Raw genomic sequence first — 228037 nt, forward strand, 5'->3', positions numbered from 1 at the left:
CGACTCTGACTCCAGCGCGGCCGGCTCACAGCCCCACACCAACTCTTCGGACAAGCCACTTCCCGGACCCGCCACGCAACACCCTAGAACTCCACTCACTGCTGCGTCTTGACACAGAGGGGTGCCATGAGCGGACGTTCCTCCCTCGTAGGCTGTAGGCAGGGCATCCTTGGCCCTATGAGCACGCGCGCCGAGAAGTACACCTGCCCGTGCTGCGGGCATCGAACGCTCCCAGAAGCGGCGACGTATGAGATATGCCCGGTATGCCTGTGGGAGGACGATGGAGTGTCTACGGACAACCCACAGCAATGGGGAGAGGGGCCGAACGGCATCAGTCTCGCCGAGGGACAGGCGCGGTACCGGCAGGATGGTCGGGTCGCCTGCGACGCGCCGCCGCACTTCTGCGCTCGGCCTCCGCGAGAAGACGAACCACTGGACCCGGACTGGCGTCCCTTTGTGGAGAACGGCTAACGCTCGCTCATCGGCAGATCCGGTCATCCAGACCTTCGAGTCGACGCCACAGCGGAGCTGGCAACGTCATGGTGTGCGGCTGTTGAGACGACCTGAACCCATGACGTTCCGGCCGACGTCATGCGGGCCGGTCGCGGACGTGACCACCAGCCATGACCTCTGCGGCACGACCGCATCTCAGCAGGTCCGGATGTTGCGCGCACCCCTACCGGTGCCTCAGCCACATCCGTGGGGCGCGGGGTGCGGCTCACCCGCAGCCAGCAACGGCGCGCGGCCGCCACACAGTCCGCCGATCGGCACGTCCGCATGGTCGAGCTAAACCGGCAGCCGGCCCGGCCTGCCCCTCCCAGAGGGTGGTGACGACCATCTCATCCCGTCCGTAACCTCTCGCGACCTGCCGCGTTGTCTACCCAGTAGTAGCGCGGGACGGGAGCCCGGCGCGAGCCAGGGAGCCAGACGGCAGAGGAGGGTGCACATGGGTGTCGAGATCCAGGTCAACGACCTCACGAAGTCCTTCGGCAAGCAGCTCATCTGGGGCGACGTGACGCTGACCGTCCCCGCGGGCGAGATCTGCGTGATGCTCGGCCCGTCGGGCACCGGCAAGTCGGTCTTCCTCAAGACCCTCATCGGGCTGCTGAAGCCCGACAAGGGCTCGATCATCATCGAGGGCACCGACATCGCCAGCTGCTCCGAGCGCGACCTCTACGAGATCCGCAAGCTGTTCGGCGTGCTGTTCCAGGACGGCGCGATGTTCGGCTCGATGAACCTCTACGACAACGTCGCCTTCCCGCTGCGCGAGCACACGAAGAAGTCCGAGTCCGAGGTCCGCGACATCGTCATGGAGAAGATGGACCTCGTCGGCCTCCTCGGTGCCGAGGACAAGCTCCCGGGGGAGATCTCCGGCGGCATGCGCAAGCGCGCCGGCCTCGCCCGCGCGCTCGTGCTCGACCCCGAGATCGTGCTCTTCGACGAGCCCGACTCCGGCCTCGACCCGGTGCGCACAGCGTTCCTCAACCAGCTGATCGTCGACCTCAACGCCCAGATCGACGCCACCTTCCTCATCGTCACGCACGACATCAACACCGCGCGCACGGTGCCCGACAACATCGGGCTGCTCTACCACCGCCACCTCGCGATGTTCGGCCCGCGCGAGCAGCTGCTCAGCTCCGAGGAGCCGGTCGTGCGCCAGTTCCTCAACGCCCAGCGCGTCGGGCCCATCGGCATGTCGGAGGAGAAGGACGCCGACGAGCTCGCCGCGGAGGCCGGGCAGGAGCTTCCGCCGCTGCCGCCGATCCCGCTGCAGCTCGACCCGTCCAACGGCATCCCGCGGCGCAGCCAGCGACCCGCGGGGGAGTGGTGCCGCGAGAACGGCGTGACCCCGCCGCCCGGGTCCTTCGAGTCCAGCAACGCCGGCCTGGCCCCGGGGGTCTGAGACACCGTGTCCACGTCACTCTCGTCGCGCGCGCTCGCCCCCATCGGGGTCGCGGGCAACCTCTTCGCCTTCGCCCTCGACGTCTTCCGGGGGCTGTTCAGGCGCCCCTTCCAGCTGCGCGAGTTCATCCAGCAGTCGTGGTTCATCGCGTCGGTGACGATCATCCCGACGGCCCTGGTGGCCATCCCGTTCGGTGCCGTGATCGCGCTCCAGGTAGGCGGGCTGATCAAGCAGTTCGGTGCCCAGTCCTTCACCGGCTCCGCGTCGGTGCTGGCGGTGATCCAGCAGGCCGCGCCGATCGGGACGGCGCTGCTGATCGCGGGCGCGGGCGGGTCGGCGATCGCCGCCGACCTCGGCGCGCGCAAGATCCGCGAGGAGCTCGACGCGATGATGGTGCTCGGGATCGACCCGATCCAGCGCCTGGTGGTGCCCCGCGTGCTCGCCTGCATGCTCGTGGCGTTCTTCCTCAACGGCATGGTCAGCGTGGTCGGGGTGACCGGCGGCTACGTCTTCAACGTCATCCTCCAGGACGGCACCCCCGGCGCCTACCTCGCCAGCTTCACCGCGCTGGCCCAGCTGCCCGACCTCTGGATCGGCCTCATCAAGGCGCTGGTGTTCGGCCTCATCGCCGCGATCGTCGCGTCCTACAAGGGCATGAACGCCAAGGGTGGACCGAAGGGCGTCGGCGACGCCGTCAACGAGTCCGTGGTGATCACGTTCCTGCTGCTCTTCGTGGCCAACTTCGTCCTGAGCATGATCTACCTCCAGGTCGTGCCCCCGAAGGGCGGATGACATGGCTCTCAAGGACGTCTACGCCAAGCCGCTCTCCTCCCTCGACGACCTGGGGGGCCAGCTGGCCTTCCACCTCAAGGTGCTGCGGTCGGTGCCGCGGTCGGTGACCCGCTACCCCCGCGAGATCATGCGGATCCTCGCCGAGGTCACCCTCGGCTCGGGTGCCCTCGCGGTCATCGGCGGCACCGTCGGCGTGATCATCGGCATGACCTTCTTCACCGGCGCGCAGGTCGGCCTGTCGGGCTACGCCGCGCTCAACCAGCTCGGCACGGCGGCCTTCTCCGGGTTCGTCTCGGCCTACTTCAACACCCGCGAGATCGCCCCGCTGGTCGCCGGCATCGCGCTCGCCGCCACCGTCGGGTGCGGCTTCACCGCCCAGCTCGGCGCGATGCGCATCTCCGAGGAGGTCGACGCCCTCGAGGTGATGGCGATCCCGTCGATGCCGTTCCTCGTCGCCACCCGCGTGGTGGGCGGCCTGATCGCGATCATCCCGCTCTACGTCGTCGGCCTGCTCTCGTCCTACTTCGCCAGCCGGCTCGTGGTGACGCAGATCTACGGGCAGTCCTCCGGCACCTACGACCACTACTTCAACGCGTTCCTGCCACCGGGCGACGTGCTGTGGTCCTTCGGCAAGGTCCTCGTCTTCGCCGTCACCGTGATCCTGATCCACTGCTACCACGGCTACAACGCGTCCGGCGGTCCCGCCGGCGTCGGTGTCGCCGTCGGGCGTGCCGTGCGCACCAGCATCGTCGCCATCAACGTGCTCGACCTACTGATGTCCATGGCCATCTGGGGCGCGTCCACGACCGTGCGGTTGGCGGGGTGAGGGCGCGATGAAGACCAAGGCCCTGGGAGTGGTGTTCCTCGTCCTGATGCTGGCCGCCGTGTGGGCGACCTACGGAGTGTTCACCAAGAAGTTCAGCGACTACGACGAGGTGACCCTCCAGGCGTCCCGTATCGGGCTGCAGCTGCCGCAGCGCGCCGACGTGAAGATCAAGGGCGTCATCGTCGGCGAGGTGCTCGACTACGAGCCCACCGCCGAGGGGGCCGAGATCACCCTCGGGCTCTACCAGGACCGCACCACCGACATCCCGAGCGACGTCACGGCCTCGATCCTGCCCAAGACCCTGTTCGGCGAGAAGTTCGTCTCGCTCGACGTGCCCGACGGCGGCTCCTCCGCCGAGCCCATCGCCGACGGCGACGTCATCGAGCGCACCGACCTCTCCATCGAGGTCGAGCAGGTGCTCAGCGACCTCTACCCGCTGCTGCGAGCCGTCCAGCCCGCCGACCTCAACATGACCCTCAACGCCGTCGCCACGGCGCTCGAGGGTCGCGGCGAGCAGCTCGGCGAGACCCTCGAGACCCTCGACCGCTACCTCACCCGCTTCAATCCCGAGCTCCCAGCGCTCGTCGAGGACCTGCGCCTGACGGCCGAGGTCTCGGACACGTACGCCGACGTGCTGCCCGAGGTCGCCACGATCCTGCGCAACACGATCACCACGACCTCCACGCTGGAGGACCGCGAGGAGAAGCTGAAGGCGCTCTTCAACGACGTGTCGAAGTTCGCCGCCGTCGCCGACCGGTTCACCCGCGCCAACGGCGACAACCTGGTGCGCCTGGCCGACCTCGGTGCCGAGCAGCTCGAGGTGTTCGCCCGCTACGCCCCCGGCTACCCGTGCCTGCTCGGCGGCATCGTCGGCGCCGGCAAGCTGCAGGCCGAGGCGTTCCGCGGCTTCACCCTCCACATCGTGCTGGAGACGCTGCCCAACCAGCCGCGCGGCTACACCGCCGCCGACGCGCCGGTCTACGGCGACAAGCGGGGCCCCTACTGCGGCCGGCTGCCCAGCCCGCCGTGGTCGCAGAGCAACCCCGTGACCCACCAGCCGAACTTCGTCGACGGCGTCGACGAGCCCACCGGCAAGGGCACCAGCCGGGTCGGTCCCGGCTGGTCCGGCACCTCTGCCGGCTACGCCGGCGGCCGCGACGAGGCCGCCCTCCTCAAGGCGCTGCTCGCGCCCGGGCTCGGTCTCAGCGCCGACGACGTGCCCGACCTCGGCGTCCTCCTCGTCGGTCCGATGGCGCGCGGGGCGGAGGTGTCGCTGCGATGAGCCAGCTCCTCGACAAGAAGACGTCCGTCGACCTGTTCAAGCTCCTGGTCTTCGTGGTCGTCACCTCGCTCGCCACGACCGTCCTCGTCGTCACGATCGGCAACCTCGGCTTCGGCTCCTCGCGCCAGTACCGCGCGGAGTTCACCGACGCCACCGGCGTCAACAAGGGCGACGACATCCGCGTCGCCGGCGTACGGGTCGGCACGGTCGACGACGTCGAGATCGTCGACCGCACCCGCGCGCTCATCACCTTCTCCGTCGACGAGGAGACCTCGGTCAACGGCGGGACCAACGCCGCCATCCGCTACCGCAACCTCGTCGGCCAGCGCTACATCTCCCTCACGCAGGAGGTCGGCGACACCCAGCGGCTGCCGGCCGGCTCGACGATCCCGGTCTCGCGCACCAAGGCGGCGCTCGACCTCACCGTGCTGTTCAACGGCTTCAAGCCGCTGTTCCAGGCCCTCTCGCCCGAGGACGTCAACCAGCTCTCCTTCGAGCTGATCCAGGTCTTCCAGGGCGAGGGCGGGACGCTCGAGGGACTGCTCGCACACACCGCGTCGGTCACCTCCACGCTGGCCGACCGCGACGAGGTGATCGGCGACCTCATCGACAACCTCTCCCTCGTCCTCGACCACGTCGCCGACCGCGACCAGCAGCTGACCCGCCTGATCAGGTCGTTCCGCACGCTGGTCGGCGGCCTCAAGAAGGACCGCAACGCGATCCTCGGCTCCCTCGAGGAGGTCTCGGCCCTGTCGGTCGAGACGGCCTCGCTGATCGACGGCATCCGCGAGCCGTTCGTCAAGGACATCAAGGAGCTGCGGGCGGTCGCGGGCAACATCGACAAGAACAAGGCCGAGCTCGACCGCGCCATCCAGGTCCTGCCGATCAAGCTCAACAAGATCGGCCGCACCGCGATCTACGGCTCGTTCTTCAACTTCTACCTCTGCGAGTTCCAGGGCCGGGTCAACCTGCCCGGCAACGTGCAGGTCCCGGTGAAGTACAACACCGGCTCCGACAGGTGTGATCTGGGATGAAACCTTTCCGCGAACGCAATCCGGTCGTCGTCGGCGCCGTCAGCATCGTCGTGCTGGCGATGGTGCTGGTCGCAGCCCTGCGCGCCGACGACCTCCCGGTCATCGGCGGCGGCGACACCTACCACGCGATGTTCACCGAGGCCGGCGGGCTCAAGGTCAACGACGAGGTCCGCATCGCGGGCGTACGCGTCGGCAAGGTCGACGAGATCGAGCTGGCCGGCAACGAGGTCAAGGTGAGCTTCAAGGTCGACGACGCCGCCGAGTTCGGCGCCGACACGCGCGCCGCCATCAAGGTCAAGACGATCCTCGGGTCGATGTTCCTCGCCCTCGAGCCGGCCGGTGGCGGCCAGCTCGACGAGGGGGCCACCATCCCGGCCGCGCGCACGTCCTCGCCGTTCGACGTGGTCGAGGCGTTCGAGGGACTGGCCTCGACCTCCGAGCAGATCGACACCGACCAGCTCGCCGAGTCGCTGACCACGCTGGCCGACCTCACCCGCAACACCCCCGAGGAGTTCCGCGGGGCGCTCGACGGACTGAGCCGGCTCTCGGCCAACATCGCCGCCAAGGACGAGCAGCTCAACACGCTGCTGGTCAACCTCGAGCGGGTCTCCACGGTCCTCGACGAGCGTGACCGGGACATCATCAGGCTGATGGAGGACAGCGACGTGCTGTTCCGCGCCCTCGTGGCCCGCCGGGAGGCCGTGCACGACCTGCTGGTCTCCAGCACCACCCTGTCCAAGGAGCTCACCAGGCTCATCGACCAGTCGCGCGAGGACCTCAAGCCGGCGCTGGCGCACCTCGAGAACGTCATCGCGGTGCTCAACAAGAACGAGGACAACCTCGACAGCAGCCTGCGGCTGATGGCGCCGTTCTACCGCGTCTTCGCCAACACCCTCGGCACCGGTCCGTGGTTCGACACCTGGATCTCCAACTTCCCTCCCGTCCCGCAGGTGGGCTGACCCATGGACCTCGTGAAGCGCATCCTCGTCCCCCTCATCGTGCTCGGCTTCGTCGTCGCGGCGGCCGTCAGCGTCCTCGGCGGCGACACCTCCCGCACCGTCGTCGCGCACTTCCCGCGGGCGATCTCGGTCTACGAGGGCAGCGACGTCCGCGTCCTGGGCGTGCCCGTCGGCACCGTGACCCGCGTCGAGCCCACCGGCACCGACGTGACCGTGACGATGACGTACGACGACGTCAAGCTGCCGGCCGACGCCAAGGCCGTCATCATCGCGCCGTCGGTCGTCGGTGACCGCTACGTCCAGCTCACCCCGGCCTACTCCGGCACCGGGGAGGTCCTCGCCGACGGCGCCGAGCTCAGCGTGGAGGACACGTCGCAGCCGCTCGAGCTCGACCAGATCTACGACAGCCTCGACCGCCTCAACGTGGCGCTCGGCCCGCGCGGCGCCAACCGGACCGGCGCCCTGTCCGACCTGTTGTCGGTGACCGCCGACAATTTCGGCGGCCAGGGCACGACCTTCCGCCAGACCCTCCGGGACTACTCCCGCCTCAGCGCCACGCTGGCCGGCAACTCCGACGAGCTCTTCGGCTCGGTCGAGGCGCTCGGCAACTTCATGGAGACCCTCGCCGACAACGACCAGACCGTCCGCCAGTTCAACCAGTCCCTCGCCGACGTCTCCACGATGCTCGCCGGCGAGCGCGAGGAGCTGGTCGCGGCGACCAGGAACCTGTCCGTGGCGCTGACCGCGGTCAAGGAGTTCGTCGAGGAGAACAAGGGCTCGCTGAGCCGAAACATCACCGGCCTCAACCGGGTGGCCAAGGTGCTCGTACGCCAGCGCGGGGCCCTCGACGAGATCCTGCGCGTCGCCCCGGGAGCGCTCAACAACCTCGCGCTGACCTACAACCCGCAGGCCGGCACGCTCGACACCCGGGCCAACTTCGGCGAGTCGATCAACCAGCTCGAGCTCGACCCGGCCGCGTTCCTGTGCGGGTTCGTCGGGCAGGTCGAGCGGTCGGGCCAGGTCTGCGACCGGATCACCCAGCTGCTCGCCCGGCCGCGCGCGGGTGCCCTCGGCGAGACCGCCGTGCTGCCGGCGCAGGACGTGTTCGACCCGACGCTCGGCGGCCTCGTCGCACCCGACGCTGCCGCCACCGACAGGGAGGAGCGGTGATGCGCCCCCAGGCCGGCCTCAGGGCACTCGTGCTCGGCATGCTCGGCTCGCTGCTCCTCGCGGGCTGCGACGCCAGCGTCTACTCCCTGCCGCTGCCGGGCGGCCCCGACGTGGGTGAGGACCCGATGACGGTCAAGGTCGAGTTCGCCGACGTCCTCGACCTCGTGCCCCAGTCGACGGTGAAGGTCAACGACGTCAGCGTCGGCAAGGTGACCGACATCGACCTCGAGGGCTACCAGGCACTCGTCACCCTCGCGGTGCGCCGCGACGTGGAGCTGCCCGACAACGCCGTCGCGGAGCTGCGGCAGACCAGCCTGCTCGGCGAGAAGTTCGTCGAGCTCAGCGCGCCCGAGGAGGGCGCCAGCAGCAACCCCCTCGGCGACGGCGACACCATCCCGATCGAGCGCGCCGGCCGCAACCCGGAGGTCGAGGAGGTGCTCGGCGCCCTGAGCCTGCTGCTCAACGGCGGCGGCGTCGCGCAGCTCAAGACCATCACCCAGGAGCTCAACAAGGCCCTGGAGGGTCGCGAGGAGTCGGCGAGGTCGGTGCTGCGCAACCTGCGCACCTTCACCGGGCAGCTCGACGAGAACAAGGCCGACATCGTCGCCGCGATCGAGTCGCTCAACCGCCTCGCGCTGGCCGCGGAGAAGCAGCTCCCGACGATCGACAAGGCCCTCGACGAGCTGCCCAGCGCGCTCGACTCGATCGACCGCCAGCGCGACGACCTGGTGGAGATGCTCGCCGCGCTCAACGACCTCTCCGATGTGGCCGTCGACGTCATCGCCCGCTCCAAGGGGGCGACCATCGCCTCGCTCGAGCGGCTCGACCCGGTGCTCACCCAGCTGGCGGCCTCCGGCGACGACTTCACCAACGCCTTCCACGTCTTCCTCACCTACCCGTTCGTCGACGAGGTCGTGGGCCGCGACCCCCAGGTCGCCCGCAACCTGCACATGGGCGACTACACCAACCTCTCGATCACCCTCGACGTCGACGTCCAGGGTGGCCTGACCAGCACGCCGACGCTGCCGACCAACCTCCCGACGGTCATCGACCCGACCGTCGTGGTCAACGACGTCCTGGCCTGCCTGCAGAGCGGCTCGCTCACCAGCGAGGCCTGCGCCAAGGTGCTCGCCAACCTCGAGAAGCTCACCCGGCTGCGCGAGGAGTGCGCGAAGTCGGAGAACAAGGACAAGGACGTCTGCCGCGAGCTCAACTCGATCCCCGGCCTGCCGCCCGAGCCGTCCCTGCCGATCCCGTCCACGCTCCTGCCGACGCTCGTCCCGACCGGCCTGCCCCGCGCGGGCACCCGCGAGGAGCCGCGCCCGGGCAACCCGACGATGGGTGACCTCATGGAGGCCTACGACCCCGACCTCGTCAGCCTGCTGATCCCGGGGATGGTGCAGCGATGATCACCCGTCGGACCAAGCTCCAGCTGCTCGTCTTCGCCATCATCACACTGGTGGGCGTCAGCTTCGTGGGCGCCCGCTACGCGCGGCTGGACCGTCTCCTGATGGACCAGAGCTACACCGTGACCGCCCACTTCGCCGACTCCGGCGGGGCGTTCGCCGGCGCGCTGGTCTCCTACCGCGGCGTACGCGTCGGCGAGGTCCGCGAGCTGGTGCTCACCGACGACGGCGTGGACCTGGTCCTCGACATCGACGACGAGCACGACGACATCCCGGCCGACGCCCACGCGCTCGTCGGCAACCGGTCCGCCGTCGGCGAGCAGTACGTCGAGCTCCAGCCGCAGAGCGACCGCGGCCCCTACCTCGAGGACGGGTCCGAGATCGCGCGGGAGCTGACGACCACCCCGATCGCGACGGACACGCTGCTCACGAACCTCGACGAGACGGTCCGCAGCGTCGACGAGGACGACCTCCGCACCGTCACCTCCGAGTTCGGCCTGGCCTTCAACGGGGCGGGGGAGGACCTCCAGACGATCCTCGACAGCAGCGACCAGTTCATCACCGCCGCCGACCAGAACTTCGACGTCACCGTGGACCTGATCCGCGACAGCAACACGGTGCTCAACGGCCAGATCGACTCCGAGGGCGCGTTCCGGCGCTTCGCCCGCGACCTGTCGCTGTTCACCACCACGGTGGCCGACAACGACAAGGACCTGCGACGCCTGATCGAGGACGGCTCGCTCGGGGCCAACGAGCTGCGCGTCTTCCTCGAGGACAACGAGGTCGAGCTCGGCGACCTGATCAACAACCTGGTCACCACCGGCGAGGTCGTGGTCAAGCACCTCGACGGCATCGAGCAGCTGCTCGTGCTCTACCCCTACGTGGTCGAGGGCGGCTACACGGTCGTGTCGAAGTCGCCGGGCACCGGCCTCTACGACGCCCACTTCGGCATGGTGATGACGTCCGAGCCGCACGTGTGCCTCGGCGGCTACGAGGGCACCGACCGGCGCTCGCCGCTCGACGGCAGCAACGCGCCGATGAACGAGGACGCCCGCTGCACCGAGCCCGCCTCGAAGTCCAACGCCCGCGGCGCGCAGAACATCCAGGCACCCCGGGCGGCGACCGGGTGGGGGACGGCCGACTTCGCGTACGACCCGGAGTCAGGCGCCGTCACCTCCGACCCGGCCGAGATCCGGCGGCTGGTGGGATCTCGTGCCTCCGCGCCGGGCACCCTGGGCCGGGACTCCTGGAAGTGGCTCTACCTGGAGCCCCTGCTGGCCGGAGGCGTGACCCCGGAGGGGGAGCCTCGTTAGACCACCAGTGAGACAGACAGGGCCCCGGGAGGGTGGCCCCGACGTTCTCGAGGGAGGGAACAACATGCCCGTGCTGACCGACACGTCCGTCCGCGACGACCAGGCCGAGCTGTCCGCGGGGTCCGCGCCGCCGGACACCGCCGGCGCACCGCGACGCACCCGCCTGCGGCGGGTGCTGGCGGGGGTCCTCGCCGCCGTCGTGGTGACCTGCGTCGTGCTGCTCGTCTGGATGGCCGCCGGCGGCCGCTCGTCCGCGTCGGGCGGGCTCGACCTGCCCCGCGAGCGCGAGCAGGCGATGAGCCTCACCGACCAGTTCGTCAAGCGCCTCGGCACCTACAGCCCCGACATGCTCGACGACTCCGGCCAGATGCCCGCCTACCGCGAGCAGGTACGCGAGGTCATCACCCCCAAGTTCGCGGCCGACTTCGACAAGGAGGTCGCCACGGCGGAGCAGCTGGTCGCGCAGGGCGGCATCACCCGCAGCGCCGAGGTCTTCGCCACCGCGGTGTCCAGCGTCGACGACGACTCCGCGCGCGTCCTGGTGGCGGGCGCGTTCACCGACAGCTACACCCAGGGCACGGGCGACAAGGCCCGCACCGTCGACCAGGAGCCGCTGCCGTTCCGCTTCACCGTCGACCTGGTGAGGATCGAGGGGGAGTGGCTCGTCGACGACTTCACCCCGGTGAGCGCCCCCGCCGAGTCCGGTGACCCGGCGACGGGCACCGGCACCACCGAGGGGAGCACGCCGTGAGCGACGCACCCACCTGGTACGACCTCCTCGACGTGCCCCGCGACGCCTCGACCGAGGACGTCCGGGCCGCCTGGAAGGCCCAGATCGCCGACCTCGAGCCCGGCGACCGCCGCTTCGAGACCCTCAACCGCGCAGCCAAGGTGCTGCTCGACCCGGCCGCGCGCGAGGCGTACGACGCCGGGCTGGACGCCGAGCGCAGCTCCCCGGCCGCCGTGGCCGACGCCCCGCCCGCCGAGGACGCGCCCGCGCTGTCCGACGTCGAGGGCGAGCGCGAGCGGGCCACTGCGGGGTCCGGTGACGTCCCCTCGTGGCTGCTCGCCGGCCTCGGCGTGCTGGCTGCCGGCCTCGTGGCAGCGACGGCGTGGATGTGGACCGCCGGCGACGAGGGCGACGACTCCGCGGCGCGCGAGGCGCAGGTCGCGGCCGAGCGGGCCGTCGTGCCCGTCCTGTCCTACGACTACGAGACCCTCGAGGCCGACCAGCGGGCCGCGCAGGCGCTGATGACCGGCGGCTACCGCGAGGAGTACGACAAGCTCTTCACGGTCCTCGAGGACAACGCCCCGCAGACCCAGACCCGGGTCACCGCCGACGTGATCGCCTCCGGCATCGTGCGCGCCGCGGCCGACCGGGTCCAGGTGCTCGTCTTCGTGGATCGCCCGACGACCAACAAGCTCAACGCCGAGCCCGTGGTCTACAAGGACCAGGTGACCGTGGCGATGCAGCTCGTCGACGGCGAGTGGCTCGTCGACGACCTGACGACCTCACCCGTCCAGGGGTGAGCGGGCCGGACGGCACGCGCGGATCGGCGCGTTCTGCTTGACCCGGGAGGCTTCGGCGTTCATAGTCGACGCCAACGCGTGGCAACCGGACCTCCGGAATTCGACCTCGCGTTTGAGGCGTGTCCCGATGTGCGCTAGTGTGGGTCCTTGCGCCTGCCCTCAGATGCCCGACGCCTTCCGGACGGCTGTTGCGGTGGTCGGCCGGCGCCGAGATCACTTGGATCATTTGTGAGGACACCTCTTGGCCGCGCGCAGCTCCGCTGGTAACCACCGTCGCACCTCTTTCGCAAAGATCACCGAACCTCTCGAGGTTCCCCCCCTCATCTCGCTCCAGACGAGCAGCTTCGACTGGCTGGTCGGCGGAGAGCGCTGGGAGGAGGAGGTGGCAGCCCGTCGGGCCGCCGGTGAGGACGTCTCCGAGAAGACCGGTCTGCAGGAGATCTTCGAGGAGATCTCCCCGATCGAGGACTTCTCCGAGACGATGATGCTCTCCTTCGACAACCCCGTCTTCCTGGACGAGAAGTACACCGAGGAGGAGTGCAAGGAGAAGGACTTCACCTACTCCCGCCCGCTCTACGTCTCGGCCGAGTTCATGAACCACGAGACCGGTGAGATCAAGGGCCAGACGGTCTTCATGGGCGACTTCCCCATGATGACCAAGAAGGGCACCTTCATCATCAACGGCACCGAGCGCGTCGTCGTGTCGCAGCTCGTCCGTTCGCCCGGCGTCTACTTCGAGTCGACCCCGGACAAGACCTCCGACAAGGACATCTTCACCGCCAAGCTCATCCCGAGCCGCGGTGCCTGGCTGGAGTTCGAGATCGACAAGCGCGACCTGGTCGGCGTACGCCTCGACCGCAAGCGCAAGCAGAACGTCACCGTCCTGCTCAAGGCCCTCGGCTGGACCACCGAGCAGATCCGCGAGGAGTTCGGCCAGTACGAGTCCATGATGCTGACCCTCGAGAAGGACAGCGTCCGCTACGAGGTCGTCTACGAGGAGCTGCAGAAGAAGGCGCGGGGCGAGGCCCCGACCGCCGAGCAGGTCAACGACGAGGTCACCCGCCTCGCGCTGCTCGACATCTACCGCAAGCTGCGCCCGGGCGAGCCGCCGACGGCCGAGGCCGCGCAGACGCTGCTCAACAACTACTACTTCAACCCCAAGCGCTACGACCTGGCGAAGGTCGGCCGCTACAAGATCAACAAGAAGCTCGGCCTCCACGAGGCGTTCGACCAGCAGACGCTGACCATCGACGACGTCGTGGCCGCCATCCGCTACGTCGTGCAGCTGCACGCCGCGGGTGTCCAGGGCGAGTCCCCCGACCTGGTCGACGCTGCCGGCAACGTCGTCGAGGGCCCCGACGGCTCGCCCGTCAAGGTCCAGGCCGACGACATCGACCACTTCGGCAACCGCCGCATGCGCACGGTCGGCGAGCTCATCCAGAACCAGCTCCGCACGGGCCTGGCCCGCATGGAGCGCGTGGTCCGCGAGCGGATGACGACCCAGGACGTCGAGGCCATCACGCCGCAGTCCCTGATCAACATCCGTCCCGTGGTCGCGGCGCTGAAGGAGTTCTTCGGCACCTCGCAGCTCTCGCAGTTCATGGACCAGACCAACCCGATCGCCGGCCTGACGCACAAGCGTCGCCTCTCGGCCCTCGGCCCCGGTGGTCTGTCCCGCGACCGCGCCGGCATGGAGGTCCGTGACGTCCACCCGTCGCACTACGGCCGCATGTGCCCCATCGAGACCCCTGAAGGCCCCAACATCGGCCTGATCGGCTCGCTGGCCTCCTACGGGCGGATCAACCCGTTCGGGTTCGTCGAGACGCCCTACCGCAAGGTCGTCGACGGTGTCGTCACCGACCAGATCGACTACCTCACCGCCGACGACGAGGACCGCTACGTCATCGCGCAGGCCAACGCGCCGCTCGACGACACCATGCGCTTCGTCGAGGAGCGCGTCCTGGTCCGCCAGAAGGACGGCGAGGTCGACGCGATCCTCGCCGCCGAGGTCGACTACATGGACGTCTCGCCGCGCCAGATGGTGTCGGTCGCGACGGCCCTGATCCCGTTCCTCGAGCACGACGACGCCAACCGCGCGCTCATGGGCGCCAACATGCAGCGCCAGGCCGTGCCGCTGATCACCAGCGACAGCCCGCTGGTCGGCACCGGCATGGAGTACCGCGCCGCCGTCGACGCCGGTGACGTGGTCGTCGCCGACAACGCCGGTGTGGTCAAGGAGGTGTCCGCCGACGCCATCGAGACGATGAACGACGACGGCACCTACCAGACCTACCGCCTGGCCAAGTTCCGTCGCTCCAACCAGGGCACCTGCATCAACCAGCGTCCGCTGGTCAAGGCCGGTGACCGCCTCGAGGTCGGCACGCCGATCGCCGACGGTCCCTGCACCGACGACGCCGAGATGGCGCTGGGCACCAACCTGCTCGTCGCCTTCATGCCGTGGCAGGGCCACAACTACGAGGACGCGATCATCCTCAGCCAGCGCCTGGTGCAGGAGGACGTCCTCACCTCGATCCACATCGAGGAGCACGAGGTCGACGCCCGCGACACCAAGCTCGGCCCCGAGGAGATCACGCGGGACATCCCCAACGTCTCCGAGGAGGGCCTGGCCGACCTCGACGAGCGCGGCATCATCCGCATCGGCGCCGAGGTCACCACCGGTGACATCCTCGTCGGCAAGGTGACGCCCAAGGGCGAGACCGAGCTCACCCCCGAGGAGCGCCTGCTCCGCGCGATCTTCGGTGAGAAGGCGCGCGAGGTGCGCGACACCTCGATGAAGGTGCCGCACGGTGAGTCCGGCACGGTCATCGGCGTGCGCGTCTTCAACCGCGAGGACGGCGACGACCTGCCCCCCGGCGTCAACGAGCTGGTCCGCGTCTACGTCGCGCAGAAGCGCAAGATCTCGGTCGGCGACAAGCTCGCCGGACGCCACGGCAACAAGGGCGTCATCGCCAAGATCCTGCCCGTCGAGGACATGCCGTTCATGGAGGACGGCACGCCGGTCGACGTCGTGCTCAACCCGCTGGGTGTGCCGCGTCGTATGAACATCGGCCAGATCCTCGAGCTGCACCTCGGCTGGCTCGCCAAGCAGGGCTGGGACCTCAACCTCTCCGGTGAGAAGGGCGAGTCCGACTGGAAGAAGCGCCTCATCTCCATCGGCGCCGACAAGGCCGACCCCGACACCAAGGTCGCGACCCCGGTGTTCGACGGTGCCCGCGAGGACGAGATCACGGGCCTGCTCGGCTCCACGCTGCCCAACCGCGACGGCGACCGGATGGTCAAGGAGGACGGCAAGGCCAACCTCTTCGACGGCCGTTCGGGTGAGCCGTTCCCGGAGCCGGTGGCCGTCGGCTACATGTACATCCTCAAGCTGCACCACCTCGTCGACGACAAGATCCACGCTCGCTCGACCGGCCCCTACTCGATGATCACGCAGCAGCCCCTGGGCGGTAAGGCCCAGTTCGGCGGCCAGCGGTTCGGCGAGATGGAGGTCTGGGCGATGGAGGCCTACGGCGCCGCGTACGCCCTCCAGGAGCTGCTCACGATCAAGTCCGACGACGTGCCGGGCCGCGTGAAGGTCTACGAGGCCATCGTGAAGGGCGAGAACATCCCCGACTCCGGCATCCCCGAGTCGTTCAAGGTGCTCGTCAAGGAGATGCAGTCGCTCTGCCTCAACGTGGAGGTGCTGTCGCAGGACGGCTCCACCATCGAGATGAAGGACGCCGAGGAAGACGTCTTCCGGGCGGCCGAGGAGCTCGGCATCGACCTGTCCCGCCGCGAGCCCAGCTCCGTCGAAGAAGTCTGAGTCAGTCGGTACGCCGGCCGCTCGGCCGGCGTACCGCCCTCAGTCCCAGCTCAACTCTTTCCACGTACTAACGAAGGACAGCAGCCATCGTGCTCGACGTTAACTTCTTCGACCAGCTTCAGATCGGCCTGGCCACCGCGGACGAGATCCGCACGTGGAGCCACGGCGAGGTCAAGAAGCCGGAGACCATCAACTACCGCACGCTCAAGCCCGAGCGTGACGGCCTCTTCTGCGAGAAGATCTTCGGTCCCACCCGGGACTGGGAGTGCTACTGCGGCAAGTACAAGCGCGTGCGCTTCAAGGGCATCATCTGCGAGCGCTGTGGCGTCGAGGTCACCCGCTCCAAGGTCCGCCGCGAGCGGATGGGCCACATCGAGCTCGCCGCTCCCGTGACGCACATCTGGTACTTCAAGGGCGTCCCGTCGCGCCTGGGCTACCTGCTCGACCTGGCTCCGAAGGACCTCGAGAAGGTCATCTACTTCGCGGCCTACATGATCACCTCGGTCGACGAGGACGCGCGTCACCGCGACATGGACTCCCTCGAGAACAAGGTCGGCCTGGAGCGCGAGCGCCTCGAGAAGCGCCGCGACACCTCCGTGGAGGACCGCGCCAAGAAGCTCGAGGAGGACCTCGCCACCCTCGAGGCCGAGGGTGCCAAGGCCGACGCCAAGCGCAAGGTCCGCGACGGTGCCGACCGCGAGATGAACCAGCTCCGTGACCGCGCCAACCGTGAGATCGCGCGGCTCGAGGAGGTCTGGGACACCTTCAAGAACCTCAAGGTCCAGGACCTGCTCGGCGACGAGCTGCTCTACCGCGAGATGAAGACCTGGTTCGGCAAGTACTTCGAGGGCCACATGGGCGCCACGGCGATCCAGAAGCGCCTGCAGGACTTCGACATCGAGGCCGAGGTGGAGTCGCTGCGCGACACCATCGCCAACGGCAAGGGCCAGCGCAAGGTCCGCGCCCTCAAGCGCCTCAAGGTCGTCGACGCCTTCCGCAAGACCGGCAACCAGCCCATCGGCATGGTGCTCGACGCCGTCCCGGTGATCCCGCCGGACCTGCGTCCGATGGTCCAGCTCGACGGTGGCCGCTTCGCCACCTCCGACCTCAACGACCTCTACCGCCGCGTCATCAACCGCAACAACCGCCTCAAGCGGCTGCTCGACCTCGGCGCGCCCGAGATCATCGTCAACAACGAGAAGCGGATGCTGCAGGAGGCCGTCGACAGCCTCTTCGACAACGGTCGTCGCGGACGTCCGGTGACCGGTCCGGGCAACCGCCCGCTCAAGTCGCTGTCCGACATGCTCAAGGGCAAGCAGGGTCGCTTCCGCCAGAACCTGCTCGGCAAGCGCGTCGACTACTCCGGCCGTTCGGTCATCGTGTCGGGTCCGCAGCTCAAGCTCCACCAGTGCGGCCTGCCCAAGCAGATGGCGCTCGAGCTGTTCAAGCCGTTCGTGATGAAGCGCCTCGTCGACCTGTCGCACGCGCAGAACATCAAGTCCGCCAAGCGGATGGTCGAGCGCGCGCGTCCGGTCGTGTGGGACGTCCTCGAAGAGGTCATCACCGAGCACCCCGTGCTGCTCAACCGTGCGCCCACCCTGCACCGCCTCGGCATCCAGGCCTTCGAGCCGCAGCTGATCGAGGGCAAGGCCATCCAGATCCACCCGCTCGTGTGCGGCGCGTTCAACGCCGACTTCGACGGTGACCAGATGGCCGTCCACCTCCCGCTGTCCGCGGAGGCGCAGGCCGAGGCCCGCATCCTGATGCTGTCGACCAACAACATCCTCAAGCCGTCGGACGGCCGTCCGGTGACCATGCCCTCGCAGGACATGATCATCGGCCTGTTCTGGCTGACCACCGACCGAGAGGGCGAGCCCGGCGAGGGTCGCGTCTTCTCCAGCCCGGCCGAGGCGATCATGGCCTTCGACCGCCGCGAGATCACGCTGCAGAGCAAGGTCCGCATCCGCCTCACCGACGTCGTCCCGCCGCTCGACCTCGAGCTCGGTGCCGACTGGGAGGAGCGGACCGCGATCCTGCTCGAGACGACCCTGGGTCGGGTCTACTTCAACGACACCCTCCCGGCGGACTACCCGTTCGTCAACGAGGAGGTCGGCAAGAAGCGCCTCGGCGCGATCGTCAACGACCTCGCCGAGCGCTACACCAAGGTGCAGGTCGCTGCCTCGCTCGACGCCCTCAAGGACGCCGGCTTCCACTGGGCCACGCGCTCGGGTGTGACCGTCTCGATCGACGACGTCACCACGCCCGACAGCAAGGCCGAGATCCTGGGCCGCTACGAGGCGCAGGCGGAGAAGGTCCAGAAGAACTACGAGCGCGGTGTGATGACCGACGACGAGCGTCGTCAGGAGCTCATCGAGCTGTGGACCCAGGCTGCGGCCGAGGTCGGTCGGGCCATGGAGTCGAACTTCGACCGGGCCAACCCGATCTACATGATGGTCGACTCGGGTGCCTCCGGAAACATGAACCAGATCCGGCAGGTCGCGGCCATGCGTGGACTGGTGGCCAACCCGAAGGGCGAGATCATCCCGCGCCCGATCAAGGCCAACTTCCGCGAGGGCCTCACCGTCCTCGAGTACTTCATCGCCACCCACGGTGCCCGCAAGGGTCTCGCCGACACCGCGCTGCGCACCGCCGACTCGGGTTACCTGACCCGTCGTCTGGTGGACGTGTCGCAGGACGTCATCATCCGTGAGGACGACTGCGGCACCGAGCGCGGCCTGCCCAAGCGGATCGACGACGAGCACGTGGAGACCTCGGCGTACGCCCGGGCCTCCGCCGTCGAGATCACCCACCCGGAGACGGGCGAGGTGCTCGCCGCCGCCGGTGAGGACCTCGGCGACGTCAAGATCGGCGAGCTCGTGGCCGCCGGCATCACCGAGGTCAAGGTCCGCTCGGTCCTGACCTGTGACGCCCGCACCGGCACCTGCGCCAAGTGCTACGGCCGCTCGCTGGCCACCGGCAAGCTGGTCGACATCGGTGAGGCGGTCGGCATCATCGCCGCCCAGTCCATCGGTGAGCCCGGCACGCAGCTGACCATGCGTACCTTCCACACCGGTGGTGTGGCCTCCGCCGACGACATCACGCAGGGTCTGCCCCGCGTGGTCGAGCTCTTCGAGGCCCGCTCGCCCAAGGGTCGTACGCCGATCTCGGAGTCCGCCGGTCGCGTGAAGATCGAGGAGACCGACAAGGCCCGCGTCGTCGTGGTCACCCCCGACGACGGGTCCGAGGTCCAGGAGATCCCGGTGTCGAAGCGCTCGCGCCTCAACGTCGAGGACGGCGACCACATCGACGTGGGTCACCACATCACGTCCGGTACGCCCGACCCGCAGGACGTGCTGCGCATCCTCGGTGTCCGCAAGGCCCAGGAGCACCTCGTGGACGAGGTCCAGGAGGTCTACCGCTCGCAGGGCGTGGCGATCCACGACAAGCACATCGAGATCATCGTGCGGCAGATGCTGCGCCGCGTGACGGTCATCGAGTCAGGTGACACCAACCTGCTCCCGTCCGACCTGGTCGACCGGGTGCGGTTCGAGGAGGAGAACCGTCGCGTGGTCTCCGAGGGCGGCAAGCCGGCCTCGGGCCGTCCGGTCCTCATGGGCATCACCAAGGCCTCGCTCGCGACCGAGTCGTGGCTCTCGGCGGCCTCCTTCCAGGAGACCACCCGGGTGCTCACCGACGCCGCGATCAACGGCCGCTCCGACAGCCTCCGCGGCCTGAAGGAGAACGTGATCATCGGAAAGCTCATCCCGGCCGGCACCGGCCTCGAGCGCTACCGCAACATCCGGGTGGAGCCCACCGAGGAGGCGCGCGCCGCGGCCTACTCGGTCACGGGCTACGACTCCTACGACTACGACTTCGGTCCGTCGTCGCAGGCCGTCGCGCTCGACGACTTCGACTTCGGTTCCTACCAGAACTGAGCCTGCGAAGTCCTGGTGCAAGGAACCAGGTTGAGGAGCGTCGACACGGACGGACGCAGTCCGGACGTGTGACGCGTCTCGAAACCGGTTCGAGGTCCTAGCAAGGCCAGCCGAGGCCCCGGCCCCCTGACACGGGGGCCGGGGCCTCGTCGTTCAGGCGGGCTACGGCGCGAGCGCCCGGACCCACCCGGCCAGGGTGCGCTGGACCCGGGCCGCCAGCTCGATGACCGGGTCGGCGGGGTCGGCGCCACCGAGGACCCGCAGCTCCCAGGCGCCGTACCAGGCGACGTAGGCACCCACGAGCACCAGCAGCAGCCCCGAGGCGCGCGGGATCCACCTGCCGGAGCGTCGCAGCCCGGTCACCAGCCCGCGGCGGGCCAGCGCGACAGCCACGGCCGCGACGCCGACCAGCAGGCCCATGCCCACGCTGTACGCGACGAAGAGCCCGACGCCCTCCGCGGTCGAGCCCGAGCGGAAGCTCGTCACCACGATCGCGAGGAACGGCGCGATCGAGCAGGTGAGGCTCGCCGCGGCGTACGACATGCCGAACCCGACCATGGCCGGCACCCGCCGCGTGACCGGCCTGCCGCCTCCGCGTGCCACCTGCAGGCGGGGCAGGTCCCGACCCGCCAGCAGCCACAGGCCCGCCACGGCGACCAGGGCGCCGAACGCGGTGGTGAACCACGGCAGGTACTGCTGCGCCTCTGCCGCGACCGGCGAGACGACCAGGCCGAAGACCCCGAAGACGGCCACGAAGCCAACCGTCATCCACGCGGTGAGCCACAGGGCGCGACCGACCGACCGCGCCGGCCCCGGGGCGTCGTCGCCGAGCACGAGCACCGAGAGGTAGGCCGGGAGCAGCGCGAACCCGCACGGGTTCACCGCCGCCAGCATCCCCGCCGCCACGGCGAGGGTCAGGGTGTCGCCCACGATCAGCCGAGCACGGCCTCGACCTGGGCCGCGAGGTCGTCCTCGCCGCCGTAGCCGGCCTCGAACGCGACCTCGCCGTCGGCGTCGAGGACCACGAAGGAGGACTGCTCGGTGACCCCGAAGCGCCGCCACAGCACGCCGTCGACGTCCTCGAGGTGGGTGATCCCCTCGACGTCGCCCGCGAATCCGGCGATCGCCTCGGCGCTGTCGAGCGAGCCGATGCCCACGACGGCGACCTCGTCGCCGTAGGTGCGGGCGAGCTCCTCGACCTGCGGCACCTGGCCGCGGCAGGTCGGGCACCACGGCGCCCAGAACCACAGCACCGCCGGGCTGCCGGCGAGGGAGGCGCCGTCGAACTCCTCGCCCGCGACGGTCGTGGAGGTGAAGTCGAGCAGCTCGGGGACCGTCGCGTCGGGTTGCTCCGAGTCGTCGGCGGCCCCGGAGTCGCTGGGGGACTCACCGGGGGAGTCGACGGGGGACTCGGGGGAGCTGGACGAGGCGGGCGCGTCGGCGGAGGTGGTCGCCTCGCCGCCGCAGGCAGCGAGAAGGATGGCGAGCGGCGCCACGATGGCTTGCGCGAGGCGTCTCATGGATCCAGCATGCCAGCGCCGTGCACGCGCGCGAGCGGTCCCGGGATTACGGGACGCTTACGGCGCCCACCTAGAATTTGCCCGTGCAGATCCCCACCTCGACCGACGTGCTGGTCGTCGGCGCCGGCCCGGCGGGCTCAGCCGCCGCGGCCTGGGCCGCTCGCGCCGGCCTCGACGTCGTGCTCGCCGACGCGGCGACGTTCCCGCGCGACAAGACCTGCGGGGACGGGCTCACGCCCCGCGCGATCGGGGAGATGCAGAAGCTCGGCCTCGAGGACTGGCTGCGCGCCCACACCGTCAACCAGGGCCTCCGCGCCCACGGGTTCGACCAGACGCTGCTGCTGCCGTGGCCGGGCGGGTCGCTCCCCGACTGGGGATCGGCCGTCGCGCGCACCGAGCTCGACGACCACCTGCGCACGGTGGCGATCAAGAGCGGCGCCCGCGCGATCGACGGCGCCCGTGCGGTCGGCGTACGCCGCGAGGGCGAGCGGGTCGCCGCCGTGGAGTTCCGGGGCGGGGACGGCACCTACGAGATCGCCTGCCAGTGGCTGGTGGTCGCCGACGGCGTGCGTTCCCCGCTGGGCAAGCTGCTGGGGCGCGAGTGGCACCGCGACACCGTGTACGCCGTGGCCGGGCGCTCCTACGTCGACTCCACCGCCTCGGACGACCCGTGGATCAGCTCGCACCTCGAGCTGCGCGACGAGCAGGGCGAGCTGGTGCCGGGCTACGGCTGGATCTTCCCGCTCGGCGACGGCACCGTGAACCTCGGTGCCGGCACGCTGGCGACCAGCAGGCGGCCCGCCGAGGTCGCGATCAAGCCGCTCATGCAGACCTACGCCGACACGATCGGGCCGGACTTCGGGCTGTCGGGCGAGCTGAGGATGCCGACGTCGGCGCTGCTGCCGATGGGTGGGGCCGTGAGCAACGTGGCCGGTCCCAACTGGGCGCTGATCGGCGACGCCGCGGCGTGCGTGAACCCGCTCAACGGCGAGGGCATCGACTACGGCCTCGAGACCGGCCGGTTCGTCGCCGAGCACATCGCCGGCGGCACCGGGCTCGGTGAGGCCTGGCGGGCCACCCTCGTCCAGCACTACGGCGAGTCCTTCTCCATCGCCCGCCGTCTCGCCGGGATCGCCACCCAGCCCCGGGTCGTGGCCGCCCTCGGCCCGGCCGGCATGCGGTCCGACTGGCTGATGACCCTCGCCCTGCGCTGGATGGGCAACCTCGTCGACGACGCCGACCGCGACCGGGCCGCTCGCGTGTGGCGCTGGGCCGGGCGCCGGTCGATGGCCCGCGACGCGCGCCCACCGTTCTCCTGATGCGACCGCGCGCGTGAGCGACGGCCATCCGCCGCTCGTGCGGCGTCGAAGCAGGACCGTGGACAGGACCTCGGACAGCACGGTGCGCGCGGAGCGGACCTACCGGGCTGCCCTGCGGATCGGGCGGGTCGGCCTGCGGGCCCTCGACCTGACCGTCACGGGGACCGGCGCCGAGCACGTCCCCCGGACCGGGCCGGTGGTGCTCGCGGCCACGCACGTGTCCTACCCCGACTTCCTGTTCGTGCAGGGAGCCGTCCGGTCGTCGGGTCGCTTCCTGCGGTTCATGACCCGCCACGACGTCTGGAACGTGCCCGGCGTGGCGCAGGCGATGACGCGGATGCGGCACGTCCCCGTCGACCGGCAGGCACCGGCAGGGGCGTACGTCGCGGCGCGGCGGCTGCTGCGCGAGGGCGAGGCGGTCTGCGCGTTCCCCGAGGCCGGGATCAGCTGGTCCTACACCGTGCGGTCCCTGATGCCCGGCGTGGCCGGCCTGGCCCGCGAGACCGGCGCCCCGGTGGTCCCGGTCGCGATCTGGGGTTCCCAGCGGGTCTGGTCGGTCGGGCTGCCCGACGAGCGGGGCAGGAAGCCACGGCCCGACCTGACCCGCGGGCGGCGGATCGACGTGTCGTTCGGGGAGCCGATGACGGTCGCCCCGGGCGAGGACCTCACCGCGTGGACCCGCCGGCTGGGGGCGGTGCTCACCTCGCAGCTCGAGGAGCTGCAGCAGCTGCCGCACCACGTGCCCACGCCCGGCGAGCACGCGCCGTGGCACCCCGCGCACCTCGGCGGGCACGCACCCACCCGGACCGAGGCGGACCCCTACGACGTCGTGCCCCGGTCGGCGGTCAGGCCGACGTGGGGGCCGAGCTAGCGGAGTCGTCCCGGGGCCGTCGCGCGTCGCGCCGCGCCTCGAGCCAGCCGAGCGGGTTGGTGAACGGCTCCAGCACCCGGCGTACGGGCGGGGAGGCGAGCAGCAGCGTCAGGCCCACTGCCCCCAGCATGGTGAGGACCAGGCCGGTGACGGGGTAGGAGGCGGTGAAGCCGGGCCAGCCGAGCGCCTTGAACGTCTTGATGACGAAGCCATGGAAGAGGTAGACCACCATCGTCGCGGTGCCCATCGTGGTGAACCAGCCCAAGCTGCGCCGCGGCACCAGCGACATCGCCGCGAAGGCGCCGATCAGTCCGACCATCATCACCGTCAGCCGGGTCTGGAAGACGAACTCGTTGTCGATCGGGATCTCGGAGTAGCCGGTGTCGTACCACAGCAGCGCCGACTCCGCCCACGTGTCGGTGTAGAGCGCCATGACCCCGATGCCGACGAGCATCGGCACCGCCGCGACCTTCACCCACACGTCGTCGAGGTGCGCGAGGTGGCGCGGCTTGAGGTGCAGGCCGAGCACGAAGAACGGCAGCAGGCCGAGGAAGCGGGGGATCATCAGGGCCTCGGTGTCCCAGATCCCCCCGACCAGGCTGACGATCACCGACAGCGGCAGGAAGAGCCAGTGCCGCTTGAGGATCGGGGTGACCAGGCGCCACATGAGCAGCACGATGAGGTACCACATGGTCCAGTGCGGCTCGAACCACAGCGGACCGGTCACCCCTTCGTCGACGACCTCGCGGCGGTAGTAGAACAGTGCCGGCTCGAAGAGCAGGTAGGGGATCGCGAGGGTGTAGACCAGGCTCTTCATCCGGCGGCGGTCCCACTCGAAGGACTTCGAGAGGTAGCCGCTGATGAAGACGAACGCCGGGATGTGCCACAGGTAGATGAAGTCGTAGACCCAGTGGCTGCCGGCGGTGTCCTCGACCAGGCCGATGGCGTGCCCGACCACGACGAGGGTGACCAGGACCATCTTGACGTTGTCGAGCCACGGGTCACGGGACGGGGGAGCCACGGCGCTCACGCTACTTCACTAGGTTGGGCGCATGGGATCCCTGCCGAGGCGACAGCGCGTGGCGGCGTACGCCGTCATCCTGCGCGAGCGCGAGGGCCGTGTCGAGATCCTGCTGAGCAGGCTCGCGCCGCGGGTCTCGCGCGCCGAGCTCTGGACGCTGCCGGGCGGCGGCGTCGACCACGGGGAGGACCCGCGCGACGCGCTGATCCGGGAGGTCCACGAGGAGACCGGCCTCGCCGCGACCGTCGGCGACCGGGCCCGCGTCTACAGCGCGCACATGCCCCGGTCCCCGCGTGACGGCCAGCTCGTCGACGCCCACGCGATCCGCCTCGTCTACGAGGGCTGGGTCTCCCCGGACTCGCCGGCGCCGCGGGTGGTCGAGGTCGACGGCTCGACCATCGAGGCCGCGTGGCGCCCGCTCGACGACGTCGCGTCCGGGGCGGTGCCGGTGGCGTCCGTCGTGACCGAGGCCCTCGTCGACCACCAACCGTTCCGCCTGCAGCGCGTCGCGGCGTACGCCCTCGTGACCCGCCGTCGCGGTGGGCAGGAGGAGCTGCTGCTGACCCGCCTGTCGCCGCGCGCCGCGCACCCGGGCAGGTGGACCCTCCCGGGCGGGGGTGTCGACCACGGCGAGCACCCGTCGCTCGCGCTGGCCCGCGAGGTCGAGGAGGAGTGCGGGCTCCCGTGCCGCGTCGGCGAGCTGGTCGGGGTGCACGACACCCACTTCGCCGGGACGGCCCCGTCGGGGCGCATCGAGGACTACCACGGCGTCCACCTGGTCTTCCGCGCCACCGTCGCCGACGGGGAGCCGCGCGTGCTCGAGCAGGACGGCACCACGGACGCCGTCGCCTGGGTGTTGGCGGCCGACATCGGCTCCGGTGAGGTCGACGTGCTGGAGCTGGTCCGCTGGGTCCTCGACCGCGAGGACGTCGCCGCCGAGGAATGAGTGGGCCGCGCCGGTCACTAGGATGGAGGAATGAACCCCCGCCACCGCCGACTCGTGATCCCGGTCGCGCTGGGGGCCCTCATCCTCATCGTCGTCCTCGCAGCCTTCCTGTGAGCCTTCCTGTGAGCCTTCCTGTGAGCGCTGCCGGTGGCTGACGAGCTCGACACCCTCCGCAGGGCGATCCTCGACGCCGACCACCTCGTCCGCGCACTGGCCAGCGGCCGTCGCAAGGGACAGCCGGTGCCACGGGTCGGCGGCCGCGAGGTGCGCCGCGTCGAGGTCCGTGTCGTCGACCTCAAGGCCGGTCGCCACCTGCAGGTGACGTCGTACGACGCGACGCAGGCGCACACCGCGAACCACCCCCTCGGCGAGGCCGCCGAGGCCGCGGTGGACGCACTGCTCGCCGAGCCCTTCGCCAACTGGCACGTCGACACCGTCACCGCGACCCTGCAGCTGCGGGTCACCAAGAAGGGGGTGCCGCTGCTGCACACCTCGGCCCGCGCCGAGGAGGTCGCGCCGGCGCGCGAGCACGACCGGCCCAAGGACCGGCTGCTCGCCGAGGACGACCCGGTCCTGGTCGCGCTGGGCATCAGCGACGCGCAGGGCCGGGTGAAGCCGACGCGGCAGGCCAAGTACCGCCAGGTGGAGGAGTTCGTCCGGCTGCTCGACGCCGGCCTCTCCGACGCGATCGCGCAAGGACGCGTACGCACCCCCACGGCCGAGGAGCCCCTGAGGGTCGTCGACCTCGGGTGCGGCAACGCCTACCTCACCTTCGCCGCCCACGCCCACCTCAGCCGCCGGTGGCCCGTACGGATGACCGGCGTCGACGTGAAGCAGCAGTCCGCGGACCACAACGCGCAGGTCGCCGAGCGGCTCGGCATCGACGCCGACTTCGTGGTCGGCTCGATCGCCGACGCCCAGCTCGAGCTCGCGCCCGACGTGGTGCTCGCCCTCCACGCCTGCGACACCGCGACCGACGACGCGCTCCACCGGGCGCTGGAGTGGCAGGCGCCCCTCGTGCTGGCCGCGCCGTGCTGCCACCACGACATCGCGGCGCAGCTGCGCACCGCCGAGGCGCCCGGCCCCTACGCGATGCTGACCCGCCACGGCATCCTGCGCGAGCGCTTCGCCGACACCCTCACCGACGCGCTGCGCGCCTCGCTGCTGCGCCGCGAGGGCTACCGCGTGGACGTGGTGGAGTTCGTCGAGAGCGCCCACACGCCCCGCAACACCCTCCTGCGGGCCGTCCGGACCGGTGCCGACGGCGCGGGCGCGTCCCGCGAGTACGACGAGCTGCTCGCCGCGTGGGGCGTACGGCCCAGGCTGGGCGAGCTGCTCGGCGGCTGAGGCACCACCACCGTCACGCGGCTACGGTGGCGACGTGCGAGCGGGACGGGTGGCGGTCGGCGCGTCGGTCGGAGTGGCCGTCGCCCTGCCCTTCCTGCTGGGCGCGGCCGCGGGGGCACCCGACCCGGCCGGCACCCCGGTCCTCCGCTTCGGTGACCCCGACATCGTCGAGTCCAGCGGGCTGGCCTTCACCGCCACCGCGCGGGGCGGGCTCGTGCACACCGTCAACGACTCCGGCGACTCCGGACGCGTGTTCACCGTCGACACCGCCACCGGCAGCACGGTCGGCGTGACGTCCTGGGACGCCGACCCGCTCGACGTCGAGGCGCTCGCCCCGGCCGGGCGCGGGCACGTGTGGGTGGCCGACATCGGCGACAACCGGCGGGTGCGCGACTCCGTGGCGGTGCTGCGCGTCCCGGTCGGGCCGGGCGAGCGGACCGTCACGCCGGAGGCGTACGAGCTCGTCTACCCCGACGGCCCGCGCGACGCCGAGGCGCTGCTCGCCGACCCGCTGACCGGGCGGCTGCACGTGGTCACCAAGGGCGTCTTCGCCGGGACCGTGTACGCCGCCCCGACGCGGCTGCGCGCCGACCGGCCCCACCGGCTGGTCGAGGTCGCCGAGGCGCCCGGCATCGTCACCGACGCGACGTTCCTGCCCGGTGGCGGAGGCGTCGTGATGCGCACCTACTCGACGGCCCACCTCACGGCGTACCCGTCGTGGCAGCCCGTGGCGTCGTGGGAGCTGCCTCCGCAGGACCAGGGCGAGGGGGTCGCGTACGCCGCGGGTCAGGTGCTGGTCAGCACCGAGGGCGCGCGGTCGGAGGTGCTCGCCGTGGACCTGCCGCCGCAGGCAGGCCCGACCGACCTGGCGGGTCCGGCCTGGACCGCGCTGCGCTGGCTCGCCGTCGCGAGGGGCGTGCCGCTCTAGTCCTCGGCCAGCGCTGCGTCGAGCGCTGCCTGCACGTGCAGCGTCGTGCACGGGAACACGGGCAGCTCGACGTCGGCCTGCTTGACCAGCAGCTCGAGCTCGGTGCAGCCGAGCAGCACGCCCCCGGCCCCGGCGTCCCACAGCTCCTCGATGATCGACACCACCCGGTTGCGCGTGCGGGGAAGCACCACGCCGTGCACGAGCTCCTCGTAGATCGCGTCGTTGAGGAAGTCGTGGTGCGAGGCGTCGGGCACCAGGACCGACAGGCCATGGCTCTCGAGCCGGTCGACGAAGAACGACTCCGACATCGCGACCTTGGTGCCGATCAGCCCGACCTTCTCCACGCCGGCGGCCTTGACGGCCTCGGCGACGACGTCGGCCAGGTGCAGCACGGGGATGCCGACCGCCTCCTCCACCTGGTCGGCCACCTTGTGGAAGGTCGTCGTGCACAGCAGCAGGAAGTCCGCGCCGGCGCGCTCGACGCGGCGCGCGGCGTCGGCGAGCAGGAGCCCGACCTGGTCCCAGCGCTCGTCGTCCTCGAGGTGGGTGACCTCCGCGAAGTCGACGGTGGTGAGTGCCAGCTTGGGCGAGGACAGCCCGCCGAGCCGCTCCCGCATCCCGAGGTTGAGGTCGCGGTAGTAGACCGCGCTGCTCTCCCAGCTCATGCCGCCGACGAGTCCGATGGTCTTCACGCGCGGCAGTCTGCCATCTCTCACGTCCGGTGCACCTTGTGTGCCGCAGCCTGGGCACGCGGCTTGATCACCAGCTCGTCGATGTCGACGTGGGAGGGCCGGGTGGCGACCCATGCGATCGCGTCGGCCACGTCCTCGGCGAGCAGCGGCTGGTCCACCCCGGCGTACACCGCCTCGGCACGCTCGCGGTCCCCGCCGAAGCGCACGAGGGCGAACTCGTCGGTGCGCACCATGCCGGGTGCCACCTCGCTGATCCGGATCGGCTCACCGTTGAGCTCGAGGCGCAGCGTCTGGGTGACGACCTTCACGGCGTGCTTGGCGGCGGTGTAGCCGCCGCCCCCTTCATAGGCCCAGCGTCCCGCCGTCGAGCCGACGTTGACGACGACCCCGTCGCCGCTGGCGCGCAGCGCCGGGAGGAGCGCCTTGGTCACCCGCACCAGGCCGAGGACGTTGATGTCGTACATGTGCCGCCAGGCCTCGACGTCGGCCTGGTCGACGCGGTCGACGCCGACGGCACCCCCGGCGTTGTTGACCAGCACGTCGCAGGTGGGGACCGCCGCGGCCAGCGCGGCCACCGAGCCTGCGTCGGTGATGTCGCAGGTGACGGCCACGCCGCTGATCTCCGCGGCGAGCGCCTCGATGCGCTCGGTGCGCCGGGCGGCGCACACGACCCGGAACCCCTGCGCGGCGAGCGCGCGGGCGGTCGCGGCGCCGATGCCGCTGGAGGCGCCGGTGACGACGGCCGTGCGGGACTGGGTGCTGTCATCGCTCATGCCGCCATCCTGCCAAGATGGGCCAGTGATCATCGCGGCGGCTGACGGTTCGGCACTCGGCAACCCCGGCCCCGCGGGGTGGGCGTGGTACGTCGACGACGACTGCTGGGCCTCCGGCGGGTGGCCCCACGGCACCAACAACATGGGCGAGCTGATGGCGGTGCTCGACCTCCTCCAGCAGACCGCCCACCTCGACGACGAGCTGCGGGTCTTCTGCGACAGCAAGTACGTCATCGACTCGGTCACCAAGTGGATGCCGGGGTGGAAGCGCAAGGGCTGGAAGAAGAGCGACGGCAAGCCCGTCCTCAACGTCGAGCTGATGAAGGCGATCGACGCGGCCATGGAGGGCCGGCGCCACCGCGTCCACTTCGAGTGGGTGAAGGGCCACGCCGGCCACGAGCTCAACGAGGCGGCCGACAGGCGCGCCAACGCAGCGGCCGTGGCCTACCAGCGCGGCGTGGAGCCCGACCCCGGCCCGGGCTTCAGCGGCAGCACGACCGCCCACCCTGCGGCCGAGGTCGGTCAGGTCGAGCCCGAGCCCGATCTCTTCTCGGGCCTCGCCGCGGACGACCTGGACGTCGCGCCCACCGACGAGGAGCACGTGGTCGCGATGGAGCGCGCCCTGCTGAGCGACGAGGTGCGCTCGGACCGCGCCGCGGTCGCCGCCCTCCTGCACCCCGACTGGCAGGAGGTGGGCCGCTCCGGCCGGCTGTGGACCCGCGAGGAGACCCTCGACGTGATCGGTCCGATCGAGCCGGTGCACTTCGAGGTCGTCTCCACCGCCCGCCTCGGCCCCGACACGATCCTGCTGCTGTGGCGTACGTCCACCGACGAGCGCTCCACCCTGCGCAGCACCCTGTGGGTGCGCTCGGGCGGGCAGTGGCAGGCCCGGTTCCACCAGGGCACCGACGAGCCCTGATCCAGCCCGCAGGGGTGTGGCGTGGCACACTCTCGGGGTGTTTCCCGCAAGGCTGGCAGCCGTCCTCTCCCTCCTGGGTGGCGCGCTGTGGATCGTCCACGCGCTGCTCGGCGGCGGCAGCGACCCGCTCGCGAGCACCCTCCACTTCGTCGGCCTCGCGTGCCTGCTCGCGGCGTCGGCCGTCTTCGGCGCCACGCTGGTCAAGAGCGACGCCGTGGCGATGCGGGTGGTGGTCGCGCTCGCGTCCGGGCTGCTCACGCTGTCGCTGATCGAGGCGTTCCGGCCCGCCGACACCCCCTGGTACGACGGGTTCTGGGGCGTGGTCGCCGCGCTGATCGGCGGCATCTCGCTGCTGCGTGGTCGGGGCAACGCCTCCGGGCGGCCGTCGGCCGGCGCGCACGCCCGCTGACCCGCCCCGCGGGAGGGTGTGTCGAAGGTCGCGGGAATCTCCGGGCTGCCCGTGAGGTTGTGCCCTGAGTGCCCGGATCGGGTGCCGTGACCTTTCGAGACATCCCAGGAGGCAGCGTGGGCCAGCGGGTGGCGATGATCAGCCTGCACACCTCACCCCTGGACCAGCCCGGCACGGGTGACGCGGGTGGGATGAACGTCTACGTCATCGAGCTCTCCCGGCGCCTCGCCGCGCAGGGCATCGCGGTCGACGTCTTCACCCGCGCCACCTCCTCGAGCCTGCCGCAGGTGGTCGAGGCCGCCGACGGCGTGCTCGTGCGCCACGTCGCGGCCGGCCCGTTCGAGGGGCTCGCCAAGGGTGAGCTGCCCGGCCAGCTCTGCACCTTCGCGCGGGAGGTGCTGCGCACCGAGGCGATGCAGCCGCTGGGCCACTACGACGCCGTCCACTCCCACTACTGGCTCTCCGGTCAGGTCGGCGCGCTGGCCCGCGACCGCTGGAACGTGCCGCTCGTGCACTCCATGCACACGATGGCCAAGGTCAAGAACGAGGCGTTGGCCGACGGCGACACCCCCGAGCCCCTCTCCCGGGTCATCGGCGAGGAGCAGGTCGTCGAGGCCGCGGACCTGCTCGTGGCCAACACCGACACCGAGGCACGCCAGCTCGTCGACCTCTACGGCGCGAGCCCCGACGCGGTGGAGGTCATCCACCCCGGCGTCGACCTGTCCGTCTTCGCCCCGCGCGGCAGGGCCGAGGCCCGCCGGGAGCTCGGCCTGCCCGAGGACGCGGCGGTGCTCCTCTTCGCCGGCCGGATCCAGCCGCTCAAGGCGCCCGACGTGCTGCTGCGGGCCGTCGGGGTGCTGCTCGAGCAGGACCCGACCCTGCGCCACCGGCTCGTCGTGCCGGTCGTCGGCGGGCCGTCCGGGTCGGGCCTGGAGCATCCCACCGCGCTGGCGGACCTCGCCGACGACCTCGGCATCGCCGACGTCGTCCGGTTCGTCCCGCCGGTCACCCAGGCCGAGCTGGCCGTGTGGTCGTCGGCCGCCACGGCCGTCGCGGTGCCGTCCTACAACGAGAGCTTCGGCCTCGTCGCCGTCGAGGCGCAGGCGACCGGCACCCCCGTCGTCGCCGCGGCCGTCGGTGGACTGACGACGGTCGTGCGCGACGGCGTGAGCGGACTGCTCGTCGACACCCACGACCCCCGCGACTGGGCCGCCACGCTGCGCCGCCTGGTCGACGACCCGGCGCTCGTCGAGCGGCTCGGGCGCGGTGCCGTCGCCCACGCGCAGGACTTCTCCTGGGAGCGCACGGCCGAGCGCACCCTCGAGGCGTACGAGCGGGCCGGCAGCCGCATGCATGCTGTGATGGCGTCATGACCTCCACGGCCGTCGAGACCCTCCGCACCTACCTCGCCGACAACGAGATCGAGCACGAGGAGACGACCCGCGAGGGCGTCGAGGGGGCCAGCTTCTCGCTGACCCTGCCGGGGGAGAAGAAGCTCCAGACGCCCGTACGCCTCGACGTCGGCGCGCACGCGCTCGCCGTCCACGCGTTCGTCTGCCGCAACCCCGACGAGAACCACGCCCGGGTGCACCGGTGGCTGCTCGAGCGCAACCTGCGGATGTACGCCGTCTCGTTCGCCGTGGACCGGCACGGCGACATCTACCTCGAGGCCCGCCTGCCGCTCGCGTCGGTCGAGCCCGACGAGCTCGACCGCATCCTCGGCTCCGTGCTGGCCAACGCCGACGAGTCCTTCAACGCGATCCTCGAGCTCGGCTTCGCCTCCTCCATCCGCAAGGAGTGGGAGTGGCGCATCTCGCGCGGGGAGTCCACCCGCAACCTCGAGGCCTTCCGAGGCTGGCTCGAGGCGGGGACCGACCCGCAGCCGTCCGCCTAGCGCGCCGCCCGCGGCCTGCGCCGCGTCATCAGCACGCCCACGATCGCGAGCGCGCCGCCGACGAAGGTCAGGGAAGGCGGCACCTCGTCGATGGTCAGCCACGCGACGAGCGTCGCGATCAGCGGCACGAGGAACGTGGTGAGCGACAGCGCGCCCGCGTCGGTGTGGCTCAGTGCGTAGGCCCACGTCGTGAAGGCGACCGCGGTCGGGAAGACACCGAGGTAGACGATCCACCAGAGCTCGGCGCCGCCGTCGGCGACGATCCCCGGGAGGTCACCGGAGAACGGCAGGCAGGTCACCGCTCCCATCAGGAACGACACCAGGACGACCTGGACCGACGGGATGCGGCGCAGCAGCACCTTCTGGGTGAGCACCCCGACGGCGTACATGGCGGCCGCGACGAGGACGAGCAGCACGCCGGCCAGGCTCGCGTCGGCCGAGGTGGAGGAGCCGCGCGCGATCACCGCGACGCCGGCGAAGCCGACGACCATGCCGCCCAGGAGCCACGCGTGCAGCCGCTCGCCGAAGAGCGGCACGGCCAGCAGCGCCACGATCACGGGACCGATCTGGATGATCATCGCCGCGGTGCCGGCGTCGACGTGGCGCTCACCCGCGTTGAGGGCGAGGTTGTAGATGCCGAACCAGCCGATCCCGCCGACGGTCAGCAGCGTCCACTCGCGCCGGGTGGGGCGCACCCAGCCGCGGCGCAGGACCAGCGGCAGCACGACCAGGGCCGCCACCAGCAGGCGGCCGGAGCCGAGGGCCCCCGGGCTGACGTCGTGGGCGACGTGGCGGATCACCACGAACGCCGAGGCCCACATGACCAGCGTGACCGCTCCGGCCGCGACGGGCAGCCAGGGCGCGGGAGTGGTGCCGGTCCCGGTGCTCCCGGTGGTGCTCCCGGTGGTGGTCCCGGCGGGCGGTGGGGTGGTCTGGCTGGCGGCGGTCACGAGTCAAGGCTAGGTACGGTCATGACGACCCGCCAGCGCATTTCGGACGCCGCACGCCGACATCCCGCCGGTCAGGATCACCGGTCACCCGGTGGTTCGTGAGCTTCTCGCCCGTTGCAACGGGCGAGAAGCTCGGCAACCACCGGCTGGCCGGTGGTTGCCACAGGACTCACAGATCCAATTTGTAGCCGAGCCCGCGCACCGTGACGAGGTACTTGGGCTCGCTCGGGTCGGGCTCGAGCTTGGCGCGCAGCCGCTTGACGTGGACGTCGAGGGTCTTGGTGTCGCCGACGTAGTCGGAGCCCCACACGCGGTCGATGAGCTGGCCGCGGGTGAGCACCCGGCCGGGGTTGCGCAGGAACATCTCGAGGAGCTCGAACTCCTTGAGCGGCAGCCGCTGCTCGGTGCCGTCGACGGTGACGACGTGGCGCTCGACGTCCATCCGGACCGGGCCGGCCTCGAGGGTGTCGGGGGCCAGGTCGGGCTCGTGGCCGCGCCTCAGGACGGCGCGGATCCGGGCGACCAGCTCGCGGGGGGAGTAGGGCTTGGTGACGTAGTCGTCGGCGCCGAGCTCGAGGCCCACGACCTTGTCGACCTCGTCGTCCTTGGCGCTGACCATGATGACCGGGACCGAGGAGGTCTGCCGGATCTGCCGGCACACCTCGGTGCCCGGCACGCCGGGGAGCATCAGGTCGAGGAGGACGATGTCGGGTCCGAAGCGGTCGAACTCGGTGAGGGCGGTGGTGCCGTCGGCGGCGATCGCCACCTCGTACCCCTCCTTGCGGAGCATGTAGGCGAGCGCGTCGCTGTAGCTCTCTTCGTCCTCGACGACGAGTACGCGGGTCATGTGGTGGTCTCCTGCTGTGTTCTGGGGGGTATGGGTGCGGTGCCGCTCGCGGGCCGCTCGGGGGCGACGACCTCGACCGGGGTGGTCGTCTGTCCCGAGCCCTGGCCGGGCTCGGCGTGGTGGGGGAGGGTGAGGGTGAAGGTGGAGCCCTGGCCCTGCACCGACCAGACGGAGATGTCGCCGCCGTGCGTCGCCGCGACGTGCTTGACGATGGACAGGCCCAGGCCGGTGCCGCCGGTGGAGCGGTGCCGCGCGGGGTCGACCCGGTAGAACCGCTCGAAGATGCGGTCGATGTCCTCGGCGGGGATGCCGATGCCCTGGTCGACCACGGAGATCTGCACCTTCGCGCCCTCCGCGCGGGTGGTGACGACGACCCGGGAGCCCTCGTTGGAGTAGGCGACGGCGTTGGCGACGAGGTTGCTGATCGCCGCGCCGATCTGCTCCTGGGAGCCGAAGACCTCCAGGCCGGGCTCGCCGCGCGAGTCGACGACGATGTTCTTGGCCGCCGCCTCCATGGCGCTGGTGTCCACCGCGGTCGCGACCGCGGCGTCGATGTCGACCATCACGGGGGTCTCGAGCGGGTCGTTGCCCTGCAGGCGGGAGAGCTCGATGATCTGCTGGACGAGCTTGGAGAGCCGGTCGCTCTCGGTGAGCATCCGGCCGGCGAAGCGCTGCACGGCCTCCGGGTCGTCGGCGGCGTCGGTGACGGCCTCGGCGAGCAGCCGGATGGCGCCGACCGGGGTCTTGAGCTCGTGGCTGACGTTGGCGACGAAGTCGCGCCGCACCGCCTCGACGCGCCGCTCTCGGGTCCGGTCCTCGACGAGGGCCAGCACCAGCCGGGCTCCGAGCGGGGCCACGCGCGCGGTGAGCGTACGGGTGAAGCCGGCGTCGGGCGCGGGCAGGTCGATGTCGCGCTCGCGGATCTGGCCGTCGCGCCGCACCTGGGCGATCAGGTCGACCAGCTCCGGCACCAGCACCGCGTCGCCGCGCACCAGGCCGAACGCGTACGCCGGGGCGGACGCCTTGCGCACGTGGTCGGTCTCGTCGACGACGACCGCGCTGGAGCGCAGGATGCTCAGGACCGCGGCGACGCCCGCCTGCACGACCGGCTCCTCGACCTCAGGCAGCGTGTGGCGCTGGCGGTCGCTGATGTGCCACGCGAGCACGGCGCCTCCAGCGACGACGGCCCCGATGACCGCCGCGAGGGCGGCCTGCATCGTCGGATCCACGCTCTCATCGTACGCATCGCGCACCCGCGGCCGGCCCCGATGGACACCCCGATCCGCAGCCGGCACGCACTGTTCACCCGTCGTTCATCGGGTACGTACATCTGTTCGCTTGGGCTGCCTACAGTGCGCGACATGCGTGAGGCTTTCCATGACCAGCTCGACGGCATCTTCGCCGACCTGTCCGAGATCTGCGGACAGGTCGAGGTCGCCGTACGCGAGGCCACCAAGGCGCTGATGACCGGCGACGTGCACACCGCCGAGCAGGTGATCGGCAACGACAAGGCGATCGACGCGGCCCGCGAGCGGGTCGACGACACCGCGTTCGCGCTGCTCTCGCTCCAGCAGCCCGTCGCCGGCGACCTGCGGATCGTCGTCTCGGCGCTGCGGATGGTCAGCGAGCTCGAGCGGATGGGCGACCTCTCGGTCCACGTCGCCAAGATCGCGCGGCTGCGGGTGCCGTCGGTCGCAGTGCCCGAGGAGCTCCGTCCGACGATGGAGAAGATGGCCGCGACCGCCGAGGACATGGTCCGTCGCGTGCGCAGCATCATCATCGACCGCGACGTCGAGGCGGCCATCGAGCTCGGTCGCGACGACGAGGTGATGGACCAGCTGCGCCGCAAGAGCTTCACCGAGCTGCTCTCCACCGACTGGCACCACGGCGTCGAGGCCGCCGTCGACATCGCCCTGCTCGGCCGCTACTACGAGCGGATCGCCGACCACGCCGTGTCGGTGGCCAACCGCGTCGTCTTCGTCGTCACCGGTGAGGTGCCGGCCAAGGACTGACGGCCGGCTCCGCTCAGGAGTCCGCGCACATCTCGCGGGACGGCAGGTTGCCGAAGGCCTCCTTCCACTCGTCCTCGGTGAGCTCGCGGCCGGCAGCACGGCAGGCGAAGGCCATGGCGCGCTCGGGGTCCGGGTCCCAGACATAGAGCGCGGGCTCGGTGAGCGGCACCAGCAGCAGGGTGCCGTCCGGCCTGAACCCGACCTCGAGACGGCCCGGGCTGGGGAGCGAGACGCGACCGACCGGCGTGGCCGTCCCGGCGTCCCAGAGCACGACGGAGCCGTCCTCCGCGGCGGTGACGAGCCGGGCCCCGTCCGCTGAGAACTCCGCGTAGGAGACGTTGCCGGCGTGCGCCACCGCGAACGGGCGCACGGGCTCTCCGGTCGTCAGGTCCAGGACGAGGATCTCCCCGCCTTCGAGCCCGGTGATCACGGCACGGTCACCCCTCGGTGACATCTGCGCGAGGTTGCCGAAGAACCCGATCTCCCTCTCCTCGGACGCCGTGCCCTCCTGCAGGTCGAAGGTGGCCCACCTGCTCGGCCAGGACGCCCAGAACAGACCGGCGGGCTCGTCGGAGGTCATGACGAACCCGGTGCGGTTGTCGGGGCCGAGGCCCAGGTGCACGGCGGAGCCGTCGAGCGTGATCGGACGGTCCACGGGCTCCAGGGTGTCGGCGTCCAGCAGGGTGATGTCGCCACTGACCTCGCCGGCGACGGCCACGGTGCCGTCCGGGGAGTACGCCACGTCGCCGACCACGGAGCCCATCCGGCGCGATCCCGTCTCTCGCGCCGTCAGCGCATCGAACTCGTGGATCGTGTCTCCGTTGGCCCGCAGGAACGTGGGCTGGTCCGCTCGCCAGCTGCCGGCGCCGGTCGACCACGCGGGCATCGCTCGAGGGGCGGTGCGAGCCTGCCGACGATCCACGTCGAGGAAGACGTACGGACCGGGGAGGCCGTCGCCGGCCGGGTTGCAGAGCTCGTACGTGACCCAGGCCCCGCCCGGTGACGTCACGGCCACGCAGGCGCCCATCGGGCGTCGCTCGGGCCACGGGAGCCGGGGGACTGCGATCCTGCGGAGGTAGCGACGACCGCCCGTGACGTCCCAACGACGCAGGGAGTCGATCGCCTTGTGTCCCTCGGCGCTGACGACGGTGTCGCCTGCGGCGTCGAGGTCGACGGAGATGGCGGACCGTCCCGTCAGCGCCAGGTCGGCGACCTGCCGGCCGGTGGCCACCTCCCAGACCTGGGCCGGCCGCGGCTGGCCGAAGCCCGTGGCGAGGAGCCGGCGGCTGTCGGCGCTGAACCTCACGTCGATGACCTCGTGGGGCGATGCCAGCCGCTGGACCTCCTCCAGCGACCTGGTGTCGACCACGACGGTTCCCTCGCCGTGGCCTGCCCCGAACGCCAGCCACCGCCCGTCGGGACTCAGCGCGAGCGTGCCGTCGCCCACCTCGTGCGGGTAGAACGACCGGCGCTCGCCCGTGCGGAGGTCGTGGACGACCCGGTCGGGCAGGGCGTACAGGAGGCCGCCATCGGGGCTCAGCTCCACCGATGGGCGACGCGTGCCCGAGAGGCGCACGAGCCGGGGAGGTCGCGGGCGGTCCAGGCGCCAGACGGCCGCCCAGGTGGACGCGGTCTCCAGGGATTCCTCCCCGTGCTCGAGCCTCTCCAGGGAGGCGGCCAGGAAGCGGCCGTCCTGGCTGTGGGAGAGGCTGGTGGCCCGCCAGGTCCCCTTCGGCAGGTCGGCGAGCCGGGCGGCTGCCGCGAGGGTTCCTGCATCGAGGACGGCGACCGCTCGACGCGACCCCGTCGTCGTGGCCACTGCCAGCGTGCGTCCGTCCGGGCTGAACTCGATCGAACGAGGCTGGGGATCCTCCCTGGCGGCGCCCACCTGCCGCGCGGCCCCCACCACGCCGGTCTGCGCGTCGAGCACCTGCACCCGGTGGAAGCCGTCGACGATCGCCACGGTCCGGTCGTCCGGACCGAGGTCCACCCCCATCCACTCCTCGCCGGAGATGACCACGGACGAGATGAGTCCCGGGGTGCGGGAGAGCGCTTGCCCCAGGGCGCTGGCGGAGTCCGGCGAGGGATCGAGCCGGTTCGCCGCCACGGCGAGCAGCAGCGAGAGGTCGACGTCGTCGGTCGCCACGGCGCGCAGCGCGCCCTGGCGGACCATGGCGCTGAACTCGCCCCGCTCCGCGGCCCGCCTCGAGGAGATCGCCTGCGCCTCGTTGTCCCCGGCCCGCTTCGACTGGACGGCCGCGACCCCGCCCGCGGCGAGCGCGAGGACGAGCAGCACGACAGCGCCGGTCAGGACGACGCGCAGCCTGCGGATCAGCCGCGCCTGGGCCCGCGCGTGCTCCTCCGCGCTGCGCTCCTCCAGCTCGGCCTGCTCGTGCGACGCGGCGAGGAACGCCTGCTCGGTGTCCGTCAGGGTGGTGGACGACCCTGCCCGCCAGTCCCGGATGCGTGCCAGCCGGACGCCACGGTAGAGCTCGCTCGCGGGTCGGCCCATGGAGTCCCAGGCGTCCGCGGCGGCGGACAGGTGGTGCAGCATCCGCTGGCCCTCGACGTCGTCGTCGAGCCAGCCCCGCAGGCGGGGCCACACCCGCGCCAGCGCCTCGTGGGTGAGCTCCAGGACGCCGTCGTCGCTGGTCACCAGGCGGGCGGCGACGAGCTGCTCGATCAGGTGGTCGCGATCGGTGTCGGTGGCCACCATCCGGCGGGGGACCCGGCTGCGTACGGGCTCTCCCTGCGGACCGGGCGCGACGAGGCGCAGGACCAGGTCGCGCAGGGTGTGGCGCTGGTCGACGGCCACGTGGGCGTAGAGCGCCTCCGCCGACTGGGCGACGGCCCCGTGGATGCCGCCGGAGGCGCGGTAGCCGGAGACGGTCAGGGTGTTGCCCTCGCGGCGTCGCCAGGTCTCGAGGAGCACGTGCGAGAGCAGCGGGAGTGCGCCCGGGTCGTCCTTGACCTCGCGCACGAGGAGGTCGACGAGCCCCGCCTCGACCACCAGGCCGGCCTGGCGGGCAGGCGCCTCGATCGCCTGCGCCAACCCCTCCTCGCCCAGCCCGCCGACGATGTAGAGGCCCCGCTCGACGAGCCGGGCGAACTCGGCGTGCGCGGACAGGTGGGCGAGGTGGTCGGCCCGCAGCGCGATCGCGACCAGGCGCGTACGTGCCTCCGCCGCGACCGTCTCGAGGAACTCCTGGCGCTGCGCGACGTCCTCGCACAGCGAGAACACCTCCTCGAACTGGTCGACCAGCAGCGCGGCGCCCGGCACGGCCGAGGTCAGGTCGGCGAGGGCCTCCACGGGCCGGGCCCCCGGGGTGACCACCACCGTGGGCGTCCCCCGCGCGTGCAGCGCCGCACCCACCCCGGCGCGCATCAGCGACGACTTGCCGGAGCCGGACGGGCCGACCAGCGCGAGCAGGGACGTACGTCGCAGCACCTCCAGGCAGGCCTCGGCGTCGCGGCTCCGCCCGAAGAAGCGATCGGCGTCGTCGACGTCGAAGGCCTGCAGCCCCTGGTAGGGACACGTGCTCCTGGCAGCCGCGGACGGCCCTCCGCTGAGCAGGGACGGGTCCTGGCGCAGGATGGCCTCCTCGAGGGCCAGCACGTCGGGTCCCGGGTCCACGCCGAGCCTCGTCACCAGCACCGACCTGAGCTGGTGCAGGGTCCGGAGCGCCTCGCCCTGCTGCCCGGCCATGTACTGCGCGTGGGCCTGGAGCACCCAGCGGTGCTCGCGCAGCGGTGCCGCCCGCACCAGGGCCTGGACGTCTGCGAGGACCTCGGCGTGGCGCCCGGCGCGGAGCAGCGCATCCACGCGCAGCTCCTCGGCCTCGAGCCTGAGCTCGTCCAGCCGCCGCGCCTCGCGCATGGCCGGCGGCCACTCCTCGAGGTCGGCGAAGGCCTCCCCGTTCCACAACGCCAGCGCCTCGGTCAGCTGGTACGACGCGCGGTCGGGCTGGCCGAGCACGAGCAGCTCCCGGGCGCGTACGACGAGTCGCTCGAAGCGCTGCGAGTCGAGCTGGTCGGGCGGCAGTGCGAGCACGTAGCCACGCGCCGACGTCTCGATCGCCTCGACGCCGAGCAGCTTGCGCAGTCGCACGATGCAGCCCTGGAGGATCTTGTGCGCCGACGACGGCGGGTGCTCGCCCCAGAGGGCGTCGACCAGCTCCTCGGTCCGCACGGGGTGGCCCGCACGCACGGCCAGTGCCGCCAGGACCACCCGGTCCCGCCGGCTCACGTTGCCGGCACCCGCCACGAGCAGGGGGCCGAGGACTGCGATGTCCATCTCGTCAGGGTCGACCTGCGCGAGACCCCGGTCAATGGCGGCGATACCCGGTCGATACCAGTGCGGTACCGGTCCGGAGCGGGCTCGATACCGGGCGGTGCCAGAACGGGGGGATCCGGGACAGCCGGTCCCGTTTCCCAAGGAGCACCTGATGAACAGCTACTCACTCACCTCGGACTCGCGTCGCTGGTGGTGGCCGTCGGCCGCCGCGGGTGTCGCAGGGGCCGCGGCCATCGCCGCGATCCTGGTCCTGCCGGCCGCGGTCCAGGCGGTGCCGGAGCCGGTCGCACCGGCCGAGCCCGCCCAGTCCGTCCTCGTCGGAGAGGTCCGCGACCGCCAGTGCTTCCTGCTGCAGTCGCGGTGGAACGTCGCCCTGGACGGCTTCCAGCCCCGGTGCGGGGGCGTCGTCTCGCAGCCCGCAGGCGGCGTACCCCGTCCCGGTCTCGCCTACGGGCCGTGAGGCGGGCTCGCCTACGGGCCGTGGACGGACCGCGCCGGATTTCGACGCGCCCGTCGCGGTTTCCTTCGTCAGCCGCGGGGCTTGCTCAATCTGGCCGAGCCCACGCCGACAGCTCGTTCCTCGCTGTCGGCTGCTCGTCTCAGCTCAGCGACCCTGGTTGGCGACGGCTGCGGCAGCGGCCGCCGCCGCCTCGGGGTCGAGGTACTCGCCGCCGGCGACGGTGGGACGCAGGTCCTCGTCGAGGCGGTAGACCAGCGGCATGCCCGTGGGGATGTTGAGCCCGGCGATGTCCTCGTCGGAGATGCCGTCGAGGTGCTTGACCAGTGCGCGGAGGCTGTTGCCGTGGGCGGCCACCAGCACGGTCTTCCCGGCCCGGAGGTCCGGCACGATCTCGGCCTCCCAGTAGGGCAGGAAGCGCGCGATGACGTCCTTGAGGCACTCGGTGCGCGGCATCTCGGCGCCGAGGTCGGCGTAGCGAGGGTCGCCGGCCTGCGACCACTCGTCGTCGTCCTCGATGGGCGGCGGCGGGGTGTCGAACGAGCGGCGCCAGAGCATGAACTGCTCCTCGCCGTACTCCTCGAGCGTCTGCTTCTTGTCCTTGCCCTGGAGCGCGCCGTAGTGGCGCTCGTTGAGGCGCCACGACCGCTTGACCGGGATCCAGTGGCGGTCGGCGGCGTCGAGGGCCAGGCACGCGGTGCTGATCGCGCGGCGCTGGAGCGAGGTGTGCACCACGTCGGCGTCCAGCCCGGCCTCGCGCATCAGCTCGCCGCCGCGCACGGCCTCGCGCACGCCCTTCTCGGTCAGCGCGACGTCGACCCAGCCGGTGAAGAGGTTCTTGGCGTTCCACTCGCTCTCGCCGTGGCGGAGCAGGACCAGGGTGTACGTCATGAGGCGTCCATGCCTTCCCAGTAGCCGGTGTCGTCGGCGACGACGGGGACGTTGAGCTGCACGCGCTCGCCGTTGCCGAAGTCGAAGGACAGCGGGACCACGTCGCCCGCGGTGAACTCGCCAGTCAGGACGATCTCGGCGGGCGGCTCGGCGAGGTTGACCAGGCCGCCGGCCGGGATCGTGACCGGCTCGAACTCCGCGACCTCGACCATCGCACCCTCGGCGCCGGCGATGCCGGTGAAGCTCTGCTCCTCCGAGCGGTCGTTGTTGGACAGGGACGCGATGAACGTGCCCGAGCCCTCGGCGGCCGAGACGACCACTGCGGAGAGGACGTCCACCTCGCCCTCGCGGGTGTTGGCGCCGCTGCCCGGGGTGTAGTCGCGCTCCGTGGCGTAGTCGAAGCCACAGGAGGTCAGTGGTGCGGCGAGCGCGATGACCGCGGCGGCGGTCGCGAGGGGTCGAAGTCGCATGGCGGACAGCCTAGCGTCGGCTCAGGTCAGCCCGACCGTCCGCCCTGCGATCAAGATGGCCGCGACGACGAGCGCGGTGAGCACGCCCGCCAGCACGAGCAGGCGCGGGGTGCCGGTCCGCAGCGCGAGGAGCATCGGGAGCGACCGCTCGCCCTCCTCGTGGTCGTCGACGAGGCCCGGCAGCGCGAGCAGCACGTGCACGCAGAGCCCGAGCGCCGCGGCCAGGGCGACCATGACCACGGTGGGTGGCGTGGTGGTGCCGACGCCGCCCCACCCGCCGTACGCCAGGAACGCGGGGTAGAGCGCGAAGCTCGCCACCCATGGCACGAACGACAGCGGCCGGGCGTGGAGCAGTCGGTCGCCGATCGCGGAGACCGCGAGGAGGGCGAGGTACGTCGCTCCCGCGCGTTGGCCGTGGGCCACCGCGAGCGGCACGACCAGCAGGACCGCGCAGGTGAGCGCGAACCACACGGTGCCGGGGTCGAGCCGGTCGCCGGCGAGGGGCTTGTCTGGGCGGCGCCGGGTGTCGCGCCGGCGGTCGGTCAGGTCGTCGGCCCAGCCGAGGACGGACTGGCCGACCAGGACGGTCGCCGCGACGAGCCCGACCTCGCGCAGCGGCCTGCCGGCCACGGCCGCCGCCGCGGCGAGCGCGGCCGCGGTCGCCAGCGCCTGGCGCGGATGGGCCGCCCGGACGAGGAGCAGCGACGGCGTCGTCGGCAGGGCCCGGGGCATGGGCCGAAGTATGGCCCGACGGAGGGCCCGGCGCCCGGTCCGACACGGGTGCGCACCACATGGACCCGGGATATGTCAAGCCCGCATAGGGCCTCTGACCTGCGCAAACGCGTCGGGAGCAGGTTCGAACCCGTGTTAGAATGCTCACCTAGGAAGGGGAACTGAACATATGACTTTCACCGTCGGCGAAACGGTCGTCTATCCCAATCACGGGGCCGCAGTCATCGAGGACATCGAGATGCGGAAGATCAAGGGAGAGGACCGCCAGTACCTCGTCCTCAGGATTGTCGCCCAGCAGGACCTGGTCGTGCGAGTGCCGGCCTGCAACCTCGACCTCGTCGGCGTCCGCGACGTCGTCGACAAGGAGGGCCTCGACCGCGTCTTCGACGTGCTGCGCGCGGCCCACGTGGAGGAGCCGACCAACTGGTCGCGCCGCTACAAGGCCAACCTGGAGAAGCTGCACTCCGGTGACGTGATGAAGGTGTCGGAGGTCGTGCGCGACCTGTGGCGCCGCGAGCGTGACCGCGGCCTCTCGGCCGGCGAGAAGCGGATGCTGGCCAAGGCGCGCCAGATCCTGGTCTCCGAGCTCGCCCTGGCGGAGAAGACCAACGAGGACAAGGCCGAGGCCATGCTCGACGAGGTGCTCGCCTCCTGAGCGTGAACGACGCCGATCGAGGCCCCTGGGACGACGTTCCCCGGGGCCTCGGTCTCGTTCTGGACGAGGACCGGGGCGCCCTGCCCTACACGCTGGTCCACGGGGAGGCGCTGGTGGCCTGCGCCGCCTGGGCGCTGGGTGAGGCCGGGGTCGACCTGGTCGACGCCAGCGTGCCGTGGTCCGGGCTCGTGGAGGCCGGGGAGGACCTCGTCCTGCACGACGCGCTCTGCCCGATGGCCCCGCCGGCCTTCATCACCGCCTGCCTCGAGCGGGCACGGGAGACCGGCCGCCCGGTGGTCGGCGTACGCCCGGTGACCGACACCGTCAAGGTCGTGGCCGACGGTGTCGTGGGGGAGACCCTCGACCGGGACGGCCTGCTCGCGATCGCCTCACCCCTGGTCCTGCCCGCCGCCGTCGTGGCGTCGCTCGCGCGACGACCGTCCGCCGACCTGGCGCGGGCCGTGGGCGACCTGGTCGCGGCTGGTCACCAGGTCGAGACCGTCGAGGCGCCCCCGGAGGGCCGGCGGGTGGCCACGGACGAGGACGTACGGCTCCTCGAGGCCCTCACGCTTCCGCTCCGCTGAGCGGGCTGAGCTCCTCCGCGAGCGCGACGTCCTCGGGGAAGGTGACCTTGAGGTTCAGGGAGCTCCCGGGGACCGCGGTGACGACGACGTCGCCGTACGCCGCCATGCAGGCGGACGTGTCGGTGCCCTCGAACCCCTCCCGTGCTGCGGCCCGGTAGGCCGCGAGCAGGTCGCCGGCGCGGAACGCCTGCGGCGTCTGGACCCCGCCCAGCGACTCGGTGACCGGAGCCAGGTCGTGGTGCACCAGCTGGGTCACCGGGACCACCGGCACGGCCCCGCCGGACCCACGGGCCGCCTCGACGACGGCCTGCCACAGGGGCAGGCCCGCCAGCGGACGAGCGCCGTCGTGGACGACGACGACCTCCACCTCGCCCGACTCGACGTCGGCGGCGAGGACCTGCAGCGCGGCCCACTCCGAGGCGTGCCGCGTCGCCCCGCCGTCGACCACCAGCACCTCGCGATCGCCGAGGTGGGGGCCGACGGCCTCCCCGACGGCGGCCCGGTCCTCGGGCCGCACCACGAGCAGCACCCGGCGTACGCCGGGCAGGGCGAGCGCGTCGCGCAGCGACCACACCAGGACGGGCACCCCGCGCAGCGGCAGCAGCACCTTGTTGACCTCGGCGCCGACCCGGCTCCCCGACCCCGCGGCCAGGATCACCACGGCCGTGGCGGGCGGGTCGGCCGTCACCGCGTGACCAGCGCGGTCGCGATCGCCGCCACGCCCTCGCCGCGACCGGTGAGGCCCAGGCCGTCCGTCGTCGTGGCCGAGAGGCTGACCGGGGCGCCGACCGCGGCCGACAGGGCCGCCGTGGCCTCGTCGCGCCGCGGCCCGAGCCGCGGGACGTTGCCGATGACCTGCACGGCGACGTTGCCGATCTCCCAGCCGGCGGCACGTACGCGTCGTGCGGTCTCCGCCAGGAGCGTGGCGCCGGAGGCGCCCGCCCACTCCGGCTCGGCGGTGCCGAAGTGGCTGCCGAGGTCGCCCAGTCCGGCAGCGGAGAACAGTGCGTCGCAGGCGGCGTGGGCCGCGACGTCCGCGTCGGAGTGGCCCTCCAGGCCGGCCGGTTCGTCGGGCCACGCGAGCCCGGCGAGGTGCATGGGCACACCCGGGACGAGACGGTGCACGTCGGTGCCGATCCCGACGCTCGGGGTGGGGAAGGGTGAGGTCACGTCGGCATCATGCCCGACGCCCGTCACAATGGGAGCGTGACCACTCGCCGTCCGCCCTGGGTGCTGGCCGGAGTCCTCGCCGGACTCGCAGGCCTGGCCACCAGCTATGCCACGGCGATGGTGCTGACCATCCGCGAGTCGCCGGTCGTGGCCGTGGCGGAGCTGGTCATCAGGCTCACGCCCGGGCCGGTGGTCGAGAGCGCCATCTCGATCCTGGGGCTCTTCGACAAGCCGTTCCTCGTCGCGGTCATCCTGCTCGTGCTGCTGGCCCTCTTCGCGCTGGCGGGGATGCTGGCACGGCGCAGCTGGTGGGCGCCCCTCCTGGTGTGGTTCCCACTCGCCGGCGTGGGCCTGGTCGCGGTGCTGGTCCAGCGTGGCGCCGGCCCGGTCGACGTCCTGCCCGTCGCGGTCGGGCTGGTCACCTGGGTCACGCTCCACTCGGCCCTCACCGACGCGCTGCACCGCGGCCTGAGCCGGCCCGACCTGGAGTCCCACGAGCGGCGGGTCTTCCTCGTCGTCGCCGGGGTGGTGTCGGTCGCAGCGGTCGGGATCGCCGTCGCCGGCCGGCTGGTGGGAGCGGGCCGCCGCCACGTCGAGGTGAGCCGCCGGCTGCTCCGCATCCCCGGGGTGACGCGGCGCCAACCCCCGGCCGACACCTCCGTCGGGCTCGAGGGGATCGCGCCGTGGCAGACGCCCAACGAGGACTTCTACCTGATCGACACGACCATCGCGAAGCCGACCATCGAGCCGGAGGACTGGTCGCTGCGCATCCACGGACTGGTCGAGCGCGAGCTGACCCTCAGCTACTCCGACCTGGTCCGGCGCCAGATGACCGAGTCGTGGATCACCCTCAACTGCGTGAGCAACGAGGTCGGCGGGGGCCTGGTGGGCAACGCCCGCTGGAGCGGCGTACGGATCGCGGACCTCCTCGCCGACCTCGGCGTCTCCGACGAGGCCGACTGCGTCCTGCAGACCTCGCACGACGGCTGGACCTGCGCCACCCCGCTCGCCGCCCTCACCGACGACCGCGACGCCATGCTCGCCGTCGCGATGAACGGCCGGCCGCTGCCGATCGAGCACGGCTTCCCCGTGCGCACGATCGTGCCCGGCCTCTACGGCTACGTGTCGGCCACCAAGTGGGTCGTCGACCTGCGGGTGAGCACGTTCGCCGAGTCCACCGGCTACTGGACGACGCGCGGGTGGTCGGCCGAGGGACCGGTCAAGATCGCCTCGCGCATCGACGTCCCGCGCGGCGGCGACGAGGTGCCGGCCGGTCCGGTGTCGTTCGGCGGCGTGGCCTGGCACCAGCGCACGGGCATCGAGTCGGTCGAGGTGCAGGTCGACGGGGGCGAGTGGACGGCCGCCGAGCTCGGTGGGGTGCCGTCGGTGGACACGTGGGTCCAGTGGGCGGTGACCCTCGACGTGGCGGAGGGCGACCACGAGGTCCGGGTGCGGGCCACCGGCAAGGACGGCGAGACCCAGACGAGCGTCGTACGGGCTACCGACCCCGACGGCGCCACGGGCTGGCACGCCATCGAGTTCAGCGCCGTGTGACCGTCCGAGCCGTGATCGGGGAGCGGTGGCCTGCTCAGGGCGAGCCGGGACTCCCCGATCCCACCTCGCACCCGGGCGAGCACGGTCGGGCGCTGCCCGCCCAGCCGCGGAGCGCGAAGAACCCGGCCAGCAACCGCGCCGTACGGCAGGGCCAGCCGAAGACCTGGGCGTACCTCAGCCGCGGCACCACGAGCCCGCCCGCGATGTCCTGCAGGTCGCGGTCGGCGTCGTCGTCCTTCTGGGCGCTGCCGTCGTGGTGCCCGCCGTCGAGCTCCAGGTGCGCGCCGAGGTCCTCGAAGAGCATGTCGCGGTACTCGCGTCCGCGCCGCCCCCGTTCCGGGGCCTGGTGACGCGTGGGCACAGGGAGCCGGTGCGGGCGCAGGACGCGCTCGAGCAGGCCGTTCTCCAGCACGGAATGGGTGCCCGCGGCCAGGTCGTCGACCAGCGCGGCCACCAGCTGCCGGCGCGAGTGCCGGGGCCGCTCGGCGAGGCTCGAGGCGAGGCGGCTCGCGGTCGTACGTCGTGACCCGACGAGCTCGCACAGGAGCGCGATGGCTTCGTGGTCGGTCCGCGCCCGGTCGGCACCGACGATCGCCGCCGTCTCGAGGTGCAACCGGGGTGGAGACCGGTTCCAGGCCACGTGGTCGTCGAGGTCGCGCATCCTGGTGATCCGGATGCCACGACGCGTGCCGACCCAACGCGACCAGTCGATCGCCACCTCGATCGGCTCGCCGGGCGAGGTCGGCGGCTCGGGCAGCGCGTGGCGTCCGGCCAGCGCGGCGGGCTCGGCGTACAGCGCGGCGGCCCAGCAGCGCTGGGCGTAGGGCGGGGTGCCGGTGTGGTCGACGTACACGCCGGGGTGGACCGCGGTCAGCGAGCGCCGGCGCAGCAGCGTCTCGACCTGCGGCTTGCTCAGGCCGAGCTCCCGCACCTGGCGTCGGTTCACCACGCCGTCCTGGGCGCGGAGGACGGCGGTGAGGGCGGGCGGCAGGTCCATGGGCACCCGATGCCCGACGGCGGCCAGCGCACACCCGCCGGCCCGGAGCCTGTGGACAAGTGGTTCGGGGAGCGGTGGCCTGCTCACGGCGAGCCGGGACTCCCCAGTGTCAGCTGTTGCGGATGACGTACGCCGTGCCGCCGGAGGCGGCGATCCACAGCCGCTCGAACTGGGCGCGGTCGTAGACGCGGCGCACCTCGGCGTTGGTGGCGCCGGCCGGGTCGTTGACGACGACGTCGCCGTCGGCCTCGAAGCCGACGACAACCAGCAGGTGGCCGTTGCTCGCCGAGATCGGCGCACCGCTGAGCTGGTTGCGGCCGAACGCGATCGAGACGATGAGCGGCACCCCTGCGGCGATGAGGTCCTCGGCCTCGCGCAGGTCGCGCAGCCGGGTGACGTAGGAGTCGCCGGCGACGAGCGTCGCGGCGTACGCGGTGTTGAACGCCCAGTTGCCGGTGCCGCGGTAGCCGTGGTCGTAGACCATCTTGGCGGTGTGGTCGACCACGGCGTCGGCGTGGCCCGCCGTGATGCCGCGCGGGCTGGGGGAGATGCCGTAGTAGGCGAGCACCATGGCCGTCGAGGTCGGCGAGCACCACGCCTCACCGCCACCGCCCCACTTCGGGTAGTGGCCGCTGTGGACCATCTGGGAGTACGTCGGGACCGCGAGCACGGTGCCGGCGGCAGGCCCGGGCTTCGAGGGAGGCCGGGCGGCGTCGGCGTCTGCCGAGGCCACCGCGCCGACGCGCTCCAGGCTCACGGCGAGGCCGGACCCGCGCGGCCGCATCAGCGTCACCCGCGCCTGCCACGACGTCACCGAGCCTGCGGCGAGCCACGTGTCCGCGCTGACCTGGCCGAGGTCGTCGGTCTGGCCGGAGTAGGTCCGTCGGGAGACGGGGCGGTTCGTGAGGTTCCAGTCGGCGACGGTGTCCCACGTGCCGGTGCGCCCGCTCGCGTCGCGGGCCCGGACCTCGACCCTGACCAGGCTCTTGCCCGGCGTCGTCGCCTCCCAGCTCGGGACGAGCGCGGTCGCGCCGAAGCCCGGGGTGGCCCACGGAGAGGTCCAGGTGCCGGCCTCGTACGCCTTGCCCGCGACCGTGCGCGGCTTCGGCCTGCGCAGCGCCACCTGGCCGCGGCCCATCTTGAGGCCCTTGCGGGTGCCTGCCTTGAGCTCGGCGTAGCTGCTCCAGGAGGTCAGCTGCACCTGCGGGGTGGCCCGCTTGCGCGCCTCGGTCTGGGTCGCGGCGCCCGCTGGGGGCACCAGCGCCGTGGCGAGGAGCAGGGGAAGGACGAGGGTGGCGGCACGTCGGAGCACCGGTCGACGATAACCCGAGAAGTCCCACACGTCTCAGGAGTCACAGGCTCGGTCCCGCGGCCGCACCCGCGGAAGCCAGCCGATCGGCCCTCCACCCCTAGACTTGCCCGGTGACCCTGAGGCTCCACGACACCGCGACGCGCGAGACCCGCGACTTCGTCCCCCTGGTCCCCGGCCGGGCGGGGATCTACGTGTGTGGTCTCACCGTCCAGTCCGAGCCGCACGTCGGCCACGTGCGCTCGGCGGTCAACTTCGACGTGCTGCGGCGCTGGCTCTCCGCCACCGGCCACGAGGTCGACTTCATCCGCAACGTCACCGACATCGACGACAAGATCCTCGCGAAGTCGGCCGCGCAGGGCGTCCACTGGTACGCCCTCGCCGCCGCCATGAAGCGCGAGCTCGACGCGGCCCTCGCGGCCATCAACGTGCTGCCGCCGACCTACGAGCCGGGTGCGACCGGGCACGTGCCGGAGATCGTCGAGCTCATCGAGCAGCTCATCGCGCGCGGGCACGCCTACGCCGCCGAGGACGGCAGCGGCGACGTCTACTTCGACGTGCGCAGCTGGCCGGCGTACGGCGAGCTGACCCGTCAGAAGCTCGAGGACATGGAGCCCGCCGGCGACGCCGACCCGCGCGGCAAGCGCGACCCGCGCGACTTCGCCCTGTGGAAGGGGTGGAAGAAGGACTCCGAGCCGCAGACCGCGTCGTGGCCCTCCCCGTGGGGCCCCGGACGTCCGGGCTGGCACATCGAGTGCTCGGCGATGGCCGGCAAGTACCTCGGCCCCGCCTTCGACGTCCACGGCGGCGGCGTCGACCTGCGTTTCCCGCACCACGAGAACGAGCAGGCCCAGTCGCGCGCGGCCGGGCGGCCGTTCGCGTCCTACTGGCTGCACAACGCCTGGATCACCACCGCCGGCGAGAAGATGAGCAAGTCGCTCGGCAACTCGCTGCTCATCCCGTCCGTGCTCGAGCGGGTGCGCGGGATCGAGCTGCGCTACTACATGGTCGCGGCGCACTACCGCTCCCACGTCGAGTTCAGCTTCGAGGCGCTGGACGAGGCGGCCAAGGCGTTCCGCCGGGTCGAGGACTTCCTCGACCGGGCCGCGCCGGTCGTCGGCGCCTGGTTCGCGGCGATGCCGGACGCGTTCGTCGCGGCGATGGACGACGACCTCGGCACGCCGGCGGCGGTCGCGGTCATCCACGACTCGGTCCGTGAGGGCAACCGGCTGCTGGCCGAGGGGGCGTCCGACGCGCTGAGCCAGAAGTTCGGCGAGGTGATCGCGATGCTCGACGTCCTCGGCCTCAACCCCGCCGACCCGGCGTGGGCCGAGCGCGGCTCGGACGACCGGCTGACCGAGGTCGTCGACGCCCTGGTCAGGGGACTGCTCGAGGAGAGGACGGCGGCGCGCGAGGCGAAGGACTGGGCCCGCGCCGACGCCATCCGCGACCGGATCAAGGCGGCCGGTGTCGAGGTCGAGGACACCCCGACCGGCCCGAAGTGGAGCGTGTGAGGCAATGGCAGGCAATTCGAAGCGCAAGGGCGCCATCAAGAAGACCGGCAAGGGCAACCCCACCGCCGGCTCCGGCGGGCGCGTGCGTCGCGGCCTCGAGGGCAGGGGGCCGACGCCCAAGGCCAAGGACCGCCCCTACCACCAGGCCCACAAGGCCGCGAAGCGCGCCGAGAAGGCGAAGGAGACCCGCACCAAGCGGCGTACGACCTCCGACGCCGAGTGGGCCGCCGGCCGCAACTCGGTCGTCGAGCTGCTCCAGGCCGGGGTGCCGGTCGCGGGGATCTACGTCGCCGAGGGAGCCGAGCGCGACGGTCGGATGCGCGAGGCGTTCCGGCTGGCCGCCGAGCAGGGACTGAGCCTGCTCGAGGTCACCCGCAACGAGATGGACCGGATGACCGGCGGTGCGGTGCACCAGGGCCTCGCGGCGCGGCTGCCGGCCTACGAGTACGCCCACGCCGACGACCTGCTCGAGCGCGCCGACGAGGCCAAGGAGCCGGCGCTCGTCGTGGCGCTCGACTCCGTGACCGACCCGCGCAACCTGGGGGCGGTGATCCGTTCGGCCGCCGGCTTCGGCGCCCACGGCGTGCTGATCCCCGAGCGTCGGGCCGCGGGCATGACCGCGTCGGCGTGGAAGACCAGCGCCGGTGCCGCGGCGCGCCTGCCGGTCGCCCAGACCGTCAACCTGACCCGCCAGCTCAAGGCCTACCAGGAGGCGGGCTGCATGGTCGTCGGCCTCGCCGCCGACGGCGACCTCTCGCTTCCCGAGCTCGTCGCGCCCGGTGGCCTCGCCGAGGGCCCGCTGGTCGTCGTGGTCGGCTCCGAGGGCAAGGGCCTCGGTCGCCTCGTCGCCGAGACGTGCGACCAGATCGTGTCCATCCCGATGTCCGGGCAGCTGGAGTCGCTCAACGCCGGTGTGGCCGCCTCGGTCGCCCTCTACGCGATCTCGCAGGCCCGCACGACGTGAGGCCCACCCCCCGGCGGTTGCTGGTCGGCGCCGCCCTGGTGTCGCTCAGCGTCGCGCTGGGCCTGGGCGTGGCCGTCTCGCTCTTCCTCACCAGCTCGCGGACCGTGGTGCTCGTCGGCCACGACACCGTCGTACGGCCCACCCTGGCGAAGGACGCCGTGGTGGAGACGGGGCCCCTGCTGCCGGACTTCCGGTTCCGCGACGTCGGGCCCCTGGGCGTGACCCTGACCCTCGGCAAGACCGAGGTCGGCTCCATCGAGGAGCTCGTCGAGCGCTACGCCCTCATCGCCGGCGACCCGCGTGCGCCGATCGACAAGGTGCAGGACGTCGTGCTCGACATGGCGGTCTCCGCCGCGCTGCGCGGGCTCGGGGTCGGGCTCGTGCCGGTCGCGTTCTTCCTGCTGCTCGGCCGGCACCGTCGCGGCGAGCTGTTCCGCGGCGTACGGACCCGGCAGGGGCTGGTCGCACTGCCCCTCCTGATGGTGCTGCCGGTGCTGGTCTGGCAGCCGTGGGAGTCCGACGAGGAGACCCAGGAGGAGCAGGGCAGCTGGCAGACCCTCGCCGAGCTCGCCGGCCCCGACGTCGTGCTGCCGGCGGAGGTGCGCGACATCGAGGTCCGGACCGGGCCGGTGACCACGCAGAGCAGGCGGCTGGTGCTGAGCGCGATCGACACCTACGACCGGAGCCGGGAGTTCTACTCCGCGGCGGCCGAGAGCGCCGCGGACCTCGTCGACCTCGGCCTGCGCGAGCCGGAGGAGGGCGAGACCGTCGCGCTCCTCGTCAGCGACCGGCACGACAACATCGGCATGGACCGGGTGGCGCGGGCCATCGGCGACGCCGCCGGGGCCTCGGTCGTGCTCAACGCGGGGGACGACACCTCGACCGGCCAGCCGTGGGAGGCGTTCAGCCTCGACTCGGTCCAGTCGGCCTTCGCCGACTGGGAGCGTTTCGGCGTCGCCGGCAACCACGACCACGGCACGTTCGTCAGCACCTACCTCGCCGACCAGGGCTGGACGATGCTCGACGGCGAGGTCGTCGAGGCCCCGTGGGGCGGCACGGTCCTCGGGGTCGACGACCCCCGCAGCAGCGGTCTCGGCAACTGGCGCGACGAGACCGGGCTCAGCTTCGCCGAGGTGGGCGACCGGCTGGCCGACGACGCGTGCGCGGCAGCCGAGGACGGCGAGCGGGTCAGCACCGTCCTGGTCCACGACGCCAACCTCGGCGACGAGGCGCTCGCCCGGGGCTGCGTCGACCTGGTCGTCGGCGGCCACACGCACGTCCAGTCGGGACCCGAGGCCGTCGAGGGCGAGGACGGCGCGACCGGCTACTCCTGGACCAACGGCACGACCGGCGGGGCGGCGTACGCCATCGCGCTGGGCAGCAAGCCGCGGCGCGACGCCGAGGTGAGCCTGGTGACGTACGCCGACGGCCGGCCGGTGGGCCTGCAGTGGGTGCGGCTGCGCACCGACGGGTCGTGGCGGGTCGGCGAGTGGGAGCCCGTCACTCCTGCCCCGTTCACTCCTGACCTGTGATGGCCTCGTCGGGTCGCGTGGTGAGGAAGCGGTCGATGTAGTCGCGCGCGGTCGCGTGGATGTCGATCTCGTGGCCGGCCTGCTCGGAGAGGTACCACCGGTGCTCGAGGATCTCGTGGAAGATCTCGGCCGGCTCGAGCTTGCCGGTGGCGTCGGGCGGGATCATCGCCATGATCGGCTCGAAGATCTCGTGCATCCACCGGCTCGCCACCAGGTGCCGGTCCTCGCGCCCGAGGTCGTGGTGCGCGGTGAAGGACGCCAGGTCGTTGAGCATCCGGCGGGCCTGGTTGTCCTCGACGGTCATGCCGGTCAGGTCGCGGATCTCGCGGGTGTGGTGGCCCAGGTCGACGACCTTGGGCTGGATCCGGATGGTGTCGCCGCCGAGGTCGGTGACGATGTCGAGCTCGTCGACGTCGAAGCCGAGGTCGTTGAGCCGCTCGACGCGACGCTCGATGCGCCACATCTCGTCGCCCCCGAACTCCTCGAGGTCGGTCAGCTCGCGCCACAGCGCCTCGTAGCGCGAGCGGAGGTGCTCGATGATCGCGAACCCGTCGATGGGCTCCTTCACCGCGCCGCTCGCGCTGAGGTCCATCAGCTCGGCGAAGATGTTCTCGCAGCCGACGGTGATGTCGTACTCGCGCAGCCGGTCGCCCACCGCCTCGTGCAGCTCGCCGGTCTCGGCGTCGACGAGGTAGGCCGCGAGCGCGCCGGCGTTGCGCCGGAAGAGCACGTTGGACAGCGACACGTCGCCCCAGTAGAAGCCGGCGAGGTGGAGCCGCACGAGCAGCACGACGATGGCGTCGATGAGCGTCGGCACGTGCTCGGCGTCCATGCCGCGGCTGAAGAGGCTGCGGTAGGGCAGCGAGAACTGGAGGTGGCGGGTGATCAGCGCCGCCGGCAGGTCCTCGCCGTCCTTGCCCTCACGCCCCGTCACGACCCCTTGGGGCACCACCGCTGGCATGCCCATGCGCTGGAGGTCGCGCAGCATCCGGTACTCGCGGAACGCGATGTCGTCGTTGGTCTCCTTGACGGCGTAGACGTTGCTGCCCAGCCGCACGATCCGTACGACGTGCCGCGACAGGCCGCGGGGCAGCGGGACGACGACGTCGTCGGGCCACTCCTCGAGCGGGAGGTCCCACGGCAGGCCGAGGATCGCCGGGTCGGGCCGGCTGGCGACGATCCGCATGGCCATGTGAGGACACTAGCGGCTAGCGCGGGTCGAGCTCCCACACGTCGAGACGCGGACCGTCGGCGGCCGCGACCTCGACCCCGGTGTCGTCGCGGGCGGCCAGGTCCGCACCGCCCGGCTCGGACCCGAACAGGTGCCGGCCCGGGGGGAGCGGGAGGTCGAACGCCTCGCCGGCGCTGCGCCGCGCCACCACGAGGACGCTCCCGTCGGGGTGCTCGCGGAGGAACGCGATCGTGTCGGCGTCGACGTGCGCCCAGCGCAGCCCGCCGCGACGCAGCGCGACGTGCCCGCGGCGCAGCGCGGCGAGGTCGGCGTACGCCCCGAGGGTCCGTGCGTCCCACTCGTCGCGGCGGTGCCACGGCATGGTGCGCCGGGCGTCCTCGCCGGTGACGCCCTCGAGGCCGATCTCGTCGCCGGCGAAGACCATCGGGACGCCGGGCAGGGTGAACTGCAGCCCGGCGGCGACCCGGTGGACGGCCGCGTCGCCACCCACGACCGTGCGGATCCGGGCCGAGTCGTGCGAGCCCAGAATGTTCCAGCTCGACTCCGTCGCCCGCCAGCCGAGGGTGCCCTGCCAGGCGCGGAAGGTCTCGACCACGGCGGTGCCGTCGCGGCGGGCGACGGGCACCGGACGGCCGAACGCGCGCGCCGGCGAGGCCGGGTCGCGCAGCCACGACCACACCGGCCAGGAGAACCCGGAGTAGTTCATCGTCCCGTGCCAGCCGTCGCCGTCGACGTCGCCCGTCGCGTCGTGGTTGTGCTCGCCGATGACCCACGGGTCGGGGCGCAGCGCCTCGGCCGTGGCACGGACCGCGCGCGCGACCTCGTGGTTGACGTCGACGGCGCCGAGGCGCCCGGTCATGTTGGCGACGTCGATGCGCCAGCCGTCGACGTCGTACGGCGGTCGCAGCCAGCGCCCGACCACGGAGTCCGGACCCTCGACCATCGCGTGCCGCACGTCGCGGTCGGCGTGGTTGATCTTGGGCAGCGTGCCGTGGCCCATCCAGCAGGCGTAGGTGCCGTCGTCGTCGAAGTAGTAGAACGACCGGTGCGGGTCGGCGGGGTCGTCGACCGCCGAGAGGAACCACTCGTGGGTGTCGCCGGTGTGGTTGGTGGTGAGGTCGCCCAGGATCCGCCACCCGCGGGAGTGCACGGCGGCGCTGAGCCGGGCGTACGCCTCGTCGCCGCCGAGCAGCGGGTCGACCGCGGTGAAGGTGGTCGCGTTGTAGCGGTGGTTGCTCTCGCCGGGGAAGACGGGCGTGGTGTAGACGACGTCGGCCCCCACGTCGGCGACGTGGTCGAGGTGCTCGGTGATGCCGTCGAGGTCGCCGCCGAAGAACTGCATGGGGGTGCGGGGGTCGTCCGGCTCGAAGGCGACCTCGTCGTCCCACTCGGTCGCCAGCGCCCAGTCGGGGACCTCCCGAGCGTCGGCGGCTGCCGAGCGGGCGAACCGGTCGGGGAACACCTGGTAGACGACCGCGTCGCGGCCCCAGTCGGGCGCCGGGGGGTACGCCGTGAGCCGGAAGTCCGCGGCGTCGGGCACGTCGTGGCCCGCCAGCCCGGCCCCCGTCAGCCACTCCTGCGACCCGTCGGAGCGCTCGATGAGGAAGCGGTAGTGGGTCACCGGGTTGTGCACCAGCAGGCCCGCCTCCCACCACGTGGTGGCCCCTGCCGCGCTCGGGTGCATCTCGACGAAGACAGGCTCGGCGTCGTACGTCGTGCGCAGCCACATGCCCTCGACCGGGGCGTCCTCGGCGTGGGTGCGCACGAGGACCGTCACGGTCTCGCCCAGGGCTGGTGCCTCGTTGGACACGAACAACGGCGAGCCGTCGTGGTGGGGCTGGTGGAGGAGGCTCACGGGCCTCATCCTCTCAGCAGGAACGGCCTGACTAGGATTGCCGCCGCGTCCACGGACGCACGCCGCGTTAGCTCAGGGGTAGAGCACCAATCTTGTAAATTGGGTTGCGAGAGTTCGAATCTCTCACGCGGCTCCATTGTCGGTCGGCGCGCGTACCTTCTGCACATGAGCTGCCTCGGGTGCGGCGCGACCCTCACCAAGCGCCATCAGAAGGTCTTCTGCAGCAATCGCTGCCAGCGCGCCATGGAGCGCGAGCGCAACGTCGAGCGCTGGCTGGCGACCGGTCGTGCTCGACCACATCGACGGCGACTCGTCCAACAACCGCCGGGAGAACCTCCGTCTGGTGTGTCCCAACTGCGACTCGCAGCTGGAGACCTACAAGGCGCGCAACCGTGGCAAGGGGCGGGCCTGGCGACGACAGCGCTACGCCGAGGGCAAGTCCTACTGAACGTCCCGGCTGAGCAGCCATCGTTCGCCCGAGGGGTCCAAGCAGACCGCGGCGGCGTCACGCGCCAGCTCTCCGTCCGTCCGCTCGCTCAGGTGTGCCGTGTCTCGAGGAAGAAGCGCGTGTGGTCCCCGCGCTCCTCACTGCTGGGCCGGGCAGAGGCGTCACCCTCCCGGATCTGGGTGGCCCAGTTCGATCTCGGCGTCCGCGAGGCTGGCGGTCGGACGCTCGACAAGCTCGTCGTCGTCGCCGGGCAGCTGCCCCGGTGAGGCCGGGGACCTGTCCGGTGAGTCCTCAACGGGTGCATCCCGAGGTCGCCACGATGGCCATCGCGAGCGCCCGAAGCGCGCGGCGCCGCATCAGCGGACCTGCTCGACCTCGAACTCGCACGCAGGGGAGGCGATGGCCTCCTGCGCCGCGATCAGCCGCAGCTCGCGCTCGCCGGAGTCCAGGGTCTCCTTGAGCACCGCGAAGACGGACGAGGCCGTACGGGCCAGCGCGTCGGCGGGGGAGCCGGTCGCCTTGAGGTGCGCGGTGAACAGCGCGGCGGTGATGTCACCGGACCCGTTGGCCTTCATCGGCAGTCGCGGCGTGGTGACGAGCCAGGCGCCGTCAGCGGTGACGGCGAGCATCTCGATGGCGTCGTCGGGCGCACCCTCGCGGTCGACCGACGTGACCAGCACGGTCGTCGGGCCGAGGTCGCGCACCTCGTCGACCGCGGCCAGGACGTCGTCGAGGGACGAGGGCCCGCTCAGGGCGTCCCGGTCGGTGATGAAGCCGAGCTCGAACTGGTTGGGCGTCAGCACGTCGGCCACCGGGATGACGGTGGAGCGGTACTTGGGCGGGATCGCCGGGTTCACGAAGCACCCCGAGGTGGCGTTGCCCATGACCGGGTCGCAGGTGTACGTGGCGTCGGGGTTCGCCGCCTTGACCTGGGCGACCGCGTCGACGATGACGTCCGCGATCTCCGGCGAGCCCTGGTAGCCCGAGAGCACGGTGTCGCAGGTCTCGAACGCACCGCGCTCACCGATCCCGGTGATCACCGCGGCCACGTCGTCGGCCGCGATGAGCGGCCCGCGCCAGGCGCCGTACCCGGTGTGGTTGGAGAAGTTCACCGTCAGCACCGGCCACACCTCGTGGCCGAGGCGCTGGAGGGGGAAGACGGCTGCGGAGTTGCCGACGTGGCCGTAGGCGACGTGGGACTGGATGGAGAGGACGCGCACGGTCCGACCCTAGCCCCGGGGGTCAGGCGACCTGGAGCGACCTCTTGGAGAGTCCCATCCAGTAGCCGTCGATCACCTGGATGCCGGGGTCGTCGGCGGTCGTCGCGGCGCCGAGCGTCACGAACAGCGGCGTGTAGTGCTCGACGGTGGGGTGGGCGTACGGCATGCCGGGCGCCTTGGCCTTGTAGTCGGACAGGGTGTCGACGTCGCCGCGGGTCAGGGCGTCGGCGGCCCACAGGTCGAAGTCGCGTGACCAGCCGGGCACGGCGGCGTCGATCCTCCACTCGGTGAGGAACGGCAGGCCGTGGGTGAGGAAGCCGGAGCCGATGATCAGCACGCCCTCGTCGCGCAGCGGGCGCAGCCGCTCGCCGAGCTTCATCAGGCGCTGCGGGTCGTCGGTCGGCAGCGACATCTGGAGGACCGGGACGTCGGCCTCGGGGAACATGATCTTGAGCGGCACCCACGCACCGTGGTCGAGGCCGCGAGAGGAGTGCTGGTGCACCGGCTCGCTGCTCGGCATCATCGCCGCGACCCGCTGGGCCAGCGCCGAGGCGTCCGGGGTCTCGTAGGTCATCTGGTAGTACTTCGGCGCGAACCCGCCGAAGTCGTAGACCAGCGGGGCGCCGCTGGCGGACAGGCTCACCGGGGCGGACTCCCAGTGCGCGGACACGATGAGGATCGCCTTGGGTCGCGGCAGGTCGCCGGCCCAGGCGGCGAGCTGCCCCGACCAGACCGGGTCGTCGAGCAGTGGCGGGGCACCGTGGCCGATGTAGAGGGCAGGCATGCGTTCGTTCATGACATCCTCAATAGTACAAGTTTCAATTATATTCCGGAAGGGTCCAGTCGACCGGGTCACCATCCTGCTCCTCCAGCAGCCGGTTGACCGTGCTGAACGGCTTCGACCCGAAGAAGCCGCGCCGCGCGCTGAGCGGGGAGGGGTGCGCCGACTCCACGCACGGGACCGGCCCGAGCAGGGGCTTGAGCGACTGGGCGTGCCGGCCCCAGAGGATCGCGGCGCACGGGCCGCCGCGCTCCGCGAGGGCGACGATGGCCCGCTCGGTGACGGCCTCCCAGCCCTTGCCCTGGTGGGAGTTGGAGTCGTTGGGCCGGACGGTGAGCGACCGGTTGAGCAGCATCACTCCCTGGTCGGCCCACGCCGACAGGTCGCCGTGGCGGGGCGGCACGATGCCGAGGTCGTCGCGCAGCTCGACGTAGATGTTGACCAGGCTCGGCGGCAGCGGCCACACGTGCCGCTCGACGGCGAAGCTGAGCCCGATCGGGTGGGTCGGGTTGGGGTAGGGGTCCTGCCCGACGACGAGGACGCGTACGTCGGCCAGCGGGCGCTCGAACGCCCGGAAGATCCGGTCGGCGGAGGGCTGGTAGCCGCGGCCGGCAGCGTTCTCGTCGCGGAGGAACCGGCCCATCGCGGCGATCTGCTCGTCGACCGGCGCGAGCGCCTCGGCCCAGTCCGGGGCGACCCGGCCCTTCTCGACGAGGCCGGCGAGCGCGCTCATCGCGCACCTCCCCGGGCCTCGTGGCGGACGGGTCGCTGCAGCCGGTCGAGGAAGGCGACCAGCAGCGCCTCGCGCATCGCCGGCGAGGCGACGTCGAGCATCGCGTTGACCTCCGCCATCCTGCCGGGCAGCTCGAGGCCCCCGTCCGCAGAGGCTCCCACCAGGCCCGACGCGGCGAGGAGGCCGTCGAAGTCGTCGTCCCCGAGCGCGGTCGGGTCCAGCGCCTCGACGAACGCCACCACGCCCGGGTCCACCGCCACCGGGCCGGCCGCCTGCGCGGCCGCGACCGACTCCGACAGCGCCGTGGCGAACTCCTCGACGTGCGCGCGCGTGCCCGCGCTCACCGACAGGTGGACGGTCGGTCCGGCATCTCCGTAGGACAGCTGGGGCTGGACGTACCAGCCGCGCGAGACCAGCTCGTCGGTCAGCGTGAACGGGTCGCACGAGTCGTCCGTCGCCAGCGTCACGAGGGTCGAGTCCGGTGGCACGACCAGGCGGAGGGCCGGCTCGTCGTCGATGCAGGCCACGATCGCGTCGACGGCCGCGAACGCACGGTCGGCGAGGTCGAGGTAGCCCGCGTCGCCGATGTGCTCGACCACCGCCCACGTGCCGGCGATCGGCCCGCCCGAGCGCGTCGACTGCGTCGTGGCATTGAGCATCGTGTAGCCGGGCCAGGCCGCGGAGGCGAAGATCTGCGGCTTGCGGAGCGCCGCGTCGCGGTGCAGCAGCAGCGACGTCCCCTTGGGGGCGTACGCGTACTTGTGGGTGTCGACCGAGATCGAGGTGACGCCCTCGACGGCGAACGTCCACGGTGCCACCTCGCGACCGAGCCGCGCGGCGTAGGGGAGCACCCACCCGCCGATGCAGGCGTCCACGTGGCAGCGCACGCCGCGGGCGGCCGCGGCTGCCGCGATGTCGGCGACCGGGTCCACCACCCCGTGCGCGTACGACGGGGCGCTGGCGACGACCAGGACCGTGTCGTCGTCGATCGCCTCGGCCATCGCCCGCGCGTCGGCGCGGAAGTCGGGACCGACCGGCACGAGGACCGCCTCGACCCCGAAGTAGTGCGCCGCCTTGTGGAAGGCGGCGTGCGCCGTGGCGGGCAGCACCATCCGGGGCCGTACGACGTCGGGGCGGCTGTCGCGAGCCCCCTGGACCGCCAGCAGGATCGACTCCGTGCCTCCCGAGGTCACCGTCCCCACCGCGGACTCCGGGGCGTCGAGGAGGTCGCAGGCGAAGCCGACGAGCTCGTTCTCCATCTGGAGCAGCGACGGGAAGGCCGTGGGGTCGAGCGCGTTCGAGGCGGCATAGGCGGCGACGGCCTCGCGGGCGACGCGGTCGACCTCCGGGTCGCCGGAGTCGTAGACGTAGGCCAGCGTGCGCCCGCCGTGCACGGGCAGGTCGCCCCGCTGCATCACGGCCAGGCGCTCGATCGGATCAGGCACGGACGGCTCCTTCCGCTGCCGCCACCTCGGCGGCGTCGAGGGTGTACTGGCGCAGCCACCACAGGCTCAGCAGTGTCAGGACCGCGGGCAGCACCGAGAACCCGAGCGTGATCGCGGTGAGGGCCGAGTCCGGCTGGGTGATCTCGCGACCCTCGCTCGAGAGGTAGCCGCCGAGCGCGAGCACGACCGCGAACACCGCCGGTCCCAGGGCGAGGCCGAGCGTCTCCCCGGCCGTCCACACGCCGGTGTAGACGCCGGCCCGGTTCTCGCCCGTGCGCGCCGAGTCGACGGCCGCCGCGTCGGGCAGCATCGCCATCGGGAACACCTGGCACCCCGCGTAGCCCACCCCCACCAGCGCCGTCGCGGCGAACACGACGGCGGGCGGTGCGACCCGTGCGGCGCTCGCGAGCACCGCGCCCGCCGCCAGCACGAGCGAGGCGATGACGTAGCCGCGCTGCTTGCCGATGCGCGTGCCGAGCGAGGCCCACACCGGTGTCAGCAGCAGGGCGGGCCCGACGAAGCACACGAAGAGGATGGTGGCGGCCCCCGACCGCTCCAGCACGTCGCCGGCGAGGTAGTCCACGCCGGCCAGCATGCAGCCGGTGGCGAGGGCCTGCAGGACGAAGGTGGTCAGCAGCACGCGGAAGTCACGCGCCTGCCCCACGACCCGCAGCTGCTCGCGCAGCGAGCCCGCGCCGGCGGCGACCGCACCGATCGGAGCCCTCCGGGTGCCCCACCAGGCGCTGGCGACCCCGACCGCGATCAGCACGGCCATCACCACGCCCATCACCCGGTAGCCGTCGCGGCCGCCCACGGCGTCGCGGATCAGCGGTGCGGTCGCGCCCGCGAGCATGATCGTGAAGGCCAGGATCGCCACCCGCCACGTCATGAGGCGCGTCCGCTCGTCGTACGACGTGGTGATCTCGGCGGGCATCGCCACGTAGGGCACCTGGAAGAAGGCGTACGCCGAGGCGGCCAGCACGAAGAAGAGCAGCACCCAGCCCGCCTCGAGCACCGAGCTCCCGAGGTCGGGAGCGGCGAAGATCAGCGCGAACGCGCCGGCGAGCATGAGCCCGGCGCGGATCAGCCACGGCCGGCGCGGGCCGGCCGGGTCGACGGTCCGGTCGCTCACCCGCCCCGCGATCGGGTTGAGCACCACGTCCCACGCCTTCGGGACGAACACGATGACGCCCGCCCACAGGGCGGCGATCCCGAGCTCGTCGGTCAGGTACGGCAGCAGCATCAGGCCCGGCACGGTGCCGAACGCACCCGTCGCCACCGAGCCGCTGCCGTAGCCGATCCGGACCCCGCGCGGCAGGGTGGCGGGCTCACCCGCCGGAGGGGCAGAGGTCACCGCTGGCCCAGCGCCCGCGAGCCGGCCGACCCGTAGCGCCGGGAGGGGTTGGAGCCGATCGTGTCGGCGGATGCCTTCCTGGCTGCGCGCTTCCTGGCGGGGGCCTTCTCGGCGGGGGCCTTCGGAGCTGCCGTCCTCGTCGGCGCAGCCGCCTTCTTCGCAGCCGCCTTCTTCGCAGCCGCCTTCTTCGGAGCGGGCGCCTTCTTCGCGGGCGCCTTGCGGGCCGCGCGCTTCGTGGGGGCCGGTGCCGCCGGGACTGCGCCCGACCACTCGTCGACCCACTCGTCGATGACCGTCCACGTCGTCCCGCGTGCGGCCCGGCCGGTCAGCATGCCGAGGTGCCCGCCCGGCACGACCTCGAAGCGCACCTGCGGCGCGCCGGTCAGCAGCGGCACCACGGCGCGTACGGCGGGCAGGGGTGCGATGCCGTCGGTGTTGCCGGCGAAGACGAGCGTGGGGACCGAGATGGCCGCCAGGTCGATCGTCCTGTCGCCGACCTCCATGGTGCCGCGCGCGAGGGCGTTGCCCTTGACGAAGCGGTGGTAGAGCTGGCCGAACGTCCTGCCGGGGTAGGCGAACATGTTGGCCCGGAAGCGATCGACCGCCTCGAGCTGGGCGAGGTAGTCGGTGTCGTCGAGGTGGGTCAGCACCGCCAGCGGCTTGGTGACGACCTTCTGGGCGGACGCGGCGGTGAAGGCCCAGTTGACGAGCGGCTGGGGGATCCCGCCCAGGGCCCGGTAGGCGCGGGTGATCGCGCCGCGGCCCTGGGTCAGGTTGAGCAGCGGGCGGACCGGCGCGACCAGCGGCACCTTGGTGACGTCGACGGGTGACCCGACCACGGTGATCGAGGCGATGGGCAGGTCCTGCCGGTCGGCTGCGACGAGCAGCGTGAAGATGCCGCCGAGGCTCCACCCGACCAGGTGCACCCCGCGACCGCCGGAGTGCTCGTGCACGGCCCGGACCGCCTCGGGCAGCACCTCGTCGACCCAGTGCTCCACGCCGAGCGACCGGTTGCGGAACGAGACCTGCCCGTACTCCAGCAGGTAGGTCGGCCGGCCCCCTGCCACGAGGTGCTCGACCAGCGAGCACCCGCGGCGCAGGTCGAAGCACAGGGCCGGTGCGGCCAGCGGCGTGACCAGCAGGATGGGGTCGCCGGTCTCGGGCACGTCCTTCGCCGGCCGGTAGTGGTAGACCTCGCGCAGCTCCCCGTCGTCGATCAGCGTGCGGGGCATCGGCCGCAGGTCGGCCAGCCCTCCGTAGAGCAGGGTGTGAGCCACGTTCCCGGCCGCGGCGACGACCTGCTCGGGCTTGGGGATGAGGTCCATGGAAAGAAATCTACGGCCCGGGTGCATCCACCGTGGGGCCTCGGCCGGAGAAGGGGGTGACGGGCGCCACCGGGCGCCCCTGATGGAAGGACTTCCCATGGCTCGTCGCGTACCCGCCCTCCTGGCCGCCTCGGCTCTCGCCCTCGGCACCATGGCCACCGCCCCCGCCGCCAACGCCAAGGCGGTCGGCGAGGACAGCCTCGCCGCCCTGCTCACCTCGGACAAGAACAAGTTCGACGGCAACGCGAAGGACTTCGACATCGTGACCGAGGCCGCCCTCGCGATCGTCGCCGCGAAGCCCGGCTCCCCGGTGGGCGTCCTGGCCGACGGCACGAAGCGAGCCACCGTGTTCGCGCCCACCGACCAGGCGTTCCGCCTGCTCGCCAAGGACCTCACCGGCCAGACGATCAAGAGCGAGAAGAAGATCTTCGAGGCCCTCGTGGAGCTCGCCGGTGTGGACACCATCGAGACCGTCCTGCTCTACCACGTCGTGCCGGGCAAGACGCTGACGAGCAACAAGGTGCTCAAGGCCGACGGCGCCAAGCTCATGACGGCCGCCGGCGAGACCGTGAAGGTCAAGATCCGCAAGAAGCCGTCCCTGCGCATCACGCTGAAGGACAAGGACCGCGACGACCGCGACCCGCGCGTCGTGCTCAGCGCCCTCGACCTCAACAAGGGCAACAAGCAGGTCGCCCACGGGATCGACCGGGTGCTCCGCCCGATCAACCTCTGATCCACCGACGGCGACGCGAAGCCTGACGGGCGGGGAGCGGCGATGACCATCATCCCGTTCCCCGCCCGCTCGACCCGCCGGTACGGTGACCCCGTGGTCACCCAGGCGATGTCCTTCGAGGACGAGCAGGACGACGCCGTCCGTGCGCTCGCCGCGCGACTGGTCGCGGGCGACGAGACCGCCCTCGAGGAGATCTACGACCGGTGGTCCGCGCTGGTGCACACCTATGCGCTCCGCGCGCTGCGCGACCCGCACGACGCGGAGGACGTGACCCAGCAGGTCTTCGTCGCAGCGTGGCGCAGTCGTCACACCCTGACCCCGAGCCCCGCGGCCCTGCCCGCCTGGCTGCTGGGCATCGCCCGCCACAAGGTGGCGGACGCACGGGCGGCGCGGGCCCGCGACGCCGACCGGGTGGCCGCCGTCGTGTCCCTCCCGGGGGCCCACGACGGCTCCGACCAATCCGTCGACGACGACGTCGCCGAACGACTGGTCGTACGGCAGGCCGTCGACGAGCTGCCGGACCCGCGCCGCACCATCATGTTCCTCGCCTTCTGGGAGGAGCGCAGTCATGCCGAGATCGCCGAGACCGTCGGTCTGCCGCTCGGCACCGTCAAGAGCCATGTCCGCCGTGGCCTGATCAAGCTCCACCAGCAGCTCGAGGGGGTGCGCCATGAGTCACGCTGATCCCGACCAGCTGGCCGGGCTCGCCCTCGACCCGACCGACGGCCCCGAGGACGTCCGTGACCACGCGGCGACCTGCCCCGAGTGCGCCGCGCTGCTGGCTGCGTTCACCGGCGTACGCCGCCGCGCGGGTGCCGACGCGCTCGTCGCCCCGCCCGCGCGGGTCCGCGCGCAGGTGCTGGCCGAGGTCCGCGCCGGCGACCCGGCCGAACCGGCGGCGCCGCCCGTGCCCGACGAGTTGGCACGGCGCCGGGGCGTCCCGCTCTGGCTCGCCGCCGTGGCCGCGGCCCTGGCGTTGCTCGCCGGGGTGGGCCTGGGCCGCTGGGGCACCGGAGGCGAGGGGGCCCCCGAGGCGGTGGTCCCGCCGGCCGACACCGGCACCGTCGTGGCAGCCGCCACCCTGACGGCTCTCGACAGCGACGCCGACCGTGGCGAGGCCAGCGCCGTGCAGTCCGAGGACACCTTCACCATCCGGGTCAGCGCCACCGAGCTCGGCGACGCGCCGGGCGTGCGCGAGGTGTGGCTGATCCACGTCGACGGGGTGCGGATGGTCTCCATCGGCCTGCTCGCCGCGGGTGACGACGGCGAGTTCGCGGTCCCGATGGAGCTGATCGACGAGGGCTACCGGATCGTCGACATCTCGGTCGAGCCCGACGACGGCGACCCGACCCACTCCGGCGTCAGCGTGGCCCGCGGCGAGCTCGCCTGAGCCTGCGCACCGGGTCCGCAGGGGTGGGCTTCCTCGACATCGCGGCGCGGTGCGACTAGGAACGACTCCATGAGGTGGAGGTACGCGATCCTGGGCGGCACCGCGGCCGCGGCCGCCGCGACGACGGTCCACGACCTGGTTCAGCGCAAGCACGCGATCCTGCGCAACTTCCCCGTCGTGGGCCACGGCCGGTTCCTGGTGGAGAAGTTCGGGCCCGAGCTGCGCCAGTACATCGTCACCAGCAACGACGAGGAGCGTCCGTTCAGCCGCGACCAGCGGCGCTGGGTCTACGCCAGCTCCAAGCTCGAGAACAACTACTTCGGATTCGGTACCGACAACGACGTGGAGCGCGTCGAGGGCTACCCGATCATCAAGCACCGCACCTTCGCCGGCCCGGGAGCCGCCACCATGCCGCACGCGCAGGAGGAGATCGCCCTGCCGTGCGCCAAGGTGATGGGAGCGGCCCGGGGACGTACGCACGCGTTCCGCCCCGGGTCGGTCGTCAACATCTCCGGCATGAGCTTCGGCTCGCTGTCGGGCAAGGCGATCGAGGCGCTCAACAAGGGCGCCGCGATGACCGACTGCCTGCAGAACACCGGGGAGGGCGCGCTCTCACCGCACCACCGCCACGGCGGCGACATCGTCTTCCAGATCGGCACGTCCTACTTCGGCTGCCGCGACGAGCACGGTCGTTTCGACCTGGCCCGCCTGGTCGACCTCGTGGAGTCCGCACCCGTCCGGGCGATCGAGGTCAAGCTCAGCCAGGGCGCCAAGCCGGGGCTCGGCGGGATGCTGCCGGGGGAGAAGGTCAGCCGGGAGATCGCCGAGATCCGCGGCATCCCCGAGGGGAAGGACTGCGCCTCGCCCAGCCGGCACGCGGTCTTCTCGGACGTCGACTCGATGCTCGACTTCGTCGAGACGGTCGCGCAGGCGACCGGCCTGCCCGTCGGCATCAAGTCGGCCGTCGGCAACCTCACCATGTGGGACGAGCTGACCGAGGAGATGTCCCGCGGCGGGCGCGGCGTCGACTTCGTCAACATCGACGGCGGCGAGGGCGGCACCGGTGCCGCGCCGATGATCTTCGCCGACTCGGTCGCCTACCCCTTCCGCATCGGGTTCGCCGAGGTCTACCGCCGCTTCGCCGCGGCCGGGCTGACCGACGACGTGGTGTTCGTCGGCGCCGGCAAGCTCGGCATCCCGGAGAACGCGATCGTGGCGTTCGCGCTGGGCGCCGACATGGTCAACGTCGGCCGGGAGGCGATGATGGCCATCGGCTGCATCCAGGCGCAGAAGTGCCACACCGACCACTGCCCGGTCGGGGTGGCCACCCAGAACCCGCGCTACACCCGCGGGCTCGACGTCGGCCTGAAGAGCGTGCGGGCCGCCAACTACATCCGCTCCCTGCGCCGCGACCTGCTCAAGGTCTCGGAGGCGATCGGCGTCGTGCACCCCGGCCTCATCGCGCCGGGCGACATCGACCTCCTCGACGGCACGAGGTCCTCGGTGGGCCTCGCGCAGACCTACGGCTACGACCCGACCTGGCAGCGGCTCGGCCCGGCGCTGGTGAAGGAGATCGAGGCGATCATGGTCGCGCAGGACGCCACGCACGGCGCCGCCGCCGGCGCCAGCGACGGGGCGTGAGCCCGGCCCCGTCGCGTCAGCGCGCCCGCGACTGGCGCACGGTCTTGTCGTGGTGCTCGGGCAGGGCCTCGAGCTCGTCGAGGAAGTCGGCGGCCCACTTGGCCACGTCGTTGGCGACGACCGTCCGGCGCATCGCGCGCATCCGTCGCGAGGTCTCCTTGCCCTCGGCGGCGTACGCCTCGAGCAGCGCGGACTTCATGCCGTCGATGTCGTAGGGGTTGACCAACCAGGCCTGGCGCAGCTCCTGGGCGGCGCCGGCGAACTCCGAGAGCACCAGCGCGCCGTCGTCCTCGAAGCGGCAGGCGACGTACTCCTTGGCGACGAGGTTCATCCCGTCGCGGAACGGGGTCACGACCATCACGTCGGCCGCCCGGTAGAGGGCGGCCATCTCCTCGCGGGGGTAGGAGGAGTGCATGTAGGAGATGGCCGGGCGACCGATGCGGCCGTGGTCGCCGTTGATCCGGCCGACCAGGAGCTCGATCTCGTCGCGGAGGATGCGGTACTGCTCGACGCGCTCGCGCGAGGGCGTGGCGACCTGGACGAACACCGCGTCCTCGACGTCGAGCTGGCCGTCGCGGACCAGCTCGCCGAACGCGCGCAGGCGCGAGTGGATGCCCTTGGTGTAGTCGAGGCGGTCGACGCCGAGGAAGATCCGTCGCGGGTTGCCCAGCGCGTCGCGGATCTCGGCGGCACGCTTCTCCACGCCCTCCGACCGGGCGAGCTCCTCGAAGCCCGCGGTGTCGATCGAGATGGGGAACGCCGTCGCCTTCACGGGGCGACCGTCGGGGAGGTAGATGGTGTCGCGGTGGGTCTTGTGGCCCACCCGGCTGCGCACGAGGCGCACGAAGTTGGCCGCGGCACCGGGCAGCTGGAAGCCGATCAGGTCGGCGCCGAGCAGTCCCTCGAGGATCTGGCGGCGCCACGGCAGCTGGGAGAACAGCTCCGCAGGGGGGAACGGGATGTGGAGGTAGAAGCCGATGCGCAGGTCGGGCCGCTGGGTGCGCAGCATCTGCGGCACGAGCTGGAGCTGGTAGTCCTGGACCCACACCGTCGCGCCCTCGGCGGCCACCTCCGCGGCCTTGTCGGCGAAGCGCTGGTTGACCGCGACGTAGGAGTCCCACCACTCGCGGTGGAACTCCGGTTTGGCGATCACGTCGTGGTAGAGCGGCCAGAGCGTGCCGTTGGAGAAGCCCTCGTAGAACTCCTCGACCTCCTGCGCGCTCAGCGACACCGGGACCAGGGAGAGCCCGTCCTCCACGAACGGCTCGAAGGCCTCGTCGTCGGCCGACCCCGGCCAGCCGATCCACGCACCGTCGTTGGCGCGCAGCACCGGCTCGAGCGCGGTCACCAGCCCGCCGGGGGAGGTGCGCCACGACGCGGAGCCGTCAGGGGCGATCACGCGGTCCACGGGCAGTCGGTTGGCCACGATGACGAGGTCTGCCTGCGGGGTCGGGCTCACACCCGCCACCCTAACGACGACCGGTGACGCGCAGGTCACCCCGGAGTGTCCCCGTGAGCGTCACGGCGGACCGCAGCGACCTCGTGGGTTTGTCCAGACGACTCGCCGGAGGCGAATGACATCGTTGTGGTTCGTCACCTAGACTGAGCGCAGTCCACCCGGTCACGGGCGGACGTGGGGTCGAGGAGGAACACACGCATGGACGCAGCGAAGCACATTCCGACCGAGCAGGAGACTGCTGCCGGGCTGAGCCAGCGCGACCGCGACATCCTCGAGTTCGAGCGCCACTGGTGGAAGTACGCCGGCGCCAAGGAGCAGGCCGTCCGCGAGAAGTTCGACATGTCCTCGACCCGCTACTACCAGGTCCTCAACGCGCTCATCGACCGTCCGGAGGCCCTCGAGGCCGACCCGCTCCTCGTCCGCCGGCTGCGTCGCCTCCGCGCGTCCCGCCAGCGGCAGCGCTCCGCGCGCCGCCTCGGCTTCGAGATCTGACCCAGCGAGACCCGCCCACTCACGATTGGTCACCTTCCCCATGACCTTCCGCACGACCTCCTTCCCCAGTCCCGGTCGATCCCCGCAACCTCGTCGTCGCGACGAGCGGGGCGTGGCGTTCCCGTCCCCGCTCGTGATGCTGTCGGTCCTCGCCGTCGCGATGGCCTCGATCACCTTCATCGCCACCCGCGACCAGGCGCCGACCGAGCGACGCGTCGACACCGCCACGATCGCCAGCGCCGAGCAGTCGCCCTCCGTCGAGCCGGAGCCGGCCCCGACCGAGACAGAGGCTCCCAAGCCCAAGCCCCGGGTCAAGCGCGGCGAGGTCTACGTCGAGGTCTACAACAACTCCGGCATCAAGGGCCTCGCGGCCGCGACGGCAGCCCGCGCCACCGGCGTCGGCTGGTCCGTCGTGGGCGAGGACAACTGGCAGGGCCTGATCCCGACCAGCACCGTCTACTTCCCGCCGCGGCTCAAGGCCGCCGGCAAGCAGCTCGCGCTCGACCTCGGCATCAAGCGCACGGCGCCCGCCGTCGGCGTGATGAAGCGCGACCGGCTCACTGTCATCCTCACCGCGGACGCCCCGCGCTGACCCGTCCGCCGGCCCCCGGATTTCCGGGACGGTTCGGCGGCCGCGGGCGTCGCGTGGTTGGGTGAGTCCATGGAGTTCACCTCCGACGCCGCGCGCGCCCACTACGACGCCGTACGCGACGTCCTCGACGGTGTGGTCGTCGGGCTCGACTTCGACGGCACTCTCTCGCCGGTGGTGGACGACCCCGAGGCCGCCCGCCTGCACCCCGGGGCCCCCGGCGCGCTGCTCGAGCTCGCCGAGGCGGTCCGGGCCGTCGCGGTGATCACCGGGCGTCCGGCGCGCCAGGCGATCGCGATGGGTGACCTCGACGCGCTCGGCAACGCCATGCTCGACCGCGGGGCCGAGCTCTTCGTCTTCGGCCAGTACGGCAACGAGCGGTGGTCGGCCACCGAGCAGCGGATCCGCTCGCCCCGCCCGCCGGCCGGGCTCGCGAGCTTCGAGCGCGAGCTGCCCCAGGTGCTGCGCGGCGCCGGGGCGGCCGACGCCTACGTCGAGGAGAAGGGCCTGGCCGTCGCGGTCCACACCCGGCGGATGGACGACCCGGCGGGGGCCTTCGAGAGGCTCGTCAAGCCGATCGCCGCCCTCGCCGAGCGCCACCGCCTCACCATCGAGCCGGGCCGCAACGTCATCGAGATCCGCTCGGGTGACATGCACAAGGGCCAGGCCGTGCGCACCTTCGTCGCCGAGCAGGAGGCCACGGGCGTGGTCTTCGGCGGCGACGACCTCGGTGACGTCGAGGCCTTCGAGGCCGTCCGCGCGCTGCGCGCCGACGGCCTGCCCGGTCTCGTCGTCTGCTCGGCGTCGCACGAGCAGCCCGACCTCGTACGCCTGGCCGACGTGGTCGTCGACGGCCCTGCCGGGGTGGTGGACCTGCTCAGCAGCCTCGCTCGCCGGCGCTGACCGAGCCGGCGGGCGGACGCCCACCCGCACCGCGGCGCGACCACATCGTGGACTCGATGTGCGCATCGTGAGACGGCCCGCCTAGGCTGAGCCTGCTCATCACGAGGGACTGAGGGAACGGCCCGTTGAAGTCCCGGCAACCACCCGCGAGCCTCCTGTCCGGAATCATCCGGCCAGTCGCGGGAGCAGGTGCCAAATCCGGCCCACGCGAGAGTCGCGGGGACAGATGAGAAGGAGGACTTCATGAGCACCCTGCTGGACGAGACCACGAGCACGACGACCCCGCGCAAGGGCCTGCGGGAGGGTGCCTTCGGCAACGCCCGCGCCCTGACCTGCCGCGAGTGCGGCCACGAGGTCGAGCTCGGCCCGTCGTACGCCTGTCCGGAGTGTTTCGGGCCACTGGAGGTGGCCTACGACTTCCCGACGGTGACCCGCGAGGAGATCGCCGCCGGACCCCGCAACATCTGGCGCTACAAGGCGCTGCTGCCGGTGCCGACCGACATCGAGCAGAGCCCCAACACCGAGCCCGGCTTCACCAGGCTGCTCGAGGCGAAGAACCTCGCCCGCGAGCTCGGCATCGACAAGCTCTGGGTCAAGGACGACTCGACCAACCCCACCAACTCCTTCAAGGACCGCGTGGTCGCCTGCGCCCTGAGCGCCGCCCGCGAGCTCGACGCGAAGGTCTTCGCCTGCCCCTCCACCGGCAACCTCGCCAACGCTGTCGCCGCGGCCGGGGCCCGCGCCGGGATCCCCACGGTGGTGTTCATCCCGAGCAACCTCGAGACGCCGAAGAAGGTCAACTCGGCGGTCTTCACCGAGAAGCTCGTCGCGGTCGACGGCAACTACGACGACGTCAACAAGCTCGCCTCGGAGATCGCCGGCGAGGAGGAGGGCTGGGCGTTCGTCAACGTCAACGTGCGGCCCTTCTACGCCGAGGGCTCCAAGACCCTCGGCTACGAGATCGCCGAGCAGCTCGGCTGGCGCCTGCCCGACCAGATCGTCATCCCCGTCGCGTCGGGCTCCCAGCTGACGAAGGTCGACAAGGCGTTCCAGGAGCTCATCGCGCTCGGCCTCGTCGAGGACAAGCCCTACAGGGTCTTCGGCGCCCAGGCGACCGGCTGCTCGCCGGTGTCGGTGGCCTACAAGGCGGAGACCGACGCGATCCGCCCGGTCAAGCCCGACACCATCGCCAAGAGCCTCGCGATCGGCAACCCCGCGGACGGCATCTACGTCCTCGACATCTGCCGCCGCACCGGCGGTGCGGTCGAGGACATCTCCGACGACGAGGTCCGCGACGCGATCGTGCTGCTGGCCCGCACCGAGGGCATCTTCACCGAGACCGCCGGTGGCACCACGGTCGGCGTGCTCAGGAAGCTCGTCGAGACCGGCCAGCTCGACACCTCGCTCGAGACCGTGGTGATCAACACCGGCCACGGCCTCAAGACCCTCGACTCGGTCTCCGACCGCGTCGGCCCGGCCGCGACCATCGCACCGTCCTACGACGCCTTCGTGGCGTCCGGCATCCTCTGACAGGCAGGAACCCGACATGGCAGTCTCCGTACGGATCCCGACCATCCTGCGCACCTACACCGGGGGCGAGTCCGAGGTGAGCGCCGAGGGCGACACCCTCGCGGCCGTGCTCGACGACCTCGACGCCAGCTACGCCGGCATCAAGGGCCGGATCCTCGACGAGGCGGGCCAGCTGCGTCGGTTCGTCAACGTCTACGTCGGCAACGACGACGTGCGCTTCCTCGACGACCTCGCGACCCCCACGCCCGACGGCGTGCAGATCTCGGTGATCCCGGCGGTCGCCGGAGGCTGAGCGGCTCGGTCCGCGGCGGTCCGGACGGGGGTCACGGAGCCCGTACGTCGACGACGGCGGCGTTGCCCCGTCCGTCGATGCGCAGCTCGGCGACGGCGCCGTCGCGCAGCAGGTCCTCGGTCTCGCGCGCCTCGTCCTGGGGCAGGAACCAGCTCTCGATGCCGCACCGGATCTGCCACGACCGGTCGTCGCAGGCCAGGTAGGGGCCGTCCCCGGGCCGCTCGCGCGACCACTCGGAGGCCGTCCACACCCCGTCGCGCTCCACCAGCGTGATGTAGAGGTCGCCGGACTCGCCGTCGTCGAGCGCGCCGAGGCCGGGCTCGACGAAGGACTGCGAGTCGTCGTGGCGCAGGTCCGGGTAGTCCAGCGCGACGTACGCCCCGCGGAACGGGTCGATCGGGTCGACGGGCGCGACCCGCACGAGGTAGGAGTCGCCGGCCAGTCGGGCGGACAGCTGCGGGGCGACACCCAGCCCGACCAGGACGAGCTGGCTCACGGCGATGACGCCGGTGGTCACGGTGCGGTTCATCGGTCGGTTCCCTTCGGGGAGCTGGAGTCGGAGCCGGGAGCGGAGCCGGGGCCGGCGTTGGAGTCGGAGTCGAGTGCGGAGGCGAGCTCGCGACGTGCCCGGTCGAAGAGGAAGCCGGTGCCCAGGAAGACGGTGCCGAGGACCACGAACAGCCAGGCGCCGGTGACGATCGGGGCGAAGACGGCGAAGCTCTGGAACGTCGTGAAGACCACGAGCCCCACCATCGCCATCCACGTCAGCGGCGGGTGGTCGCGCACGGTGCCGAGCGCGACGAGCGCCACGGCCAGCACGACGTAGGCGAGGACCGACACCGCGGCGTGGGCCCAGTCGCCGGCGTCGACGTCGGAGGGGTCCGTCCCGGTCGTCCAGAGACCGAGGAGGGTGGCGGCCACCAGCACGACCACCGCACCGAGCGGCTCCAGGACGCGCAGGCCGGGTCGGGTGAGGGCCGCGGCGGTCGCGGCGAGACCGGCGACGACGAGCGCCACCACCAGCCAGGTGGACCAGTCGATCCCGTCGCCACCGATGTCGGGCACCGCGGCGACGAACATCGCGAGCAGCGCCATGCCGCCCGCGACGGTGCGCCAGGTCCAGGCGAAGGCGTCGATGCGCCGGTCGTGCAGCACGGCGAGCCCTGCGGCCAGGACCGATGCCGCGCCCATCAGCATCACCACGGTGAGGCCGTTCTGCGAGTCCCACATCGGCTGCATGAACCACCACGTGACGCCGGTGAGGACCCCGACCACGAACGGCATGTACGCCCGGGTCAGGTAGGCGTGGACGAAGGCGCCGGCCGACCACAGGCCCACGAGGCGCGGCTCGTACGCCGGCACCTGCAGCGACTGCGCGGCCTGGAAGACGACCGCGCCGGCACCGAGCGCGGCGAGGAGGCGTACGGCTCCGACGAGGGGCGCGGAGGCGCCGCGCGCGGCGAGCACCTCGCCGCCGACGAGGAACGCCAGCCACAGGGCCGCGATCGCGGCGAACCGGGTGACGGGGGACAGCTGGTCGAGGTTGGCGGCGACCAGCCAGATGAGTCCGACGCCGACGAAGCCGGCGCCGAGGTAGAGGAAGACGCGGCCGATGCTCGTGCGGGTGTGGCGCTCGGCGGGGTAGCGGGCCGAGACGCGCGACGAGATGCGCGCCGCCTGGTCCTCGCTGATGATCCCCTGCGAGGTCCAGTCGGTGAGCTCGGTGCGCAGCCAGTCGAGCTGGCGCGGCGGGACGGGGCGGGTGGCGAGGGACGTGGCCGAGGACGATCCCGGGGCGGAGGTGTTGCTCATGCGTCCAGCGTTCTCCTCGGGAGCCGGGTTGTCCTGAGTACATCGACCCATCTGTGGAGTGCCGTTGGGCCACGCGTCGTGCCCGGTTGCGCGGGCGTTCAGGTCGCTGTGGTTCACAGGTGTCGTGGCGAGCAAGCACCTGACCCGGGCCGGCGTCGCGCTGGCCGTCCTCGGCAGCGTCGCGGGAGGCACGGCGTACGGCGCGCGCGAGCTGCTGCACCGCCAGGCCGCGCAGGCACGGCGCAGGATCGGCAAACCGCTCGGCGAGCAGGCCCCGGCAGCGGACCGTCACTGGAAGAAGAGGTACGGCGCGCCGGTCGACCTGCTCCTGCTGGGCGACTCCGTGGCGGCGGGGCTGGGGGCGGAGAAGCCGAAGCACACCCTCGGCGGCCGGCTGGCCCGGGGGATCGCCGTCGGCGCCGAGCGCTCGGTGCGGCTGCGGACGGCGGCGGTCGTGGGCTCGGAGAGCAGCATGCTCGCCGCGCAGCTCGCCTCCCTTCCTCCGGCGTACCGCCCGGACGTGGCCGTCATCGTCGTCGGCGGCAACGACGTGACCCACCGGGTGCCGGTCGCGGAGTCCGTACGCCATCTCGCCGCCGCGATCGACGAGCTGCGGGCGCGCGGGGCCGAGGTGGTGGTCGGCACCTGCCCCGACCTGGGTGCCCTGCGACCCGTGCCCCAGCCGCTGCGCGCGCTGGGCTCGCGTGCGTCCCGCCAGCTCGCGGACGCCCAGCGCGTGGTCGCGCTGGACCGTGGGGCGCGCGTGGTGTCGCTCGCGCACGTCGTCGGGCCGTTCTTCATCACCAACCCGGACGAGATGTTCAGCCTGGACCGGTTCCACCCCAGCGCGCACGGCTACAAGCGCACCGCCAAGGCGATGCTGCCCTCGGTCCTCGCCGCCCTCGGCGTGGTCGGGGAGGTGCCGTTCGGGCACCACGCGCCGGGGGTCGGCGGGTCAGGCTAGGGTTCCCGGGTGCGCACCACTGCTCGACGAGCCGGCCAGGCCGTCAAGAAGGCGGCCCGCAAGGCCGGCCGGATGCAGGCATCCTCGGAGACCGAGGTCGTCGAGACTCCGTCCGACCCCAAGGCCGAGCGTCGTCGCCGCCTCCTGGCCAGCAACCTGACCGAGCTCGCCGTCGAGTTCCGCACCGACAAGTGGGGAGTCCACAAGTACACCCCCCACTACGAGCGCCACCTCGAGCACCTGCGCGGTGAGTCCTTCACCCTGCTCGAGCTCGGCATCGGCGGCTACAAGAAGCGCCGCAGGAGCGGCGCCTCGATGAAGATGTGGCGCTGGTTCTTCCCCAAGGCACGCATCGTCGGCCTCGACATCGAGGACAAGACGTGGCTCACCCGGGGGCACATCCACGCCTACCACGGTGACCAGACCGACCCCGAGATCCTCCGCCGGATCATCGACGAGCAGGGCGCCCCGCTGGTGGTCATCGACGACGGCAGCCACATCCCGGCCCACGTGCGCGAGTCGTTCCGGATCCTCTTCCCGCTGCTGCCCGACGGCGCGATCTACTGCATCGAGGACACCCAGACCTCCTACTGGCCGGCGTGGGGCGGCCAGCTCGACCCGCGCGCGCCGGGGACCTCGATGGACCTGGTCAAGGACCTCGTCGACGGCCTCAACCACGAGGAGTTCCTCGTCGAGGGCTACGAGCCGACCTACACCGACCAGTGGGTCAGAGCCGTGCACTGCTACCACAACCTCGTGATCATCGAGAAGGGCGACAACCGCGAGGGCAGCAACCGCGACGACGTCGCCCACGAGCTCTACGGCTCCTCGGAGCTCCCCGAGCAGTGACCGTCCTGCTCGCCACCAGCGGCGGCCTGCCCCGGGGCGAGCCCGGCGCCGCCGTGCTCGACGCGGCGCTGCGCGAGCGCGACATCGAGTTCGCCTGGGCCCGCTGGGACGACCCGGCCGTGGACTGGGCGGCGGCCGACCTCGTGGCGGTCCGCTCGACCTGGGACTACGTCACCCGGCACACCGAGTTCCTCGCGTGGGCCTCCTCGCTGGACCAGTCCCGCCTGCTCAACGGTGCCGACGTCTTCGCCTGGAACCACGACAAGCGCTACCTCACCGACCTGGGCGACCTGCCGGCCGTGCCGACCCTGCTGGCCGACGACCGCGCCGGGCTGGCCGACGCCGTACGCCGCTTCGGCACCGCGGTCGTCAAGCCGCGCGTCGGCGCCGGGGGAGCGGGCCTCCTGGTGGTCACCGACCCCGACGACCCCCGCCTGGGCCGGCCGGTCCGCAGCCACCCCGACCACCCCGAGCTCGACGGACCATGGGTCGTGCAGCCGCTCGTGGAGTCGATCCGGGAGCACGGGGAGGCATCGGTCTACGTCATCGACGGACGCCTCGGACAGCGCTTCGCCAAGCTGCCGGGCGAGGACGACGTACGCGTCAACGAGGAGTTCGGCGGCCGGGTGCGCGCCGTCGCGACGGGCGACGTCGGCGACCTGGCGATGCGGGCCCACGACGCCATGGTCGAGCGGTTCGGACGGCCGGTCGACTACCTCCGCGTCGACCTCCTGCGCTGGGAGGGCTCGTGGGTGGTCAGCGAGCTCGAGCTGATCGAGCCGGGGCTCTACCTCGACGTCTCGCCCGCCAACGCGGGCCCGTTCGCCGACCTGCTCGCCGCGCGCAGGCGTACGCACGCCTGGAACGGACCTGTCTAGACAGGTCGGCAAACAAATCGCCACATCGCCGGTAAGGCTGACCTCATCCCCCTAGGTTGCCCGTGTTCTGCCTGCGCTGGGGGGTGCGGGCAGGGCCGGTGATCCGACATCCGTGCCGGGTCACCGTCACAACCTTCGCGGTGCCTCGACGGTGCCGCACCTGCGGGAGGAAATAGTCATGCCCTTTTCACGCCCACGCGCGGAGCGCGGAGCGGCGGCTGTGGAGTTCGCACTCGTCGTGCCGCTCCTGCTGGCGGTCGTGTTCTCGATCATCGACCTCGGGTTCGCGATCAACCGCTACACCGTGCTCAACAACGCCACCCGCGAGGGGGTGCGCGCCGCCAGCCTCAGCGCCAGCAGCAGCGAGGTGGACGCGGTCGTCAACGACTCGCTGACCGACCTGGACGGGAAGGTGACGGTCCAGGTGACCTGCGAGACGCCGCTGGGCGGCGCGTGCGGGTCCTGGGACGGCGACCACACCGCCGGCGGGGTCGCCGTGGTGACGGCGACCTACGAGCACGCGTGGCTGACCCCGATGGGCAAGGCCCTGTCCTCGAGCCTCACGCTGTCCAAGACCAGCAAGATGAGGATCGAGTGAGGCGCGCGCTCGAGGCGCGGAGGAACGAAGGAACGGACGAGACGGGCGCGGTGGCCATCATGGTCGCCCTGCTCGCCCTGGTCATCTTCGCCTGCGCGGCCCTCGCCGTCGACATCTCCTCCCTCGCCATGGAGCGCCAGCGGCTCCACGACCACGTCGACTCCGCGGCGCACGCAGGCGCGTTCGAGCTGCCGGCGAGCGGTGCCGACGCCAAGGTCTGGGCAGTCACCATGGCCAAGACCCAGGACGCCGCGATGACGCCGGACACCGACCTCTTCTGCGTGGTCGCGTCGACGGGCGCCAGCAGGCAGGTGGCGTCGGGCCAGATCCCCGCGACGTGCGACCCCGGGACGTACTCCAGCTCGCAGGTGCGGTGCAACACGAAGATCTGCTCGATCCCGTGCCCGGTCACGGCCCGCTGCAACACCATCACGGTGAGCGACTCCAAGGACGTCGACTTCGACTTCGCCCCGGTCCTCGGGCACGACCAGGGGTCGACCGGCTCGGTGTCGTCCTCGGCCTGCCGCGGCTCGTGCGGGGAGACGCTGCCGAACCCGATGGACATCGTCTTCATGGCCGACCGCACCACGAGCATGGCCGACGACGACCGGGAGGACATGCAGTCCGCGATCGTCGACAGCCTGGGGGTGATGGACCCGGCGCTGCACTACGTCGCGTTCGGGGCGATGCACAAGAGCAAGGCCACCTCGACGTGCGCCACGGCGGCCACGACGGCGTCGGACGGGGCCAAGGGCGGCACGTGGATCGCGATCGACTTCACCAACGACTACCGGGCGAACCGTGACTCGCCGATCAGCTCCAGCAGCAAGCTCGTCAGGGGTGTGAAGTGCATGCCCAGCGGTGCGGTGCCCGGCCTGTCGACCGGCAGCTACGGCACCCACCTCGCCTCGGCCTTCAAGGGGGCGTCGCGCTACCTGCTCGGCCTCGACCCCAACAACCTGGCGTCGCTGCCCAAGCGCCCGGGGACGGCCAAGAAGGTGCTGGTCTTCGAGACGGACGGCCAGCCAGACGAGATCCTGGAGGAGGGCAGCACGTCGATCACGAGCGCCGGCGACATCGGCGCGGGCCGCAACTCCTACGGCAACGGCAAGGGCAAGAAGGGCTGCGACAACCTCACCGCCGTGGCCGAGCAGGCCAAGGCGCGCGGCGTCACGGTCCTGGTGATCGGCTTCGGGGACGCACGGTCGGCGTCGTGCGAGAAGCCCAACGGCCGTACGCCGCGCTCGCCGTGGGTGCGCGACTACCTGGCCGCGGCCGCGTCGCCGACCCCGTCCGGCACCCCGAGCAAGGCCGACAGCGACTGCTCGACGTCCGCCGAGCGCGTGGCCGAGAACAAGGACGGCGACTACTTCTACTGCGCCGCCAGCGGCACCGAGCTGGGGCCGATCTTCGCGACGGCCGTCAACGCCGTCACGGAGAGCATCAAGCTCATCCGGATGCCCTGATCCGGGGGGATCGGGGACGGATCGGGGAGGGGCGCGGGAGGGGGGCGGAGCAGCACCGGCACGGGGCGGTGGCTGCTCCGCCCCGGCGGTCGATCCGTTTGCACTCTCCTGGGGCGAGTGCTAAACATGACGTTGGCACTCTCGTCATGAGAGTGACAACGACCCAGGTGACGCTGAGGTCCGCAGAAGCCGGCGGGAATGGATCGCCGGCGGAGCGGATCGTCCGTCGCGGGCAGCCCGCCGGGAGTCGTACCCACAGAACTCACGTCGACAGGAATCGCGAAGAGTTATGCCGAAGCTGATTGCTTTCAACGAGGAGGCCCGCCGCGGCCTCGAGCGGGGTATGAACACCCTCGCCGACGCGGTCAAGGTCACCCTGGGCCCCAAGGGCCGCAACGTCGTCCTGGAGAAGAAGTGGGGCGCCCCCACGATCACCAACGACGGTGTCTCGATCGCCAAGGAGATCGAGCTGGAGGACCCCTACGAGAAGATCGGCGCCGAGCTGGTCAAGGAGGTCGCCAAGAAGACCGACGACGTCGCCGGTGACGGCACGACGACGGCCACCGTCCTCGCCCAGGCCATGGTGCGCGAGGGCCTGCGCAACGTCGCGGCCGGCGCCAACCCGATGGGTCTCAAGCGCGGCATCGAGGCCGCCGTCGCCGCCGTGTCCGAGCAGCTGCTCAGCATGGCCAAGGACGTCGAGACCAAGGAGCAGATCGCGTCCACCGCGTCGATCTCCGCCGCCGACACCACCGTCGGCGAGATCATCGCCGAGGCGATGGACAAGGTCGGCAAGGAAGGCGTCATCACCGTCGAGGAGTCCAACACCTTCGGGCTGGACCTCGAGCTGACCGAGGGCATGCGGTTCGACAAGGGCTACATCTCGGCCTACTTCGCCACCGACCTCGAGCGCATGGAGGCCGTGCTGGAGGACCCCTACGTCCTCATCGTCAACTCCAAGGTGTCGACGGTCAAGGACCTGCTTCCGCTGCTGGAGAAGGTCATGCAGTCCGGCAAGCCGCTGCTGATCATCGCCGAGGACGTCGACGGCGAGGCGCTGTCGACCCTGGTGGTCAACAAGATCAAGGGCACCTTCCGCTCCGTGGCCGTCAAGGCCCCGGGCTTCGGTGACCGTCGCAAGGCCATGCTCCAGGACATCGCGATCCTCACCGGCGGCCAGGTCATCTCCGAGGAGGTCGGCCTCAAGCTCGAGTCCGCCGGCCTGGAGCTGCTCGGCCAGGCGCGCAAGGTCGTCATCACCAAGGACGAGACCACCATCGTCGAGGGTGCCGGCGACCAGGGCCAGATCGAGGGCCGGGTCAACCAGATCCGCGCCGAGATCGAGAAGTCCGACTCCGACTACGACCGCGAGAAGCTCCAGGAGCGCCTCGCCAAGCTGGCCGGCGGCGTGGCCGTCATCAAGGTCGGCGCGGCCACCGAGGTCGAGCTCAAGGAGCGCAAGCACCGCATCGAGGACGCCGTCCGCAACGCCAAGGCTGCGGTCGAGGAGGGCATCGTCGCCGGCGGTGGCGTGGCGCTCGTCCAGGCCGCCGACGCCGCGTTCGCCAAGCTCGAGCTGACCGGCGACGAGGCCACCGGTGCCGAGATCGTCCGCAAGGCCACCGAGGCCCCGCTCAAGCAGATCGCGGTCAACGCCGGTCTCGAGGGTGGCGTCATCTCCGAGAAGGTGCGCAACCTCCCCGCGGGCCACGGCCTCAACGCCGCGACCGGTGAGTACGTCGACATGATCGCCGAGGGCATCATCGACCCGGCGAAGGTCACCCGCTCCGCGCTGCAGAACGCCGCGTCGATCGCCGCGCTGTTCCTCACCACCGAGGCCGTCGTGGCCGACAAGCCCGAGAAGGCGCCGGCCATGCCCGGCGGCGACATGGGCGGCATGGGCGGCATGGACTTCTGATCCGACGATCGGTCCACCGCTCCACCAGCACCACCAGCAGGGTCCCCGCTCCGGCGGGGGCCCTGCTGTCGTCTCCGGCCCTCCCTCCAGCCGGGGAGGTCTGGCCGGTGGTCGCCCCCGCACCCGCCGGCCATGACGTCGGCGCGTACGTCATGGAGCGGGGCTGCCCACGCGACCGGGAGTCATGACGTCGTCCCCGGGGGAGGCGCTGGTAGGAATGCCGCATGCGCCTTCCCGTCCCCGGTCCCCGCGACGTGCTCTCCGCCCTCGAGCGAGGCGGTGACCAGCTCGAGGCCCTGGTGGGCGCGGTCCCGCGGGTGCTCGTCCTGCTCGACGACGCGGAGCGTCTCCTCGTCCGCGCCTCGGCTGCGATCGAGCGGGTGCGGGAGGTCACCGAGTCGGCGAACGTCGTCGTCGCCCGGGCGAGCGGCGTCGTCGACGACGCGGGCACCCAGATCGGTCGGGTGACCCACCTCCTCGACGAGCTCGAGCCGTCCCTGCTCCGGCTGCAGCCGACGCTCGAGACCCTGGCCGAGACCACGCACGCCGACGAGGTGAAGGCGCTGGTCCGGCTCGTCGACCACCTGCCCGAGCTGACCGCGCGGGTGGAGGGTGACGTCCTGCCGGTGCTCACCACGCTGGGCACGGTGGCTCCCGACATGCACGACCTGCTGACGGTGGCGCGCGAGCTCAACGACATGCTCGCCAAGGTCCCGGGGATGGGGCGCATCAAGCGCCGCGTCGACGAGGAGGTGGGGGAGGACGACACCCAGGAGACCTTGAAGTGACACCGGCCGGTGGCGGAACCTCTCCGGTGCGCGATCCGTCCCAGTGATGGACGACCCGGGCGCCACCCGCCCGAGCACGCCGACCGACGAAGGGATGCCGCCATGAGCCGACACGAGAGCCGATTCCGCACCGCCCGCCTGCTCCCGGGCCTCGCAGCAGTCCTCGCCCTCACCGTCTCCGGGTGCGGGTCGAACGACGACACGGCGACGCCCGCCGACCCCGCCCCGAGCGACAGCTCGAGCCCCGCGGGCGAGGACACCCTCGCCCTGACCGCCGACGGGTCGACGACCGCCAAGTGCGCGATGCCGTCCGCGGAGATCCTCGCCACCTTCGACACCGCCTTCGAGGGCACGGTGACGTCGATCGACGACGGCACGGTCACCCTCGACGTCGACCGCTGGTACGCCGGCGACGAGGCGTCGACGGTCACCGTCGAGGCGCCGAGCAAGGTCCTCGAGGACCTCCTGCTGGCCGTCGACTTCCAGGAGGGCAGGACCTACCTCGTCAGCGCCGACGACGAGCGCGTGACCCTCTGCGGCTTCACCGCGGAGACGTCCCCCGAGCTCGAGGCGTTGTACGAGGAGGCGTACGCCGGCTGACCCCGGCGGGACCTCACCCGGGCTTGGGGGCTCCCTTGCGGGCGTAGCGGACCCAGGTGATGGCCACGCACATGGCGGCCCACGCGATCCCGATGGCGTAGAAGGTCGTCGGGCCGAGCGTCGTGACACCGATCCCGAAGAAGAACGGGCCGAACGCGGCGATCGCCGCGGTCCAGCCGATCACGCCACCGGCCTGCCGCTTCTCGAAGATCATCGGCATCTGCTTGAACGTCGAGGCGTTGCCGATGCCGGCGAAGAGGAAGATCGCGAGCATCCCCCACAGGAACTGGTCGAAGCCGGCGTCCAGGGACGCAGCCGACGTGGTGTCCGGGGTGAGGGCCGGGATGGTGAAGGCGATCGAGACGATCAGGCCGATGCCCGACACGAGGGTCCAGATCGCGCCGCCGGTCCGGTCGGTGAGCGGGGCGAACAGCACCCGGGCGCCGGCGCCGACCAGCGGGCCGAGGAACACGAACTTCACCACGTCGGGGACCTCGTAGCCCTCGATCAGGACCGTCGCAGCGGCCCCCGTGCCCTGGACGATGTCGGGGTTGCTGATGCCGTAGAGGTCCGCCATCAGCAGACCGAACTGGGCCGCGAGGCCGGAGAAGGTACCGAAGGTCATGATGTAGAGCAGGGTCATCAGCCACGTGTCGACGTTGCCGAAGATGTCGAACTGCTGACGGATGTTGGCCTTGATCGGCACCGACCGGAGCATCGTCCACGCGAGCACCGCCGCCAGGACCATGAGCGGGATCCAGATGAACGCGGCGTTCTGGTACCAGACGTCCTGCGGCGGCTTGCCGGGCATCGAGATGGTCTGGTTGGACCCGAAGAACGCCAGCCACGAGAAGCCGATCAGGTACGGGGTGAGCAGCTGGACGGCCGAGACGCCGAAGTTGCCGATGCCGGCCTGGAGGCCGAGCGCCGTCCCCTGCTTGCGCTTGGGGAAGAAGTAGGACGTGCTCGGCATGAAGCCCGAGAACGCACCTCCGCCGATGCCGGCGAGGAAGGCGAGCACCATCAGCTCCCAGTAGGGCGCGGTCGGCTCCTGGACGCGGACGCCCCAGCCCAGGGTCGAGAAGACCAGCAGCAGAGAGGTCAGGGCCACCATCTTGCGGGTGCCCATGACCGGCGGCAGGACCATCCAGAGCAGCCGGAAGAGGCCCGCCGAGAGGCCGGGCATGGCCGCCATCCAGTAGAGCTGGGTGGTGCTGAAGCTGTAGCCCAGGGGATTGAGCTTGGGGATCAGGGCGCTCGGGAGGAACCACGCCACGAAGGCGAGGAACAGGGCGAACGTGGTGAGCCAGAGGGTCTTCCACGCCAGTCGCTCGTCCCAGGTCTCCTCGTTCTCGGGGTCCCAGGACTCGAGCCACTCCCCACTCCTGCGCGGTGCTTGGGTGCTCATGGCGGGTGCCTCCTCAGGCGGTCGGGACGGATGCCAGCCCGGGCGCGGGCAGGCGGTCGTCGGACAGGCTCTCCAGGCGGTGGGCGAGCTCCGGGGACTCGGTGTGCAGCATGTGGACGACCGTCCAGTGCATCCACACGGCGCACACGAGGGTCAGGACGAACAGGACGAAGAACGTGCTCGAGGGGAACCCGGACCACGCCTTGGTGTAGGCGAACAGGGGCGGGAGGAAGAACCCACCGAGGCCGCCGAGCATCCCCACCAGGCCGCCGACGGCGCCGACGTTGTCGGGGAAGTACTCCGGGATGTGCTTGAAGACGGCCGCCTTGCCGACGCCCATCGCGCACCCGAGCAGGAAGACGAGCACGGCGAACGGCACCAGGCCGATGCTGTAGGCGAGGTGCTCGCTCTGCGTCCCGTCGGGGTGGCTGATGACGATGTGCCCGTTGGGCATCATCAGGATCCCCGTCACGACGAGCATCGCACCGAACGTCCAGTACATCACCCGCCGGGCGCCGAAGCGGTCGGACAGGTGGCCGCCGTACGGGCGCAGCAGGGAGGCGGGGAAGATGTAGGTCGCCGTCAGCAGCGCCGCGGTCTGGAGCGAGACGGCGAAGTTGTCCATGTAGTAGGTCGGCAACCACGCCGCGAGGGCGACGTACGCCCCGAACACGGCCACGTAGTAGAGGCTGAAGCGCCAGACGCGCATGCTCCGCAGCGGTCGCACCTGCTGACGCAGCGGCTGGCCCGTGCCCGGCGCCCGGTCCTGGCTGGGTGTCCCGAACCAGATCAGCGCCGCCATGACCAGCAGCAGGACGGCGTACACGACGGGGACGAGGCGCCAGCCGCCGTCGATGAAGCCGAAGTAGGAGGCGCCGGCGGTGCCGGCGATCAGCGGGGGTCCGATGAACTTCGTGACGGACGCGCCCACGTTGCCGGCCCCGAAGAGGCCCAGCGCGAAGCCCTGGCGCTCGCGCGGCTGCCACGCGGAGTTCCATGCGATGCCGGCCGAGAAGGAGTTGCCGCCGAAGCCCACGAAGAAGGCCAGCACCAGGAGCATGGCGTAGGAGTCGGCGCGCGAGACGAGGAACGCGGGCACGGCCGTCGCGGCGAGGAGGAACGTCATCACCTTCCGGCCGCCGATGCGGTCGGTGATCATGCCGGTGGGCAGGCGCCAGAGCGAGCCGTTGAGCGCCGCCGCGGCGACGATCCAGGACAGCTCGACCTCGGTGAGGCCGAACTCCTGCTGGATGGGCTTGCCGAGGATGCCGAACATCAGCCACACCGCGAACATCAGCGTGAAACCGATGGTGGACAGCCACAGCACCCGGTTCGGGCCGGTCGTCGACTCGCTCATCTGCACTCCGTTCTCGGCGCGGCGGGCTCGGACCCACCTTGTCGGAAGATAGGCCGGTTCGGAACAGGGTCGAGAACAGACGGGACCTAGGTCCCGCCGGTGGGGGGACCATCGCCTCCAACCGGGCCGGAGGGGTGGCCGCGGACACGGCCGTCGCCCTAGGGTCGATCGCATGCTCGGGGCCCACAGTCACCCGGGTGCCGCTCGCACGGAGGTCTGATGAGTCTGGAAAGCCCGCTGTCGTCCGCCCTGATCGGCAGCCGCCGGTTCTTCACGAAGGCCGAGGTGAGCGACGACCTCCGCACGGTGCACAAGAGCGGCGGCAGGGAGGGCGACGTCTTCTACCGGGAGCGCTGGAGCCACGACAAGGTCGTCCGCAGCACCCACGGCGTGAACTGCACGGGCTCGTGCTCGTGGAAGGTCTACGTCAAGGACGGGATCATCACGTGGGAGGCCCAGCAGACCGACTACCCCAGCGCCGGCGCCGACCGTCCCGAGTACGAGCCCCGCGGCTGCCCGCGCGGCGCGGCGTTCAGCTGGTACACCTACAGCCCCACCCGCGTCCGCTACCCCTACGTCCGCGGCGTGCTCCTCGAGATGTTCCGCGCGGCCAAGCGGCAGTACGGCGACCCCGTGGTCGCCTGGGGCTCGATCGTGCAGGACCCGGAGAAGGCGCGCGCCTACAAGTCCGCCCGCGGCAAGGGCGGGCTCGTCCGGGCGAGCTGGGACGAGGTGGCCGAGATCGTGGCGGCCGCGCACGTCTACACCGTCAAGCGGTGGGGGCCGGACCGGATCGCCGGCTTCAGCCCGATCCCGGCCATGTCGCCGGTCTCGTACGCCTCCGGGTCGCGGTTCCTCGAGCTCATCGGGGCCCCGATGCTCTCCTTCTACGACTGGTACGCCGACCTGCCGAACGCCTCGCCCCAGATGTTCGGCGACCAGACCGACGTCCCGGAGTCGGGCGACTGGTGGGACGCCGGCTACCTGATGATGTGGGGCTCCAACGTCCCGATGACCCGTACGCCCGACGCGCACTGGATGACCGAGGCGCGCTACCGCGGCCAGAAGGTCATCGCGGTCGCGCCCGACTACGCCGAGAACGTGAAGTTCGCCGACGAGTGGGTCACCCCGGCGCCGGGCACCGACGGCGCGCTCGCGATGGCGATGGGGCACGTCGTGCTCAAGGAGTTCTTCGTCGACACCACGACACCGTTCTTCGCCGACTACACCAAGCAGTACACCGACCTGCCCCACCTCGTCTGCCTCGAGGCCTCGGCGGACGGCACCTACCGTCCCGGCAAGTTCCTGGTGGAGGGAGACCTCGGCGGCAGCAGCGAGAACGCGATGTGGAAGCCGGCGGTCATCGACGCCACCACCGGCGAGGTCCGCATCCCCCACGGCTCCATCGGCGACCGCTACGGCGACGAGGGCCTGGGCAAGTGGAACCTCGAGCTCGGGGACATCGACCCCGCGCTGACCATGTACCTCGACCACGAGGGCGGCACCCGCGAGTCGGTCGAGGTCGAGCTGCCGCGCTTCGACGCGGCCGACGGCAAGGTCGCGTTCGAGCGGCGCGGCGTGCCGGTCGCGCGCGTGGGCGACCGCCTGGTCACCACGGTCCTCGACCTGCTCCTGGCGCAGTACGGCGTGGCCCGTCCGGGGCTCCCGGGCGCGTGGCCGCGCGTCGACGAGGCGGACCCGCACGGCTACGACGACCCCGCGATCCCCGCCACGCCGGCGTGGCAGGAGCAGCACACCGGAGTCCCGGCCCGGCAGGTGACCCGGCTGGCCCGGGAGTGGGCGCAGAACGCCATCGACACCGAGGGCCGCGGAATGATCCTGCTCGGCGCGGGGGTCAACCACTGGTTCCACTCCGACCAGATCTACCGCGCGATCCTGCTGCTCACCACGATCACCGGCACCCAGGGTCGCAACGGCGGCGGCTGGGCCCACTACGTCGGGCAGGAGAAGATCCGCCCGATCATGGGCTTCCAGCACATGGCCTTCGCCCTGGACTGGCACCGCCCGCCGCGGCACATGAACCAGACGGCGTACTGGTACGTGAACACCTCCCAGTACCGCTACGACACGTTCAGCGCGGACGACCTCGACGCCGGGACGGGCGTCTTCGCCGGGAAGTCGGTCATGGACCTGCTGGCGCAGTCCGTACGCCTCGGGTGGTCGCCGTCGTACCCGACCTTCGACCGCAGCAGCCTCCAGCTCGCCGACGACGCCGACGCCGCCGGCATGGACGCGCCGGCGTACGTCGCCCAGCAGCTCAAGGAGGGCGCGCTCCGCTTCGCGGTGGAGGACCCCGAGCACGAGGACAACCACCCGCGCATCCTGTCGCTGTGGCGCTCCAACCTGCTGGGCTCCTCGGCCAAGGGCAACGAGTACTTCCTGCGCCACCTGCTCGGGACCGACTCGGCCGCGACCGCCGTGGAGGCGCCCCCGGACAAGCGGCCGCGCGACGTCGAGTGGCCGGACAAGGCGGCCGAGGGCCGGCTCGACCTGCTGACCACGATCGACTTCCGGATGACCTCGTCGACGATCTTCAGCGACGTGGTGCTGCCGGCGGCGACCTGGTACGAGAAGCACGACCTCTCCACGACCGACATGCACCCCTTCGTGCACTCCTTCAACCCCGCCATCTCACCGCCGTGGGAGACCAAGTCGGACTGGGACACGTGGAAGGTCATCGCGCGACGGTTCTCCGAGCTCGCGGTCGACCACCTCGGCACCCGCAAGGACGTGGTGGCCAAGCCGTTGTGGCACGACACCCCCGAGGCGATGGCCACCGAGCACGGCGTCGTCAAGGACTGGAAGACCGGCGAGGTCGATCCGATCCCGGGCAAGACCATGCCGGTGATCGCCGTGGCCGAGCGCGACTACACCGCGATCTACGAGAAGATGACGTCGATCGGTCCGCTGATGGAACGCGTCGGGATGCTCACCAAGGGCGTCTCCTACGACGTGAAGCGCGAGATCGACATCCTCCGCACCCGCAACGGCGTCGCGCGCGGCGGGGCCGGTGACGGCCAGCCCAAGGTCGAGACCGACGTGCAGATGGCCGACGCGATCCTGCACCTGGCCGGGGTCTCCAACGGCCACCTCGCCACCCAGGGCTTCCGGTTCCTGGAGAAGCGCACCGGCACCGAGCTGGCCGACCTCGCCGCCGAGCACGAGGGCAAGCAGATCACCTTCGCGGACACCCAGGTGTCGCCGGTGCCCGTGATCACCTCGCCCGAATGGTCGGGCTCGGAGTCCGGCGGGCGCCGCTACAGCCCGTTCACCATCAACATCGAGCGGAAGAAGCCCTTCCACACCCTCACCGGCCGGCAGCAGTTCTACGTCGACCACGACTGGTTCATCGGGATGGGCGAGATGCTCCCGGTCTACCGCCCGCCCCTCAACATGACCGAGCTGTTCGGTGAGGCGCCGATCGGGGAGCAGAACGAGCTCGGTGTCTCGGTGCGCTACCTCACCCCGCACAACAAGTGGTCCATCCACTCCGAGTACCAGGACAACCTCTTCATGCTCTCCCTCTCACGAGGGGGCCAGTCGGTGTGGGTCTCGGACCGCGACGCGGCCAAGATCGGCATCTTGGACAACGACTGGATCGAGATGGTCAACCGCAACGGCGTCGTCGCGGCGCGGGCGATCGTGAGCCACCGGATGCCCGAGGGCACGGTCTACATGCACCACGCGCAGGACCGGCTCATCGACGTCCCGCTGACCGAGCGCGACGGCAAGCGCGGCGGCATCCACAACAGCCTGACCCGCATCCTGCTCAAGCCCAACCACATCGTCGGCGGCTACGCCCAGCTGGCCTACTTCTTCAACTACATCGGCCCGATCGGCAACAACCGGGACGAAGTCACGATGATCCGCAAGCGGACCGCGAAGGTGGAGTACTGAGATGCGCGTGATGGCACAGATGGCGATGGTCATGAACCTCGACAAGTGCATCGGGTGCCACACCTGCTCGGTGACCTGCAAGCAGGCGTGGACCAACCGCGCCGGCACGGAGTACGTCTGGTTCAACAACGTCGAGACCCGGCCCGGCCTCGGCTACCCCCGGACGTACGAGGACCAGGACGAGTGGCAGGGCGGGTGGATCCGCAAGCCCAACGGCCGCCTGGAGCTCCGCGCCGGGGGACGGTGGAAGAAGCTGCTCACGATCTTCTCCAACCCCAAGCTGCCGTCGATCAACGACTACTACGAGCCGTGGACCTACGACTACGAGACCCTGCTCAACTCGCCGCAGACCGACACCTTCCCGGTGGCGCGGCCCAAGAGCCTGATCTCGGGCAAGGACATGAACGTCGAGTGGTCGGCCAACTGGGACGACGACCTCGGCGGATCCCAGGAGCACGCGGCGCGTGACGTGATGCTGAAGGGCATCGAGGACAAGGTGAAGCTCGAGTTCGAGCAGACCTTCATGTTCTACCTGCCCCGCATCTGCGAGCACTGCCTCAACCCGTCGTGCGCCGCGTCGTGCCCCAGCGGCGCGATCTACAAGCGCGAGGAGGACGGCATCGTCCTGGTCGACCAGGACCGGTGCCGGGGCTGGCGCATGTGCGTGTCCGGGTGCCCCTACAAGAAGATCTACTTCAACCACAAGACCGGCAAGGCCGAGAAGTGCACCTTCTGCTACCCCCGCATCGAGGTCGGCATCCCGACCGTCTGCTCGGAGACGTGCGTGGGCCGGCTGCGCTACATCGGCCTGGTGCTCTACGACGCCGACAAGGTCCTGGAGGCGGCCTCGATCGAGGACGAGCACGCGCTGTACGACGCCCAGCGGGCGTGCTTCCTCGACCCCGACGACCCCGAGGTCCAGCGGGCCGCCGAGCAGGCCGGGATCCCGGGCGACTGGATCGAGGCGGCGAAGAAGTCGCCCGTCTGGGCGCTGATCAACCGCTACGAGGTCGCCCTGCCGCTGCACCCGGAGTACCGCACGATGCCGATGGTCTGGTACATCCCGCCGCTCTCGCCGGTGGTCGACGTGGTGCGCGACACGGGGGAGGACGCCGAGGACCGGGTGAACCTGTTCGCCGCCATCGACACCCTCCGGATCCCGGTCGAGTACCTCGCGAACCTGTTCACCGCCGGTCACACCGAGCCCGTCGACAAGGTGCTCAAGAAGCTCGCGGCCATGCGCTCCTACATGCGCGACATCAACCTCGGTCGCGACCCCGACGAGTCCATCCCGGCTGCCGTCGGGATGACGGGGGAGGAGATGTACGAGATGTTCCGGCTGCTCGCGATCGCGAAGTACTCCGAGCGCTACGTCATCCCCACCGCCCACGCGGAGCAGGCGCACGCGCTCGAGGAGCTCGCCACCGAGTGCGCCGTCTCCGACTACGGCGGCGGCCAGCAGGACCTCTTCGGCGAGGGGTCGGGATATCCGACCCCGGTCGCGGTCGAGAACTTCCGGATGCTCCAGGACCGGCAGACCTCCGACACGCTCGCCTCGCCGAGCGACAAGTCCTCGCGGGTGAACCTGCTCAACTGGGACGGCAAGGGCACCCCCGAGGGACTCTTCCCGCCCCGCGACGAGGGGGGTTCCTGATGTTCGGCCGCAGGTCCCGCACCGTCCCGGCCGACGCCCCGCGCACCTGGGCGGTCTGCTCGGCGGTCCTGGACTACCCCACCGAGGAGCTGATGGCGTCGCTCGACGACCTCGAGGCGCTGGTCCCCGGCAACGCCGAGCTGCTCGGGCTCGTCGCGCACATGCGGGGCGTCGGGCTGACCGAGCTCCAGCAGGAGTACGTCGCCACGTTCGACCTCACGCGCAAGTGCGCCCTCTACCTCACCTACTTCGCCTACGGGGACACCCGGCGGCGCGGGGCGGCCCTGGTGGAGTTCAAGGAGGCCTACCGCCGGGCCGGGGTCGAGTGGGCCGAGGAGCTCGGTGAGCTGCCCGACCACCTGTGCGCCGTGCTCCAGCTCGGGGCGACGGTCGACGCCGACGTCGCCTGGCGCCTGCTCAACGACTACCGCGCCGGCGTGGAGATGCTGCGCCTGGCCCTCACAGGCTGGCGCAACGACGACGGCTCCACCGGGTCCCCGTGGGCTGCCGCGCTGGTCGCGCTCTGCCGCACCCTGCCCGAGCTGAAGGGGGAGGAGGCGGATGCCGTACGCCGCCTGGTCGAGCAGGGCCCGCCGGCTGAGGAGGTCGGCCTGTCCGGCTACGGAGCCGACCCGGCCCTGGCCACCGGGCCCGCCCTCATCTCGTCCGCCACCATCCCCGTAGGAGCTCCGCGGTGAACGTCTTCCTCTGGGTCATCGTCCCCTACCTGTGCCTGGCGGTGTTCGTCGTCGGGCACGTGTGGCGCTACCGCTACGACAAGTTCGGCTGGACCACGAGGTCCTCCCAGCTCTACGAGGACCGCCTGCTCCGGCTGGGCTCGCCGCTGTTCCACTTCGGCATGCTGGGAGTCGTCGGCGGCCACGTCATCGGGCTGCTGGTGCCGCGGTCGTGGACCGAGGCGGTCGGGATCGACGACCACCTCTACCACTACGCAGCCGTGGGCGGCGGGCTCGTCGCGGGCTTCATGGCGCTGGTGGGCATGAGCATCCTCATCTACCGCCGGCGCACCGTCGGGCCGGTCTTCTCGGCCACGACGGTGATGGACAAGGTGATGTACGCCTTCCTGGCCGCCGCCATCGTGCTGGGCATGTGGAACACCATCGCGGGCTCGATCTTCAGCCTCGGCGGTGAGTACAACTACCGCGAGGGAGTGTCGGTCTGGTACCGCTCGTTCCTCGCCTTCCAGCCCGACGCGGACCTGATGGCCGAGGCCCCGATCGGCTTCCAGCTCCACGCGCTCGTCGCCTTCGCGCTCTTCGCGCTGTGGCCGTTCACCCGGCTGGTGCACGTGTTCTCCGCGCCCCTGGGCTACCTCACCCGCCCCTACGTCGTCTACCGCTCCCGCGACGACCGTCCGCTCGGCAACGCCGCGCCGCGCCGGGGCTGGGACCAGGTCCCACGGTGAGGCACCCCTGTCCCGGGGACGACGCCGTGCTCGACATCGAAGGTGGTGCACGGGCGCGAGCACGGCACCACCTGGTCCGCGACGTGATGGCCACGCGCCCGAAGACGCTGGCGGCGTCGGCATCGATCGACGACGCGCGGTCCGTGCTGGCCGACGACCACGTCCACATGGTGCTCCTGACCCGCGGCGCGACGCTCCTGGGGACCCTGGTCCGGGCAGACCTGCCGCCGGGCGTGCCCGGCGACGGGCCGGCGCTCCCGTGGTCGACGCTGTCCGGCCGGACGGCGGCCCCCGACGCGCCGGCCGCACCGGTGCGGGAGCTCCTCGTCCGGACGGGACTGCGTCGCCTGGCGGTCGTGGACGAGGACGGCACCCTCCTCGGCCTGCTGTGCCTCAAGAGCTCGGGCGCGGGCTTCTGCTCCGACGCCGACATCACGTCCCGCGCCATGGCCGCCACGACAGATCACGGAGCACCACGATGAGCACCTCGATGAACAGCACGTCCCTCTTCGCGCTGGTGGACGAGCACCTGGCGGAGGCGCGCACGATCAGTTCCGGCCGCAGCGCCCGGACGCTCCACGGCGGGCAGGGTCACGTGCTCCGCCAGACGCTCATCGCCCTCGCCGCGCACCGCCGGCTGGGCGAGCACGAGAGCCCCGGCGAGGCGACGCTGCAGGTGCTGCGCGGCAGGGTGAGGCTCCATGCCGGTGACGAGACCTGGAACGGCGACGTCGGGGACCTCGTGGTGATCCCGCCGGCCCGGCACGTCCTCGAGGCCCTCGAGGACGCGGCCGTCCTGCTGACCGTCGCCCTGCACGGCGTGCCGGGAGCCTGACCCGGTCGTACGGACGTCGCTAGCGGGCCGTTCAGCCGAACAGCGCGCTGCCGTACCGCGTGACGAGGAGCAGGAGGATCCCGCACAGCCACACCGCGGTGGCCAGCAGGTCGAGCCGGTGGTGGATGACCTCCTCGAGGAACCGCCGCGCCGCCCGCGGCAGGGGCAGGTTGCCCTCCAGGACGTTGATGCGGGTCATCTCGACGAACACGAAGGTGGTGGCCACGGTCACCAGCAGGCACCACGGGCACACGGCGCCGATGTGGAAGATCGCCTGGTGGAGGAGCCAGTACGCCAGCGCGAGCCCCAGCGTGTAGCCGGCCTGGGCCGTGAGCATCATCCAGCGCGGGAGGCGTACGCCGGCGAGCCCGGCGGCCGCGAGGGTCAGCACGACGGGCTCGCTGACCAGGCCGAGGAACGCGTTCGGGAAGCCGAAGACCGACGCCTGCCAGGAGCTGCCCACCGTGCCGCAGCTGACGACGGCGTTGATGTCGCAGCCGAAGACCGCGTCCTGGTTGCCGGCGAGGGTGACCGCCTCCGCAGCCAGCACGAAGGACGCAACGAGGCTGGCCGCCGACCAGAGGAGCATCGCGAGCCACGCGCCGCGGACCCTCGACCTGGCCCGCCCCGGTCCCTGCCTCGCGCCGTCGGCGCCCCTCCGGGCCGCCTGGAGGGTCACGGTGCCGGCTGCCCGACGACGGACGCCAGAGACCCGGCCTCGTAGGGGTCACCGGCGAACGGCTTCCCGTCGACCAGGATCGTGGGCGTCCCCTCGACGCCGCTGGCGAAGGCGCGAGTGGTCTGCTGCGCCACCCACCCCTCGTGACGGCCCTCCGCGAAGAGCGCCGTCACCTCCGACGGCACTCCGACGTCGTGGGCGATGCCGGCGAGCTGGTCGTCCGTCAACCCCTCGACGCCCTCGGGAGGCTGGTGGGCGTACAGCGCGCGGTGGAACGACCAGGCATGGTCCGGGTCGGCGTCCACCACGGTCGCCAGGGCGTTGGCGGAGCGGGTCGAGTACTCGGTGCCCTCCGACAGGTGGTCCAGGAAGGCGATGGGCCGGAGGTCCACCGTGACGTCCTCGGCCAGGAGCAGCTGCTGGAGCGTCTCGCCGTTCGCCTGCTCGAACGCACCGCAGGCCGGGCACAGGTAGTCGAAGTAGATCGTGACGGTCACCGGACCGTCCCCGACGGCGATCGAGCCCTCGGGGCCCACCCCGCTGGGCGCGACGACCTCGCCGTCCGCCGCGCGCGGGGCGCGGTCCGTCGCGGCCGGGTCCCGGACCACGACCGCGATGACGGCGACCACGAGGGCGACGAGGACGCCGATGCCCACCCACCGGGCCACCCGGTAGCGAGTGGCGTTGGTGCGCGAGGAACCGCGTCCGGTGCGCGGGGCCGGGGGGCGCGTGGACTGCGTGCGTGTGCTCATGCGGGTTCCTTGCGTGCGGGATGGCGATCGTGCGTCGCCAGCCTCCAAGGTCCGCACGGCGGGCGCCGCGGCCCAACGGCCCCAAGGTCACGGGCCCAAGGTCCCGTTCGCAGGTCGCCGGGCCGTGGGATGCTGCCCGGGTGACCTCCGTCGTCGGCCTCCTCCTCGCCGCGGGCGCCGGGGAGAGGTACGGCGGGCCCAAGGCGCTGGCTCGCGACGACGACGGCACCTCGTGGCTGCTGCGGTCGGTCCAGGCGCTGCGCCCGTGTGCGGAGATCGTGGTGGTGCTCGGGGCGGAGGCCGGGCGGGCGGCGGCGCTGCTGCCGATGTCGGTCTCGCGGATCCGTTGCGACGACTGGGCCGAGGGGATGGGCGCATCGCTGCGCACGGGGCTCGAGGCGCTCTCGTACACCGACCACGACGCCGTGCTGGTCTCCCTCGTCGACCTCCCCGACGTCGACGCGGCCGTCGTGGACCGGGTGCTCGACGCCGCGCACGGACGCGCGACCCTCGCGCGGGCGGCGTACGACGGGGTGCCGGGGCACCCGGTGCTCCTCGGGCGCGACCACTGGGCGGGCGTCGTCGACGCCGCGACGGGTGATCGCGGGGCCCGCGACTACCTCGCGACCCACGCCGTCGAGCTCGTCGAGTGCGGGGACCTCGCGACCGGGACCGACGTCGACCACCGCTGAAGCTCCTGTCCACCGCCCGGTCCGACGTCCGGTCCAACGTGCGACCAACGTGCCGGGTCGTAGCCTGACGACATGCAAGGCATGGACTCCGCCGCAGACGTGGCCGCCCGGCTGGGCGCGACCGGCTACCTCGCCGACGAGGAGCTGGCGACCGTCGTGTTCCTGGCGTCGCGGATGCAGCGCCCGCTGCTGCTCGAGGGCGAGCCGGGCACGGGCAAGACCGCGCTGGCCGAGGCACTGGCGCAGAGCCTCGACCTGCCGCTCGTACGCCTCCAGTGCTACGAGGGGATCGACGCCAGCCAGGCGCTCTACGACTGGGACTTCCCCCGCCAGATCCTGCACCTGAGGGCGCTCGAGGCGGCCGGGGAGGTCGACTCCGACGAGGCCGAGAAGAGCCTGTACGACGAGCGCTTCCTGCTCTCGCGACCGGTGCTCGCCGCGCTGCGGCAGGCGCCGGCCGTGCTCCTGGTGGACGAGGTGGACCGCGCCGACGACGAGTTCGAGGCGTTCCTGCTGGAGGTGCTGTCGACCTGGCAGGTGACGATCCCGGAGTTCGGCACGGTGACCGCGCCGGAGCCGCCGCTGGTGGTGCTGACGTCCAACCGCACCCGCGAGCTGCACGACGCGCTCAAGCGCCGCTGCCTCTACCACTGGATCGACCACCCGGGCCTCGAGCGCGAGGTGGAGATCGTCCGCTCCCGGGTCCCCGAGGTCAGCGAGGCGCTGGCCCGGCAGGTGGTCGGGCTCGTCCAGCAGCTGCGTGGGCGCGACGACCTGCTCAAGCCGCCCGGGGTCGCCGAGACCCTCGACTGGGCGCGCGCGCTCACCCACCTCGGGACCGTCGAGCTCGACCTGTCCTCCGCCGCGGCCACCCTCGGCGCCCTGCTGAAGTACCGCGAGGACGCCGACCGGGTGAAGGCCGCCCTGGACCGGATGCTGTCGCGATGAACGCCGTGCTCCACGAGGCCGACGAGGTGCTGCTGGGCTTCACCCGCGCGCTGCGCGCGGCCGGCGTACCGGTCACCCAGGACCGCGCGCACGGGTTCCTGGCCGCGGTGGCGGCCGTCGGCGCCGACGACCGCCAGGCCACCTACTGGGCCGGCCGCGCGACCCTGTGCGGCTCGCCGGACGACCTGGCCCGCCACGACCAGGTCTTCGCCGCGTGGTTCGACCCGCGCGACGGCCTCCCGCGGGCGCAGCCGCGCGAGGCCTCCCGCCCCTCCACCGCCCACCTGCTGCCCGACGCCGAGGGCGCCGGCGGCGGCGAGGAGGCGGGGGAGGAGGACCTCGTCCGGGCGAAGGCGTCGGAGGCGGAGGTGCTGAAGCACCGCGACGTGGCGACGCTCGACGCCGCGGAGAAGCGGCGCCTGGCCTCGATGTTCGTCCGTCTGTCGCTGCGCCCGCCGGAGCGGCGTACGGCCCGGCACCGGCGCTGGCACCGCGGCGAGCTCGACGCCTCGCGGACCCTGCGCAACTCCCTGCGCCACCTCGGCGAGCCCGGCGAGATCGCCTGGCGCCGGCGCGGCACCCGCCCGCGCCGGGTGGTGCTGCTCCTCGACGTCAGCGGGTCGATGAGCCCGTACGCCGACGCGCTGCTGCGGCTCGCCCACCGCCTCACCCAGTCGGCGCGCTCGGTCGGCGGCACCGTCGAGACCTTCACGGTCGGCACCCGGCTGACCCACGTGACCCGCGCCCTGCGCTCGCCCGACGCGGACCGCGCCATCGTCGCCGCCGGCGAGGTGGTGCCGGACTGGTCCGGTGGCACCCGGCTGGGGGAGACGCTGCGGGTCTTCCTCGACCGGTGGGGCCAGCGCGGGATGGCCCGCGGCGCGGTCGTGGTGGTCTTCAGCGACGGCTGGGAGCGCGGCGACGCCGAGCTCCTCGGCGAGCAGATGGCCCGGTTGAAGCGGGTCGCGCACCGCGTGGTGTGGGTCAACCCGCACCGCGGGAAGGCCGGCTACGAGCCGCTCCAGGGCGGGGTGGTGGCTGCCCTGCCGCACTGCGACGACTTCCTCGCCGGGCACTCGCTGGCGACGTTCGCCGACCTGACCGAGGTGATCTCCCGTGCGTGACGTGCTGCCCGAGCTGATGCAGTGGTGGGAGGCCGGCGAGACGATCGGCGTCGGGACGGTGGTCGCGACCTTCAGGTCCGCACCCCGCCCGGCGGGCGCCTCGATGCTGGTCGGCCCCGACGAGACCGCGGTGGGCTCGGTCTCGGGCGGCTGCGTGGAGGGTGCGGTCTACGAGCTCGCGCAGTCGGTCGTGGCGTCCGGGGAGCCGGTGCTCGAGCGCTACGGGGTCTCCGACGACGACGCCTTCGCGGTCGGCCTCACCTGCGGCGGCATCCTCGACGTCTTCGTCGAGCAGGTCTCGCGGGAGACCTTCCCGCAGCTGGGCGAGGTGGCCGCCGACATCGAGGCCGGACGACCGGTCGCGCTGGCCACCGTCATCGAGCACCCGGACCCCGCGTGGGTCGGCCGCCGCATGGTGGTCCGCCCGGACGTCCCCGCCGACGGCAGCCTCGGCTCGCCGCGTGCCGACGCCGCCGTCCACGACGACGCGCTCGGCCTGCTGGCCGCCGGCACCAACGCCACCCTCACCTACGGCCCGGACGGGGAGCGTCGCGGCGAGGGCATGCGGGTCTTCGTGTGGGGCTTCGCCCCCAAGCCGCGGATGCTGGTCTTCGGCGCGATCGACTTCGCCGCCGCCGTGGCGAAGGTCGGCTCCTTCCTCGGCTACCACGTCACGGTGTGCGACGCGCGCCCCGTCTTCGCGACCACCTCCCGCTTCCCCGGGGCCGACGAGGTGGTCGTCGACTGGCCGCACCGCTACCTGCAGGCCGAGCTCGACGCCGGTCGCATCGACCGGCGCACGGTCCTCGCGGTGCTCACGCACGACCCGAAGTTCGACGTCCCGCTGCTCGAGGTCGCGCTGCGCCTCGACGAGGACGTACGCCCGGGCTACATCGGCGCGATGGGCTCCCGGCGCACCCACGACGAGCGGTTGGCGCGGCTGGTCGAGGCGGGTCTCACGGAGGACGAGCTGTCGCTGCTGTCGTCGCCGATCGGGCTCGACCTCGGCGCCCGTACGCCCGAGGAGACGGCCGTGTCGATCGCGGCCGAGATCGTGGCCCGGCACTGGGGCGGCTCGGGGGAGCGGCTGGCCGTGACGCAGGGTCGCATCCACCACGACGACTGAGCGGATGCCGGCGTCCTGCGGGCAGGGCGGAATTTGCCGGGGGTGGATGCCCCGCCTATGGTCTCCGGGATGTTTTTTCCCGCCGCGCTGCCCCGTGACCGTGCCCGAGCGACCGTTCTCCTGGTCGCGACCGTCCTGCTGCTCGCCGTCCTGACGCCGGGCACGTCGGCCGCGCAGACCCGCGAGGACGGCCGGTCCCAGGCCGGGGCCGCCGGACCCGCCGGTCGCTTCAGCGTGGCGACGCTCAACCTGCGCAAGGGGATGAGGGTCGCGGGCATGCGGCACGACATCGGGCGGGTCCTCGACGGGGGTGCCTCCGTCATCGGGTTCCAGGAGCGCCTGTTCAGCCGGCCCGCACTGCGCGCGTCCCTGCCGAAGTCGTGGACCCTGCTGATGCCGAGCGGCCCGACCGGCACGGACGACAACCCCATCGCCTTCGACAAGGACGTCTGGGGGCTCGAGAAGACCTGGCCCGCCCTCCTGACCGGCCGGACGTGGCGGCGCCAGGCCACCGGTCGGGTCGCCCACGACCAGTACGGCGTTGTCGCGGTGCTGCGGCACCGCGCGAGCGGTCACGTGATCCGTGCGGTGAGCTTCCACCTCCCCAACCACCTCCACAACCGCCGCACCGGCGGGCCCAACTACGCCAACCGCCAGGGGGTCGAGGCGATGTGGCGGATGGCGAGCCGGGTGCGGGCCCTCAAGGAGAACGCGCCCGTGGGGCACCAGTTCGTCGCGATGTGCGACTGCAACGTCACCGAGAACCGGGACACGACCGACCACCTCGTGAAGGGCCGGATCACCAGGCCGCTGCGCCTGGAGACCAACTACAGCGGTCGCAAGGGTGGCTCGGGGATCGACTACGTGATGGGCGAGCGCGACTCGGACTTCCGCATCCGCTCCTTCCGCTCCTACCGCCACCTGGTCACCGACCACCCCGGCATCGTCGCCACCTTCGCGCGCAAGCGCTGAGCGCGGCCGGGGGAACGACCCCCCGAGCGTGCGCGGGTCGCCACAGGCGGGTTCAACGCCCTGGGAACGCCGACGAGCGTCCTGACCTCGCCCGCAGCTCGGCAGTGCGAGCACCGTCGGCGGCACTGATGCGGCAGATGAGCGCGAGCGGGGGCGACGAGTCCGACCACGAACCGAGGGCCGTGGAGGTCGTGGAACGAGCGCTGGCCTACCGTCCGGTCGCGCTGACAGGGCAGATCAGGGTGGAGCCGGTCCGCTGACAGTGCTGGATTGCCAACCATCGGGTCGCGCAGGAACGCCGCCACGGCTGAGCGACCCTCCTCCCACGTCCGCTCATCGACATGAGCGGACGTACGTGTCTGCCCGCTCTCATGGTCAGGACGTGCCTGTGGCCCCGCCACCTGTGGGTGGCGGGGTGTGGGGTGGGGTCATCTTCGGCGGGGTCGTGGGATGCCCGGCGGTTCGGGTGGCCCGGACGGCTCGAGCGCGGTGGTGCCGGTCCGGTCGCGGCGGTAGCGGTGTCGGTGGGGTGAGGTCCACTCGAACACCCCTGGCTCGACCATCTCGTAGCGCCCAGCCGAGTGGGTCTTCAACCGGTGGTGGAACCGGCACAGGCAGGCGAGGTTGTCCGTCCGAGTGGGTCCGGGCTGGGGTCTGCCCTCGGCCTCGGCGTCGTGGTCGTAGGCGGTGATGTGGTCGATGTCGCAGCCGCGGGCCGGTCTCGTGCACGACGGGAACACGCAGGTGCGGTCGCGGAGAATGATTTGCTCGCGGATCCGGTCCGGGATCTCGTAGCCCTGGGCGGTGAGCTGGGCGTTGAGGTCGATCACGGGCTTGATCGTCACCTTCGTACGGCTGTCGGCGCACCAGGACCGGACCTGGTCGAGAAGGACGAGTCGCTGCCCGTTCTCCATACGTCCAGTCGGACCGAACACGGTCTGCTCGCCGACCACGGAGGCGTCGAAGTGGGCGTGGATGACGACCTCCCGCGCAGCCGGCAGGTCCGGCCCGCTCTCATTGGTGGTCGAGGTGCTGGCTTTGTCGGTGGTTGAGGAGCGAGCCTCGAAACCACGGCAGCTGTCCTGGGCTGAATCGTCCTGGGCGGAGTCGTCCTGGGCGTGGAGGTCGAGCGCTGTCTGCGTGCGGGCGAGGTCACCCAGCGCCTTGGCGCGTCGCACGTCCAGCGACTCGGTCGAGCCGAGGGCCTTCTGGACCGCCGCGTGGTGGGCCACGGCTCGGTCGAGGTCGAGGGCGTCGGCGATGTCGAGGTCGGCCTCGAGGTGCAGGGTGCCGGCGTAGTGCACGTCGTCCTTGTCCACGGTGACGTGGCGCGGGTCGACGTGCTGCCACCCGTCCTCGGGATCAGCGGACGGGTCGGCGGTGGCGAGGTCGTAGCGCTTGATCGTCTCCGCGACGAGCCGGTCGAGCTGCGCCTGCCCGATCCGCCCGGCCACGGCGGCGACCTGGGAGTCGACGAACCCTGCCGCCTCGGCCGTCAGTGGGGGCGAGGAGTGGATGGTGGTCTCGGCGACGGCTCGGGCCCGCCAGGCTGGGACCCGGCCGGTGTGTACCTGCTCCCACAACCGCGGCAGGCGGTGGCGCAGCTCGAGGGCGTGGCCGATGAGCTTCTTCGCCGCCGTGCTGGTGATGCCGAGGACGGTGCCGAGCTCGGCGACACAGAACTCCGCCACCAGGGGTGCGCCCTCGCCGGCGATGGGCTCCTCGTGCTCACACCCCGGAACCGTGAACGACGCGGCGTCGTGGATCGACTCCGGCGGGTGCAGGTCGGCCCACCGGGTGGCGAGGACGAGCTGGTCGGCAGCGGCCCGGTCCTCGGCGGCTTTGCGGTCGCGGATCGCGGACAGCACGTCGGCGGGCGAGAGGTCGTCTGCGACCCCTCGCACCTCCGCTTCCAACCTCTCGATCATGTGTTCGATCCTACGGAAGCCCACCGACAGTCACCTTGGACCTGGACGGCTCTCGACCAGTGAACTCGGGAGCGGTTTCGAGGCTCGCTTCGCTCGCACCTCAACCACCGAACGGCGGCCATGAGACGGGTCTCGATACGCCCGCTCGTGCCTCGCGGGCTACTCGACCACCGACAGGGGCGGGCTACTCGACCGTCGAGAGCGGAGCGGGTGGTCGACCATCGATCCTTGGCCGGGGCGGAATCCCTGTTGCGGTCATCACACTCGGGCTAGGTTTGCGATGACCCACCAGGAGCCGCCATGACCAGCGAGGACCTGCACGCCCGCCGTGTGCGAGCGGTGCGCGCCTGGACGCGCTTCGTCGAGGAGGGGGACGGCGGGGCCACCGCGGTGCGGCCCGAGATCCTGCGCAGCTGGGAGCTGTCGGGCGTCGTGTCGCCGACGGTGACCCACGCCCCGCTCGCCGACGAGGGGGACACCGCCGACTTCTGGAAGCAGTCACCGCTCCAGACGGCGGTCGAGCGCGTGCAGGACGAGCTGCGGCGCACGGCCGAGGACGGCGACCTGGTCATCGCGGTGACCGACGATCAGACCCGGATCCTGTGGACCTACGGCGGCCGGGTGATGCGGCGCAAGGCCGAGACGGTCAACTTCGTGCCCGGCGGCCGCTGGGACGAGCAGAGCGTCGGCACCAACGCGCTGGCGATCGCGGGGCGGACCGCCCGGCCGTCGATGGTCTTCAGCGCCGAGCACTATGCCGAGGTCGTGCACAACTGGGTCTGCTGGGCCGCCCCGGTGTTCGACCCGGTCACCGGGCGCTCGCTCGGGGTGATCGACCTGTCGACGACGTGGGACCGGACCCACCCGATCGGGCTCGCCACCGCACGCGTGATGGCCCGGCTGATCGAGGGGGCCCTGCCGGCCGACCGGCGTACGACCCTCGCCGGCGACGCCGGCCCCACCGAGCCCGGGCTCACCCTCACCCTGCTCGGCACCGCCGAGGTGTGGCTGGACGGGCAGCGGCTCCTGCTCAACCGTCGCCAGACCGAGATCCTCGCCCTGCTCGCGATGCACCCCGCGGGCCTGTCGGTCGAGCACCTGCACTCGTTGCTCTACGGCGACTCGTCGGTGACGACCTCGACCCTCAAGGCGGAGGTCTCGCACCTGCGCGCCGCCCTGGCGGGACAGCTGTCCTCGCGCCCCTACCGCCTCACGATGCCGGTCGCCACCGACGTCGAGGAGGTCCAGCGGCTGCTGCGCCGCGGCGACGTACGGGCGGCCGTGCGGGCGTACGGCGGGGACCTGCTCCCCGGCACCGACTCGCCCGCGCTGGTGCAGATGGGCGACTACCTCGCGGTGAGCGTCCGTGAGGCGCTGCTCGCCAACCCCGACGCCGACGCCGTCCTGCGCTACAGCGAGCTCGCGCCCTACGACACCGCCGTGGTCGAGGCGTGCCTCGCGGCCCTGCCGGTCCACCACCCGGTCGCCCCGCTGCTCAAGGGCAAGCTGGCCGCCTCCGGCGGATGACCGACCTGCGGAGCGCGCTCGCGTCCGTCGTCGCGCTCGCGGTGCTGACGGCGTGCGGCGGTGGTCGCGAGGAACCGGCTCCCGAACCCGTGACCCGGACCAGCGAGGCCCCGGACGCCGGGCCCTGGGAGACGGTCGTTGACGAGGGGACGGGGATCAGGTTCGACTTCCCCGTGGCCGCGACCCCGGTCGAGGGGGAGCAGGTCGTGGCCGGACGGCGGTTCCCGACCTACACCTACGCGCACCGGACAGGCGGCACCGAGCTGGTGGTGGTGCTCGAGGACGTCGGCCTCCGGCTCCGCCTGGTCCCCAAGGACATGGTCCGCATGATCACGGGCACGCTCGAGGGGGCAGGCGACGGGCAGATCCGGTGCGGGCGGGTGCGCGGCGACGCGCGGCGGCTGCGTACGACGTGCCGGTCGGTGGACGAGACGGGCCGCGAGCGGATCTCCATGGGCATCGCACTCGCCTTCCGCGAGGTGGTGTCCACCTCGATCGTCGCCCACACCGCCGACCCCGACGAGGGGCTGCACGCCTACCAGGTGAGCGGCGCCGCCAAGAAGATCGCCGACAGCATGCGGGCCGGCGGTCGGGTGGTCTGAACCAGTTCGCTGCTGGTCTCGACGCGCTGCCGCGGGTTCGCGAGCTCACCCGCGGCGCTTGCTCGACCGGGACAGCCGAGACCGGGAGCTCGTTCCTCGCTCGTGATCTGCCTGCCCCCAACCATCTCCCAACCACGGCGACCTAGGTTCGGCACCAGGAGTGACCCACCTCACACTGGAGCGGCCAGATGACGAAGATCGAACTCACCGTCGACGGGGCTGCGGTCTCCGACGACGTCGAGCCCCGGATGCTGCTGGTGCAGTACCTGCGGGAGAAGCTCGGCAAGACCGGAACCGTGGTCGGCTGCGACACCTCCAACTGCGGAGCGTGCACCGTCCACCTCGACGGCACGAGCGTGAAGTCGTGCAACGTGCTCGCGGTGCAGGCCAACGGGCGCACCGTGACCACGATCGAGGGTCTCGCCGACGCCGCCGAGGGTGAGCTCCACCCGGTCCAGGAGGCGTTCCGCGAGTGCCACGGCCTGCAGTGCGGCTTCTGCACCCCGGGGATGATCATGCAGGCCGTCGACCTGCTCGCCGAGAACCCGGACCCGACCGAGGAGGAGGTGCGGCTGGGCATGGAGGGCAACCTCTGCCGCTGCACCGGCTACCACAACATCGTCAAGAGCGTGCTCCACGCAGCCGAAGGAGCCAAGTCATGACCGCCACCCAGGACCGCCCCGCAGCGGAGATCGGCAAGGACCGGCGCCGCAAGGAGGACCAGCGGCTGATCACCGGCCGCACCCGCTGGACCGACAACATCACCCTGCCCGGCATGCTGCACCTGGCCATGGTGCGCAGCCCCTTCGCCCACGCCACCATCACCTCGATCGACGTCGAGGCCGCCAAGGCCTCGCCCAACGTGGTCGCCGTGCTGAGCGGCAAGGACTTCGGCGACGAGCTCGGGGTGTGCATCAACGCCTGGCCGATCACCCCGGACCAGAAGACCCCGGCCCACTCGCCGATGCCCGCGGACCGCGTGGCGTTCGCCGGTGAGGTCGTCGCGGTGGTCGTGGCGCGCAGCGCCGCCGAGGCGCGCGACGCGGCCGAGCTCGTCGACGTCGAGTACGAGGAGCTGCCCGCCGTCGTCGGGATCAAGAAGGCCCTCGAGGACCAGGTCCTGGCGCACCCCGACCTCGGCACCAACAAGTCGGCGCTGTGGGTCTTCGACTCCAGCGAGGCCGGCACGGGCGGCGACGTCGAGGCCGCGATCGCGGAGGCGCGCACCAACGGCATCGTCATCGAGCGCGAGTACCGCCAGCAGCGACTGATCCCCGCCTTCATGGAGCCGCGCAGCGTCGTGGTCGACCCCACGGGGGAGCAGATCACCATGTGGTCCGCCACCCAGATCCCGCACATCCTGAGGTTCGCCCTGGCGGCTACCACCGGCGTGCCCGAGTCGAAGATCCGGGTCATCGCCCCCGACGTCGGTGGTGGGTTCGGCGGCAAGCTCCAGACGACCCCCGAGGAGTGGATCGCCTGGGCCGTCGCGCGACGGCTCTCCAAGCCGGTGAAGTACACCGAGACCCGCAGCGAGAGCCTGCTGGCGGCCCACCACGGCCGCGACCAGGTGCAGATGCTGACGTTGGCGGCCGACAAGGACGGCAAGGTCACCGGCTTCAAGGTCCACCTCGACGCCGACCTGGGCGCCTACATCGCGATCGTCGGCGGCGGCGTCCCCGTCCTCGGCGCCTTCATGTTCAACGCGATCTACAAGTTCCCCTCCTACCGCTTCGAGTGCCAGACCGTGCTCACCAACACGACGTTCACCGACGCCTACCGCGGCGCGGGGCGTCCCGAGGCGACGTACGCCGTCGAGCGGCTGATGGACGAGCTGGCCGCGGAGGTGGGGGTCGACCCGCTCGAGATCCGCGAGCGCAACTGGATCACGCACGAGGAGTTCCCCTTCACCACCGTCGCCGGGCTCGAGTACGACTCCGGCAACTACGAGGCCGCCACGGCGAAGGCCAAGGAGTCCTTCGGCTACGACGCGCTGCGCGCCGAGCAGAAGGAGCGCCGCGAGCGCGGCGACCGCGTCCAGCTGGGCATCGGCGTCTCGACCTTCACCGAGATGTGCGGCCTCGCGCCGAGCCGGGTGCTCGGCAGCCTCGACTACGGCGCCGGCGGCTGGGAGCACGCGAGCGTGCGGATGCTGGCCACCGGCAAGGTCGAGATCGTCACCGGCGCCAGCGCGCACGGCCAGGGCCACGAGACGGCGTTCAGCCAGATCGTCGCCGACCGGCTCGGTGTGCCGTTCGAGGACGTGGAGGTGCTGCACGGCGACACCCAGATCGCGCACAAGGGCCTCGACACGTACGGCTCCCGGTCACTGGTGGTCGGCGGCGAGGCGCTCGTCCGCGCGGTCGACAAGGTCATCGAGAAGGCCAAGCACCTCGCCGCGCACCTGCTCGAGGCCAACGCCGACGACCTCGACTACACCGCCGGGCGGTTCAGCGTCCGCGGCACCGACCAGGGCGTGACCATCCAGGAGCTCTCCACCGCGGCGTTCGCGGCGCACAACTACCCCGAGGACATGGAGCCCAGCCTCGACGCCGACGCGACGTACGACCCCGTGAACTTCAACTACCCCCACGGCACGCACCTGTGCGCGATGGAGGTCGACACCGAGACCGGTGCGGTGAAGATGCGGAAGTACACCTGCTGCGACGACATCGGCGTCATCATCAACCCGCTGATCGTGGCCGGCCAGGTCCACGGCGGCCTGGTGCAGGGCATCGCGCAGGCGCTGTGGGAGGAGGCCGTGCACGACGAGGCCGGCACGCTCGTGAGCGGGTCATTCGTCGACTACCTGCTCCCGACGTCGGCCGACACGATCTCCTTCGACGTCGTGCACACCGACGAGCCGAGCGTGTGCACGACCAACACGCTGGGCACCAAGGGCGTCGGCGAGGCCGGCACCATCGCCTCGACCCCGGCGGTCGTCAACGCCGTCGTCGACGCCGTACGCCACCTCGGTGTCCACGACATCCAGATGCCCTGCACGCCCGAGCGCGTGTGGCGGGCGATCCACGCCAACGACGGTGACGCACCGACCCCGGAAGCGGCGATGCCGCACTTCGAGGAAGGCGCCCTCAACCAGGACGAAGGAGCAGGCCAGTGATCCCGGTGAAGTTCGACTACCTCGCACCCACGTCGGTCGAGGAGGCCATCTCCGCCCTCGGGCAGCACGGCGACGACGCGAAGATCCTCGCCGGCGGGCAGAGCCTGCTGCCGGTGCTGCGGATGCGCCTCAACGCCCCCGAGGTCGTCATCGACCTCGGCGGCATCTCCTCGCTGCGGGGCATCCGCGACGACGGCGACGCCATCGTGATCGGTGCGATGACCACCCACCACGACGTCCGCGACGACCACCTCGTCAAGGAGCACGCGCTGCTGCTCTCCAAGGCGGCGGCCGAGGTGGCCGACTCGCAGATCCGGCACCGCGGCACGTTCGGCGGGGCGCTCGCCCACGCCGACCCGGCCGGCGACCTCGGCGCACCCGCGCTCGCGCTCGGCGCGCAGTTCGTGATCGCCGGGCCCGGCGGGACGCGCACGGTCGAGGCGTCCGACTTCTTCGTCGACCTCTTCGAGACCGCCATCGGCGACGACGAGATCCTCACCGAGGTGCGCATCCCCAAGCACACCGGCTGGGGCGCCCACTACGAGAAGTTCGTCCGTGTCGCGCACCAGTGGCCGATCGTGGCCGTCGCCGCCACCGTCAAGGGCTCGATCGACGAGGCCCGCATCGGCCTGACCAACATGGGCTCGACGCCCCTGCGGGCCACCGCCAGCGAGCAGGCGCTGGCCGGCGCCAGCGCGACCGAGGACGGCGTACGCGCCGCCGCGGACCTCGCCGCGGAGGGCACCAACCCGCCCTCGGACCTCAACGGCGCGGCCGACTACCGCCAGCACCTCGCCCGGGTCCTCACCGGTCGAGCCGTCCTCAAGGCTGCGGGGGTGTAGGGGTGGAGCTGAACCACCGGTTCACCGTCCCGATCGGCGTCGAGGAGACCTGGGCGCACTTCAACGACATCGCCTCGGTGGCCGAGTGCTTCCCGGGCGCGCAGGTCACCGAGGCCGACGAGAGCTCCTTCTCGGGGTCGGTCAAGGTCAAGCTCGGGCCGATCGCGCTGCAGTACAACGGCAGCGGCACCTTCGTGGAGAAGGACGCCGAGGCCCACCGCTTCGTCGTCGACGCCAAGGGCAAGGACAAGCGCGGCAACGGTACGGCCGGGGCGAAGGTCACCGTGGTGATGACCGACGCCGCCGGCGGGTCGACCGACGTCTCGGTCGACACCGACCTCGCGATCACCGGCAAGCCCGCGCAGTTCGGCCGCGGGGTGATGCAGGACGTCTCGGACAAGCTGCTCGGTCAGTTCGTGGCGTGCCTCGAGCAGCGGCTCGCCGCCCCCGAGCCCGCACCCGAGCCGCAGGGGGAGCCGGCAGCCCAGCCGCCGAGCGAACCGACTGCGGAGGCGACCGCCCCGTCGGTGGCGGCGGCCGCGCCTCCGCCGCCGGCACCACCCCCGCCCCGGCCCGTACGGGAGCCCGAGGCGCTCGACCTCGGCAGCGCCGTGCTGCCGGTGATCCTCAAGTCGTACTGGAAGCAGGCCCTGGCCGCGCTCGTGGTGCTCGCCGTCCTGAGGAGGCTGCTCAGAAGACGTTGAGCGGGCGGAACTGGACGGAGATGCGCGGCCCTGCGTGGGCCACCTTGGGCACGGCGTGCTCCCAGGTGCGCTGGCAGGAGCCGCCCATCACGACCAGGTCGCCGTGCCCCATCGTCAGCGCGATCGACGACCCGCCGCCCCGGGGCCGCAGCAGCAGCCGGCGCGGGTCGCCGACGCTGACGATCGCGACCATCGTGTCGGCGGTGCGGCCCCGGCCGATCGTGTCGCCGTGCCAGGCGACCGAGTCGCGACCGTCGCGGTAGAAGCAGCAGCCGGCCGTCACGAACGGCTCGCCCAGCTCGGGCAGGTAGTGACGGCTCAGTGCCGTACGTGCCTCGACCAGTGCGGGATGGGGGAGCGGGGCACCCGCGAGGTAGGTGTGGACCAGGCGGGGGACGTCGACCACCGAGTCGTACATCTCGCGTCGCTCGGCGCGCCACGGCACCTCCTCGACGAGTGCGGAAAACACGGCGTCGGGGTCCGCCAGCCAGCTGCGCTGGACGTCGACCCACGCTCCGCGGGTCAGCCGGCGACGCTCAGGTGCCAGCGCCACGGAATCCGTGGTGTCGTCGGCGAAGAGGGACGTCTGGTAGTCCACGACGGCACCCTACCACCAGAGTCGAACAGGCGTTCGATCCATCCGAAGACTTCGAGGGTTTATCGAAGGAACCGTCAAATCGGAGACACCCGTCCAGACCAGTCCTAGCCTGAATGCATGGATCCGGTCGACGTCGTCGTCCCGCGACAGCGGGCGCTGAAGCACGTCCAGGTCCGCGAGCACGTCCGCAGCCTCATCGAGGCGCAGCCGCCGGGCTCCGCGGCACCGTCCGAGCGCGAGCTCGTGGCCCGTTTCGGCGTGGCGAGGATGACCGTGCGACAGGCGCTCGACGCGCTGGTCGCGGAGGGTCTCCTCGAGCGCATCCCCGGCCGCGGCACCTTCGTCGCGCAGCCCCCCAAGACCGTCGGCCGCCTGACCTCCTTCACCGAGGAGATGCGCCGGCGCGGGATGCTGCCGGAGTCGCAGACGCTGCTCGCCCGCGTCGAGCAGGCCGGCCCGGGCGTGGCCCGTGCGCTCGACATCTCGCCGGGCGACCCGGTCCTGCACTGGCGACGGCTGCGCCGCGCCGACGCGGCCATCGTCTGCGTCGAGGACGCCTACCTCAACGAGGTGCTGCTGCCGGGCTTCCTGCAGCACGGCACGCCCACCAGCCTCTACGAGGCCCTCGGTGCCCGCGGCCTGCGCCCCACCGAGGTCGAGGACTCCATCAGCGCAGACCGTGCCAGCGCGGACGAGGCGGCGATCCTCGAGATCGCCGAGGGCGACCCGGTCCTGCGCCACGCCCGCCGTGCCGTGTCGGAGGGTCGCATCGTCGAGGTGTCACGCACCTGCTACCGCCACGACCGCTTCACCGTCTACCTCCAGCTCAACGACCGCTGACGCGTCACCCGCGGCCCAGGTCCGCGAGCTCGCGCTCGAGGTTGGCCCGCGCCGCCGCCTCCCACAGGTCGCGAGCCTGCGCGGTGTGGAACAGGTGCGGCTTCGCCGCGAGGTCGGCGAGCACCGCCGCCCGGCCGGCGCGGAAGTCCGCGTCGCCCACGTGCGCGAAGTCGGCCCGCACGCCCCCGACGTAGGCGTCGTACCGCTCGCGCGGCGCAGCGAGGATCGCGAGGTCGGCGTCGCTGAGCGCGCAACCCGCCGGGTCGTCGTCGTCCGGCCGGTGGTGGACGGTCATCCGCACCAGCCGCGCGACCTCCCCTGCGTACGACGCGGGCAGGGCCCGCTCGGCCCAGCGGGCCGAGCGCTCCTCGTCGTCCTCGGCCCCCTCGTAGACCGCGTCGTGGAACCAGGCGGCGAGCGCGACGGCGGTCCGGTCGAACCCGGCGCCCGCGGCGGCCAGCCGGTCGAGCCGGTCGAGGACCTCCTCGAGGTGCAGCAGGTCGTGGTAGCCGGGGCGGTCCCAGGCTGCGAGCAGCTCGTCGCGCAGGTCGTGGTGGTCGGGGAGCGGCCACCTCCCGGCGAGCGTCATCGGGGCGGTGCTCACCCGCGGGCGTCCTGCAGCTCGCGCGCCTGCGCGTGCCCGGACGCCATCGCCCACCGGATGGCGCCGGTGGACACCTTCCCGAGTGCGCGGCCGACGACCCGGTCCAGCGCCTCGTCGAGCACGGGCGGGTGGGGCAGGCCCAGCTCGCGGCGTTGCCACTCGGGCGTCAGCGACACAGCGGCCCCGACGAGGGCGAGGTACGCCGGGCGCGCGGCGACCGGCAGGTCGGGGTGCCACACGAGGAACGAGATGGCGTCGCGCGCGGCGGGGGTCCCGGCGAGCTCGGGCCGGTAGGCGTCGAGGCGCGCGCGGAGGCCGGCCTCGGTCGTGGGCGGCTCGGTCACGCCGAGCAGGGCCGCGACGTGCGCGGTCTGGGCGACGTACTCGTCGCGCTCCGCCCCCACGAGCGGTTCGTGCCCGAACCGGTCGTGCGCGAGCAGGAAGCTGTCGATCTCGGCCACGTGCACCCAGCCGAGGAGGTGCGGGTCCGAGGCGGCGTACGGGGTGCCGTCGGGCATCGTGCCGGTCACCGACTCGTGGGCGCGCTGCACGGCACGGATCACCTGGAGGGCGTCGCGCTCGGCCCCGAACGTGGTCATCGCTATGTAGGTGGAGACCTGCGCCAGGCGTCCCCACATGTCGCCGCGGTAGCCGGAGTGGTCGGCCACGCCCTGCATCGCCGCCGGGTGCAGCGACTGCAGCATGATCGCGCGGATGCCGCCGACGAACATCGACGCGTCGCCGTGCACGCGCGTGATCGGCGAGTCGGGCGCGAACCACCGCGGGCCCGGGGTGCCGTGCACGCGCTCGCGGTTGCGCGGGCCGTCGGGGCCGGCGACCTTGCGGAACAGCTCGGCGCCGAGGCGTTCGCGGAGGGTCACGACGTCGAGACTAGCGACGGCCCCCAACGCCCGGGTCGGCCTTTGACTTCGAGTACTCGAAGTTCCTAGCGTCGTCGACGTGACCACCCACGCCGAGCCCCGCAGCTACACCATCCGGGAGACCGCGGCCCTCACCGGGCTGCCGGCCAGCACGCTGCGCTACTACGAGCAGGTCGGGGTCATCCCCCCGATCAGCCGTGGCGCGAGCAGCGGCCACCGCGTCTACGGCGAGGACGACCTCGACCAGCTGACGGCGGTCTCCTGCCTGGCCGCGACCGGGATGGGGCTCGACGACATGCGCCACTACATGGCCAACGCCACGCGCGGTGCCGCGGCCGCGGCCGAGCAGCGCGAGCTGCTCGAGCAGCAGCAGCGGCACCTCACGGTCGAGGCGGAGCGGCTGGTCCTGCGCCAGCGCTACGTCGACCTGAAGATCGCCTACTGGCAGGCCGTGGAGGACGGCGACGCCACCCGGAGCGAGGACATCGCGTCCCGGGCGCGCGAGCTCGCCGAGGAGCTGCGCGCGGTCACCGACCACTAGTCGGCACCCGCCGACGTACACCCCGGGGCAGCCCCGGGGCATCCCCACAGAGCAAGGAGACCCCCATGCGCGTGAACGCCTACGCCGCACCCGCCGCCGGTGAGCCGCTGGCCCCGACGACCATCGAGCGCCGCGAGGTCGGCGCCGACGACGTGCTCATCGCCATCGAGTACGCCGGCATCTGCCACTCCGACATCCACACCGTCAACGGCGACTGGGGCCCGCAGCCCTACCCGCTCGTCCCCGGCCACGAGATCGTCGGCACCGTCACCGAGGTCGGCGCCGACGTCACCCGCCACCGGGTCGGCGACCGCGTCGGCGTCGGTTGCATGGTCGGCTCGTGCGGCGAGTGCGACAACTGCCGCAACGGCGACGAGCAGTACTGCCGCAAGGGCATGATCGGCACGTATGCCGCCACCGACCGCGACGGCACCACCACCCAGGGCGGCTACTCCACCCACGTCGTGGTCGACGCCGACTACGTCCTCTCGATCCCCGAGGGCCTCGACCCCGCGGCCGCCACGCCGCTGCTGTGCGCGGGCATCACGACGTACTCGCCCCTCAAGCACTGGCAGGCCGGTCCCGGCAGGAAGGTCGCGGTCGTCGGCCTCGGCGGCCTGGGCCACATGGCCGTCAAGATCGCCCACGCCATGGGCGCCGAGGTCACGGTGCTGTCGCAGTCGCTGAAGAAGCAGGAGGACGGCCTCCGCCTGGGCGCCGACCACTACTTCGCCACCAGCGACCCCGACACCTTCGAGGCGCTCGCCAGCTCCTTCGACCTGGTCGTCAACACCGTCAGCGCGAAGATCGACGTCAGCGCCTACCTCGGCCTGCTCGCCGTCAACGGCGCGATGGTCAACGTCGGTGCCCCTGCCGAGCCGCTGAGCCTCAACGTGTTCTCGCTGCTCAGCAACCGCCGCACCTTCGCCGGCTCGATGATCGGCGGCATCGCCGAGACCCAGGAGATGCTCGACTTCTGCGCCGAGCACGGCATCGTCTCCGAGGTCGAGGTCATCGCGGCCGACCAGGTCAACGAGGCGTACGAGCGGGTGCTCGCCTCCGACGTGCGCTACCGGTTCGTGATCGACACCAGCACGCTCGCCTGACCCGACGCGGTCGTCACGCCGGGGCCCGGTCGGGATGTTGTACGCCGCCGGTCCCGGCGGACCTCGGCGTCACGCCTCGGCGGCGAGGTCCCCGGCGTCGACGATCCGGTAGGCGTACCCCTGCTCGGCGAGGAACCGCTGGCGGTTCTGCGCGAAGTCGGCGTCCACGGTGTCGCGCGAGACGATCGTGTAGAAGTGCGCGGTGCGGCCCTCGGTCTTGGGCCGCAGCAGCCGGCCGAGGCGCTGCGCCTCCTCCTGGCGCGAGCCGAACGACCCGCTGACCTGGATCGCCACCTCGGCCGACGGCAGGTCGATGGAGAAGTTGGCGACCTTGCTCACCACGAGCAGGTCGATCTCGCCGGTGCGGAAGGCCTGGAAGAGGCGCTGCCGCTCCTTGACCGTCGTCTCGCCCTTGATCACCGGTGCGTCGAGCATCTCGCTGATCTCGTCGAGCTGGTCGATGTACTGCCCGATGACCAGCGTCGGCTGACCGGCGTGCTGGCGCACGAGGTCGCGCACGACGTCGATCTTGGCGTGGGTGCAGGAGGCGAGGCGGTAGCGGGTGTCGGGGTCGCTCGTGGCGTACGCCAGGCGCTCACCATCGGGCAGGGTGACCCGCACCTCGACGCAGTCCGCCGGCGCGATCCAGCCCTGGGCCTCGATGTCCTTCCAGGGGGCGTCGTAGCGCTTGGGGCCGATGAGGGAGAAGACCTCGCCCTCGCGGCCGTCCTCGCGCACCAGCGTCGCGGTGAGGCCGAGGCGGCGGCGGGCCTGGAGGTCGGCGGTCATCCGGAAGATCGGCGCCGGCAGCAGGTGGACCTCGTCGTAGACGATGAGGCCCCAGTCGCGGGCGTCGAGGAGCTCGAGGTGCGGGTAGACGCCCTTCCGCTTCGTCGTCAGCACCTGGTAGGTCGCGATGGTGACCGGCCGGACCTCCTTGACGGCGCCGGAGTACTCGCCGATCTCGTCGGCGGTCAGCGACGTGCGGGCGACCAGCTCGTCCTTCCACTGCCGCGCGCTGACCGTGTTGGTGACGAGGATGAGGGTGGTCGCCTGCGCCTGCGCCATGGAGGCCGCACCGACGATGGTCTTGCCCGCCCCGCAGGGCAGCACGACCACGCCCGACCCGCCGTCCCAGAAGGACTCGGCGGCCTCGCGCTGGTAGGGACGCAGCGTCCAGCCGTCCTCGGCGAGGTCGATCGCGTGCGCCTCGCCGTCGACGTAGCCGGCGAAGTCCTCCGCCGGCCAGCCCAGCTTGAGCAGCGCCTGCTTGAGGTTGCCGCGCTCGCTCGGGTGCACCGCGACGCTGTCGTCGTCGAGGCGCGCGCCGACCATGCCGGCGATCTTCTTGGCGCGCAGCACCTCCTCGAGCACCGGCCGGTCGGTCGAGGAGAGCACGAGGCCGTGGACCGGGTGCTTCTCCAGGCGGAGCCGGCCGTAGCGGCCCATCGTCTCGGCGACGTCGACGAGCAGGGCGTGCGGGACGGCGTACCGGCTCCAGGTGAGCAGCGCGTCGACCACCTGCTCGGCGTCGTGGCCGGCGGCGCGGGCGTTCCAGAGGCCGAGCGGCGTGAGGCGGTAGGTGTGGATGTGCTCGGGCGAGCGCTCGAGCTCGGCGAACGGCGCGATCGCCTTCCGGGCCTCGGCGGCCGAGGGGTGGTCGACCTCGAGCAGGAGCGTCTTGTCCGACTGGACGATGAGGGGACCGTCATTCACCCGACGATCCTACGGACGCAGGCCAGCACGGCCGTGCCGGCGTGCGTGCGATCAGCTGGCGGACGCGGCCTTCTGGCGGGCGCGGAAGGCGGCCACGTTGGCTCGCGAGGAGCACCGGTCCGAGCAGTAGCGCCGCGACTGGTTGGGCGAGGTGTCCACGAAGACGTGGTCGCAGCGGGCCTCGGAGCAGATCCCGAGGCGGGTGGCGCCGAGGTCGCACACCAGGTTGGCCAGGCCCATCAGTGCCTCCCCGATGAGCAGCTCGGCGACCGACGCGGCGCGGTTGGCGACGTGCATGTGCAGGTCGTCGGGGTCGTGGTCGGAGATCATCGGCGTGACCGGGTGCCGCGCGAGCAGGTCGTTGAGCGTGCTCACGACGAGGCTCACGTCGTCGACGTCGGAGGCCTCGAACACCGCCCGCAGCTCGGAGCGGAAGACCTGCAGGGACTCCACGTCGCCCTCGACGACGGACCGGTGCAGCCACGACCGGTCCGCGAGGTGCGCGCGCAGCGCCTCCTCGTCGGGCAGCTCGGCGTTGACGAGCGCCGCCGAGCGCTCGGCGTACCGGATGAAGTCCATCCGTCCAGTCTACGGAGGGGCGGGGCGGCCCTACGCCCGGCGGACGCCCGTGATGCGGTGCACCGCGAACTCGCGCACGTCGTCGGCGCGGTGGTCGTACGCCGACAGCCGGCCGCCGTCGAGGCGGCGCGGGTCGACGACCCGCTCACCGGTCGCCCCGTGGTTGTCGACGTAGCCGATCACCACGGTGCTGCCGGCCTCGATGGCCTCGCGCAACGCCGCGAGCGCGCCCGACGGCGTGGTCGTCTCGGCGGTCGCGGGCCGCGACGACCGGGCCCGGTCGCCGGCGCGGATCGCGGTGGCCACCGCCTGCAGCTCAGCCGCCCGGCGTGCCTCGACGGCGCCGGCTGGCCGGCGACCGCGACGCGTGCGCGCGCGCCGGAGGTCGGGACGGCTGACGCGTACGGTGCCGTCGGCGGCCTCGACGACGGGTGCGGCGCCGAGCTCGCGCAGACGGGGGAGGAGCACGTCGAGGGGCGAGGTGGCGATCGCCACCGTCGGTGCGAGCAGGCGCAGGCCGAGGCTCCGGGCGCGCGGGTCGTGCACCAGCGCGGCGAGGGCGGCCTCGTCGTCGGAGCGCAGGAAGGCCTCGGCGTGGCCGACGCGGACGCTGCCGAACGTGCGGGACACGTCGTCGACCAGGAACTCCAGCGGCTGCGGCACGGGGGTCTGCGACACCGCTGCCAGGAAGTCGCGCACCTCGGCCGCCGACCAGCCCGCGTCGAGGCCGCGGCGCACCGACCCGGCCGTGAACCGGTAGACGGTCGCCCCGCCGCGGGACTCCACGTCGGCGAGAAGGTGCAGCCGTCGGGCCACCTCGGTCTCGAGGGGGCCGGGAGCGACGGCCGTCAGGTCGGCCTGCAGCAGCACGTGGTCCACCGGCCGGGGCAGGTGGGGGTCGATCGCCTCGGCGGCGGCCGTCAGGTCGTCCGTGGCGACGAGCCGGCCGCTCGGGGGGAGACCGCCGGCGCCGCTGACGCCGAGCACCGCCGCCTCGGACAGCGCGGCCGCGACCAGGTCGGCGAAGACCGTGGGCCGCCGCGGGCGCAGCCAGCGCACGCGCTGCACGAGCGAGGCGATGCCGGTGCCGGCGGCGAGGACCTCGCCGTCCGGCAGCTCGGCCAGGACGCGTAGGGCCAGCCGGCGCGCCTCCTCGGCCAGCCCGCTGGAGAGCTCGGGCGCGAGGGCGTTCCAGGCCTTGCCGGCGGGGTCGCGCGAGCCCACGAGCGACGGCACCCGGCTGCTGGCGAGCCACCCGCCGACCAGCCGGGCCCACCGCTCGGCGATCGGCCGGCCGGACCACACGTCGAACTCGTCGGTCGGCAGCCACGCGGGGGATCCGTCGGCGTCGGCGGCCTCGGCGATCAGCCCCGCCGCGAGCGCGACCTCGACCACCAGCGCCGCTCCCGGCTCGTCGACGTGCAGGTCGCGCGCGACGGCCTTGAGGTCGCGGACCGCCAGTCCGCCGCTGCGCAGCACGCTCGGGGGCTGCACGCCCCAGTGGTCGAGCAACAGCTCCACCCGGCGTACGACGTCGAAGGCGGCGCCCGCGGCGCTGCGGGCCACGAGGGCGGCGTCGCGCGCCGACGTGGCGAGCGCGGGCACGTCGTCGACCGGCTCGGTGGTCGTACGACCTCCGCGCAGCGCCAGGCCGACCTCGCCCGGCAGCACGACCGAGTCGCCGTCACGCGGCACCAGCAGGCGGCGGCTGAGCAGCTCCTCGGCGGGCGAGCGGGCCTCGGCCGGCGACACGGTGCGCCGCGCCGAACCGGTCGTCCCCTCCCCGCCGTGCTCGTCGACGTGGCGAAGCAGGGCGGCCGCAGCGGGGGAGAGCTCCGCGATCCGGGCCGCGACCTCGGCGGGAGGCGCCGGGTCGGGGCTGGAGGGCCGCAGCCCGCTCACCAGGCCGGGCATCCCGCGCATCGCGTCGGCCACGCCGGTCAGCGGGCGTACGCCTCCGGGCGCCTCCCACGCCAGCGCCAGGTCGAGCAGGTGCTGGAGCGCGGCCGCGGTGCGCGCCTCGTCGGCCCGCACGATCGAGATCAGCTGATCGGAGGTGGTTTGACCTGCCACCAGCAGGGCATCAAGCACCGAGAGCTCCAGATGGTCCAGGCCGTCGAGGGCGCGGTGGATCGACGAACGCGTGGCGGCCCGCGAGGCCAGCTGCGACGAATCCTGAGGGGCGGGTGTGGCGAGATCTGGACGGGCCCGGAGCAGCGCCACGAGCCGCTCGTCGGGCCAGCCGCGCAGCTGGTCGGCGAGGGTGCGTGCGGGTGTCGTCCGCCCTGAACTGGACATCCCTCTTACGCTACTCGCCGGGTCGAGACCGCGGCCCCACATCTCGACACGGGGCGAAGAGGGCTGGGCATGAAGGACGTCGATCTGCACCACGGGGCGTCGACCGACGTCGGACTGGTGCGCAAGGTCAACGAGGACTCCTACCTCGTCGCGCCCCCGGTCTTCGTGGTCGCCGACGGCATGGGCGGCCACTCCGGCGGCGACGTCGCCAGCCGGATGGTCGTCGAGGAGTTCCAGCGGCTCGCCGAGGCCTACGACCCGCGTCGCGGGGCCGAGCTGGTCTCGGACGCCCTCGCCCGCGCCCAGGCGCGGATCATCGACTACGGCGAGGCGCACCGCGCGCTCCAGCCGGGCTGGCACGCGGGCACGACCGCGGTGGCCGCCGTCCTCGTCGACGACGACGGCGTGACCAAGTGGCTGCTCGTCAACCTCGGCGACTCGCGGATCTACCGCATCGTCGACGGCCGGCTCGAGCAGGTCAGCGTCGACCACTCCGTCGTGCAGGAGCTCGTCGACTCCGGCCAGATCACGCCCGAGGAGGCCTCGGTCCACCCGGAGCGGCACGTGATCACGCGCGCGCTCGGCAGCCCCGGAGGCATCCAGCCCGACTTCTTCCTGCTGCCCCTCGGCTCGGTCGAGCGCCTGCTGCTGTGCAGCGACGGCGTCACCGGGATGATCGAGGACGAGGAGATCGAGGAGATCCTCGAGTCCGTCGCCGACCCCCGTGACGCCGCCGATCGGCTCGTCCGGGCGGCGGTCGCCGCCGGCGGTCGCGACAACGCGACGGCGATCGTCGTCGATGTGGTGGGATTGGTGAAGGACGCGACCTACGACTCGCAGCGCCAGCTGGAGAGTCTCGAATCGAAGCTGGGGGGACGACTGTGAGCACAGAGGCCAGGTTCGCCGCGGGGGACTGGTACGCCGTGGTGGGTGACCGGGCCACGGTCCTGCTCCCGGGCAGCCAGCGCGGCCGGGTCGCCACGCTCTGGGACCTCGCCGACTCCGGGGCGAGCGCCGACGCGCTCCTCGACGCGCTGCTCGCCGACGGACTGTCCTCACTGGACCACTTCGCCCTCGTCGCCCACGGCGACGACCGCACCCGGCTCCTCGTCCGCGGTGCCCCGACCGCAGCCGTCTCCTCCGCCGGTGGCGACGAGCTCGTCAGTGCCGACCCGGGCACCGCCTGGGCCGAGCGGCTGGTGGCCGGCGTCTCCAGCATCCGGGTCACCCTCACCGGCGACGCCGCCGCCGAGCACCTCCTCGCGCCCGGCCTGGCGCGCGTGTCGGTGGTCGAGTTCGGTACGCCGGCCCCCGCCGCGGAGCAGGCGACCGAGGACGTCGCCCCGGCCCTGGTGGCCGAGGCGGAGGCCGAGCCCGAGCCCGCCGTCACGCCCGAGCCCGAGCCGGAGCCGCAGCCCGAGCCGGAGCCCGAGCCGGTCGCCGCCGCGGACCCGGTCCCCGAGGCGCCGGCGGCCGCGCCGATGCAGTTCGGCGAGCCCGCGGACGACCCGACGCCCACCGGTGAGACGCCCGCGGTCGCCGACGACTGGTCCGACCGCGACGGCCAGACCCAGGTCGGCGCGCCGGCGCCCGACTTCGACCGCCCGCCGGTCCCCGGCCAGGAGATGGCACCCGAAGTGGTCTCGCAACCCGTGGCCGCCCTCGTCTTCTCGACCGGCGACGTCGTCGCCGTCGACCGGACCGTCCTCGTGGGTCGCGCACCGGAGGCGCGGCGCTTCGCCTCCCACGACCAGCCCCACGTCGTGACGGTGCCGAGCCCGCACCAGGAGATCTCCTCCACGCACCTCGAGATCCGGCCCGGAGCGGGGGCCGACCACGGCTCCGCGATCGCCACCGACCTCGGCTCGACCAACGGCACCGTGCTCGCCCTGCCCGGCCTCGACGTCGAGGAGCTCAAGCCGGGCATCGCGGTCAGCCTCGTCCCCGGCGCCGTGCTCGACCTGGGCGACGGCGTCACCATCCAGGTCACCAACCCCTGAACCGCACCGTCGTGACCCAGCACCCCCAGCCCCTGACCTACCCGATCGCCCAGCTCGAGCGGCGGTTCGTCGCGTTCGCGGTCGACCGCCTGCTCGCGTGGGGCCTGCTGGCGGCCGTCGGCGTCGGCACGGCACTGTTCGTCTCCGACGACGTCTGGACCGTGGTCGGGGCCGTGGCCGTGGCGATGGTCCTGGTCTGGCTGGTGCTCGCGATCGTGCTCGGGGTCAGCGGCACCTCGCCCGGCAAGGCGATGACCGGCCTGCGCGTGGTGCACCACGGCACGGGCACCCCGATCGGCGTGGGGCCGGCCCTGCTCCGCTCGTTCGTGCTCGGTGCCTCGGGCCTGCCCACCTTCGGCATCGGGGTCGCCACCCTGGCGTGGACGGCCGTCGAGGACAGGGGCCGGCAGCGCCGGGGGTGGCACGACCACCTGACCGACACCGTCGTGGTCGACGTACGCCCCGTGGCCGAGGTCGCCGACGACGGCGCCGACGACGGCCCGCGGCACATCGTCAACCTCACCGCGATGCGGCTGGTCCCGGCTCCGCCGGTCGAGGTGGTGAAGACGCCGGAACGCTCGGAGCACTCCGTACGCCGCCAGCCGCTGCCGGCCGAGCTCGTGCAGCCTCCCGCCGCCGTCCCCGCTCCGCCCCACGCCCCGCCTCACCAGGCCCCTCACCAGGCCCCTCACCACGCCCCGCGGCAGGCCCCGCAGCAGCCCCCGCAGCAGGCCGCACAGCAGTCGATGCAGCCCTGGCCGCAGCAGCCGTCCCCGGCAGCGCCCCCGCCGCAGTGGCAGCAGCCGCCCCAGCGCCAGCAGCCGGCGCCGACCCGCACCCCTGCGACATCCGCAGCGCGCTGGCGGGTGCACTTCGACAACGGCGAGAGCTTCGTCATCGCCGGCCTCGCGCTCGTCGGCCGTCGGCCCGAGGCCCGGTCGGGGGAGAGCGTCGCCCACCTGATCCCGCTCGCCTCCGCCGACATGTCGGTCTCCAAGACCCACGCCCAGTTCGGCCCGGCGTCCGACGGGACCATCGTCGTGATGGACCGCGGCTCGACCAACGGCACCGTCCTGGTCCGCCAGGGCGTCTCGCGCCAGCTCGCGCCGGGCAAGCCCGCGGCCCTCGTCGACGGCGACAAGGTCGTCTACGGCGACCGCGAGATGACCATCTCCCGCGAGCACTGAGCTGTCGGGGCGCCGCGGTCGCTGCGCACGGGGCAGGATGTGCGGCGTGCCGACCTTCCTGGACCTGCTCTACGACGAGGCGCCGCTGGCCGCCTTCGACGAGCACCTCGCGCGCGCCGAGGCGGGGCTCAGCGAGGCCGAGGCCGCGGTGCTGCGCTCGGAGTACGACGTCGCGCTGCGCCTGCGCGACCTCATGGGACGGATGCGTTCCCGGGAGGCCGAGCTCTCCGCGCTCTACGAGACCGCCTCCGACCTCACCGCCATCCGTGACGTCGACACGATCCTCGCCGCCATCGTGCGGCGTGCCCGACAGCTGCTGCACTGCGACATGACCTACCTCTCCCTCAACGACGAGGAGGACGGCGCGTCCTACATGAAGGTCACCGACGGCGCGCTCACCCGGGAGTTCCAGAACCTCCGCCTGCCGTTGGGGACCGGCCTGCTCGGACTGGTCGCGCAGACCGGCGCCGCCTACTTCACCGAGGACTACTCCACCGACCAGCGGTTCGTGCACCAGGGCTACATCGACGAGGCCGTCGCCGGCGAGCAGATCCGGGCGATCCTCGGCGTGCCGCTGGTCCTCGACGGGGTGGTGATCGGCGCCCTGCTCGCGGTCCACCGGTCCGTACGCCGCTTCCCCCAGTCGGAGGTGAGCCTGCTGACCTCGTTCGCGGCCCACGCGGTCGTGGCGCTCGAGAACGCCCGGCTCTTCGCCGAGCTCGACGAGGCGAACCGCTCGCTCACCCGCCACACCGAGGCCGTGGACGCCGCCGCGCTGGCCCACGACCGGCTCACCGACGTGCTCATCGGCGGTGGCGGTGTCGCCGAGGTCGCAGGGGTGCTCTCCGGCGTGCTCGACGGCGACGCCTCGGTCTGGACCCCGTCGGGCGAGCTGCTGGCGGGGGAGGACCCCGGCCTGGACTGGCAGGAGGAGGTGTCCCGCGCCGTCGCCTCGGGACGGTCGGTGGCCGTCCCCTCGGGGATGGTCGCTGCCGCGCTCGCCGGCACCGAGCACGTCGCGACCCTCGTCCTGCGGCGGGAGGAGCCGCTGGACCTCGCGGGCCGGCGGACCCTCGAGCGCGGTGCCCTCGTCACCGCGCTGGTGCTGCTCTTCGCCCGCTCCGTCACCGACGCCGAGGAGCGGCTCGGCGGCCAGCTGCTCGCCGACCTGCTCGAGGCCGACGCCGGCTCCCGCGAGCGGCTGCGCGACCGCGTGCGCCGCCACGGCGCCAGCCTCGACGGCCCCCTGGTCGTCGCGACCGCGACGGTGGACGGCGTCGACCGCCACCGCGCCAGCCGCGCGGTCGTCGCCCTGGCCCGGCGCACCTCCGGTCTGGCCGGCGAGCACCGCGGCGCGATCGTGCTCGTCGTGCCCGGCGACGAGCCGCTGCGGGTGGGCGCGGACCTCCGGTCGGCCGTCGCCGACCTGGGCGGGGTCGGCACGGTCGGCGTCGCCGCGACGAGCGACGCGCTGCGCGGTGACCGGCTCGTCGAGGCCCACCACGAGGCCCGGCGCTGCCTCGACACGCTCGTACGCCTCGGGCGCCGGGGGGACGTGAGCGACCCCGCCGGGCTCGGGGTGGCCCGGCTGCTCCTCGGCGACAACGACCCCGAGCACGTCGCGGCCTTCGTGGAGACGATGGTGGGGCCCGTGCGGGCCTGGGACGAGCGCCGCGGGACCGGGCTCGTGGCGACGCTCGAGGCGTGGTTCGCCACCGGCGGCCACCTCAGGGAGACCGCGGGCGTCCTGCACGTGCACCCCAACACCGTGACGCAGCGCCTGGAGCGGATCGGGGAGCTCCTCGGCAGTGGCTGGCGGGAGCCGGAGCGGGCGCTCGACCTGCAGCTCGCCCTGCGCCTGGCGCGGCTGCAGGGTGACTGACCACGCCTGAGGGTGTGGATCGCCCACACTGCTGAGCCGGAAGTGTGGCCGCGCGACCTATGTGCCGTGCGTCACGGCGCTCCCTACGGTGTCGGGCATGAGCACCGTCACAGACCCCGCCCGGGGCGTCCTGGCCGGTCGGCGCGCCCTGGTCACCGGGGCCGCCAGCGGCATCGGCGCCGCCGTCGCCGCCCGGCTCGCCGAGGCGGGTGCGGAGGTCCACCTGCTCGACCGCGACGAGGAAGGCGTGGCCAAGGTGGCCGCGCAGGTCCACGGTGTCCCGCACGTCGTCGACCTCACCGACGAGGCCGCGATCGGGCGGCTCGACCTCGACGTCGACGTCCTCGTCAACAACGCCGGGATCCAGCACGTCGCGCCGATCGAGGACTTCGAGCCCGTGCGCTTCCGCACGATCCACGCGCTGATGCTGCACGCCCCGTTCCTGCTGGCCCGCCGTGTCCTGCCCGGCATGTACGCGCGGGGGTGGGGTCGGATCGTCCACGTCTCCAGCGTCCACGGCCACCGCGCGTCGGCGTACAAGTCGGCCTACGTCAGCGCCAAGCACGGCCTCGAGGGGCTCTCCAAGGTGATCGCGCTCGAGGGGGCCGACAAGGGCGTCACCAGCAACACCGTCTGCCCCGGCTACGTCCGCACCCCCCTCGTCGAGGGCCAGCTGGCCGACCAGGCCCGCTCCCACGGCATCGCCGAGGACGAGGTCCTCGACACCGTCCTGCTCGCCCGCACCCCGCTCAAGCGGCTGGTCGAGCCCGAGGAGGTCGCCGAGGCGGTCGCCTTCCTCTGCGGCCCGGCCGCCACCTCCATCACCGGCACCTCCCTCTCCCTCGACGGCGGCTGGACCGCCGCCTGAGGCACCCGGCACCGTCACCAGCACCCCCACGAAAGGCACGTCATGACCACCGACACCTCCACCGCGACCGGTCGCGAACCGACGGGCGCCGAGCCCGAGCGCACCAGCATCGTCAAGGTCGTCTTCGCCTCCCTGGTCGGCACCGCCGTCGAGTGGTACGACTTCTTCCTCTACGGCTCGGCGGCCGCGCTCGTGTTCGGCACGCTGTTCTTCCCCGAGAGCGAGCCGGCCACCGCGACCCTGCTGGCCTTCGGCACCTACGCGCTCGGCTTCGTCGCGCGCCCCCTCGGCGGCATCGTCTTCGGCCACTACGGCGACAAGGTCGGCCGCAAGAAGATGCTGGTCTTCTCGCTGTTCCTCATGGGCCTGGCGACCTTCGCGATCGGCCTGCTGCCGACGTACGCCTCGATCGGCGTCGCGGCCCCGTTGCTCCTGCTGACCTGCCGCCTGCTCCAGGGGTTCGCGGTCGGCGGCGAGTGGGGTGGCGCGGTCCTGATGGCGGCCGAGCACGGTGACGACTCGAAGCGCGGCTTCTGGTCGTCGTGGCCCCAGGCCGGCGTGGCCCTGGGCAACCTGTTCGCCACCGGCGTCCTGTGGGTGCTGGCGGCCGTCCAGTCCGACGCGGCCTTCGAGTCGTGGGGCTGGCGCATCCCGTTCCTGCTGAGCGCCGTGCTCGTCGGCGTGGGCCTGTGGGTCCGCCTCTCCATCGAGGAGTCGCCCGTCTTCGCCGAGGCGAAGGCCGAGCTCGAGACCAAGCAGACCGCCCACCTGCCGCTCGTCGAGGTCTTCCGCAAGTACCCCAAGGAGGTCTTCGTGGCCATGGGGATGCGCATGGCCGAGAACATCTCCTACTACCTCTTCACGATCATCTCGATCTCGTTCCTCACGATCTACGCCGGCACCGCCGCCGACAAGTCGCTCATCCTCAAGGCCCTGCTGATCGGCTCGGTCGTGCACTTCGTGACCATCCCGCTCATCGGTGCGCTCAGCGACCGCGTCGGCCGGCGCCCGCTCTACCTCGCCGGTGCCGTCGGGGTCGCCGCCTGGTCGTGGGTGTTCTTCGACCTCATCGCCTCGCGGTCGGAGGGCAAGATCATCCTCGCGATCGTGGTCGGCCTGGTCCTGCACGCCCTGATGTACTCCCCGCAGGCGGCGTTCTTCTCCGAGCTGTTCGGCACCTCGGTGCGCTACACGGGCGCCTCGGTGGGCTACCAGCTCGCCTCGATCTTCGCCGGCGCCCTCGCCCCGATCATCGCGATCGAGCTGCTCGGCGACGCCAGCGCCGGGGTGAGCAACGTCCCCAAGGTCGCGATCTACATGACCGTCGCCTCGGTGATCACCGTCGTGGCCGTGCTCTTCGCCCACGAGACGAAGGCCAGCTCCCTGCGCCACGACCGCGTGCTCGACTGACGCAGCACCGGTCCGTACGGGCCGTCGTCCCTCCCCGGCGGCGGCCCGTCGTGCGTGGCGAAGGGGGCAGCGGCGTCAGCGGGTCAGCGCGACCGGCACCCGGGTGACGCCGCCGCGCGCGCCGAGCCAGACGAGCACGCCGTCGTCGAGGACGCCCGGGCTGGTGGGGCCGGAGACCGTGACGGTGAAGTCGGTCGACTCGCCCGGCGCGAGGCGTACGGCGAGCGGCTGCACGCGGACCCGGTGCGAGGTGAAGCCGCGGGCGGTGACGGAGAAGTACTCGGGGCGGGTGCCCACGTTGGTCACGGTGCGCACGGCCCGCGACTGCCGCGCCGACAGCAGCAGCGCGCTGGTGTTGAGGCGGTCGAGGGAGCGGGTGCGCAGCGCTCGCCGCCACGCGCGGGGGGAGACGTCGAACGCCAGGTGCGCGGTCGGAGCGCGTCCGGGGAGGGCGCCGGAGCCCTGCTCGAGGACGGACGAGCCGGGGATCGGTCGGGCCGACGTCGCGATCAGCGAGCGCACCCTGGCCGCCGACCAGTCGTCGTGGCGACCGAGGAGCAGCGCGGCGAGGCCACTGGCGTGGGCGGTGGCGGCCGAGCTCCCGCTGAACACGCCCCAGCTCCGCCCGGTCGACTCCGGCAGCGCGCCGAGGACCGCGTCGCCGTCGGCCACCGCGTCGGGCTTGAGGGACGCCCCGCGCGGGTCGCCCGCGGCGCTCCACGGAGCCGTACGCCGGGTGCCGGGGTCGCCGAGCACCCGCGACATCCGCAGCGGCACGTCGGGGTGGCGGGCCACCCAGCGGCTGAAGGTCCGGCCGTCCGCGGCGGACAGGTGGATGGTGGGCACGGAGTGGAAGTCGGCGCTGACGGCACCCGGGCCGCGGTTGACGAGCACCATGGCCCGTCCGCCTGCCCGGGAGACCGACTCGGACTTGTCGATGCGAGCGATGCCGCCGCGGCGGCAGACCACGATCCGGTCGGCGACGGCTCGCGCGTCGAGGGCGTCGGACCGGCACTGACCGGCCGCGCGGCGCGAGACCCCGGGAGCGGCGGCGTCCTGGGCCAGGACGGCCGTGCCGCGCACGTCGTTCGGCCGTCCGCCGCCGGTCCACGACCGGCCGCCGGGCAGCGTGACGCGCCCGCGCGACATCCGGCCCACTGCGGCACCGACGGTCGTGACCCACGGACCGGCGTGCGAGGCGTACGACGAGGCGCCGGAGTTGCCCGCCGCGCCCACCACGACGACGTCGGCCTCCGCCGCGCCGAGCAGGGCGACCTGGAGGGTGTCCAGGCCCTCGCCGCCGGCCAGCGCGAGGGTCAGCACGTCGACCCCGTCGGCGACGGCGGCGTCCACCGCGGACACCACGTCGGCGGTCGAGCAGCCGTCGTCGGTCGGGTCGGGCGCTCCCCAGCACGCCTTGTAGGCGGCGATGCGCGCCTGCGGCGCGACGCCACCGAACCTGCCGGCCGGGCGGCCCTCGACCCGGACGCTGACCGCGGCGTTGCCGGCCGCGACCGAGGCGACCTGGGTGCCGTGCCCGAGCACGTCGAGCGGGGAGAGCGATTCCGAGGAACGGATCCGGTCGGCGCCGAAGCCCTCGACGTACCACCGCGCCCCGACGAGCTTCCGGGTGCAGTCCTCGGCGGCCCACCCGTCGCCCTCGGCGCACGCTCCGGCGAAGTCCTCCGGGTCGGCGCCGAGACCGGGGACGTCGGCGAACGCCGGGGACTGCGGTGCGATGCCCGAGTCGACGACGCCGATGACCACGCCCGCCCCTCCGCGCAACCGTGGGCTGGCGGCGGCGCCGCGCACGGCGGCCAGGGACGTCCGCCCGGCCAGCGGGCGTACGGTGTCGGTCTCGATCGAGGCGACCCACGGCTGGTCGTCGAGGGCGGCGAGCTGGGCGTCGCTGAGGCGGGCGGCGAATCCGTTGAGCGCGGTGGTCCACCGGTAGACGGGCTGCTCGGCGCCGACGGCGGCGAGCACGGCGTCCTGGCGCGCGAGGAGCTCCTCGGCGTCGGCGCGGCCCGCGGCGGTGCCGGCCCCGGCCAGGGTGACGAGGGTCAGCGGCGGGGGAGCACCCGTCGTCGGGGAGTCGTCGGCGGTGGCGACGCCGGCCAGGGGCAGGCCGAGGGCGAGCGCGAGCAGGCCGCACCCGAGGGCCATGCCCGCTCGTCGTGCACGCACGTCGTCCTCCCGCTGTCGGTCGTCTGGTCGCCGCGCCCCCGCGCGGTGGGACCTCACAGTCTCCCATGGTCCCACCAGTCACGTGGAGGATCCCGGGTGGGTGCCCGGCCCGGAGCGCGCAACCCGTTGGTCGGGGGGCCGGCCGGCCGCCTATCCTGTGCCGGGCCGCGATCCGCGCGGCGTCGGGCGCAGAGTCGCGCGCAGAGCTGAGTGGGGTGGACCGTGCCGAGTGGCAAGGTGAAGTGGTACGACGCGGAGAAGGGCTTCGGCTTCCTGTCGCAGGAGGACGGCCCGGACGTCTACGTCCACTCCGATGCGCTCCCCGAGGGGACCGCCACCCTCAAGGCCGGCACCAAGGTCGAGTTCGGCATCGCCCAGGGGCGCCGCGGCGACCAGGCGCTGCAGGTGCGCGTCATCGACGCGCCGGCCTCGGTGACCCGCAACCAGCGCAACGCCCAGCGCAAGCAGCCCGAGGCGATGGTCACCATCGTCGAGGACCTGATCAAGATGCTCGAGGGTGTCGAGGAGACCTACCGTCGCGGCCGGCACCCCGAGCGCGCGGCCGCACGCGGCACCGCCAAGGTGCTGCGTGCGCTCGCCGACGAGCTGGAGACCTGAGACCCGTCCCGGGGTCGTACGCCGTCAGGTGCGGGCGGGTGCCGTCGAGCCGGGACGACTGACCAGCACGAAGGCCGCCCACGCACCGAGCACGCCGGCGGCGATGCCGAGTCCGAGCTGCGGCATGAGCGGCATCGCGATGCCGGCGAAGCCGCCGATCACCCACGCCAGCTGCAGCGTGGTGTCGGAGCGGGCGAAGGCGCTCGCCTGGATCCGGCTGGGGACGTCGCGCTGGATGGTCGAGTCGAGCGACAGCTTGGCCAGCGACTGCGCCAGGCCGGCCGTGAGCCCGAGCAGCACCAACGTCACCAGCCCGTAGAACAGCGCCGCGAGCGCCGCGACCGCGACGTCGGCGAGGAGGGCGAGCACCACCGTGACCGCGGGGTTGAGGCGCTTGAGCACCGAACCGATCGCGATGCCGAGGGTGTTGCCGAGCCCCGCCGCCCCGATCACCAGGCCGAGCAGCACCTCTGGTCGCCAGTCCCCGATGGGGTTGTCGCGCAGCAGGAACGCCATGAACATCGTGAGGAACCCCGACAGCCAGCGGGGCCCGCAGTTGGCCCGGAGCGCGAACGCGACCGCGCCCGGGATCCGGGTGCGCGGCCGGCGGGTGGTGCCCGCCTGGTCGGTCGAGCCGGTCAGCACCAGCTCGCCCTCGCCCTGGCTGGCGTCGACCTTCTCCGGGAGCCGGATCGCCCAGATCGTGGCCAGCACGAACACGACGAAGCCGTAGCGCAGCGACCACTCCGGCCCGAACGTCGAGGCCAGGATCGCCAGGGGTGCCGACACACCGGCGCCCACCACGCCGGCCAGCGAGACACGCGCGTTGGCCTTGACCAGGGTCAGGTCGGGCGGCAGCAGCCGCGGCACGGCCGCGGCCCGCGTCACGCCGTAGGCCTTGGAGGCCACCAGGCAGCCGAGGGCGGCCGGGAAGAGCCAGCCGGACTCCGTCACCACGGCGGTGGCGAGGACCCAGCACAGGAAGCAGCGGATCGCCATGGTCGCGCCCACCGCCCAGCGCCGCCCGTGGCTGAAGCGGTCGAGGAACGGCCCGATCAGCGGCGCCACGATCGCGAACGGGAGCATCGTGAGCCCGAGGAACAGCGCGACCTGGCCGCGCGCCTCGCCGGTCGGGACCTGGAAGAAGAGCGTGCCGGCGAGCGAGATCGCGACGGCGGCGTCACCGGCGGCGTTGAAGGCGTGGAGCTCGATCAGGCGTGAGAGCCCGGAGTCGCCGGCGCCCTCGGCGCGCGCCGCCCGCCTGGCCTGGGAGACGGCGTAGTGACCGGCGCTGCCGGCGCCGCGGCCGGCGACACGCGCCCCGCGCCCGGCGGCCCGGACCCCGCGAGCGGCACCGGACAGGGAGCGGCGTACGGCTCCGTTGCGCGGCGGCTGCGGAGCGCCTCCCGACCGCCCGCCGGCCGTGTCGCGCGGGGGCCCGTGCTCCTGTCCCGCGGCGGTGTCGGGGCGCTCGGAGGTCACGGGCACCATCTTGACCTACGTGCCCGACAGCGGCGTACGCCGTCCCGGCAGGCGTCCCGACGGGACAGGACCACCGACCATTTGCCATGATGCGCAGGTGATTGCTCTCCCCACCCGTGCCGGCAAGCCGGACGCGACCCTCGCCAAGGCCGTGGACCTCGCCCGCACCGTCGCCCTCGAGGTCGCCGATCCCGGCGACGTCGGCGACCACCTGGGGGTGCGCGCCGAGGGCGAGCGCGTCGTCACCCACCACTTCGCGTGCCTCCGCGCGGGCTACCCCGGCTGGTACTGGTCGGTGACGATGACCCGCGCCAAGCGCGGCAAGGACCTGACCGTCAACGAGGTCGTCCTGCTCCCGGGCGACGAGGCGATCGTGGCCCCCGCGTGGGTGCCCTACAAGGAGCGGCTCCAGCCCGGCGACCTCTCGCCGGGCGACCTGCTCCCCGTCGAGGACGAGGACGTCCGGCTGGTCCCGACCTACCTCGTCGGCGACGACCCGCTCGACGCCGACGACCGGGCGCAGGTGCGCCGCGTGGCCGAGGACCTCGGCCTGGGCCGCGTACGGACCCTGAGCCGCGAGGGCATCGACATGGCCGCCGAGCGCTGGCACGCCGGCCCCGGCGGCCCTGACGCACCGCTGGCCAAGAGCGCCCCCGACCACTGCTGGTCCTGCGGGTTCCTGGTCCGTCTCAACGGCTCGCTGGCCGACCGGTTCGGCGTCTGTGCCAACGGCAACGCCAACGACGACGGCAGGGTGGTCACCCTCGACCACGGGTGTGGCGCCCACTCCGAGGTCAAGCTCGCCCGCAAGCAGCAGCCGCTGCCGCTGCCGGACCACGTGTTCGACACGCTGACCGACGACGAGGTCGAGACGCTTTAACCCTCGGCCGTGCCGATCGGGTTCGGGTGCCCGACGGTCGTGCTGACGTGCGGGGCGTCGTCCCGCGACAGCACCCAGACGCCGTAGCCGTCGTCGGGCGGGTGCAGCTCGTAGGAGCCCGCCCGCAGGCGGACCCGCAAGCCGCTCGCCTCGACGTCCGCGACGAACTCGTCCGCGGGATAGCGGCGCGCCGTCGGCGGCCCGCCGTGCAGGTGGAAGCCGACCAGCACCCGGCCACCAGGCGCCAGGAGGTCCCGGACGCGTCGGAGCACCTCGCGCTCGGTCCGCTCGGCCAGGAAGACCATGACGTTGCCGACGAGGACGGCCAGGTCGAACGACGTGGGCCTTCCGTGGTGGGCCAGCGCATCGGCGGCCAGCGTCCGGGCGTCGAGCGGGAGCACCTCGAGGTCGGGATACGTACGCCGCGACTGCTCGGCCAGCACCGGGTCGGGCTCGACCGCGACGACGTCGTGCCCGCGCGCGGACAGGGCCGCCGCGACGCGCCCCATCCCAGACCCGACGTCGAGGACCCGGCCGCGGCGCGGGAGGAGGGTGTCGGCCAGCCGGGCCTCGCCGTCGACGTCCTCACCCGATGCCACGAGCTCGCCGAACTTCCTGCCGTAGCCCTCGTTGGCCGGTCCGCCGAGCTCCCAGCGGGTCGGGGGCAGGCTCACCGGTCGGCCTGCAGGGCCGCGCGCTCCTTGCGCCGCCGGCGGCAGTACTCCAACCCGCACAGGCCGAGCCCGAAGCCGGCCAGGCAGGTCCACAGCCACCACGTTCGACCGCTCTCCTGGAGCGCGCCCCAGAACGGCAGCAGTCCGAGGAAGCCCAGCAGCCAGAGCGCGGTGCCGACCTCGGTGGTGCGTACGCCGTCGACGTCGAGCGGCTCGACCTGCGCGACGATGTAGGTGCGCCGGCCGATCTCGTGCTGCGTCGGCTGCTCGTCACCCAGGTCCACGCCCGTCACGCTACACGCGCGCGCGGAGGCGAAACACGGACGTAGCACGGTTCTGCCAGACTGCGGTCCCGTGAGCGACCAGACGCAGACTGCACCCCAGCCGCCCAGGGCCACCGGCCTCGACGGGTTCTTCGAGATCAGCAGACGAGGCTCGACCGTCGGCCGCGAGGTGCGCGGCGGCGTCGTGACCTTCCTGACGATGGCCTACATCATCGTGCTGAACCCCCTCATCCTCGGCTTCGTGCCCGACTCCACCGGCGCCTTCCTCGGCGGCGGGGCCGAGCCGGGCAGCGGCATCCCGGCGATCGCGGCCGGCACGGCGCTGTTGGCCGGAGTGCTCACCATCGCCATGGGCGGCTTCGCCAACTTCCCGCTGGCGCTCGCGACGGGGCTCGGGCTCAACGCGTTCGTCGCCAACTCGATCGCGCGCCAGTCCACGTGGGAGGCCGCGATGGGCCTCGTGGTGCTCGAGGGCATCGTGATCCTCCTGCTGGTCCTCACGGGCTTCCGCAAGGCGGTCTTCCACGCCGTGCCGCAGCAGCTCAAGGTGGCGATCTCGGTCGGCATCGGGTTGTTCATCGCGCTGATCGGCTTCGTCGACGCCCGCGTCGTGACGCGCATCCCGGACGCCTTCCAGACCACCGTCCCGGTCCAGCTGGGATCCGACGGCCACCTCGGCGGCTGGCCGGTGCTCGTGTTCTGCCTGGGCCTGGCCCTGGTGATCGCGCTGTGGGTACGCCGGGTGCGGGGCGCGATCCTGATCTCGATCGTCGTCACCACGGTCGTCGCGGTCGTGGTCGAGGCCGTCGGCGACCTCGGCGCCGCGTCGGCGGAGAACCCGAAGGGCTGGTCGCTCAGCGTCCCGACCCTGAGCGGCGACGTCGTCGGTCTGCCGTCGTTCGACACCCTCGGCGACGTCGACCTGTTCGGCGCCTTCGGCAGCGCCGGCACCGGCGTGCTCGCCGCGCTGCTGCTGGTCTTCTCCCTCCTGCTCGCCGACTTCTTCGACACGATGGGCACGATGACGGCCATCGGCGCCGAGGCCGGCCTCAACGACGAGGAGGGCACCCCGCCCAACGCGCAGCGGATCCTCGTCGTCGACTCCGTCGCCGCCATGGCGGGCGGCGCGGCCGGAGTCTCGTCGAACACGTCCTACATCGAGAGCGCCTCCGGCGTCGGCGAGGGCGCCCGTACGGGTCTCGCGTCGATCGTCACCGGCGTGCTGTTCCTGCTGGCGACCTTCTTCACCCCGCTGGTCTCGGCCATCCCGTCGGAGGCGGCCGTCCCGGCCCTCGTGCTCGTCGGGTTCCTGATGATGCAGCAGGTCGCCGACATCGACTGGCGCGACCTCGAGGTGGCCATCCCCGCCTTCCTCACGATCGTGCTCATGCCCTTCACCTACTCGATCTCGGTGGGCATCGGCGCCGGCTTCGTGGCCTACGTGCTCATCAAGATCGTCGTCGGCAAGGTGCGCGACGTGCACCCGCTGATGTGGGTCGTCGCCGCGCTGTTCGTCGTCTACTTCGCCTACACGCCGATCAGCGGCTGGCTCTCCTGACCGCTGCCCCGCTGGGGCGACCGCCCGGCGACGCGCCACGTGCCGGCTGCCGGCGCGCGCGGCGTACGACCGACTTGTCGGGGAACTCCGACTCCTGGAGGCCGTTGCAACCCCCTCCAGGAGTCGGACTCCCCGCTCGAGCGGGGACTCCACGCCGACCCTGACCCCCGGCGGAATAGTTAGCACGGGTAATGACTTATGCTAACGACATGCCGAACGCCGACCTCCGCACCGACACCGGGCTCGCCTCCGAGCTCCGGGCCGGCGTCATGCGGCTGCGCCGCCGCCTGATCTCCGAGCGCCACCCCGACAACGACCTGAGCATCAGCCAGATGGTCGTCCTCGGCCTGCTCGTGCGCACGGGCGAGCAGACCGTCGGCGACCTGGCCCGCGCCGAGCGGGTGCAGCCGCCGTCGATGACCCGCACGGTCAACTGCCTGGAGGCGGACGGCTACGTCGTACGCCGCCCGCACGAGACCGACGGCCGCCAGGTCGTGGTCTCGCTCACCGACGCCGGTCGCGCCGCGGTCCTCGCCGACCGCCAGCGGCGCGACGCGTGGCTCGCCCGGCAGCTCGGCAGCCTCACGCCCGCCGAGCGCGCCACGCTGCGCGACGCGGCCCCGATCCTGGCCCGCCTCGCGCAGGCCGACTGACGACCCACCCGACTGAACCACCCGCCTGACCACCCGACTGACCGCCTGACGACCGAGGAGTCACCACGAGTCCCACGTTCCGCTCCCTCGCGAACCCCAACTACCGCCGCTACGCCGCCGGCGGCGTCGTGTCCAACACCGGTACCTGGATGCAGCGCGTCGCCCAGGACTGGCTGGTGCTCCAGCTGGCCGTCGGTTCCGGCGCGACCGCGCTCGGCATCACGACCGGTCTGCAGTTCCTCCCCTTCCTGCTGCTCACACCCTTCGCGGGCCTCGTCGCCGACCGGATGCCCAAGCAGCGCCTGCTCCAGCTGACCAACATCGGCATGGCGGTGCCGGCCGCCGTGCTCGGCCTCCTCGCCGTGACCGGCGTGGCCGAGGTGTGGCACGTCTACGTCCTCGCCTTCCTCCTCGGCTCGGCCTCCGCCTTCGACGCCCCCGCGCGCCAGTCGTTCGTCTCCGAGCTCGTCGAGCCCGGCGACCTCACCAACGCCGTGGGCCTCAACTCCGCCAGCTTCAACGCCGCGCGCCTCGTCGGGCCCGGCCTCGCCGGCGTGCTGATCGCCGCCTTCGGCGGGGGAGCGGTGGCCACCGGGTGGGTGATCCTGCTCAACGCCGTCTCGTACGCCGCCCCGATCTGGTCGCTGCGCCACCTCGACGCCAGCCGGATCGACGCCGCGGCACCCGCCGACCGCGGGCCGGGAGCGATCCGCGAGGGCGTCGCCTACGTCCGCGCCCGCCCCGACCTGCTGCTGGTGCTGAGCCTGGTCTTCTTCGCGGGCACCTTCGGCCTCAACTTCCAGATCACCTCGGCACTGATGGCCACCGAGGTCTTCGGCAAGGGACCGGAGGAGTTCGGGCTGCTCGGCACCTTCCTCGCGGTGGGCTCGCTCACCGGTGCGCTGCTCGCGGCCCGGCGCCCGCTGGTGCGACAGCGCCTCGTGGTCGGCGCCGCCCTGGCCTTCGGCGCCACCGTCGTGCTGGCCGGGCTGATGCCGTCCTACCTCACCTTCGCGCTGCTGGCGCCGGTCACCGGGCTCACCGCACTGACCTTCATCACCAGCGCCAACACCTACATGCAGCTGCACACCGACGCCGGCGTGCGCGGCCGGGTGATGGCGCTCTACCTGATGATCTTCATGGGCGGCACGCCCATCGGCGCGCCCATCATCGGGTGGATCGGCGAGACGTACGGCGCCCGCTGGACGCTGCTCGGGGGCGGGATGCTCACCATCGCCGGGGTGGGGCTCTCGGCGCTGGTCCACCTCCGGCTCCAGCGGGCCCGTTCGGCGAGAGCCGCTACGCTGGGGAAGACGCCCGCGGAGCAGGCTCCGGCGGCATTTTGACCCTGCCGTAGCGCCCGAGTAGCCTCAATCCTTGTGTCTGGCACGTCCAGACCCATGCGCATGCTCGGACCGTGCTGGTCCGAGAGGTCGGCCCGTCGAGGCGCCGCCCGCCCGCAGTCGCACAGGCACACCGCAACAACGCACGACACCCGAGTCCGGCACCGCGTCGGACCGTGATGAGCAGACAGAGAGAGGGAACCACCCGGTGCCCACCATCAACCAGCTGGTCCGCAAGGGCCGCCAGGACAAGGTGTCCAAGAACAAGACGCCTGCCCTGAAGGGATCCCCGCAGCGCCGTGGCGTCTGCACCCGCGTCTACACGACCACCCCGAAGAAGCCGAACTCCGCCCTCCGCAAGGTCGCCCGCGTGCGCCTGAGCAGTGGCGTCGAGGTCACCGCCTACATCCCGGGTGTCGGTCACAACCTGCAGGAGCACTCGATCGTGCTCGTCCGCGGCGGCCGTGTGAAGGACCTCCCCGGTGTCCGCTACAAGATCATCCGCGGCTCGCTCGACACCCAGGGTGTCAAGAACCGCAAGCAGGCCCGCAGCCGCTACGGCGCGAAGAAGGAGAAGTAATGCCTCGCAAGGGTCCCGCTCCCAAGCGCCCCCTCGTCGTCGACCCGGTCTACGGCTCGCAGCTGGTCACCCAGCTCGTCAGCAAGGTCCTCCAGGACGGCAAGAAGGCCGTGGCGCAGCGCATCGTCTACACCGCCCTCGAGGGCTGCCGCGAGAAGACCGGCACCGACCCCGTCGTCACGCTCAAGCGGGCGATGGACAACGTCAAGCCGGCCATCGAGGTCAAGTCCCGCCGCGTCGGCGGCGCGACCTACCAGGTCCCCGTCGAGGTCAAGGCCAACCGCTCCACCACGCTGGCCCTGCGCTGGCTCGTGGGCTACGCCCAGGACCGCCGTGAGAAGACCATGGCCGAGCGCCTGATGAACGAGATCCTCGACGCGAGCAACGGCCTCGGTGCCGCTGTGAAGAAGCGCGAGGACACCCACAAGATGGCCGAGTCCAACAAGGCCTTCGCCCACTACCGCTGGTGACGCCGGGAGGTCGTACGCCCCGCGACCCGCGGCGTGCGACCTCTCGCCCCAACCCCAACCGACTTCCGAGGGACTGAGACACAACAGTGGCTGTCGACATCACCACCGACCTCAAGCAGGTCCGCAACATCGGCATCATGGCGCACATCGACGCCGGCAAGACCACCACCACCGAGCGCATCCTCTTCTACACCGGCATCACCTACAAGATCGGTGAGGTCCACGAGGGCGCGGCCACGATGGACTGGATGGAGCAGGAGCAGGAGCGCGGCATCACCATCACGTCGGCCGCGACGACCTGCTGGTGGAAGAAGCACCAGATCAACATCATCGACACGCCCGGCCACGTGGACTTCACCGTCGAGGTGGAGCGCTCGCTGCGCGTCCTCGACGGCGCCGTGGCCGTCTTCGACGGTGTCGCCGGCGTGGAGCCGCAGTCCCAGACCGTGTGGCGCCAGGCCAACAAGTACGCCGTCCCGCGGATGTGCTTCATCAACAAGCTCGACCGCACCGGCGCCGACTTCTACAAGTGCGTCGACTCCATCGTCGAGCGCCTGCACGCCACCCCGCTGGTCCTGCAGCTCCCGATCGGTGCCGAGTCCGACTTCATCGGCGTCGTCGACCTGGTCGAGATGCACGCCAAGGTCTGGCGCGGCGAGACCGAGATGGGCGAGGACTACGCGGTCGAGGAGATCCCGGCCGACCTGGTCGAGAAGGCCGCCGAGTACCGCGAGAAGCTCGTGGAGACCGTGGCCGAGGCGGACGACGAGATCATGGAGACCTACCTCGAGGACGGCGACGTCTTCGACGTCCCCACCCTCAAGGCCGCCATCCGTCGCGCCACGCTGGCCGACAAGCTCAACCCGATCCTCACCGGCACCGCGTTCAAGAACAAGGGCGTCCAGCCCCTGCTCGACGCGGTCGTCGACTACCTCCCCTCGCCCCTCGACGTGGACGCGATCGTGGGCCACAAGCCCAACGACGAGGACACCGAGATCCTGCGCAAGCCCAACGACGACGAGCCGTTCTCCGGCCTGGCGTTCAAGATCGCCTCCGACCCGCACCTCGGCAAGCTGATCTACGTCCGCGTCTACTCCGGCAAGCTGGAGGCCGGCTCGACCGTGGTCAACTCGGTCAACGGCCGCAAGGAGCGGATCGGCAAGGTCTACCAGATGCACGCTAACAAGCGTGAGGAGATCGCGTCGGTCGGCGCCGGCCAGATCGTGGCCGTCATGGGCCTCAAGGACACCAAGACCGGCCACACCCTGTCCGACCCGCAGAACCAGGTCGTCCTCGAGTCGATGACGTTCCCGGCCCCGGTGATCGAGGTCGCGATCGAGCCCAAGACCAAGGGCGACCAGGAGAAGCTCGGCACCGCGATCCAGCGGCTCACCGAGGAGGACCCCACCTTCACCGTCAAGACGGACGAGGAGACCGGCCAGACCATCATCGCCGGCATGGGCGAGCTCCACCTCGAGGTCTTCGTCGACCGGATGAAGCGCGAGTTCAAGGTCGAGGCCACCGTCGGCAAGCCGCAGGTCGCCTACCGCGAGACCATCCGCCGCAAGGTGGCGAACCACTCCTACACCCACAAGAAGCAGACCGGTGGGTCCGGCCAGTTCGCCAAGGTGGTCATCTCCATCGAGCCGAACATCGACCCCGAGACCGGCACCGGTGCGGGCTACGAGTTCGTCAACGCCGTGTCCGGTGGTCGCGTGCCGAAGGAGTACATCCCCTCGGTCGACCAGGGCGCGCAGGAGGCCCTGCAGTTCGGTGTCAAGGCCGGCTTCCCGATGGTCGACGTCAAGGTCACCCTCGAGGACGGCGCCTACCACGACGTCGACTCCTCCGAGCTCGCGTTCAAGATCGCCGGCATCCAGGCGTTCAAGGAGGCGGCGCAGAAGGCCCAGGCCGTGCTGCTCGAGCCGATGTTCGCCGTCGAGGTGACCACCCCGGAGAGCTTCCTCGGCACGGTCATCGGCGACATCAACTCCCGCCGCGGCCAGATCCAGGCCCAGGAGGAGCGTCACGGCGACCTGGTCGTCAGTGCCCTCGTGCCGCTCTCAGAGATGTTCGGGTACGTTGGCGACCTGAGGTCGAAGACCTCTGGTCAGGCGTCGTACTCGATGGAGTTCGACTCGTACGCCGAGGTTCCGACGAACATCGCCGACGAGATCGTGAAGAAGGTCCGCGGCGAGTAACCGCGTCCGGATCCTCGGCACCAGCACCACCCCACACCCACGAGTCCCAAACTCTCACACGCAGAGAACAACAATCAGGAGGAGCCCCAGTGGCTAAGGCGAAGTTCGAGCGGACCAAGCCGCACGTCAACATCGGCACCATCGGTCACATCGACCACGGCAAGACGACGCTGACCGCGGCGATCACCAAGGTGCTGCACGACAAGTACCCGAATCTGAACGAGGCCTCGGCCTTCGACCAGATCGACAAGGCTCCCGAGGAGCGTCAGCGCGGCATCACGATCTCGATCGCGCACGTCGAGTACCAGACCGAGTCGCGCCACTACGCGCACGTCGACTGCCCCGGTCACGCCGACTACATCAAGAACATGATCACCGGCGCGGCGCAGATGGACGGCGCGATCCTCGTGGTCGCGGCCACCGACGGCCCGATGCCGCAGACCCGTGAGCACGTGCTGCTCGCCCGCCAGGTCGGCGTGCCCGCCCTGGTCGTCGCGCTCAACAAGTGCGACATGGTCGACGACGAGGAGCTCATCGAGCTCGTCGAGATGGAGGTGCGCGAGCTCCTCTCCGAGTACGAGTTCCCGGGCGACGACATCCCCGTGGTCCGCGTTGCCGCCTTCCCGGCGCTGCAGGGCGACGCCAAGTGGGGCGACTCGGTGGCCGAGCTCATGCAGGCCGTGGACGACTACATCCCGACCCCCGAGCGTGACACCGACAAGCCCTTCCTCATGCCCGTCGAGGACGTCTTCACGATCACCGGTCGTGGCACCGTCATCACCGGTCGCATCGAGCGCGGCATCGTCAAGGTCAACGAGGAGGTCGAGATCATCGGCATCCGCGAGGGCTCGCAGAAGAGCACCGTCACCGGTGTCGAGATGTTCCGCAAGCTCCTCGACGAGGGCCAGGCGGGCGAGAACGTCGGTCTGCTCCTCCGTGGCACCAAGCGCGAGGACGTCGAGCGCGGCATGGTCGTGATCAAGCCGGGCACGACCACCCCGCACACCAACTTCGAGGCCTCGGTCTACATCCTCTCGAAGGACGAGGGCGGCCGTCACACGCCGTTCTTCAACAACTACCGTCCGCAGTTCTACTTCCGGACCACGGACGTGACCGGTGTCGTGACCCTTCCCGAGGGCACCGAGATGGTCATGCCGGGTGACAACACCGAGATGTCGGTCGAGCTCATCCAGCCGATCGCCATGGACGAGGGCCTGCGCTTCGCCATCCGCGAGGGTGGCCGCACGGTCGGTGCCGGCCGCGTCACCAAGATCACCAAGTGATCACGGCCGGTCGCTGACCGGCACCCCGTAGCACCCGAGACCCCGTCTCCCGCAAGGGAGGCGGGGTCTCGTGCATGTCCGCCCGGGGACATCTAGGGTGTCGCCGGTGACGGGGGACGACGCAACGCGCCAGCAGGGGATCGAGACGCTCGTCGCGCAGCGTCTCGAGTGGTACGCGAGCCCCGGCGGACAGGACCACGTGCCCAACCCGCGCCGACCACTCGCCGTCGACGGTGCAGTCCCGCGCCGGACCGGGGCGGCCGTGGGATGGGTCGGGCACGGAGCGGCGCTGCTCTACCTCGCCTTCCTGTCCGAGGCCGGCGACGACGGCCTGTCCGGCCTCGCCGCGCTCGCCTTCGTGCTCGGCCTGCTCGCCGCTGCGCTGCTCGTCTGGCGGGCCAGGCGCCGCAGCGGCCAGGTCGCCCTGTGGACCGAGCAGCCCGTCCTCGCTGCCGAGCTCGACGACCGACCGTGGACGGACCGCGGCTGACACCACGGCATGATGGCGCGCATGGGGTTCACCAGGGCCGAGCTGGAGTCGTACCGCGACGTCGAGGTCCCCGACCTCCTCCCGGCAGCCGACCAGTCGCTGCGGCTGCTCTTCGTCGGCATCAACCCCGGGCTGTGGACGGCCGCCACGCAGACCCACTTCGCCCGCCCGGGCAACCGGTTCTACCCCGCACTGCTGGCCGCCGGCATCATCGAGCAGCCGGTCGACCCGTCGGCCGGCATGACGGACGCCGACCGTGCCGTGCTGCGCCGGCGCGGGATCGGCATCACCAACGTCGTCGCGCGGGCCACTGCCCGGGCCGACGAGCTCACGGCCGAGGAGCTCAGGGTCGGCGGCGTACGACTGCGGGAGCTCGTCGCCGAGCGCGAACCGGTCGTGGTGGCCGTCGCCGGCGTCACGGCCTACCGCACGGCGTTCGGCGAGCGGACGGCGCGGGTCGGCGAGCAGCCGTCCACCTGGGGGCGGACGCGGGTCTTCGTGGTGCCCAACCCGTCGGGCCTCAACGCGCACGAGACCGTCGGCTCGCTCGCCCGGGCGTACGCCGAGGCGGCCCTGGCCGCAGGGGTCGCCGACCGGCTCCCCGACCCCTGAGCCGCGTCGCCCGGCGCGGCGTCCGTCAGGCGGCGTACGGCGGGAGCAGCCCGTGGTGGCGGAGCAGCAGCTCGACCCGCGCGCGCTCGTGGTCGAGCTCGGAGCCGGGGGTGAGGACGCCGAGCAGGTGGGCGACCCCGGCCATGTCGGCCGCCTCCGCGAGGACCCGGTCGTAGGCCTGGCGGCACCCCTCGTACTTGGCGAACCGCATCCCGCCGCGGTGGAACGCCGCGTGGAGCCTGTTGAGGTCGGCGCCCACCTGCTCGATCGGTCGGTGGAGGGGCACGACCTGCGCGCCCGGCCGACGGCGGCCGATGCCTCGCACGAGGGCGGCGCCGAGCCGGTAGCTCCGCCACTCGACGATGTCGCCGAAGCAGCACGCGATCGCGACCCGGGTGGTCGCACCGGTGAGCAGTACCAGGCCGACGACCTGGAGCCAGAGCCGCATCGCTCCACGGTACGCCGGTGCGGGCGCGCGCAGCAGGGCCTCAGCCCATGTCGACGCCCTTGAAGTCCTCGGGCGCGTAGTCCCGCTTCTCGACCAGGACCATCCAGTTGCCCGAGTTGTCGCGCATCAACGCCTCGACGCCGTACGGCCGCTCCTCGGGCTCCTGGAGGAACTCGACCCCCTTGGCCCGGAGGTCCTCGTAGGTGGCGCGGCAGTCGTCGACGTTCATCCCGACACCGGGAAGGCCGCCCTCGTCCTGGGCGCGCTCCATCGCCTCGATCAGGTAGTCGGGGAGCGGGCCGCTCGGGGTCGTCAGGTGGAGGTGGATCTCGGGCTGCCTCGGGTGGAAGACCGTGCACCAGCGGAAGTCGGGCCCGAGCCGCAGGTCGTCACCGACCTCGAAGCCGAGGACGTCGGTGTAGAAGGCGAGGGACTCGTCGATGTCCTTCACCCAGACGGACAGGAGGGAGATGTTGGTGATCATGCGACGAGCCTAGGAAGGCTCGGCGCCGCCCGGCTTCTCCTGGGTTGCTGTCCTCTCGACCAGGCCCGCCATGAAGACGTAGCACCCGGGGATGCGCGGGTTGCCGGCCGCGGCGTACCTCCTCTGGAAGTCGCTGGGACTCTCGCCCACGATCTCCCGGAACCTCGAGCTGAACGAGCCCAGGCTGCTGTAGCCGACGGCGTGGCAGACCTCGGTCACCGTGAGGTTGGCCGCGCGCAGGAGGTCCTGGGCCCGCTCGACGCGGCGCTCGGCCAGGTAGGCGGCGGGGGTGACGCGGTACGTCGTCGCGAAGGAGCGGAGGAAGTGGTAGCGGCTCATCCCTGCGAGCGCCGCGAGCTGGTCGAGGTCGAAGGGCTCGGCGAAGTGCCGGTCGAGGTGGTCGCGCGCGCGACGCAGGTGGACCAGCACGTCGCCGGGGACGCGCCGCGGGTGGCTCATCCGAGCAGCGCCTCCACGGCACCCCGGAACGCCGAGGTGTGGGCGTCGACGTCGCTCTGGTCGTGGAACGGCGAGAACAGCGACATGTTGTGGAAGGGCGCCAGCAGCACGCCCCGGTTGACCGTCCACAGGTGGAAGAAGGCGTCGAGCTCCTCGTCGACCGCGGCGGCCGCCTCGGCCCCGGTGCGCGGCGGCGGGCAGAACCAGTACTCCGCGCGGCAGCCGAGCCGCTGCACGTGCCAGGGCAGGTCGTGCTCGTCGATCACGCCCTGGATCCCGGTGGTGAACGACTCCGCCAGCGGGATCGAGACGTCGAAGTCCTCCTGCCGCAGCGCCGTCGACAGCGTCGCGCGCACGGCGGCCATCGCCAGGGCGGACCCCGACAGGGTGCCGCCGACGCCGGCCACGTCGATGTCGTGGCCCAGCATCGGGCCCTGGAGCCGGGCAGCGACGTCCTCGGTCATGCCGTACGCCGCGACGGGGATGCCGCCGCCGATGGGCTTGCCGATCACGACCAGGTCGGGCTCGAGGTCCCACGCGGCCGTGGCCCCGCCCGGGCCGGCGCAGATCGTGTGCGTCTCGTCGTTGACCAGCAGGACACCGTGCCGGCGGGTGATCTCCCGGACCCCGGCGAGGTAGCCGTCGTCGGGCAGCACGATGCCGATGTTGGTGAGGGCCGGCTCCATCAGCAGGCAGGCGACGTCGCCCTCGGCGAGCCGCGCGTCGAGCGCCTCGAGGTCGTTGAAGGGCACGACGGCCGTGGTGGTCGCGACGTCGACCTGCGGCCCGAGGGCGCCCGGACGCGCCACGACCCGGTCGCCGGCCCGACCGTGCTCGAGCACGGCGAGCGTCTCGTCGACGGTGCCGTGGTAGCACCAGTCCATGACGGCGATCCGCGGTCGTCCGGTGAGGTGCCGGGCGAAGCGGAGCACGAACCGGTTGGCGTCGGTCGCGGTCATCGCCATCTGCCAGCGGGGCAGCCCGAAGCGCCGGCTGAGCTCCGCGGCGACCCGGGCGGCATCGGTGGAGGGCAGCATCGTGGTGATGCCGCGCTCGGTGCGCTCGCGCACGGCCTCGGCGACAGCCGGCAGGCAGTGGCCGGTCATCGAGCCGGTGTCGCCCAGGCAGAGGTCGACGTAGGAGATGCCGTCGACGTCGGTGAACCGCCCTCCGCCCGCCGACTCCACGAACAGCGGGAAGGAGCCCGGCCACCGCGTCATCCACGGCATCGGCACTCCCGCCAGCAGGTGCTCGCCGGCCTCGGCGGCCAGCCGCGCGGAGGTGGGGTGCAGGTCGACGAACCGCTGCTCCTCCGCGGCGTGCAGCGCCGCGAGGCGTCCGCGGTCGACGGGGGAGGGTGCCGTCACAGCGCGCTGCCGACGTACTTGGTCTCGAGGTACTCCTCGATCCCCTCGAACCCGCCCTCGCGTCCGAACCCGGAGTGCTTCACGCCGCCGAAGGGTGCCGCCGGGTTGGACACGATGCCGGTGTTGACCCCGACCATGCCGAACTCGAGGGCCTCGCTCACCCGGAGCACGCGGGCGTGGTCGCGGGTGAAGACGTAGGCGACCAGGCCGTACTCGGTGTCGTTGGCACGCTCGACGACCTCGTCCTCGTCGGCGAACGTCGCGATCGGTGCGACGGGACCGAAGATCTCCTCGCGGAACACCCGGGCCGACGGGGGTACGTCGACCAGCACGGTCGGCGGGTAGAAGTGGCCCGGGCCGTCGGGGACCTCACCGCCGGTGAGGGCGCGAGCGCCCCCGGAGACGGCGTCGGAGACCAGCTCGTGCACGCCGGTGCGGGCCTTCTCCGTGATCAGCGGGCCGACGTCCACGCCGTCGTGCGTGCCGTCGCCGACCGTGAGGGAGCCCATCCGCTCGGCCATCCGGGTCGAGAACTCCCCGGCCACCGACTCGTGCACCAGGAACCGGTTGGCCGACGTGCAGGCCTCCCCGATGTTGCGCATCTTGGCGAGCATGGCGCCGTCGACGGCCGCGTCGAGGTCGGCGTCGTCGAAGACGATGAACGGCGCGTTGCCACCCAGCTCCATCGAGACGCGGAGCAGCTGGTCGGCGGCCTGCCCGACGAGCACCTTGCCGACCGCCGTGGAGCCGGTGAACGTGAGCTTGCGCAGCCGGGGGTCACGGATGAGCGGCTCGCACACACCACCGGAGTCGGTGGTGGTGACGACGTTGAGCACGCCGCGCGGCAGGCCGACCTCCTCGAGCAGGGCCGCCAGCGCGAGCATCGTCAGCGGCGTCTCGTGGGCGGGCTTGACCACCATCGTGCAGCCGGCCGCGATGGCCGGGCCGATCTTGCGGGTGCCCATCGCGAGCGGGAAGTTCCACGGCGTGATCATCAGCGTCGGCCCGACGGGGCCCTTCATGGTGATCAGCCGGGTGTTGCCGGCCGGTGCGGCGGAGTAGCGCCCGTGGATGCGTACGGCCTCCTCGGAGAACCACCGGAAGAACTCGGCGCCGTAGGCCACCTCGCCCTTCGCCTCGGGCAGTGCCTTGCCCATCTCCAGCGTCATGAGGCGTGCGAAGTCGTCGGCACGCTCGGTGAGCAGCTCGAACGCCGAGCGCAGGACCTCGCCGCGCACGCGCGGCTCGGTGCGCGCCCAGTCGCGTTGTGCCTCGGCCGCAGCCGCCAGCGCGCGCTCGCCGTCGGCCGGCGTCGCGTCGGCGATCCGCGCCAGGACGTCGCCCGTGGCGGGGTTGGTCACCTCGAAGGTGCCGCCGCCGGTGGCGTCGACCCACGCGCCGTCGACGAGCAGCTGGGTGGGAACGGTCTCGATCACGGTCTCGGTCGCCATCACTCCACCTTGCCACTGACGGCGTCGTCGAAGGCGGCCTCGAACACGTCGAGCCCCTCCGCGAGCAGGTCGTCGCCGATCGCCAGCGGCGGCAGGAAGCGGAACACGTTGCCGAAGGTGCCGCACGTGAGCGTCACCAGCCCACGGGCGGAGCACGCCCGGTGCACGGCGCCGGCCAGCGCGGCGTCGGGCGTACGACCGGGACCGTCGCTGACGAGCTCGACGGCCAGCATCGCCCCGCGGCCGCGGACGTCGCCGACCCGGTCGGGGTGGCGCTCGGCCAGCGCGCGCAGGCGCGGCACGAAGCGCGCCTCGATCTCGCGGGCCCGGGCGCGCAGGTCCTCGGCCTCCATCGTCTCGATGGCCGCCAGCGCGGAGGCGCAGGCGACCGGGTTGCCGCCGTAGGTGCCGCCGAGGCCGCCGACGTGGACGGAGTCCATCAGCTCGGCACGCCCGGTGACCGCCGCGAGCGGCAGCCCACCCGCCATGCCCTTGGCCGTGGTCAGCAGGTCGGGCACGACGCCCTCGTGGTCGCAGGCGAACCAGTCGCCGGTCCGGGCGAACCCGGTCTGGATCTCGTCGGCGATGAGCAGGATGCCCTGCTCGCGGCACCACTCGGCGACGCGGGCCAGCCACCCGGGCGGAGGCACGATGAAGCCGCCCTCGCCCTGGATCGGCTCGATGAGCACGGCGGCGCAGCTGTCCTCGCCGACCTGGGTGCGGACCGTCGTGACGAACGCGTCGAACGCCTCCTCGGCGCACGCCTCGGCGCCGCCGGGCCAGCGGTAGGGGTAGGCCATCGGGGCGCGGTAGACCTCCCCGGCGAACGGCCCGAACCGGTGCTTGTAGGGCATGTTCTTCGCGGTCAGCGCCATCGTGAGGTTCGTCCGCCCGTGGTAGGCGTGGTCGAAGACGACGACCGCGTCCCGGCCGGTGTGGTGCCGGGCGACCTTGACCGCGTTCTCCACCGCCTCGGCGCCGGAGTTGAACAGCGCGGAGCGCTTCTCGTGGCTGCCCGGCGTCAGCTCGGCGAGCTTCTCGCAGACCGCGACGTACTCCTCGTAGGGCGTCACCATGAAGCACGTGTGGGTGAAGTCGGCGACCTGGCGCTGCACCGCCTCCACCACGCGGGGCGCGGCGTTGCCGACCGTGGTCACCGCGATGCCGGAGCCGAAGTCGATGAGCTGGTTGCCGTCGACGTCGCGCAGGATGCCGCCGCCCGCGCGCTCGACGTAGACCGGCAGCGTCGTGCCGACACCGGCCGAGACGCTGGCGACCTTGCGGGCCTGGAGCTCGCGCGAGCGCGGCCCCGGGATCTCGGTGGCCAGGATGCGTTGCTGGGAGAGCGTCATCTTTCCTCCATGCCCCACGGGGATCCGTACCCCACGGGCTTCGGTGCGGCGAGCAGGTCGAGGAACGGCTTCGGCGGCAGCGCCTCGGGTCCCAGGACGCCGGAGCCCTTCCAGGTGCCGTCGGCGAGCAGCTCCAGGGCCACCACCGGGTTGATGGCGGTCTGCCACACCACGCACTGCGCGCCGTAGTCGCGCATCGAGTCGGCGTTGTCGACGACGTGGTAGAGGTACGTCGAGCGCGGCGCCCCGTCCTTGCCGGTGCCGGTCACCCACAGGCCGGCGCAGGTCTTGCCCTCCATCCGCGGCCCGATCGTCGCCGGGTCGGGCAGGCAGGCGGCGACGACGTCGCGCGGCGAGACCTCCACACCCTTGACGGTCACCGGGTCGGTCGAGTCGAGGCCGAGGGTGTGCAGGGTGCGGAGGATCGTGATCATCTCCTCGCCGAGGCCGTACTTGAAGGTCACCCGGTCCGCCTCGACCCAGCGCGGCATCAGGAGCACCTCCTCGTGCTCGACGTGCACGCACTCCACCGGGCCGATGCCCTCGGGGAACTCGAAGACCTCGGGCTCGGAGAACGGCGGCAGCGTGAAGAAGCCACCCTCGAGGTCGCCGCCGCCGCGCCCGCGCTCCCACACCACGGGCGGGTTGAGGCACTCCTCGATGATCGTCCACATCGAGAACCCGGGCGCGAAGACCTCGTTGCCGTCGTCGTCGCGGATGACCAGGTTGGCGCCGTCGCGGGTGCCGAGCTCGTCGATGTGGTCGAAGAGCTCGTCGGCGGCGTACCGCGCGAAGACGTCGGACAGCCCCGGCTCGACGCCGATGCCGAGCAGGGCGAGCCTGCCGGCCGACTCCCACTCGTCGGCCATCGCGAACTGCTCGTCGCCGAGCTTGACGCCGACCTGCTCGTACGGCGCCTCGGGATGGCGGACCGACAGGCTCATCGCCATGTCGAGGTAGTCGGCGTCGGCGGCCAGCGCGCCGGTGAAGATCGGCATCACGAAGCGTGGGTCGACCGCGTTGAACACGTGGGTGGCCCGGACCTCGCGGGCGAGCGCGGCCACGGCGTCGGCGTCGGAGGCGTCGACCCGGGCGGCGGAGAAGCGCTCCTCGCCCGTACGCCGCCCGCGCGCCGCCGCGACGGTGCGCTCGGCCCGGTCGAGGTCGTAGTCGGCCACCACCCACGCCTCGAAGAAGTCGCGCTCGACGGCGATCCTGGCGGCGGCGTCGCCGACGCCACCCGCCCCGACCATCAGGACGCGCATGGGTGAGGACACTCGTTCTCTCCTTGGACTGAAGGACTGAAGGACTGAAGGTCAGCTCTTGTACTTCGAGGCCCGCATCGAGCTCACGACCTGCGCGCCGACGACGAGCAGGACGGCGATCACGAACATCGAGAAGCCGATGACGTTGGCCTCGGCGGGGATGCCGCGGCGCGAGGCGACGTAGACGAACTTGGGGAACGTGTTCTCGTTGCCGGAGACGAAGTTGGTGATGATGAAGTCGTCGAACGACAGCGAGAACGCGAGCATCGCCGCGCCCAGGATGCCGGGCAGGATCAGCGGGAACGTGACCTTCCAGAAGGTCTGCACCGGGCTGGCGTAGAGGTCCTGCGCGGCCTCCTCGATGCGCGGGTCGAGCGACTGGATGCGCGCCCTGACCGTCACGACGACGAAGCTCAGGCAGAACATGATGTGGGCGAAGACGATCGTGCCGAAGCCCAGGTTGATGCCGATGTTGGAGAAGCCCTGCACGAAGATCGTCAGCAGCGCGGCGCCCATCACGATCTCGGGCGTGGCCATCGGCACGAAGATCAGGACGTTGCTGGCCTGCTTGCCGCGGAACCGGTAGCGCACCATCGCCAGTGCCATCATCGTGCCGAGGACGGTGGCCACCACGGTGGAGATCGCCCCGACCTGGAGCGAGGTCACCAGCGACTCGCAGGCGCCGGTGACGCCGCACGGGTCCTGCCAGTGCTCCCAGGTGAAGCCCTGCCACACGATGTTGGTCTTGCCGTGGTCGTTGAACGAGAAGGCGAACGTGTAGGCGACCGGGAGGAACAGGTAGAGCAGCACCAGGATCGCGGACAGCATGGCGAAGTGCTTGGCCAGCCACAGCTGCGCCCGCTTGGCGGTCGAGGGCCGGTAGGCCGGGCCGGAGGGCGGGGTCGACTGCGGGGCCGACGGGGACGCGGGGGTCATCGTGGCCATGTCACACCAGCTCCTCGGTGCCGAAGCGGCGTACGTAGAGGAAGACCATCGCCAGGATCGCGGCCATCAGGGTGAAGGACAGCGCCGCGGCGACGGGGTAGCCGCCGGGGATCGCGAGGAACTGGTCGTTGATGACGTTGCCGACCATCTTCCCGCGCTGGGGGCCGAGCAGCTCCATGTTGACGAAGTCACCGGCCGCGGGGATGAAGGTCAGCAGCGTCCCCGCGAGCACGCCCGGCATCGACATCGGCAGCGTCACCGTGCGGAACGTCGTGAACCCGTTGGCGTACAGGTCGCCGCCCGCCTCGATCACACGCGGGTCGGCGCGCTCGAGCGAGGCGTAGATCGGCAGCACCATGAAGGGCAGGAAGTTGTAGGTCAGGCCGGCGACGACCGCGACCGGGGTGTTGATGATGCTCCCGCCGGGCAGCAGGTTGAGGAAGCTGAGCACCCCGACCACCCAGCCCTCGTCGGCGAGGATCTGCGACCACGCGAACGTGCGCAGGATGAAGGAGGTGAAGAACGGCGCGATGACGCAGATCATCATCAGGTTGCGCCACCTGCCCGCCTTGAACGCCATCGCGTAGGCCAGCGGGTAGGCGATGACGAACGCCAGGAACGTCGCGAGCCCCGCATAGAGGAACGAGCGCGCGAAGTGGGGCGCGTAGTCGGTCAGCGCGGCGACGTAGTTGTCGAAGTTGACGTCGCGGTAGTAGTAGCCGGGGAAGCCGGGGTAGCGGCTCTGCAGGCTCACCGACGCCAGCTGCACCAGCGGCAGGATGAAGAACACGCCGAGCCACAGCACCCCGGGGAGGAGCAGGAGGTACGCCGTCCAGCTCCGCTTCTGCGTCTCGGGGGCCGGCGGCGCGGGGTGGACCGCGGGGTCGCCCGCCACCTGGGAGACCGGCGCGAGGGCGCTCATCCCGCGTCCACCGGGACGCCGAAGGCGTGGCCGGGGTTCCAGGTCAGCCAGACCTCGTCGCCGGGCCGGAGGTCGAGCGGCTCGACGTCGAGGTTCTGCTCGTAGCAGCTCCAGGTCGTCCCGCTCGGCATGTCGACGAGGTAGCTCGTCGCGACCCCGAGGAAGGAGACGTCGCGCACCGTGCCCTTCACGTCGTTGCCGACGCCCTCGGGCTGCTTGCGCGACACGGTCACCTTCTCGGGACGTACGCCGAACAGCACCTCGCCCTCGTGCACCTGGGAGCGTGACTTCAGGATCTTGACCGGCGTGCCGAGCACGTCGGCGACCAGGTGGTCCCCGTCGACGTCCTTGATGGTGCCGACCCCCGTGTTGGCCTGGCCGAGGAAGTTGGCCACGAAGCGGGTGCGGGGCAGGTCGTAGAGCTCCTCGGGTGCACCCAGCTGCTCGATGTGGCCCCTGTTCATCACCGCGACGGTGTCGGCCATCGTCATGGCCTCCTCCTGGTCGTGGGTCACGTGGATGAAGGTCAGCCCGACCTCGGTCTGGATCCGCTTCAGCTCGACCTGCATCTCCCGGCGCAGCTTGAGGTCGAGGGCGCCGAGCGGCTCGTCGAGCAGCAGCACCTCCGGGTGGTTGACGAGCGCCCGGGCCAGGGCCACCCGCTGCTGCTGCCCGCCCGAGAGCTGGGCGGGCTTGCGCCCGGCGAACTGGGTCATCTGGACCAGCTCGAGGGCGTCGGCTGCGCTCTTCACCGCGTCCTTGTCCTTGCGGCGCTTGGGGCCGAAGGCGACGTTGTCCCGGATCGTCAGGTGCGGGAACAGCGCGTAGGACTGGAAGACGGTGTTGACCGGTCGCTCGTAGGGCCGGGACCCGGTGAGGTCGGTGTCGCCGATCAGCACCCGCCCGGCCGTGGGCTGCTCGAGCCCCGCCACCATGCGCAGCGTCGTGGTCTTCCCGCAGCCCGACGGGCCGAGCAGGGCGAAGAACGAGCCGCGCGGGACGTGCAGGTCGATGTCGTCGACGGCGGTGAAGTCGCCGAAGGTCTTGGTCACGCTCTCGAGCTGGAGGTCGCCGCGCGCCTCGCGGAATCCGGCCATGTCAGTTCCCCATCACCTTCGTGGACCACAGGTCGGCGTACTCGATGTCCTCGTCGGCATCGAGCGCGCGGAACTGCTGGATGTTGCGCTCCGCGATGAAGTCGGCGGTCGGGAAGATCCACGGGCTCTCGGCGAGCTCGGGGTCGATCTTCTCCATCTCCGCCTGCGCGCCGTCCACGGGACAGACGTAGTTGACCCACGCGGCGACCTGGGCGGCGACGGCGGGGTCGTAGTAGTAGTCCATCAGCTTCTGGGCGTTGCTGCGGTGCGTGGACGTGATCGGCACCATCAGGTTGTCCGACCACAGGGTGCCGCCGGACTCGGGGATCGTGAAGGTCCAGCTGGGGTCCTCGGTGTCGTAGGCCAGCACGAAGATGTCGCCGCTCCACGTGATGCCGGCGACGGCGTTGCCGCTGGTGAGGTCCTCCATGTAGGAGTTGCCCTTCACCTTGCGGATGTAGCCCTCGTCGATCTTCTCCTCGATGAAGTCCAGTGCCGCCTCGAACTCCGCGCGCCCCCAGTCGCTGTCGATGTCGACGCCCTGCGACTGCATCACCAGCCCGGCGGTGTCGCGGAACTCCGAGAGGACGACGATCCGGCCCTTCAGGTCGTCGGCCCAGAGGTCGTCGAGCGTCTTGAGCTCACGGCCGACCTTGTCCCGGTTGTAGCCGATGCCGGCGAAGCCGCTCTGCCAGGTGACCGAGAAGTTGCGGCCGGGGTCGAAGGACACGTCCTTCAGGGGCTGGAGCAGGTTGCCCACCACGTTGGGCATCTGGATCAGCTCCAGCGGCTGGCACAGCTGGTCGCGGATCACGCGGCCGGTCATCCAGTCGGTGAGGGTGAAGATGTCGCGGTCGATGCTCTGACCGGCGCGCAGCTGGGGCGCCACCTTGGCGTAGTAGGAGTCGTTGTCGTCGACGTCCTCGCTGTAGGTGACCTCGATCCCGGTCTGCTCCATGAACGCCTCGAGCGTCGGCGACTTCGTCTCCTTGCCGTTCATGTCGAGGTAGGCCGTCCAGTTGGCCCACTTGAGGATCTTCTCGGTGTCCGAGACGTCCGTCGGCAGCTCCAGGCTGGTGAGCCCGCCCCCCGACGGGGGCGGGGGCGGGGCGCACCCGGTGAGCGCCACACCCGCACCGGCGGCGAGCCCGGTGCCCAGCAGTGCGCGGCGGCTCAGTCCGCCGGAGGCGGCCTGGGTCAGCGCCGCGGCCGGGGCCGACAGGTGGCGCCGAGATCGGCGCGGGATCGGTGTCATCAGTTCAGGTCCTCCGCTCAGCCCCCGAGTCGCTCTGGATGTGGGTGCTGTCAGCTCTCGATGTTGGCCATGACGTGCTTGATGCGGGTGTAGTCCTCGAAGCCGTACATCGACAGGTCCTTGCCGTAGCCGGACTTCTTGTAGCCGCCGTGCGGCATCTCGGCCACCAGCGGGATGTGGGTGTTGATCCACACGCAGCCGAAGTCGAGCGCCCGCGACATCCGCATCGCGCGCCCGAAGTCCTTGGTCCACACCGAGGACGCGAGGCCGTAGTCGACGCCGTTGGCCCAGCGCACGGCCTCGTCCTCGTCGGTGAACCGCTGCACGGTGATCACCGGGCCGAAGATCTCGTTCTGGATCGCCTCGTCGTCCTGCCGCAGCCCCGACAGCACGGTGGGCTCGAGGAAGTAGCCGTCGCCGAGGTCCGTGCGCCGGTTGCCGCCCGCGGACACGGTCGCGTGCGAGGGGAGGCGCTCGATGAAGCCGCTCACGCGGGCGAGCTGCGTCGCGTTGTTGACCGGCCCGAAAAGCGCGTCCGCGTCGTCGGGCAGCCCGACCGGCGCCGAGCTGCGGGCGTAGTCGGCGAGCGCGGCGACGAAGTCGTCGTGGATGCCGGGCGCCACGAGCACCCGCGTCGCGGCGGTGCAGTCCTGGCCGGCGTTGAAGTAGCCGGCGATGGCGATGCCCTCGACGGCCGCCTCGATGTCGGCGTCGTCGAAGACCACCACGGGCGCCTTGCCGCCCAGCTCGAGGTGCACGCGCTTGATGCGGGGGGCGGCGCTCGCCGCGACCTCGGCACCGGCGCGCACGGATCCGGTGATGGCGACCAGGGCGGGCGTCTCGTGCTCCACCAGGCGGCGACCGGTCTCCCGGTCACCGGTCACGACGTTGAGGGTGCCGGCCGGCAGGAACTCCGAGGCCAGCTCGGCCAGCCGCAGCGTGCTCTCCGGGGTGGTGTCGCTCGGCTTGAGGACGACCGTGTTGCCGGCGGCGAGCGCCGGTCCGATCTTCCACACGGCCATCAGCAGCGGGTAGTTCCACGGGGTCACCTGGCCGACCACTCCGATCGGCTCGCGCCGGACCCAGGAGGTGTGGCCGGCCATGTACTCGCCGGCCGCCTTGCCCTCGAGGACTCGCGCCGCGCCGGCGAAGAACCGGAGCTGGTCGACCATCGGGGGGATCTCCTCGCTCGCGGTGAGCGCCTTGATCTTCCCGGTGTTCGCCGACTCGAGCGCGATCAGCTCCTCGGCGTTCGCCTCGATGGCGTCGGCGATCCTGAGCAGCGCCTGCTGGCGCTCGCTCGGCGTCGTACGCCCCCACTCGCCGAACGCCGTGGCGGCGGCCGCGTAGGCGGCGTCGACCTCCTCGGTGCCACTGATCGGCGCCCGGGCGACGACCTGGCCAGTGGCGGGGTCGACGACGTCGCTCATCGCGCCGGCATCGCTGTCGACGAAGGTGCCGCCGATGAAGTTGCGCAACGTGCGTGGGCTGGTCACGGATGTCCTCCCGGTCGGGTGCGGTGAAGGGAGAGTAGGACGGGACCGGGACCAATCTCCATAGCCTTCGCCAAAATAATGTGCGGGAATCGCAGAATTAACTGGCTTGAAATGCGGATTCCGCGTCAGGCGACTTGCAAACCCACACCTCGCCCGTCCACCATGTGTGCCATGAGCGAGGGACCCGTGAAGCTCGATGCGACCGCCAAGCGCATCATCGAGCTCCTGCAGGAGGACGGTCGGATCTCGTACGCCGCGATCGCCAAGGCGGTCGGGCTGTCCGAGGCCGCGGCCCGGGCGAGGGTCCAGAAGCTGCTCGACTCCGAGGTCATGCAGGTCGTCGCCGTGACCGACCCGACCCAGGTCGGCTTCACCCGGCAGGCGATGATCGGCGTCCGCACCGAGGGCGACCCGATGAAGGTGGGCGACCGGCTCGCGCAGGTGCCCGAGGTGGACTACGTCGTCACCACCGCCGGCAGCTTCGACCTCCTCGTCGAGGTGGTGTGCGAGGACGACCCGCACCTGCTCGACGTCATCCGTCAGGTCCGCGAGCTCGAGGGCGTCGTCTCCTCGGAGACGTTCGTCTACCTCAAGCTCAACAAGCAGCACTACAACTGGGGAACACGATGAGCCTCCACTCCACCGAGGGCAAGCCCTACGACGAGTCCTTCGACTACCAGGCCGCCGGTCGCGACCACCTGTGGCTGCACTTCACCCGGCACTCCACCTACGAGAAGGGCGGCGAGATGCCGCTCATCGTCCGGGGGGAGGGGCACAAGATCTGGGACAGCCACGGCCGCGAGTACATCGACGGCCTGGCCGGGCTCTTCGTCGTCCAGGTCGGCCACGGCCGTGAGGAGCTGGCCGAGGCTGCGGCGAAGCAGGCGAAGGAGCTCGCCTTCTTCCCGCTGTGGTCGTTCGCCCACCCCCGTGCGGTCGAGCTCGCCGACCGCGTCGCGGCGATGGCACCCGGCGACCTCAACCGGGTCTTCTTCACCACCGGCGGCGGCGAGGCCGTCGAGTCTGCCTGGAAGCTCGCCAAGCAGTACTTCAAGCTGACCGGCAAGCCCAACAAGCACAAGGTCATCTCCCGTGCCGTGGCCTACCACGGCACGCCGCAGGGAGCCCTGTCCATCACGGGCATCCCCCCGCTGAAGGAGATGTTCGAGCCGCTGGTCCCGGGCGCGCACAAGGTCCCCAACACCAACTTCTACCGCCGTCCCGCGTTCGTCGGCGACGACGAGAAGGCGTTCGGCCGGTGGGCCGCGGACCGGATCGCCGAGGCCATCGAGTTCGAGGGCCCCGACACGGTGGCCGCGGTCTTCCTCGAGCCGGTGCAGAACGCAGGCGGCTGCTTCCCGCCGCCTCCGGGCTACTTCGAGCGGGTCCGGGAGATCTGCGACGAGTACGACGTGCTGCTCGTCTCCGACGAGGTCATCTGCGCGTTCGGCAGGGTGGGGGAGATGTTCGGTGCCACCGAGTTCGGCTACCAGCCCGACATCATCACCTGCGCCAAGGGCATGACCTCCGGCTACTCGCCGATCGGCGCGATGATCGCCAGCGACCGTCTCTTCGAGCCCTTCAGGAGCGGCACGACGGCGTACGCCCACGGCTACACGTTCGGCGGCCACCCCGTGTCGTCGGCCGTGGCGCTGGCCAACCTCGACATCTTCGAGCGCGAGGGCCTCACCGACCACGTCCAGCAGAACGCACCGGCCTTCCGGGCGACCCTCGAGAAGCTGCTCGACATCCCGATCGTCGGCGACGTGCGCGGCCACGGCTACTTCTACGGCATCGAGCTCGTCAAGGACCGCGAGACCAAGGAGACGTTCGACGACGCCGAGTCCGAGCGGCTGCTGCGCGGCTACCTCTCCGGCGCGCTGTGGGAGGCCGGCCTCTACTGCCGCGCCGACGACCGCGGCGACCCGGTGATCCAGCTCGCCCCGCCGCTGATCATCGGCCAGCCCGAGTTCGACGACATCGAGCAGCGCCTCCGCTCGGTGCTCACCGGGGCTCTCGAGCACCTCTGACGATGTGACCGCCCCCGGCCGCCCGGGGGAGGATGGTGGCGTGAACGACGTACGTCCCGCGCGCCCCCACCTCAAGCTGACCGAGGACGGACGCCGCATGCGCGAGGTCCTGACCTACTCCCGGCGCGGCAGCCGGTTCACGCCCCGGCAGGCCGAGTCCTGGGCCGCGCACCACGCCGACTGGGTGATCCCCGACGAGGCGGTCGACCGGCCGGACTTCTCGCTGGCCGAGTGGTTCGGGCGCGAGGCCCCGCTGATCCTGGAGATCGGTCCGGGCATCGGCGAGGCGACCGCCGTCCTCGCGGCGGCCCGCCCGGACCACGACGTCCTCGCGCTCGAGGTGTGGCGCCCGGGGGTCGCGGACTCCCTGTGGCGGGTGGCCGAGGCGGGGGCCGACAACGTCCGGTTCTGCTCCGTCGACGCGGTCTGGTCGCTCGAGCACCTCATCGCGCCCGGGAGCCTGGCCGAGATCTGGACGTTCTTCCCCGACCCCTGGCGCAAGACCAAGCACCGCAAGCGCCGCCTGGTCAACCCGGCCAACGCCGCGCTCGCCTCCTCACGCCTGGTGCCGGGCGGGGCGTGGCGCCTGGCCACCGACTGGGCCGACTACGCCGACCAGATGCGGGAGGTCCTCGACGCCGAGCCGACGCTCGAGGGCGGCCGCGTCGAGCGGTGGGCCGAGCGTCCCCTCACCCGCTTCGAGCGCAAGGGCCTCGACGTGGGTCGCGACATCGCCGACTTCTGCTACCGCAGGCGCGACTGACCTCGCGCCTTCCCTGGTGGGCGGCCCGGGCCCGGCGCGGCGTCACTCCAGCGCCAGTCCCGCCTCGCGCAGCAGGTGCTCGAGGCGCAGTCGCTCGGCCTCGCGGTCGGTGCCCTCGCGCAGGTCGGTGAGCAGGTCCGGCACCCCGAGCGCGCGTGCCGCCTGCGCGAGCAGGTCGTCGTACGCCGCGACGGTCCCGCGGCGGCGCGCCATGGGTGTGCCCGGCGCGGTGGCGAGCACGTCGCGCCGCACCCGTCGCACGGCCGCGGCCAGGTCCTCGATGGCCGGTGCCGTCGGTGCGGGTGGGGGAGGGGAGTGGCGCGCGCGGACCCGGCGCACCGCCCGGCCGGCCTCGTCCAGGCGCAGGACCACGCCCAGCGCGGCGCCCAGCACCAGCGTGCAGGCGACGAGCGCGACCAGACCGGCCATCCTTCGACGGTAGGTCTGCCCCCCGAGGGGAGACAAGGGGCCTACCCGAGCAGCTCAAGCTCCTCGTCGACGTAGGGGTCGTTCTCGCCGGCGGACTCCAGCTCGGCCTTGAGCGCCAGCTGCAGCTCGCGAGCCTCGTCGGTGCGCCCGAGGTGCCGCAGCGACCATCCGACCATCCACCGCGCCACCCGCGTGCGCGACGCGTCGCCGATGCGCTCCCGAGCCGCGAGGGCGTCCTCGAAGGCGACCAGCGCCGCCGCATGGTCGCCGGCATCCGCGTGGACCATGCCGATGTTGTTCAGGAGGGAGGCGTCCCAGTCGCGGGCGGCCGGGTCGCTCACGGCCCGCGCGCGGGCCAGCGCCGCCTCGTGCGCGGCCAGCCGGTCGGCGGGAGCGGCCACCAGCGCCACCATGTGGAGCGCGTCGACCTCCAGCTCCTCCAGTCCGACGCCGCGGGCCGCGGTCGCCGCGTCCTCGAAGTGCGCCCGAGCCGTCGCCTCGTCACCGGACGAGCGCAGGAGCCTGCCTCGCTCGAGATCCCGCCGCACCCGCGCCTCCGGGTCGACGGCGTCCAGCGCGTCGAGCACGGCGTGTCCGTCGTCGTACCTCTCCTGCAGCCCGAGCGCCCGGGCGACCTGTGTCAGCGCGTGGGTCCGCACCGGTTCCGGGGCCCGCCCGGCGAGGTCGCGGAAGCGCTGCTCGCTGCCGGCGGGGTCGGCGAAGTCCCAGAGGTCGCGGAGCTGCTCGGCCATGTGCGGAGCGTAGGCGCATGGGTAGGCTGGGGGCTCCTCCGGGACATGGGCCACCGGCCACCGGCACCCCCGTCGCTGCGATTTGGCGTGGGCGTACGGAGTCTGCCAAGATGTTCCGGTTGCTCCGGCGGGTCGCCGGGGAGCGGCACACCTTGACTTCTGAATCGCGTCTCCTTGATCGAACCAGTCGTCCTGCGTGCACCGCACCGGATCACACGGTGATCGGAGACCCGACCAGATCCGACAACCGTCGGGTGCCACCCAGAGCATCACCACCTCCCTCATCGGGTCGTGTCACGAAGCAAGACGCGCGACACGCCCGACCGCGGGGGTCGGAGGGTGGAGGAGAGACAGGCGGCGCTCGCCCACCAGGGGCCGAGAGCCGAAACCAGACCAGGCGTACGAGATCGAAGAGGACACGGACCTATGGCGGGACAGAAGATCCGCATCAGGCTCAAGGCCTATGACCACGAGGTGATCGACACCTCGGCGCGGAAGATCGTGGACACCGTCACCCGTACGGGTGCGAAGGTCGCCGGCCCTGTGCCGTTGCCGACCGAGAAGAACGTGTACTGCGTCATCCGTTCGCCCCACAAGTACAAGGACTCCCGCGAGCACTTCGAGATGCGCACCCACAAGCGCCTGATCGACATCATCGACCCGACGCCGAAGACCGTCGACTCGCTGATGCGTCTCGACCTGCCTGCCGGTGTCGACATCGAGATCAAGCTCTGAGGCGACGACATGGCTAAGACTTTCGAACGCAACGTGAAGGGGCTGCTGGGCACCAAGCTCGGCATGACCCAGCTCTGGGACGAGAACAACAAGGTCGTCCCTGTCACCGTGATCGCGGCCGCGACCAACGTCGTGACCCAGGTCCGCCAGCCCGAGGTGGACGGCTACAACGCCATCCAGGTCGGCTTCGGCGAGATCGAGGCCCGCAAGGTCAACTCGCCCGAGGCCGGTCACTTCACCAAGGCCGGCGTGACGCCGCGCCGCCACGTGGCCGAGATCCGCACGGCTGACGCCGCCTCCTACACCGTGGGCCAGGAGATCGGTGTCGACACCTTCGCCGCCGGCGAGGAGATCGACGTCACCGGCACCAGCAAGGGCAAGGGCTTCGCCGGTGTGATGAAGCGTCACGGCTTCCACGGCGTCTCCGCCTCGCACGGTGCCCACCGCAACCACCGCAAGCCGGGCTCCATCGGCGCCTGCGCCACCCCGGGTCGCGTGTTCAAGGGCACCCGCATGGCGGGCCGCATGGGCAACGACACGGTCACCACCCAGAACCTGACGGTGCACGCCGTCGACGCCGAGAAGGGCCTGATCCTGGTCAAGGGTGCCGTCCCCGGCCCCAAGAACGGGCTCGTGGTCCTCCGCTCGGCCGCCAAGAAGACGCAGGAGGCCTGAGCATGGCTGTCAAGACCGTCAAGGTCGACCTCCCCGCCGAGATCTTCGACGTCGAGGTCAACATTCCCCTGATCCACCAGGTCGTCGTGGCCCAGCAGGCTGCTGCGCGCCAGGGCACGCACGCCACCAAGACCCGCGGCGAGGTCCGCGGCGGTGGCCGCAAGCCCTACAAGCAGAAGGGCACCGGCCGCGCCCGTCAGGGCTCGACCCGCGCCCCGCAGTTCGCCGGCGGTGGCACCGTCCACGGCCCGCAGCCGCGCAGCTACGACCAGCGCACGCCCAAGAAGATGAAGGCCGCCGCCCTCCGCGGTGCCCTCTCCGACCGGGCCCGCAACGGCCGCGTCCACGTGGTCGACGGCCTGGTGTCGGGCGACAAGCCCTCCACCAAGGCTGCGCTGTCCTCGCTGACCTCGCTGACCGACCGCGTGGGCTACCTCGTGGTGCTCGAGCGTTCCGACGCGATCACCTGGCTCTCGCTGCGCAACGCGCCCGAGGTCCACATCGTCGCTGTCGACCAGCTCAACACCTACGACGTGCTGGCCGCTGACGACGTGGTCTTCACCAAGGGTGCCTACGACGTGTTCGTCGGTGGCGCCTCCGCCCCGGCCACCAGGGTCGAGACGGACGAGGTGCCCGCTGCCACCGAGCAGGTCGCTGACGAGCCCGCCCTCCCGGCCGGCGCGAAGGCCCCGCTCAAGAGCGGCAAGAACCCCAAGGGCTACGAGGTCCAGGGCCTGCAGTCCGGCACCTACCTCGTCGAGGGCGACGCCGGCTACGACGTCTCCGGCGGCGACTTCTGGTTCAAGTCCGCCGAGGACGCCGAGGCGGCCGGCCTGACCCGCGCCGACGCGAAGGAGAGCGACAAGTGAGCACCCTGCACAAGGACCACCGCGACGTGCTGATCGCGCCGGTCGTGTCGGAGAAGAGCTACGGCCTGCTCGACGCCAACAAGTACACCTTCATCGTCCACCCGGACGCCAACAAGACCGAGATCAAGATCGCGGTCGAGAAGGTCTTCGGCGTCAAGGTCACCTCGGTCAACACGATCAACCGCCAGGGCAAGACGCGTCGCACCCGCTACGGCATGGGCAAGCGTCCCAACACCAAGCGCGCGATCGTCAGCCTCGCCGAGGGCCACCGCATCGACATCTTCGGAGGTCCGGTCTCCTGACCGGGCTCCTGACTAGGAACTGATATGGCTATCCGCAAGTACAAGCCGACCACCCCGGGCCGTCGTGGCTCGTCGGTGGCCGACTTCGTCGAGATCACCCGGTCCACGCCCGAGAAGTCGCTGACGCGCCCGCTGCCGAAGAACGGCGGCCGCAACAACCAGGGCCGCATCACCACCCGGCACAAGGGTGGCGGCCACAAGCGCGCCTACCGCATCATCGACTTCCGTCGCTACGACAAGGACGGCGTCCCGGCCAAGGTCGCTCACATCGAGTACGACCCCAACCGCACCGCGCGCATCGCGCTGCTGCACTACGCCGACGGCGAGAAGCGCTACATCGTGGCGCCCAAGGGCCTGACGCAGGGCACCGCGGTCGAGTCCGGCCCCAACGCCGACATCAAGCCCGGCAACAACCTGCCGCTGCGCAACATCCCGGTCGGTACGACCATCCACTGCGTGGAGCTGCGTCCGGGCGGCGGCGCGAAGATCGCCCGCTCGGCCGGCAACTCCGCCCAGCTGGTCGCCCGCGAGGGTAGCCGCGCCACGCTGCGCATGCCCTCGGGCGAGATGCGCTTCGTCGACGTGCGCTGCCGCGCCACGATCGGTGAGGTCGGCAACGCCGAGCAGTCCAACATCAACTGGGGCAAGGCCGGCCGCATGCGGTGGAAGGGCGTCCGCCCGACCGTCCGCGGTGTCGTCATGAACCCGGTGGACCACCCGCACGGTGGTGGTGAGGGCAAGACGTCCGGTGGTCGCCACCCCGTCTCCCCCTGGGGCAAGCCCGAGGGCCGTACGCGCAAGCGCAAGGCCAGCGACTCCCAGATCATCCGTCGTCGCAAGTCCGGCAAGGGTAGGAAGTAACCGACATGCCTCGCAGCCTGAAGAAGGGCCCCTTCATCGACGACCACCTTCAGAAGAAGGTGGACGCCGAGAACGAGAAGGGCACCCACAACGTCATCAAGACCTGGTCGCGCCGGTCGATGATCGTGCCCGACATGATCGGTCACACCATCGCCGTGCACGACGGTCGCAAGCACGTCCCCGTCTTCGTGACCGACTCCATGGTCGGCCACAAGCTCGGGGAGTTCGCCCCGACCCGCACCTACCGCGGGCACGTCAAGGAAGACCGGAAGGGACGCCGTCGATGAGCACCACCGAGCGCAGCCGCACCAGTGCGCGCCGCGAGTCGCTGCTCGGCGACCAGCCGGGCGCGTTCGCCAGCGCACGCTACGTGCGGATCACCCCGATGAAGGCCCGCCGTGTCGTCGACATGGTCCGCGGCCTCCAGGTCGACGAGGCCCTGACCCTGCTGCAGTTCGCGCCGCAGGCCGCCTCCGAGACCGTCTACAAGGTGCTGGAGAGTGCCGTCGCCAACGCCGAGACCACCGAGGGCCTCAACCGGGCCGACCTGGTGCTCTCCGTCGCGATGGTCGACGAGGGCCCGACGATGAAGCGTTGGCGTCCGCGTGCCCAGGGCCGTGCGACCCGCATCAACAAGCGCACCAGCCACATCACCCTCGCGGTGCAGCCGGCCGACGCGCTGACCAACCCCAAGCGTAAGAACGGAAAGGGTGCCTGATGGGCCAGAAGATCAACCCGAACGGCTTCCGCCTGGGCATCTCCACCGACCACAAGAGCCGTTGGTACGCCGACAAGCTCTACAAGTCGTACGTCGGTGAGGACGTCGCCATCCGCAAGCTGCTCTCCAAGGGCATGGAGCGGGCCGGCATCTCCAAGGTCGAGATCGAGCGCACCCGTGACCGCGTGCGGGTGGACATCCACACCGCGCGTCCCGGCATCGTCATCGGTCGCCGTGGCGCCGAGGCCGACCGCATCCGCGGCGAGCTCGAGAAGCTCACCGGCAAGCAGGTGCAGCTCAACATCCTCGAGGTCAAGCAGCCCGAGATCGACGCGCAGCTGGTCGCCCAGGGTGTCGCCGAGCAGCTCGCGGGTCGTGTGCAGTTCCGCCGCGCCATGCGCAAGGCGATGCAGACCTCGATGCGCTCCGGCGCCAAGGGCATCCGGATCCAGTGCTCGGGTCGTCTCAACGGCGCCGAGATGTCGCGCACGGAGTTCTACCGCGAGGGTCGCGTGCCCCTGCACACCCTCCGCGCCGACATCGACTACGGCTTCTACGAGGCCAAGACCACCTTCGGCCGCATCGGTGTGAAGGTCTGGATCTACAAGGGCGAGGTCGCCGGCACCCGTGCCGAGCGCCAGGCCCAGCAGGCCGCCCGCGCCGGTGCCCCCGGCCGCAGCGGCCGTCCCAACACCCGTGGCGGCGACCGTCCGAGCCGTGGCTCGCGCGGCGACCGCGCTCCTCGCGCCGAGGCGACTGCTGAGACCTCAGCGGCCCCGGCCGAGGCTGCACCGAGCACCGGACAGGAGGCCTGACCTCATGTTGATGCCCCGTCGCGTCAAGCACCGCAAGCAGCACCACCCCAAGCGCCGTGGCGTCGCCAAGGGCGGCACCACGCTGGCCTTCGGTGACTTCGGCATCCAGGCGGTCGAGGGTCACTACGTGACCAACCGACAGATCGAGTCGGCCCGTATCGCCATGACCCGTCACATCAAGCGTGGTGGAAAGGTCTGGATCAACATCTACCCGGACCGCCCGCTGACCAAGAAGCCGGCCGAGACCCGCATGGGTTCCGGCAAGGGCTCCCCCGAGTGGTGGGTGGCCAACGTCAAGCCCGGCCGCGTCATGTTCGAACTCTCCGGCGTCGACGAGACCACTGCCCGCGAGGCCATGCGCCGCGCGATGCACAAGCTCCCGATGAAGTGCCGGTTCATCTCCCGTGAGGCCGGTGAATTCTGATGGCTACCAAGCTGAACGCCCACGAGCTCGACGAGCTCAACGCCACCGAGCTGGAGGCGAAGCTGCGCGAGGCCAAGGAGGAGCTGTTCAACCTCCGCTTCCAGGCGGCCACCGGCCAGCTGGAGAGCAACGGCCGGCTCCGCGTGGTCAAGAAGGACATCGCCCGCATCTACACCGTGGTCCGCGAGCGCGAGCTCGGCATCCGCACCACCCCGGGCACCAACGAAGAGGCGAAGGCATGAGCGAGAACACTGCGACCCAGACGTCCGGCGAGCGCAACCAGCGCAAGGTCCGCGAGGGCCTCGTCGTGAGCGACAAGATGGACAAGACCATCGTCGTCGCCGTCGAGGACCGCGTGAAGCACGCCCTCTACGGCAAGGTCATGCGCAAGACGTCGCGCCTCAAGGCCCACGACGAGACCAACCAGTGCGGCATCGGCGACCGGGTCCTGATCATGGAGACCCGCCCGCTGTCCGCCACCAAGCGCTGGCGCCTCGTCGAGGTCCTCGAAAAGGCGAAGTGAGCGAGCGGCAGCCGAGCTTGCTCGTGTTGCCCGAGCGATCGAGTCTTTCACCGAGCGCAGCGAGGTTGAAGGCCAAGTGACCTGAGGCCCCGGCCTCGAGCTCCACATTTCCACACATCAGTTCGGCCAGGCTCGCCCCCCGCTGAGGGAGCGAGAACCAGCTCGACAACCAGGAGAAATCAATGATCCAGCAGGAGTCGCGACTCAAGGTCGCCGACAACACCGGTGCGAAGGAGATCCTCTGCATCCGTGTTCTCGGTGGCTCTGGGCGTCGCTACGCCGGCATCGGTGACGTCATCGTCGCCACCGTCAAGGACGCGATCCCCGGTGGCAACGTCAAGAAGGGCGACGTCGTCAAGGCCGTGGTCGTACGCACCGTCAAGGAGCGTCGCCGCGCCGACGGTTCCTACATCCGCTTCGACGAGAACGCCGCCGTCATCCTCAAGAACGACGGCGAGCCGCGCGGCACGCGCATCTTCGGCCCCGTCGGCCGCGAGCTGCGCGAGAAGCGCTTCATGAAGATCATCTCGCTCGCCCCGGAGGTGTTGTGAGAGATGGGTAAGCACATGAACATCAAGAAGGGCGACACCGTCAAGGTGATCGCCGGCAAGGACAAGGGTGCCCAGGGCAAGGTCATCTCGGTCCTCCGCGAGGAGGAGCGGGTGATCGTCGAGGGTGTCAACCTCGTCAAGCGCCACACCAAGTCCGTGCAGCAGACCAACACCACCGGCGGCATCATCACCCGCGAGGCGCCCATCCACGTCTCCAACGTGATGCTCGTCGAGGACGACGGCGTCACGCGCGTCGGCTTCCGCCGCGACGAGGTCACCAAGCGCCGTCCCGACGGCTCGACCTACACCGCCACCCGGTCGGTCCGCGTGTCCCGCAAGACCGGCAAGGAGATCTGAGATGGCCGAGACCCAGACCACTGAGATTCCGCGGCTCAAGGCGCGTTACCGCGAGGAGATCGTCCCCGCGCTGCGCTCGGAGTTCGACATCGCCAACATCATGCAGGTCCCCGGCCTGACCAAGATCGTGGTCAACATGGGCGTCGGCGAGGCTGCTCGCGACTCCAAGCTGATCGAGGGCGCGATCCGCGACCTCACCGCGATCACCGGCCAGAAGCCGGCCGTGACCAAGGCCCGCAAGTCGATCGCGCAGTTCAAGCTGCGCGAGGGCATGCCGATCGGTGCGCACGTCACGCTGCGCGGCGACCGCATGTGGGAGTTCCTGGACCGCCTGCTGTCCCTGGCCCTGCCCCGCATCCGCGACTTCCGCGGCCTGTCGCCCAAGCAGTTCGACGGTCGTGGCAACTACACCTTCGGTCTCACCGAGCAGGTCATGTTCCACGAGATCAACCAGGACAAGATCGACCGGTCGCGCGGCATGGACATCACCATCGTGACCACCGCCACCAACGACGACGAGGGCCGCGCGCTGCTCAAGCAGCTCGGCTTCCCGTTCAAGGAGAACTGACATGGCGAAGACTGCTCTCAAGGTCAAGGCCGCTCGCAAGCCGAAGTTCGCTGTCCGCGGCTACACCCGCTGCCAGCGCTGCGGTCGCCCGAAGGCCGTCTACCGCAAGTTCGGCCTGTGCCGCATCTGCCTGCGGGAGATGGCCCACCGCGGCGAGCTCCCCGGCGTCACCAAGTCCTCCTGGTAATTCCCTCACACACGTTGAAGGTCCCCAGGCCGCGAGCCTGAGGAAACCACGACGAGAAAGAACCACATCATGACGATGACTGACCCGATCGCAGACATGCTCACGCGTCTGCGCAACGCCAACCAGGCGTACCACGACGTGGTGTCGATGCCCTACAGCAAGATGAAGGCCGGCCTCGCGGAGATCCTCAAGCAGGAGGGCTACATCACCTCCTACGACGTCGCCGACAACGTCAACGCCGAGGGCGAGCCCGCCGTCGGCAAGACGCTGACCGTGACGCTCAAGTACGGCCGCAACCGGGAGCGCTCGATCGCGGGCGTGCGCCGCATCAGCAAGCCCGGCCTGCGTGTCTACGCCAAGAGCACCAACCTGCCCAAGGTCCTCGGTGGCCTCGGTGTCGCGATCATCTCGACGTCGCAGGGCCTGCTGACCGACCGCCAGGCGAACCAGAAGGGCGTGGGCGGCGAAGTCCTCGCCTACGTCTGGTGACCCGGACCAACTGAGACCAGGAAGAGAGAGAAGCATGTCGCGCATTGGCAAGCTCCCCATCGCGGTCCCGTCCGGTGTCGACGTCGCGATCGACGACTCGCTGGTGACCGTCAAGGGCCCCAAGGGCACCCTGTCGCACACCATCGCGTCGCCGATCACGGTCGCCAAGGGCGAGGACGGCATCCTCGAGGTCAAGCGCCCCGACGACGAGCGCAACAGCCGCTCGCTCCACGGCCTGACCCGCACGCTCATCAACAACATGGTGGTGGGCGTCACCGAGGGCTACGAGAAGAAGCTCGAGATCGTGGGCGTGGGTTACCGCGTCCTGCCGAAGGGCCCCACGCAGCTCGAGTTCCAGCTCGGCTACTCGCACCCGATCATCTTCGACGCCCCCGAGGGCATCACCTTCACCGTCGAGGGCCCGACCAAGCTCGGTGTCGTCGGCATCGACAAGCAGCTCGTCGGAGAGGTTGCGGCCAACATCCGCAAGCTCCGCAAGCCTGAGCCCTACAAGGGCAAGGGCGTGCGCTACGCCGGCGAGCACATCCGCCGCAAGGTCGGAAAGGCCGGTAAGTGACATGGCGATCTCCCTGAGCAACAACAAGCACACGGCGAATCGTGTCCGTGCCCGCCTGCGCCGTCAGGCGCGTGGTCGCAAGCGCATCAACGGCACCGCCGAGCGTCCGCGCCTGGTCGTCACGAAGTCGGCCAAGCACCTCTCGGTGCAGGTCGTCGACGACCTGAAGGGCGCCACCCTGGCGTACGCCTCCACGATGGAGGCGGACGTGCGCGGCACCGACGGCGACAAGACCGCCAAGGCCAAGAAGGTCGGCGAGCTGGTGGCCACGCGCGCCAAGGCCGCCGGGATCGAGGACGTCGTCTTCGACCGTGCCGGCAACAAGTACCACGGTCGCATCGCGGCCCTGGCTGACGCCGCCCGTGAGGGCGGCCTCCAGTTCTGATCGCACGACACACGCAAGAATTCATGATTAAGGAGCAAGTCTCATGAGCGGAGCCCAGCGCGGACAGCGCGGTGGCGAGCGCCAGTCTGGTGACCGTCGCGGACGCGACAACGGTCGCAACCAGGCTGACAAGACCGCCTACATCGAGCGCGTCGTGGCGATCAACCGAGTCGCCAAGGTCGTGAAGGGTGGTCGTCGCTTCAGCTTCACCGCCCTCGTGATCGTCGGCGACGGTGAAGGTCTGGTCGGCGTCGGCTACGGCAAGGCGAAGGAAGTTCCCGCGGCGATCGCCAAGGGTGTCGAGGAGGCCAAGAAGCACTTCTTCAAGGTCCCCCGCATCCAGGGCACGATCCCGCACCCGGTGCAGGGCGAGAAGGCCGCGGGCGTCGTCCTGCTGCGTCCCGCCGCTCCCGGTACCGGTGTGATCGCCGGTGGCCCGGTGCGCGCGGTCCTCGAGTGCGCCGGCATCCACGACGTGCTGAGCAAGTCGCTCGGCTCGTCGAACCAGATCAACATCGTGCACGCGACCGTCGAGGCGCTCCGCATGCTCGAGGAGCCCGAGGCCGTGGCTGCTCGCCGCGGCATGCGCGTCGAGGACGTGACCCCGGCCGCGCTGCTCAAGGCGCGCGCCGAGGGCCAGAACGAGACCGCGGGGGTGCAGTCCTGATGGCACAGCTCAAGGTCCAGCAGAAGCGCGGACTGGTCGGCCTCAAGGCCAACCAGCGCGAGACGCTGCGCTCGCTCGGTCTCAAGCGGATCGGCGACGTCGTCGTGAAGGAAGACCGCCCGGAGATCCGGGGCATGATCAACACCGTCCGTCACCTGGTGACGTTCGAGGAGGTGGAGTGACATGACGCTCAAGCTGCACCACTTGCGTCCCGCTCCGGGTGCCAAGACCGCCAAGACCCGCGTGGGTCGCGGTGAGGGCTCCAAGGGCAAGACGGCCGGCCGCGGTACCAAGGGCACCAAGGCGCGCTACCAGGTTCCGGTCGCCTTCGAGGGTGGCCAGATGCCGATCCACATGCGCCTGCCCAAGCTGAAGGGCTTCAAGAACCCCTTCCGCGTGGAGTTCCAGGTCGTCAACCTCGACCGCCTCGGCGAGCTGTTCCCCGAGGGTGGCACCGTGACGGTCGCCGACCTCGTGGACAAGGGCGCCGTTCGCAAGAACCAGCCCGTCAAGGTCCTGGGGCAGGGTGACATCTCGGTCGCCGTCCAGGTCACCGCCAACGCGTTCTCGTCCTCCGCCAAGGAGAAGATCGAGGCCGCAGGTGGCTCGGCGACCGTGGCCTGAGGCCACGATCTCGCACATCCGGTGAAGGCCTGGCCGCACAGTGGGAACTGTCGGCCGGGCCTTCGTCGTTCTCCCCCTGATCGTCAGGGGTGAAGCGGGTCGAAACCCGACTGTTAGGCTTCCCCGGGCCCTCCGCCGTACGACGGTGAGGGATTCTCGTCAGCCCGCCGATCCTGGCAGGGCACCCATACGAAAGAGGAACCAGTGCTAGGCGCGTTCGCCAACGCTTTCCGGACTCCGGACCTGCGGCGCAAGCTGCTCTTCGTCCTGCTGATCATCACGATCTTCCGGCTCGGCTCGCAGGTGCCCACCCCCGGTGTGCACGTCGCCAACGTCCAGGCCTGCATCGATCAGCTGGAGGAGGGCGGGCTCTACAGCCTGATCAACCTCTTCTCGGGTGGTGCGCTGCTGCAGCTCACCATCTTCGCGCTGGGGATCATGCCGTACATCACGGCCTCGATCATCCTGCAGCTGCTCGTCGTGGTGATCCCGCGGCTCGAGGCGCTGAAGAAGGAGGGCCAGGCCGGGCAGACGAAGATCACCCAGTACACCCGCTACCTCACCCTCGGTCTCGCGGTCCTCCAGGCCACCGGCATCGTCGCGCTCGCGCGCAACGGCGCCCTGCTCCAGGGCTGCACCCGCGACCTGCTGCACGACGACGGCACCGCGACGTTCCTCGTCATGGTCGTCACCATGACGGCCGGCACCGCGGTGATCATGTGGCTCGGTGAGCTCATCACCGACCGCGGCATCGGCAACGGCATGTCGATCCTCATCTTCACGCAGGTCGTCGCGACCTTCCCGGCGTCGCTGTGGAGCGTCCAGACCTCGCAGGGCTGGCTCACCTTCTCCATCGTCATGGTCGTCGGCCTGATCCTGGTCGCGGGCGTCATCTTCATCGAGCAGGCCCAGCGCCGCATCCCGGTGCAGTACGCCCGGCGCATGGTCGGACGCAAGATGTTCGGCGGCAACTCGACCTACATCCCGCTGAAGGTCAACCAGGCCGGCATCATCCCGGTCATCTTCGCCTCGTCGCTGCTCTACCTGCCGGCGATGGCGGTGCAGTTCAACCCGGAGAGCCAGAACCCGGTGCTGGACTTCATCGGCACCTACCTCGTCGGCGGCGACCACCCGCTCTACATGGCGACCTACTTCGCCCTCATCATCTTCTTCACGTACTTCTACGTCTCGATCACCTTCAACCCTGTCGAGGTGGCGGACAACATGAAGAAGTACGGCGGCTTCATCCCCGGGATCCGGGCGGGCAAGCCGACCGAGGACTACCTGTCCTACGTCCTGTCCCGCATCACGTTCCCTGGAGCGCTCTACCTCGGCCTGATCTCGTTGGTCCCGCTCGTCGCCTTCGCGATGATCCAGGCCAACCAGAACTTCCCGTTCGGCGGCACGTCCATCCTCATCATGGTCGGCGTGGCACTCGACACCGTGAAGCAGATCGAGAGCCAGCTCCAGCAGCGCAACTACGAAGGATTCCTGAAGTAGATGAGACTCATCCTCATGGGCCCGCCCGGTGCGGGCAAGGGCACGCAGGCGCGCTTCGTGGCCGACCACTTCGGCGTCCCTGCGATCTCCACCGGCGACATCTTCCGCGCCAACGTCTCGCAGGGGACCCCGCTCGGCATCGAGGCCAAGCGCTACATGGACGCCGGTGAGTACGTCCCCGACGAGGTCACCAACCACATGGTGCGCAACCGCATCGACGAGGCCGACGCCGCACCGGGCTTCCTGCTCGACGGCTACCCCCGCACCCTCGCCCAGGTCACCGAGCTCGACGGGATGATCGAGTTCACCGGCCACCGCCTCGACGCCGTGGTCGTGCTGACCGTCGACTCCGAGGAGCTCGTCCAGCGCCTGCTGCAGCGCGCGGTGACGGACGGCCGAGCCGACGACACCGAGGACGTCATCCGGCGTCGTCAGGAGGTCTACCTCGAGCAGACCGCGCCGCTGATCGAGGTCTACCGCGAGCGCGGCATCCTCGTCGAGGTCGACGGGATGGGCGAGGTCGACGACGTGACGGCCCGCATCTTCGCCGCGCTCGACGAGATCCCGCAGAGCTGAGCGGTCCCGTGGGCTTCCGCGACCGGGGCATCGAGATCAAGACCCCCGAGCAGATCGACCTCATGCGGGTCGCAGGTCGGCTCGTGGGGGAGACCCTCGAGCTCCTGCGGGAGGCAGTGCGCCCCGGTGCCACCACGCTCGAGCTCGACACCCTCGCCGAGACCAACATCCGCGACCACGGCGGCATCCCGTCGTTCAAGGGCTACAGCCACCCGCCGTTCCCCGCGACGATCTGCGCGTCGGTCAACGACGAGGTGGTCCACGGCATCCCCGGTCCGCGCGTGCTGGCCGAGGGTGACGTCATCTCGATCGACTGCGGCGCGATCGTCGAGGGCTGGCACGGCGACGCTGCGATCACGGTCCCGGTCGGCGAGGTCGCCGACGAGGTGACCGAGCTGCTGCGCGTCACCGAGGAGTCGCTCTGGCGCGGCATGGCCGCGGCACGCCTCGGCGGCCGGGTGACCGACATCAGCCACGCCGTCGAGACGTATGTCCGCGGACAGGGCCGCTACGGCATCCTCGAGGACTACACCGGGCACGGCATCGGCACCGAGATGCACATGCCCCCCAACGTGCCCAACGTCGGGCGACGCGGCCGGGGCCCCACGCTCGTGGAGGGCCTCGCGCTCGCGGTGGAGCCGATGGTCACGCTCGGCAGCAAGCACACCGACCTGCTGGAGGACGAGTGGACCGTCGCGACGGTCGACGGCTCGTTCGCCGCCCACTTCGAGCACACCTTCACCCTGACCGACCGGGGCGCGTGGGTGCTGACCGCCGTCGACGGCGGTGCGGCCCGGCTCGCGGAGCTCGGCGTCCCATTCGGCGGACGCTGACGCCCGTTTCGCCCCCGCCCGCGGGTGCGTGACAGACTGGCGCGGTTGGAGGGGAGTATTCCCCGGTAGTGGTGTCGTCAGTACGGCGGCCGCGCGAGCGGTGCCCGGTGCCACTGGTTCGCCGTAGCGGCGAGCGGAAGAGACCTCCGGCGTCCGTGCGCTGCGCGCGGGCACCGAACTCGCCTCACTGCTAGGAGCAACAGAGTGGACGTCCCCACCTGGGTCTGGATCGCCACCGCCGTGGTGACCATCGCGATCTTCACCTTCGACCTCGCCATCGTCGGCCGCCGGCCGCACGAGCCGAGCATGAAGGAGTGCGCGACCTACCTCTCGATCTACGTCGGACTCGCCGTGCTCTTCGGCCTCGGCGTGTGGTTCACCTCCGGCGGCACGCCGGCACTGGAGTTCTTCTCGGGCTGGCTGGTCGAGTACTCGCTGTCGATCGACAACCTCTTCATCTTCATCATCATCATGGCGAAGTTCGCCGTCCCGCGTGAGCTCCAGCAGTACGCGCTGATGATCGGCATCGTGATGGCGCTGGTCATGCGCGCGATCTTCATCGCGGTGGGTGCCGCGGCGATCAGCAACTTCAGCTGGATCTTCTACCTGTTCGGCCTCTTCCTGGTCTACACGGCGTTCAAGCTGGCCAAGGAGGGCGCGGAGGACGAGGACGAGGACGAGTTCGAGGAGAACAAGCTCGTCGCCTTCGTCGAGCGCCGCTTCCCGGCGACCTCGGAGTGGCACGGCAAGCAGCTGTTCATCACCGGCGACAACGCCAAGCGGATGATCACCCCGATGTTCATCGTGATCCTCACGCTGGGCACCACGGACCTGCTGTTCGCGCTCGACTCGATCCCCGCGATCTTCGGCATCACCAAGGAGCCCTACCTGGTGCTCACGGCCAACATCTTCGCGCTGATGGGCCTGCGCCAGCTCTACTTCCTCATCGGCGGCCTGCTCCAGCGCCTGGTCTACCTGTCCTACGGCCTGGCGTTCCTGCTGGCCTTCATCGGCGTCAAGCTCTTCTTCCACGCGCTGCACGAGAACGAGCTGCCGTTCATCAACGGCGGCGAGCACCTCGACTACGCGTGGCTCGAGATCCCGATCTGGCTCTCGCTCGTGGTCATCGTCGCCACGCTGGCGATCACCGCGGTGCTGTCCCTGTGGGCCTCGAGCCGGATGTCCGCCGAGGAGCAGGACGCGAAGTCGGGCCCGCGCCGAGACTGGGACGACGGCTGACGACGGTGTCCTGACCTCCCCGACAGGGCGAGGTCAGGACACGCACCGGCTCGCCCGGGGCGAGCTGTCGGACCCACGGGTCATCTTGACGTCGAGGCAGACGGGCGCGTCGGTGCGTACGAGCAGGCGCCGCCGGTCGGTGTTGCCGTACTCGCCGGTGTCGTCGCGGTGCCAGCTGAACGAGTCGCCCGGCTCGACCGGCACGGGCGGGCGCCACTCGAACAGCACCCCCCGCGGGGTGCGGCTGCCGGTGAGGGCCACCGCCTCGGTCAGCACGTCGGGGACCACCGGGTCCGGCGTCCGCGACTCGGTGGGGACGACGACCCCGGGGTCCTCCCCGCGGCTGTCACCGCCGAGGACCAGGAAGCCGACGAGCAGCGCGAGGACGGCCGCTCCGACTCCGGCCCACACGAGGCCGGCCCTGGCGGCAGGCTCCTCCGCGTCGGGGTCGACCACCGGCACGACGTCCTGGGCGGCGATGCGGCGCGGACCACTGGCCGAGATCACCGTCACCGGCTTCATCGCGGTGGCGTCCTCGGGTGCCTCGGGGACCTCCGGCGCCGTCACGGACGCGTCGGGGCGGTCGCCCTCGACCGCGACGGCGGTGCGGGCCCATCCGGCCGCGGACTCGATCCGCTGGAGCGCCCGGGCCAGCTCGAGCGCGCTCTCCGGTCGGTGCTCTGGCCGCTTGGCCAGGCACTGCTGGAGCAGCCGGTCGAGTGCCGGCGGGACGTCGGGTCGCTGGGTGGCGGGGGGAGTGGCGTGCAGGATCCGCGCACTCAGGGCCCGCGTCGAGTTGTCGCCCGACGGGATGGAGAACGGCGAACGCCCCACCAGCAGGTGCCAGATCGTCGCACCCAGGGAGTAGACGTCGGAGGCCACGGAACCGTTGGAGCGTCCGTCGAGGAGCTCCGGCGGGGACCACGGGTAGGAGATGCGGACGTCGTTGTCCCCGTCGACGTCGGCCATGTGCCCCGCGATGCCGAAGTCGGTCAGCGCGGGCTCGTGGTAGGTCGTGACCAGGACGTTGCTCGGCTTGATGTCGCGGTGCAGGATGCCGGAGCGGTGGGCCGTCTCGATCGCACTCGCGAGCTTGATGCCGGTGGACACCGCGTCGACGGGCGCCATCGGGTTGGACCGCACGCGCACGCCGAGGTCCGGCGGCGGGCAGTAGCGCATGACGAGGAAGGGGCGCCCGCCCTCGGCGGTCACGCCGGCGGTGATCACCGAGACGATGTAGGGGTGGTCGGCCAGCCTGGCCATCGCGTTGGCCTCGGCGGTGAAGAGGTACTTCTCGCGGTCGGTCAGCGGTACGTCGGGGCGCACGACCTTGACCGCCACCCGCTGGCGGGGCCACTGCTGCTCGTAGAGGAAGACGTCGGCGAAGCCGCCGCTGCCGAGGTGCTCGACGAACGCGAACCCGGGGATGATCGGGGCGCTCACCGGGCGACCGCCCCCGTCTCGAAGCGGACCGCGTAGACGTGGGCCATGTCGAGGACGGTGCCCGGCTCGAGGACGTACGCGTCACCGGGCCGCATGCGCTCGGCCTCGCGCCCCGGCGGAGCGATGGTCGTGCCGCCCCGGCTGTCGAGGTCCCGGGCGACGACGTCCCAGCCGTCGAGCTCGATCTGCAGGTGCCGCCGCGAGACGAAGGAGTGGTCCGACGGCAGGTGCACGAGGTGGGGCCAGTCGCTGCTGCCGGTGGGCGGGGCGGGCTTGCGGCCGAGCACGACCCCGCGGTCCAGCGGCACCACCTCGCCGGTGGGCAGGCGCAGGCCGCCGAGGGCCGGTCGGTCGACGCGGCGCGGCTCCTGCGGCGCGACCCGCTGGTGGCAGACCCGGCACTGCGGCGAGACCGGCGGCGTCAGGTGGCCGAGCGGGCAGCTGACCGCCAGCACCGTCGGGAGCGTGCCGTGCGCGAGGTGGGCCGGGCGCATCGTGGTGGCGCCGTCGTGGTCGTCGGGCTCGGGGGCGGCGTGCGGGTCCGACGCGGGCCGGATGGTGGTGTGGGCGCCCTCCTCGATCCGCTGCACCACGAGGGGGTCGGGCTCGGAGGTGTCCATCAGCGAGCCGGTGTCCTCGACCGGCCGACGCACGCGGGTGCGCGGGGGAGGACCCTCGGGACCCTTGGCGGCCAGGATCGCCTCCGGGATGCCGTCGATGAGCGCGCCGGACGCCGGCGGCGCCGCCACCTCCCGCGCTCGGGGCGTGGGGGCGGGAGCGGTGCGGGCGGACATCGGGGTCAGGTCCACGCGGTCGGCCGCCACCACCCCGCCGACGAGGCGACGGGTCGCCGCCAGCTCCGCGGGGTCGGCCCCGCCGTCGAGGCTCAGCACCCGCGACGGGCCGGCGAGGCGTACGTGCCCGGAGCCGCGCGACAGCGTCGAGGACGCCCCCGAGGTGAAGTCGACGGCCGCGAGGGCGGGCGGATCACCCTCGAACGCCTTCTCGACGATCGCCGTCACCCGCTCGAGCACACCGGCGCCGGACGTCGCCGGCATCGCCAGCACGTCCCAGATCTCCTGCACGACCTGCTCGTCGCCGGGGTCGGTGAGCAGCACCCAGTGGGCGCCACTGCCGACGAGCACGCCAGACCCCCTGGCGTACCGCGCTTCCACGATCAACGTCGGCTCCCCTCGTACACGCCCACCGTTCCATCATCACCCATCGGACCTGTCCCGCGCACATGATCAGGATTGGTCGGAAACTTGTCGGAACCTCCGGGACATACTTACCCTCCTCTGGGTGACTGCGGCGGGCGCACGTCATCCGTGGGCCAAGGGGGACTGGCGTGGCACGTGTGACGGCTCTGCGTCGGCACAGGGTGGGCATCGCCTCCGGCGTCGCCCTGGCGGTCGCGTCGGCCGCGGTCGTGGCGTACGCACTGTCCGCCGAGGGCTACAAGAAGCACGAGGCCGAGCTCAACGACGGCGGCGTCTGGGTGGTCAACGGCAAGCTGGGCTGGTCGGGGCGCCTCAACAAGCCGATCAACCAGCTCGACGGCGTCGTGCCCGGCCAGGACGGCAAGGCGCGGCTCGACGTGGTGCAGGACGGGGCCGCGGTCGTCACCCTCAACCGCAACGCGGCCCGCGGGCAGTCCATCGAGACCAGCCGGCTCGAGGCCCAGGACGGCGGCTCGGCCGCGGTCCCGGTCAACGGCGACGTGCGGATGGCCGGCGGGACGCTCGCCACGGCCGACGCGGAGACCGGCGAGGTCTGGGCCGTGCGCTACGACAGCCAGGTCGGCAAGCCCCTGATGAGCGTGGTCGACCGGCAGGCCGATCCCCTCGCCGAGGCCGGCGAGGGAGCGGCCCTCGCCGTCGGCCTCGACGGCACGGTGGTGGTCACCTCGACCGAGGAGCGGACCGTCACCACGCTCGCACCCCGGGACACGGCGTTCGGCAAGCCCGTCGTCGCGGACCTCCCGGGAGATGCGGGAGGTGTCTCGGAGGTCACCACGGTCGGCGACCGGATCGTCACCCTCGACGCCGACGCGGGCGTCGTCAGCGTCGTCGGCGGTGCGACCGCGTCCGTCCCGCCCGGCAGCGTGCTGCAGCAGTCCGGACCCGCCTACGACGCGGTCCTGGTCGGCACCCCCGAAGGACTGCTGAGCATCGACCTCGAGTCCGGCGGGAGCACCACGGTCTCCGGCATGACGGGCAAGCCGGCCGCGCCCGTACGCCTCGGTGCCTGCGTCTACGGCGCATGGTCGGGCGGACTGGGCGCCGTGGCCGTCCAGTGCGGGTCGCAGGACGTCAACGAGATGGACCTCACCGGCAACGCCACCACCCTCGCGTTCCGGGTCAACCGCGGCGAGATCGTGCTCAACGACGCCAACAGCGGCACTGTCTGGGACGTCCAGGAGGACAAGCCGGTCCGGATCGACAACTGGGACGCCTTCACGTCGAAGAAGAAGAAGGACGACGACGACGAGGAGAACGAGAACCAGAGCGACGCCGACCGGCGCCCGCCCCGCGCCAAGCCCGACTCCTACGGCGTACGTGCCGGGCGCACCACCGTGCTGCACCCGCTCGACAACGACTCCGCGCCCGAGGGGCGCCTGCTGAGCATCGTCGACGTCGACCAGCCCTCGGGCGGCGCCCGCGTGGAGATCAGCCCGGACGGGCAGACCCTGGTGCTGCAGATGCCCGAGGACGCCCGCCCGGCGACCTTCGACTACTACATCGACGACGGTCGCAACGGTGTCTCGGCCCAGGCGGCGGTCGACATCGAGGTGCGCGCAGACGGCCAGAACGAGTCGCCCGCGCTGCGCGAGGGCTACGAGAAGCCCACCTACAAGGTGCCGCACGGCGGCGCGCTCTCCGTCCCGGTGCTGTCCGACTGGCGCGACGACCGCGACGGCGACACGCTGCTGCTCGACTCGGCGCAGGCGGTCGGCGGCGAGGAGTCCGGTGCGCGGGCGCGCACCACCGCCGACGGCCGGATCCGCTTCACCGCCCCGACCGGCGACGCCGAGGGACAGCAGCAGCTCGTCCGGGTCGAGTTCGGGGTCACCGACGGCCGCTCGGCGCCGGTGCGGAAGTCGATCAGCTTCCAGGTCCAGGCGCGCTCGGACCAGAAGGCGTTCGCGCCGAGCGCCGAGCCCGACGTCGTCCGCGGCGAGGTCGGCAAGCCGATCAAGATCCGTCCGCTGCTCAACGACCTCCCGGGCTCGGACCCCAACGACACCGACGCCGAGCTCGTGCTGGGGGGCAAGGTCCCCCAGCAGCCCGGCGCGAAGGTCGTCTCCGACCTCGAGTCCGGTCAGCTGACCTTCACCGGTGAGCGCGCGGGCACCTACTTCCTCAGCTACGACGCGGGCTACGGCAACGCGCCGCTCGACCAGGGCACCGTCCGCGTCGACGTCAGGCCCGCGCCCAAGCGCGCCGCCCCTCCGGTCGCGATGCCCGACACGCTCACGCTCTACGGCCAGGCCCCCGGCATCGTGGACGTCCTGGCCAACGACCTCGACCCGGCCGGCGGCCTGCTGACCGTCCAGCGGGCGTCGGGGGACCGGGCCGGCCAGCTCGACGTCGCCATCGTCGATGGTCGCTGGCTGCGGATCTCCGCGGTCCAGCCCGACCTGCTGCCGAGGACGCAGACGGTGTCCTACACGATCACCAACGGACCCAGCTCCGGCGTACGTGGCGAGGTCGTGGTGACCCAGCGTCCCGAGCCGGAGGACAACACCCCGATCACGGTCGCCGACAAGGTCGTCGTCCGCGCGGGCGCCGCGGTCTCGGCCCCGGTCCTGGACAACGACGTGTCGCCCGCCGGCGACCGCCTGACGCTGCTGGCCGACCTGGTCGACACCGACACCCCGGGGCGGCTCGACGTGGTGGCCCCGATCGACGTCACCGGTGACGTGGGCAAGGCGTTCGTGTCGGGCCGGGTGGTGCGTTACGTCGCCCCGGACACGATCAAGGAACGCGACACCTACTCCATCACCTACGTCGCCCAGAACCTCGAGGGCAAGCGGGCCACCGGTCTGCTCGAGGTCACGGTCGTCCCGGCCGACGACCCCAACGACCCGCCGGAGCCCCCGACCCTGGAGGGACGGGTGGTCTCGGGCGACACCATCAAGGTCCGTGTCCCCGGCGTCGGTGTCGACCGCAACGGTGACCCGGTCACCGTCACCGGCGTCACCTCCGCTCCCCGCCTGGGCCGGATCGTGTCCTACGGCGGCAACTTCCTCGAGTACCAGGCCTACCCGCGCACGGTCGGCACCGACGAGTTCACCTACTCGGTCGTCGACGCCCGAGGCGCGTTCGCGACCGGCACCGCGCGCGTGGCGGTCGTCAAGCCCGGCCAGCCGCAGCCTCCCCTCGCCGTCGAGGACCGGCTGACCGTCGAGCCGGGCCGCACCGCCACCTTCGACCCGCTCGCCAACGACTTCATCGCCCCCGGCGACGCCGCCGAGGTCGAGCTGCTCGACGCGCCGGACGGCGTCACCCACGACGAGGAGACCAACCTCGTCAGCGTCCCCGCCCCGGACTCGCTCGAGGCGCCGCCCGTTGTCATCGTCTACAGCGTGTCCAACGGGCTGAGCGAGTCCCGAGCGACGATGACGCTGCAGACGACGAGCTCGTTCAACAACCCGCCGGTCGTCTACGACGCGTTCGGGCGCGCCGACGACAGCGGCAGCGTCCTGGTCGACGTGCTGGAGGGGGCGTACGACCCCGACGGACCGGCCGAGGCGCTCGAGGTCACCGAGGTCGGCGCGGGTGCGACCGTGGTGGACGGGGTGGAGGTGCGTGCCGACCGCGGTGCCGCGCCCAAGGTCCTGCCGTTCGTGGTCGAGGACTCCGAGGGTGCCTCGAGCGCGGCAGCGGTCTACATCCCGCCCACCGGCAACGGCCTGCCCTACGTCCCCGACGGCACGCTCATCGAGCTCGACGCCGGGGAGACGACGACCGGCAAGCTCGCCGACTACGTCGAGGCGCCCGGTGACGCCGAGGTGCGCCTCGCCTCGGGTCGCCGCTCCTGGTCGGCGTCGCCGTCCGCGCTGCAGGCCGGTCCCGACGGCGAGCGGGGCTTCACCCTGAGCGCGGCGCCGGACTTCCGTGGCCCCGGCGCGGTCCTGGTCGAGGTCACCTCGGCCGAGGACGCGAGCGGCAACGAGGACACGTCGACGACCGCCGACGGCGCGACCGTGCTGCTGTCGATCCCGGTGCAGGTCGGCGACGACAAGCCGACCCTCGAGTGCCCCGACTCGGTCGTGCCGATCGCGGCCGGTCAGCGCTACGACCTCGACATCGCCACCTTCTGCAAGGTCTTCACCGTCGACCCGCGCGACGCGGCCGGACTCACCTACGACGCCGGGTGGAGCCAGGACCTGGCCGGGGTCGACGTCGGCGACGCGGCCGGGTCCGTCGTCGCGATCACCGCCTCGGACTCCGCGACGCAGGGCGGGGAGGCCGTCCTCGCCGTACGCGCCGGCGACAGCAACACCGAGGAGGTGCGCTTCCGCCTCGCCCAGGCGCCGCCGCCGACCATGCTGCCGATCAAGGTCGAGACGATGGAGGCCGGGCAGACCCGCACCTTCGACGTGGGGGCCTACCTGCAGGCCGGCGTGGCGGACCCGTCCCCGAACATCGTGTCGGTCGAGAACATCGGCAACCCCGGCGTGCGGGCGAGCGCCGACGGCAGCCGGCTCACCCTCACCGCCGCCAAGGACACGCGAGGCGTGCAGGCGGACTTCCGCCTCGTCGTCAGCGACGTCTCGTCCGCGGACCCGCCGCCCGAGCGCCGCGCCGACGCGCGGATCCAGTTCCAGGTGATCGGCACGCCGTCGCAGCCCGGCGAGCCGCGCCCCTACCCGGTCTCCGACGAGGTCGGCACGATCAAGATGTCGTGGAAGCCGCCGGACGACGACGGGGGTGCGCCCATCACCCACTACGTCGTGCGCGAGGAGCGCAAGGGAGCCACCCAGCGCTGCGCCACCAACGAGTGCGTCTTCCGCAAGCTCGACGCCGCGGGCAACTACAGCTTCCGGGTGCAGGCCGTGAACCGCGTCGGCGCGAGCGAGTGGAGCGAGCTGTCGCGCTCCGCCCGGGCCGACACCGCGCCCGGCCGCGTCCAGAACATCCGGATGAAGAGCCGTGGCGACGGCACGATCACCGTCGCGTGGGACAAGCCGGCCACCAACACCTCGCGGATCCTCAGCTACTCCGTCACGTGGGTCGGAGGGGGCGCCACCGAGGTCCCCGGCGACGAGACCGAGTTCACCGCCACGGGCCTCAACAACAACGAGAAGTACGTCTTCACCATCCGGGCCCGCAACCGCATCGAGTACTCCCTGCCCCGCTCGTCGACGGAGTTCCAGCCGCTCGGCACCCCGCCGGCGCCTGCCGCGCCGACGGTGACCGACCTGCAGTCGGGCGCGAACCAGACCGACGTACGCATCGGCTGGCAGGCGGTGCAGGCCGAGGGGCCCGGGCCCGCCGTCTACACCGTGACCTACACCAACGGCCAGACCTCGGGCACCGTGCCGGGCTGCCAGCGGCTCGCGTCACTGACGTGCACCCACTCGGGGCTGCCCTACGACGGACTCACCTACACCTACCGCGTGGTCGCGACCAACCAGCCGGAGGGCGAGCCGGGCAACCGGTCGGCGCCGAGCGAGGGCGGCTCCGTGGCACTGGTCGGCCGACCGGCGGGCTGGTCCGACTGGTCGGTGGCCCCCACCGGCGTCAGCCAGGAGGTGCAGCTCACCTTCACGGTGCCCGACTCGCGCGGCAGCGTGAGCAACGTCGACGTCCTGGTGGGCGGCGTGGTCGCCAGGCCGCTGCCGAACACGACCGGCACCGTGACCACCAAGGTCAGCATGCCGAGCAACGAACAGGCCTACAACGTCGAGCTGCGGGTGTGCAACGAGAAGGCGCCCGCCGGCTGCACCCTCAGCGGGGCGAAGCAGGCGCAGAGCTACGGCCCGCTCGGGAACGCCCTCACCGAGATCCGCCCGGTGGTGAACGGCAAGAACATCTACTGGGTGATCACCGGCACGGCCAACGGCGCGCCCGTGTCCGTCCGCTACGACCTCGACAGTGACGCCGAGCAGCCGGTCACCACGCAGCCCGGCGTGACCGGCCAGTTCAGCGTGCAGACCAAGACCTACACGACCGCGAGCTTCAACCAGGACGTCCGGCTCAGCGTGGTCGTCTTCGACCCGGTCAGGTCGGGGCGGGGGGAGGACGAGGGCGAGAACCGGACGAAGTCGGGGCTCCCGCCCGCCCCGACGGTCAGCATCGCCCGAGGCCAGGCCTGCGGTGACGGGCTCAACACGACGCGTGCCTGCAAGACCAGCCCCAGCCAGCCCGCCTGCCTGGTCAACAGCTGCAGCACGATCCGGCTCGCGACCGAGGGCTTCCTCGAGAACTACAACTGCTCCGTCGACGGTGCCGTGCTCAACCCGACGAGCGGCAACCCCGGCCTCCAGAACTCGAACCACCCCGGCAGCGGCATCGAGACCGAGTGGTACGCCCCGGGTGGCACGGTGACCGTCACGTGCACCGACACCACCGGACTGCAGACGAACACGTCCACGGTCTCGTGGGAAGTCAGCAACAACTGATGCCCCCGAACCCAGCCCACCTGACAGGAACAACGAGATGACGATCAGCCACGAACAGGCCGAGTGGTTCAAGTCGACCTTCGACCAGCTCACCGACAACATGGAGAAGGCCGTCCTCGGCAAGCGCCACGTCGTACGGCTGGCGCTGACCTGCCTGCTCTCCGAGGGGCACGTCCTGCTCGAGGACTTCCCGGGCACCGGCAAGACGATGCTGGCGCGGGCGCTCGCCAACACCGTCCAGGGCAGCCACGCGCGCATCCAGTTCACGCCCGACCTGCTGCCGTCCGACGTCACGGGCGTGACCGTCTACGACCAGCACAAGGGCACCTTCGAGTTCCACCCCGGGCCGATCTTCCACACCATCGTGCTCGCCGACGAGATCAACCGTGCCTCGCCCAAGACGCAGTCGGCGCTGCTCGAGGTGATGGAGGAGGGGCGCGTCACCGTCGACGGCGTCGCGCACCCCGTCGGCAAGCCGTTCCTGGTGATCGCCACCCAGAACCCCATCGAGCAGGCCGGGACCTACCGCCTGCCCGAGGCCCAGCTGGACCGCTTCCTGATGAAGACGTCCGTCGGCTACCCCGACAGGCAGGCCACGGTGGAGCTGCTCAACAACGCGGCGATCCGCGACCGCGCGGCCCTGGTCACGCCCGTCATCACGGCCGCGACGATCGCGCAGATGAGCGGCCTCGCCGACGAGGTCTACGTCGACCCCGCCGTCGTCGGCTACGTCGCCGAGCTCGCCGAGGAGTCGCGCCGCCAGCCGCACGTCAAGCTCGGCCTCTCCCCGCGCGGGTGCCTGGCGTTCGTCCGGGTCGCGAAGACGTGGGCGGCCGCGGACGGCCGCGACCACGTCGTCCCCGACGACATCAAGGACCTCGCGGAGCCGGTGCTCTCGCACCGGCTGCTGCTCGACGCCGAGGCGCAGTTCAGCGGTGTGGACGTCCAGACCGTCATCTCGCGGCTGCTCGACTCCGTGGCCCCGCCGACCGATCGCGTGGGGGCCTGACGACCCCCATGAGGCAGCGGTTGAACGACGCGCTGGAGGTCATCAAGCCGATCGGCTGGCTGGTCCTCGCCCTGGGCCTGGGTGCGCTCCTGGTCGCCACGGTCACGCACTGGCGTGAGCTGGCGGTCCTCGGCACCGCGTGCCTGGCGCTGATCGTGCTGGCGCTGCCCTTCCTGCTGGGTCGCACCTCGGTGTCGGTCGACCTGCGCCTCCAGCCCGAGCGGGTCGCGGCGGGGGAGTCCGTGGCGGCCGGCGTCCTCGTCGTCAACCGGGCGAGCTCCCGGCTGGTGCCCACCACGCTCGAGGTGCCGGTCGGGTCGGCCGTGCACCGCTACGGCATCAGCTCGCTGGCACCCGGCGCCGCGCACGAGGAGTCGTTCACCATCCGCACCGAGCGGCGCGGGGTGATCGCGGTCGGACCGGCGATGACCCGTCGCGGCGACCCGATCGGTGTCTTCTCCCGCGACGTGGTGTGGACCCCGGTGCGCGAGGTGCTGGTGCGCCCGCACCTCGTGCCGATGGAGTCGCTCGGTGCGGGTCTGCTCCGCGACCTCGAGGGTGTCTCCACCGACGCCGTCAGCCAGAGCGACCTGGCCTTCCACGCGCTGCGCGAGTACGTCCCCGGCGACGACCTGCGCCACATCCACTGGCGGTCGTCGGCCAAGGTGATGGCGTCCACCGGTGAGTCGGCGCTGCTGGTCCGCCAGTACCTCGACACCCGGCGCAGCCACGCCACGATCGTGGTCGACGACCGGCTCGGCTCGTGGGCCGACCCCGAGGACTTCGAGACCGCGATGGCGGTCGCCGCCTCGATCGCGGTCCGCGCGGTGCTCGACGAGTTCGACGTGTCGTTCGTCTGTGGCGCGCACGCCTCCTCCGGCTCCGACGGCCACCTCGCGCTCGACGCGGTCTGCCGGGCCGACTTCGGCGACCGCGGGCTCGTGGAGTCCGGCCGGCAGGCCACCACGCTCGCGCCCGACACGAGCCTGGCCTTCCTCGTCGGTGGCAGCGAGTCGGCGTTCACCGACCTGCTCCGCGCCGCGGCCGCGTTCCCGCCCGAGGTGCGTCGCTTCGGCATCGTCGTGGACCCCGCCGGGACCAGCCGGGTCACCGAGACCGGTGGCCTGCCGGTCCTGCACCTCGCCGCCAAGGAGGACCTCGGCGGCCTCCTCCGCTGGAGCGTGCGATGAGACTCGCCTCCGGCGCGACCGGCACCCGCACCCGCGTACGCCCGCACGCCCTCGTCCCCGACCGCCACTCGTGGGTCGACATCGCCTTCACCCTGGCGCTCGCGGGGGTGGCCCTGAGCGCCTTCGGGACCTCGTTCACGGGCACCGCCTACCTGGTGGTGGGCCTGGTCGGTGCCGTCGTCGCGGTGGCCGTCACCCACCTCACGCGAGCAGCCGGGTGGCCGATCATCTCGGCCGTCGTGATCTGCCTGGTGCTGTTCTTCCTGCTCGGCGGACCGCTGGCCCTGCGCTCGCTGGGCGACACGTACGCACTGCCGGGTGCCGCGACGATGGCCAAGGTGGCCGACCAGGCGATCTTCGGCTGGAAGGACCTGCTCACCACCTTGCCGCCCATCGACGGCGACGGACCGCTGCTGGTCCTGCCGTGGCTCTCCGGCATGCTGGCCGGCCTGGTGGGGCTCGCGCTGGCGCACCTCCCCGTACGCCGGGCGTGGCTGGCTGCGATGCTGCCCGTCGTCGGCATGACGGTCCTGCTCTCGGGCGTGATCCTGCTGGGCGTGCGGCACCCGCAGTCCCTGCTGCTGCAGGGGTCGGTCTTCGCCGCACTGGCCCTCGCGTGGCTGGCCGTCAGGGCCCGCCGGGCCAGTGCCGCCGTGCAGGGGGGCAGCACGTCGTACGTCCGAGGGGTGGGCGCCGTCGCGATGCTCGCGCTCGCGGCCGCGGTCGCCCACCCGGCCAGCGCGCTGTTCACCGACGGCGACGACGCCCGCACGGTCGCGCGCAACTGGGTCGAGCCGCCCTTCGACATCGGTCGCTACCCCTCGCCGCTCGCCGGCTTCCGCAAGTACGTCGACCTCAAGGGCAAGTCCGACCCCGCCAACGTCTACGACAAGACGCTGCTCGACATCGAGGGCGTCCCGGCCGACACCCGGATCCGGTTCGCCACGATGGACCGCTACGACGGGATGGTCTGGGGTGCGACCGACGACGCGCTCCCCGGGCCGGCCGACGACTCGTTCCAGCGGGTGTCCTCCACGATCGACAACCCCGTCGAGGGCACCGAGGTGGAGGCCACCGTCACGCTCGGTGAGGGCTGGACCGGCGTGTGGCTGCCGACGGTCGGGGCGCTCCGGTCGATGGCGTTCGAGACCGGGGACCCGCGTGCCACGGCCGAGGTCTTCCGCTACAACCTCGCCACCTCGACCGCGGTCGTGCCGACCGGCCTCCAGCCGGGCGACCGCTACTCCTTCACCGCCGTCCAGCCGGACGACGAGCTGACCGCGGAGACCGTGGGCTCCTCCGAGCCGACCCCGCTTCCGACGGGTGCCGGGTTCATCCAGGGGCCCACCGACAAGTGGACCGAGGACGCCGGCCCCGACCCGATGGACCGGGTGCTGGCCGCGGCCGAGCACCTGCGGTCGGAGGGCAAGTACTCCGACGGCATCGGGCGCACCGAGCGCATCTACGTCGCCGGCCACAGCGTGTGGCGCCTGGCAGACGAGTTCGTCAACGCCCCGCAGATCGTCGGCAACGACGAGCAGTACGCCGCCACGATGGCGTTGATCGCCAACGACATCGGCGTCCCGGCGCGCGTCGTGCTCGGCGCGGTCGTGCCCGAGGGCGGCCGGGTCACCGGCAGGGACGTGTCGGCCTGGGTGGAGCTGCGGGCCGCGGACGGCTCGTGGAAGACGCTGCCGACCGAGGCGTTCATGTCGACCACCCCGCCCGCCGACCAGGTGCCCGAGACCAACACGCCGATGTCCGGCACGGTCATCCCGCCGCCGAACCCGATCCCGCCGCCCTCCGACGCGGGGGAGCAGAGCGAACCCGACCTCAAGGAGCGCAAGGCCAAGCGCAAGGAGGCCGCCGAGGAGGACGAGGGCCTGATCCCGGGGGTGCCCGGCTGGATCGGGGTCGTGCTGACCTACGTCGGCGGCCCGCTGCTGCTGGTCGCGCTGCTGCTCGGTGCCGTCGTCGGCCTGAAGGCGTGGCGTCGGCACCGGCGCCGCACCGCCGAGTCGCCGTCGGCTCGTTTCGTCGGCGCCTGGCGTGAGCTCGTCGACCACGCCCGCGACCTCGGGCAGGTCGTCCCACTCGGCCCGACCGTCACCCGGCGCGAGCAGTCCGTCGGCATCGTGTCGGGACAGGCCGGCGCCCTGGCCCGTCGCGCGGACGGCTTCGTCTTCGGGCCCAGCGCGCCCGAGGTGACCGCGGCGACGACCTACTGGGAGTCCATCGACGCCGAGCGCCGTGCGATGTCGCACGAGGTCGGCCGGTGGCAGCGCTTCCGGGCTGCGACCAGCCTGCGGTCGCTGCGGCGTACGTCCCCGGGCGGGGGAGCGGGGCCCGGCACCGGGACCAAGACCGGGTCCGGCACCGCCTCCCGCACCGCCGGCGACGCGCCGACCCCCGCAACCGGGCGTGTCGCGACCGCCGCGGGTCGGCTGCGCGGCCTCGCTGATTGGCGTTCTCGACGTACGCCTGACTAAACTGGTGCGTCGGCCCAACGTGGGCTGTGTTTCGTGGCGCCTCGCGGCTGCCCGGACCTCGTGCGAACGTCGTCAGACGGTCGCGCGCGTGCCCCGGGAAGAGGTTCCCGGATCCGCCCACGAGGTCCACCGGCCACCTTCGCGGGTGCCGGGCGGTTCCCGGGCCACGGTAGACAACGAGACGACAGATTGTGGAGGACATGCCGAAGAAAGAAGGCGTGATCGAGATCGAGGGCACCGTCGTGGAGGCCCTTCCCAACGCCATGTTCCGCGTGGAGCTGGCCAACGGGCACAAGGTGCTCGCGCACATCAGCGGCAAGATGCGACAGCACTACATCCGGATCCTCCCCGAGGACCGGGTCGTGGTGGAGCTCTCGCCGTACGACCTCACCCGGGGTCGGATCGTCTACCGCTACAAGTAAGTGATCGAGCTTGCGAGATCACCATCTGCGCAAGCGCCAGCCGAGCAGCAAGGATTTGTTGGCATGAAGGTCAACCCGAGCGTCAAGCCCATCTGTGACAAGTGCAAGGTCATCCGCCGTCACGGTCGGGTCATGGTCATCTGCGAGAACCCCCGCCACAAGCAGCGGCAGGGCTGAACATGAGCGTTCAGATACGGCGCAGCCGGAGCTGAACGCTCATCGCGAGCCGCGCAGCCGCTTGCGGCAAGCGGGCCTGAACCCCAGCAGGACCACAGCAACACAACTACACACAACGTGATCGCTAGGTCTGGCACCGCCTGACCGAAGTCACCTCCGGAGCACTGGCCGGAGCCCACCCGAGGCGGGATGGGACGCGACACGACCAGAAACCAGCGCGAGAACAGACAAGGAAACCGCCACATGGCACGCCTCGTTGGTGTTGACCTCCCGCGCGACAAGCGCATCGAGATCGCACTCACCTACATCTACGGCATCGGCCGTACCCGCGCCCAGCAGCTCCTGGCCGCCACCGGCGTCGACCCGAACGCCCGGGTCCACACGCTCGGTGACGAGGAGCTGGTCAAGCTTCGCGACGAGATCGAAGCCAACTTCAAGATCGAGGGTGACCTCCGCCGTGAGGTCCAGGCGGACATCCGCCGCAAGATCGAGATCGGCAGCTACCAGGGTCGCCGCCACCGCATGGGCCTCCCGGTCCGCGGCCAGCGCACCAAGACCAACGCGCGCACCCGCAAGGGCCCCAAGCGCACCGTCGCCGGCAAGAAGAAGGCCAAGTGATCGCACGCCTCACGGCGTCTCACTGACCTCTTCCCACGAAGCTTCCAGACCAGAACCTCACAGGAGTTACTGAATGCCTCCCAAGAGCCGCGCGACCAAGGTCCGCCGCAAGGAGAAGAAGAACGTCGCCCAGGGCGAAGCCCACATCAAGAGCACGTTCAACAACACCATCGTCACCATCACCGACCCGACCGGCGCGGTGATCTCGTGGGCCTCTGCCGGCACCGTCGGCTTCAAGGGCTCGCGCAAGTCCACCCCGTTCGCCGCTCAGATGGCCGCCGAGGCCGCCGGGCGTCGCGCCATGGACCACGGCATGAAGAAGATCGACGTCTTCGTCAAGGGTCCGGGGTCGGGCCGTGAGACCGCGATCCGTTCGCTGGGTGCCATCGGCCTCGAGGTCGGCACCATCCAGGACGTCACGCCCACCCCCCACAACGGATGCCGGCCGCCCAAGCGCCGTCGCGTCTGACCGACCCGAGACTGAGAAAGAGAGACTGACATGGCCCGTTACACCGGCCCCATGACCCGCAAGTCGCGCCGTCTCGGTGTCGACCTCGTCGGCGGCGACGCCGCCTTCGAGAAGCGCCCCTACGCCCCCGGCCAGCACGGCCGCGGCCGTATCAAGGAGTCCGAGTACCTGCTGCAGCTCCGTGAGAAGCAGAAGGCCCGCTTCACCTACGGCGTGATGGAGAAGCAGTTCGTCCGCTACTACAAGGAAGCCAGCCGCCGCCAGGGCAAGACCGGCGACAACCTGCTGCAGCTCCTCGAGTGCCGCCTCGACAACGTGGTCTACCGCGCCGGCTTCGCCCGGACGCGCCGCCAGGCCCGCCAGCTCGTCGTGCACGGCCACTTCCTGGTCAACGGCAAGAAGGTCGACATCCCGTCCTTCCAGGTCACCGACCACGACATCATCGACGTGCGCGAGAAGTCCCTCGAGCTCACGCCGCTCATCGTGGCTCGCGAGACCCACGGCGAGCGTGTCGTCCCCGCCTGGATGGAGGTCATCCCGTCGCGGATGCGCATCCTCGTGCACCAGGTCCCGGTCCGCGCACAGATCGACGTGCCGGTCCAGGAGCAGCTCATCGTCGAGTACTACTCCAAGAAGTGAGTCACCGTCGGTGGTCGTCCGAGCCCTCGGACGGCCACCGACGCCCCTCTTCCCACTCCTCTTCTCCGCCCTCCTCACCATGTTCGGATCCGTCATATAGCGGGTGGATCCGGAAAGGAAAAACTCCGTGCTTATCGCTCAGCGCCCGACCCTCACGGAAGAGACCGTCGACGAGTTCCGCTCGCGGTTCGTCATCGAGCCCCTCGAGCCCGGCTTCGGCTACACGCTCGGCAACTCGCTGCGTCGTACGCTCCTCAGCTCGATCCCGGGTGCCTCGGTCACCAGCATCAAGGTCGACTCCGTCCTCCACGAGTTCTCGACCATCGAGGGCGTCACCGAGGACATGACCGAGATCATCCTCAACCTCAAGGGCATCGTCGTGTCCTCCGAGCACGACGAGCCGGTCGTGATGTACCTGCGCAAGTCCGGTGCCGGTGACGTCACCGCCGCCGACATCACCCCGCCCGCCGGTGTCGAGGTGCACAACCCCGAGCTCAAGATCGCCACGCTGTCCGACAAGGGCAAGCTGGAGATGGAGCTCGTGGTCGAGCGTGGCCGCGGCTACGTCTCGTCCGTGCAGAACAAGGGTGCCGACAACGAGATCGGCCGCATGCCGGTCGACTCGATCTACAGCCCCGTGCTGAAGGTGACCTACAAGGTCGAGGCCACCCGAGTCGAGCAGCGCACCGACTTCGACAAGCTCGTCATCGACGTCGAGACCAAGCCGTCGATCCGTCCCCGCGACGCGATCGCCTCGGCCGGCAAGACGCTCGTCGAGCTGTTCGGCCTGGCCCGCGAGCTCAACGTCGAGGCCGAGGGCATCGACATCGGCCCGTCGCCGGTCGACGAGCAGCTCGCCGCCGACCTGGCCCTGCCGGTCGAGGACCTGCAGCTCACGGTCCGCAGCTACAACTGCCTCAAGCGCGAGGGCATCCACACCGTGGGTGAGCTCATCTCGCGCTCCGAGCAGGACCTGCTCGACATCCGCAACTTCGGCGCGAAGTCCATCGACGAGGTGAAGGCCAAGCTCGTCGAGATGGGCCTCTCGCTCAAGGACAGCGCGCCCGGCTTCGACCCGCACGCCGCCCTCGCCGCCTACGGCGACGACGACGACGACGCGTTCATCGAGGACGAGCAGCTCTGACCTCCCGGCCCCGACCACGGGGCCGTCCCACCAAACCGACCGGGCCCAGCCCATGACCGGGCCGGTCGTCTACCCGGGTACCTGACACGGCCCGAGAGGAAGAAGGCACCCCATGCCCAAGCCCAAGAAGGGTCCCCGCCTCGGCGGTAGCCCCGCCCACCAGCGCCTGATGCTGTCGAACCTGGCGACCGCCCTGTTCGAGCACGGCCGGATCACCACCACCGAGACCCGCGCGCGCCTGCTGCGCCCGGTCGCGGAGAAGCTGATCACCAAGGCCAAGCGTGGCGACCTGCACAACCGTCGCGAGGTCCTCAAGACCATCCGCGACAAGTCGGTCGTGCACACGCTGTTCACCGAGATCGCGCCGACCTTCGCCGAGCGTCCCGGTGGCTACACCCGCATCACCAAGATCGGCCCCCGCAAGGGCGACAACGCCCCCATGGCGGTCATCGAGCTGGTGACCGAGGCCTACAGCCCCAAGGCTCCGTCGACCCGCAAGACCGAGGCCGCTGCCGCTCCGGCGCCCGCCGCCGAGGAGACCGAGGTCGTCGAGACCGAGGCCGCTGACACCGAGGGCACCGAGACCGAGGGCCAGGACGCCGTCGTCGCCGCCGACGAGGGCGTCACCGACGGCAACGTGAGCGGCAAGTACGCCGGCTCGCACGCGCCGATGGAGAACGTCGACGAGGCCCCCGACGGCTTCCCGATCAAGGGCAACGAGAACTCGATGAAGTTCCACGAGCCCGACAGCCAGTGGTACGCCCAGACCGAGGCGGAGGTGTGGTTCGACTCCGTCGAGTCCGCCGAGGCCGCCGGTTTCACGCGCGCCGGCGAGTGATCGCCTAGCAACGCACACGACGAGGCCCGTCGTCCCCACCGGGACGGCGGGCCTCGTCGTCCGTCCGTGGCGTCACAGCCGGGCGAGGACCTCGGCGGCGTCGAGGCTGCGGGCGGGACCCCCGGCGTACGCCAGGGCTCGGGTCGCGGTGACGACGGCCTCGTTGACCGGGGTGGGGATGCCGAGGAGCCGGCCCTGTAGCACGACCTCGCCGGCGAGGTAGTCGATCTCGGAGTCACCGGTCCCGCGCTCCAGGCTCTGCCACGTCGACCCGCCGGAGCGCTCGAGGTCGGGCCGCCTGCGGAGGACGGAGCCGCGCCGCTGCCGGTCCTGCTCAGCGGTGACGACGGTGAGCCCTGCGGCGGCGAGCACGTCCTCGCCCTCGGCCTGCGCCCGCGCAGCGAGCTCGTCGGCGGCGTCGCCCTGCGCGAAGGATGCGTCGACACCGTTGCCGAGGTTCATGATGAGCTTGCGGCGCTTCATCGCCATGATGTCCTCGCGCTCCTCGGACGCGATCCCCGCTGCGCGGAAGTCGGCGGACACGGCCGCCGTGACGGCGTCGGTCCCGCCCGGGAACCGTCCGATGTCGAGGATCGCCGGGGTCGGGTGGCACGCGGCCACCACCACACCCGGCTCGAGGTGGGTGGCGGGCAACATCACGCACACGGCGTACGTCCGCGCGAAGAGCCGCAGCGTCGCGGTCTCGGTGGCGATGCCGTTGGTGGCGCACACGACAGGTACGTCGGCCGGGGCGTGGGCGCGCAGGTCCGCGAGCGCGGCGCCCACCTGGTGCGACTTCACGGCCAGCAGCACGACGGTGTCGTCGGTCCACCCGACCTCGGCGGCCGAGTCGGTGGCCGGGGCGTCGATGCGGTGGCGGCCGTCGCCGGCGTCGAGGACCAGCCCACCCGCCCGGATCGCGTCGAGGTGCGCCCCGCGGGCCACGAGGGTGACCGCGTGGCCGGTCAGGGCCAGTCGGCCCCCGACGACTCCGCCGACCGCGCCGGCGCCGTACACGACATGGCGCATCTGCCCACCCTAGGCGGGAGCTCCGGGCCGCAGCCGCGACGTCCGGTTCAGCGGCGTACGCGGAACCGCAGGTGGAGCACCCGGTCGCCCCGGACGACGACGTGGGGGTCGTCGAGCAGGTGCTGGGTGTCGACCGAGCCGAAGTACCGCTTGCCGGTGCCGAGCACGACCGGCACGAGGTCCATCGCCACTTCGTCGACGAGACCGAGCGCGAAGGCCTGGCCTCCCACGTCGCCGGCCGCGACCGAGACGGTCGTGTCCCCGGCCAGCTCCCGGGCGGTCGCGACGGCGCGTGCCACGTCGTCGACGAAGTGGTACGACGCCTCCGGGTGCCAGCCCTCCGGCCTGGGGCGGTGGGACACCACGACCACGTGCTCACCCGTCGGGGGTCGCCCCTCCCACCCGTTCGTGATGTCGAACAGGTGCCGACCGATCACCATGCAGCCGATGCCGTCCCACACCGGACGGACGTGGTCGTAGGAGGCCTGCGACACCCGCAGGCCGCCCGGGGACGGGTCGTCCATCTCCTGCGCGGTGAGGTGCTGGTCCCCGTTGAAGTACCAGTCGAACAGTGGGCCGGGGTCGTCGTGCAGGTCCGCGACGAACCCGTCCAGCGACACCACGTTGTGCATCACGACGGTGCTCACGGTGCGTCTCCGCTGCTCGGGCGCCACGAGGGATCGCGGCCGATGAAGCCCATCAGCCGCTCGACGGCCGGAGCGTCGTCGGGCACGGGGACCGCGGGCCCGTACTGCCCGGAGTCGCGCAGGAGCTGCTCGATGGGTCGCATCCCCTCCAGCAACCGGGCGGCGAAGTCCTCGTCGAGCCCGGCGTCCTGACCGCCGGCGCGGGCGAGGTCCCAGGAGTGCATGAAGACGTCCGCGGTGTAGAACCGGTCGACCGCGTCGGCGAGCCGGTGGCTGCCGGCGCGGGGATGCGTGAACGGCTCGTCTCCGCGCTGCTCGACCAGGGCCTGCACGGCGTCCGCCTGGTGCCGCCACGCGGCGACCGGGTCGTCGACCACCGGGGGACCGGCAGGCAGGTCGACCCCGCCGCCGGCCAGGAAGCCGGGGAACCACTCGACGAGGTGTGCCACCACGTCACGCGCCGTCCACCCGTCGACGGGTGCGGCTGCGGACCAGTCGGGAGTCTGCTCGACCAGCCGGCCGAACCCCCCGGCGACCGCTGCGTGGCGGTCGGCGGGGTCGTCCGGGAGGGCCATCAGATCGAGCCGTCGGCGAGCATCCGGTCGATCGCGGCGTAGCCGTCGTTGACCCCGACCTCCATCCCGCTGCGCAGCCACGCGTCGCGGTCCTCGAAGGAGTCGCACAGGCTCACCGCGTGCAGGCGGGTGCGCCCGTCGCCGAGGTCCTCGAAGGTCATCGTCTCCAGGGAGACGCCGTCGGGCATGCCGTCCCACGTGAAGGTCTGCACGATGCGGTCCTCGCGCACGGTGTGGAAGCAGCCGTGGAACGACGTCTCGAAGTCCTCGCGGCCGTCGCTGCCGCGCGCGGTGTAGCTCCAGCTGCCGCCGTCGCGGGCGTCCCAGTGGGTGATGTCGGCCCCCACCCCGTCGGGTCCGATCCACTGCGCGTACAGCTCGGGGTCGGTGTGGGCGCGGAACAGCTGGGCGGGAGTGGCGGCGAAGTCGCGCCAGACGTGGAGCGCGGGGACGTGCTCGTCGGCCAAGATCGCGGCCTCGGGGAAGCGGGTGTTCGTGTCGGGGCTGTGCGTGGTGGTCATGATGCGGTTCCTTCCGTGCGGGTGTCGCTGGTGTGGGTGGGGTCTTCCTCGTCCTGCATCCGCGCGAGCACGGCGTCGAGCGCGGTGTAGCGCGCCTCGGCCTGCCGGCGGTATCGCTCGATCCACTTCGTCATGAGGTCGAACACCTCGGCTTCCAGGTGCACGGGCCGGCGCTGGGCCTCCCGGCTGCGCGTCACCAGGCCGGCCTCCTCGAGCACCTTGAGGTGCTTGGAGACCGCCTGCAGGCTCACGTCGTAGGGCGCCGCCAGGTCGTTGACCGTGTGGTCGGCCTCGGTGAGGCGCGCCACCATGTCGCGGCGGGTCGGATCGGCGAGGGCCGCGAAGACCCGGGAGAGCTGGTCGGTCACGAGGCACCTTCTTCAACTGATTGGTTGAATAAAAGGTAGGCCCGCTTTGATCGCGTTGTCAACCATGTGGTTGAACAAGGTTCAGCGGCGGGGCACCCGCACCTTCCGCGACACCGCCCCGAGGCACTCGGCGCGGCCCGAGCTGTAGGACGCCGACACCGTCACGTAGTAGGTCGCGCGTCGCACGGCGCGGAAGCGCTGGCGGCCGACGTACGACGCGTTCGCGCCCTCCACCTTCACGTCCCCGCCGCGCCGGACACGCCACAGGCTGACCCGGGCGCGCGAGGCGCAGGTCTGCTCGGGGGAGAGGACCCTGGCCTCGAGCCGGTCGCGGCCCTCGAGCCAGCGCAGGCGGGCCGTACGCGTCGCGCTGGGGCAGCCGGTCGGGTTCGGCGACGCCACCGTGGGGCAGCCGTCGACGAGGTCGTCGAGCCCGTCGCCGTCGCTGTCGCCCGCGGACGCCACGGCGGTGCTGGGAACCGCAGCCGAGGCCAGCGAGACGCCGAGGGCTGCCGGCGAGGACGTCGCGACCAGGACGAGCGCGACGGCTCGGCTGACGAGTCGGGACCGGGACATCTCATCGCCAGCCTAGGTGCTGCCGGGCGGGCGGTCACCACCCCGTGGGTCCGCCTCGCGCAGCGCCTAGGATCGCTGGCGTGCGCCTGCGGATCGACTGTGCCTACGACGGCGCCGACTTCTCCGGCTGGGCCGCTCAGCCGGGGCGGCGCACGGTGCAGGGCACCCTCGAGTCCGCGCTGGCCACTGCGCTGCGGGTGCCGGAGGTGCGGGTGACCGTCGCCGGGCGTACGGACGCCGGGGTGCACGCGCGCGGGCAGGTGGCCCACGTCGACGTCGAGCCCGACGTCGTGGCGGCGTCCGCGGGCCGGTCCACCGACCCGCCGCTGGACGCCCTCGCCCGTCGCGTCGACGGCATCCTGCCGGCCGACCTGCGCGTACGCCGCGTGGTCGAGGCGCCCGACGGGTTCGACGCACGCTTCTCCGCGACCTGGCGGCGCTACGCCTACCGGATCGCCGACGCCCGGGAGCTCGCCGACCCGCTGGTGCGCGGCCACGTCCTGACGTGGGGCCGGCGCCTCGACCTCGACGCGATGAACGAGGCCTCCGCGCCGCTGGTCGGCCTCCAGGACTTCGCGTCCTTCTGCAAGCAGCGGGAGGGCGCGACCACGGTCCGTACGCTGCTCGACCTCGCCTGGCACCGCGACGACGCCAGCCTCGCGGTTGGCACGGTGCGCGCCGACGCGTTCTGCCACAACATGGTGCGCTCGCTCGTCGGCTGCCTGATCGCGGTCGGGGAGGGGCGACGACCGACGACCTGGCCGGCCGAGGTGATGGCCGGACGGCGACGCGACCAGGGCGTACGGGTCGTGCATCCCCACGGCCTCACGCTGGAGGAGGTCGGCTACCCCGACGACGACGAGCTCGCGGCGCAGGCCGGGCGCGCCCGAGCCAGAAGAGAGGCGATCGATGCCTGAGCACTACTTCTCCGCCGACCCCGGCGTCCCCTTCGAGCGCGAGGCGTTCACGGCCGAGCTGTGGGGCCACGAGCTGCGGTTCGACACGGGCTCGGGCGTCTTCAGCCGGGGCCACCTCGACCACGCCACGGCGGTCCTGTTCAAGGAGCTCGAGCCGCCGGTGCAGGGGCAGTTCCTCGACCTCGGCTGCGGCTACGGCGTCATCGGGCTCGCCATCGCGAAGGCCGTGCCGCTGGCCAACGTGACCGCCGTCGACGTCAACGAGCGCGCGCTGCTGCTCGCCAACGACAACGCCCGCGCGGCGGGCCTGGCCTCGCGCTTCGTCGCGTGCCTGCCCGAGCAGGTGCCCAGCGACCAGGTCTTCGACGAGATCTGGTCCAACCCGCCGATCCGGATCGGCAAGGACGCGCTCCACGAGCTGCTGCTGACCTGGCTGCCCCGGCTGGCGCCCGGCGGGCGGATGGTCATGGTCGTCGGCAAGAACCTGGGTGCCGACTCGCTCCAGCGGTGGCTGGGCGAGCAGGGCTGGCCCACGCAGCGGCTCGCGAGCAGCAAGGGGTTCCGGGTGCTGGAGACGCGGCGCGCGTGACCGCCTAGGGCTTGCCGTCGAGGAACATCCTCAGGCGGGTGTGGGTCTGGCCCGGGTCCTGGGGCAGCGCACCGTTGATCGCGCGGCACACCCAGCCGAGACGCATCGCGATCCGCGCCGCCTCGCGCAGGTCCGTGTCCGTGAGCGGGTAGGTCTTCGCGAAGGGCCGGAGGTACGCCGCGAGGTGGGGGTCGAGGTCCTCGGAGCCCTCCTCGTCGTCGATGCCCCACGCGATGACGCCCTCGAGGGTGACCGCCAGGGTGAAGAAGGGATGCGAGACGCACGCGTCGCCCCAGTCGAGCACCTGGTGCACGCCGTCGCCGAGGAAGACCTGTCCGTCGTGGAGGTCGTCGTGCTGGACGGTCTCGCGGATGCCGAAGGCGACGAGCCGGTCGCACAGGTCGGTGATCGCGTCGGGGCCCGGCAGGCGCGGGTCGACGTCGTCGAGTCCGGCTAGCAGCGCGGCGTACGCCCCTGGCAGCGTGTGCAGCCGGCGGTCGGGGAGTCCGGCGGCCAGCAGGGCGTCGACCCGGTCCTCGCAGGCGAGCTGGAGCCGGGCGTACGCCTCCAGCACGTCGTGCCACCGCACGAGGCTGCGCTCCTCGGGGATGACGTCACGCAGCCGCCGGCCGGCGTCCGCGAGGAGCATCCAGCCCGTCCGCGGGTCGCTGGCCAGCGGCACCGGCACCCGCCCGCCCGACAGCGGAGCGACGATCGCGGTGGCGGCCGCCTCGTGCCGCATGGAGTCGTCGTTGGCCTTGAACCACACCGGTCCGTCGTCGGTCGGCACCCGCATGACGGTCGACCAGTCGGTGACGTGCGGCTGCTCGATCGCGGCGACGACCGAGCGTCCCCGCTCGGCGAGCCGTGCCACGATCCACGCGTGCGCGGAGTCGACGAAGCCGGAGGCGCGCCACCGGTCGCTCATCGCGGTCAGCTCGGGCATGGCGTGCATTCCACCGCGCCGAGCCGAGCGCGGGCAACGGGTTTCACGCGGATCGGGTCGCCACGAGCACGCCGATCTTGTCGATGCGGTGCTCGGGGTTGTCGAACTCGTCGGACCAGTAGTTGCCGTTGGCGTGGTCCTCGAGGGTCGCGCAGGTCGAGAGCGTGATCATCGGCCGGGTGGCGTCCGCACCGGGGCGCCCCGGCACCTCCGCGCGCTGGGCGCGCAGCGAGGCCGGCCGCCGGAAGGACGTCCACCGGGTGCGGCGCACCTCGTAGACGTACACGGTGTCGCCGGTGCGGACCAGGATCCGGTCACCGCGGCGCAGCGAGGGGGAGTCGCGCAGCGGGGCGGTCCCGGTCAGCCGGTGCCCGGTGACGATGTAGTTGCCGACCTCGCCGGGTCCGGTGCCGCCGCCCGGTCCCCGCGGGGACGCCATGTCCCCGGCGTTCTGCAGCGCGGTCCCCGGGGCGTCGTCGGGCGACCCGCGGTAGCGCACGACGGGGAAGCCCCTCAGCCCGATGGCCGGGATGGTGACGTACGAGCGACGCGGCTCGGGGACCACCGGCTCGGGCTCGGTGGTGGGTTCGGTGGTGGGTTCGGTGGTGGGTTCGGTGGTGGGCTCGCTCGCGGCCGCCGGGCTCTCGGGGGTCGCCGGCGGTTCGCTCGTCGTCCGTCGCTCCACGGGCGCAGCCCCCTGGTTCGCGCCGCGCGGGTCCTCGGCGGCGCAGGACGACGTCAGCGCGACGACCGCCGCGGCCAGGAGGAGGACGACTCTGCCTGCCACCCGCTCCACGGTACGCAGCAGGCGGGCGTCACCCCAGCCGGACGGGCAGCCGCTCGACCCCGTGGACGATGGCGAGCTCGGTGAACCGCAGGTCGTGCGGGTCGCAGGCGAGCGCGAGGTCGGGGAAGCGGCGCGCCAGTGCGACGAGCGCCGTACGGAGCTCCATGCGGGCCAGCTCCGCACCGACGCACCGGTGCAGGCCGTGGCCGAAGGCGAGGGTCCCGGCCGAGGCAGCCGTCGGGTCGAAGCGTCCCGGGTCGGCGTGGCGGGCCGGGTCGCGTCCGGCTCCGGTGAGCGAGACGACGACGATGTCGCCCGTGCGCACCCGCTGGTCGCCGACCCGGACCTCGCGGCGGGCGATGCGCGGGAAGGCGACCTGCACCGGGCAGACGAACCGCAGCAGCTCCTCGACCACGCGGTCGACCTCGGCGCGCTCGCCCCGCTGGAGCGTCGCCCACGCGCCCGGGTGCTGGAGCAGGACCCAGGTGCCCAACGACAGCATGCTGGCGCTCGTCTCGTAGCCGCCGAGGAAGACCCCGTCGGCGAGGCCGCCGAGCTCGACGTCGTCGAAGGCGGCTCCGTGCTCGGAGACCATCCGGGCGAGCAGGCCGTCCGGCAGGTGCGGCGACCGGCGCTCGGCGGCCACGAGATCGATGAGGAACCGCCGGGTGCCCGCCGCGGTGTCGAAGATCCGTGCGCTGCCGTCGCGCAGGTCGAAGCGCGCCGCACCGCGGCGGCGGAACGCGTCGCGGTCCACGACCGGCATCCCGAGCAGGTCGCAGATGACACCGAAGGGCACCGCGAAGCCGAAGCGGTCGACCAGGTCGACCTCGGGTCCGTGGGCGGCCAGGTCGTCGAGGGCCGCCTCGACGACGCGGTCGACGTCCTGCTGGAGGTCGACCAGCCGGCGCCGCGTGAAGCAGGGCGTCAGCACCCGCCGCAGGCGCTCGTGGTCGGGGGAGTCGGTCATCCCGAGACCCCCGATCCGCTCGGCGGGCGCCCGGCCCTGGCGGCCGATCAGGCCGCGCACGTCGTTGGCGAAGGCGTCGGAGTCGGCGAGCACGGCCCGGGCGGCGTCGTACCCCGTGACGAGCCAGACCCGGGTCCCGAGCAGCCGCGCGAGGCGCACCACGTCGCCGCGCGCGCGACTCGCCTCGAGTCGCGGCACCGGGTCGAGGCCGTCGCGCTGCAGCGGGAACCGCACGGCCGCCGGGACCCGACCGGCGGTCGACACGGCGAGCCGGAGGGCGGTGCCGCGCAACGAGGGAGCCATGGATCCAGTGCACGTCGCGCTGCGGCCGGCGGCCATCGGGCATCACCCCGGTCCGTCCCGGACGCGCCCCCGGCACCCGACCGGGCAGGATGGGGCCATGGCCTACGACGCAGCCGACGACAGGTACGACGACTCCACCGGGATGCACTACCGGCGGACCGGGCGGAGCGGGCTCAGGCTGCCCGCGCTGTCGTTGGGCCTCTGGCAGAACTTCGGCACCGACCGGCCCGAGGAGACGCAGCGGGCGATCCTGCGGCGCGCCTTCGACCGGGGGGTCACGCACATCGACCTCGCCAACAACTACGGCCCGCCCTACGGCCGCGCCGAGGAGAACTTCGGCCGCTACCTCAAGGACGACTTCAAGCCCTACCGCGACGAGCTGGTCATCTCGACCAAGGCCGGCTACGACATGTGGCCGGGCCCCTACGGGCAGGGTGGCGGCTCGCGGAAGTACGTCCTGGCCTCGCTCGACCAGTCGCTCGACCGGCTCGGTCTCGACTACGTGGACATCTTCTACAGCCACCGCTTCGACCCGGAGACGCCGCTCGAGGAGACCATGACGGCGCTCGACGCGGCGGTCCGGTCGGGGCGCGCGCTCTACGTCGGCATCTCGTCCTACTCGCCGGCGAAGACCAGGGAGGCGGCCGGGATCGCGCGCGACCTCGGCACGCCGCTCCTGATCCACCAGCCGTCCTACTCGATGCTCAACCGCTGGATCGAGGGCGGGCTGCTCGACGAGCTCGAGCAGCAGGGGATGGGCTGCATCGTCTTCACCGCCCTCGCCCAGGGCCTGCTCACCGACCGCTACCTCGACGGCGTGCCGGCCGACTCGCGCGCCGCTCGCGACGACTCCACGATCACCGGCCTCGACGAGGAGACGCTCGAGCGGGTGCGGGCGCTGAACCGGGTCGCCGAGGCCCGCGGCCAGAAGCTCGCGCAGCTCGCCCTCCAGTGGGTCCTGCGCGACGAGCGGGTGACGAGCGCGGTGATCGGCGCCTCCAGCGTGGAGCAGCTCGACACCAACCTCGACGCCCTCTCCGGGCCGCCCCTGACCGACGACGAGCTCGCCGAGATCGACCGTCACGCCGTGGATTCGGGGGTCAACCTGTGGGCAGAGCAGACCGAGGAGTGACCGAGCGCATCGTCGTCGTCGGTGCCGACGCCGCCGGGATGTCCGCGGCGCACCAGGCGCTGCGGACCGCGCGGCGTACGGGGCGCGAGCTGGCGATCACCGTGCTCGACCGCGGCACGCACACCTCCTACAGCGCCTGCGGCATCCCCTACTGGATGGCCGGCGACGTCGACGGCGGTGACGACCTCGTCGCCCGCAGCGCCGAGCAGCACCGGGACGCCGGGATCGACCTGCGGCTCGGGGTCGAGGTGGTCGCGGCCGACCTGTCCGGGCGTACGGTCACGACCGCCGACGGCGAGGCGATCGGCTTCGACGAACTGGTCGTCGCCACGGGCGCCCCCGCGGTGGTGCCCGACTGGGCGCTGCGGCCCGACGGCACGGCGTACGCCGGGGTCGGGGTGGTGAAGACGCTCGACGACGGCACGGCCTGGGTCGACCGGTTCGCCGAGGCCGGCGACGGTGCGCACGTGGTGGTCGTGGGCGCGGGCTACGTCGGCGTCGAGGTCGCCGAGGCCGCCCTGCGGCAAGGCTTCGGCGTCACCGTCCTCACCCGCACGCGCGGCATGGGGATGCTCGAGGACGAGATGTCCGACCTGGTCAACAAGGCCCTGGTCGACGCCGGCGTCGAGCTGGTGCTGGGCGCCGAGGTCACCGGCCTCGACCTCGACGGCGACCGGGTGTCCGGCGTGCACTGGGACGGTGGCAGTCGCGAGGCGGACCTCGTGGCCGTGGCGATCGGCGTGCGCCCCGCGACGGACTTCCTGCGCGGGACCGGGCTGCCGCTCACCGAGGACGGTGCGCTGCGGCCGGACCCGCACGGCCGCGTGGCCGACCACGTCTGGGCCGCCGGTGACTGCTGCGAGGTGCGGCGGCGGATCGACGACGCGTGGGTCTTCCGGCCGCTCGGCACCCATGCCAACAAGCACGGGCGTGCGCTCGGCGACAGCCTCGCCGGCGGCTCGCTCGCGTTCGAGGGGATGACCGACACCTCGATCACGCGCTTCGCAGCCTGCGGGCAGTACGTCGAGATCGCCCGCACCGGGCTGTCCCGCGCGGACGCGACGGCGGCCGGCCTCGACCCGGTCGCGCTCGTCACCGAGGGCTCGACGGCGAGCGGCTACATGCCGGAGGCCGACCCGGTCGCCATCTGGGTGATGGCCGACCGCGCCAGCCGCAGGCTGCTGGGCGTGCAGGTCGTGGGCGGGCGCGGCGCCGGCAAGCGGATCGACGCCGCGGCCGCGGTGCTGTGGCACGAGGGGACGGTCGACGACCTCGCGTGGATGGACCTGGCCTACGCACCGCCCTTCGCCACCGCGTGGGACGTGCTGCAGGTGGCTGCCCGTCGGGTGGCCGAGCGGCTCTGAAACCTGTTGCGGCCACGAGCAGACTGGTCCGTGTGCACCTCGAGTTCGTCACGCTGGCAGAGCGACCGGAGCTGATGGACGTCTTCTGGGACATGGAGACGTCGTGGCCGGAGTTCATGAAGCACGACCCGATCGGCAACGGCTACTACGCCTCGCTCGAGGAGTTCGCCGAGTTCGTCCTGGTCTGCCTCGACGAGTCGGGGCGGATGGTCGCGAAGGCCCACTCGGTGCCGTTCCGGCTGCCCGAGGGTGAGCTGCCCGACGCGGGGTGGGACTTCGCCATCCGCAGCGGGCTGCTGACGAAGCTGTGGGGTGAGGACCCCGACGCGGTGTCGGCGGTCGAGATCGCGATCGAGCCGGGCCTCCAGGGCAGCGGGCTGTCGGGCCGGATCGTCGCGGCGCTGCGTGACAACGCGGGCCGGCTCGGGTTCGGCGAGCTGCTCGCACCGGTGCGCCCCAACGGCAAGGCCGACGTCCACGAGCCGATGGCGGCGTACGCCCTCCGCACCCGTGACGACGGGCTCCCCGTGGACCCGTGGCTGCGGGTGCACGTACGCGCCGGGGGCCGGATCGACCGCGTGTGCCCACGCTCGATGGTCATCCCCGGCACGGTCGAGGAGTGGCGCGAGTGGACCGGGCTGCCCTTCGACACGACGGGCCCCGTCGTCGTGCCCGGTGCCCTCGCGCCGGTGATGTGCGACGCCGAGCACGGGACGGCGACCTACGTCGAGCCCAACGTGTGGGTCAGGCACCCGACGGGCGCGTGAGCGGCTTGCGCGTGGTCACGCCCCGCTGACGGCCTTGCGGACCTCGTTGACGCAGAGCGCGACGAATGCGAGCGCGATGATCGCCATCAGCACGTTGGAGTGGATCTTGTTGCGCCACTCGGCCGGAGTGCGGTCGGTGTTGAGCAGCCAGAGCAGGGTGATCGCGAGGAACGGCATGAAGAACGCGCCGAGGACGCCGTAGGCGAGGATCAGCCAGACCGGCTTGCCGAGGAACATCATCACCATCGGCGGGAACGTCAGCCAGAGGATGTAGGCCTTGTACCACTTGCCCCCGGCGCGGGCGTCGGCCTCGTCGCCGCCGGTCACGTTGGTCATGAAGTCGGCGAACATCAGGCTGACGCCGTTCCACACGCCGACCAGCGAGGACATCGCGGCGGCCCAGAAGCCCAGCAGGAAGAGCTTGCCCGCCCACTGGCCGTAGCGGTCCTGCAGCACCGCGCCGAGGTCGAGGAGTCCCGCGTCGCCGGTCTCGATCGCGACGCTGGTCGAGTAGAGCAGCTCGGCGCCGACCACGAGGGTCGCGAGGACGAAGATGCCGGTGACGACGTAGGCCACGGTGTTGTCGATGCGCATGACCCGCATGTAGGCCGGGGTGCTCCAGCCCTTCTCGCGCAGCCAGTAGCCGTAGGCGGCGAGGGTGATGGTGCCACCGACGCCGCCGGCGAGGGCGAGGGTGTTGACCAGGCCGTCCTCGGGGATCCGCGGGACCAGGCCGGTGAGGAGCTCGCCGAGGTTGGGCAGGGTCAGCAGGGCGGCGCCGACCATCGTGACGAACATGATGCCGACGAGCGCGGCGAGCACCTTCTCGAAGACGCTGTAGCGCCCGGACCACACCAGCGCCAGGCCGAGGAGGCCCGACAGGATGCCCCACCACGTCGTCGAGAGGACTCCGGTCAGGCCGGCGAGTGCGAGGCCGGTGCCGGCCATGGCGGCGGCCCCGTAGACGAAGCCCCAGATGACGATGTACGGCGCGAAGTACCAGGTCGTCCAGGCTCCGAGCGAGCGCCAGCCCTCGAAGATCGTCCGCCCGGTCGAGAGGCAGTAGCGGCCCGCGCCCTCGACGAGCACGATCTTCATCAGGCAGCCGACGACCACGCACCACAGCAGCGTGTAGCCGAACTTCTGCCCTGCGATGAGGGTCGCCACGAGGTCGGCCGCGCCGACGCCGGTCGCCGCGACGACGAGCCCGGGGCCGATGATGCGCCAGCGGGGGACGGTGGTCTGCTCTTCCGAGGTGGAGGTCGCCATGAGCAGCACCCTAACCGTGGTCTAGACCATGATCGAGGGTCTCGAGGTGCGCGCTCGTCCCCTGCGTGCCGCTCGACCAGCGCAGCATCCGGCCGACCGGGCGAACGGATATCCACGCGACGAGCGGGCCCGACGCTTGCGACAATCCCTCCGTGGGACACGTCGACGTCGCTGGAGTGCGCTACGAGCTGCCGGACGGCCGGGTGCTGCTCGACGACGTCAGCTTCCGGGTGGGGGACGGCCAGAAGGTCGCCCTGGTGGGGGCCAACGGTGCCGGCAAGACGACCCTCCTGCGGATCGTGACCGGTGACCTCAAGCCGCACGCGGGCGTGGTCACGCGGTCCGGCGGCCTCGGGGTGATGCGACAGTTCGTCGGCCACGGGGGTGCCGACGAGACGGTCGCAGACCTGCTGCTGTCGGTGGCGCCGGCCGACGTACGCCGGTGGGCGCACGAGGTCGCTGCACAGGAGCTGCGGCTCATGGACGATGACAGCGAGTCGGTGCAGATGGCCTACGCCGAGGCGCTCGGCCACTACGGCGACGTCGGCGGCTACGACCTCGAGGTCGTCTGGGACAAGGTCACGACCGCGGCGATGGGCATGCCCTACGACCGTGCGAAGTACCGGGCGCTCACCACGCTCTCCGGAGGTGAGCAGAAGCGGCTGGTGCTGGAGTACCTGCTCCAGGGCCCGGACCAGGTCCTGCTGCTCGACGAGCCGGACAACTACCTCGACGTGCCGGGCAAGATCTGGCTGGAGGAACGCATCCGCGAGTCGGCCAAGACGATCCTGTTCATCAGCCACGACCGCGAGCTGCTCAACAACACCGCGACCCGCATCGTGACCGTCGAGCTCGGCAGCGCCGGCAACCTCGTGTGGACCCACCCCGGCGGCTTCGCGAGCTACCACCAGGCGCGCGCCGAGCGGTTCGAGCGCTTCGAGGAGCTGCGCCGGCGCTGGGACGAGGAGTACGCCAAGCTGCGCGCGCAGATGCTGATGTACAAGCAGAAGGCGGCGTACAACTCCGACATGGCCAGCCGCTACCAGGCGGCGCAGACCCGGTTGAAGAAGTTCGAGGACGCCGGTCCGCCGACCGAGCAGCCGCGCGAGCAGCAGGTGAAGATGCGGCTCAAGGGCGGGCGTACGGGCAAGCGGGCCGTGGTGTGCACCGACCTGGAGCTCACCAACCTCATGAAGCCGTTCGACCTCGAGGTCTGGTACGGCGAGCGGGTGGCGGTGCTGGGCTCCAACGGCTCCGGCAAGTCGCACTTCCTGCGCCTGCTGGCCGCCGGCGGCAGCGACCCGGACATCGAGCACCAGCCCGTCGGCGTGCCTCCCGCGCCGGTCGCGCACACCGGCAGCGCCAAGCTCGGCGCCCGGGTGCGGCCGGGCTGGTTCGTGCAGACGCACGAGCACCCCGAGCTGGTGGGGCGCACGCTGCTGGAGATCCTCCACCGCGGCGACGACCACCGCGACGGCATGGGCCGCGAGGCGGCGAGCCGGGTGCTCGACCGCTACGAGCTGGCGCACGCCGGCGAGCAGCGGTTCGAGTCGCTGAGCGGCGGGCAGCAGGCACGCTTCCAGATCCTGCTGCTCGAGCTGTCCGGCGCGACGCTGCTGCTGCTCGACGAGCCCACCGACAACCTCGACGTGCAGTCGGCCGAGGCGCTGGAGGCCGGGCTCGAGGCCTTCGAGGGGACCGTGCTGGCGGTGACGCACGACCGCTGGTTCGCCCGCGGGTTCGACCGGTTCCTGGTCTACGGCGCCGACGGCGAGGTCTACGAGTCGCCCGGTCCGGTGTGGGACGAGGGACGGGTGGCGAGGTCCCGGTGAGTCGTCCCGACGGCCTCGGGATCCACGCGCTCGACCCCGCCGACGACGCAGGGTTCGCCGCCTGGCACCACGTCTACGAGACGTCCGCCCGCCACGAGCTGGGCGACGTGGCGTCGGTGTGGCAGCTCGAGGAGCTGCGCGCGCTGATGCAGGACCCCGCCCGGCACAGTCGCACCGCCGGGTGGTCGGCCGTGCTCGACGGGGAGACGGTCGGTGCGGGGTGGATGCGGACCCCGATGCTCGACAACCTGGAGCTGGCCGAGATCGACGTCCACGTCCTGCCGGCGCACCGACGGCGGGGCGTCGGCTCGGCGCTGCTCGCCGGGCTCGAGGACGAGGCCCGCGCCCGCGGCCGACGGGTGCTCACCGGGTTGGCGTCCTGGCCGTACGCCGCCGGCTCGGCCGGTGCCGGCGCGTCGGGGCCCGAGTTCGCGAGCGCCACCGGTTTCGGCCTCGCGCTGTCGGAGGTGCAGCGCGAGCTGCCGCTCCCGGTCGCCGACGAGGTCCTCGCCGGACTGGCCGACGACGCGGCGCCCGCCCACGCGGCGTACACGCTGCGGTCGTGGAGCGGACCGGTGCCCGACGAGCTGCTGCACGGGTGGGCGGAGATCACCTCGACCCTCGCGACCGAGGCCCCCACGGGTGACCTCGAGCTCGAGCCCGAGGCGGTCAGCACGGAGGCGGTGCGCGAGCGGGAGGCGACCATCGCCCGGCAGGGGCGCACGAAGTACAACACCGTCGCGCTCTCGGCCTCCGGCGAGGTCGTGGCCTACTCCGACCTCGCGACGACGGTCCACGAGCCGGGACGGGCCTACCAGTGGGGGACGCTCGTCCACCGGGCACACCGCGGCCACCGGCTCGGGCTCGCGGTCAAGGTCGCCAACCTGCGGCTGCTCCAGCGCGAACGGCCCGACGTCACCCGACTGACCACCTACAACGCCGAGGTCAACGCGCACATGATCGGCGTCAACGAGGCGCTGGGCTTCCGTCCGGTCGCCCGGCTCGGGGACTTCCAGAAGAAGCTCGGCTGACCAGGTTGCGTCTGGTCCCGGGTGGGGGCCACGATCTCGCTGTTCGGGAGTCACCGGATATCCGGTGACTCCAGCGAGAGCGTGGAGGATCCGAGCCACCAGGTGACCCGGATCCTCCACGATCTCGAGTACGGCCCCTCCTAGGACCGACGTCGGCGCAGCGCGTATGCGACCAGCCGGGCTGCGAGCCAGGCGGTGAGCCCGGCGAGCACGGCGGCGCCGATGCGCCAGCCCCACGGCCACGGGCCGCGGTCGACGTCGCCGGGCGCCACCGTCCGCAGGTCGCCGACGGCGGCCGAGGCCATCTGGAAGCGGCCCACGCCGTAGCCCTGCAGGTCCGGGATCGTCGTCAGCGTGGTCGGCGACGCCCCGTCGACCGGGACGCGGGACAGGGTGTAGGCCTCCGGGCCGCAGCACGGGTCGTAGCCCTCGACGTCGAGCAGCGTCACCACCTCGCCCGCGCCGGTCCAGCCGAGGACCCGCCCAGGTCCGGCCAGCGGCAGGTCGAGTCGCGGGGGCACCTCGCTTCCCTCGCCTGACGGGTCCACGAACGAGAGGCCGGTCGGCCGGCCGGGGTCGGGCACGCCCACCGGTGCACCGGAGGGCTCCAGGGTGGTGGTGGCGACCAGGCGTCCGTCCGGTGACCAGGCGGCCGGACCCGCGAGCACGCCGACGGACTCGAGGTCCCGGGCGGCGCCGCCGGCGAGGTCGACGACGGAGAGCCTCGCGCCGCTCGTGAAGTAGGCGCCGGCCCGCTCGAGCACCACCTCGGTGCCGTCGGGCGAGAAGGCGACGGCGGTGACGTCGTCGTCGGACAACACGTCGGTGGTGTCGTCCTCCAGGTCCAGGACGCCCACCGCTCCGGCGATGCGCTCTCCGGTGTAGGGATCGGTCGGCGCGGGGGACAGCAGGTGAGCCAGCGACCTGCCGTCGCGCGACCAGGCGACGGGCAGGACGCTGCGACCCGTCGGGAGAGGATGGGTGGTCGTGTCGCCGGTGAGGAGGTCGACGACCACCACGTCGGGGTCCTGGGTGTCGTGGTCACCGACGGCCACCTGGGTGCCGTCGGGCGAGAGCAGCATGGGCGCCGGGTCGCCCTGCGTCTCGGCGCCCGCCCGGTCCTCCGCCACGTCGACGCGGCGGTAGACGTCACCTCCCGCGCCCAGCACCACGGCCTGGGGGAAGTCGAGGAGCTCCACGCCCCAGCCGTGCTGGAACAGCGCCACGGCGGCGCCGGGTGGCGAGGTCGAGACGTTGCCGGTCAGGTGGGAGTACGCCGCGAGCTGGCGCGGCACCGCAGCGGCACCCGACTCCGCGGGAGCGCCGTCGTCGGACCCGGTGAGGACGACCGCGAGCGCGGCCGCGCCGAGGCCGACCACGACCGGCAGCCCCCCGACCGTACGCATGCGCCGACTCTAGGGCGGATCGGCGGGAGCGACGCGGAAGACGGGCCAGCCGATCCGCGCGCCGTTTCACGACGGCTGTGTCACCTGTCTCGGCAGTGCCTCCCAGATCGTCTCGGCAAGGACGGCGTGCCCGGCGACCGAGAGGTGGTTGTAGTCCGCGCCCAGCAGGTCCGGGGTGACGGGCATCGTCCCCGCGGCGCCTCGATCGGTCCAGCACCTGGGGGTCCGGCGACAGGTCTCGGTCATCGCGTCGTAGTAGAGACGCGAGATGCGACGGATGCCCTCGACGCCCTCTGCTCGCACGCGCCCCTTGCCGTCGAAGAGGTCGCACGGTCCGCTCCCGGTGTTGCCCAGGACGAGGCCGTCCACGTCGGACACCGCCCGCGCCCACGCGTCGGGAGTGCCCCACTGGTCGACCACGAAGATCGCGACGGAGTCGTTGCCGCGCCTGATGGTGCGGACCAGCTGCTCGAACTTCCGTGCGAACCGGCGGGCGTTGGCCGGGTCGGTCCCGTCGCAGCGCATGTCGTTGTCGACGCCCTGCACCAACACCAGGTCCGGCAGCGGGCCCTCCACGGTCGACAACGCCGCGGCCTGATCGAGCATCTGGTCGATGTCGGCACCGTTGGCGGACAGGTTGTAGTTGTGCCCTTCGATGGCGGGGTGGTCCTCCAGCAGGCGGAGGTAGATGCTGTCGACCTCGGGGTTGTCCCCGGTGGCCCAGGAGTTGGCGTTGACGCTCTCGATCGGTGAGTCGGGGTCGGACGCCACTCCGGTGGCGCCGGAGTGACCGACCACCGCGATGGCGTCGAACCGAGCAGTGGCTCGGGCCACCTGCTCCTCTTCCTCGTCGGCGGACGGGGAGGCGCTGGTCTCGTCTCCCGCCGCCGGAGCGACCGAGGTGGGCTCGCTCGTGCGACCGGACTCGGTGCCGTCGCTCGAGCACCCCACCAGCGCCATCAGGAACAGGGCGACCGCCCATCGTCCGGACACCGTTCCACCGTAGGTGGCGCCGGTCGCGGCGGTCTTCGCTCGAAGTGGGGAGATCGCCACGCGCGTGCGCCCGTCACGTGAACGCGCTGATCCCCGTCTCCGCCCGCCCGATGATGAGCTTCTGGATCTGCGAGGTGCCCTCGTAGAGCGTCATCACGCGTGCGTCGCGGAGGTACTTCGCGACCGGGAAGTCGTCGACGTAGCCGGCGCCGCCGTGCACCTGGATCGCGTTGTTGGCGGCGCGTACGGCGGCCTCCGAGGCGAAGAGCTTGGCCTTGGACGCGGCGGTCCCGAACGGCTCGCCGCGGTCGACCAGGTCGGCGCACCGCCACGCCAGCAGCCGCGCGGCGTCGGCGTCGAGGGAGATGTCGGCGATGAGGTCCTGCACGAGCTGGAACGACGCGATCGGCCGGCCGAACTGCGTGCGCTCCGTGGCGTACGCGACCGAGGCCTCCAGGCAGCCCTGCACGATGCCGACGCAGCCCGAGGCGACCGCGAGCCGGCCCTTGTCGAGGGTGCCCATCGCGATCTTGAACCCGTGCCCGACCTCCCCGAGGCGGGCGGAGTCCGGGACGCGTACGTCGTGCAGGAACAGCTCGGCCGTCGCCTGGCCGCGCAGCCCGAGCTTGCCCTTGATCTCGCGCGCCTCGAAGCCGGGGGAGTCGGTCGGCACCAGGAAGGCAGTGATGCCGCGCGGCCCGTCGTCGCTGGTGCGGGCGAACACCAGGGCCACGTCGGCCCAGGTGCCGTTGGTGATGAAGAGCTTCTGGCCGGTGACGAGCCAGTCAGCGCCGTCCCGGGTCGCTCGTGAGGTGAGGTTGCCGGCGTCGGACCCGGTGCCGGGCTCGGTGAGCCCGAAGCAGCCGAGCCTCGTCCCCGCGGCGAGCTGCGGCAGCCACTCCTGCTTCTGCTCCTCGGTGCCGTGGAAGAGGATCGACTTGCCCACCAGCCCGCTGCTGACCGAGACGATCCCGCGCAGCGCCGAGTCGGCGCGGCCGAGCTCCTCCATGGCCAGCGAGTACGTGACGTAGTCGCCGCCGACGCCGCCGTACTCCTCCGGGATGGTGAGGCCGAAGAACCCGAGCTCGGCCATCTTGGGCACGATCGCGAGGTCGACCGACTCGTCGTGGTCCCACTGCATGCGGTGGGGGACGGCCTCGCGTTCGAGGAAGTCGCGGGCGAGGGCGCGGAAGGCCTGCTGCTCCTCGGTGAGGGAGAGGTCCATCAGCGCCGACTCCTCATGAGAGGGCCTCGACCAGGTCGTGGTCGGTGACCCGCTCGGACAGCCGACGGAGGTGGTGGGGCCCGTTGCCCAGCCACTGGTCGAGCACCTCGAGGTGGGCCGTGCCGACGCCCACGGCGTACTCCGCGGTCATCCCGATGCCGCCGTGCAGCTGGATCGCCTCCTGCCCGACGTGGCGGCCCGACCGGCTGACCTGCAGCCCGACCCGGTCGGCCGCGTCGGCCACCGCCTCGCGGTCGCCGCCGGCGATCATCATCGTCGCCCAGTCGACCATGCTGTGCGCGAGCTCGAGCTCGACGTACATGTCGGCGGCGCGGAAGGTCAGCGCCTGGAAGGTGTTGAGGGTGACGCCGAACTGCTTGCGGCTCTTGAGGTAGTCGGTCGTGGCACGCACCTGGGACTGCATGACGCCGAGCGACTGGTTGGCTCCCATGATCCGGGTGAGGTCGCTGATCGTGGCGATGCTGGCGGACAGGTCGCGACCCGGCTGGCCGAGAGGTGTCGCGGCGCTGCCGTCGAAGCGCACGCTGGCCGCTCGCGTCAGGTCGGCGGCGGCGTACGCCGTCACGCCCGCGGCGGACGCGTCCACGAGGAAGACACCGGTGCCGTGGCCGTCGGGGAGCGCAGCGGTCACGACGAGGATGTCGGCCGCGCCGCCGCCCATCACCGGGTCCGCGACGCCGTCGAGGGTCCACGCGCGCTGTCCTGAGCCTGTCGAAAGGTCGCCGGACACGGAGGCCCGTACGCCGTCGGCGTGCGAGGACCACCGGCTGCCGGGGGAGGTGTCGGCCGCCGCCAGCAGCACCTCGCCGCTGCTGAGCCGGCCCAGCAGGTCGGCCTTCTGCTCGGGCGAGCCGACCGCGGCGACCAGCCCGCCGGCGTGGACCACGCAGGCGAGGTAGGGCTCGGGGGCGAGCACCCGGCCCAGCTCCTGGCACACGATGCCGATCTCGACCGGTCCGGCGCCGACGCCGCCGTCGGCCTCGCTGAAGGGCAGCCCGAGGATGCCCATCTCGGCCAGCCGCCCCCACAGCGCGCGGTCGAACCCGTCGTCGGAGGCGACCGTCGTGCGTCGCGCGTCGTGGTCGGCGTACGCGCTCGCGAGCAGGCCGCGCACGGCCTCCCGCAGCGCCTGCTGCTCGTCGTCGTAGGTGAAGTCCATGGCGTTCTCCCCTCGTCCCCTCAGAGTCCCAGGATCGTGCGGCTGATGATCTGGCGCTGGATCTCGTTGGAGCCGCCGTAGATCGAGGCCTTGCGGAGGTTGAGGTAGGTCGGTGCCGCCCGCCTCGCCCAGCCCTCCTGCGGCGAGTCGTCCTCGGCCCGCGAGGCCAGCGAGGCAGGGCCGGCGAGGTCGAGGGCGAGCTCGCTGACCGACTGCTGCAGCTCGGTGCCGCGGAGCTTGAGCACCGACGAGGCCGGGTGGGGCTCGCCGTCGCTGGAGTGGGCGACCACGCGGAGCGCGGTGAGCTCGAGGGCGAGCAGGTCGTTCTCGAGCTCGGCGACCCGGGCGCGGACGAGCGGGTCCTCGAGCTGCGCGGCGGCGTTCGTCTTGAGGGTGGCGAGGGCGCGTTTGGTGGCGCCGACCGGCGCCACCCCGACGCGCTCGTTGCCGAGGAGGAACTTCGCGATCGTCCACCCGCCGTTGAGCTCGCCGACGAGCAGGTCGCCCGGCACCCGTACGTCGGAGAACCAGACCTCGTTGACCTCGTGGCCGCCGTCGATCAGCTCGATCGGTCGCACCTCGACGCCGGGGGAGGTCATGTCGATGAGGAGCATCGAGATGCCGGCCTGCTTCTTCACCTCCGGGTCGGTGCGGACCAAGGTGAAGATCCAGTCTCCGTGCTGGCCGAGCGTCGTCCACGTCTTCTGCCCGTTGACGACCCAGTCGTCCCCGTCACGCACGGCGCTCGTACGGAGGCTGGCGAGGTCGGACCCGGCGTCGGGCTCGGAGAACCCCTGCGACCACCAGATGTCGAGGTTGGCGGTGGCCGGCAGGAAGCGCTCCTTCTGCTCCTGCGTGCCGAAGTGCGCGATGACCGGCCCGATCATCGAGGCGTTGAAGGCCAGCGGGATCGGCACGCCGGCGCGCTGCATCTCCTCGTGCCACAGGTGCCGCTGGAGGTCGGTCCAGTCCTGGCCACCCCACTCGACCGGCCAGTGCGGCACGGCGAGCCCCTCGGCGTTGAGCACCCGCTGGCTCTCGACGATCTGGTCGCTGCTGAGGTGGCGGCCCTCCAGGACGGTGTCGCGGATCTCCTGCGGGACCTTCGTCGTGAAGAACTCCCGCATCCGGTTCCGGAACTCCGCGTCGGCGGGACTGAGCTCGAGCTGCATGTGGCTCCTCGGTTCGAGTCGGTGGCCCCATCATGGCGGCCCGCCGGTAACGGGTCCACGTACGCACTCCCGCCCCCACTGGTGGGGGCGGGAGTGCATCTCCCGGGCAGTTGCCGGGGGCGTCGCGGTCTCAGCCCTCCGTGGCGTCGGAGTCGAGGGTCACGGTCGCGGACTGGCTCTCGCCGTCGCGCGTCCACGTGACCTCGACCTGGTCGCCGGGCCGGTAGGAGCGGATGGTCGCGACGAGCGAGTCCGCGCCGGTGATCCGGCGGTCGTCGATGGAGGTGATGACGTCGCCGGCCTCGATGCCCGCCTCCGCGGCCGTCGAGCCCTCGGTCACCTCGGCGATCCGGGCGCCGTCCTCGTCGTCGGCGACCCGGATGCCGAGGCGGGCGTGCGTCGGGGTCTCGCCGGCGGCCATCTGGTCGACGATCGGCATCACCTCGTCGATCGGGATCGCGAAGCCCAGCCCGATCGACCCGGCCTCCGACTGCCCGTACGGCGACTGCGACGCGGCGGTGCGGATCGAGGAGTTGATCCCGACGACCGCCCCCGTCATGTCGACGAGCGGACCGCCGGAGTTGCCGGGGTTGATGGCGGCGTCGGTCTGGACCGCGGGGTAGGTCGTGGAGTTGCCCTGGTCGTCGGAGCCGACGTTGACCGGACGGTCGAGCGCGCTGACGATGCCGCTGGTGACGGTGGCGTCCAGGCCGAAGGGCGAGCCGATGGCGACGACTCCCTCGCCGACGCCCAGGTTGGCGGACTTGCCGATCGTCGCCGGGGTCAGGCCGGAGACGTCGGCGGCCTGGATGACGGCGGTGTCGGTGAGCGGGTCGGTGCCGAGGATCTCCGCCTCGGCGCTGGTGCCGTCGTCGAAGGAGACCTCGATCGAGCCACCCTGCGTGGCCAGCTCGACCACGTGGTTGTTGGTCAGGATGGTGCCGTCGGCGGTGAGGATGATGCCGGACCCCGACCCCGAGCCCTGCTGGCCGGTGACGTCGATCTTCACCACGCTCGGCAGCACCTTCTGGGCGACCGACTCGACCGAGCCCTCGGCCGCCGGCGCCTGGCTCTGCGACACCGTCGACGTCGAGACGGGGCTCGCCTGGGACGAGCCCGACGACTCGCCCTGGGTGGCGTCCCACCACGCGGCCCCGCCGATGCCCGCCCCTCCGCCGACGAGCAGCGACGTGGCGACGACCGCGGCCGCCAGCCCCGTACGCCGTGGCCGCGGCGGCGCTGTCGGCTGCTGCGGCTGCTGCTGCGGGAAGGCCTGGGTGTGGGCCTGCTGGTACGGGTTGCCGTGCTGGGGGATCTGTGGGTCGTCCATGTCTCCGACGATGCGCCGCGACCCTGTGGAAGCGCTGAGAACCGGCTGGGAAGGTGCAGAGACCTGTCCGGGGGTTCAGCGGGGCAGGTCAGGCAGCGCCATCCACTCCGCCCACGTCAGGTCGCGCCCGACGTAGCGGGGGTTCTCGAGCGGCCACTCGTCGGCGATCCAGCGCGGCACCAGCTCGTCCAGGGCGGCCTCGAGCTCGGTGCCGACGCACTCGTCGACGACCCACCACGAGATCTCCGCGTCGGCGCCCGGCTTCTCCGGTGGATCGATGTAGACGCACCCCAGCAGAGCCGTCTCGTCGGTGTCGAGCAGGGCGTAGTTGAAGGACTGGTGCGTCTCCATCTCGGCGGCGTGCCGGGCCAGGTCGGCGCGGTCCTGTTCGTGGGTCATCTCGGCCGGCGGCCAGCCCCACGCCTCGCCGTAGATGCTCCAGAGCCGCTCGCGCGAGCCCATCACGGCGACCATGTCGAGGTCGGTGTCCTCGGCGCGGATCGGCCGCAGGTGGTGCCCGAACGGCACCTCGACCCGGGTCGGGTGGCGGAAGCCGGCGGGCAGCCAGGTGGCGGTGGCGGTGTGGTGCGACGACATGGGAGTTCCCTCGGGTGTCATCCGGCGAGCGCCGTGTCGGCGGCGAGCCGGCGGAGCGCGGCGAGGCCGCGGCTGGTGTTGGACTTGACGGTGCCGGTCGAGCAGCCGAGCACCTCGGCGGTCTCGGCGACGCTCAGCTGCTCGTAGAAGCGCAGCGCCACGGCAGCACGCTGCCGTGCCGGGAGCGCCAGCACCAGCCCCCAGACCTCGCCCGCCTGCCGCGGGTCGACGGGGTCCGGAGGACTGGTCGCGGGCTCCGGGAGCCAGGACGAGACGACCTCGTCGCGTCGCCACGGCTGGCGCTGCCAGCTGACGTACTGCCGGGTGATGGTGCGCCGGACGTACGCGTCCGCCGCGGCGCCCTCCCGGATCGACTCCCACCGGGGGAGGACCCGCACCAGCGAGGCCTGCAACAGGTCCTCGGCCGTGTGCGGGTCCCCGGCGACGGCCCGCGCCCACCGGAGCAGGGCAGGCCGCCGCTCGGCGACGTACGCCTCGAAGTCGACGACCCGCGAGCCGGGCGCGGACAGGGTCGACATCTCAGGACTCGCGCACCGTGCGGAGGAGGCCCAGGGAGATGACGAGCAGCCACACCGGCCCGGTCATGCCGGCCATGTACTGGGCGGGGCTGATCATGAAGAAGGCCGTGAGACCGCCCAGCACTGCGCTCGTCCAGCCGATCCACCGCGGGTAGGCGGACTGCTTGAACGTCGCGCTCGCCATCGCGAGCGCCGTCAGCCCGGCCGCCCCCCACAGCCACGGGACGGTGCCGACCCAGTGGCCGAAGAACGCGATGGTCTCCGGGACGAACGCGTCGTCGGGGGCGGCGAAGGCGAACGCGAACTCCGTCGTCAGGCCGGCGCCCAGCAGCTGGGCGGTCGCGACGAGCCCGAGCCCGAGTGCGGCGACGCCGGGGACGAGGCTGTCCGCCCCCGTACGCCGGCGCAGCTGCCGGTGCAGACCGGCGGTGAAGACGACGAGCAGGGCGCAGGACAGCATCGTCGCGGTGTGGAAGACGAGGATCTGCGGCACCTGCTCGGACATGGACTCGGCGATCGCCTCGGCGTCGCCACTGTTGGCGGGGTCGTAGACGGCGTCCACCAGGCTGCTGCCGACCATCGAGACGATGCCGGCGAGTCCGGCGCCGACACCGGCGAGGACCCACCCCCGTCCCGGGGACGTGGCGCCTGCGGCGGCGGGTTCGGTGGTGGACGGGTCGAGCGTGGTGCTCATGGCTGCTCCTGGGTCGGACGGTGACGGCACGGGTGCGCGCCGTGGCACCACCCTCGGAGCCGGCGTCGCCCCACACCACGGACAGGCGCGGGTGTGGGGAAGGTGTGCGGGAGGTGTACGGGTCAGGCCCGGTCAGGTTCGGTCATGCCCGTTCAGGTCCGCAGCATGGCGGCGGCGTCCGTGGCCGGGAGCCCGCGGCCGGTGTCGAGCGCGTCGTCGTAGCGGTCGGGGCCCAGGTGGGTGCGCGCCTCGGTCGCGGCGGCCTCGATCGCAGCCGGGTCCGGGCGGTAGTAGCCGTAGCCGCGGGAGCCGAGGGCCTCGCGGATCGCCTGTGCGGCGCCGAGGAGCAGCGGGACGCGCGCGTGCTGGCCGGACGCGGCGGCGAGCACGGCGCCGGCGTCGAGCAGGTAGGCGAGGTTGGCCTGGTCGCCGGTCTCGAGGGAGAGCCGGGCTCCCTCCTCGAGGTGGCGGCGGGCGGCGTCGTGGTGGCCGCGGCCGAGCTCGACCTGGAACAGGTTGTAGAGCGCGATGTAGGAGGTGAGCCGGTCGTCACGACGTCGTGCCGAGGCCAGTCCCTCGTCCACCAGCCGCACGGCCTCGTCGGCGTCACCCTCCAGCAGGGCGACGGTGCCGAGCCAGATGTGGGAGAGGGCCCAGGTCCACTCGACCTCCGGGCCGCCCAGCTCCGCGTGGTGCAGCGCCTCGCGGAACCGGTCGCGGGCCAGGTCGAGGTCCCCCTCGACCAGCGCGACCAGGCCCCTGCCGGCGATGCTGTTGGAGAGGATCTCGTGGACGTCCCCGGCGCGCTCGTGCGACAGCCGCCACCATCCCGCCGCGCCGGCGACGTCGTCCATCGCGAACGCCATCGTGGCGGCGCCGAGCGCGGCCCGGGCGTACACGTCGTCCGCCAGGCTGTGGCTCTGCTGGAGCACGGTCTCGGCGAAGCGCCTGCCGTGGTCGTGACGGCCGCGGAGCCACCAGTAGAGCCAGAGCTCCCACGCCATCCGCGCGGGTGTCTCGACGTCGCCGGCGGCGAGTGCGCGCTCGGCGGCGGCGTCGAGGTTGGCGGTCTCGAGGTCGATCCGGTCGAGCGCGCGGACCTGTCCGCCGTTGCGGTAGCTCGAGCTGTTGTCCTCGGCGACGCGGAGGAAGTGGGCGGAGTGGGCGCGGGCCGCGCCGTCCCACTCGCCGGCCTCGTGCAGCAGGTCGCGGGCGTACTGGGCCACGGGCTCCAGCAGGCGGAAGCGCCCCGACGGCTCGGCGACCACGAGCGACTGCTCGACCAGCGACTCCAGGGCGGCCACCACGTCGTACGTCGCCCCCGCGCGTTCGGCGACGGCCTCGAGGTCGGACAGCGTGGTCCCGCCGACGAAGACCCCCAGCAGGCGCAGCAGCGACTGTGCGGGGGCGTCGAGGAGCCCGTTGCTCCAGTCGAGGGTGGCGCGCATCGTCCGCTGTCGCGGGGGCAGGTCCCGCGGACCGGAGCGCAGTGCGCTGTCGAGGCGGTCGAGCAGTGCGGCGGGGTCGAGCAGCCGCGCCCGGGCGGCCGCGAGCTCGAGGGCCAGCGGCAGGCCGGCGAGCTGCTCGCAGGTGGCGGCGACCGCGGCGGCGTCCGCGGAGTCGGCTCCCCACCCGGGGCTCACCCGCTGCGCCCGGTCGAGCAGGAGGCGGGCGGCGGGGGAGGGTGAGCCGTCGGGCGCCTCCTCGACCTCCAGCGGCTCCACGCCGTACTCGGTCTCGCCGCGCACCCGCAGCGGGGCACGGCTCGTGGTGAGGACGGTCAGGTCGGGGACGGACTCGACCAGCGCCGCCACGTCCGGGGCGGCGTCGAGCAGGTGCTCGAGGTTGTCGAGGACGAGCAGCCGGTGCTGGCCGCGCAGCCGGTCGACCACGTCGTCCAGGACGGGGCGCGCCGGGTCCCGCGCCGCGTCGACCGCGTCGGCGACGGCCGCGACGACCTGCCCGGCCTCCAGGAGCGGAGCGAGCTCGACGAGGGTCACCCCGTCGGCGAAGCGGTCGCGCACCCGGGTCGCCACCGCCAGGGCGAGACGGGTCTTGCCCACGCCGCCGGGACCGCTGAGGGTCACCAGCCGGCGGGTGCCGAGCAGGTCGGCGACCCGTGCGACGTCGTCGTCGCGACCCACCAGCGGGGTCGCCGGGACGGGGAGGTCGCGTGGGCGTACGGATGCCGTCGCGGCGGCCTGCCGGGACGACCTCGCCGGGACCGCGGCGACCAGCGCGGCCCGCTGGTCGTCCGTCAGCTCGAGGGCGCCCGCCAGCGAGCGGAGCGTGTGGGGGTAGGGGCGGGTGCGGGTGCCACGCTCGAGGGCGCTGATCGCGTGCGGGCTGAGGCCCGCACGCTCGGCGAGCTCCTCCTGCGAGAGCCCGGCCTCCTCGCGCAGCGTGCGCAGCACCGTGCCGAGGGTGCTCTCCCCGTGTGTCCCCACGTCTCCTCCGTGACTGCCTGTGCGGCCTGTCCCGAGTGCTCGGGAGTGTAGTGACCGCCGGGGCGCCTGAAGAAGCACTGCGTGCGCCCTAGGGGTGGGCCCGGGTCCTGAAAATTGTTGCAGTCCTTGCAACTTTTCCCAGTGGACGCCTAGTGTGACCGACGCCACCCCGACCACCCGCGGACCGGGGGCCTCGCACCTCTCGGGAGCCATCGTGCGTCGTTCGTCCCCTGCCCTGCTCGGCGTGGCCACAGCGGTCGCCACCCTCGTCGCCTCCCTCGCACCGCTCGCACCCGCCCGGGCCGAGCACCGCGCCGAGGCGCCGACCTCCGTCACCCTGGTGGGCAACCTCCAGGACGAGGTCGGGTGCCCGGCCGACTGGTCGCCGGCGTGCGAGGCCTCCGGCCTCAGCCGCCTCCCCGACGGTTCGTGGGAGCTCGTCACGGAGGTGCCCGCGGGGACCTACCAGTACAAGGTCGCGGTCAACGGCTCGTGGGAGGAGAACTACGGGGCCGGCGGGACGGCCGACGGTCCGAACCTGCCCCTGGTGCTCGAGCACGCCGCGCGACTGCGCTTCACCTACGACGACGCGTCCCACCGCGTCGCCGTCGCGCCGGCCGAGCAGCCCGACGCGACCCCCACCGACGCCGACCGCGCGCTCGCCGGCACCTCGCTGCGAGGACCGTTGACCCGCGAGAACTTCTACTTCGTCATGGCGGACCGCTTCGCCAACGGAGACCCGGCCAACGACGCCGGCGGCCTCACCGGCGACCGGCTCGCGACCGGGCTGGACCCGACCGACAAGGGCTTCTTCCACGGCGGTGACGTGCAGGGCCTCTCCGACCGCCTCGACTACATCGCCGACCTCGGGACCACCGCGATCTGGCTGACGCCGAGCTTCAAGAACCGGCCGGTCCAGGGCAGCGGGGCCGACGCCAGCGCCGGCTACCACGGCTACTGGGTCACCGACTTCACGCAGATCGACCCGCACTTCGGCACCAACGCCGAGCTCGAGGCGTTCATCGACGAGGCGCACGGGCGCGGCATCAAGGTCTTCTTCGACATCATCACCAACCACACCGCCGACGTCATCGACTACGAGGAGCAGCAGTACGGCTACGTCCCGAAGGCCGACGAGCCCTACCGCGATGCCTCCGGGAACGTGTTCGACGACCGCGACTTCGCGGGCGGCGAGGACTTCCCCGAGCTCGACGCCGCGACGTCCTTCCCCTACACGCCGACCTTCCGCAGCGAGGCCGACCGCACCGTCAAGGTCCCGGGCTGGCTCAACGACACGACGAACTACCACAACCGCGGCGACTCGACCTTCGCCGGCGAGTCCTCGACCTACGGTGACTTCGTCGGCCTCGACGACCTCTTCACCGAGAAGCCCGAGGTCGTCGAGGGCATGACGGACATCTACGAGGCGTGGGTCGACCTGGGCATCGACGGCTTCCGCATCGACACCGCCAAGCACGTCAACCTCGAGTTCTGGCAGCAGTTCGCCCCCGCGATCCGCGAGCACGCCGCCTCCATCGGCAACGACGACTTCTTCGCCTTCGGCGAGGTCTACGACGCCAACCCGGAGTACCTGTCGACCTTCAGCACCGCGGGGCGGCTCGACGCCACGCTCGACTTCGGGTTCCAGGACGTCGGCACCGGCTTCGCCAAGGGCGCCGCGACGACACGTCTGCGCGACTTCTACGCCGCCGACGACTGGTACACCGACACCGACTCCAACGCGTACGCCTCGCCGACCTTCCTCGGCAACCACGACATGGGCCGCATCGGCACCTTCCTCCGGGGCACGGACTCCGTGTTGGAGCGCGACGCGCTGGCGCACGCGCTGATGTACCTCACCCGCGGCCAGCCGGTCGTCTACTACGGCGACGAGCAGGGCTTCGTCGGCGACGGTGGCGACAAGGACGCCCGCGAGGACATGTTCCCCAGCAGGGTCGCCTCCTACAACGACAACGACCTCATCGGCACCGACGCGACCACGGCCGACGCCAACTACGACACCGGCCACCCGCTCTACCGCACCATCCGCGACCTCGCGGCGCTGCGCAGGGCCCACCCGGCGCTCGCCGACGGCGCGCAGCTGCACCGCTACGCCTCGAACGCCGCCGGTGTCTACGCCTTCAGCCGCATCGACGCCACCGAGCGACGCGAGCTCCTCGTCGCGGTCAACAACGCCACCACCGAGAAGACGGTGACGGTCGGCACCGAGATGCGCCGGAGCACGTTCACCCGGGTCTGGCCCGCGGGCAGGGAGTCGCTGCGCACCGACGCCGAGGGGCGTACGACGATCACGGTCCCGCCGCTGTCGGCCGTGGTCTGGCGGGCCAACGGCAGGCTCGCCGACCGCGAGGCCGCCCCGGCGATCCACCTCGAGAAGCCCTCCGCCGGAGGCACCGTCGGCGGCCGCGCGCCCATCACCGTGGCCGTCCCCGACGGCGGCTTCAACCAGGTCACCCTCGCCTGGCGTCGCGCGGGCGCGGCGGGGTGGGCGCCGCTCGGCACCGACGACAACGCGCCCTACCGGGTCTTCCACGACGTCCGGTCACTGCCGCACGGCACCCTCGTCGAGTACCGCGCCGTGCTGCGCGACAGCAGCGGCAACCTGTCGGTGGCCTCGTCGTGGGCGACCGTGGGCGACCCCGAGCCGGAGCCGACGCCCGGAGGCGGTGGCGACGGTGGTCCCGTCACCCAGCCCGGGGCGGTGTCGGTCCCGGGCAGCCACAACTCGGAGATGGGCTGCCCCGGCGACTGGGACCCGGGCTGCCCCGAGGCGCAGATGTCGCTCGACGCCGACGACCTCGTGTGGAAGAAGACCGTGACGCTCCCCGAGGGCGACTACGAGTACAAGGCGGCCATCGACGGCACGTGGGACGAGAACTACGGCGCCGGAGGTGCCCGCGGCGGTGCCAACGTCCCGCTCGACGTCCCCGCGGGCGGGAGCCCCGTGACGTTCTACTACGAGCACGGCTCGCACTGGGTCACGAGCGACGCCAACGGCCCGATCATCACGCTCGCCGGGAACATGCAGTCCGAGCTCGGCTGCCCCGGGGACTGGCAGCCCGACTGCATGCGTGGGTGGCTCAAGGACCTCGACGGCGACGGCACCTACACCTTCACCGGCACCCTGCCGGCCGGCAGCTACGAGACCAAGGTCGCCCACGGGCTGTCGTGGGCCGAGAACTACGGCGCCGACGGCGTGCGTGACGGCGCCAACATCGGCTTCGACGTCCCCGCGGGAGGGGTCCGGGTGGTCTTCACTTATGACGTGGGCACCCATCGACTGCAGGTCTCGACGCGCAGCGCCGGCGCCGCCCCGGACCTGGCGAAGGCGCGCGCGCACTGGCTGCGCCGCGACCTCGTCGCCTGGGACGTCACCGACCCGGCGTCGCGCCGCTACCGCCTGCACTGGTCGCAGGCCGGCGACCTCGGCGTCGACGCGGAGGCCGTCACCGGCGGCTCCAGCGCGCCGCTGACCCACGACCCCGCCGGCCTGCCCGCGGACGTGCTCGCCGACTTCCCGCACCTCGCCGGCCACGAGGCCTTCCGCCTCGACCGCGCCACGGCCCGACGCGCCCCCGAGATCCTCACCGGGCAGCTGGCCGTCGCGTCGTACGACCCGGGCGGCGCGCTGCACGACGCGACCGGCGTCCAGCTCCCGGGCGTGCTCGACGACGTGTACGCCGACGCGACCGACGCCGACCTGGGCGTCACCTGGCGCGGCGGACGGCCGACGCTGGCGCTCTGGGCGCCCACGGCGCAGGACGTCACCGCGTCCGTCGCCGGCCGGACGGTCCGGATGACCCGGCGCGCCGACGGCACGTGGACGGCCTCCGGCCCGGCGTCGTGGCGCGACGCGGCGTACACCTACGACGTCACCGTCTTCTCGCCCGCCGCAGGGAAGGTCGTGACGAACCGGGTGACCGACCCCTACTCGGTCGCGCTCACCACGAACTCGCAGGCCTCGCTCGTCGTCGACCTCGCCGACCCGTCCCTGGCGCCCACGGGCTGGTCGCGGACCACGCCGCCGACGATCGCGCTGCCGGAGGACCGCAACGTCTACGAGCTGCACGTGCGCGACTTCTCGATCGGCGACGAGACGGTGCCCGCCGCCGAGCGCGGCACCTACCTCGCCTTCGCCCGCGGCGACTCCGTCGGCATGCAGCACCTGCGCCGGCTCGCCGACGCCGGGCTCAACACCGTCCACCTGCTGCCGGCCTTCGACATCGCCACCATCGAGGAGCGACGCTCGGCCCAGCGGGTCCCGGCGTGCGACCTGGCCTCGTTGCCTCCGGACTCCGAGCGCCAGCAGGAGTGCATCGACGCCGTGCGCCCCCGCGACGGCTTCAACTGGGGCTACGACCCGCTGCACTACACCGCCCCCGAGGGGTCGTACGCCACCGACCCGGAGGGCGCGCGCCGCACCGTCGAGTTCCGCCGGATGGTGCAGGGCCTCAACGGTGCCGGGCTCCAGGTCGTGATGGACGTGGTCTACAACCACACCGCGGCCAGCGGCCAGGACCCCAAGTCGGTGCTCGACCGGATCGTGCCGGGCTACTACCACCGGCTCAACGCGTCGGGTGCGGTCGAGAGCTCCACCTGCTGCTCCAACACCGCGACGGAGCACCGCATGATGGAGAAGCTGATGATCGACTCGGTGCTCACGTGGGCACGCGACTACAAGGTCAACGGGTTCCGCTTCGACCTGATGGGCCACCACTCGCTCGACAACATGACCCGCCTGCGCGCCGCGCTCGACGGGCTCACGGTCAAGCGCGACGGCGTCGACGGGAAGGCGATCTACCTCTACGGCGAGGGCTGGAACTTCGGCGAGGTCGCCGACGACGCCCGCTTCGTGCAGGCCACCCAGCGCAACCTCGCGGGCACCGGCATCGGCTCCTTCAGCGACCGGCTGCGCGACGCCGTACGCGGGGGCGGGCCGTTCGACGAGGACCCGCGCGTGCAGGGCTTCGGCTCGGGCCTGTTCACCGACCCCAACGGCGCCGAGGTCAACGGCAGCGCCGACGAGCAGCGCGCGGACCTGCTGCACCAGCAGGACCTGGTCAAGCTCGGGCTGGCCGGCAACCTCGCCGACTTCCGCTTCCGCTCCTCGACGGGCGAGGACGTGGTGGGCTCCGAGGTCGACTACAACGGCCAGCCGGCGGGCTACGCCGCCGACCCGTCCGAGACGGTCACCTACGTCGACGCCCACGACAACGAGACGCTCTTCGACTCGTTGGCCTTCAAGCTCCCGACGGGTACGTCGATGGCCGACCGCGTGCGGATGAACACCGTCTCGTTGTCGACGGTCGCCTTCTCCCAGGGCGTGGTCTTCTGGCACGCCGGCACCGACCTGCTCCGCTCCAAGAGCCTGGACCGCAACTCCTACGACTCCGGTGACTGGTTCAACCGGGTCGACTGGCAGCGCCGCGAGAACACGTTCGGCTCGGGGCTGCCGCTGCGGGCCGACAACGAGGGCAAGTGGGACTTCATGCGCCCGCTGCTCGCCGACCCGGCGCTCGACCCGGGCGCCGACGCGATGGACGCCGCGCACGCCCGCGCGCAGGACCTGCTCCGGATCCGGATGTCGTCGCGGCTCTTCCGCCTCGGCAGCCTCGAGGCGGTCCAGGCCAAGGTGTCGTTCCTCGACGCCGAGCCGGGCGTGATCGCGATGCTCGTCGACGACACCGTCGGCGCCGACGCCGACCCGGGACGCGACGGTGTCCTGGTCGTGTTCAACGCGACCCCGGACGCCGCCACCGTCAGCGGCACCGGCGCCGGCTGGACGCTGCACGACGTGCAGGCGAACGGCGGCGACGCAGTGGTCAAGGGCAGCACGGTCGCCGCCGACGCGGTCACCGTGCCGGCACGGACGACGGCGGTGTTCGAGCGCTGACCACGAACGAGCGAACGCCCCCGGCCGCAGGGCCGGGGGCGTTCGTCGTACGTCGTGGTGCCGGGGTCTATGCCCAGCGCTCGGAGGCCGCGGTGAAGGTCAGCTCGCGGTCGCCGGTGTAGATCTGCTTGGGACGGGCGATCTTCTGGTCCTTGTCCTGCACCAGCTCGGCCCACTGCGCCAGCCAGCCCGGCGTACGGCCGATGGCGAACAGCACCGTGAACATCTCCGGCGGGAACTGGAAGGCCTCGTAGATGAGGCCGGAGTAGAAGTCGACGTTGGGGTAGAGCTTGCGCTTGACGAAGTACTCGTCCTCGAGCGCGATCTTCTCCAGCTCGAGGGCGATGTCGAGCAACGGGTTGGTGCCGGTGACCTCGAAGACGTCCTCGGCGGACTTCTTGATGATCTTCGCGCGCGGGTCGTAGTTCTTGTAGACCCGGTGGCCGAAGCCCATCAGCCGCTCGTTGCCGTCCTTCACGCCGTCGATGAAGGCGGGGATGTTCTCCTTGCTGCCGATGCGCTTGAGCATCCGCAGCACCGCCTCGTTGGCACCGCCGTGCAGCGGGCCGTAGAGCGCGCCGACGCCGGCCGCGACGGCCGAGTAGGGGTCGACCTGCGAGGAGCCGACCGAGCGGACCGCGTTGGTCGAGCAGTTCTGCTCGTGGTCGGCGTGCAGGATGAACAGCACGTCGAGGGCCTTCACCAGGCGCTCGTCGGCCTCGAACTTCTGCTCGCTCATCTTGAACAGCATCGAGAGGAAGTTGGCGGTGTAGCCGAGGTCGTTGTCGGGGTAGACGTACGGCTTGCCCTGGGCGTGGCGGAAGGCCCACGCGCCGAGCGTCGGCATCTTGGCGATCATCCGCACGATCTGCATGTGGCGGTTGTCCGCGTCGCTGATGTTGCGGGCGTCGGGGTAGAACGTCGACAGCGCACCGACCGAGGCCATCAGCATGCCCATCGGGTGGGCGTCGTAGCGGAAGCCGTGCATGAAGTTCTTGACGTTCTCGTGCACGAACGTGTGGTAGGTGATCTCGTGCACCCAGGCGTCGTACTGCTCCTTGGTGGGCAGGTCACCGTGGATGAGCAGGTAGGCCACCTCGAGGAAGTTGGACTTCTCCGCGAGCTGCTCGATCGGGTACCCGCGGTACTCGAGGATGCCCTTGTCGCCGTCGATGTAGGTCACCGACGAGCGGCACGAGGCGGTGTTGACGAACCCCGGGTCGTAGGTCGCGAGGCCGGGATCCTCCTCGCCGAGGCGGATCTGCCCCAGGTCCTTGGCCGCGATCGTGTTGTCGGTGATCGCGATGTCGTACGTCTGACCGGTCCGGTTGTCGGTGACAGTCAGGGAATCCTTGGCCGCAACGTCGGTCACGTCGGCTCCTGTCTCTGCACTCGATGAATTTCGAGCGTCTGGTGTACGTCGTCAGTTGTCCCCTCAACTTAGTCCGGCCCTCGACACGACGGCCAATCAGGTGTCCACGCCCGAGGTCGCCACCACGGAATCAGCGGCCGGCGACCCGATCCGCGAGGGAAGCGATGCGGCTGGTGCGCAGGAGCCCGGCGTCCTCACGTCGGTCCGCCGCGCGGTAGAGCCGGTAGAGCGCGTGCACGCCCGCCCAGCGCAATGGTTCGGGCTCCCACCTCCGGACGCGGTGGCCGGTCCAGGGGAGCCGGGTCAGCTCGGTGTCGGCGCCCAGCACCAGGTCGCGCAGCGTCCGGCCGGCGAGGTTCGTGGCGGTGAGTCCGGACCCCACGTAGCCCCCGGCGTGCCCGAGCCCCGTTCGGGGGTCGTACGCCACGCTCGCGCTCCAGTCGCGCGGCACGCCGAGCACCCCGCACCACGCGTGGTCGAGGCCGATCCCGCGCAGTGACGGGAAGAGGGACGTCAGCGTCGAGCGCAGCGACTCGACCGTCCAGTCCTGCGTGCGTCCGTCGACGTCGGTGCGCGAGCCGAACCGGTACGGCACCCCGCGACCGCCGAGCGCGATGCGACCGTCGGCGGTGCGCTGGGCGTAGCAGTAGGCGTGTGCCTCGTCGCCGAGCAGCTCCTGGCCGCTCCACCCGATCTCGTGCCACTGGCCGGGCGTGAGGGGCTCGGTCACCACGATGGCCGAGTTCATCGGCAGCCAGTCGCGGCGGTGTCCCGCGAGCCCGGCGGTGAACCCCTCGAGGCAGCGCAGCACGACGGGCGCCCGGACCGTGCCGCGCTCGGTGACGACGGCGCCCGGCTCGAGGCGTACGGCGCGGGTGCCCTCGTGGATCCGGACCCCGCGCTCGCGCACGGCGCGAGCCACGCCCGAGACCAGCTTCGCCGGGTGCACCCGCGCGCAGTCCGGGTCGAAGTGGCCCGACACCGCACCCGCGACACGGATCCGCTCGGCCACCTGCGCCGCGGTGAGCTCGCCGTCGAGCCGCTGCCGCTGGGCCTCGGAGCGGGCGACCGTCAGCACCCCGCTGCGCACGACGTCGGCGTGGATGCCCTCGCGCGCGGCGACGCCGACGACCTCGTCGACCGTGCCGCGCAGGGCGGCCCGGAGGCGCTCCACGCCGTCGGCGCCGGCGACCCGCTCGTACGTCCGCGCGCTGCCGGCGAGCTCGCTCGACAACCAGCCGCCGTTGCGCCCCGACGCCCCGAAGCCGGCGAACTCCGCCTCGACGACGCGGACGTCCAGGGTCGGGTCGGCCTCGTGGAGGTACCAGGCCGTCCACAGCCCGGTCAGGCCGCCGCCGACGATGGCGACGTCACAGGTCGCGTCCCCGTCGAGCCGGTCGGCGGGGGAGGGCAGCCCGACCTGCTGCCACCAGAAGGACACGCCGCCGTTGCGCACGGGCACATTGTCGCCCGATCGCGCACCGTCGGCGTTTTGACCCTCTCGCGTGACGAGCCGTACTCTTGCTGGTCGCGACTCCTGCCGCGTCCGCTCCCTCCCCACGGAGGGCCAGAGCGGGTGCAGATCCGGACGTCATCCCCACTGGGTGGGGAGCGATCCGGGCCGTGTTCGTCAGACGTCGCAGCTCCACCTCCGTCTCCCGGCCGGGAGACGGACCCAACGAACCAGAACGGGATACCGCCGTGCGCACGTACAGCCCCAAGCCCGCTGACATCCAGCGCGAGTGGCTCGTCATCGACGCCACCGACGTGGTCCTCGGACGCCTCGCCGTCCAGACCGCCAACCTCCTCCGCGGCAAGCACAAGCCGACCTTCGCTCCTCACATGGACGTGGGCGACTTCGTGATCATCGTCAACGCGTCCAAGGTGTCGCTGTCGGGGACCAAGAAGACCACCAAGATGGCCTACCGCCACTCCGGCTACCCGGGCGGCCTGTCGGCCACCCCGTTCGGTGAGCTCCTCGAGAAGGACGCCCGCAAGGCCATCGAGAAGGCCGTGTGGGGCATGCTCCCGAAGAACAAGCTCGGTCGCCAGATGCTGAAGAAGCTCAAGGTCTACGCCGGCCCCGACCACCCGCACGCGGCCCAGAAGGCCACTCCGTTCGAGATCTCGCAGATCTCCCAGTGACGACTGAGGACTCACACATGACTGAGAACAGCACCGAGGTCGAGGAGACCTTCGAGACCGGCGCCGACGGCGTCACCTACACCTCCGAGAGCGACGCCTCCGCCGACGCTCCCGCCCGCCCGGCCACCATCGCGCCGGCCGGCGCCACCGGTCGCCGCAAGGAGGCCGTCGCCCGCGTCCGCATCGTCCCGGGCACCGGCGAGTGGACCATCAACGGTCGCTCGATGGACAGCTACTTCCCCAACAAGCTGCACCAGCAGATCGCCAACGAGCCGTTCGTCGAGCTGCAGCTCGAGGGCCGCTTCGACGTGATCGCCCGCATCCACGGCGGCGGCATCGCCGGCCAGGCCGGCGCCCTGCGCCTCGGCGTGGCCCGCGCGCTCAACGCCGTCGACGTCGAGGCCAACCGCCCGGCGCTCAAGAAGGCCGGTCTGCTCACCCGCGACGCCCGCGTCGTCGAGCGCAAGAAGGCCGGTCTCAAGAAGGCCCGCAAGGCCTCGCAGTTCAGCAAGCGCTGATCCCAGCACCGCCCACGAGGCCCGCACCGTCGACGACGGTGCGGGCCTCGTCGCACGTCCACCCCCAGGGGGGTACGTACGTCAAGAAACGTCGTAGTGACGACCGAGGTCGTCCGAAGCCGCCGCCGTGATCGGTGGGTGTTCCTAGCGTCCTCAGGGTGCGCCGTGGGGGTGCACCTGGATGCATCGGAGAACGCACATGTCAGTGTCAGTACGTCGCGGGGCCGTCGGCCTCGCGCTCGCTTCGGCGCTGGTCGCTGGGCTCTCCCCGGCGGTGCACGCCGACAACGTCGAGGCGGACAGCCTCGAGGGCGGGGTCGCCGCGCTCGGCAACGTCTGTCGCGGCACGACGAAGAACGGCTCGGTCGGCTTCACGCTGAACCGCAACGGCGGTGCCAACAGCCAGGCATGGGGCAACTCGGCGCTCGTCACTGTCGCTCCCACCACGCAGCCGGCGCCGCTCGCGCTCGGCACGACCGCCGCGACGACCCTGTCCAACTGGACGACCGCCGGCAACGACGCCTTGGTCGACGCCGGGGACGCCTCTGTCTCGCTGACGGTTCCCTCCGGAGCCGCGCTCGGTACCCGGACGGCGAGCGTCACGTACGCCGCCAGCGGCCGCGGCGCGACGGCTGCCACCACCACCCGCACGGCCGACGTGACCTTCAGCTGGACGGTCGTGGACTGCACGCCGGTCGACACCACCGCGCCCGTCATCAGCAAGGAGCTCACGCCCGCGACGCCGGACGGTGCCAACGGCTGGTACCGCACCGACGTCGCGGTCGACTGGACGGTCACCGACGCCGAGTCCGCGGTCACGCTGGATGGGTGCCAGGACGCTGCCCTCACCAGCGACGGTTCCCTGACGTCGTCGTGCTCGGCCACGAGCTCGGGCGGCAGCGCGGGACCGGTGAGCGTCACGGTGAAGCGCGACGCGACGCCGCCCACCCTCGAGCCCGTCGTCAGCGGCGTGCTGGGCGAGGACGGCTGGTACACCGGTGACGTCGACGTGACGTGGGAGGCCGGCGACGTGACCTCAGGCGTCGACCCGGCCACCGTCTGCGCTCCCTCCACCCTCGCCGAGGACACCGAGGGGCAGAGCTTCAGCTGCACCGTGAAGGACCTGGCCGGCAACGCCGCGACCGCCTCGGTGACCGTCAAGCGCGACGCGGCCGCACCGGTGATCGTCAAGAAGGTCAGTGGCACGCTCGGGGCCAACGGCTGGTACACCAGCGACGTGGACGTCTCCTTCGAGGTCTCCGACGCCACCTCGCAGCTGGCCTCCACCGCCGGGTGCGACGACGTGACGCTGGACGAGGACAGCAGCGGCGAGACGTACACGTGCACCGCGACCGACGGTGCCGGCAACAGCGCGAGCGCGGTCGTGGACGTCAAGCGCGACGCGACCGCCCCGGACGTCACGTTCACCCGCACCGGAGCCAAGGGGACGAACGGCTGGTACACGGGGCCGGTGGTCCTCGACTGGACCGTGTCCGACGCGCTGTCGGGCCTCGCGAGCACGCAGGGATGCGTGGACCGGACGGTCGCCACCGACGGACGCGAGACCTTCCCGTGCTCGGCGATC

216 protein-coding genes, 1 tRNA gene, 1 pseudogene and 1 riboswitch (1 of these 219 cut by a window edge) are annotated in these 228037 nt (G+C 71.8%); of the genes and pseudogenes, 138 read left to right on the forward strand and 80 right to left on the reverse strand.

Annotated features, from left to right (window positions below; all coding sequences use genetic code 11):
- Positions 1-177: 177 nt before the first annotated feature.
- From IEZ24_RS22520 to IEZ24_RS02315, 14 genes are all read left to right on the forward strand, one after another.
- Positions 178-471, forward strand: coding sequence for a CPCC family cysteine-rich protein (locus IEZ24_RS22520; protein WP_129453247.1), 294 nt, complete (start codon positions 178-180; stop codon positions 469-471).
- A 475-nt stretch (positions 472-946) separates the two neighbouring features.
- Positions 947-1903: an ABC transporter ATP-binding protein gene (locus tag IEZ24_RS02255; RefSeq protein ID WP_129453248.1), complete on the forward strand. Its 957-nt coding sequence runs from the start codon at positions 947-949 to the stop codon at positions 1901-1903.
- Between the two features lie 6 nt (positions 1904-1909).
- On the forward strand, positions 1910-2695 hold the full coding sequence (locus IEZ24_RS02260; RefSeq protein ID WP_129453249.1) for an MlaE family ABC transporter permease: 786 nt from the start codon (positions 1910-1912) through the stop codon (positions 2693-2695).
- A gap of 1 nt (position 2696) precedes the next feature.
- The gene (locus tag IEZ24_RS02265) at positions 2697-3521 is read left to right on the forward strand and encodes an MlaE family ABC transporter permease (protein ID WP_129453250.1); all 825 of its coding nucleotides are present in this window, start codon (positions 2697-2699) and stop codon (positions 3519-3521) included.
- Between the two features lie 7 nt (positions 3522-3528).
- A complete protein-coding gene (locus IEZ24_RS02270; protein WP_129453251.1) occupies positions 3529-4803 on the forward strand; it encodes an MCE family protein in 1275 nt (424 codons plus the stop codon).
- Positions 4800-5837: an MCE family protein gene (locus IEZ24_RS02275; protein WP_129453252.1), complete on the forward strand. Its 1038-nt coding sequence runs from the start codon at positions 4800-4802 to the stop codon at positions 5835-5837. Before IEZ24_RS02270 ends, IEZ24_RS02275 begins: the two co-directional genes overlap by 4 nt.
- The gene (locus IEZ24_RS02280) at positions 5834-6796 is read left to right on the forward strand and encodes an MCE family protein (RefSeq protein ID WP_129453253.1); all 963 of its coding nucleotides are present in this window, start codon (positions 5834-5836) and stop codon (positions 6794-6796) included. Before IEZ24_RS02275 ends, IEZ24_RS02280 begins: the two co-directional genes overlap by 4 nt.
- 3 nt (positions 6797-6799) lie before the next feature.
- A complete protein-coding gene (locus tag IEZ24_RS02285; protein WP_129453254.1) occupies positions 6800-7966 on the forward strand; it encodes an MCE family protein in 1167 nt (388 codons plus the stop codon).
- Complete coding sequence (locus tag IEZ24_RS02290) at positions 7966-9375, forward strand: MCE family protein (protein WP_129453255.1); 1410 nt, start codon at positions 7966-7968, stop codon at positions 9373-9375. The genes IEZ24_RS02285 and IEZ24_RS02290 overlap by 1 nt, the downstream gene beginning before the upstream one ends.
- A complete protein-coding gene (locus IEZ24_RS02295; protein WP_129453256.1) occupies positions 9372-10685 on the forward strand; it encodes an MCE family protein in 1314 nt (437 codons plus the stop codon). Before IEZ24_RS02290 ends, IEZ24_RS02295 begins: the two co-directional genes overlap by 4 nt.
- A 64-nt stretch (positions 10686-10749) precedes the next feature.
- The gene (locus IEZ24_RS02300; RefSeq protein WP_129453257.1) at positions 10750-11436 is read left to right on the forward strand and encodes a hypothetical protein; all 687 of its coding nucleotides are present in this window, start codon (positions 10750-10752) and stop codon (positions 11434-11436) included.
- The gene (locus IEZ24_RS02305; protein ID WP_129453258.1) at positions 11433-12215 is read left to right on the forward strand and encodes a J domain-containing protein; all 783 of its coding nucleotides are present in this window, start codon (positions 11433-11435) and stop codon (positions 12213-12215) included. The genes IEZ24_RS02300 and IEZ24_RS02305 overlap by 4 nt, the downstream gene beginning before the upstream one ends.
- A gap of 241 nt (positions 12216-12456) precedes the next feature.
- Positions 12457-16038, forward strand: a complete 3582-nt coding sequence (rpoB, locus tag IEZ24_RS02310) for a DNA-directed RNA polymerase subunit beta (RefSeq protein WP_129453259.1) — start codon at positions 12457-12459, stop codon at positions 16036-16038.
- An 89-nt stretch (positions 16039-16127) separates the two neighbouring features.
- The gene (locus IEZ24_RS02315) at positions 16128-19973 is read left to right on the forward strand and encodes a DNA-directed RNA polymerase subunit beta' (RefSeq protein WP_129453260.1); all 3846 of its coding nucleotides are present in this window, start codon (positions 16128-16130) and stop codon (positions 19971-19973) included.
- Positions 19974-20135: 162 nt separating this feature from the next.
- On the opposite strand, the gene IEZ24_RS02320 is transcribed toward IEZ24_RS02315, so the two are convergent.
- Both IEZ24_RS02320 and IEZ24_RS02325 read right to left on the reverse strand, forming a co-directional pair.
- Positions 20136-20903: a cytochrome c biogenesis CcdA family protein gene (locus tag IEZ24_RS02320; RefSeq protein WP_242498353.1), complete on the reverse strand. Its 768-nt coding sequence runs from the start codon at positions 20901-20903 to the stop codon at positions 20136-20138.
- Positions 20904-20905: 2 nt separating this feature from the next.
- On the reverse strand, positions 20906-21493 hold the full coding sequence (locus IEZ24_RS02325; protein WP_129453261.1) for a TlpA family protein disulfide reductase: 588 nt from the start codon (positions 21491-21493) through the stop codon (positions 20906-20908).
- Positions 21494-21576: 83 nt separating this feature from the next.
- Here IEZ24_RS02325 and IEZ24_RS02330 point away from each other — a divergent pair, with 83 nt between their 5' ends.
- Together IEZ24_RS02330 and IEZ24_RS02335 are read left to right on the forward strand one after the other, a co-directional pair.
- On the forward strand, positions 21577-22812 hold the full coding sequence (locus IEZ24_RS02330) for a geranylgeranyl reductase family protein (RefSeq protein ID WP_129453262.1): 1236 nt from the start codon (positions 21577-21579) through the stop codon (positions 22810-22812).
- 58 nt (positions 22813-22870) lie between these two features.
- Positions 22871-23683, forward strand: coding sequence for a lysophospholipid acyltransferase family protein (locus tag IEZ24_RS02335; protein WP_165355948.1), 813 nt, complete (start codon positions 22871-22873; stop codon positions 23681-23683).
- Here IEZ24_RS02335 and IEZ24_RS02340 read toward each other — a convergent pair.
- Positions 23658-24704 (reverse strand): acyltransferase family protein, encoded by a 1047-nt coding sequence (locus IEZ24_RS02340; RefSeq protein WP_129453264.1) that lies wholly within the window; start codon positions 24702-24704, stop codon positions 23658-23660. The genes IEZ24_RS02335 and IEZ24_RS02340 overlap by 26 nt on opposite strands.
- Positions 24705-24735: 31 nt before the next feature.
- Between IEZ24_RS02340 and IEZ24_RS02345 the strand changes: the two genes are divergently transcribed.
- The 3 genes from IEZ24_RS02345 to IEZ24_RS02355 all read left to right on the forward strand — a co-directional run bounded on the left by IEZ24_RS02345 (position 24736) and on the right by IEZ24_RS02355 (position 27925).
- Positions 24736-25650 (forward strand): NUDIX domain-containing protein, encoded by a 915-nt coding sequence (locus IEZ24_RS02345; protein ID WP_129453265.1) that lies wholly within the window; start codon positions 24736-24738, stop codon positions 25648-25650.
- 147 nt (positions 25651-25797) lie between these two features.
- Positions 25798-26997, forward strand: a complete 1200-nt coding sequence (locus IEZ24_RS02350) for an SAM-dependent methyltransferase (RefSeq protein WP_242498354.1) — start codon at positions 25798-25800, stop codon at positions 26995-26997.
- Positions 26998-27031: 34 nt separating this feature from the next.
- A complete protein-coding gene (locus IEZ24_RS02355) occupies positions 27032-27925 on the forward strand; it encodes a WD40 repeat domain-containing protein (RefSeq protein WP_129453267.1) in 894 nt (297 codons plus the stop codon).
- Here IEZ24_RS02355 and IEZ24_RS02360 read toward each other — a convergent pair.
- Complete coding sequence (locus IEZ24_RS02360; RefSeq protein WP_129453268.1) at positions 27922-28617, reverse strand: aspartate/glutamate racemase family protein; 696 nt, start codon at positions 28615-28617, stop codon at positions 27922-27924. The two genes, IEZ24_RS02355 and IEZ24_RS02360, sit on opposite strands and share 4 nt — an antisense overlap.
- Positions 28618-28637: 20 nt before the next feature.
- On the reverse strand, positions 28638-29390 hold the full coding sequence (locus IEZ24_RS02365; RefSeq protein ID WP_129453269.1) for an SDR family NAD(P)-dependent oxidoreductase: 753 nt from the start codon (positions 29388-29390) through the stop codon (positions 28638-28640).
- A 25-nt stretch (positions 29391-29415) separates the two neighbouring features.
- On the opposite strand from IEZ24_RS02365, the gene IEZ24_RS02370 reads away from it, so the two are divergent.
- From IEZ24_RS02370 to IEZ24_RS02385, 4 genes are all read left to right on the forward strand, one after another.
- A complete protein-coding gene (locus IEZ24_RS02370) occupies positions 29416-30309 on the forward strand; it encodes an RNase H family protein (protein ID WP_207206677.1) in 894 nt (297 codons plus the stop codon).
- Positions 30310-30346: 37 nt separating this feature from the next.
- Positions 30347-30718 (forward strand): hypothetical protein, encoded by a 372-nt coding sequence (locus tag IEZ24_RS02375; protein ID WP_129453271.1) that lies wholly within the window; start codon positions 30347-30349, stop codon positions 30716-30718.
- Positions 30719-30834: 116 nt separating this feature from the next.
- Entirely contained in the window at positions 30835-32091 is a 1257-nt protein-coding gene (gene mshA / locus IEZ24_RS02380; RefSeq protein ID WP_242498355.1) for a D-inositol-3-phosphate glycosyltransferase, read from the forward strand.
- The gene (locus tag IEZ24_RS02385; protein ID WP_129453272.1) at positions 32088-32612 is read left to right on the forward strand and encodes a type III secretion system chaperone family protein; all 525 of its coding nucleotides are present in this window, start codon (positions 32088-32090) and stop codon (positions 32610-32612) included. Before mshA ends, IEZ24_RS02385 begins: the two co-directional genes overlap by 4 nt.
- Here IEZ24_RS02385 and IEZ24_RS02390 read toward each other — a convergent pair.
- From IEZ24_RS02390 to IEZ24_RS02400, 3 genes are all read right to left on the reverse strand, one after another.
- Positions 32609-33562: a DMT family transporter gene (locus IEZ24_RS02390; RefSeq protein WP_242498356.1), complete on the reverse strand. Its 954-nt coding sequence runs from the start codon at positions 33560-33562 to the stop codon at positions 32609-32611. The two genes, IEZ24_RS02385 and IEZ24_RS02390, sit on opposite strands and share 4 nt — an antisense overlap.
- A 169-nt stretch (positions 33563-33731) precedes the next feature.
- Positions 33732-34409 carry a response regulator transcription factor gene (locus IEZ24_RS02395; RefSeq protein WP_129453273.1) on the reverse strand — a complete coding sequence of 226 codons (678 nt, stop codon included), beginning with the start codon at positions 34407-34409 and terminating at the stop codon, positions 33732-33734.
- Positions 34406-35638 carry a sensor histidine kinase gene (locus tag IEZ24_RS02400; protein ID WP_129453274.1) on the reverse strand — a complete coding sequence of 411 codons (1233 nt, stop codon included), beginning with the start codon at positions 35636-35638 and terminating at the stop codon, positions 34406-34408. The genes IEZ24_RS02395 and IEZ24_RS02400 overlap by 4 nt, the downstream gene beginning before the upstream one ends.
- Before the next feature lie 132 nt (positions 35639-35770).
- Here IEZ24_RS02400 and phoU point away from each other — a divergent pair, with 132 nt between their 5' ends.
- On the forward strand, positions 35771-36421 hold the full coding sequence (gene phoU, locus IEZ24_RS02405) for a phosphate signaling complex protein PhoU (protein ID WP_129453275.1): 651 nt from the start codon (positions 35771-35773) through the stop codon (positions 36419-36421).
- Positions 36422-36434: 13 nt separating this feature from the next.
- Here phoU and IEZ24_RS02410 read toward each other — a convergent pair whose 3' ends face one another.
- On the reverse strand, positions 36435-40715 hold the full coding sequence (locus tag IEZ24_RS02410; RefSeq protein WP_129453276.1) for an nSTAND1 domain-containing NTPase: 4281 nt from the start codon (positions 40713-40715) through the stop codon (positions 36435-36437).
- Positions 40716-40866: 151 nt separating this feature from the next.
- Here IEZ24_RS02410 and IEZ24_RS02415 point away from each other — a divergent pair, with 151 nt between their 5' ends.
- A complete protein-coding gene (locus tag IEZ24_RS02415) occupies positions 40867-41175 on the forward strand; it encodes a hypothetical protein (RefSeq protein WP_129453277.1) in 309 nt (102 codons plus the stop codon).
- Between the two features lie 144 nt (positions 41176-41319).
- Here IEZ24_RS02415 and IEZ24_RS02420 read toward each other — a convergent pair whose 3' ends face one another.
- From IEZ24_RS02420 to IEZ24_RS02430, 3 genes are read right to left on the reverse strand one after another with little or no spacing between them, the layout of a single operon-like run.
- Entirely contained in the window at positions 41320-42063 is a 744-nt protein-coding gene (locus IEZ24_RS02420) for a phosphoglyceromutase (protein WP_129453278.1), read from the reverse strand.
- Positions 42060-42533, reverse strand: a complete 474-nt coding sequence (locus IEZ24_RS02425; protein ID WP_129453279.1) for a copper chaperone PCu(A)C — start codon at positions 42531-42533, stop codon at positions 42060-42062. The genes IEZ24_RS02420 and IEZ24_RS02425 overlap by 4 nt, the downstream gene beginning before the upstream one ends.
- Positions 42534-42554: 21 nt before the next feature.
- A complete protein-coding gene (locus tag IEZ24_RS02430; protein WP_129453280.1) occupies positions 42555-43265 on the reverse strand; it encodes a UbiA family prenyltransferase in 711 nt (236 codons plus the stop codon).
- Between the two features lie 169 nt (positions 43266-43434).
- On the opposite strand from IEZ24_RS02430, the gene IEZ24_RS02435 reads away from it, so the two are divergent.
- Together IEZ24_RS02435 and IEZ24_RS02440 are read left to right on the forward strand one after the other, a co-directional pair.
- On the forward strand, positions 43435-43920 hold the full coding sequence (locus tag IEZ24_RS02435) for a CarD family transcriptional regulator (RefSeq protein WP_121141777.1): 486 nt from the start codon (positions 43435-43437) through the stop codon (positions 43918-43920).
- Between the two features lie 2 nt (positions 43921-43922).
- On the forward strand, positions 43923-44504 hold the full coding sequence (locus tag IEZ24_RS02440; RefSeq protein WP_129453281.1) for a 2-C-methyl-D-erythritol 4-phosphate cytidylyltransferase: 582 nt from the start codon (positions 43923-43925) through the stop codon (positions 44502-44504).
- Here IEZ24_RS02440 and IEZ24_RS02445 read toward each other — a convergent pair.
- A complete protein-coding gene (locus IEZ24_RS02445; protein ID WP_129453282.1) occupies positions 44485-45192 on the reverse strand; it encodes an IspD/TarI family cytidylyltransferase in 708 nt (235 codons plus the stop codon). The two genes, IEZ24_RS02440 and IEZ24_RS02445, sit on opposite strands and share 20 nt — an antisense overlap.
- Positions 45189-45674 carry a 2-C-methyl-D-erythritol 2,4-cyclodiphosphate synthase gene (gene ispF, locus IEZ24_RS02450; protein ID WP_129453283.1) on the reverse strand — a complete coding sequence of 162 codons (486 nt, stop codon included), beginning with the start codon at positions 45672-45674 and terminating at the stop codon, positions 45189-45191. Before ispF ends, IEZ24_RS02445 begins: the two co-directional genes overlap by 4 nt.
- Before the next feature lie 36 nt (positions 45675-45710).
- Here ispF and IEZ24_RS02455 point away from each other — a divergent pair, with 36 nt between their 5' ends.
- A complete protein-coding gene (locus IEZ24_RS02455) occupies positions 45711-47228 on the forward strand; it encodes a molybdopterin-dependent oxidoreductase (RefSeq protein WP_129453284.1) in 1518 nt (505 codons plus the stop codon).
- Positions 47229-47262: 34 nt separating this feature from the next.
- On the opposite strand, the gene IEZ24_RS02460 is transcribed toward IEZ24_RS02455, so the two are convergent.
- Both IEZ24_RS02460 and IEZ24_RS22200 read right to left on the reverse strand, forming a co-directional pair.
- The gene (locus tag IEZ24_RS02460; RefSeq protein WP_129453285.1) at positions 47263-48225 is read right to left on the reverse strand and encodes a type IV toxin-antitoxin system AbiEi family antitoxin domain-containing protein; all 963 of its coding nucleotides are present in this window, start codon (positions 48223-48225) and stop codon (positions 47263-47265) included.
- 109 nt (positions 48226-48334) lie between these two features.
- Positions 48335-49537 carry a peptidase C39 family protein gene (locus IEZ24_RS22200; RefSeq protein WP_129453286.1) on the reverse strand — a complete coding sequence of 401 codons (1203 nt, stop codon included), beginning with the start codon at positions 49535-49537 and terminating at the stop codon, positions 48335-48337.
- Positions 49538-49647: 110 nt separating this feature from the next.
- On the opposite strand from IEZ24_RS22200, the gene cysS reads away from it, so the two are divergent.
- The 3 genes from cysS to IEZ24_RS02480 are packed head-to-tail and all read left to right on the forward strand — an operon-like array spanning position 49648 to position 53544.
- A complete protein-coding gene (cysS, locus tag IEZ24_RS02470) occupies positions 49648-51048 on the forward strand; it encodes a cysteine--tRNA ligase (RefSeq protein ID WP_129453287.1) in 1401 nt (466 codons plus the stop codon).
- 4 nt (positions 51049-51052) lie between these two features.
- On the forward strand, positions 51053-52012 hold the full coding sequence (gene rlmB / locus IEZ24_RS02475) for a 23S rRNA (guanosine(2251)-2'-O)-methyltransferase RlmB (protein ID WP_129453288.1): 960 nt from the start codon (positions 51053-51055) through the stop codon (positions 52010-52012).
- Entirely contained in the window at positions 52009-53544 is a 1536-nt protein-coding gene (locus IEZ24_RS02480; RefSeq protein WP_242498357.1) for a metallophosphoesterase family protein, read from the forward strand. Before rlmB ends, IEZ24_RS02480 begins: the two co-directional genes overlap by 4 nt.
- Here IEZ24_RS02480 and IEZ24_RS02485 read toward each other — a convergent pair.
- The gene (locus IEZ24_RS02485) at positions 53528-54736 is read right to left on the reverse strand and encodes a DUF4032 domain-containing protein (RefSeq protein ID WP_129453289.1); all 1209 of its coding nucleotides are present in this window, start codon (positions 54734-54736) and stop codon (positions 53528-53530) included. The two genes, IEZ24_RS02480 and IEZ24_RS02485, sit on opposite strands and share 17 nt — an antisense overlap.
- Positions 54737-54752: 16 nt before the next feature.
- Positions 54753-56591, reverse strand: a complete 1839-nt coding sequence (locus IEZ24_RS02490) for a glycoside hydrolase family 13 protein (RefSeq protein WP_129453290.1) — start codon at positions 56589-56591, stop codon at positions 54753-54755.
- A 61-nt stretch (positions 56592-56652) separates the two neighbouring features.
- On the opposite strand from IEZ24_RS02490, the gene IEZ24_RS02495 reads away from it, so the two are divergent.
- The 3 genes from IEZ24_RS02495 to IEZ24_RS02505 all read left to right on the forward strand — a co-directional run bounded on the left by IEZ24_RS02495 (position 56653) and on the right by IEZ24_RS02505 (position 57305).
- Positions 56653-56727, forward strand: a tRNA-Thr gene (locus IEZ24_RS02495).
- Between the two features lie 150 nt (positions 56728-56877).
- Positions 56878-57039, forward strand: a complete 162-nt coding sequence (locus IEZ24_RS21495) for an HNH endonuclease (RefSeq protein WP_207206678.1) — start codon at positions 56878-56880, stop codon at positions 57037-57039.
- 119 nt (positions 57040-57158) lie between these two features.
- Complete coding sequence (locus tag IEZ24_RS02505; protein WP_165355950.1) at positions 57159-57305, forward strand: hypothetical protein; 147 nt, start codon at positions 57159-57161, stop codon at positions 57303-57305.
- A gap of 90 nt (positions 57306-57395) precedes the next feature.
- Here the strand turns inward: IEZ24_RS02505 and pdxY are convergent, their stop codons facing one another.
- Genes pdxY through IEZ24_RS02535 form a run of 6 tightly spaced genes read right to left on the reverse strand, consistent with a single transcriptional unit; the run spans position 57396 to position 63897 of the window.
- Positions 57396-58259: a pyridoxal kinase PdxY gene (gene pdxY, locus IEZ24_RS02510; protein WP_129453292.1), complete on the reverse strand. Its 864-nt coding sequence runs from the start codon at positions 58257-58259 to the stop codon at positions 57396-57398.
- A 22-nt stretch (positions 58260-58281) separates the two neighbouring features.
- The gene (locus IEZ24_RS02515) at positions 58282-59055 is read right to left on the reverse strand and encodes a dioxygenase family protein (protein ID WP_129453293.1); all 774 of its coding nucleotides are present in this window, start codon (positions 59053-59055) and stop codon (positions 58282-58284) included.
- 22 nt (positions 59056-59077) lie between these two features.
- The gene (locus tag IEZ24_RS02520) at positions 59078-59773 is read right to left on the reverse strand and encodes a uracil-DNA glycosylase (protein ID WP_129453294.1); all 696 of its coding nucleotides are present in this window, start codon (positions 59771-59773) and stop codon (positions 59078-59080) included.
- Positions 59770-61218 (reverse strand): pyridoxal phosphate-dependent decarboxylase family protein, encoded by a 1449-nt coding sequence (locus IEZ24_RS02525; RefSeq protein WP_242498358.1) that lies wholly within the window; start codon positions 61216-61218, stop codon positions 59770-59772. Before IEZ24_RS02525 ends, IEZ24_RS02520 begins: the two co-directional genes overlap by 4 nt.
- On the reverse strand, positions 61211-62572 hold the full coding sequence (locus IEZ24_RS02530; protein ID WP_129453295.1) for an MFS transporter: 1362 nt from the start codon (positions 62570-62572) through the stop codon (positions 61211-61213). The genes IEZ24_RS02525 and IEZ24_RS02530 overlap by 8 nt, the downstream gene beginning before the upstream one ends.
- Complete coding sequence (locus tag IEZ24_RS02535; protein ID WP_129453296.1) at positions 62569-63897, reverse strand: alpha/beta fold hydrolase; 1329 nt, start codon at positions 63895-63897, stop codon at positions 62569-62571. Before IEZ24_RS02535 ends, IEZ24_RS02530 begins: the two co-directional genes overlap by 4 nt.
- A gap of 97 nt (positions 63898-63994) precedes the next feature.
- Between IEZ24_RS02535 and IEZ24_RS02540 the strand changes: the two genes are divergently transcribed.
- The 4 genes from IEZ24_RS02540 to IEZ24_RS02555 all read left to right on the forward strand — a co-directional run bounded on the left by IEZ24_RS02540 (position 63995) and on the right by IEZ24_RS02555 (position 67661).
- Positions 63995-64630, forward strand: a complete 636-nt coding sequence (locus tag IEZ24_RS02540; protein WP_207206679.1) for a fasciclin domain-containing protein — start codon at positions 63995-63997, stop codon at positions 64628-64630.
- A gap of 42 nt (positions 64631-64672) precedes the next feature.
- Positions 64673-65314: an RNA polymerase sigma factor gene (locus IEZ24_RS02545; RefSeq protein ID WP_207206680.1), complete on the forward strand. Its 642-nt coding sequence runs from the start codon at positions 64673-64675 to the stop codon at positions 65312-65314.
- Positions 65301-66020 carry an anti-sigma factor gene (locus tag IEZ24_RS02550; protein WP_129453298.1) on the forward strand — a complete coding sequence of 240 codons (720 nt, stop codon included), beginning with the start codon at positions 65301-65303 and terminating at the stop codon, positions 66018-66020. Before IEZ24_RS02545 ends, IEZ24_RS02550 begins: the two co-directional genes overlap by 14 nt.
- 69 nt (positions 66021-66089) lie before the next feature.
- Complete coding sequence (locus IEZ24_RS02555; RefSeq protein ID WP_129453299.1) at positions 66090-67661, forward strand: FMN-binding glutamate synthase family protein; 1572 nt, start codon at positions 66090-66092, stop codon at positions 67659-67661.
- A 16-nt stretch (positions 67662-67677) separates the two neighbouring features.
- Here IEZ24_RS02555 and IEZ24_RS02560 read toward each other — a convergent pair whose 3' ends face one another.
- Entirely contained in the window at positions 67678-69120 is a 1443-nt protein-coding gene (locus IEZ24_RS02560) for an alpha,alpha-trehalose-phosphate synthase (UDP-forming) (protein WP_129453300.1), read from the reverse strand.
- A 198-nt stretch (positions 69121-69318) separates the two neighbouring features.
- On the opposite strand from IEZ24_RS02560, the gene IEZ24_RS02565 reads away from it, so the two are divergent.
- The 5 genes from IEZ24_RS02565 (at position 69319) to IEZ24_RS02585 (ending at position 72926) form a co-directional block, all read left to right on the forward strand.
- A complete protein-coding gene (locus tag IEZ24_RS02565) occupies positions 69319-69612 on the forward strand; it encodes a DUF3263 domain-containing protein (protein WP_129453301.1) in 294 nt (97 codons plus the stop codon).
- 112 nt (positions 69613-69724) lie between these two features.
- Positions 69725-70204 (forward strand): LytR C-terminal domain-containing protein, encoded by a 480-nt coding sequence (locus IEZ24_RS02570; RefSeq protein ID WP_242498359.1) that lies wholly within the window; start codon positions 69725-69727, stop codon positions 70202-70204.
- Between the two features lie 69 nt (positions 70205-70273).
- Positions 70274-71104, forward strand: a complete 831-nt coding sequence (gene otsB, locus IEZ24_RS02575) for a trehalose-phosphatase (RefSeq protein ID WP_129453303.1) — start codon at positions 70274-70276, stop codon at positions 71102-71104.
- Positions 71105-71197: 93 nt separating this feature from the next.
- A riboswitch (SAM riboswitch) is annotated at positions 71198-71337 on the forward strand.
- 10 nt (positions 71338-71347) lie between these two features.
- The gene (thrC, locus tag IEZ24_RS02580) at positions 71348-72634 is read left to right on the forward strand and encodes a threonine synthase (RefSeq protein WP_129453304.1); all 1287 of its coding nucleotides are present in this window, start codon (positions 71348-71350) and stop codon (positions 72632-72634) included.
- 16 nt (positions 72635-72650) lie between these two features.
- Positions 72651-72926 (forward strand): MoaD/ThiS family protein, encoded by a 276-nt coding sequence (locus IEZ24_RS02585; protein ID WP_129453305.1) that lies wholly within the window; start codon positions 72651-72653, stop codon positions 72924-72926.
- 31 nt (positions 72927-72957) lie between these two features.
- Here the strand turns inward: IEZ24_RS02585 and IEZ24_RS02590 are convergent, their stop codons facing one another.
- Entirely contained in the window at positions 72958-73455 is a 498-nt protein-coding gene (locus IEZ24_RS02590) for a GDYXXLXY domain-containing protein (protein WP_129453306.1), read from the reverse strand.
- On the reverse strand, positions 73452-74738 hold the full coding sequence (locus IEZ24_RS02595) for a DUF2157 domain-containing protein (protein WP_165355952.1): 1287 nt from the start codon (positions 74736-74738) through the stop codon (positions 73452-73454). Before IEZ24_RS02595 ends, IEZ24_RS02590 begins: the two co-directional genes overlap by 4 nt.
- A 124-nt stretch (positions 74739-74862) precedes the next feature.
- Between IEZ24_RS02595 and IEZ24_RS02600 the strand changes: the two genes are divergently transcribed.
- The 8 genes from IEZ24_RS02600 (at position 74863) to IEZ24_RS02635 (ending at position 82799) form a co-directional block, all read left to right on the forward strand.
- Complete coding sequence (locus tag IEZ24_RS02600; protein WP_207206681.1) at positions 74863-75702, forward strand: SGNH/GDSL hydrolase family protein; 840 nt, start codon at positions 74863-74865, stop codon at positions 75700-75702.
- Positions 75703-75711: 9 nt separating this feature from the next.
- Complete coding sequence (locus tag IEZ24_RS02605; RefSeq protein WP_165355953.1) at positions 75712-76551, forward strand: class I SAM-dependent methyltransferase; 840 nt, start codon at positions 75712-75714, stop codon at positions 76549-76551.
- Complete coding sequence (locus IEZ24_RS02610) at positions 76548-77429, forward strand: ATP-grasp domain-containing protein (RefSeq protein ID WP_165355954.1); 882 nt, start codon at positions 76548-76550, stop codon at positions 77427-77429. Before IEZ24_RS02605 ends, IEZ24_RS02610 begins: the two co-directional genes overlap by 4 nt.
- A gap of 178 nt (positions 77430-77607) precedes the next feature.
- Positions 77608-78027: a TadE/TadG family type IV pilus assembly protein gene (locus IEZ24_RS02615; RefSeq protein ID WP_129453309.1), complete on the forward strand. Its 420-nt coding sequence runs from the start codon at positions 77608-77610 to the stop codon at positions 78025-78027.
- Complete coding sequence (locus tag IEZ24_RS02620) at positions 78024-79493, forward strand: TadE/TadG family type IV pilus assembly protein (RefSeq protein ID WP_129453310.1); 1470 nt, start codon at positions 78024-78026, stop codon at positions 79491-79493. The genes IEZ24_RS02615 and IEZ24_RS02620 overlap by 4 nt, the downstream gene beginning before the upstream one ends.
- A 289-nt stretch (positions 79494-79782) precedes the next feature.
- A complete protein-coding gene (gene groL / locus IEZ24_RS02625) occupies positions 79783-81411 on the forward strand; it encodes a chaperonin GroEL (protein ID WP_129453311.1) in 1629 nt (542 codons plus the stop codon).
- Positions 81412-81635: 224 nt separating this feature from the next.
- Complete coding sequence (locus IEZ24_RS02630) at positions 81636-82199, forward strand: hypothetical protein (RefSeq protein ID WP_129453312.1); 564 nt, start codon at positions 81636-81638, stop codon at positions 82197-82199.
- Between the two features lie 102 nt (positions 82200-82301).
- Positions 82302-82799 (forward strand): hypothetical protein, encoded by a 498-nt coding sequence (locus IEZ24_RS02635; protein ID WP_129453313.1) that lies wholly within the window; start codon positions 82302-82304, stop codon positions 82797-82799.
- A gap of 13 nt (positions 82800-82812) precedes the next feature.
- Here the strand turns inward: IEZ24_RS02635 and IEZ24_RS02640 are convergent, their stop codons facing one another.
- Together IEZ24_RS02640 and IEZ24_RS02645 are read right to left on the reverse strand one after the other, a co-directional pair.
- On the reverse strand, positions 82813-84207 hold the full coding sequence (locus IEZ24_RS02640) for an MFS transporter (RefSeq protein ID WP_129453314.1): 1395 nt from the start codon (positions 84205-84207) through the stop codon (positions 82813-82815).
- 13 nt (positions 84208-84220) lie between these two features.
- A complete protein-coding gene (locus tag IEZ24_RS02645) occupies positions 84221-85564 on the reverse strand; it encodes an MFS transporter (RefSeq protein ID WP_129453315.1) in 1344 nt (447 codons plus the stop codon).
- Between the two features lie 219 nt (positions 85565-85783).
- Between IEZ24_RS02645 and IEZ24_RS02650 the strand changes: the two genes are divergently transcribed.
- The 6 genes from IEZ24_RS02650 to IEZ24_RS02675 are packed head-to-tail and all read left to right on the forward strand — an operon-like array spanning position 85784 to position 93397.
- Positions 85784-89482 carry a nitrate reductase subunit alpha gene (locus tag IEZ24_RS02650; RefSeq protein ID WP_129453316.1) on the forward strand — a complete coding sequence of 1233 codons (3699 nt, stop codon included), beginning with the start codon at positions 85784-85786 and terminating at the stop codon, positions 89480-89482.
- 1 nt (position 89483) lies between these two features.
- Positions 89484-91136 (forward strand): nitrate reductase subunit beta, encoded by a 1653-nt coding sequence (narH, locus tag IEZ24_RS02655; RefSeq protein ID WP_129453317.1) that lies wholly within the window; start codon positions 89484-89486, stop codon positions 91134-91136.
- The gene (narJ, locus tag IEZ24_RS02660) at positions 91136-91834 is read left to right on the forward strand and encodes a nitrate reductase molybdenum cofactor assembly chaperone (RefSeq protein WP_129453318.1); all 699 of its coding nucleotides are present in this window, start codon (positions 91136-91138) and stop codon (positions 91832-91834) included. The genes narH and narJ overlap by 1 nt, the downstream gene beginning before the upstream one ends.
- Positions 91831-92562: a respiratory nitrate reductase subunit gamma gene (gene narI / locus IEZ24_RS02665; protein WP_129453319.1), complete on the forward strand. Its 732-nt coding sequence runs from the start codon at positions 91831-91833 to the stop codon at positions 92560-92562. Before narJ ends, narI begins: the two co-directional genes overlap by 4 nt.
- A gap of 26 nt (positions 92563-92588) precedes the next feature.
- Positions 92589-93044 (forward strand): CBS domain-containing protein, encoded by a 456-nt coding sequence (locus tag IEZ24_RS02670; RefSeq protein ID WP_129453320.1) that lies wholly within the window; start codon positions 92589-92591, stop codon positions 93042-93044.
- Between the two features lie 8 nt (positions 93045-93052).
- A complete protein-coding gene (locus tag IEZ24_RS02675) occupies positions 93053-93397 on the forward strand; it encodes a cupin domain-containing protein (RefSeq protein ID WP_129453321.1) in 345 nt (114 codons plus the stop codon).
- Between the two features lie 31 nt (positions 93398-93428).
- Here the strand turns inward: IEZ24_RS02675 and IEZ24_RS02680 are convergent, their stop codons facing one another.
- The gene (locus IEZ24_RS02680; RefSeq protein ID WP_207206682.1) at positions 93429-94076 is read right to left on the reverse strand and encodes a vitamin K epoxide reductase family protein; all 648 of its coding nucleotides are present in this window, start codon (positions 94074-94076) and stop codon (positions 93429-93431) included.
- On the reverse strand, positions 94073-94828 hold the full coding sequence (locus tag IEZ24_RS02685; protein WP_129453322.1) for a DsbA family protein: 756 nt from the start codon (positions 94826-94828) through the stop codon (positions 94073-94075). Before IEZ24_RS02685 ends, IEZ24_RS02680 begins: the two co-directional genes overlap by 4 nt.
- 140 nt (positions 94829-94968) lie before the next feature.
- Here IEZ24_RS02685 and IEZ24_RS02690 point away from each other — a divergent pair, with 140 nt between their 5' ends.
- The 5 genes from IEZ24_RS02690 to IEZ24_RS02710 all read left to right on the forward strand — a co-directional run bounded on the left by IEZ24_RS02690 (position 94969) and on the right by IEZ24_RS02710 (position 99690).
- On the forward strand, positions 94969-95520 hold the full coding sequence (locus IEZ24_RS02690; RefSeq protein ID WP_242498360.1) for a nucleotidyltransferase family protein: 552 nt from the start codon (positions 94969-94971) through the stop codon (positions 95518-95520).
- A 72-nt stretch (positions 95521-95592) separates the two neighbouring features.
- Entirely contained in the window at positions 95593-96468 is an 876-nt protein-coding gene (locus IEZ24_RS02695; RefSeq protein ID WP_397190524.1) for an AAA family ATPase, read from the forward strand.
- Positions 96465-97592, forward strand: a complete 1128-nt coding sequence (locus tag IEZ24_RS02700; protein ID WP_129453324.1) for a vWA domain-containing protein — start codon at positions 96465-96467, stop codon at positions 97590-97592. Before IEZ24_RS02695 ends, IEZ24_RS02700 begins: the two co-directional genes overlap by 4 nt.
- Positions 97585-98718 carry an XdhC family protein gene (locus tag IEZ24_RS02705; protein WP_165355955.1) on the forward strand — a complete coding sequence of 378 codons (1134 nt, stop codon included), beginning with the start codon at positions 97585-97587 and terminating at the stop codon, positions 98716-98718. The genes IEZ24_RS02700 and IEZ24_RS02705 overlap by 8 nt, the downstream gene beginning before the upstream one ends.
- Before the next feature lie 69 nt (positions 98719-98787).
- Positions 98788-99690: an exonuclease/endonuclease/phosphatase family protein gene (locus tag IEZ24_RS02710; protein WP_129453325.1), complete on the forward strand. Its 903-nt coding sequence runs from the start codon at positions 98788-98790 to the stop codon at positions 99688-99690.
- Positions 99691-100118: 428 nt separating this feature from the next.
- Here IEZ24_RS02710 and IEZ24_RS02715 read toward each other — a convergent pair whose 3' ends face one another.
- A complete protein-coding gene (locus IEZ24_RS02715) occupies positions 100119-101618 on the reverse strand; it encodes an HNH endonuclease signature motif containing protein (protein WP_129453326.1) in 1500 nt (499 codons plus the stop codon).
- Positions 101619-101918: 300 nt separating this feature from the next.
- Here IEZ24_RS02715 and IEZ24_RS02720 point away from each other — a divergent pair, with 300 nt between their 5' ends.
- From IEZ24_RS02720 to IEZ24_RS02745, 6 genes are all read left to right on the forward strand, one after another.
- Positions 101919-103145, forward strand: coding sequence for a transcriptional regulator (locus IEZ24_RS02720; protein WP_129453327.1), 1227 nt, complete (start codon positions 101919-101921; stop codon positions 103143-103145).
- Positions 103142-103747 (forward strand): hypothetical protein, encoded by a 606-nt coding sequence (locus tag IEZ24_RS02725; RefSeq protein WP_129453328.1) that lies wholly within the window; start codon positions 103142-103144, stop codon positions 103745-103747. Before IEZ24_RS02720 ends, IEZ24_RS02725 begins: the two co-directional genes overlap by 4 nt.
- A 188-nt stretch (positions 103748-103935) precedes the next feature.
- Positions 103936-104409, forward strand: coding sequence for a (2Fe-2S)-binding protein (locus tag IEZ24_RS02730; protein WP_129453329.1), 474 nt, complete (start codon positions 103936-103938; stop codon positions 104407-104409).
- A complete protein-coding gene (locus IEZ24_RS02735) occupies positions 104406-106868 on the forward strand; it encodes a xanthine dehydrogenase family protein molybdopterin-binding subunit (RefSeq protein ID WP_129453330.1) in 2463 nt (820 codons plus the stop codon). Before IEZ24_RS02730 ends, IEZ24_RS02735 begins: the two co-directional genes overlap by 4 nt.
- On the forward strand, positions 106865-107710 hold the full coding sequence (locus tag IEZ24_RS02740) for an FAD binding domain-containing protein (RefSeq protein ID WP_129453331.1): 846 nt from the start codon (positions 106865-106867) through the stop codon (positions 107708-107710). The genes IEZ24_RS02735 and IEZ24_RS02740 overlap by 4 nt, the downstream gene beginning before the upstream one ends.
- Positions 107711-107712: 2 nt before the next feature.
- The gene (locus IEZ24_RS02745; RefSeq protein WP_129453332.1) at positions 107713-108414 is read left to right on the forward strand and encodes an SRPBCC family protein; all 702 of its coding nucleotides are present in this window, start codon (positions 107713-107715) and stop codon (positions 108412-108414) included.
- Here IEZ24_RS02745 and IEZ24_RS02750 read toward each other — a convergent pair.
- Complete coding sequence (locus tag IEZ24_RS02750; protein ID WP_129453333.1) at positions 108401-109012, reverse strand: alpha-ketoglutarate-dependent dioxygenase AlkB; 612 nt, start codon at positions 109010-109012, stop codon at positions 108401-108403. The two genes, IEZ24_RS02745 and IEZ24_RS02750, sit on opposite strands and share 14 nt — an antisense overlap.
- A 117-nt stretch (positions 109013-109129) precedes the next feature.
- Here IEZ24_RS02750 and IEZ24_RS02755 point away from each other — a divergent pair, with 117 nt between their 5' ends.
- Entirely contained in the window at positions 109130-109852 is a 723-nt protein-coding gene (locus IEZ24_RS02755; RefSeq protein ID WP_129453334.1) for a GntR family transcriptional regulator, read from the forward strand.
- A gap of 4 nt (positions 109853-109856) precedes the next feature.
- Here IEZ24_RS02755 and IEZ24_RS02760 read toward each other — a convergent pair whose 3' ends face one another.
- Positions 109857-110456: an HD domain-containing protein gene (locus IEZ24_RS02760; protein WP_129453335.1), complete on the reverse strand. Its 600-nt coding sequence runs from the start codon at positions 110454-110456 to the stop codon at positions 109857-109859.
- Positions 110453-111337, reverse strand: coding sequence for an oxygenase MpaB family protein (locus IEZ24_RS02765; RefSeq protein WP_207206683.1), 885 nt, complete (start codon positions 111335-111337; stop codon positions 110453-110455). The genes IEZ24_RS02760 and IEZ24_RS02765 overlap by 4 nt, the downstream gene beginning before the upstream one ends.
- 79 nt (positions 111338-111416) lie before the next feature.
- On the opposite strand from IEZ24_RS02765, the gene IEZ24_RS02770 reads away from it, so the two are divergent.
- Together IEZ24_RS02770 and IEZ24_RS02775 are read left to right on the forward strand one after the other, a co-directional pair.
- Positions 111417-111878: a MerR family transcriptional regulator gene (locus IEZ24_RS02770; RefSeq protein ID WP_129453337.1), complete on the forward strand. Its 462-nt coding sequence runs from the start codon at positions 111417-111419 to the stop codon at positions 111876-111878.
- 65 nt (positions 111879-111943) lie between these two features.
- Entirely contained in the window at positions 111944-112984 is a 1041-nt protein-coding gene (locus tag IEZ24_RS02775; protein ID WP_129453338.1) for an NAD(P)-dependent alcohol dehydrogenase, read from the forward strand.
- 69 nt (positions 112985-113053) lie between these two features.
- Here the strand turns inward: IEZ24_RS02775 and IEZ24_RS02780 are convergent, their stop codons facing one another.
- Genes IEZ24_RS02780 through IEZ24_RS02790 form a run of 3 tightly spaced genes read right to left on the reverse strand, consistent with a single transcriptional unit; the run spans position 113054 to position 117577 of the window.
- The gene (locus IEZ24_RS02780) at positions 113054-114700 is read right to left on the reverse strand and encodes a DNA repair helicase XPB (RefSeq protein WP_129453339.1); all 1647 of its coding nucleotides are present in this window, start codon (positions 114698-114700) and stop codon (positions 113054-113056) included.
- 51 nt (positions 114701-114751) lie between these two features.
- Positions 114752-115279, reverse strand: a complete 528-nt coding sequence (locus IEZ24_RS02785) for a CGNR zinc finger domain-containing protein (RefSeq protein ID WP_129453340.1) — start codon at positions 115277-115279, stop codon at positions 114752-114754.
- A 30-nt stretch (positions 115280-115309) separates the two neighbouring features.
- Positions 115310-117577 (reverse strand): helicase C-terminal domain-containing protein, encoded by a 2268-nt coding sequence (locus IEZ24_RS02790; RefSeq protein WP_129453341.1) that lies wholly within the window; start codon positions 117575-117577, stop codon positions 115310-115312.
- Positions 117578-117646: 69 nt separating this feature from the next.
- Between IEZ24_RS02790 and IEZ24_RS02795 the strand changes: the two genes are divergently transcribed.
- From IEZ24_RS02795 to IEZ24_RS02820, 6 genes are all read left to right on the forward strand, one after another.
- On the forward strand, positions 117647-118462 hold the full coding sequence (locus IEZ24_RS02795) for a PP2C family protein-serine/threonine phosphatase (RefSeq protein WP_129453342.1): 816 nt from the start codon (positions 117647-117649) through the stop codon (positions 118460-118462).
- Complete coding sequence (locus IEZ24_RS02800; protein ID WP_129453343.1) at positions 118459-119577, forward strand: FHA domain-containing protein; 1119 nt, start codon at positions 118459-118461, stop codon at positions 119575-119577. The genes IEZ24_RS02795 and IEZ24_RS02800 overlap by 4 nt, the downstream gene beginning before the upstream one ends.
- 11 nt (positions 119578-119588) lie before the next feature.
- Positions 119589-120764, forward strand: a complete 1176-nt coding sequence (locus IEZ24_RS02805) for an RDD family protein (protein ID WP_129453344.1) — start codon at positions 119589-119591, stop codon at positions 120762-120764.
- 46 nt (positions 120765-120810) lie between these two features.
- Positions 120811-122646: a helix-turn-helix domain-containing protein gene (locus IEZ24_RS02810; RefSeq protein WP_242498361.1), complete on the forward strand. Its 1836-nt coding sequence runs from the start codon at positions 120811-120813 to the stop codon at positions 122644-122646.
- Between the two features lie 97 nt (positions 122647-122743).
- A complete protein-coding gene (locus tag IEZ24_RS02815; RefSeq protein WP_129453346.1) occupies positions 122744-123514 on the forward strand; it encodes a 3-hydroxybutyrate dehydrogenase in 771 nt (256 codons plus the stop codon).
- Between the two features lie 42 nt (positions 123515-123556).
- Positions 123557-124924 carry an MFS transporter gene (locus tag IEZ24_RS02820; protein ID WP_129453347.1) on the forward strand — a complete coding sequence of 456 codons (1368 nt, stop codon included), beginning with the start codon at positions 123557-123559 and terminating at the stop codon, positions 124922-124924.
- 75 nt (positions 124925-124999) lie between these two features.
- Here the strand turns inward: IEZ24_RS02820 and IEZ24_RS02825 are convergent, their stop codons facing one another.
- Complete coding sequence (locus tag IEZ24_RS02825) at positions 125000-127111, reverse strand: S8 family serine peptidase (protein ID WP_129453348.1); 2112 nt, start codon at positions 127109-127111, stop codon at positions 125000-125002.
- A gap of 222 nt (positions 127112-127333) precedes the next feature.
- Between IEZ24_RS02825 and IEZ24_RS02830 the strand changes: the two genes are divergently transcribed.
- Positions 127334-127729: a cold-shock protein gene (locus tag IEZ24_RS02830; RefSeq protein ID WP_129453349.1), complete on the forward strand. Its 396-nt coding sequence runs from the start codon at positions 127334-127336 to the stop codon at positions 127727-127729.
- Between the two features lie 24 nt (positions 127730-127753).
- On the opposite strand, the gene IEZ24_RS02835 is transcribed toward IEZ24_RS02830, so the two are convergent.
- Entirely contained in the window at positions 127754-129211 is a 1458-nt protein-coding gene (locus tag IEZ24_RS02835) for an MFS transporter (RefSeq protein ID WP_242498362.1), read from the reverse strand.
- Between the two features lie 97 nt (positions 129212-129308).
- Here IEZ24_RS02835 and IEZ24_RS02840 point away from each other — a divergent pair, with 97 nt between their 5' ends.
- Positions 129309-130091: a DUF3027 domain-containing protein gene (locus IEZ24_RS02840; protein WP_242498363.1), complete on the forward strand. Its 783-nt coding sequence runs from the start codon at positions 129309-129311 to the stop codon at positions 130089-130091.
- On the opposite strand, the gene IEZ24_RS02845 is transcribed toward IEZ24_RS02840, so the two are convergent.
- A complete protein-coding gene (locus IEZ24_RS02845; protein WP_129453351.1) occupies positions 130088-130765 on the reverse strand; it encodes a class I SAM-dependent methyltransferase in 678 nt (225 codons plus the stop codon). The genes IEZ24_RS02840 and IEZ24_RS02845 overlap by 4 nt on opposite strands.
- Positions 130762-131049 carry a DUF2530 domain-containing protein gene (locus tag IEZ24_RS02850; RefSeq protein ID WP_242498364.1) on the reverse strand — a complete coding sequence of 96 codons (288 nt, stop codon included), beginning with the start codon at positions 131047-131049 and terminating at the stop codon, positions 130762-130764. The genes IEZ24_RS02845 and IEZ24_RS02850 overlap by 4 nt, the downstream gene beginning before the upstream one ends.
- Before the next feature lie 70 nt (positions 131050-131119).
- Between IEZ24_RS02850 and IEZ24_RS02855 the strand changes: the two genes are divergently transcribed.
- The 9 genes and pseudogenes from IEZ24_RS02855 to IEZ24_RS02895 all read left to right on the forward strand — a co-directional run bounded on the left by IEZ24_RS02855 (position 131120) and on the right by IEZ24_RS02895 (position 140239).
- A complete protein-coding gene (locus IEZ24_RS02855; protein WP_129453352.1) occupies positions 131120-132607 on the forward strand; it encodes an NCS2 family permease in 1488 nt (495 codons plus the stop codon).
- Between the two features lie 209 nt (positions 132608-132816).
- Positions 132817-133260, forward strand: a complete 444-nt coding sequence (locus tag IEZ24_RS02860) for a MarR family winged helix-turn-helix transcriptional regulator (protein ID WP_165355956.1) — start codon at positions 132817-132819, stop codon at positions 133258-133260.
- A gap of 89 nt (positions 133261-133349) precedes the next feature.
- Positions 133350-134606, forward strand: a pseudogene (locus IEZ24_RS02865) (MFS transporter); the annotation flags it as partial.
- A 205-nt stretch (positions 134607-134811) separates the two neighbouring features.
- On the forward strand, positions 134812-135183 hold the full coding sequence (gene rpsL / locus IEZ24_RS02870) for a 30S ribosomal protein S12 (protein ID WP_056906817.1): 372 nt from the start codon (positions 134812-134814) through the stop codon (positions 135181-135183).
- On the forward strand, positions 135183-135653 hold the full coding sequence (rpsG, locus tag IEZ24_RS02875) for a 30S ribosomal protein S7 (RefSeq protein WP_129453354.1): 471 nt from the start codon (positions 135183-135185) through the stop codon (positions 135651-135653). Before rpsL ends, rpsG begins: the two co-directional genes overlap by 1 nt.
- A gap of 86 nt (positions 135654-135739) precedes the next feature.
- Positions 135740-137854 carry an elongation factor G gene (gene fusA, locus IEZ24_RS02880; protein WP_129453355.1) on the forward strand — a complete coding sequence of 705 codons (2115 nt, stop codon included), beginning with the start codon at positions 135740-135742 and terminating at the stop codon, positions 137852-137854.
- An 89-nt stretch (positions 137855-137943) separates the two neighbouring features.
- Positions 137944-139137: an elongation factor Tu gene (gene tuf, locus IEZ24_RS02885; protein WP_129453356.1), complete on the forward strand. Its 1194-nt coding sequence runs from the start codon at positions 137944-137946 to the stop codon at positions 139135-139137.
- 106 nt (positions 139138-139243) lie between these two features.
- Positions 139244-139627, forward strand: a complete 384-nt coding sequence (locus IEZ24_RS02890; protein WP_129453357.1) for a hypothetical protein — start codon at positions 139244-139246, stop codon at positions 139625-139627.
- 21 nt (positions 139628-139648) lie between these two features.
- A complete protein-coding gene (locus IEZ24_RS02895) occupies positions 139649-140239 on the forward strand; it encodes a mismatch-specific DNA-glycosylase (RefSeq protein ID WP_129453358.1) in 591 nt (196 codons plus the stop codon).
- Positions 140240-140264: 25 nt separating this feature from the next.
- Here IEZ24_RS02895 and IEZ24_RS02900 read toward each other — a convergent pair whose 3' ends face one another.
- Genes IEZ24_RS02900 through IEZ24_RS02955 form a run of 12 tightly spaced genes read right to left on the reverse strand, consistent with a single transcriptional unit; the run spans position 140265 to position 152780 of the window.
- The gene (locus IEZ24_RS02900) at positions 140265-140687 is read right to left on the reverse strand and encodes a hypothetical protein (RefSeq protein WP_129453359.1); all 423 of its coding nucleotides are present in this window, start codon (positions 140685-140687) and stop codon (positions 140265-140267) included.
- A 40-nt stretch (positions 140688-140727) separates the two neighbouring features.
- The gene (locus IEZ24_RS02905; protein WP_129453360.1) at positions 140728-141171 is read right to left on the reverse strand and encodes a VOC family protein; all 444 of its coding nucleotides are present in this window, start codon (positions 141169-141171) and stop codon (positions 140728-140730) included.
- A 9-nt stretch (positions 141172-141180) separates the two neighbouring features.
- Positions 141181-141630: a helix-turn-helix domain-containing protein gene (locus IEZ24_RS02910; RefSeq protein WP_129453361.1), complete on the reverse strand. Its 450-nt coding sequence runs from the start codon at positions 141628-141630 to the stop codon at positions 141181-141183.
- On the reverse strand, positions 141627-142997 hold the full coding sequence (locus tag IEZ24_RS02915; protein ID WP_129453362.1) for a transaminase: 1371 nt from the start codon (positions 142995-142997) through the stop codon (positions 141627-141629). The genes IEZ24_RS02910 and IEZ24_RS02915 overlap by 4 nt, the downstream gene beginning before the upstream one ends.
- Complete coding sequence (locus IEZ24_RS02920) at positions 142994-144448, reverse strand: NAD-dependent succinate-semialdehyde dehydrogenase (RefSeq protein ID WP_129453363.1); 1455 nt, start codon at positions 144446-144448, stop codon at positions 142994-142996. Before IEZ24_RS02920 ends, IEZ24_RS02915 begins: the two co-directional genes overlap by 4 nt.
- A complete protein-coding gene (gabT, locus tag IEZ24_RS02925) occupies positions 144448-145800 on the reverse strand; it encodes a 4-aminobutyrate--2-oxoglutarate transaminase (protein ID WP_129453364.1) in 1353 nt (450 codons plus the stop codon). Before gabT ends, IEZ24_RS02920 begins: the two co-directional genes overlap by 1 nt.
- Positions 145797-147077, reverse strand: coding sequence for a saccharopine dehydrogenase family protein (locus IEZ24_RS02930; RefSeq protein WP_242498366.1), 1281 nt, complete (start codon positions 147075-147077; stop codon positions 145797-145799). Before IEZ24_RS02930 ends, gabT begins: the two co-directional genes overlap by 4 nt.
- 39 nt (positions 147078-147116) lie before the next feature.
- Entirely contained in the window at positions 147117-148010 is an 894-nt protein-coding gene (locus tag IEZ24_RS02935) for an ABC transporter permease (RefSeq protein WP_224744768.1), read from the reverse strand.
- A gap of 1 nt (position 148011) precedes the next feature.
- Entirely contained in the window at positions 148012-148932 is a 921-nt protein-coding gene (locus IEZ24_RS02940; RefSeq protein ID WP_129453365.1) for an ABC transporter permease, read from the reverse strand.
- Positions 148929-150029 (reverse strand): ABC transporter ATP-binding protein, encoded by a 1101-nt coding sequence (locus IEZ24_RS02945; protein ID WP_129453366.1) that lies wholly within the window; start codon positions 150027-150029, stop codon positions 148929-148931. The genes IEZ24_RS02940 and IEZ24_RS02945 overlap by 4 nt, the downstream gene beginning before the upstream one ends.
- Before the next feature lies 1 nt (position 150030).
- A complete protein-coding gene (locus tag IEZ24_RS02950; RefSeq protein WP_129453367.1) occupies positions 150031-151284 on the reverse strand; it encodes an ABC transporter substrate-binding protein in 1254 nt (417 codons plus the stop codon).
- Between the two features lie 50 nt (positions 151285-151334).
- Positions 151335-152780 carry a gamma-aminobutyraldehyde dehydrogenase gene (locus IEZ24_RS02955; protein ID WP_129453368.1) on the reverse strand — a complete coding sequence of 482 codons (1446 nt, stop codon included), beginning with the start codon at positions 152778-152780 and terminating at the stop codon, positions 151335-151337.
- Between the two features lie 171 nt (positions 152781-152951).
- Here IEZ24_RS02955 and IEZ24_RS02960 point away from each other — a divergent pair, with 171 nt between their 5' ends.
- The 3 genes from IEZ24_RS02960 to trmB are packed head-to-tail and all read left to right on the forward strand — an operon-like array spanning position 152952 to position 155573.
- Positions 152952-153410, forward strand: coding sequence for an Lrp/AsnC family transcriptional regulator (locus tag IEZ24_RS02960; protein WP_224744769.1), 459 nt, complete (start codon positions 152952-152954; stop codon positions 153408-153410).
- Positions 153407-154810 carry an aspartate aminotransferase family protein gene (locus IEZ24_RS02965; RefSeq protein ID WP_129453370.1) on the forward strand — a complete coding sequence of 468 codons (1404 nt, stop codon included), beginning with the start codon at positions 153407-153409 and terminating at the stop codon, positions 154808-154810. The genes IEZ24_RS02960 and IEZ24_RS02965 overlap by 4 nt, the downstream gene beginning before the upstream one ends.
- A 40-nt stretch (positions 154811-154850) precedes the next feature.
- Complete coding sequence (gene trmB / locus IEZ24_RS02970) at positions 154851-155573, forward strand: tRNA (guanine(46)-N(7))-methyltransferase TrmB (protein WP_242498367.1); 723 nt, start codon at positions 154851-154853, stop codon at positions 155571-155573.
- A gap of 42 nt (positions 155574-155615) precedes the next feature.
- On the opposite strand, the gene IEZ24_RS02975 is transcribed toward trmB, so the two are convergent.
- The gene (locus IEZ24_RS02975) at positions 155616-156002 is read right to left on the reverse strand and encodes a hypothetical protein (protein WP_129453371.1); all 387 of its coding nucleotides are present in this window, start codon (positions 156000-156002) and stop codon (positions 155616-155618) included.
- A gap of 41 nt (positions 156003-156043) precedes the next feature.
- Complete coding sequence (locus IEZ24_RS02980; protein ID WP_129453372.1) at positions 156044-156754, reverse strand: tetratricopeptide repeat protein; 711 nt, start codon at positions 156752-156754, stop codon at positions 156044-156046.
- Positions 156755-157180: 426 nt separating this feature from the next.
- On the opposite strand from IEZ24_RS02980, the gene rpsJ reads away from it, so the two are divergent.
- The 25 genes from rpsJ to IEZ24_RS03105 all read left to right on the forward strand — a co-directional run bounded on the left by rpsJ (position 157181) and on the right by IEZ24_RS03105 (position 171229).
- Positions 157181-157489, forward strand: a complete 309-nt coding sequence (gene rpsJ, locus IEZ24_RS02985) for a 30S ribosomal protein S10 (protein WP_008360994.1) — start codon at positions 157181-157183, stop codon at positions 157487-157489.
- A 9-nt stretch (positions 157490-157498) separates the two neighbouring features.
- A complete protein-coding gene (gene rplC / locus IEZ24_RS02990; protein WP_129453373.1) occupies positions 157499-158164 on the forward strand; it encodes a 50S ribosomal protein L3 in 666 nt (221 codons plus the stop codon).
- Between the two features lie 2 nt (positions 158165-158166).
- A complete protein-coding gene (rplD, locus tag IEZ24_RS02995) occupies positions 158167-159033 on the forward strand; it encodes a 50S ribosomal protein L4, sunset domain variant (protein WP_129453374.1) in 867 nt (288 codons plus the stop codon).
- Positions 159030-159335 carry a 50S ribosomal protein L23 gene (rplW, locus tag IEZ24_RS03000; RefSeq protein ID WP_129453375.1) on the forward strand — a complete coding sequence of 102 codons (306 nt, stop codon included), beginning with the start codon at positions 159030-159032 and terminating at the stop codon, positions 159333-159335. The genes rplD and rplW overlap by 4 nt, the downstream gene beginning before the upstream one ends.
- 24 nt (positions 159336-159359) lie before the next feature.
- Entirely contained in the window at positions 159360-160196 is an 837-nt protein-coding gene (gene rplB / locus IEZ24_RS03005; RefSeq protein WP_129453376.1) for a 50S ribosomal protein L2, read from the forward strand.
- 5 nt (positions 160197-160201) lie between these two features.
- Complete coding sequence (gene rpsS, locus IEZ24_RS03010; protein ID WP_129453377.1) at positions 160202-160483, forward strand: 30S ribosomal protein S19; 282 nt, start codon at positions 160202-160204, stop codon at positions 160481-160483.
- Positions 160480-160914, forward strand: coding sequence for a 50S ribosomal protein L22 (gene rplV / locus IEZ24_RS03015; protein WP_129453378.1), 435 nt, complete (start codon positions 160480-160482; stop codon positions 160912-160914). Before rpsS ends, rplV begins: the two co-directional genes overlap by 4 nt.
- Positions 160914-161729 carry a 30S ribosomal protein S3 gene (rpsC, locus tag IEZ24_RS03020; protein WP_129453379.1) on the forward strand — a complete coding sequence of 272 codons (816 nt, stop codon included), beginning with the start codon at positions 160914-160916 and terminating at the stop codon, positions 161727-161729. The genes rplV and rpsC overlap by 1 nt, the downstream gene beginning before the upstream one ends.
- Before the next feature lie 4 nt (positions 161730-161733).
- Positions 161734-162153 (forward strand): 50S ribosomal protein L16, encoded by a 420-nt coding sequence (gene rplP, locus IEZ24_RS03025; RefSeq protein WP_129453380.1) that lies wholly within the window; start codon positions 161734-161736, stop codon positions 162151-162153.
- Positions 162153-162395: a 50S ribosomal protein L29 gene (rpmC, locus tag IEZ24_RS03030; RefSeq protein ID WP_129453381.1), complete on the forward strand. Its 243-nt coding sequence runs from the start codon at positions 162153-162155 to the stop codon at positions 162393-162395. Before rplP ends, rpmC begins: the two co-directional genes overlap by 1 nt.
- A complete protein-coding gene (rpsQ, locus tag IEZ24_RS03035) occupies positions 162392-162676 on the forward strand; it encodes a 30S ribosomal protein S17 (RefSeq protein WP_129453382.1) in 285 nt (94 codons plus the stop codon). Before rpmC ends, rpsQ begins: the two co-directional genes overlap by 4 nt.
- A 182-nt stretch (positions 162677-162858) precedes the next feature.
- Positions 162859-163227 carry a 50S ribosomal protein L14 gene (gene rplN / locus IEZ24_RS03040; RefSeq protein WP_056599693.1) on the forward strand — a complete coding sequence of 123 codons (369 nt, stop codon included), beginning with the start codon at positions 162859-162861 and terminating at the stop codon, positions 163225-163227.
- A 15-nt stretch (positions 163228-163242) separates the two neighbouring features.
- Positions 163243-163584, forward strand: a complete 342-nt coding sequence (rplX, locus tag IEZ24_RS03045) for a 50S ribosomal protein L24 (RefSeq protein WP_129453383.1) — start codon at positions 163243-163245, stop codon at positions 163582-163584.
- A gap of 1 nt (position 163585) precedes the next feature.
- Positions 163586-164152 carry a 50S ribosomal protein L5 gene (gene rplE / locus IEZ24_RS03050; RefSeq protein ID WP_129453384.1) on the forward strand — a complete coding sequence of 189 codons (567 nt, stop codon included), beginning with the start codon at positions 163586-163588 and terminating at the stop codon, positions 164150-164152.
- Position 164153: 1 nt separating this feature from the next.
- Positions 164154-164339, forward strand: a complete 186-nt coding sequence (locus IEZ24_RS03055; RefSeq protein ID WP_011757321.1) for a type Z 30S ribosomal protein S14 — start codon at positions 164154-164156, stop codon at positions 164337-164339.
- Between the two features lie 69 nt (positions 164340-164408).
- The gene (gene rpsH / locus IEZ24_RS03060; RefSeq protein WP_129453385.1) at positions 164409-164828 is read left to right on the forward strand and encodes a 30S ribosomal protein S8; all 420 of its coding nucleotides are present in this window, start codon (positions 164409-164411) and stop codon (positions 164826-164828) included.
- Positions 164829-164862: 34 nt separating this feature from the next.
- Positions 164863-165405, forward strand: coding sequence for a 50S ribosomal protein L6 (rplF, locus tag IEZ24_RS03065; protein ID WP_129453386.1), 543 nt, complete (start codon positions 164863-164865; stop codon positions 165403-165405).
- A gap of 1 nt (position 165406) precedes the next feature.
- Positions 165407-165790 (forward strand): 50S ribosomal protein L18, encoded by a 384-nt coding sequence (rplR, locus tag IEZ24_RS03070; protein WP_129453387.1) that lies wholly within the window; start codon positions 165407-165409, stop codon positions 165788-165790.
- A 43-nt stretch (positions 165791-165833) separates the two neighbouring features.
- Entirely contained in the window at positions 165834-166457 is a 624-nt protein-coding gene (rpsE, locus tag IEZ24_RS03075; protein WP_129453388.1) for a 30S ribosomal protein S5, read from the forward strand.
- Positions 166457-166639, forward strand: coding sequence for a 50S ribosomal protein L30 (rpmD, locus tag IEZ24_RS03080; RefSeq protein ID WP_056599717.1), 183 nt, complete (start codon positions 166457-166459; stop codon positions 166637-166639). Before rpsE ends, rpmD begins: the two co-directional genes overlap by 1 nt.
- 1 nt (position 166640) lies before the next feature.
- Positions 166641-167081, forward strand: coding sequence for a 50S ribosomal protein L15 (gene rplO / locus IEZ24_RS03085; protein ID WP_129453389.1), 441 nt, complete (start codon positions 166641-166643; stop codon positions 167079-167081).
- Between the two features lie 204 nt (positions 167082-167285).
- Positions 167286-168581 carry a preprotein translocase subunit SecY gene (gene secY / locus IEZ24_RS03090; protein ID WP_129453390.1) on the forward strand — a complete coding sequence of 432 codons (1296 nt, stop codon included), beginning with the start codon at positions 167286-167288 and terminating at the stop codon, positions 168579-168581.
- Positions 168582-169157 (forward strand): adenylate kinase, encoded by a 576-nt coding sequence (locus IEZ24_RS03095; protein WP_129453391.1) that lies wholly within the window; start codon positions 168582-168584, stop codon positions 169155-169157.
- 8 nt (positions 169158-169165) lie between these two features.
- Positions 169166-169990: a type I methionyl aminopeptidase gene (gene map, locus IEZ24_RS03100; protein WP_129453392.1), complete on the forward strand. Its 825-nt coding sequence runs from the start codon at positions 169166-169168 to the stop codon at positions 169988-169990.
- A 204-nt stretch (positions 169991-170194) separates the two neighbouring features.
- Positions 170195-171229 (forward strand): TerC family protein, encoded by a 1035-nt coding sequence (locus IEZ24_RS03105; protein ID WP_129453393.1) that lies wholly within the window; start codon positions 170195-170197, stop codon positions 171227-171229.
- A 33-nt stretch (positions 171230-171262) separates the two neighbouring features.
- On the opposite strand, the gene IEZ24_RS03110 is transcribed toward IEZ24_RS03105, so the two are convergent.
- Entirely contained in the window at positions 171263-172672 is a 1410-nt protein-coding gene (locus tag IEZ24_RS03110) for a serine/threonine-protein kinase (protein WP_129453394.1), read from the reverse strand.
- Complete coding sequence (locus IEZ24_RS22205; protein WP_129453395.1) at positions 172669-173817, reverse strand: FHA domain-containing protein; 1149 nt, start codon at positions 173815-173817, stop codon at positions 172669-172671. Before IEZ24_RS22205 ends, IEZ24_RS03110 begins: the two co-directional genes overlap by 4 nt.
- Before the next feature lie 203 nt (positions 173818-174020).
- Here IEZ24_RS22205 and IEZ24_RS03120 point away from each other — a divergent pair, with 203 nt between their 5' ends.
- The 11 genes from IEZ24_RS03120 (at position 174021) to rplQ (ending at position 189297) form a co-directional block, all read left to right on the forward strand.
- Entirely contained in the window at positions 174021-180302 is a 6282-nt protein-coding gene (locus IEZ24_RS03120) for an Ig-like domain-containing protein (RefSeq protein ID WP_129453396.1), read from the forward strand.
- Between the two features lie 37 nt (positions 180303-180339).
- Positions 180340-181311, forward strand: coding sequence for an AAA family ATPase (locus tag IEZ24_RS03125; RefSeq protein ID WP_129453397.1), 972 nt, complete (start codon positions 180340-180342; stop codon positions 181309-181311).
- A gap of 8 nt (positions 181312-181319) precedes the next feature.
- A complete protein-coding gene (locus tag IEZ24_RS03130; RefSeq protein WP_129453398.1) occupies positions 181320-182501 on the forward strand; it encodes a DUF58 domain-containing protein in 1182 nt (393 codons plus the stop codon).
- Positions 182498-184990, forward strand: a complete 2493-nt coding sequence (locus IEZ24_RS03135; RefSeq protein ID WP_129453399.1) for a transglutaminase-like domain-containing protein — start codon at positions 182498-182500, stop codon at positions 184988-184990. Before IEZ24_RS03130 ends, IEZ24_RS03135 begins: the two co-directional genes overlap by 4 nt.
- Positions 184991-185190: 200 nt before the next feature.
- Positions 185191-185412, forward strand: coding sequence for a translation initiation factor IF-1 (infA, locus tag IEZ24_RS03140; RefSeq protein WP_056599768.1), 222 nt, complete (start codon positions 185191-185193; stop codon positions 185410-185412).
- Positions 185413-185475: 63 nt separating this feature from the next.
- Positions 185476-185589, forward strand: coding sequence for a 50S ribosomal protein L36 (rpmJ, locus tag IEZ24_RS03145; protein ID WP_004008316.1), 114 nt, complete (start codon positions 185476-185478; stop codon positions 185587-185589).
- A 243-nt stretch (positions 185590-185832) separates the two neighbouring features.
- Entirely contained in the window at positions 185833-186207 is a 375-nt protein-coding gene (gene rpsM, locus IEZ24_RS03150; protein WP_056599771.1) for a 30S ribosomal protein S13, read from the forward strand.
- Between the two features lie 73 nt (positions 186208-186280).
- Entirely contained in the window at positions 186281-186676 is a 396-nt protein-coding gene (rpsK, locus tag IEZ24_RS03155) for a 30S ribosomal protein S11 (protein WP_056906616.1), read from the forward strand.
- 30 nt (positions 186677-186706) lie between these two features.
- Positions 186707-187315: a 30S ribosomal protein S4 gene (gene rpsD / locus IEZ24_RS03160; RefSeq protein WP_129453400.1), complete on the forward strand. Its 609-nt coding sequence runs from the start codon at positions 186707-186709 to the stop codon at positions 187313-187315.
- A 127-nt stretch (positions 187316-187442) separates the two neighbouring features.
- Complete coding sequence (locus tag IEZ24_RS03165) at positions 187443-188459, forward strand: DNA-directed RNA polymerase subunit alpha (RefSeq protein WP_121141540.1); 1017 nt, start codon at positions 187443-187445, stop codon at positions 188457-188459.
- A 112-nt stretch (positions 188460-188571) separates the two neighbouring features.
- On the forward strand, positions 188572-189297 hold the full coding sequence (rplQ, locus tag IEZ24_RS22525; RefSeq protein WP_129453401.1) for a 50S ribosomal protein L17, sunset domain variant: 726 nt from the start codon (positions 188572-188574) through the stop codon (positions 189295-189297).
- Between the two features lie 72 nt (positions 189298-189369).
- On the opposite strand, the gene IEZ24_RS03175 is transcribed toward rplQ, so the two are convergent.
- From IEZ24_RS03175 to IEZ24_RS03200, 6 genes are all read right to left on the reverse strand, one after another.
- On the reverse strand, positions 189370-190326 hold the full coding sequence (locus tag IEZ24_RS03175; protein ID WP_129453402.1) for a ketopantoate reductase family protein: 957 nt from the start codon (positions 190324-190326) through the stop codon (positions 189370-189372).
- Positions 190327-190373: 47 nt separating this feature from the next.
- Positions 190374-190973: a dihydrofolate reductase family protein gene (locus IEZ24_RS03180; protein WP_129453403.1), complete on the reverse strand. Its 600-nt coding sequence runs from the start codon at positions 190971-190973 to the stop codon at positions 190374-190376.
- Positions 190970-191548: a maleylpyruvate isomerase family mycothiol-dependent enzyme gene (locus IEZ24_RS03185; RefSeq protein ID WP_129453404.1), complete on the reverse strand. Its 579-nt coding sequence runs from the start codon at positions 191546-191548 to the stop codon at positions 190970-190972. Before IEZ24_RS03185 ends, IEZ24_RS03180 begins: the two co-directional genes overlap by 4 nt.
- Positions 191548-192069 (reverse strand): SRPBCC family protein, encoded by a 522-nt coding sequence (locus tag IEZ24_RS03190; protein WP_129453405.1) that lies wholly within the window; start codon positions 192067-192069, stop codon positions 191548-191550. The genes IEZ24_RS03185 and IEZ24_RS03190 overlap by 1 nt, the downstream gene beginning before the upstream one ends.
- Positions 192066-192437: an ArsR/SmtB family transcription factor gene (locus IEZ24_RS03195; protein WP_129453406.1), complete on the reverse strand. Its 372-nt coding sequence runs from the start codon at positions 192435-192437 to the stop codon at positions 192066-192068. The genes IEZ24_RS03190 and IEZ24_RS03195 overlap by 4 nt, the downstream gene beginning before the upstream one ends.
- 81 nt (positions 192438-192518) lie before the next feature.
- On the reverse strand, positions 192519-193013 hold the full coding sequence (locus tag IEZ24_RS03200; RefSeq protein ID WP_129453407.1) for a hypothetical protein: 495 nt from the start codon (positions 193011-193013) through the stop codon (positions 192519-192521).
- Positions 193014-193093: 80 nt separating this feature from the next.
- On the opposite strand from IEZ24_RS03200, the gene truA reads away from it, so the two are divergent.
- Together truA and IEZ24_RS03210 are read left to right on the forward strand one after the other, a co-directional pair.
- Positions 193094-193930, forward strand: coding sequence for a tRNA pseudouridine(38-40) synthase TruA (gene truA, locus IEZ24_RS03205; RefSeq protein ID WP_129453408.1), 837 nt, complete (start codon positions 193094-193096; stop codon positions 193928-193930).
- Positions 193923-194519, forward strand: a complete 597-nt coding sequence (locus tag IEZ24_RS03210; RefSeq protein WP_129453409.1) for a class I SAM-dependent methyltransferase — start codon at positions 193923-193925, stop codon at positions 194517-194519. Before truA ends, IEZ24_RS03210 begins: the two co-directional genes overlap by 8 nt.
- A 4-nt stretch (positions 194520-194523) precedes the next feature.
- On the opposite strand, the gene IEZ24_RS03215 is transcribed toward IEZ24_RS03210, so the two are convergent.
- The 3 genes from IEZ24_RS03215 to IEZ24_RS03225 are packed head-to-tail and all read right to left on the reverse strand — an operon-like array spanning position 194524 to position 197525.
- A complete protein-coding gene (locus IEZ24_RS03215) occupies positions 194524-195465 on the reverse strand; it encodes a phosphotransferase (protein WP_165355957.1) in 942 nt (313 codons plus the stop codon).
- Between the two features lie 43 nt (positions 195466-195508).
- Complete coding sequence (locus tag IEZ24_RS03220) at positions 195509-196252, reverse strand: sortase domain-containing protein (protein WP_242498368.1); 744 nt, start codon at positions 196250-196252, stop codon at positions 195509-195511.
- Positions 196253-196280: 28 nt separating this feature from the next.
- A complete protein-coding gene (locus tag IEZ24_RS03225; protein WP_129453411.1) occupies positions 196281-197525 on the reverse strand; it encodes a cytochrome P450 in 1245 nt (414 codons plus the stop codon).
- A gap of 97 nt (positions 197526-197622) precedes the next feature.
- Between IEZ24_RS03225 and mgrA the strand changes: the two genes are divergently transcribed.
- Genes mgrA through IEZ24_RS03240 form a run of 3 tightly spaced genes read left to right on the forward strand, consistent with a single transcriptional unit; the run spans position 197623 to position 200788 of the window.
- On the forward strand, positions 197623-198657 hold the full coding sequence (gene mgrA, locus IEZ24_RS03230; protein WP_129453412.1) for an L-glyceraldehyde 3-phosphate reductase: 1035 nt from the start codon (positions 197623-197625) through the stop codon (positions 198655-198657).
- On the forward strand, positions 198654-200021 hold the full coding sequence (locus tag IEZ24_RS22210) for an FAD-dependent oxidoreductase (protein WP_242498369.1): 1368 nt from the start codon (positions 198654-198656) through the stop codon (positions 200019-200021). Before mgrA ends, IEZ24_RS22210 begins: the two co-directional genes overlap by 4 nt.
- Positions 200022-200053: 32 nt before the next feature.
- A complete protein-coding gene (locus IEZ24_RS03240; protein ID WP_191192809.1) occupies positions 200054-200788 on the forward strand; it encodes an N-acetyltransferase in 735 nt (244 codons plus the stop codon).
- Between the two features lie 15 nt (positions 200789-200803).
- Here IEZ24_RS03240 and IEZ24_RS03245 read toward each other — a convergent pair whose 3' ends face one another.
- A complete protein-coding gene (locus IEZ24_RS03245) occupies positions 200804-202057 on the reverse strand; it encodes an Nramp family divalent metal transporter (RefSeq protein WP_129453413.1) in 1254 nt (417 codons plus the stop codon).
- Between the two features lie 152 nt (positions 202058-202209).
- On the opposite strand from IEZ24_RS03245, the gene IEZ24_RS03250 reads away from it, so the two are divergent.
- Both IEZ24_RS03250 and IEZ24_RS03255 read left to right on the forward strand, forming a co-directional pair.
- On the forward strand, positions 202210-203889 hold the full coding sequence (locus IEZ24_RS03250) for an ABC-F family ATP-binding cassette domain-containing protein (protein ID WP_129453414.1): 1680 nt from the start codon (positions 202210-202212) through the stop codon (positions 203887-203889).
- Positions 203886-204920, forward strand: coding sequence for a GNAT family N-acetyltransferase (locus IEZ24_RS03255; RefSeq protein WP_242498370.1), 1035 nt, complete (start codon positions 203886-203888; stop codon positions 204918-204920). The genes IEZ24_RS03250 and IEZ24_RS03255 overlap by 4 nt, the downstream gene beginning before the upstream one ends.
- Before the next feature lie 140 nt (positions 204921-205060).
- Here IEZ24_RS03255 and IEZ24_RS03260 read toward each other — a convergent pair whose 3' ends face one another.
- From IEZ24_RS03260 to IEZ24_RS03305, 10 genes are all read right to left on the reverse strand, one after another.
- Positions 205061-206326, reverse strand: coding sequence for a TolB family protein (locus IEZ24_RS03260; protein WP_129453415.1), 1266 nt, complete (start codon positions 206324-206326; stop codon positions 205061-205063).
- 66 nt (positions 206327-206392) lie between these two features.
- Positions 206393-207319: an SGNH/GDSL hydrolase family protein gene (locus IEZ24_RS03265; RefSeq protein ID WP_129453416.1), complete on the reverse strand. Its 927-nt coding sequence runs from the start codon at positions 207317-207319 to the stop codon at positions 206393-206395.
- A 73-nt stretch (positions 207320-207392) separates the two neighbouring features.
- Positions 207393-208544 (reverse strand): acyl-CoA dehydrogenase family protein, encoded by a 1152-nt coding sequence (locus tag IEZ24_RS03270; RefSeq protein WP_129453417.1) that lies wholly within the window; start codon positions 208542-208544, stop codon positions 207393-207395.
- Positions 208545-208557: 13 nt separating this feature from the next.
- Positions 208558-209724, reverse strand: a complete 1167-nt coding sequence (locus IEZ24_RS03275) for an acyl-CoA dehydrogenase family protein (RefSeq protein WP_129453418.1) — start codon at positions 209722-209724, stop codon at positions 208558-208560.
- 20 nt (positions 209725-209744) lie between these two features.
- Positions 209745-210896, reverse strand: coding sequence for an acyl-CoA dehydrogenase family protein (locus tag IEZ24_RS03280; protein WP_129453419.1), 1152 nt, complete (start codon positions 210894-210896; stop codon positions 209745-209747).
- Positions 210897-211026: 130 nt separating this feature from the next.
- Positions 211027-212226 (reverse strand): S1C family serine protease, encoded by a 1200-nt coding sequence (locus IEZ24_RS03285; protein WP_129453420.1) that lies wholly within the window; start codon positions 212224-212226, stop codon positions 211027-211029.
- A gap of 75 nt (positions 212227-212301) precedes the next feature.
- A complete protein-coding gene (locus tag IEZ24_RS03290) occupies positions 212302-212823 on the reverse strand; it encodes a GNAT family N-acetyltransferase (protein ID WP_129453421.1) in 522 nt (173 codons plus the stop codon).
- A gap of 17 nt (positions 212824-212840) precedes the next feature.
- Positions 212841-213362: a SigE family RNA polymerase sigma factor gene (locus IEZ24_RS03295; protein ID WP_129453422.1), complete on the reverse strand. Its 522-nt coding sequence runs from the start codon at positions 213360-213362 to the stop codon at positions 212841-212843.
- 1 nt (position 213363) lies between these two features.
- On the reverse strand, positions 213364-214056 hold the full coding sequence (locus tag IEZ24_RS03300; RefSeq protein ID WP_191192810.1) for a hypothetical protein: 693 nt from the start codon (positions 214054-214056) through the stop codon (positions 213364-213366).
- Positions 214057-214208: 152 nt separating this feature from the next.
- Complete coding sequence (locus IEZ24_RS03305; protein WP_165355958.1) at positions 214209-216503, reverse strand: ATP-binding protein; 2295 nt, start codon at positions 216501-216503, stop codon at positions 214209-214211.
- Between the two features lie 154 nt (positions 216504-216657).
- Between IEZ24_RS03305 and pulA the strand changes: the two genes are divergently transcribed.
- Entirely contained in the window at positions 216658-222417 is a 5760-nt protein-coding gene (gene pulA / locus IEZ24_RS03310) for a pullulanase-type alpha-1,6-glucosidase (RefSeq protein ID WP_242498371.1), read from the forward strand.
- A 67-nt stretch (positions 222418-222484) separates the two neighbouring features.
- Here pulA and IEZ24_RS03315 read toward each other — a convergent pair whose 3' ends face one another.
- Together IEZ24_RS03315 and IEZ24_RS03320 are read right to left on the reverse strand one after the other, a co-directional pair.
- Entirely contained in the window at positions 222485-223789 is a 1305-nt protein-coding gene (locus tag IEZ24_RS03315; RefSeq protein ID WP_129453424.1) for a citrate synthase, read from the reverse strand.
- 130 nt (positions 223790-223919) lie between these two features.
- Positions 223920-225245, reverse strand: coding sequence for an NAD(P)/FAD-dependent oxidoreductase (locus tag IEZ24_RS03320; protein WP_242498372.1), 1326 nt, complete (start codon positions 225243-225245; stop codon positions 223920-223922).
- A gap of 245 nt (positions 225246-225490) precedes the next feature.
- On the opposite strand from IEZ24_RS03320, the gene rplM reads away from it, so the two are divergent.
- From rplM to IEZ24_RS03335, 3 genes are all read left to right on the forward strand, one after another.
- Positions 225491-225934: a 50S ribosomal protein L13 gene (rplM, locus tag IEZ24_RS03325; RefSeq protein WP_129453426.1), complete on the forward strand. Its 444-nt coding sequence runs from the start codon at positions 225491-225493 to the stop codon at positions 225932-225934.
- 17 nt (positions 225935-225951) lie between these two features.
- Positions 225952-226452, forward strand: coding sequence for a 30S ribosomal protein S9 (gene rpsI / locus IEZ24_RS03330; protein ID WP_129453427.1), 501 nt, complete (start codon positions 225952-225954; stop codon positions 226450-226452).
- Between the two features lie 199 nt (positions 226453-226651).
- Positions 226652-228037: the 5' portion of a PxKF domain-containing protein gene (locus IEZ24_RS03335; RefSeq protein ID WP_129453428.1), read on the forward strand. 873 nt of this gene lie beyond the right edge of the window; the window shows 1386 of its 2259 coding nt (coding positions 1-1386); it begins with the start codon at positions 226652-226654; its stop codon lies off the right edge, out of view.

This window comes from Nocardioides ganghwensis (assembly GCF_014779655.1).
Taxonomy (GTDB): domain Bacteria; phylum Actinomycetota; class Actinomycetes; order Propionibacteriales; family Nocardioidaceae; genus Nocardioides; species Nocardioides ganghwensis.

Bases quoted from the DNA above. Each gene is read 5' to 3' on its own strand.
- IEZ24_RS22520 (WP_129453247.1), top strand. From the start codon at position 178: ATGAGCACGCGCGCCGAGAAGTACACCTGCCCGTGCTGCGGGCATCGA.
- IEZ24_RS02255 (WP_129453248.1), top strand. From the start codon at position 947: ATGGGTGTCGAGATCCAGGTCAACGACCTCACGAAGTCCTTCGGCAAG.
- IEZ24_RS02265 (WP_129453250.1), top strand. From the start codon at position 2,697: ATGGCTCTCAAGGACGTCTACGCCAAGCCGCTCTCCTCCCTCGACGAC.
- IEZ24_RS02270 (WP_129453251.1), top strand. From the start codon at position 3,529: ATGAAGACCAAGGCCCTGGGAGTGGTGTTCCTCGTCCTGATGCTGGCC.
- IEZ24_RS02275 (WP_129453252.1), top strand. From the start codon at position 4,800: ATGAGCCAGCTCCTCGACAAGAAGACGTCCGTCGACCTGTTCAAGCTC.
- IEZ24_RS02280 (WP_129453253.1), top strand. From the start codon at position 5,834: ATGAAACCTTTCCGCGAACGCAATCCGGTCGTCGTCGGCGCCGTCAGC.
- IEZ24_RS02285 (WP_129453254.1), top strand. From the start codon at position 6,800: ATGGACCTCGTGAAGCGCATCCTCGTCCCCCTCATCGTGCTCGGCTTC.
- IEZ24_RS02290 (WP_129453255.1), top strand. From the start codon at position 7,966: ATGCGCCCCCAGGCCGGCCTCAGGGCACTCGTGCTCGGCATGCTCGGC.
- IEZ24_RS02295 (WP_129453256.1), top strand. From the start codon at position 9,372: ATGATCACCCGTCGGACCAAGCTCCAGCTGCTCGTCTTCGCCATCATC.
- IEZ24_RS02300 (WP_129453257.1), top strand. From the start codon at position 10,750: ATGCCCGTGCTGACCGACACGTCCGTCCGCGACGACCAGGCCGAGCTG.
- IEZ24_RS02325 (WP_129453261.1), bottom strand. From the start codon at position 21,493: ATGAGACGCCTCGCGCAAGCCATCGTGGCGCCGCTCGCCATCCTTCTC.
- IEZ24_RS02345 (WP_129453265.1), top strand. From the start codon at position 24,736: ATGGGATCCCTGCCGAGGCGACAGCGCGTGGCGGCGTACGCCGTCATC.
- IEZ24_RS02365 (WP_129453269.1), bottom strand. From the start codon at position 29,390: ATGAGCGATGACAGCACCCAGTCCCGCACGGCCGTCGTCACCGGCGCC.
- IEZ24_RS02385 (WP_129453272.1), top strand. From the start codon at position 32,088: ATGACCTCCACGGCCGTCGAGACCCTCCGCACCTACCTCGCCGACAAC.
- IEZ24_RS02395 (WP_129453273.1), bottom strand. From the start codon at position 34,409: ATGACCCGCGTACTCGTCGTCGAGGACGAAGAGAGCTACAGCGACGCG.
- phoU (WP_129453275.1), top strand. From the start codon at position 35,771: ATGCGTGAGGCTTTCCATGACCAGCTCGACGGCATCTTCGCCGACCTG.
- IEZ24_RS02410 (WP_129453276.1), bottom strand. From the start codon at position 40,715: ATGGACATCGCAGTCCTCGGCCCCCTGCTCGTGGCGGGTGCCGGCAAC.
- IEZ24_RS02415 (WP_129453277.1), top strand. From the start codon at position 40,867: ATGAACAGCTACTCACTCACCTCGGACTCGCGTCGCTGGTGGTGGCCG.
- IEZ24_RS02420 (WP_129453278.1), bottom strand. From the start codon at position 42,063: ATGACGTACACCCTGGTCCTGCTCCGCCACGGCGAGAGCGAGTGGAAC.
- IEZ24_RS02425 (WP_129453279.1), bottom strand. From the start codon at position 42,533: ATGCGACTTCGACCCCTCGCGACCGCCGCCGCGGTCATCGCGCTCGCC.
- IEZ24_RS02430 (WP_129453280.1), bottom strand. From the start codon at position 43,265: ATGCCCCGGGCCCTGCCGACGACGCCGTCGCTGCTCCTCGTCCGGGCG.
- IEZ24_RS02435 (WP_121141777.1), top strand. From the start codon at position 43,435: ATGACTTTCACCGTCGGCGAAACGGTCGTCTATCCCAATCACGGGGCC.
- IEZ24_RS02460 (WP_129453285.1), bottom strand. From the start codon at position 48,225: ATGGACCTGCCGCCCGCCCTCACCGCCGTCCTCCGCGCCCAGGACGGC.
- rlmB (WP_129453288.1), top strand. From the start codon at position 51,053: ATGGCAGGCAATTCGAAGCGCAAGGGCGCCATCAAGAAGACCGGCAAG.
- IEZ24_RS02485 (WP_129453289.1), bottom strand. From the start codon at position 54,736: ATGGCCATGCGGATCGTCGCCAGCCGGCCCGACCCGGCGATCCTCGGC.
- IEZ24_RS02515 (WP_129453293.1), bottom strand. From the start codon at position 59,055: ATGAACGAACGCATGCCTGCCCTCTACATCGGCCACGGTGCCCCGCCA.
- IEZ24_RS02520 (WP_129453294.1), bottom strand. From the start codon at position 59,773: ATGAGCGCGCTCGCCGGCCTCGTCGAGAAGGGCCGGGTCGCCCCGGAC.
- IEZ24_RS02535 (WP_129453296.1), bottom strand. From the start codon at position 63,897: ATGGACCTCATCCCCAAGCCCGAGCAGGTCGTCGCCGCGGCCGGGAAC.
- IEZ24_RS02540 (WP_207206679.1), top strand. From the start codon at position 63,995: ATGGCTCGTCGCGTACCCGCCCTCCTGGCCGCCTCGGCTCTCGCCCTC.
- IEZ24_RS02545 (WP_207206680.1), top strand. From the start codon at position 64,673: ATGACCATCATCCCGTTCCCCGCCCGCTCGACCCGCCGGTACGGTGAC.
- IEZ24_RS02550 (WP_129453298.1), top strand. From the start codon at position 65,301: ATGAGTCACGCTGATCCCGACCAGCTGGCCGGGCTCGCCCTCGACCCG.
- IEZ24_RS02555 (WP_129453299.1), top strand. From the start codon at position 66,090: ATGAGGTGGAGGTACGCGATCCTGGGCGGCACCGCGGCCGCGGCCGCC.
- IEZ24_RS02565 (WP_129453301.1), top strand. From the start codon at position 69,319: ATGGACGCAGCGAAGCACATTCCGACCGAGCAGGAGACTGCTGCCGGG.
- otsB (WP_129453303.1), top strand. From the start codon at position 70,274: ATGGAGTTCACCTCCGACGCCGCGCGCGCCCACTACGACGCCGTACGC.
- thrC (WP_129453304.1), top strand. From the start codon at position 71,348: ATGAGCACCCTGCTGGACGAGACCACGAGCACGACGACCCCGCGCAAG.
- IEZ24_RS02585 (WP_129453305.1), top strand. From the start codon at position 72,651: ATGGCAGTCTCCGTACGGATCCCGACCATCCTGCGCACCTACACCGGG.
- IEZ24_RS02590 (WP_129453306.1), bottom strand. From the start codon at position 73,455: ATGAACCGCACCGTGACCACCGGCGTCATCGCCGTGAGCCAGCTCGTC.
- IEZ24_RS02595 (WP_165355952.1), bottom strand. From the start codon at position 74,738: ATGAGCAACACCTCCGCCCCGGGATCGTCCTCGGCCACGTCCCTCGCC.
- IEZ24_RS02615 (WP_129453309.1), top strand. From the start codon at position 77,608: ATGCCCTTTTCACGCCCACGCGCGGAGCGCGGAGCGGCGGCTGTGGAG.
- groL (WP_129453311.1), top strand. From the start codon at position 79,783: ATGCCGAAGCTGATTGCTTTCAACGAGGAGGCCCGCCGCGGCCTCGAG.
- IEZ24_RS02630 (WP_129453312.1), top strand. From the start codon at position 81,636: ATGCGCCTTCCCGTCCCCGGTCCCCGCGACGTGCTCTCCGCCCTCGAG.
- IEZ24_RS02635 (WP_129453313.1), top strand. From the start codon at position 82,302: ATGAGCCGACACGAGAGCCGATTCCGCACCGCCCGCCTGCTCCCGGGC.
- IEZ24_RS02640 (WP_129453314.1), bottom strand. From the start codon at position 84,207: ATGAGCACCCAAGCACCGCGCAGGAGTGGGGAGTGGCTCGAGTCCTGG.
- IEZ24_RS02645 (WP_129453315.1), bottom strand. From the start codon at position 85,564: ATGAGCGAGTCGACGACCGGCCCGAACCGGGTGCTGTGGCTGTCCACC.
- IEZ24_RS02650 (WP_129453316.1), top strand. From the start codon at position 85,784: ATGAGTCTGGAAAGCCCGCTGTCGTCCGCCCTGATCGGCAGCCGCCGG.
- narH (WP_129453317.1), top strand. From the start codon at position 89,484: ATGCGCGTGATGGCACAGATGGCGATGGTCATGAACCTCGACAAGTGC.
- narJ (WP_129453318.1), top strand. From the start codon at position 91,136: ATGTTCGGCCGCAGGTCCCGCACCGTCCCGGCCGACGCCCCGCGCACC.
- IEZ24_RS02675 (WP_129453321.1), top strand. From the start codon at position 93,053: ATGAACAGCACGTCCCTCTTCGCGCTGGTGGACGAGCACCTGGCGGAG.
- IEZ24_RS02685 (WP_129453322.1), bottom strand. From the start codon at position 94,828: ATGAGCACACGCACGCAGTCCACGCGCCCCCCGGCCCCGCGCACCGGA.
- IEZ24_RS02695 (WP_397190524.1), top strand. From the start codon at position 95,593: ATGCAAGGCATGGACTCCGCCGCAGACGTGGCCGCCCGGCTGGGCGCG.
- IEZ24_RS02700 (WP_129453324.1), top strand. From the start codon at position 96,465: ATGAACGCCGTGCTCCACGAGGCCGACGAGGTGCTGCTGGGCTTCACC.
- IEZ24_RS02710 (WP_129453325.1), top strand. From the start codon at position 98,788: ATGTTTTTTCCCGCCGCGCTGCCCCGTGACCGTGCCCGAGCGACCGTT.
- IEZ24_RS02715 (WP_129453326.1), bottom strand. From the start codon at position 101,618: ATGATCGAGAGGTTGGAAGCGGAGGTGCGAGGGGTCGCAGACGACCTC.
- IEZ24_RS02720 (WP_129453327.1), top strand. From the start codon at position 101,919: ATGACCAGCGAGGACCTGCACGCCCGCCGTGTGCGAGCGGTGCGCGCC.
- IEZ24_RS02725 (WP_129453328.1), top strand. From the start codon at position 103,142: ATGACCGACCTGCGGAGCGCGCTCGCGTCCGTCGTCGCGCTCGCGGTG.
- IEZ24_RS02730 (WP_129453329.1), top strand. From the start codon at position 103,936: ATGACGAAGATCGAACTCACCGTCGACGGGGCTGCGGTCTCCGACGAC.
- IEZ24_RS02735 (WP_129453330.1), top strand. From the start codon at position 104,406: ATGACCGCCACCCAGGACCGCCCCGCAGCGGAGATCGGCAAGGACCGG.
- IEZ24_RS02755 (WP_129453334.1), top strand. From the start codon at position 109,130: ATGGATCCGGTCGACGTCGTCGTCCCGCGACAGCGGGCGCTGAAGCAC.
- IEZ24_RS02775 (WP_129453338.1), top strand. From the start codon at position 111,944: ATGCGCGTGAACGCCTACGCCGCACCCGCCGCCGGTGAGCCGCTGGCC.
- IEZ24_RS02785 (WP_129453340.1), bottom strand. From the start codon at position 115,279: ATGGACTTCATCCGGTACGCCGAGCGCTCGGCGGCGCTCGTCAACGCC.
- IEZ24_RS02790 (WP_129453341.1), bottom strand. From the start codon at position 117,577: ATGTCCAGTTCAGGGCGGACGACACCCGCACGCACCCTCGCCGACCAG.
- IEZ24_RS02795 (WP_129453342.1), top strand. From the start codon at position 117,647: ATGAAGGACGTCGATCTGCACCACGGGGCGTCGACCGACGTCGGACTG.
- IEZ24_RS02815 (WP_129453346.1), top strand. From the start codon at position 122,744: ATGAGCACCGTCACAGACCCCGCCCGGGGCGTCCTGGCCGGTCGGCGC.
- IEZ24_RS02820 (WP_129453347.1), top strand. From the start codon at position 123,557: ATGACCACCGACACCTCCACCGCGACCGGTCGCGAACCGACGGGCGCC.
- IEZ24_RS02860 (WP_165355956.1), top strand. From the start codon at position 132,817: ATGCCGAACGCCGACCTCCGCACCGACACCGGGCTCGCCTCCGAGCTC.
- rpsG (WP_129453354.1), top strand. From the start codon at position 135,183: ATGCCTCGCAAGGGTCCCGCTCCCAAGCGCCCCCTCGTCGTCGACCCG.
- IEZ24_RS02895 (WP_129453358.1), top strand. From the start codon at position 139,649: ATGGGGTTCACCAGGGCCGAGCTGGAGTCGTACCGCGACGTCGAGGTC.
- IEZ24_RS02900 (WP_129453359.1), bottom strand. From the start codon at position 140,687: ATGCGGCTCTGGCTCCAGGTCGTCGGCCTGGTACTGCTCACCGGTGCG.
- IEZ24_RS02905 (WP_129453360.1), bottom strand. From the start codon at position 141,171: ATGATCACCAACATCTCCCTCCTGTCCGTCTGGGTGAAGGACATCGAC.
- IEZ24_RS02910 (WP_129453361.1), bottom strand. From the start codon at position 141,630: ATGAGCCACCCGCGGCGCGTCCCCGGCGACGTGCTGGTCCACCTGCGT.
- IEZ24_RS02920 (WP_129453363.1), bottom strand. From the start codon at position 144,448: ATGGCGACCGAGACCGTGATCGAGACCGTTCCCACCCAGCTGCTCGTC.
- gabT (WP_129453364.1), bottom strand. From the start codon at position 145,800: ATGACGCTCTCCCAGCAACGCATCCTGGCCACCGAGATCCCGGGGCCG.
- IEZ24_RS02935 (WP_224744768.1), bottom strand. From the start codon at position 148,010: ATGGCCACGATGACCCCCGCGTCCCCGTCGGCCCCGCAGTCGACCCCG.
- IEZ24_RS02940 (WP_129453365.1), bottom strand. From the start codon at position 148,932: ATGAGCGCCCTCGCGCCGGTCTCCCAGGTGGCGGGCGACCCCGCGGTC.
- IEZ24_RS02945 (WP_129453366.1), bottom strand. From the start codon at position 150,029: ATGGCCGGATTCCGCGAGGCGCGCGGCGACCTCCAGCTCGAGAGCGTG.
- IEZ24_RS02950 (WP_129453367.1), bottom strand. From the start codon at position 151,284: ATGACACCGATCCCGCGCCGATCTCGGCGCCACCTGTCGGCCCCGGCC.
- IEZ24_RS02960 (WP_224744769.1), top strand. From the start codon at position 152,952: ATGAGCGAGGGACCCGTGAAGCTCGATGCGACCGCCAAGCGCATCATC.
- IEZ24_RS02965 (WP_129453370.1), top strand. From the start codon at position 153,407: ATGAGCCTCCACTCCACCGAGGGCAAGCCCTACGACGAGTCCTTCGAC.
- IEZ24_RS02975 (WP_129453371.1), bottom strand. From the start codon at position 156,002: ATGGCCGGTCTGGTCGCGCTCGTCGCCTGCACGCTGGTGCTGGGCGCC.
- IEZ24_RS02980 (WP_129453372.1), bottom strand. From the start codon at position 156,754: ATGGCCGAGCAGCTCCGCGACCTCTGGGACTTCGCCGACCCCGCCGGC.
- rpsJ (WP_008360994.1), top strand. From the start codon at position 157,181: ATGGCGGGACAGAAGATCCGCATCAGGCTCAAGGCCTATGACCACGAG.
- rplC (WP_129453373.1), top strand. From the start codon at position 157,499: ATGGCTAAGACTTTCGAACGCAACGTGAAGGGGCTGCTGGGCACCAAG.
- rplD (WP_129453374.1), top strand. From the start codon at position 158,167: ATGGCTGTCAAGACCGTCAAGGTCGACCTCCCCGCCGAGATCTTCGAC.
- rplB (WP_129453376.1), top strand. From the start codon at position 159,360: ATGGCTATCCGCAAGTACAAGCCGACCACCCCGGGCCGTCGTGGCTCG.
- rpsS (WP_129453377.1), top strand. From the start codon at position 160,202: ATGCCTCGCAGCCTGAAGAAGGGCCCCTTCATCGACGACCACCTTCAG.
- rplV (WP_129453378.1), top strand. From the start codon at position 160,480: ATGAGCACCACCGAGCGCAGCCGCACCAGTGCGCGCCGCGAGTCGCTG.
- rpsC (WP_129453379.1), top strand. From the start codon at position 160,914: ATGGGCCAGAAGATCAACCCGAACGGCTTCCGCCTGGGCATCTCCACC.
- rplP (WP_129453380.1), top strand. From the start codon at position 161,734: ATGTTGATGCCCCGTCGCGTCAAGCACCGCAAGCAGCACCACCCCAAG.
- rpmC (WP_129453381.1), top strand. From the start codon at position 162,153: ATGGCTACCAAGCTGAACGCCCACGAGCTCGACGAGCTCAACGCCACC.
- rpsQ (WP_129453382.1), top strand. From the start codon at position 162,392: ATGAGCGAGAACACTGCGACCCAGACGTCCGGCGAGCGCAACCAGCGC.
- rplN (WP_056599693.1), top strand. From the start codon at position 162,859: ATGATCCAGCAGGAGTCGCGACTCAAGGTCGCCGACAACACCGGTGCG.
- rplX (WP_129453383.1), top strand. From the start codon at position 163,243: ATGAACATCAAGAAGGGCGACACCGTCAAGGTGATCGCCGGCAAGGAC.
- rplE (WP_129453384.1), top strand. From the start codon at position 163,586: ATGGCCGAGACCCAGACCACTGAGATTCCGCGGCTCAAGGCGCGTTAC.
- IEZ24_RS03055 (WP_011757321.1), top strand. From the start codon at position 164,154: ATGGCGAAGACTGCTCTCAAGGTCAAGGCCGCTCGCAAGCCGAAGTTC.
- rpsH (WP_129453385.1), top strand. From the start codon at position 164,409: ATGACGATGACTGACCCGATCGCAGACATGCTCACGCGTCTGCGCAAC.
- rplF (WP_129453386.1), top strand. From the start codon at position 164,863: ATGTCGCGCATTGGCAAGCTCCCCATCGCGGTCCCGTCCGGTGTCGAC.
- rplR (WP_129453387.1), top strand. From the start codon at position 165,407: ATGGCGATCTCCCTGAGCAACAACAAGCACACGGCGAATCGTGTCCGT.
- rpsE (WP_129453388.1), top strand. From the start codon at position 165,834: ATGAGCGGAGCCCAGCGCGGACAGCGCGGTGGCGAGCGCCAGTCTGGT.
- rpmD (WP_056599717.1), top strand. From the start codon at position 166,457: ATGGCACAGCTCAAGGTCCAGCAGAAGCGCGGACTGGTCGGCCTCAAG.
- rplO (WP_129453389.1), top strand. From the start codon at position 166,641: ATGACGCTCAAGCTGCACCACTTGCGTCCCGCTCCGGGTGCCAAGACC.
- IEZ24_RS03095 (WP_129453391.1), top strand. From the start codon at position 168,582: ATGAGACTCATCCTCATGGGCCCGCCCGGTGCGGGCAAGGGCACGCAG.
- IEZ24_RS03125 (WP_129453397.1), top strand. From the start codon at position 180,340: ATGACGATCAGCCACGAACAGGCCGAGTGGTTCAAGTCGACCTTCGAC.
- IEZ24_RS03130 (WP_129453398.1), top strand. From the start codon at position 181,320: ATGAGGCAGCGGTTGAACGACGCGCTGGAGGTCATCAAGCCGATCGGC.
- IEZ24_RS03135 (WP_129453399.1), top strand. From the start codon at position 182,498: ATGAGACTCGCCTCCGGCGCGACCGGCACCCGCACCCGCGTACGCCCG.
- infA (WP_056599768.1), top strand. From the start codon at position 185,191: ATGCCGAAGAAAGAAGGCGTGATCGAGATCGAGGGCACCGTCGTGGAG.
- rpmJ (WP_004008316.1), top strand. From the start codon at position 185,476: ATGAAGGTCAACCCGAGCGTCAAGCCCATCTGTGACAAGTGCAAGGTC.
- rpsM (WP_056599771.1), top strand. From the start codon at position 185,833: ATGGCACGCCTCGTTGGTGTTGACCTCCCGCGCGACAAGCGCATCGAG.
- rpsK (WP_056906616.1), top strand. From the start codon at position 186,281: ATGCCTCCCAAGAGCCGCGCGACCAAGGTCCGCCGCAAGGAGAAGAAG.
- rpsD (WP_129453400.1), top strand. From the start codon at position 186,707: ATGGCCCGTTACACCGGCCCCATGACCCGCAAGTCGCGCCGTCTCGGT.
- rplQ (WP_129453401.1), top strand. From the start codon at position 188,572: ATGCCCAAGCCCAAGAAGGGTCCCCGCCTCGGCGGTAGCCCCGCCCAC.
- IEZ24_RS03175 (WP_129453402.1), bottom strand. From the start codon at position 190,326: ATGCGCCATGTCGTGTACGGCGCCGGCGCGGTCGGCGGAGTCGTCGGG.
- IEZ24_RS03185 (WP_129453404.1), bottom strand. From the start codon at position 191,548: ATGGCCCTCCCGGACGACCCCGCCGACCGCCACGCAGCGGTCGCCGGG.
- IEZ24_RS03190 (WP_129453405.1), bottom strand. From the start codon at position 192,069: ATGACCACCACGCACAGCCCCGACACGAACACCCGCTTCCCCGAGGCC.
- IEZ24_RS03200 (WP_129453407.1), bottom strand. From the start codon at position 193,013: ATGTCCCGGTCCCGACTCGTCAGCCGAGCCGTCGCGCTCGTCCTGGTC.
- IEZ24_RS03210 (WP_129453409.1), top strand. From the start codon at position 193,923: ATGCCTGAGCACTACTTCTCCGCCGACCCCGGCGTCCCCTTCGAGCGC.
- IEZ24_RS03215 (WP_165355957.1), bottom strand. From the start codon at position 195,465: ATGCCCGAGCTGACCGCGATGAGCGACCGGTGGCGCGCCTCCGGCTTC.
- IEZ24_RS03225 (WP_129453411.1), bottom strand. From the start codon at position 197,525: ATGGCTCCCTCGTTGCGCGGCACCGCCCTCCGGCTCGCCGTGTCGACC.
- mgrA (WP_129453412.1), top strand. From the start codon at position 197,623: ATGGCCTACGACGCAGCCGACGACAGGTACGACGACTCCACCGGGATG.
- IEZ24_RS03245 (WP_129453413.1), bottom strand. From the start codon at position 202,057: ATGGCGACCTCCACCTCGGAAGAGCAGACCACCGTCCCCCGCTGGCGC.
- IEZ24_RS03260 (WP_129453415.1), bottom strand. From the start codon at position 206,326: ATGCGTACGGTCGGGGGGCTGCCGGTCGTGGTCGGCCTCGGCGCGGCC.
- IEZ24_RS03270 (WP_129453417.1), bottom strand. From the start codon at position 208,544: ATGGACCTCTCCCTCACCGAGGAGCAGCAGGCCTTCCGCGCCCTCGCC.
- IEZ24_RS03275 (WP_129453418.1), bottom strand. From the start codon at position 209,724: ATGGACTTCACCTACGACGACGAGCAGCAGGCGCTGCGGGAGGCCGTG.
- IEZ24_RS03280 (WP_129453419.1), bottom strand. From the start codon at position 210,896: ATGCAGCTCGAGCTCAGTCCCGCCGACGCGGAGTTCCGGAACCGGATG.
- IEZ24_RS03285 (WP_129453420.1), bottom strand. From the start codon at position 212,226: ATGGACGACCCACAGATCCCCCAGCACGGCAACCCGTACCAGCAGGCC.
- IEZ24_RS03290 (WP_129453421.1), bottom strand. From the start codon at position 212,823: ATGTCGTCGCACCACACCGCCACCGCCACCTGGCTGCCCGCCGGCTTC.
- IEZ24_RS03295 (WP_129453422.1), bottom strand. From the start codon at position 213,362: ATGTCGACCCTGTCCGCGCCCGGCTCGCGGGTCGTCGACTTCGAGGCG.
- IEZ24_RS03300 (WP_191192810.1), bottom strand. From the start codon at position 214,056: ATGAGCACCACGCTCGACCCGTCCACCACCGAACCCGCCGCCGCAGGC.
- rpsI (WP_129453427.1), top strand. From the start codon at position 225,952: ATGACTGAGAACAGCACCGAGGTCGAGGAGACCTTCGAGACCGGCGCC.